Origin of the sequence: Streptomyces sp. NBC_01275 (genome assembly GCF_026340655.1) — a bacterium.
GTDB lineage: Bacteria > Actinomycetota > Actinomycetes > Streptomycetales > Streptomycetaceae > Streptomyces.
In genome coordinates this window covers 5,442,538-5,669,430 of the sequence record NZ_JAPEOZ010000001.1, presented here as the reverse complement: position 1 = coordinate 5,669,430, position 226,893 = coordinate 5,442,538, and the positions used below count along the sequence as shown (strand labels likewise).

Here is a 226,893-nt window from a genome sequence, read left to right as displayed (position 1 = left end):
GATCTAGGCTGGTCTCCCCTCCCCTCCCGGAGCCCGCCAGGATGACCGACCGCCCCCTGCGCCCCGTGGACCTGGCCCGACTCGCCGGGCTGTCGACGCAGCAGATCCGCAACTACGAGGACACCGGCGTCCTGCCCCCGGCCGGGCGTACGGCGTCCGGCTACCGCACCTTCGGGGAGACCCACCGGCAGGCGCTGCTGACGTATCGCACGCTGGTGAAGGGGTACGGCCCGGTGGCGGCGGCCCGGATCATGCAGACGGTGCACGCCGGCGACGTCCCGGCCGCGCTCGCCCTGGTCGACGCCGCGCACGCGGCACTGCACGAGGAGCGCACCGCGCTACGGGCGACCGGCGAGGCCCTGGAGACGCTGGGGAACCCACCCCGAACCGCGTCCCCGCCCCCGGCCGGCTCCGGAGGCCTGCGCATCGGCGAGGTCGCCGCGCTGCTCGGCGTACGGACGTCGGCGCTGCGGGTGTGGGAGGCGGCCGGGCTGCTCGCACCGCCCCGGGCGCGGGGCACCGGCTACCGGGTCTACGGGCCCGACGAGGTGCGCGACGCCCGGATCGTGCACTCGCTGCGGCGCAGCCACTACCTGTTCCACCAGATCGGCCCGGTGCTTCAGGAGCTGCGCCGGGAGGGCGACGGCGCGGCGCTGCGGGCGGCTCTCGCGGCACGCGGCCGGACGCTGACGGCCCGCACCCGCGCGATGCTGGCGGGAGCGGGCCGTCTGTACGACTACCTCGACGGTGCCGACGGTCTTGCGGGCGTTACGGGTGTTCCGGGCGTTACGGGTCTTACGGGTCTTACGGGGAATAGGGGCGTCACCGCAGGCGGGACGACGACAGGATCGACAGCAGGTGGGCCGGGACCATCGCCCAGGTGATCAGGGCGATGGCGGCCAGCGCCCAGCGGGTCGGCTCGACCCCGCCGGTCGCCGCGTCGGCGAACGCCACGGCCAGCAGGACCAGCGAGGCCTCGATGCCGTTGGTGACCCGGTGGATCTTGAAGGCGGCGGCGAGGCGGCGCAGGGAGGCGACGCCCTGCGAGCGGGGCGCGGTGGCCTCGTCGTCGGCGACGGCGAGCCCGCGCCGGGCCCGGGCCACGTCCACCAGGTCGGTCGACGCCTTCAGCAGGACGACGCCGAGAGCGGTCGCGAGGCCGAGGGACACCCAGCCGTTGAAGCCCGCCCAGCCGCCGAGGCCGGACTCCGCGGCCCGGAAGCCGAAGCCGATCATCAGCGCCGCGTCGGCCAGGTAGGCCCCGAGCCGGTCGACGTAGATGCCGGTCGCGCTGTTCTGCCCCTTCCAGCGGGCGACCTCGCCGTCGACGCAGTCGAAGAGCAGGAACAACTGCATGAGCAGGGCGGCGAGTACGGCCCCCGCCAGCCCCGGAATGAGCAGTGCGGCCCCGGACAGCACCCCGCACACCACCATCGTCCAGGTCAGCTGGTCCGGGGTGACCGGGGTGCGGACGAGCTGCCGGGTCGCCCGCAGCGAGATCTTCCGCATGTACAGCCGGCCCGCCCAGTGCTCGCCGTTGCGACTGGCGAGCTTGGCCTGCGGCTGGCAGACCTCCCGCAGCTCCTCCAGAACAGGAGCAGCAACCATGACTTTCCTTCCGCCCGGGGCTCAACTGCCGCTTCGCGCGGCGGTGATCGGCACAGGTTAGAGGAGAGCGGCGCACCGGCCCCGCGCAGGGTCCGCACAGAGTCGGGTCGCTGTCGGATCACCGTCGGGTCAGGCGACCGTCCGCAGGCCGTTGCCGGAAGCGGCTGGTCGGGTCCCCCGTACCACCCGGTGTGCGCAGGCCGCCGCCAGCAGTTCGCCGAGCAGGTCCGGATCCCCGATCTCCAGTCCCAGCAGGGACTCGATGCGTTCGAGGCGCTGGTAGAGGGACTGGCGGCCGATGTGCAGGAGGGCCGCCGTGCGGGTCGGCGAGCAGCCGTGGCGCAGGTGGACCTCCAGGGTGCGGACGAGGTCGCTGGGGTGGGCCGCCTCCCAGGCCAGGAGCGGGCCCAGGGTGTGCTGGACGAGGCGGGCGAGCCGGTCGCGGTTGGCGTCGACGCCGCCGCGGGTCAGCTCCCGTTCCAGGGCGAAGGCGCGGGAGGACGTGACCAGGGGGCCGTCGGGGGCGGCGGGCTCGGCGGCCGGGACGGTCAGCGCCAGCTCCAGGGTCGTACGGGCCGCGCGCAGGGTCTCGCTCCAGCGCAGCCAGCCGCCGCCGGCCGCGACGGCGTGCCCGACGGCGACCGTGAGTCCGGGCTCGGCCGCCGTGCGCAGCGCCTCCTGCACGGCGCGTACGGGGTCGCCGGCGCGGCTGCCGGGCAGGGCGAGGAGGGCGAGGACGTCGCCGGGGAAGGCGGCCCGCAGGACCCCGCCGCCGCCCAGCAGCCGTACGGCCCGGTCGACCGCGCCGACCTCGCGGGTGCCGTGCACGGAGACGCCGACGAGCCGCGCGCCCGGCCCCGGGTGGAAGCCGGCGAGGGCGGCGCGCGCCTCCACCTCGGGCTGGTTCAGGGCGGCCCGGTCGGCGAGGTCGGCCAGCAGGCCGGCGGTGTGGTCGTCGCCCCAGGGCCGGGCGACCGAGCGGCCCGACAGTCCGCGGGCCACGATCGCCCGGTTGGCGGCCTCGACGAGCCGGACGAAGGGCACGACCCGGTGCAGGGCGAGCAGGGGCAGGCCGAGCCGGTGCGCCTCGTCCGTCACCTCCGCCGGCATGCTCGGCAGGGACCGCCCGACCTCCACCGCGAGGCCTACGGCCCCCCGGGCGGCCAGCTCCCGGACGTACCGCCGCCGCACCTCCTCCGTGGCCCCGGTCAGCCCGAAGCCGTTGGTGAGCATGAGTTCCCCGCCGTCGAGGAAGTTCGCGCCCTCGTACACCTCGCTGGAGTGGACCCAGCGGACGGGGCGGTCGAGGGCGTCGGCCCCGGCGAGCAGCTCGGGCTCGGCCGCCCGCATCGGGTCTAGGGCCAGGACTTCGCGGAGGGTGAGCGCGGGCACGGGTACCTCCAGGGCGCTGACAGAACGTCCGGCTGCGGGCTGCCGGGAGAGTACTTTCCGCACGTTGCCCTCGTGTTTCGGCCACAGCAGAGTGGACGCATGGAGACGCGGTCAGGAGCTGAGGTCATGGAGCTGATGGATCAGGCGACGGCATACGGCTGGCTGGCCACCGCCGTCGAGGAGGCCCGCGCCGGCCTCGCCGAGGGCGGCATCCCGATCGGCGCGGCCCTGTACGGCGCGGACGGCACACTGCTCGGCCGCGGCCACAACCGGCGCGTCCAGGACGACGACCCCTCGATGCACGCGGAGACGGCGGCCTTCCGGGCGGCGGGCCGGCAGCGCACGTACCGCGGCACGACGATGGTGACCACCCTCTCCCCCTGCTGGTACTGCTCCGGACTGGTCCGGCAGTTCGGCATCTCGCGGGTCGTGGTCGGGGAGTCCGCCACCTTCCACGGCGGCCACGACTGGCTGGCCGAGCACGGCGTGGAGATCGTCCTCCTCGACGACTCCGAGTGCGTCGGGCTGATGCGCGACTTCATCAAGAACAATCCGGCACTCTGGAACGAGGACATCGGTGTCTGAACCCCGCATCCCGACCATCGACCTGCGCCCCTGGCTGGACGGCGACGCCGGGACCCGCGCCGCGATGGCCCGTACCGTCGACGACGCCCTCCAGACCGCCGGTTTCCTGCTGGTCACCGGGCACGGCGTGGACCCGTCCCTGCGGGCCCGCATCCGGGCGGCGGCCCGCGCCTTCTTCGCGCTGCCCGTCGACGTCAAGCAGCCGTACACCGCGAAGGTCGGCGGCCGGGGCTGGCTCGGCCCCGGCGCGGAGGCCAACGGCTACTCGGAGGGCACTCAGACCCCGCCGGACCTCAAGGAGTCCCTCACCTTCGCCACACACGAGCCCTTCGACGACCCGGTGACCAACGCGGAGTGGTACGCGCCGAACGTCTGGCCGGCGGAGACCCCGGAACTCCAGACCCTCTGCGAGGAGTACCTGACGCGGATGGGCGAACTGGAGAAGCAGCTGCTGTCGCTGCTCGGGGAGGCCCTCGGCCTCGAACCGGACTTCTTCTCCCGGCACATGGACCACCCGACCTACGGCTTCAACATCAACTGGTACCCGGGCACGGAGGTCGTCGGCGAGCCCCAGCCCGGCCAGTTCCGCATCGGCCCGCACACCGACTTCGGGACGGTGACGATCCTCGACCGGCAGGCCGGCAAGGGCGGGCTCCAGGTCTGGACGGACGAGGGCGGCTGGGAGGACGCGCCCTTCGACCCGGACGCCTTCACCATCAACATCGGCGATCTGATGGCCCGTTGGACCGGCGACCGCTGGCGCTCCGGCCGCCACCGGGTGCTCCCGCCGCCCGCCGACGCGCCCGCCGAGGAGCTGATGTCCCTCGTCTACTTCGGCGAGTGCACCCCGGGGACGCTCGTGGAGTCGGTGCCCGCGCCGGTGGGACGGGTGGCTTACGAGGCGGTCGACTCGCACGCGTATCTGCGGGAGAAGCTGGACTCGATCACGGTCGACTGAGGCATGCCGTTACGGCACCACCGACGACCGTTTCCGGCCGGAAACACCGACTCGACTCGCACCGCCTGTTCCCACCTGCGGAAACAGGCGGTGTTTCCGTTCCGCAACACCCTTGGCCCTCGGCACCCTTGAGTCACACGCCACGGAATCCAAGGAGGTTGTCTTGAACCCCACCCTGCTGACCATCCGGTCGGCCCTGATCTTCCTGCTCGCGACCCTGGTGGGTGTCGGAACGGGCATCCTGACGTTTATCTCCGGAGCGGGCGTCGCCAAAGCCGTGCTCGCGGGCGCGGGGGGCTTCGGGCTCGCCGTGCCGTTCTTCAACGCCCTCATCGGCTGACCGCGGAAGTGAGGGCGGCGACAGCGGTGGGAAGTCATGTGGGGCAAGGGCGCGGAAAGGCGGGACGGTCAGTGGGGGACGACGAACTCAGCGGCGGGGAGCCTTCCTTCGGCGACGTGGAGCACCTCAAGGGCTTCCAGGATCCGCCGGCCGACCTCTCCCAGGAGAAGCGGGAGCTGGTTCTCGCGATGCGCGGCCTCTTCGAGGGTACGGGGCTCAGCCTGCGCGGGTTCGCCGCGACCCATCACTTCAGCGCGCCCTCGATCTCCCGCTATCTCAAGGGTGACCGCATTCCTGACAAGCAGTTCCTCGACGTCCTCATGAAGTCGGCCTGCCGGCGGAACGGCCTGGAGGTCGACGCCGACCTGCAGGCGCATCTCTACCAGCGGCACCGTGACGCCCTGCTGAGCGATCAGCCCGCCCGGTACCGCGAGCAGATGGCGAGCGACCGGCTGGAGGACGCGATCCTGGAGCGGGAGCAGGCGGAGCTGCGCATTCGTGAGCTCGAAGGAGACCTGTCCGACCACAGGATCCAGTTGGACGAACTCCAGAGGCGCATCCAGGAACCCGGCGCCCAACTGGACCTGCGCCTCCGCCAGAAGGCCGATCTCGAAGTGCATTGCGCCCGACTGCGCGCATCGATCGAGGAGTTGGAGGCGTCGCTGGCCGAAGCGGTTCGGGAACGAGATGCGGCGCGGATGCGCTGTGCGCAACTGGAAGCGGAGCTCGCCACCGCCGAGGAGTCGGCCGAGCGCGAACGGCTGGAACGGCTGGTCACCGAGGAGCGGTTACGAGAGGCGAACGCAGCGGGTGCCGCCGATCAGCATCGCGCCGACCTCGACGCCGCCCGGCGGGAGGCCGAGGCGCAGGCCAGGCAGATCATCGAAGAGGCCACCAGCCGGGTGACGATCATCCGGCCCTCGATCGTCAGCAGGTCGGCGGCTCTGCGTCAGCTTCGGGACGAGGTGCTCCACTTCGCCGAGGTCGAATTTCCAGGACTGGCCGAGCTTTGGTCCAGTTGCCGACCGGAACTCGTCGCACGCAACATCGTCGACGGCGTCGCAACCATCAAACCGATCGGCATCCAAACCAAGGGCGACATCGGGGAGGTCGCCCGAGCGATCGACGCACTCAATCTCGAGGCGGCGCGCATCGTCGCCGTGCAAACGTTGCTCCGTTCGGTCATCGGCAGTGCGCTCCGTCGCCAAAGCGCGCTCATCGAGGCCCTGGACGATGGGGAGCACCACCGTCTGGCACACCTGATCCCCCGTCTGCGCCGCAGCAACGAGACGCTCCAGCTTCTCGCCGGCGAGTCGTCCATCGGTCGCCGGAGCAGGACCGTCCCGCTGGTCGACCTCCTCCGCCAGGCCGCACGGGAAGCGAAGCAGCCCGAGCGTCTCGGTCTGTCGCACATCCCGGAGGTCGACATTCACGGCCCTGGTGTGACCGGTCTCGTGCACCTGCTGGCCGAGTTGCTGGACAACGCCACCACGTTCTCCCCGCCGCCGGCCAAGGTCCGTATCGACGCGCACGCTCTGCCCGACGGCCGCGTAATGATCGAGATCCACGACCAGGGGCTCGGCCTCACCCCCGACGATTTCGCCGACATCAACCACAGGCTGGCCAGCCTGCCGGAGATCCCGGACGTCAAGACCTCCCAGCACATGGGCCTGTTCGTGGTGAGCCGCATCTGCCGACTGTTCGCAATCCGCGTTCAACTGCGCCCGGGAGTGGGCGGGGTCACCGCATTGGTCATGCTGCCCGCCGGGTTCGTCCACCTGGACGCTCAGGACGCCGACACCTCGGCCTGGTACACCGCATAGTCCGCGAAGGTGCGGCGATACCGGGTGTGCCCCGTCTTCTGGGTGTGATCCCGCTGCCACTCCTCCACGTCGGAGGGGTGGCGTTGGGCCTCGGAACCGGCCTTGCACTCGGTGCAGGACGTCTCGTACTCGGCGGCCGCGGAGGCGTCCAGGACCATCGTGTACTCCCGGAGCCCCAAGAAGGCCGTGTGGTAACGGCGTTGGTGGCGGCGCAGCAGTACGTTCGCGTCGGTCTCGGCGCTGCCGTCGTGGCGGGCGCGGGCCGCGTCGCGCAGGGAGGCAAGGTCGAGGCAGGCGGCGCAGTCGCGGACGGGCTCGGGAGGGCCCTGGAGTGAGCGGGAGTTGGCCGCGCGGACGCTCGCGCCGAGGCGTTCGCTCGGGGTGGCCGGGCGGATCGAGTCCGGGTGGGCCTCCCACTCCCGGCCGCCGCCGACGGGGCGCAGCAGGGCGTAGGGGCCCGCCTGGCCTCGGTACTCGCCGACCCTGTCCGACCTGGGGTCGTAGACGACCGTTCCCGTTTCGATCTGGTTTTCGGTGTGTTCGATCATGCCCCGTCCGTGCCCTCTCCGTACCGAGTTGGTGACTCTGGGTATGTAGAGCTTCGCGTGCGGGCACCGTCCGTATCAATGTCCGACGCGTGCCATTGGGCGCATGTCACGGAGGGGGACGGCCTATGACCACCAACGCCATGCTGTTCGGAGAGCTGCTGCGCCACTTCCGTGAGGGTGCGCTGCTGACGCAGGAGGCCTTGGCGGGGGCGATCCCCTGCGACCGGTCTTTTGTGGCGAGGGTGGAGGCGGGGACCCGGGTACCGCAGGAGGCGTTCGCGAAGAAGTGCGACGAAGTGATGGACACCGGTGGGGCGTTGGTGCGGCTGTGGGGGAAGGTCGACTGGTATCCGGAGGTGGAGCATCCGGACTGGTTCAAGCGGCGGGCCGAGATGGACGCGATGGCCACCTCCCAACGGGAGTACCAGGAACGCGTGATGCCTGGCATGTTGCAGACACCCGACTACGCCCGGGCACTGCTCTCACGGCTGTCGAGCGGCACCGAGTTGGAGGAACGGGTCCGGGCCCGACTGAGCCGACAGCAGCGATACCTCACTGACGGCGGTCCGTTGTACGTTGCCGTGCTGGACGAGAGCTGCCTGCGCAACGTCGTGGGAGGAACCGCGATCATGCGAGACCAGTGCGCCCATCTGCTGGAGGTCGGGAAACGACCGAACATCCGCATCCAGGTTGCCCCCGCCGGACGCGAACTCGTCCGCCCCAGTGGCTCCATGTCCCTGATCAAGCTGCCCGACGGGCACGACTGGGTGTACTCGGAGTCCCTGGACCATGGTCATTTCAACGACGATCCAGCCGTCTTCGGTGGCCACAGCCAGACCTATGATGTGCTTAGGGCCGACGCGCCGTCAGCCCCCGAGTCCGCCGCTCTGATCAGCGACGCGATGGAAGGGTACGAGCACTATGAACAGGCACGAGCTCACCGCAACGACCTGGATCAAGAGCAGCTACAGCGATGCCAACGCCGGCAACTGCCTCGAACTCGCCCCCGAATTCGTGTCCGCCGTCCCCGTGCGTGACAGCAAGAACCCCGACGGCCCCGTCCTCCTCCTCCCCCACTCCGCCTGGGCGGCCTTCGTCGCAGGGGTGCGGGACTCCGCTTAGCCCCCGGGGGCGCGATCCAGCCTCACCACCCCCTCCCCCTACCCCTGCGCTGGCGAGTCGGTACGGGCCCTGCTCGCCGACCGCGCCGACGGCCTCCCCGACCACCCTCCGGTCCGCGACAGTACGTGGCACAAACCATCCCGCCCTCCAGGGTGCCGTCCGGCGGGAGCTGGCGGACGTCGCGCGCGACCGCTTCAGCCTCGAACGCACCTCACTCTGCGGTAGTTGACCTGGGGGTCGACGTCCGCGGCCACAACGTCAGGGCCGTACTGGTACTGGCAGGCTTCGTCCCAGGAGAGGAAGCCGTTGGTTGTGATCGATTCCGAGCTTCCGTCCGCACGTACGCAGGTCCAGTCTTTTACGGTGCGAAGTCCCGGATCCTGCTCTGGACGTGAAGAGGCGAACCCCTTGTACACGCAGTAGGCATAGACGTTGACCGGTCGGCCGATCTCCGACGATAGCGCTACTGACGGTCCCGTCGGTTTCGGTTCCTTCACCCACGGTGGCTTGACGTCAGCCCAGACCAAAATTCCGACGAGCGCTGCTACCAGAAACACTGCTCCGACCACTACACCCCAGATGGCCTTGAACGTGCTGTACCACTGGGGGTCGGGCGGGCCCGAGGGTGACGACAACTTCCTGAGCCTTCTGTGTACAGGTGAGCGAGATCGAGATCTGCAAGCAACGGCCGGCCACCGAAATGCACGACCAGCGACACTCCGGACTCACACCCTGCAGAGTCCGGATGCACTACGTAGTTTGCAGTGCTGCAATGGACTTCGAGGACCGTAGCGACGATCCGGGCACCAAGCAAGTTCGGGATAGGCCGAATGACGAATAATAGTCAACCACATCCTGTGCTAGCGAATTGGGCGGCGATTTCGACAATCATCGCCACGCTCTTGACCGTTGCCACCGTCTTCGGAGTTCGCTCATGCGGTCCCGGCCAACGGGATGCCACCTTCGAGGTCAGCTCCAATGCCGGTTGGGTGCGAATACCTCTATCCGTACAACCTGGAAAGACTTTCAAGATCGCTGCTACCGGCAGCTGGACGGTCGACTATCGCAATTTTCCGCAGGTGGGCCCCGAGGGCTATGACGAGACCGCTGACGCTCAGATCTTTCAGGGCTGCAAGGTAGCCCCATATGCATACGCGAAGCTCCTTGGAAAGTTCGGCACAGGCCCCGTCTTCCCAGTTGGTTCCGGGGGAAGTTTCACCGATGAAGACGGAGGTTCGCTGTTCCTGCGGATCAACGACGCCGAGTCGTGCTTCAGCGACAACGACGGGACGCTCACTGTCCACGTAACCGTTTGACCCAATGGCCTGAATCTCTGCGAGCCGCGGCGCTCGGCCTCAGCACACGAGGAGCGTAACAATGCGTGATCGCCTCATTCGCCCATATAGACGAAGTGTGGTCGGAGCGCTTGCCGTGACACTCCTCGGCACAGGGATCACGGTGCCTGCCACCGCACACGCGGACGAGCCACCCGACACCCCTGCCGTTCCGCTGCTTGACGACGCGCTCGCTCGCACCCCGCCCATGGGCTTCAACAACTGGAACTCCACGAACTGCCGAGCCGAGTTCAACGAGACGATGGTCAAGTCAATCGCCGACATCTTCGTCGAACGGGGGCTCAAGGACGCCGGCTACGAGTACGTCAACCTCGACGACTGTTGGGCGCTGCCGCAGCGTGACCCGGACGGCAAACTGGTGCCCGACCCGTTCCGGTTCCCGAACGGATTCAAGGCGCTGGCCGACTATGTCCACGCCAAGGGCCTCAAGCTCGGCATCTACACCAGCGCTGGGACGAAGACATGCAACAGCGCAGGCTTCCCCGGTGCTCTCGGCCACGAGTACGACGACGCCCGGCAGTTCGCCGACTGGGGCGTCGACTACCTCAAGTACGACAACTGCAACAACCAGGGCGTAGACGCCCGGAAGCGCTACACGACGATGCGCGACGCCCTCAAAGCCACCGGCCGACCCATCGTCTACAGCATCTGCGAATGGGGGCAGAGCGCCCCGTGGGAATGGGCCTCCGGCGTCGGCCACCTGTGGCGCACGACCGGCGACATCAGCGACAGCTGGAGCGCGATGCTGTCGATCATGAAGCAGAACCTGCCGCTCGCGCCGTACGCGGGCCCCGGGCACTGGAACGACCCGGACATGCTCGAGGTCGGCAACGGCGGCATGACGGACACCGAGTACCGCACCCACTTCTCCATGTGGTCGATCATGGCCGCGCCCCTGCTCATCGGCTCCGACCTGCGTAAGGCGTCCGACGCAACGTTCGACATCCTCAGCAACACGGAAGTGATCGCCGTCGACCAGGATCCGCTGGGCAGGCAGGGCCAGGTCGTCACCTCCGAAAGCGGACGCTGGGTCGTAGCCAAGCAGATGCAGGACGGCAGCCGTGTGGTCGCCCTCTTCAACGAGTCGGAAAGCGCCCAGCGCATCGCCGCTACGGCGAAGACCCTGGGGCTGCCGGACGCCGACTCCTACACCCTGCGCGACCTGTGGCAGCACGCGAGCCACAACACCGCAGGCAGCATCGCGGCCACCGTGCCGGCCCATGGCGCCGTCCTGCTGCGAGTCGCCGCACACGACGGATGAGCCGACCGTGCCCCGGAGCTGTCCACCCGAGCTTCGAGGCCGCGCTCTCGACATGCGGGCGAAGGGTAGCCAGGTCGATACTTTGCGCTATGAGCCAATACGTCCCCATTCCCGGCAGTGAACGCTCGGCTGCGCCCCAGGCGCGTTCCGCAGGCTCCCTCGATGCCGCGGCGCCCGTCGAGGCCACGGTCGTGCTCCGGCGTCGGGCGGAGGTCCCGCATGACCTGATCATGGGACCCGAGACGATCTCGCAGACCGAGCTGGCGCAGCAGTACGGCGCCGATCCGGCCGATGCCGACCTCGTGAGGAGCGTGCTGGGCCGGCACGGCGTACAGGTGACCGAGGTCGACCTGCCGTCCCGCCGGATCCAGGTTGCGGGCACCGTGGAGCAGATGGCCGAGACGTTCCGTACCGAGCTGTCCCGGGCGGCCAGCCCCGACCCGGCCACCGGGGCGCCCGTCGAGCACCGGCACCGTGAGGGCCCGCTACAGGTGCCCGCGGCGCTGGACGGCGTGATCGTGGCGGTGCTGGGGCTGGACGACCGGCCGCAGGCCCGCCCCCATATGCGGCACGCCCGTGCGGAGGCGCGACGGATCTCCTACAAGCCGACGCAACTCGCGGACGTGTACCGCTTCCCGCCGGGCACCGACGGCAGCGGCCAGACACTGGCGCTGATCGAACTCGGCGGTGGCTTCAGGCCGGCGGAGCTGAAGACCTACTTCGAGTCCCTGGGGCTGCCGATGCCGCGGGTGACCGCAGTGCGCGTCGGGACCGCCCGCAATCACCCCGGCGAAGACGCTGATGCCGAGGTGCTTCTGGACATCGAGGTCGCGGGCGCGCTGGCGCCTGGCGCGGAGCAGAAGGTGTACTTCGCGCACAACACCGACGAGGGCTTCGTCGCCGCGGTGAGCCAGGCCGTGCACGCCACCCCGACGCCGACCGCGCTGAGCATCAGCTGGGGGGCGCCCGAGATCTTCTGGACCGAGCAGGCCCGCCTCGTGTTCGACGAGGCGCTGGCCGACGCTGCGGCGCTCGGTGTGACGGTGTGTGTCGCGGCCGGTGACGACGGCAGCGATGACGGGGTGGGGGACGGCCTGGCGCACACCGACTTCCCGGCAGCCAGCCCGCACGCTCTGGCCTGCGGCGGCACCCGTCTGGACGCCGACCCCGCCACCGGTCAGGTGCGCAGCGAACGGGTGTGGGGCGGCGACGGCGGCGGCGCCACCGGTGGTGGTGTCAGCGAGGCGTTCCGCCTTCCGGTCTGGCAGAACACGGCCGGCGTCCCGCACAACGGGGGAGCTCCGGGCCGTGGCGTACCGGACGTCTCGGGCGTCGCCGACCCGGCCACCGGCTACGAGGTGCTGGTGAACGGCCGCCACTCGGTCATCGGCGGCACCAGCGCCGTCGCCCCCCTGTGGGCGGCCCTGACCTGCCGCATCGTCGAGGCGCTGGGCCGACCGCTCGGCATGCTCCATCCACTGCTCTACACCGACGTCACGCCCGGTCACACCTCACGTGGCTTCCGCGAGATCGTCGAAGGCAGCAACGGAGCCTTCCGCGCCGGCCGCGGCTGGAACGCCTGCACAGGGCTGGGCGTCCCGGACGGTCAGGAACTACTCGCGTCCTTGCGGGAGTTGACCTCTCACTGAGGAACTGGCGAGCCGGCTCATGGTGGAACGCCGCGCGTCGTCGTGAGGCTCTGAAACCGCTCAAGTCGCTTGGCAGGCACGGGAGACGGCCGTCACGATGATGCGCATGACAGCACTCGCGGGACTGAACAAGAAGAACAACTTCGTGCTGCTCGTCCGGGACTCGGACGTGGTCGCGGCGGCCCTGCGCCAGGCGCTGGCCGAGGCCACGCCCGAGGAGCGCCCGGGCCTGGAACGCGCCGCCGCTCTCGTCGACTCCACCTCGGCCGCCCACGAGAAGCAGCTGCAGGCCCGTTGGGTCCACTCCCGGCTGACGGCCGTCGGCTTCACCGGGGACGTCGACTCGGTCTCGGCGGTGAAGGCGTTGCGCCAGGCGGAACCCCGGCTGAGCCTGCTGGCGGCGGTGCAGCTGCAGAAGGAAGCGGTGGCCCACCCGGAGTGATCCGGACGGGCCACCGCCGGCCTTGCCGGTACGCGACTCAGACGCGACTCAGACGCCCGCGTACGAGTGCTTGCCGGAGACGAAGATGTTGACGCCGTAGTAGTTGAACAGCCAGCAGCCGAAGGCGATCATGGCCAGGTAGGCGGCCTTGCGGCCCTTCCAGCCGGCCGTGGCGCGGGCGTGCAGATAGCAGGCGTAGCCGACCCAGGTGATGAACGCCCAGGTCTCCTTGGGGTCCCAGCCCCAGTAACGGCCCCATGCGTCGCCCGCCCAGATCGCGCCCGCGATGATCGTGAACGTCCACAGCGGGAAGGCGGCCGCGTTGACCCGGTAGGCGAACTTGTCGAGCGAGGCGGAGGCGGGCAGCCGGTCCAGGACCGAGTTCGCGAAGCGGCCCGGCGTGCCGCCGCTGGCGAGCTTGTTCTCGTAGGAGTCCTTGAAGAGGTACAGGATCGTGGTGACCGCGCCGACGTAGAACACCGCGCCGCAGAAGATCGCGGTGGAGACGTGGATGTACAGCCAGTACGAGTGCAGCGCCGGGACCAGCTGGTCGCTCGCCGTGTACAGGACGGTGACCGCGAGGCCCAGGTCGAGCAGGACCGTGGTGATCAGGAACAGGCCGAGCCAGCGCACGTTCTTCTTCAGGGCCAGCAGCGTGAGGTACACGCCGACCGCCACCGTGGAGAACGTGAGGTTGAACTCGTACATGTTGCCCCACGGCGCGCGCTCCACCGAGGCCGCGCGGGCGACGACGCCCGCCAGCTCGACCAGGAAGGCGAGCACGGTGAGGGAGACGGCGATCCGGCCGTACATGTCGCCCTGCACGTCACCGCCGTGCGCGCCCGGCCCGTCGGGCACGTCCCGCGCGCCGGACGCCGAGCGCACCACGACCTGCGGGCGCTCCAGGACGGCGGTGCCGCCGTTCTTCTGGACGGTGACGGCCGGGGCCTGCGCCTTCTTCTTGGCCTCGGCGGTCAGCGCGGCGGCCGTACGGCCGACCTTGCTGCGACTGCCGAGGAGCCATTCGGCGATATAGGCGAAGAAGGCCAGGGTGTAGACGGCCATCGCGGAGTAGATCAGCGTGTTGCTGATGTTCGCGAGGTTCTCGTTGGTGGCGACGGCGAGATCCGTAGTGGCGGCGAGAGTCATTTCTCAGCCCCTTCGGCAGGTACGGCTTCGGGATCGAGGGTGTCGGGGGATGCGGGGGATGCGGGCGATGCGGGGGTGTCGGGGTCGGGAGAGGCTCCGGGAGCCTGGTCGTACAGGATCCCGGCGAGGTCGCCGAGCTCCTCGGGCACCTTGGCGGACTCGCTGCGGCCGAGTCCGGCCATCTCGACGACCGTCACCCCGTCAGCGCCGCGCGTCGCGCGCACCCACACCCGGCGGCGCTGGATGAACAGGGAGCCGGCCAGACCGAAGATCGCGGTGATCGAGCCGCCCAGCGCCCAGCCACTGCCGGGCTGCTGCGTGACCTGGAAGTTCGCCCACTCCTTGGTGCCCTCGTAGGTGATCGAGCCCGCGCCGCCCGGGAGGGTCATGGTCTCGCCGGGCGTGAGGTTCCCGCGCAGCTGCTCGTCCTTGGAGTCCTTGAACTCCTTCATGTGCGACTTGTCGAGCTGGTACACGCTCTGCGGGATGCCCGAGTCGACGCCCAGGTCGCCGTGGTAGGGCGTGAGGTTCAGCACCGGGTTGAGCAGCGCCGGGAAGGAGGAGGCCGTCTCCATGCCCTTGACGTACGACGGCAGGAAGAAGGCCGAGATGCCCAGCTGCTCGGTGACGCCCTTGGCGTTCTTGTAGCCGTCGTAGACCTTCACCACTCCGGAGGAGGTGACGTTGGCGTCGAGCGGCAGCAGCGGCACGGCGTCGCTGAAGACGACGTTGCCCTTGCCGTCCCGGACGGTGACGACCGGGGCGTAGCCGTGCGCGGTGAGGTAGACCTTCGAGTCGCCGATCTCCAGCGGCTCGTTGACCTTGACGACGGTCTTCTTGCCCTTGCCGTACGCCCCGACGCTGTAGGTGAGGGCGGCCTGGAAGGTGCGGGGGGTGCCCTTGTTCGGGCCGGTCTTCTCGTACGTTCCGGTGAACTTGTCCAGGGTGAAGCTGAACGGCGTCAGGTCGTCGACGCTGAAGAGGTTCCCGGACTTGAAGTCGTCGTAGGAGATGAGGGTGTTGGAGAAACCGCCGCTGCCCTCGACGAGGAGCTTGTTGCCCTCGGACTTGAAGAGCTGGCCCCAGGCGAAGGCGATCAGCATCACGATCAGCGCGATGTGGAAGGCGAGGTTGCCGACCTCGCGCAGATAGCCCTTCTCGGCGGCGACGGCGTCACCGGCGAGATGGGCCCGGAACCGGCGCTTCTTCAGCAGTGCGAGGGCGGCCTCGCGGACCTGCTCGGGCTCGGCGCGCGTCTGCCAGGTCGTGTAGGCGGGCAGCCGGTTCAGCCGCTTGGGCGCGCCCGGCGGACGGCCGCGCAGCTGGCCCACGAACTGCCAGGTGCGGGGCACGATGCAGCCGACCAGGGAGACGAACAGCAGGATGTAGATCGCGGAGAACCACACCGAGCTGTACACGTGGAAGAGGCCGAGCTTGTCGTAGATCGGCGCGAGCGTCCCGTGCGCCGCACGGAAGTCGGCGACCTTCGTCTCGTCGTTGCCGGACTGCGGGATCAGCGAACCGGGGATCGCGCCGAGCGCCAGCAGCAGCAGGAGCAGCAGCGCCACCCGCATCGAGGTGAGCTGACGCCAGAACCAGCGGGCCCAGCCGATCACGCCCAGGCCGGGCAGGTTGGCCAGGGTGTCGGCGGGGGCCGTGGACAGCTGGGAGCCGGCGGCGCTCAGGTTCTGGTCGTCGGAGGCGACGGCCACTTCGGCGGCGGCCCGTTCGGCGGCAGCCCCTTCGGCCGCGGCGGCCTTGCCGGCTGTGGGCTCGTCGGCGGCGGTCTTGCTCATCGGTCAGATCCCCACAGTGAAGCCGTTGGACCAGGACTGCATGTCCTGTACGACGGAGTCCCACACGCCGGTCACCAGCAGCAGACCGGTCCCGATCATCATGACGCCGCCGACGCGCAGGACCCACACATAGTGCCGCTTGATCCAGCCGAAGGCTCCGAGCGCCTTGCGGAAGGCGACCGCGGCGACCACGAACGGGAGACCGAGGCCGAGGCAGTAGGCGACGGTCAGTATGGCGCCGCGGCCCGCGCTGGACTGCTGCGAGGACAGGGCGAGCACGGAGGCGAGGGTCGGACCGATGCAGGGCGTCCAGCCGACGCCGAAGAGCGCGCCGAGCAGGGGCGCGCCGACCAGTCCGGCCACCGGCCTGGTGTGGAAGCGGAACTCCCGCTGGGTCATCCAGGGCATCAGCCCCATGAAGAACACGCCCATGAGGATCATGAGCACGCCCAGCACCTTGGACAGGGTGTCCTGCTCCGCCTGGAGCGTCGCCCCGAAGTAGCCGAACAAGGCCCCGCCGGAGACGAACACGGCGGTGAAGCCCGCCACGAACAGCGAGGCCCCGGCGACCATCCGGCCGCGCCGGGCCTCGGCGAGATCGGTGCCGGTGACCCCGGTGACGTAGGAGAGGTAGCCGGGCACCAGCGGCAGGACGCACGGGGAGAAGAAGGAGACGAGTCCGCCGAGCAGCGCGACGGGCAGGGCGACCAGCAGGGCCCCGTTGAGCACGGTGCCGTTGTAGCCGTCCGCGGCGAGCAGGGTGACTGCGCTCATGTCACTTCTCCGCGAGGACCGGGGCGATCATGGAGCGCAGCTTGTCCTCGCTGAGCGCGGCCAGGGAGCGGGCGGCGATCTTCCCGTCCCGGTCCAGGACGAGCGTGGAGGGGATCGCCTGGAGGTTGAGCGTGCCCTTCTTGAAGCGGAGCATCAGCTTGCTGCTCGGGTCGTACAGACTCGGGTAGCTGACGCCGTACGACTTCTCGAAGGCCTGGGCGCTGGTGACCTTGGCGTCGGCGACGTTGATGCCGACGAACTGCACGCCCTTGGACTTGAGGTCCGTGGAGACCTTCTCGAAGTTGGGGGCCTCGGCGCGACAGGGGGCGCACCAGGATCCCCACACGTTCAGGACGACGACCTTGCCCTTGAAGGACGAGACCGACAGCTGCTGGTCGTCGATGGTCTTGCCGGACAGGTCGGGGGCCGGGTCGCGCTTGCCCTTCTCGACCGTGGAGATGCCGTCCTTGCCCAGGATGAAGTTGATGTCACCGCCCCCTCCGGAGGTGCCTCCGGAGGAACACGCGGACAACAGCAGCGCCGCGGCTACGGCGACGGCGGCTGGTAGGGGGGTGCGGCTGGCGGCACTCATGTGAAAAGTTTCGCATGCCCGTTCTGGGGATCTTGCTCACCCCCCCTTGCGGGCGGAAACCCGCATTTCAGGCGGCGTTCGCGGAGCTCGTGGAAGTCGCGGTGGAGGTGCCGGCCGAAGTGCCGGCTGAAGTGCCGGTCGAGGTACCGGCGGAGGTACCCGTGGAGGCGCCGGTCGAGGACCCTGTGGGGGCGTCCGCGAGGAAGGCCTTCCAGCCGCCGGCCGGCTGCTGCCCGACGTCGAGCGTGCGCAGCTTCTCCAGCACCTCCGGCTTCTGGACGTCGATCCAGTCCACGAACTGCCGGAAGGACACCAGCCGTACGTCCGCGCCCTTCTCCTTCTCCCGCGCGATGTGCTTGAAGGCCTCTTCCACGGCGTCCATGTAGATGCCGCCGTTCCAGTGCTCGAAGTGGTTGCCCACGAAGAACGGGGCCCGGTTCGTCTCGTATGCCCGCTTGAAGCCAGATATGTACGCCTGGGAGGCCTGCGCGCGCCAGCCCGGGTAGTTGTGGCTGGGCGCGTTGGTGGAGTTGATCGACTGGTTGGCCAGGATGTTGTAGTCCATGGAGAGGACCTCGAAACTGTGGCCGGGGAAAGGCATCTGCTGCAACGGCAGGTCCCAGAGCCCCTGCCGCTTCTGCGGCCACACCTGACGCCCGCCGGGCGAGGAGGCGTCGTAGCGCCAGCCGAGGGCGCGGGCGGTGGGCAGCAGGTTGTCCTGCCCGAGCAGACAGGGCGTACGACCGCCGATGAGCTCCTTGTCGTAGTCGAAGGGGAGCGCGGGCAGGTCGGTCCAGCCGGTGTTGGTGCGCCAGTTCTTGACGAAGCCCTTGGCCTGGTCGATCTCGCTGCGCCACTGCTGCGGGGTCCAGTTGCCGACGGTCCCGTTCCCGGAGCAGAAGTGCCCGTTGAAGTGGGTGCCGATCTCGTGGCCCTCGAGCCAGGCGCGGCGGACGTTGGAGAGCGTCATCTTGACGTGCTCGTCGGTGAGGTAGCCGATGTCGGACGCGCCGACCGGGTTGTTCGGCGGGTCGTAGAGCCGCTTCTTCGACTCGGGCAGGAGATACAGCCCGGAGAGGAAGAAGGTCATGGACGCGCCGTGCGCCTTGGCGAGGTCGAGGAAACGCGGGAAGAGCCCGTTGCCGACCTCCCCCGCCCCGTCCCAGGAGAAGATCACGAACTGCGGCGGCTCCTGGCCGGGCTCCAACGGCTCGGGCTTGGCGGGCTGGTGGGGCTGCTTGCCGGTGAAGGAGGTCGAGCCGTCACCGAGGGGGCGGGCGGTGGCGGTCGGCTTGCCGGAGTCCTTCTTCCCGGTGCCGCTGGAGCCACTGGCGCGGTCGGGTTCGTCCGAGCCGTTCAGGCTGCCGCAGCCGACGAGTCCGGCAGCGGCGGCGGCCCCGGCGCCCAGTCCGAGTGCTCCCCGTCGGGTGATGGCGCGCATGACACTCCCGTTCGTCGCATTATCTGGTGGTCACTCATTCAGAGGACGCGACGAACGGGAGGGTTCCGCCGATAGTTCCGGATTCGGTAACAGCCGATAGTTCCGGATTCGCCAACAGGGGAACAGGGAGTGCGCTCTACGGGGTTCAGGCCCCGAAAGCCTTGTCCTTGCCCTTCACCGGCTTGGCGCCGGCCAGGAGGTGGGCCGGGACGAGATCGCGGGCGGGCTCGGTGTAGCCGACGGAGACGATCCGGTCGCCCTGGTAGGTGAACGTCGTCAGCGAGGCCAGCGTGCACTGCCGCTTGCGCGGGTCGTGCCACAGCCGCCGCCGCTCGACGTAGGACCGCACGATCCAGATCGGCAGCTGGTGGCTGACGAGCACCGCCTCGTGCCCGCGGGCCGCGTCCTTCGCCGCGTCCAGCGCGCCCATCATCCGCACCACCTGGTCCACGTACGGCTCGCCCCAGGACGGCCTGAACGGGTTGACCAGGTGCTTCCAGTTCTCCGGATTCTTCAGCGCGCCGTCGCCGACGCCGAAGGTCTTGCCCTGGAAGACGTTGTCGGCCTCGATCAGCCGCCCGTCGGTGGCGAGGTCGAGCCCGTGCGCCTTGGCGATCGGGGTGGCCGTCTCCTGCGCCCGCTCCAGCGGCGAGGCGACGACGTACGTGACGTCGCGCGGGGCCAGGTGCTCGGCGACCCGGTCGGCCATCTGCCGGCCCAGCTCGGAGAGGTGGTAGCCGCTGAGCCGGCCGTAGAGGACGCCGTCGGGGTTGGCGACCTCGCCGTGCCGCATGAGGTGGACGACGGTGATGTCGGCGCTGTTCTTCTCACCTGCGCCGGTGCTGTCGCTGTTGCTGTCGCTGTTCTCGGGGATGGTCATGCTGCTGTGGCCTCCGCAGCCGCTCGGGCCGCCGCCGGGAGGGCGTCGGCGATCCGCTGGATGGCCCGGTCGTCGTGGGCCGTGGACACGAACCAGGACTCGAAGGACGACGGCGGCAGATAGACGCCGTTCGCCAGCAGCGAGTGGAAGAAGGCCGTGAACCGGAAGGACTCCTGCGTCCGGGCGTCCTCGTAGTTGCGCACCGGCCGGTCCGTGAAGAACACGGAGAACATGTTGGAGGCGCTCTGCAACGTGTGCGCGACGCCCTCCTTGGCGAGCGCCTCCGCGACGAGCGCCTGGATCCGCCCGGACACGACGTCGACCTGGGCGTAGGCGGCGTCGTCGAGAAGCCGCAGCTGGGCGAGGCCGGCGGCGGTGGCGACCGGGTTCCCGGAGAGGGTGCCGGCCTGGTAGACGGGCCCGGCGGGGGCGAGGTGCGCCATGACGTCGGCACGACCGCCGAAGGCCGCGGCGGGGAAGCCGCCGCCCATGACCTTGCCGAAGGTCATCAGGTCCGGCCGCACCCCGTCGATCCCGTACCAGCCGGCCTTGCTGGTCCGGAAGCCGGTCATGACCTCGTCGGAGATGTACAGGGCGCCGTTGGTGGCGCAGGCGTCCTTCAGCCCCTGGTTGAACCCGGGCAGCGGCGGCACGACGCCCATGTTGCCGGGCGAGGCCTCCGTGATGACACAGGCGATCTCGCCGGGGTGCCGGTGGAAGGCCTCCTGCACGGCCTCGAGGTCGTTGTACGGCAGGACGATGGTGTCGCCGGCCTGGGCGCCGGTGACGCCCGGGGTGTCGGGCAGCGCGAAGGTGGCGACCCCGCTGCCGGCCGCGGCGAGCAGCGAGTCCACATGGCCGTGGTAGCACCCGGCGAACTTGACGACCTTGGTGCGGCGCGTGAAGCCGCGGGCGAGCCGGATGGCCGACATGGTGGCCTCGGTCCCGCTGGACACCAGCCGCACCTGGTCGACCGGCTCGACCCGCGCGACGATCTCCTCGGCGAGCAGGACCTCGCCCTCACCGGGCGTGCCGAAGGAGGTGCCGCGGGACACGGCGTCCTGCACGGCGGCGATCACGTCGGGGTGGGAGTGCCCGAGGATCATGGGACCCCAGGAGCAGACCAGGTCGACGTACTCGCGCCCGTCCGCGTCCGTGAGGTACGGGCCCTTGCCGGACACCATGAACCGAGGCGTGCCGCCCACGGCACGGAAGGCGCGGACCGGGGAGTTCACGCCGCCCGGCGTGACGGCGTCCGCACGGTCGAACAGCGCCTGCGAGACAGGCGCATCGTATGAATAGGGCAGTTCGCTCATGACCTGCGACTTCTCCGACCTTCTCCGACTTGCTGGGACTCCGGTTGCCAGTGACTCCCCAGGGTAGGCCAGCGGGGGCCGGGAGCCGGGGGGAGGCGGAGGGGGAGACGAGGGAGCCGTGGGGGGGGAGACGAGGGAGCCGTGGAGGGGAGCACAGGGAGGACGCAGGCGCGACCACTCCCCACGCTTCCACCATCTGCGAAACTGAAACGGACTGAGCCTGATAGACGTAGCTCACAACGACCAGGTGTCGAGGGGCTGCGAAGATCCTGCGGACAGGTGTTTCAACGCACGTTTCGGCGGGCGGCCGTGGGGGAGGTCACTGACACGATGATCGGGTTGCGCGGCGGGGGCCACGCGTCCTAGAAAAGCACTCGGGTGGAGATATGCATCGCGGTGGCGGACTGGGCGAGGGGACTGATGACCTGGGTCCTCGACGTGCCAGGCAGGGCAGGCACCGGCGCGACGCGGAGGAGGCGGGCGAAGCCCGTCAGACACAAGGTGTACCGAGTGAGCCCGAGCGGATCGACCGGCGCGTTGACCACCGGGTCGACCGTCTCCGGGCGGGGAGCAGGAATGGTGGTCGGGTGGGGGTGACGTACAAGTACTTCGGCGCGCCGGACGGCGCGACCGCGGCCCGCGTCCCGATCTCGATGCGCCCCGAGGAACTCGGCGGCGACGAGCTCGGCATGAACGGCATGTTCACCAAGATCAAGCCGGAGACGATGGCCGCGATGGTCCTCACCGGCATCGAGGGCGTCCCCCTGCACAAGGTGCCCCCACTGGAACTGGTCGTCCTGCACCCCGACTACGCGGTCGTCAAACTCCCCATGACGGTCGTCGACCCCCTCCGCGACATCGGCGAGGAAGCGGTCGGCGCGGCAGCCTTCATCTGGTCCACGGTCCCGGACCGGGGCGGGCCTCGGGATGCGTTCAACGTGTACCAGTTGCTGCACGAGTGGCAGGACTTCAGCCATCGGTTGCATGAGGCGGGGCATCAGCCTTATTGCCTGGTGTGGCCCTGACCTGGGGTTTCACTGGTGGCGGGCGGGGTCTTCGGGCCTCGCCCTTTTGCGTGGCGGGGAGGGGCCGTCAGGCGGCCAGGGCACATTGAGGGCACATTGGTTTTGCTGGGGGCACTGATGTGCCCTGGATGCCGGGCCGGTCGCCCTCGTCTTCCGCCTCGGCTTCTTCCGTGAAGGCGTCGTCGATCGCCTTGCGCGTGCGGGTCTCGCTGGACGGCAGCAAGTGCGTGTACGTCCGCAGCGTGAAACCCGGGTCCGAGTGACCGAGGTACTCGGAGAGCGCCTTGATGCTCTCCCCCGCGTCCAGGAGCACGGAGGCGTAGGCGTGCCGGAGGGCGTGCATGCCGTCTTCCGGGGCCGCCTGGAGGTACCTCGCGCCGCGCTCGCGCGGAGGGATCACGCCGGCGGCGGCCAGGGCGAGCTTCCAGCCACCCATGTTGAAGACGCTGCGGTTGTAGGTCCGGCTCTTCTCGTCGACGAAGAGGAGGCGGAAGGTCTTCGGTTCGCCGTCCGGTTTGGCCCAGGGCAGCGTGACGGCGACGGGTGGGAACTCCTTCATGTGGGCCTTGAGGGTGGCGGCAAGTTGGGCCGGCAGGGGCACTGACCGGATCTTGTTGCCCTTGGGCAGGGCGAAGACAGGCTTCGTACCGACCAGCCGCACCTGGCGGTTGACATGGATCCAGCCGCCCTTGAAGTCGATGTCGTCGACTGCGAAGCCGAACACCTCGCCCTGGCGCAGGCCGCAGCCGAAGGCGAGATTGCCACCGGCCTGGAAGCGCTTCGGGAGTCCGGCGACGACCGCACGTACGCGCTCCAACGACCAAGGGATGATCTTCTTCTTGGTCGCCGTCGGTAGCTTGACCGACTTCGACTTGCAGGGGTTCTTCGGCAGCAGTCCGTCCTCCACGGCCATGCCGAGGATGCTGGAGAGGATGTCGAAGATGCCCTCCATCGTCGACACCTCCAGTTCGGCGTCCTGGAGCGTGCGAATCCAACCCTGAATGATCGAGGGCCGGTTGAGGGACCGCAGCTCGCGTCGGCCGAGGTGCTCGACGATGTGGTTGCGGACCGTCGCCTCGTAGCGGAGCGCGGTCGTCGGGCCGACGGAGTTCGCGTCGAGCCACTTCTGCGCGTAGGCGCCGAGCGTCTGCTTCGTCTCGGCCGGGACGACATAGGAGCCGCGCCGGATCTCGACGTCGACCTCGGCGGCGCGGTTGTCCGCCTCGGCCTTCGTGTGGAAGTTCTCCTTGCGCTGATGGCCATTCAGGTCGCGGTAACGGACCTGCCAGCGCTTGCCGATGCCGTGGTCGGCGGTGGGGACCATCCGCTTCGTACGGCTCTTGTGTTCGCCGCACTCGGCCTCGATGGGCCTGGGGTGGGACTTGTGCCAGCGGTCGTACACGTCAGCCAAGAAGGTCCCCCTGGATGTCGTCGAGGGACCCACCGAAGCGGGACACGGGACCGTGAGCTGCCCACAGCGGCAGCAAGGCCACCGGCGCGATACCGAGAGCCGCGGCGATCGTGACGAGGTCGTCGATGTCGCAGCGGCGGCGGGCACGTTCGGTGCGGCTGAGGGCGGTGTTGGTCATCGGGCGGCCCATTGCGGTGCAGCGGGCGGCGAGCTGGTGCTGGGTCAGGCCACGCGTGAGGCGTATGCACTCGATAGCGCGGGCGGAGTGGAGGCCGGCGGGGCCTATTTCGACAGGTCGGGATGCCATGACAGATAGCTGTAGCTTGCAGCCGGGCGCTATGGCAAGAGTTGGTTCTTAAACTCTCCAAAAGTCGTTCCGGGGCGAAGTGGCGTTCGTCTCATCGAATTCCGGTACATCGTGAGTCCTTTCGCTGGGAAGGCCGTGCTACTTTCCCTCCGCGCGCCAGAGATGGGCGATTTGAACAGGTATTGGGTGCGATGCCTGGTGGATTGGCCGCGTCGCTTACGACTGCCAGGAGGCACCTCTGAGCTGCGGGGGTACCGGATTCCGACCCCTCCGCCGGTCGCTTCTCCGCAGAAAAAACTCGGCTTCCGTGAGAGCGATTTCGGCAACCGGGGATCCGCGCTTACTGTTTTGGAATCGCCGGTCACACAGAGAAATGCTGGAGAGTTTTAGAACCAACTCTGGACTTTTCCGCCTCGGGTGTGGCTGTGTTGTCCAGGCCCGATGGCCAAGACCGAAAAGGAGCCCTGTGCCGAATACCTCTCCCCGTAACACCAACGCCCCTGCCACCGCCGAGGCTGCCAGGCGCGGCCCGCTCGCCAGCCCGCAGGAGGTCGCCTCCTACCTCGGCGTGCCGGTGAAGACCCTCTACCAGTGGAAGTACCGGGGCATCGGCCCCAACGTGCACAAGGTCGGCCGCCACCTGCGCTACCGCTGGTCCGAGGTGGACGCCTGGGTGAACGCCCAGTCCGCGTACGACCTCGCGGTCTGAAGCCACCTTTCCGGGACAACGAAACGGCCCTCGGCGAGCCACCGCCGAGAGCCGCAGAGTCCCTGCCCCATCGCCCTTGAATGATCGATCCGGTGGGCCGGGCTTACCCGTCCGGCCCACCAGGGAGGAACGCCTGTGGACGAACCTACGTCCCCCACCGCCCCCTCTGCACCCTCGACGCCCGCCTGGCCGTCCGTCGCCGCCCCCGGACAGGGCCCACGCCCCGACCCCGAGCCCTCGTCAACCGAGGACGCGAAAGCGCAGCAGGCCGCAGAAGGTGCGGAACTGCTGGACGAGCTGCGGGAAGCCATCGCGCGGTACGTGATCCTGCCGAGCAGCGAGGCTCTGACGGCGGTGACCTTGTGGATTGCGGCAGCGCATATCCAACCCGCACTGCAGCACGCGCCGCGCCTGGCGGTGGTCGGGCCGGCGAAGCGGTGCGGCAAGTCCCGCCTGCTGGATGTGATCACGGAGACGGTGCACGAGCCGCTGATCACCGTGAACACCAGCCCGGCGGTGGTCTTCCGCGCCATCGGCGACGACCCGCCCACGCTGCTGGTGGACGAGGCCGACACCATCTTCGGCAGCATCAAAGCGGCTGAGAAGAACGAGGAGTTGCGCGGTCTGCTGAACGCCGGTCATCAGCGCAACCGGCCCGCGCTGCGTATCTCCGGGCCGGAGCACAAGCCGCAGGCGTTCCCCACCTTCGCTATGGCTGCGCTGGCCGGGATCGGGGACCTGCCGGACACGATCATGGATCGGGCGGTGGTGATCCGCATGCAGCGCCGCAAGGGCGGCGAGCGGGTAGAGCAGTTCCGCTCCCGCCGGGACATCCCCGCCCTGCACGAAGTGCGCGACCGGCTCGCCGCGTGGCTTCGCCCGCTGCTCGACACCGCCGCCGACCTGGTGCCCCCGATGCCGGTACAAGACCGGGCGGCGGACACCTGGGAGCCGCTGGTGATCGTCGCCGAACTGGCAGGCGGCTCCTGGCCGGAGCGGGCCCGCGAAGCGTGCGTGGTCATGTGTGCGGCCGAGGTGGGCCAGGACGACGAGTCGAACCTGAAGACCCGCCTGCTGCGGGACATCCGCCGCGTCTTCGCGCGCTTCGGCGATCCCGACATCATGCGCACCCGGGACCTGCTGGAGGAACTCCTCAAGGACCAGGAGGCCCCGTGGGCGGAGTACCGCAACACGGGACTGACCTCACGCCACTTGGGGATCCTGCTCAAGGACTTCGGCATCCAGGCAGCCGTTCTCCGCTTCGAGGGCGGACGGCAGGCCAGGGGCTTCGCGCACCTGCAATTCACCGATGCCTGGGCTCGCTACTGCCCCGAGGAGCCGACACCGACCCGTGGTGACGAGAGCGCTCGCCACGGGGAGGCCATACACCCGTAAACACCCGTCACACGCGTCGCATTCCAGGTCAGCCCCGTGACGGGTCGCGCAGCTGTGACGGGTCCTCCCGTACCAAGCCGTGCTCCCGTACCTGCTCTGACCAGGCATGCGACGGGTGCGACGAGTCACCGCACCTCCCAGCGGTCACCCCACGATCGTGGCCGCCGACCGTTCCCTGCCTGGAGTACCCCGCGTGCCTTCGTCCACCGCCACCACGCCCGCCGCGCTACCTGGAACCGCCGCGATCCAGCTCGGCATCGTCCTGCTCGGCGCGATCGGCTTCGCGCTCTCCTACGACGCGCTGCGTCAGATGGCCGTCGCGATCCACGTGCGCGGACTGCTCACCTACGCCTTCCCCCTCGTGATCGACGGGTTCATCGCCATCGGCGTCGGCGCCCTTCTCATCCTGCGCACCGCCCCGCTGCACTCCCGCTTGTATGTGTGGGCGCTCGTCGGGATCGCCACCGTCACCAGCATCTGGGCCAACGCCCTACATGCCGTCCGCCTCAACCAGCAGACCCGACAAGGCAATGGACTCCACCTCGACGACCTCACCGTCGGTGCCCTGTCCGCCATCGCTCCGCTCGCCCTCGCCGGAGCCGTCCACCTCTACCTCGTAATCCGCCGCCAGCCCACAACCGAACGCCCCCGTCTCCAAGAGGACGCCGCCACCTACCGTCACGTCGACGCCGCCCGCAGTCGCAACGGCACCGAGCAACGCCGACAGCCCACTCCTGGCGAAAGCGGACCGGGCCAAGAGACGACGGCGCTCGAGTCTGCCGCCAACGACGTGGCGGCGGGAACCGCCGATGTGGCGGATGCCCTGGAACCATCCGCCAAGTCCAAGGGCCGACAGCCGAGCGCCACCATGGATGATCTCCTCGCCATCGGCCGCACCGCTCACCGAGGGCGCAACGGCCGGATCTCGCGCCGCAACGTCGAAGCGGCAATCCGGGCCAAGGGCCACACGATCGGCAAGGACCGTCTGACTGAGGCCACTCGGCGCCTGCAGGCAGAACTCGACGAGGCCCGCACTGACGTCTCCTGAACCCCTCAGCCGCACCCCTCCCCCATGACGGCTGACTCGTCCCACACGTCCCTGCCAAGGCCAGCGCGGGGACGTGTGCAAGAGCCGCAACGAGTCGACCTGATACCACCGCCCCACCATCAACTCCCCGTGGAGATACATCCAATGCACGACCGATACCACGAACTCACCATCCACCAGCAGGAGATGGCGACCACTCCAGCCACCAGCACAGCAAGCTGTAGCGATGGACCGTCCAAGGGCCGGTCCATCGCGCTTGCCTCCGCCCCGAGGGTGGCGGAGGAGGCCCCGCGCCAGGAGGCGTGGGGCCGGGAAGCCCCGGCCGAGGGCGGCCGAGTCCAGGAGGGGAAGCGGCCGGCCCGCCGCCGTTCCCGCCAGGACAAGCAGCGCGGCAAGCGCCAGACCTTCCGTGCCAGCGAGGCCGAAGCCGCCGAGATCGACGCCGCCGCCGAGATCAAGGGCATCTCCAAGGCCCGCTTCATCGCCCAGGCCGTCCACTCCGAACTCCACGCCCGCCCCCGGCTCGACCAGAACGACGCCCTCGACCGCCTTGACGCCGCCCGCGTCCAGCTCGCCCGCGTCGGCAACAACCTCAACCAGATCGCCAAGACCCTGAACTCCGGCGGCGACGCCATCCACCTCCAGCTCACCCTCGACGCCGTCCGCCAGGCCGCCACGACCGTCAAGACGACCGCCCAGAAGCTGGTGAGCTGAGCCCCTTGGTCCCCGACGTCTCCCGTGGTAGCCGCACCATCGGCCTGCTCCACTACCTCTACCGAACCAGCGACATCGAAGCCCACGTCGACCCGCACATCGTCGCCGCCTACGACCCCTTCGTCCCCGACCCTGGCCGCCACCCCGACGCCGCCTTCTCCGACCTCGCCGCCGAACTCGACCAATGGGTCAACGCCCTCGGCGACAAGGCGCCCAAGAAGCATGTGTGGCACTGCCCCGTCCGCACCGCGCCCGGCGACCGCCACCTCAGCGACGACGAGTGGGCCACCGTCGCCCGCCGCGTCCTCAACGCCACCGGCATCGCGCCCGAAGGCGACGACGAAGCCTGCCGGTGGATCGCCGTCCGCCACGCCCCCGACCACATCCACATCGTCGCCACCCTCGTCCGTGCCGACCGCACCCGTCCCCGCCATCACAAGGACGGCACCCGCGCACAGGCCGAATGCCGCAAGATCGAGAACGAGTTCGGCCTGCGCCAACTCAAGGAAGGCGACGGCACCGCCGCCAAACGGCCCACCAGCGCCGAACGCCACAAGGCCGAACGCCTCGGCCAGGAAGACGCCTCCCGCGAGCTACTTCTCGAACACGTCCACCGCGCCTTGGCCGGGGCAGCCGACGAGGACGAGTTCTTCGACCGGCTCGCCGCCGGAGGCGTCCGCATCCACAAGCGCGTCGCCCCGTCCGGCGATGCCCTGGGCTACAAGGTCGCGATGCCCCGTGACCGTAACGGCGATCAGGAGCCCATCTGGTTCGCCGGCTCCACGCTCTCCCCGGACCTGTCCCTGCCCAAGATCCGCAAACGGTTCACGCACACCACCGCCGAGGCCGAACAACCCACCCCCGCAACGCCCCTCAGCGGGTCGGCACCCGCGCGGGCCCGCCTGTTCGCCACCGGGGCCGCTGAGGACGTCCTGGTGGCGATGACTTCCGCCGACGACGGGACGGTCGCAGCCCACATGAAGGGGATAGGCGAGGTCCTCGACGCCCTCGCCCAGACCTCCCACGGGAACACCGGCACCGAGCTACGAAACGCCGCAAGGTACTTCGAGCGCGCCACTCGCTCTCACATCCAGGCCCGCGACGCGCAGATGCAGGCCCTGCGCCGCGCGGCCCGTCAGATCATTCACTCCGGCCCCGCACTCGGCCGCGGCCCGGACGGGACCGCCACCGCCATGGTTCTGGACATCCTGCTCCTGGCCGCCATCGCCGCCGCCCGCTGGCACGCCGCCCGCAGCCATGCCCAGCAGGCCGAAGCATCCCAACGCACCGCCGAACACCTCCGCGCCGCCTACAGTGCGACGGCCCAGGCACCCATGGCGGTCATGCACGCGAACGGACAGCGCCTCCCCGCTCCCCTGCAGCGCAGGCACACGCAGACCGTCCTGGCCGTGCTGCCGTCGGATATGGCCCACCGGCTCCAGGACGAACCGGGCTGGCCCGCCCTGGCTGCCAGCCTCCACGAGGCGGAACAGGTTGGCCGCAACGCCGCAGAGCTCCTGCGGCAGGCAGTGGACTCGCGCGACCTGTCCACAGCGGATTCCATCAGCGACGTCCTCGTCTGGCGGCTCCGTCGGCTCGTGGATCTTCCCACGCCGGTCACCATGCACCACCAGCCCCTTGCCCCCGCTGTGGCACCGACGATTCCGCTGCCGAGTCAGGCATCAGCGCGTCGGCGGTAGTCGCTCCCGGGCAGCGGTACAGGGGCAAGCAACTCCAGGGCCTCCTCCGGTTGGCTCGCGGCCTGGGAGACCAGCTCCTCGGGCCCGATGGAAGCCAACGCCCAGAGAGCGCTGATCCGCCGTGCCCCTCGCCATACGGAGATGCGGTTGTCCACAGGGGTGTGGAACGGAACGACCGAGATGCCATGCGCGTCGAAGGGGCCGTGCTCGACATAGCGCAGACCTCCCGTGCCGCACAGGTAGTGGGTACTGCCGGTGAGCGCGGCGAGGTCGGCGAGGCGTTCGGACCTGCCGGCGCGGGACGGCAGAGCGCTGCTGCGCAGTACTTCACCGTTCCAGCCAAGAGCGCGGAGCAGAGCCCGCGTTGATGCCTCGGTGACATCGGCCAAGCGGCCTGTGGTGTCGAACTCGTCGAGCACCGAGAGCAGGACGTCGCGTACGACGTGCCAGTGGCGGCTGCGGCCGTAGTGCTGCCGGATCAACCCGGCGAGCCGCTTTCGGCACCGTTCGGGCTCGGCGAGCACGGCGTCACGGATCAGGGTCCCGCGTCCGTGGGGCAGGTGGGTGGAGAGTGTGAGCCACTGCTGCCGATCCGGATCGTCCAGAGCGGAGAGCCGGGCGCGGTGCTGGTAGTCCCGGCGCGCGAACTGCACGTCGTCGAGAACGATCCACCGGTCGGCTGCCAGGAGTTTGGCCAGTGTGGACAACCTGGGGAACAGGTTCGGCTGGTGAATCGCGCACACAGAACCCGACCCGGCGGGCGGTCCAGTCGGAGCCTCAGGTGCTGATGAGGCGGCTGTCGAAGCCGGCGCCCAGAAGGCGCTCGTAGGCGTCATACACATCCCCCGGTACGTCCTGCTCGACAGCGAAACCGAGCTTCGGGTACTCGATCACCCGTTGCAGGTCGCCGACGAGCATGTCGACGACGAGCTTCTCGTCGCCGATGGACTTGATGTAGTCGTCCAGTTCCAGCGGCTCGGAGGCACAGACGACTTCGGCCTCGGGCCACAGATTGCGGCAGGTCGCGTACGAACGGCGCTCCATGTACGGCTTGGAGATCAGCAGCAGCGACTCGACCTCGACGCCCGCCTCGCGCAGCAGCTCACGCGAGAGCGTGATGTTCTGGCCGGTGTTCGCGGCCTTCGGCTCGACCAGGATCGCCTCGTCCGGCACGCCCAGGCCCAGGGCGTGCTCACGGTAGTGGACGGCTTCGCCTCGCGGGAAGCGGGCACGGGTCGTCGGGCTGTTGCCTCCGCTGAAGACCACCACCGGGAACAGGCCCGCGCGGTAGAGGTCAGCGGCTGCGGTGGCCACGCCCAGGTCGTGGCTGCCCAGGCCGATCGCCGCCGAGCAGGGCCGCTGCTCGTGGCCCATCTGGTGGTAGTTCCAGATCAACGTCGCGTCGTGGAACTGCTCGTCGGTGATCTGGCGCTGCTGGTGCTCCGGCACTGACACTCCCTGGCTCATCCCTGCTGCCCATTTCGGATGCCCTCGATACTGCGCACCTGGTGGCTCAGCCCGTACTGCCGGGCCACCTGCGCCGCCTGATCGAGAACGGACAGCCCATCATTCCGGGTCGCCGCATCCGACAGAAGGATGTGCCCGTATGCCGTGTCCAGCCGCACCCGCTGCATGGGGGAGTCGACCGTGCCAGTAGTACGCGCGATGTCGATGTAGTGCAGGGCCTGGGTGAGATTGCCGGCGCCGCGGTGGGCAAGTGCCAGCTTCTGATGCGCGACCGACCAGTCCTCGGGTTCGCCGATGTCCTCGAACTCGCGGGTGGCGGACACCATCACGTTGGTGGCGTAGGCGTTGTTGCCCTCCTTGCTCAGCGCCGTGCCCACCCACAGCCGGGCTCGCGCACGATCGCGGCGGCTGAGGCGTTCATCGACAGCAAGCTGCTCGTACTGGCGGGCAGAGGCGTCGAGTCGGCCGGACATCTCATGGACGACCGCGAGGGACAGCTCGATCTGCGCGACACGGCGGGGAATGTCGAGTTCGCCGAACATGCCGCGGGCGGTCAGATAGGACTGGCGGGCAGACAGCGGACCAAGGATCGCGCCCTGATCACGTTGCAGATCTCCAAGTAGGACGAGGGAACGGCCGTACAGGTAAAGGCCCTTGTAGTCGAGTCCATGCGGATCGCGAGGAGCGAGCCAACGGTTCAACAGGGCTGAGGCGAACGAGAAGTCCTGGCGGCTGACGCAGACGACGGCGCGCTCGATGTCCTCGGTCCACGACTCGTAGTCCGCCGGATGGGACCTCTCTCCCCCTCTTTGGGGGTAGAGGACGGCTTCGAAGCGAGCGTGGGCTGCCCCATCGGCACGGGCGAGCGCGGTGTCGAGGATGGCCTGCGTATCGGGCCGCGGCTGAGTCTCCGCACCGAGGCTCTCCCACTTGGCGACCGTGCGCAGTGCGACGCCCAGGTGTTCGGCGAAGGCCCGTGTGCTCATGCGCAGCGCGGCGCGCAAGGCGCTTGCCTCCCTGCCTGTCCACTGCTGCACGCTGACCACGGCTGACCTCCCTCTGTCACGTATGTAAGCACCCTCCGTGACGGCGAGGGGCGGGAAGTGCAACGGAAGTACAACAGCAGGCCATTTCGAGGCCGTTCGCGTTGGCCGACGCTATGGGCATGGACGAGGAACTCATCACGGAACGCCGCCCGGTCACCGGCCCACACGTCTTCGGCTACATACGCCACGTCACCGGTGGACAGGCCCGCCACGCGGCGTTGGTCGACTGCCTCACCGAGTACTGCCGACGGCACGAACTGACCCTGTGCGGGGTGTTCACCGACCGCGAAGCGACCGTAACCGTCCGCTCCCCCGCCTTCGTCGGCCTCCTCGACGCCCTCGAACTCCCCGACACCTACGGCACCGTGATCCCCGTCCTCAGCCACCTCGGCCCCAAGCGCACCGCCAGCGAGCGGAAGCGGCAGATGGCCGCGACCAGCACCCGTCTGATCGTGGTCCGTTCCACCAGGGCGACCACTGGTCCTGCGCCTTCGCTCGGCGCGAGTTCCGACCTCCAACGGCAAGGAGGCACGTGATGTTCCTACGCGAAGCGCTGCGGAGCGCCCTCATGGTCAACGATGTGCCCGGACTGCGCCTGCTCCAAGTCGGCGACTGCTGGGACCTCGTACGGATCCCTGCGGACATCGGCCTCCTGGCCTTGGCTCACCTCCGCGCCACCGGCGCGACGATCGGCCCTGTGCTGTACGACAAGCCCAACGAACGCCTCTACTACGCGATCAGGACCGGCACCCTCGGCAGTTGGGACGACCTGCCCGTGCGGCATCTCTCCAGCAACTCTTGGCTGGTGGCCCCTGGCCTGGAGCTGATGGACGACTGGTTCGGCGGCTGGTGCGAACTGCCCGACGACAACACCCTCACAGACGCCGACACCCTCCGCGCCGCGCTGTCCCACCCATACGTCCTCGCCGGCCAGGAGGATCCCTCCGGCGCCGGTCGCAGACAGACCAAGTTCGAAGAGGCAGGCCGGTGAATACCCGCGCAGTCATCTGCCACGTGGAGTGGACCATCCAGCCCGACCGGGAGCCGGATGCGGAGCCGACCACGTACGCGATGCAATGCGCCGTCTGCGGCGAGACCTCCCCGCCCAGCGTCGACTTCGCCGAACCGCAGGACTGGGTGTTCGGGCACGGCGGCCGCAACCCGTCGCACCACACCTACCGGGAGATCATCACCCGGCCATGGCGAGCCTGGTGGAAGCCGTGAAAGGCCGTGTCGTGAGTCGACTGGCGCGCTACACGGCCCGCTTCCGATCGCGCTGATCGCCGCCTCGTGCAGCTTCGTGATCGGCGTTGCGGTCTCCACCGCCCCAGCCGACCCCTGAATTCCCGTCCCTGCCGGACGTAACCGATCGAGAGGTTCCCCCACCCGAGAAACCCCGGCAGGGGCGGGTCGTAAGCCCCCGCCCCGGGCGGATCAACCGCCCAAGCCCTGGACAGGTCGAGCGCCGTCCGGGGCGGGTCCGCAATGCCATTTCATCCCGAACCCCAGGAGGAGCAATGCCGAACGACACCACCACCCCGGCGACCGGACCGGCCCAGACCGGGTTGGTCAAGGCACGTCGCCGCATCCAGGCCGCCCGCGAGCGGGGCGTCACCCCGTCCGACGGCGGCAGCACCGGCCGTACCGACGGCAACGACTGATCCGGGAGGAGAAGCGTTGTCGCCGCTGAATCTGGCGGCTCACCTGGGCCAGGACGAATTCCTGGCCCAGGTGCTCCACCGCCGCTACCGCCACATCCCTGCCGCCATCCCACACCCGGGTGAGCTGATCACCTGGGACGACGTGAACACCATCCTGGCGACCCACCGCCTGGAGCCGCCCCGCTTCCGCCTCTCTGCGGACGGGGAGATGCTGCCCGCCCACCGCTACACCGCTCCCGTCACCACCCGCCGACACACTGTCTGGCAGCGCCTGCACCCCACCGAACTGCACGACCGACTCGCCGAGGGTGCCTCCCTGGTCATCGACGCCGTCGACGAACTCCACCCACCCATCGGCCGCGCCGCCATGGAACTGGAGCAGTGGCTGCGCACCGGCGTGCAGACCAACCTGTATGCGTCCTTCACCGCGCGCGAGGGCTTCGGCGTGCACTGGGACGACCACGACGTCGTCGTCATCCAGGTTGACGGTGCCAAACGCTGGAAGCTGTACGGCCCCACACGCACCGCCCCCATGTACAAGGACACCGACGAACCCGAACCTCCACCGGAGGAACCGGTCGCGGAACTGGTCCTGTACCCAGGGGACATGCTCTATCTCCCGCGCGGCTGGTGGCACTCGGTGGCCGCCTCCGAAGGCGAGCACTCCCTCCACCTCACCTTCGGCATCCAGGCCACCACCGGCGCCCAACTCCTGTCCTGGCTCGCCGACGACCTACGCCGCCACGACGTCCTGCGCGAAGACCTGCCCGTACACGCCACCGCAGCGCAGCAGGCCACGTACCTGGAACGGCTGCGCAAGGAAGTCACCACCGCCCTTGAGGACCCCGGATTGCTCGGCCGCTACACGACGATGCGCGACAGCACCGACCTCACCCGCCTCCGCCCAAGCCTTCCTCACATCACCGGACTGCCCGCAGACCCGGACATCCACATCCAGTTGACCACCAGTCGCGCGCAGATAAGCCCCGCGCCCGACGGGGACGGAGTGATCTTCCGAGCCTGCGACAACGAATGGGAGTTGGCCAAGGAGGCCCTGCCGCTGCTTCAGCGCCTGACGTCCGCCGCACCCGGCACCGTCTCCGTCGGCGAACTGGTCGCGGCAACCGGAATCCCCATCGCGGACGTGACGGCCGTCGTCTCCGATCTGATGAACGGCCAAGCAGCCGCAGTGGTGCGAGGAGACCGACGATGACGATCCCATCTCTCGGTCTGGGCACCTACCGCATCCACCCGTCCGCGCTGTCCGACGCCGTCATCCGCGCAGCCACCGACCCGACCACCGCATGGATCGACACGGCGCCCAACTACCTCAACGGACAAGCCCAGTCGCTACTCGCCCAGGTTCTCTCCCAGCACCGCGTCCCGGTCTCCACCAAGGTCGGATTCCTCACCGACCGGGCCATCAAGGACGCCGTCACCGACGGAGCCCTCACCACCGATGCCGCCGAACACGGACACTGCCTGAGCACCCCGTACGTCCACTGGCAGTGCTCCCGCAACCGCACCGAACTCGGCCGCGACCACCTGGACCTCGTCTTCGCCCACAACCCCGAGCGCACCGACGGCGACCCGTACGAATCCCTGCGCGACGCCTTCATCGCCCTGGAAGCAGAAGCGACAGCAGGCACCCTGAGCGCGTACGGCGTCGCCACCTGGGACGGCTTCGACACCGGCGCCCTGAGCATCCTCTCCCTGCACCAACTGGCGGCCGAAGCCGCCGGCACGGAACACCACCACCTGCGAGCCATCCAACTGCCCGTATCCCTCGTCACCGCCACCGCGTTCGCCCAGGCTCTGGAGGGAGATGGTCCCATCGCTCAGGCAGCCGAACTCGGATGGCAGGTGTACGCCTCAGCACCCCTGTTCGGCGGGGAACTTCCCCGCCTGGCCACACCCGAACTCACCGCACTCCTCAGCCCGGATCTCACCGTCCCCCAGGCATGTCTCCTCGCCACGGCCTCCTGCCCGGGAGTGACGCGGATTCTGCTCTCCACCTCCACCCCGGCACACTGGGCCGAGGCACAAACGGCTCTGCGAAGCCCGGCCATCCCGGTCCCCACGCTGCGAAAGGTGCTGGATGTACTCGCCGCCGACTGACCCCGCCGACCAACAGCGCATGCACCGAGCATTCGTCCAGGCCGCGCAGACGCTGAACACCACGGTCGTCGGTCCGGAGGTCTGGGGCTGGTACGGCCGCACCCTCAGCAGCCGCGTCCAGCACCCGGACCGCGGAGTCTGCTGGCTGAGGCTGCTCTCGACACCCGAGGACAAGGCGGCCGGGAAGATCTGGCAGGGCAACGGCCAGGCCGCCGCCCTGTTCGACCGGCACGTCCGCAAACCACTGCTGTACGACACCTCGGACACGAGCAGCGACGGCCACGCCTACCGCGCGGAGCTGCACCAGTACGTCACCGAACCCGCCGTCTCTCCGAGCCCAGTCCTGCACACAGATCCCGATCCGCCGGTCTCGTGGTGGGACTCGCTCCGAGCGGACCTGGACTACGTGAGCAGGGTCCCGACGGACCGCGTGGCCGTGCGCCAGGAGTGGGTGGACCGCAGCGTCCCCCGCTTCCTCGGCATCCCCGGCCCCCGGATCACGGACTGGAGGACAGCCCACGGAGACCTGCACACCGCCAACCTCACCAGCACCACCCCCTACCTCCTCGACTGGGAAGGCTTCGGCCAGGCACCAGCCGGATACGACTCGGCCATGCTGCTGGCGTACTCGCTTCTCGTCCCCGGATTCGCCCGTCGCGTGCGGGAAACCTTTCCCGTGCTCAAGACGGAACCCGGACGCATCGCACAGATCATCGTCATCACGGAGCTACTGCAGTCGGCGTCGCGTGGAGACCATCCCGAACTCGTCCCCGCACTTCGCGCCCTGGTCGCAGAACTGGCCTGACGCAGCTGCGCTGTCTCGGGAGGTCCCGCCCGTCGGCGAAGCCAAGCCATCGCCGGAGTCCTCCCTCAGGATGTGCTGGATGCATTCACCGTCCGGTCGACGCATTGGCCCGCAGCCCTGCGGCATGGACACTCCCCGGCTCATCGCTGTCGGCCTCAAGGAACCTGATGCTGCCACCGATCGGCGAAGCCGTGAGGAGGGTGTCTGCGGGAGCCGTCAGTCCTACGGCGAATCGCTGTGCGCCTCCTGCCCGCTGTGAGCTCCGGGCGGCGGGGCCGTGGTGGCCCGTGGGATCAGCGCCGTGGGCAGGACGACGTGCTGTGTGGGGTCCGCCTCGGAGTCGTCGATCAGCTTCAGGGCCAGTTCGCCGGCGATACGGCCCATGTCCGAGGGTGACTGGGCCACCGTGGACAGGTCGAACCACTCGGCCGTGTCCTGATCGTCGAAACCGACGACGGACATCCGCTCGGGCACCTCGATCCCCGTCTTGCGCAGGGTCCAGATGACGGAGACGGCCTGCTCGTCCGCGTCGGCGAAGATCGCTGTGGGCGGTTCCCGCAGGCTCAGCAGGTTTCCGACCGCCTCCATGGTGCCGCGCTTGTCGCGGGGCGGGATGCTGACCACGAGGTCGTCGTCCAGGGTGATGCCCGCCTCGGCGAGCGCCTGCCGGTAGCCGAGCAGCCGCTCGCGGGAGCTGAAGCTGAAGCCGCGGGCTCCCACCGTCTGCGCGAAGGCGATCCGGCGGTGTCCGAGGTTGAGCAGGTGGCGGGTGGCCTTGCAGGCCCCCGCCACGTCGTCGACGTACACGCTCGGCCGGCCCTCGACATGCTGGCTGACGTAGATGACCGGCATCCCGAGGTCGTCCAGCCGCGCGCTCTCCTCGTCGGTGAGATCGAAGGAGAACACCAGCAGCGCGTCGGCGTTCCGCCGGGCCGGAAGACGTTCGAAGAACGCGGTGCGCTCGGCCAGGTCGGGAATCACGTAGACGTTCATCTCCAGGCCGGCCGCCCGCAGCAACGGGCCCAGACGCGTCAGCGCCGAGCCCATGAACCACGAGTCCAGCGTGGGCACCAGCACCGCCACGACCCCGGTCTTGCCGGTGACCAGGCTCGCGGCATGCCGTGAGACCGCGAAGTTCAGCTCACGGGCGGCCTGCTCGACCCGGTCACGGACATCCGGTGAGACGGACGTCAGACCGCGCAGGGTGCGCGAAACGGTGGACGGGGAGACCCCCGCCCGTTCGGCGACATCGGCCATCGTCGGAAGTCGTTGAGCTGGCGGCATGAGCGGAAGTTAGCACAGATCCTCTCTCTTGCCAGACCCTGCGAGACAGCGCTGTCACGACTATTCAGGCGGGAACTATGACCCATTATGGCGGTACATAAGCTGCACGCTTCACCTAATTCTCTCCGTGCTACCGGGAAGTTACGCATTGACTTCCCCTGAGTGTCCTCCTACGGTGCAAGCGTTGTCTCAGCGGAGTCGAAGTCGTCGCCGTGAAGTCACCCTTCGATGCTTTGACCTGCGTTTTTGATCAACAAAATGCCGTGACAGCACAGTCTCATAACAGAGCCATCCCAGAGTCATCTCGGTAGCTACTCCCTACAGGGCGCCCCGCCGAGACTTCGGTTCCGCACGTCCAGGAGAGACAGTGAACGCCAGAACCACCAGAGCCCTTCAGTGCTCGGCCGCGCTTGTCGCCGCCGGGCTCACCCTCACCGCCTGCGGTTCTTCCGGCGGCGGCAGCTCCTCAGGTCAGTCCCAGAGCCCGTCGTTCGAGGGCCGTGGCCCGATCACGTACGCGGCGGGCAAGGACAGCTCGGGCGTCGTCCAGAAGGTGATCGACAGCTGGAACAAGCTGCACCCGAAGGAGAAGGTCACCTTCATCCAGCTCCCGACGGACGCGGACTCTCAGCGGCAGCAAATGATCCAGAACGCCGAGACGAAGTCCGACGCCTACACGGTGCTCTCCCTCGACGTCGTGTGGACCTCTGAGTTCGCTGCCCACCAGTGGGTCGACAAGCTGCCCGAGAAGCAGTTCCCGCTGGACGAGATGCTGAAGCCGGTCGTGGAAACGGCGAAGTACCGCGATGGGCTGTACGCGGTCCCGGCCAGTTCGGACGGCGGAGTGCTCTACTACCGCACCGATCTGCTCAAGAAGGCCGGCGTCACCGAGGCCCCGACGACCTGGGCCGAGATGAAGACCGCCTGCGCCAAGGTGAAGAAGCTGCCCGAGGCCGAGGACATGTCCTGTTACGCCGGACAGTTGCAGAAGTACGAGGGCCTGACGGTGAACTTCTCCGAGGCCGTGAACTCCGCGGGCGGCGTCGTCACCGACGCGAACGGCAAGCCGAACGTCGACACCCCCGAGGCGAAGAAGGGCCTGGACTTCCTTGTCGACTCCGTCAAGGACGGGACCATTCCCAAGGAGGCCATCACCTACCAGGAGGAAGACGGCCGCCAGGCGTTCCAGGACGGCAAGCTGATCTTCCTGCGCAACTGGCCGTACGTGTACTCCCTGGCGCAGAAGAGCCAGGTGGCGGGCAAGTTCGCGGTCGCGCCGTTGCCCGGCCTGAACGGACCCGGCTCCTCCAGCCTGGGCGGTCACAACCTGGCCCTGTCCTCCTTCGCCAAGAACAAGGCCACGGCGTTGGACTTCATGAAGTTCTTCAGCAGCCAGGACAGCGCGAGCACGTTCCTCAAGGACGCGTCCCTCGCCCCGCCGTACCAGGCCCTGTACGACGACCAGGCACTGGTCAAGCAGTACCCGTACCTGCCGGTGTTGAAGAAGTCGATCCTGAACGCCGTGCCGCGTCCGCGGGTCGTGCAGTACGGCGATGTGTCATCGGCGATCCAGCAGGAAACGTACGCGGCGCTGACCGGTGACAAGAGCAGCGCGCAGGCACTGAAGGACCTGCAGGAGGACCTGCAGAAGTCCGCGGCAGAGTGAGGGGAAGAGCCGTGGTCGACACCAAGATCCCACCCGGCACCGCCGCGGACGGCCCCGCCGGCGCGGCAGGCGGCCGTGCCGGGCAGCCCGCCGCGCCGGTGAAGGGAAGTCGGCGGGCCTGGGCGACCGCGGCTTCGGGGCGGACGGCGGCACTGCTGGTGTCGCCGACGCTCCTGGTGCTGACGATCGTCGTGCTCTATCCGACGATCATGGCGCTCAGGGAGTCGCTGTACGGCCCTAAAGGGCTGGATCCGAAGACCGGCTTCATCAGCACCACCGAGCCGTTCGTGGGGTTGCAGAACTACGCCGACATCTTCGGCGCGGCCGGTGACCGGTTCTGGAACGCCTTCTGGAACACCACCTTCTTCACCGTCGTCACGGTGGGACTGGAGACCCTGATCGGCGTGGCCATGGCGCTGATCATGCACAGGGCGTTCAGCGGCCGGGCCCTGATCCGCGCCTCCATCCTCATCCCCTGGGCCGTGCCCACGGCCATCTCCGGCCTGCTGTGGCGGTGGATCTTCAACAGCAACGGTGTCGCCAACGCGATTCTCGGCCACCAGGTCCTGTGGACCACCGAGGGCTTCCACGCGAAGGTCGCCGTCATCATCGCCGAGGTGTGGAAGACCTCCCCCTTCATCGGGCTGCTGGTCCTGGCCGGCCTGCAGGTGATCCCGAAGGAGGTGTACGAGGCGGCCCGGATCGACGGGGCCGGCCCGCTGGGCCAGTTCCGGCGCATCACCCTGCCGCTGGTGAAGCCGGCGCTGCTGGTGGCGGTGCTGTTCCGGTGCCTGGACGCGCTGCGGATGTTCGACCTGCCTTACATCCTCGTCGGCGCGCAGAAGAACTCGGTGGAAACGCTGTCCATGCTCGCCCAGAACGAGGCGTCCAACGTTCGCTTCGGACCGGCCGCCGCCTACGCCGTGATCCTTTTCCTCTACGTCTTCCTCATCGCACTGGGTTTCGTCCGGCTGCTGGGCGCGGATGTCGTCGGCGACGGCGGATCGCCCCGTAAGAAAAAGAGCAACAGCAAGCGCCGACGGGCCCTGGGGCCGGACAGCGCGGAGGTGTCGGCATGACCACGACGGCGAAATGGCGTACCTGGCTGCTGTACGCAGGGGTCGCCGCGGTGGTGGCCTACTGCCTGGCCCCCTTCTACTGGATGCTGGTCTCCAGCCTGCGGCGCACCTCCGACATCTTCGACACCTCGCTCATCCCGTCCTCGGTGTCCTTCGCGAACTACCGGGCCCTGTTCGACCCCGCACAGGGGTTCACCCGCGCCCTGCTCAACAGCCTGATCGTCGCCGGAATCACCACCGCACTGGCACTGCTGCTGGCCACGTTCACCGCCTACGCGATGGCCCGGCTGGAGTTCCGCTTCAAGCGGCTCGTGCTCACGCTGATCATCGCAACCTCGATGTTCCCGGTGGTGTCGATCGTGGTTCCGCTGCTCAAGCTGTTCACGGACATCGGCTGGATCAACACCTACCAGGCGATGATCGTGCCGAGCATGTCGTTCGTGCTGCCGCTGGCGGTGTGGAACCTGACCACCTTCTTCCGGCAGATGCCCGAAGAGCTGGAGCAGGCCGCGATGATCGACGGCTGCACCCGGGGCCAGGCGTTCCGCAAGATCATCATCCCGATCGCCGCGCCGGGCATCTTCACCACCGCGATCATCACCTTCATCGCCGCCTGGAACGAGTTCCTCATCGCCCTGACGATGACGAACAAGCCCAGCATGCAGACCGCACCGGTCGCCATCTCGAAGTTCACCGGCGCCACGACGTACGAGACCCCGTTCGGCAGCCAGATGGCAGCGGGAGTCCTGGTCACCGTCCCCCTGGTGGTCATGGTTCTCGTCTTCCAGCGCCGCATCGTCGCCGGACTCACGGCGGGCGCGGCCAAGTAGCCGCCGGTTCCCCCACAGTCCCCCTCTCAAAGGACCCCTTCAGCACCATGTCCCCCACCACCCCTTGGTGGCGCAGCGCCGTCATCTACCAGGTCTACATCCGCAGCTTCGCCGACGGAAACGGCGACGGCGTCGGCGACATCGCAGGCATCCGCTCCCGCCTGCCGTACCTCAAGTCGCTCGGCGTCGACGCCCTCTGGATCAACCCCTGGTACAAGTCCCCTATGGCCGACCACGGTTACGACGTGGCCGACTACCGCGAGATCGACCCGCTGTTCGGCACCGTCGCCGAGGCCGAGCAGCTCATCGAGGAAGCGCACCAGCACGGGATCCGGATCATCCCGGACATCGTGCCCAACCACACCTCCGACCAGCACGTGTGGTTCCAGGCGGCACTCGCTGCCGGACCGGGCAGCCCGGAGCGGGAGCGCTACGTCTTCCGGCCCGGCCGCGGAGCCGACGGCACCGAACCGCCCAACGACTGGGTCTCCTGCTTCGGCGGCCCGGCCTGGACCCGACTGCCCGACGGTGAGTGGTACCTGCACCTCTTCGCCCCCGAACAGCCCGACCTCAACTGGGAACACCCCGAGGTGAAGGCCGAGTTCGAATCAGTCCTGCGGTTCTGGTTCAGCCGGGGCGTGGACGGATTCCGCATCGACGTCGCGCACGGGCTCATCAAGCACCCCGAGCTGCCCGACCTGCCGTCCCGCCGCGAGGCGGAGGACGGGCAGCCCCAGCAGCATGCCGACCACCCCCACTGGGACCGCGACGAGGTCCACGACATCTTCCGCGCCTGGCGCAAGGTGGCCGACGAGTTCCCCGGCGACCGCTCCTTCGTCGCCGAGGCATGGACGGACACGCCCGAGCGGCTCGCCGCCTACGTCCGCGCCGACGGCCTGCACACCGCCTTCAACTTCGACTTCCTCATGACCGACTGGGACCCGAAGGACCTGCGTGCCGTCATCGACGACACGCTCGCGATGCTCGACGGAGTCGGCGCCCCGGCCACCTGGGTCATGTCCAACCACGACGTCGTACGCCACCCCAGCCGCTACGGCCGCAAGGCCGCCAAGAAGTGGCTGGCCAACGAGCCCTACCGGCCCGCAGGCCCCGCGAACCTCGAACTGGGCACCCGACGCGCCCGCGCCGCCGCCCTGCTCATGCTCGCCCTGCCCGGCGGCGCCTACGTCTACCAGGGCGAGGAACTCGGCCTGCCCGAGGTCGAGGACCTGCCCGCATCCGCCCTCCAGGACCCCATCTGGGAGCGCTCCGGACACACCGAGCGCGGCCGCGACGGCTGCCGGGTCCCGATCCCATGGTCCGGACAGACCGCACCGTACGGCTTCAGCCCCGACAACGCCTCCGCCACACCCTGGCTGCCGCAGCCCGCGGACTGGGCCGGGCGGAGCGTGGAGGCACAGACCGGGGACGAGACGTCCATGCTGGAGCTCTACCGCAGCGCCCTGCGCCTCCGCCGCGAGCACCCCGCCCTCGGCGACGGCACCCTCACCTGGCTGGACGCCCCCGCCGGAGTCCTCGCCTTCAGCCGCGAGCCCGGCTTCATCTGCGTGGTCAACCTCTCGGCCGAGGCGTACCAGCTGCCCGACCGCACCTCGATCCTGCTGTCCAGCGAACCCGTCGAGGACGGCCGGCTGGCTCCGGACCAGGCGGCCTGGCTCGCGGTGTAGCGACCGTCAGCCCTCCCAAGTCCGCCAGGGCCTGTCCGGTCTCCCTCCCCGCCGGCCGGACAGGCCCTGGTCCCTTCCGAGGGCACATCCAGGGCACATCCAGGGCACATGAGCCTGGGAAACGGCGTTGACCAGTGAGAACTACTGAGAGCTGTTTCCGCAGGTCAGCGCACATGCACCCAAGAAATCCCAGGTCAGCAACCCACCCCTCCCAATCGCTGCACGAGTGGCAGGACTTCAGCCACCGGCTGCATGAGGCGGGGCATCAGCCTTATTGCCTTGTCTGGCCCTGAGCTGGGGTTTTGATGGTGGCTGGCGCTGTGACCGCATAAGTTCGCCGGGTTGGGTCAGGCTGCGGTTTTGAACGGGTGCCGCCCGCGCGGATGCCTTTCTCGCTGCGGATGCGGGCGCGTTCCTTGCATGCGGCGGCCAGGACATCGAGGCGACAGGGGGCCGGCACACGGTCGGGGTCCAGGCAGGTCAGGCCGATCTCGTTGAACCGATGGATCGCATCGCGCACGGCGTCCTCGTCGGCCTGCACCGGCTGGGCGATCGCCGGCATGCCGGCCCGTCGGCCGACACCGGAAGCATCATCGTGCGCCGGCGGGCGCACCGAGCCGCCCTGTCCCGACGCGCGGGCGGACGAACGGCAGCGATTGAACAGATCGTTCACCATATTTTGTTGACATCGAATCGTGCGCGCCTCACCCTCGTCTCATGCCTTCGACTCCCGATCAGCACACCGATCCCTTCACGCCTCCTCGGCCGGAGCAGGCGCGAGCGCACCGCGTCTACGCCTCCTTGTTTCGCATCGCCGAGCGACACGCGGCCACCGACGAGCAACGCCGCCGACAGGTTCATCCTTCGCTCATCGGGCCGCACGAGGCCGTCAGACTCGTGGAGTTCCTGCTCAGCGGGACCGCACAGCAGGATGACGGCGAGCCGGAGGTGGACCACGCCGACATCACCGCCGCATTGAGTCTCGTTCCGCTGGTTCGCGCGGAGATGGACGAATCGGAAGCCGGGCTCCTCAAGATGGCCCGGGGCCGCGGCATGACCTGGCAGGAGATCGCTTTCGGACTCGGGCTCGGCACTCCACAGGCCGCCAGGCAGCGATACGAACGACTGGCCGGCCGCGCCGCAGTCGACGTGGACGGCTCGGAGTAGGCACTGGCCATGGGGCGATCCTGATGCGGCGTACGAGGCCTGTGTCGTCGAGCCGATCACCCGGCTGAGCGCGCGCGGGCCCGGCATCGCGTTGCCGCCGTCGGCGTCCATCCGCCTCCTGGCCGCCGACGACCCCCGACCGGCGCCGGTCCCGGTGGTCGGCGGACCGCGTCGCGTCGAGTATCCGGCGTGGAGCCGGTTCGGCCCGAGCCAGGCCGTCCGGGCGATGCTCGACGTCCTCGTCTCGCTGTCGCCGTGGCATCGCGCGTCGGGCCGGGCCGCCCCACCGGCTCGACCGGGGTCCGGTGTCCGGCCTCGCCGCCGCCGTCCTCACCGTCACGCCGGTGTGCAGCGTGCGGTCATGCGGCGCACCTCGTGCCGAGCGACCCAAGCGGCATGCCAGGATGATGTTCTGACAGTCACTCACTGCGGTTCATCTGGTGGCGGGACGCGAGTCCAGGACGGAGCGAGGGAAATGACCTCTCCTCGTAGCAACGACGGCGGCGACAGCGACGGCGTCGACGGCGGCAAGGGCGGAATCGACGCCCCGCCCTTGACGATCGACACGAGCAAGCCCCACCCGGCCCGGATGTACGACTACTTCCTCGGCGGGAAGGACAACTACGAGGTCGACCAGGCGGCCGCCGAGAAGTTCATCAAGGCCGCCCCGGAGGTACGGGTGGGCGTCCGGGCCAACCGGACCTTCATGCACCGCGCCGTCCGGCACGTCGTCGCCGAGGGCGGCATACGGCAGATCCTGGACATCGGCACGGGCCTGCCCACCGAGCCGAACGTGCACCAGATCGCGCGCGCCATCGCCCCCGGGACCCGTATCGCCTACGTCGACAACGACCCGATCGTCAGCACCCACTCCCGCGCCCTGATCGACGACGAGACCGACACCTCCGTCGTCCTGGCCGACCTGCGGGACCCCCTGGGCGTCCTCGACCACCCCGGCGTACGCAAGATCATCGACTTCGACCGGCCGGTGGCGCTGCTGCTGGTGGCGATCCTGCACTTCGTCACCGAGGCCGAGGACCCGAAGGCGGTCGTCGCCGCCCTCCGCGACGCGCTGCCCACCGGCTCCTACCTGATCCTCTCCCACGCCACCGGCGACGTCCACGAGGACGGCCGCAAGGACGCGGTGGCCGTCTACAAGAACGCCACCGCCTCCATGAACCCCCGCACCCGCGCCCAAGTCCTGGACTTCTTCGGCGACTTCACCCTCGTGGACCCGGGCCTGGTCCTGGTCCCCGACTGGCGCCCCGAGGAGCCCGCACAGCCCGGCACCCCGCCGATCGGCATCTACGGCGGAGTGGCCCGCAAGGACGGCTGAACGGGGGAGGCGGGTCGCCGACCCCCCTCCCTCACGCCCCGGCGGTCGCCTGCCCGGCGTCCGCGAACCGCCGTACGTCCCGTTGGAACAGCGGCACCGCAGTCGTCGCCGTCAGCGCCGCGAGGCCCGTCCACAGGACCGGTCCGTTGCCGAAGGCGGTCGCGGCGAGGGGAGCCAGGGAGAAGCCCAGAGGCTGGAGGCCGTACGTGCCGATCGTGTCGATCGCGAAGACGCGGCCGAGCTTGTCGGAGGGGATCGCACGTTGCAGGGCGCTCGCCCAGGCGACGTTGAAGACGGCGTAGCCGAAGCCGGTGACGGCCATGGACAGACCCAGCAGCGTCAGCGGCGCGTTCGCCAGCAGACAGGCCAACTGACCGGCGAGCAGGCCCAGTCCGAGGACCGCGACCGTGCCGGGCCGGCGCGGGGACCAGGCCGCGATCGCCATCCCGCCCGCCACCGAGCCGACCGCCTGGAGCGCGACCATCGGGCCGTACGCGGCGAACTCGCCCCGCTCCGCGAGGATGATCGGCAGCAGGACCGCCACCGGGGCCATCACCAGCAGGAGCTGGAGGGTGCCCTGCACGATGATCGTCAGCACCCAGGTCCGTTCGCGCACCGCGGCGAGGCCTTCGCGGGCCTGGCGCAGCACCGTGCCGCCCGTCGTGCGCGCCGGACGCGGGTCGCCGACCCGGCCCAGGGTCGCCACGCTCGCGGCGAACGTCCCGGCGTCCAGCCAGAACACCAGGTCGAAGGCCGTGCCGGAGGCGGCGCCGGACGCCGTGCCCGAGGTCGCGCCGGCCGTTCCCGCCGCGAGCAGCAGCCCGCCGAGGGCGGGTCCCAGCACCTGCCCGGTGCGTACGGTGATCGAGCGCAGGGCGTTCGCCTTCGGCAGGTCCTCGTCCGGCACCAGGTCGGGGATCAGCGCCCCGAAGGCGGGGGTGAAGACCCCGGCGGCGAACCCGGTCGCCAGCGCCAGCAGCACCGGCACGAGCAGCGGGGCCCGCGCCGCGCCCAGCGCGAAGCAGACGGCCGTGACCAGTCGTACGACGTCCGCCGCCGCCATCACCCATGACCGCCGCAGCCGGTCGGCCAGCACCCCGCCCAGCAGCGCGGCCCCGACCAGGGCCAGGCTCTGCGCGCCGAGGACCAGCCCGAGGTCGGTCTTCGAGTGGTGGGCCAGGACCGCGCCGGGCAGCGCGACCAACGTGACCCCGTCCCCGACGGCGCTCGCCGCCTGCCCGCACCACACCCGCCGAAACCGCGCGTGCCGCAACACGACGGCGAACGCCAGCACCCGCACGAAACCCCCCACGAACCCTTCACGCGTCCACCTATGTGAACAGAAATCATGTACCGGTCTCTTGACGTGTTCAGGGCGGCGGTCCTAGCTTCCCATGGAAAGCGCTTTCTGGATGTCCGTCCCGCCGTAGCGGCACCCGCACCCGCCCGTTCTGGACATGGAGATCAACGATGCGTCAGACACGCCAGATACCTCAGATACCTCAGATACGTGCTTCGCGACCAGTGAGGACTCCCGCAGTAGCCCTGGCCTGCACCGGTCTGCTGGCGGGCGCGCTCGTCGCGCTCGCCGGCGCCGCTCCCGCCCAGGCCGCCACCGTCCGCTACGAGGCCGAGACCTCGCCCGCGGTCTGCACCGGCACCGTCGACTCCGACTGGACCGGCTACTCCGGCAGCGGATTCTGCAACGGCACCAACGCGACCAGCGGATACGCCCAGTTCACCGTGAACGCGGCCACCGCCGGCACCGCGACCCTGAACGTCCGCTTCGCCAACGGGACCACCACCGCCCGCCCCGCCTCGCTCGTCGTCAACGGCGCCACCGTGCAGACGCCGTCCTTCGAGGCCACCGGCGCCTGGTCGACCTGGGTCACCAAGACCCTCACCGTGTCGTTGAACGCCGGCAGCAACACCATCCGCCTCAACCCCACCACCGCGGACGGGCTGCCCAACGTCGACTACGTCGACGCGACCACCACCGACAGCACCACGCCCCCCACCAGCGGCGCGATCTACGTCTCGCCCAGCGGCGCCGACAGCGCGGCCGGCACCCAGTCCGCCCCGACCACCCTCGCCTCGGCGATCAGCCGCGTCACCGCCGGCGGCACGATCTACCTGCGCGGTGGGACGTACAGCTACTCCTCGACCGTCACGATCCCGCAGACCAGCAGCGGGACCGCGAGCGCCCTGACCACCCTCTCCGCCTACCCGGGCGAGACGCCGGTGCTCAACTTCTCGGCGCAGACCGAGAGTTCGTCCAACCGGGGGCTCCAGCTCTTCGGCTCGTACTGGCATGTGTACGGCCTCGTCGTCGAACACGCAGGTGACAACGGCATCTACGTGGGCGGCAGCGACAACGTCATCGAGCGCACCGTCACCCGCTACAACCGGGACACGGGGCTCCAGCTCGGCCGGATCGCCTCCAGCACGCCCGCCGCCCAGTGGCCGTCCGACAACCTCGTCCTGTCCGCCGAGTCGCACGACAACGCCGACTCCGACGGCGAGGACGCCGACGGGTTCGCCGCGAAGCTCACCACCGGGGCCGGGAACGTCTTCCGCTACTCCGTCTCGCACAACAACATCGACGACGGCTGGGACCTCTACACCAAGACGGACACCGGGGCGATCGGTCCGGTCACCATCGAGGACTCGCTGTCGTACAACAACGGCACCCTCTCCGACGGCACCGTGAACTCCAACGGCGACCGCAACGGCTACAAGCTCGGCGGCGACGACATCGCCGTCAACCACGTCGTACGGCGCAGCATCGCCTACCACAACGGCAAGCACGGGTTCACCTACAACAGCAACCCGGGCTCCATGGCCGTCTCCAACAACCTCAGCATCGACAACGCCACCCGCAACTACTCCTGGGACGCCGGGACTTCGGTGTTCCGCACCAACACCTCGTGCCGGTTCAGCGTGAGCGGCTCCAACGACAAGACCATCGGGGACGCCGACTCCACCAACCAGTTCTGGACGGGCGCCAACGGCTCGCGGTGCGCGTCGTATGCAGGCGCCCTGGCCTGGTCGTACGCCTCGACCGGCAAGCTCGTCGTGACCTTGGGAGGCGTCCAGGTCACGTTGTGACCGTCCAGGTCACGTTGTGACGCGCTGGACCCGGACGGCGGGGCGAGCGGGGTGAGCGGGGTGAGCGGGGTAAGCCGCCGCAGCAGCGGGGAGAACCGGGCCTGCCCCCCCGCCTCCTCACCCGGCGTCGCGCCCGCCGTCCGGCAGTACTCCGCCCACCGTGAAGCCGATCACCGAGCCGCCGCCCGCCCGCCGGAAGGCGAACGGGGAGCCCCCGTGGGCCAGCGCGACCTCGCGTACGATCGACAGGCCGAGGCCCGAGCCCGGGAGGGAGCGGGCGTCGGCCGCACGGTAGAAGCGGTCGAAGACGCGGGTCAGGTCGGTCTCGGCGACGCCGGGACCGCGGTCGAGGACCTCGACGCGGACCGTGCCGGGCCTGGCGGGGCCGGTGACGGAGATCTCGACGGGCGCCCTGCCGTTGCGGTCGAACTTGGTCGCGTTCTCCACCAGGTTGGACAGCGCCCGCTGGAGCATCCCCGGCCGCCCGTCGGTCGTGGTGTCCCCGCTCGCGCGGACCAGGACCTCCCGCCCGCTGCGGCGCCGGGCGAGGCCCGCGACCTCCTCGGCGATGTCGGCCAGGTCGACCCGCTGCGGCGGCTCGGTGTCGGACTGGCCGGCGGCGAGGTCGACCAGCTCGTTGACCAGGTCGGTCAGCTCACGGGCCTCCTGGGTCAGGTCCGCGACCAGCTCCTCCCGGGTGTCGGGGGGCAGCTCGTCGATACGGCGGAGCAGCGAGATGTTCGTGCGCAGGGACGTCAGGGGCGTACGCAGCTCGTGTCCCGCGTCCTGGACCAGCCGACGCTGGTCCTCCTCCGACTGGGCGAGCCGGCCCAGCATGCGGTCGAAGGCGCGGCCGAGGCGGCCCACCTCGTCGTAGCCGGTGACCGGCACCTGCACGCCGAGCCGACGGGTGCGGGCCACGTCCTCGGCGGCGGTGGTGAGGATGACCAGGCGGTGTGTGATGCGCCGGGCCAGCCACCAGCCGAACAGACCCGCCGCCGTCACGACCGCGATCATCAGGATCAGCGTCCGCTGCTGGAGAGCGCGCAGCAGGTCCTCGGTGTCGCTGAACTCCTGCGCCACCTGCACCGCGCCCCGGCCGCCGCCCAGGGAGACCGTGGCGACACGGTAGACGTCGCTGCCGACGTTCACGTCCTTGTGCTCGGCCATCCGCCCGGCGGCCGCGGCGGCCGCGATCGTCCGGTCGGCGGACACCACCGGCAGCCCGGGGCTGCCGCTGTCCACGACCGAGCCGTCGGACCCCAGCACCTGTACGTCCGTACGGGCCGGCCGCACGATGTCATGGCCCGGCGCGGCCGAGGAGAAGTCCTCCGGCACCATCTTCAGGTCGCGCACCTTGGCCCGCAGATCCTGCACGACCTCGTCGAACACGGACTCCTGGTCCACCCGGACCAGCCGGGCCGCCGCCGAGTACGACAGGACGCCGATCAGCACCGTGACGACGGCGGTCACGGCGGCGAAGGACACGGCGAAGGTGGTGCGCAGCGACACCAGCTTCGGCCGGGGCCGGGACAGCAACCGGGACAGCAGCCGGCGCAGCCGACCCAGCGGCCCCGACGACCCCGGCCGCCCCGGCCATCCCGGCCGCCCCACTCAGTCCTCCCGCAGGACGTAACCCACCCCGCGCACCGTGTGGATCAGCTGCGGGGCGCCGGGCTGGTCGAGCTTGCGGCGCAGATAGCCGACGTAGACGGCGAGGTTCTTGGAGCCGGGCCCGAAGTCGTAGCCCCAGATGCGGTCGTAGATCGTGGAGTGGTCGAGGACGATCCCGGCGTTGCGCACCAGCAGTTCCAGCAGCTCGAACTCGGTCCGCGTGAGCTCCAGCTCCCGCTCGCCCCGCCACGCCCGCCGCGCCTGCGGGTCCATCCGCAGGCCGGCCGCCTCCAGATAGCGGCCGAGGGCCCGATCGCCGGATCGTTCACCGGGTCGTTCACCGGCCCGCTCGGCGGCCTGCGGTTCCTTCGCCGCACCGGGCCCGTGCCCGGATCCGGATCCGGACGTCGGCGTGCCGTTCGAGCCGGTCCGGCGCAGCAGCGCCCGCAGCCGGGCGAAGACCTCCTCGACGTCGAACGGCTTGACGACGTAGTCGTCGGCGCCCGCGTCCAGGCCGGCGATCCGGTCGGCGGTCTCCACCAGCGCGGTCAGCATCAGGATGGGCGTGCGGTCGCCCTCGGCGCGCAGCACCCGGCAGACCTGGAGGCCGTCGATGCCGGGCATCATCACATCGAGGACGAGCACGTCCGGCGGACTCTTGTGGGCGTGCGCCAGCGCCTCCACCCCGTCCGCGACCGCGGTGACCTGGTAGCCCTCCAGGGCCAGGGCGCGTTCCAGGGCGTGGCGGATGGCGCGGTCGTCTTCGGCGAGCAGCAGGGTGGGAGGCACGCGGTCCAGTTTGCCAAGCTTTCGGAGTGGGACGACCTGATGATCTCCCTTCCGGTGGCCTTCTTACTGCCCTCTCACTCTGCTCCGGGCAACCCGTAGGCCGTTCTCAGCCTGCGGGCCGCAGCGCCGCCAGCTGTTCCTCGAACGGTACGACCGCGAGGTCGTCCTTCACCCGCCTGGGCGCGGACAGCCCGCCCATCAGCGCCGCCAGCTCCCCCGCGGCCCGCTCGATCCGCTCGGGCAGCCCCTCCGCTCCCCAGTCCTCCGAGGCCGCGTACACGGCGGTCGGCACGACGACGGCCCGGAGGTAGGCGAAGAGCGGCCGCAGCGCGTGCTCGAGCACCAGCGAGTGCCGGGCGGAGCCGCCGGTCGCCGCGATCAGCACCGGCTTGCCCGCCAGCGCCTCCTGGTCCAGCACGTCGAAGAACGACTTGAACAGCCCGCTGTAGGAGGCGGAGAACACCGGCGTGACGACGACGAGCCCGTCCGCCTCCGTCACCGCCTCCAGCGCGTCGGCCAGCTTCCGCCCGGGGAACCCGCTGGTGAAGTGGTGCGCGATGTCCACCGCGAGGTCGCGCAGCTCCACCACCTGGACGTCCACGGACGCACCGGAGGACGTACCGGAGGACGCCTTCTCACGCACCGCTCCGGCCAGCCGGTCGGCCAGCAGACGGGTCGACGACGGGACGCTCAGCCCCGCCGAGACGACGACGAGCTTCATGCGACGCTCACCCCTTCCTGGGCGGCCTTGAGGGATGCGTGGGTCGGGGCGTCCGGCACGTCGGCCGGGCGGCCCTTGGCGAACTCCTCGCGCAGCACGGGCACGACCTCCTCGCCGAGCAGGTCGAGCTGCTCCAGCACGGTCTTCAGCGGCAGGCCGGCGTGGTCCAGCAGGAACAGCTGGCGCTGGTAGTCGCCGGCGTACTCGCGGAAGGACAGGGTCTTCTCGATGACCTCCTGCGGGGAGCCGACGGTCAGCGGGGTCTGGTCGGTGAAGTCCTCGAGGGAGGGCCCGTGGCCGTAGACCGGCGCGTTGTCGAAGTAGGGGCGGAACTCGCGCACCGCGTCCTGCGAGTTCTTCCTCATGAACACCTGGCCGCCGAGCCCGACGATCGCCTGCTCCGGGGTGCCGTGCCCGTAGTGGGCGTAGCGCTCCCGGTACAGCTCGACCATCCGCTTGGTGTGGTCGGCGGGCCAGAAGATGTGGTTGTGGAAGAAGCCGTCGCCGTAGAAGGCGGCCTGCTCGGCGATCTCGGGCGAGCGGATGGAGCCGTGCCAGACGAAGGGGGGTACGTCGTCCAGCGGCCGGGGCGTCGACGTGAAGCCCTGGAGCGCCGTGCGGAACTTCCCCTCCCAGTCCACGACGTCCTCGCGCCACAGCCTGCGCAGCAGGGCGTAGTTCTCGACGGCGAGGTTGATGCCCTGGCGGATGTCCTGCCCGAACCAGGGGTAGACCGGGCCGGTGTTCCCGCGGCCCGTCATCAGGTCGACGCGCCCGTCGGCCAGGTGCTGGAGCATCGCGTAGTCCTCGGCGATCTTCACCGGGTCGTTGGTGGTGATGAGGGTGGTGGAGGTGGAGAGGATCAGCTTCTCCGTCTGCGCGGCTATGTACCCGAGCATGGTGGTCGGCGACGACGGCACGAACGGCGGGTTGTGGTGCTCGCCGGTCGCGAAGACGTCGAGTCCGACCTCCTCGGCCTTCAGCGCGATGGCGACCATGGCCTTGATCCGCTCACGCTCGGTCGGCGTACGGCCCGTCGTCGGGTCCGGCGTGACATCGCCGACGGTGAAGATCCCGAACTGCATGGTCGCTCAACCTCCAAAGTTGTTGACCGTTCAACTATACCTCTCCAACGGGCGCCCCCTCCGGGTTATTCCGGCGATCGCCGGTCCGGGGCATTCGGTGATCGCCGGTCCGGGGCATTCCGGCGATCGCCGGTCCGGGGCATCCGGTGATTGTCAGTGCCCCGTCCTACGCTCGATCACATGGCCGCCCCACGCCGTGACACCCGAGGCATCGTCGACCCCGCCGAGCTCCTCGCCCGCGTGCGCTTCCGCCGCCGCGAACCGGCCCCGCCCCTGCGCCCCTACCTGGAGCACTACTGGCTGATCGACTGGGACCTCTCCGAGCCGTACGCCTCCCATGTGGTCCCGCACCCGTCCGTCAACATCGTCTTCCAGCGGTACGAGGACCAGGAGCCGTTCGCCGAGATCGCCGGGGTCGACCTGAGCCTCTTCACCCAGAAGCTGGCCGGGACCGGCCGGGTCTGCGGAGTCCAGTTCCGCCCGGGCGGCTTCCGCCCCTTCGCCCCCGAGCACCCCGTGAGCCACTGGACGGGCCGTCGGATCCGCCTCTCCGACATCGACCCGGCCCCGATCCTCGCCCCGCCCGACGAGGACGCCCGCGTGGCCGCCCTGGACGCCTGTCTCCTCTCCCTCTCCCCCCGCCCCGACCCCCAGGCCGACCGGGCCATGGCCCTCGTCGCCCGCATCCGCACCGACCGCACCGTCCGCAGGGTCACCGACCTGGCCCACGAGGAGGGCGTCTCCGTACGACTCCTGCAGCGCCTGTTCGCCGGGTATGTCGGCGTGGGCCCCAAGTGGGTCATCCTGCGCTACCGCATCCACGAGGCCCTGGAGCGGGCGGAGACGCAGGAGGCGGTCGACTGGGCCGCCTTGGCCGCCGACCTCGGCTATGCCGACCAGGCCCATCTGGTCCGCGACTTCAAGGCGACGGTGGGCGTCCCCCCGACGGCGTACGCGCCGGCCTCAGCCCATAAGTAGCGCGTCCATATACGAGTTGAGCGGCTTCCGGATCTTCTGCACGCTCCGCACGTCCAACGCCACGGCCGCCGACGAGGTCCCCAGCTTCCCGCTCGCATGCCAGACCCCGGTGACCGTCACCCAGGTGTCCACCTTCGGCATGGCGACCCCGTACACCCGCACCTTCAAGGTCATGGCGTCCGCCGCACAGCAGCTGACGACGATACGTGTCACGTACCAACCGTCCGCACCACCGCCCCCGCCCCCGCCGCCTCCCACCGGCGACGCGAACCCCGTCATCTGCACCGTCCGCCCCTTGACCGCCCGGCTGCGGTCCTGCTGCACCCGCTGGGTGAAGTCGGTGAGCGTGATCGGCAACGGCGAGGTCTTCGGCAGCGGATCGAACCCGCCGTCGTCCACCGTCGCGACGACCTTCGCCGGCTCCCGCGAGGCGGTGTACGACCCGAGCGCGGGCGGCGCGTAGAACAACAGGCTCAGCACCGGAAGAAACAGCAGCCAGGCGGCACGGGGCACACGAGAGTGATCATGCCCGTGTCCCTCTCCGTGTCCCTCTCCGTGTCCCTCTCCACGTCCCGACCCGTGGCCCTCTCCGTGCCCCTCTTCTGTCCTCGCCCGCCACAGGGCCCACGCCTCCATCGCCCCCAGCACCACCAGCAACACCCCGGACAGGACCAGCCACGGTCGCATCCCCTGCTTCACATACCTGAGGTACTCCTCGGTGAGAAGCGAGGTCTGCAACAACCCCAGCCCGCTCAGCACCAGCAACGCGACCTGCACGAACCGCTTCACAGCAGCACCCCTCCCACGACCGCGCTGCACGCCACCGCGACGACCACCGTCGCCGTCGAGAAACGGACCGCGAAAGCCCGCCCGAACGTCCCCGCCTGCAGAGCGATCAGCTTCAGGTCGACCATCGGCCCGACCACCATGAACGCCAGCCGCGCGGTCGGCGAGAACCCGCTGAGCGAGGCCGCCACGAACGCGTCCGCCTCACTGCACACCGCCAGCACGATCGCCAGGGCCGCCAGGAACAGCACCGACAGCCACGGCGAACCGGCGAAGACGTCCAGCACCGTACGCGGCACCGCCACATTGAAGGTCGCCGCCGCCATCGCCCCCACCACCAGGAAACCGCCCGCATGCAGGAAGTCGTGCTGGAAGCCGCGCCGGAACTCCGTGAAACGGCTGTGCCCCGGCCGGTGCCCGGTGTGCCGCACGGCCGGCCGCAGCCACTCCTCCTTGCCCCGCCAGAGCCACAGCCAGCCCATCACGGCCGCGGTGACCAGCGAGGCGAGCAGCCGGGCCAGCACCATCTCCGGACTCCCCGGAAACGCGATGGCCGTGGCGGTCAGCACCACCGGGTTCACGGCGGGCGCGGACAGCAGGAACGCGAAGGCCGCGGCCGGCGTGACCCCCCGCCCGATCAGACTGTTCGCCACCGGCACCGAGGCGCACTCGCACCCCGGCAGCACCACCCCCGCGACCCCGGCGACCGGCACGGCCAGCGCGGGCCGCTTCGGCAGCAGCCGGCCGAAGACGCTCGCCGGCACGAACGCATTGATCGCCCCGGACAACGCCGTGCCCAGCAGCAGAAACGGCAGCGCCTGCACGGTCACCGCCAGACACACCGTCCGCCACGCCTGCACGGCCGGCTCGTCCAGCGACCGCCCGACGACCACCAGCACCGCCCCGGGCAACACGGCCGCACCCAGCAGCAACAGCGGCCAGAACCGCGGCAGCCCCCGCCCCGGAGCAGCCCCCGCCACCGCGCCCTCGGCCACCGTCGGCCGTATCTCCGTCACCTGCATCCCGCCCCGCCCCATCCCGAGATCGTACGACGCACCGACCCCAAGGGAATCAAGGGAACCAAAAGAAGAAAGAGAAGAAAGAGAAGAAAGAGGGGAGAGGGGAGAGGGGAGAGGGGAGAGGGGAGAGGGGAGAGGGGGAGAGGGGGAGAGACAGGCAGAGGGGCGGAAATCAGAAGAAGTAGGAGTCCCCGGTGTCCAGCACCAGCACCTGCTGCCGGTCATTGGCCCGGTTGCGGTCCACCGCCCCGCCCGACCACACCGTGTCCACCTCCAGCGTCACCTCCGTCGGCCGCCCCCGCAGCCACACCCCCAGCTCGATCCGCTCCCCCGTCTCGTCCGCGCCCAGCGGACCCGTACGACACACCACCGACCGCTCCCCCGTGCGCGCACACCCCTCGGGCAGCCCCTGCGCCCCCGCCGCCAGCGGCGCCGACCACCGCAGCCGTACGGTCGCGTCGGCGACGTCCGCCGGACCGTGGTTGCGCGGAGTCAGCCGTACGTCGACCCGGCCGCCGTCCATCACGGCGAACCCGTGGTACGACAGATCGGCCTCGGCCGCGTCCTGCACGTCCTGCGCCGCGAAGGCGGGCGAGGCCGCTCCCCACACCGCCACGGCGCCCCACACGGCGAGCCCCCGCATCCTGCGCATGCCACCACTCCTCGTCCCTCGGCCGGGTCGTACGCAGGGGATGTATCCCACGCCGAGCCGACGGCGAGTCGCCCTCCAACAGGTGACGCGGGAGGGCGTGCGAGGCTGACCGGCATGTCGGTCCTCCGCTCCGCCGCCCTGTTCGTCGTCGCCGCGTTCTTCGAGATCGGCGGCGCCTGGCTGGTCTGGCAGGGCGTGCGCGAACACCGCGGCTGGCTGTGGGCGGCCGGCGGCGTCCTCGCCCTCGGCGCGTACGGCTTCGTCGCCACCTTCCAGCCCGACGCCCACTTCGGCCGCATCCTCGCCGCCTACGGCGGCGTCTTCGTCGCCGGCTCGCTCCTGTGGGGCATGGTCGCCGACGGCTACCGCCCCGACCGCTGGGACGTCACCGGCGCACTGGTCTGCCTCGCCGGAATGGCCGTGATCATGTGGGCCCCGAGGAACGGCGGCTGACGTCACCTACCCTGGGCAGCAGCCGATCGTATGAACTTCCGCATCGCATGAACCGCGTACGGACTCCTGAGGAGCACGCCATGGCCACCGCCGCACCGTCCACCGCCTCCCGCATCGCCGTCGTCACCGGTGCGAGCAGCGGAATCGGCGCCGCCACCGCCCGGCAGCTCGCCGCGGCCGGCTACCGGGTGGTCCTGACCGCCCGCCGCAAGGACCGCATCGAGGCGCTGGCCGAGGAGATCGCGCAGACCGGCGGCTCGGCGACGGCGTACCAGCTGGACGTGACGGACCGCGCGGCGGTCGACGAGTTCGCCACCGCCTTCAAGACGATCGGCGTGCTGGTGAACAACGCAGGCGGCGCGCTCGGCGCGGACCCGGTCGCCACCGGCGACCCGGCCGACTGGCGCACGATGTACGAGACGAACGTCCTCGGCACCCTCAACGTCACCCAGGCCCTGCTCCCCAGGCTGATCGCGAGCGGCGACGGCACGGTCGTCGTAGTCTCCTCCACGGCCGGACACGGCACGTACGAGGGCGGCGCGGGCTATGTCGCCGCCAAGCACGGCGCCCACGTCCTCGCCGAGACGCTGCGCCTGGAGATCGTCGGCCAGCCGGTCCGCGTCATCGAGATCGCGCCCGGCATGGTCAGGACCGACGAGTTCGCCCTGACCCGCTTCGCCGGCGACGAGGACAAGGCCGCGAAGGTCTACGAGGGCGTGGCCGAGCCCCTCACCGCCTCCGACGTGGCGGAGACGATCACCTGGGCCGTGACCCGCCCCAGCCACGTCAACGTAGACCTCCTCGTCCTGCGCCCCCGCGCCCAGGCGTCGAACACGAAGGTCCACCGGGAGCTGTGATGACCGACCGGGACGAGGAGACCGAGGCGGACGGGGCGGACGAGGCGGACGAGGCGGCGAAGTCCCTCGAACAACGCCGCCTGATCCAGGAGACCAAGAACGAACGCCACATGTGGGTCTTCCTGGCCTACTTCCTCTTCGGCATCCACGTCATCGCGTTCGTGATGATCTACGCGGTGCGGCACGCGAACAGGTAGGGCCGGGGCGGCGGGTCAGGGCCGAGGCGTCACTTTCGACGTCATCTCGTTGTGCGACCCGGAGAAGTCGCTGTTGTAGTACATGCAGAAGCGGTTGGCGGGGCAGGAGGACGCCGCGTCGGGGGCCGCCGACGCGGGGGCCGCCATCAGCGGCCCGAGCGCGAAGGCAGCGCTGAGGGCAACGGCCGCAAGCCTGGTGAGACGTCGCATGTCACTCCCCGTGTGTGAACGACCGCCACTGAGCGGCCAGGCCCCCAGACTCCCCGGCAAGCACCGACAAGGCTCTAGCACAGCCTCCACAGCTCGTTCGGCAATGCGTCTACGGGAGATCCAGGCTCGCGTCAGCCCTTCACGCAGACGACCTGCTTCAGCTTCGCCACGACCTCCACCAGGTCCCGCTGCTGATCGATGACCTGCTCGATCGGCTTGTACGCGGCCGGGATCTCGTCCACGACGCCGGAGTCCTTACGGCACTCCACGCCCCGCGTCTGCTCCTCCAGGTCCTTCGTCGTGAAGCGACGCTTCGCCGCGTTGCGGCTCATCCGCCGACCCGCGCCGTGCGAGGCCGAGTTGAACGCCTTGGCGTTCCCGAGGCCCTTCACGATGTACGAACCCGTGCCCATGGAGCCCGGGATGATCCCGTACTCGCCGGAGCCTGCCCGGATCGCGCCCTTGCGGGTCACGAGCAGGTCCATCCCGTCGTAGCGCTCCTCGGCCACGTAGTTGTGGTGCGCGCTGATCTCCGGCTCGAAGGTCGGCTTCGCCTTCTTGAACTCCTTGCGGATCACGTCCTTCAGGAGCGCCATCATGATCGTGCGGTTGTACTTGGCGTACTCCTGCGCCCAGAACAGGTCGTTGCGGTAGGCCGCCATCTGCGGGGTGTCCGCGACGAAGACGGCGAGGTCACGGTCGATCAGACCCTGGTTGTGCGGGAGCTTCTGGGCCACGCCGATGTGGAACTCGGCCAGTTCCTTGCCGATGTTGCGGGAACCGGAGTGGAGCATGAGCCAGATCGCTCCGTCATCACCAATGCACACTTCTGTGAAGTGGTTGCCACTTCCAAGCGTTCCCATCTGCTTGGTTGCACGTTCCTGACGGAACTTCACCGCATCGGCGATTCCGTCGAACCGCCCCCAGAAGTCGTCCCACCCCGCCGTGGCGAACCCGTGCATCCGCCCCGGATCGACGGGGCTGTCATGCATCCCCCGCCCCACCGGAATGGCCTCCTCGATCTTCGAGCGCAGCCGGGACAGATCCCCGGGCAGGTCGTTCGCCGTCAGCGAGGTCTTCACCGCCGACATCCCGCACCCGATGTCCACGCCCACCGCCGCAGGGCAGACAGCCCCCTGCATGGCGATGACCGACCCGACGGTCGCGCCCTTCCCGTAGTGCACGTCCGGCATCACGGCGAGGCCCTTGATCCACGGCAGGGTCGCGACGTTGCGCAGCTGCTGGAGCGCTCCGTCCTCGACCGTCGCCGGGTCGGCCCACATACGGATGGGCACCTTCGCGCCCGGCATTTCCACGTACGACATATCGTCCTCATTCCCCCGAAATCACTACAGAAGTCACCAGTCGCAAAACCGGTGCCAAGGTCGACGAAAAGGACGGCGGACCGGCATCCACGGTGTTGCGTGCGATACACATTGTCTGCAGGGGCCGCCCCCGTCCGGCAAGCGATTAACCAGCGGGGACACTGGACGAGCGAAGCCTCGAAGTCATCGTCATCCCTGAAGTCACCGTAGAGATCACCCGAGATCACCGTCGAGAGGAGCCGACCGTGCAGCGGAAGGCCTACGTACCCGGCGTCGTCGCCCTGCTCGCGGCGCTGCTGGCCGGCTGCACAGGATCCTCGGACGACGGCAGTTCGACGGACGACTCCAACCCGGGCGAGGCCGGCACGGCGTCGGCCGCCGCCCAGCCCGGCAAGTACGCCACCCTCCCCGAGGCCTGTGGCGTCGTGAGCCGCTCCACTCTCGACTCCCTGCTGCCCGGCATCGCCCAACTCGCCGACGAGGAACAGCGGGAGACCGCCTACGCGGGCGAGGCGACCCTGACGTTCGACACGGACCGCAAGGTCGGCTGCCGCTGGAAGGTGGACTCGACGGACGCCACCGACCATCTCCTCGTCGACTTCGAGCGCGTCGTCTCCTACGACAACGCCGTCAGCGACGACTCCGAGGCCGAGGGCCTCTTCGCCAAGAAGGTCACCGCGGCCGACCTCCCGGAGCCCGCCGCCGACACGACGACCGAGGAGGCGACCGGGTCCCCTTCGTCCGAGTCCGCCTCGTCCAGCGCGAGCCCCTCCGCCTCCGCCTCCGCCTCCGCATCGGCTTCCGCATCGGCCTCGGCCTCCTCCACCGCCGACGCCGACCTCCAGCCCCGGCTGCTGGACGACCTCGGCGACGAGGCGTTCGTCGACGACGCGCTCAGCAGCTCCGGTTCGACGGCGAAACAGCGCACGGTGACTGTGGCGTTCCGCACGTCGAACGTCATCGTGACCATCCAGTACGAGGAGCAGGCGGCGACCGTCGGCACGGTCCCCGACAGCAAGGAAATGCAGGACAAGGCCCGGAAACTGGCCTCTCAGCTCGCCGACTCCCTGGCCGGTTGAGGCCCGTTCGGCCGCGGCGGCCCGCCGCCCGCAAAGCCCGCGAACCAGAACCGCACAGCTTCCTCACCGCGTACCGTGGCCCCTCGGACCCGATCCGACCGCACAGAAACTCGCGGAAAACCCGCAGAGACCCCGCAGAAACCCCGCAGGGAATCCGCAGGAACACCGCAAGGACCACGAGCGTCATGAGTGAAGGAACCATGCAGCGACGAGCCCAGCGAGACGACCGGCGTGAGCAGTGCGAGCAGGGAAGTGAGCAGGGAGGCGAGCGGCGAACGAGCCGTGCCGGAGGCCTGAACCGCGTTCTCGCCGCCGCGGTCGCCGTCCCCGTGATGCTGATCGCCGCGGGTTGCTCCTCGGACTCCGGCTCCGACTCGAGTTCGGGCTCGGCCGACGCGGCGCAGGGCGCCGGCTCCTCCGCCGGGGCCTCGGCGAGCACCGCGCCGGAGGTTCAGGCGGCCGTCTACCAGGCGCTGCCCGAGGCGTGCAAGGTGCTGTCGAAGAAGACGCTGACGGATCTGGTGCCGAAGGGGGCGACCTCCGGCAAGGAGGGCACGTCCAGCGACACCGAGGCGCGCGCCAGCTGCTCCTGGTCCAGCCTGGCCAACAACGGTGTGAAGGGCTCGCAGTTCCGCTGGCTGAACGTGTCCCTGCTGCGGTTCGAGTCGGATGCGACGACCGGCAGCGGCGAGGCGCAGGCGCAGACGTACTACACGAAGCAGGTCAAGGCCGCCCAGGCGGTGTCGGGCGCCAAGAACGCGAAGTCGGAGCCGGTCACGGGGACGGGCGACGAGGCGACGGCGGTGCGGTACGACCTGAAGAAGAAGGAAGGCGCTTTCAAGCAGCAGACGGTCGTGGTGCGCGTCGAGAACGTCGTCGTCACCCTGGACTACAACGGCGCCGGTCTGGCGGGCGACAAGACGCCCGGCGCGGACTCTCTGGCGACGGCGGCGAAGAAGGCGGCGAAGGAGGCGGTGGCCTCCGTGCAGTCGGCCAACGGCCAGGGCGGCAGCGGCAGTTCGGACACGGGCACGAAGAACCCGACCCCCTCCGGGTCGGCCTCGAAGTCGGCGTCGGCGACCCCGGAGTCCACCTCGAAGGCGACCCCGAAGGCGACCGCGTCCACGTCGGCCTCCGCGTCCGCCGCCAAGAAGAGCTAACGGACCGGGCACACGTTCGCCGCACACATGTGCCACCCTGTTGCGCGCAACAACACGCAAGGGGAGGGGAGTACGGGTGTCCGAGCGAATAGAGCTGACCCGGACGCACCGCGTTCTCATCGGCGTGGTCGTGACCGGCGCCGTGATCATCGCCGGTATCGGCTTCGCAGGTTCGTACGCCGCCGTCCGCGAGCTGGCCATCGAGAAGGGTTTCGGGAACTTCGCCTACGTGTTCCCGATCGGCATCGACGCGGGCATCTGCGTCCTGCTGGCCCTGGATCTGCTCCTGACCTGGATCCGCATCCCCTTCCCGCTGCTGCGGCAGACGGCCTGGCTGCTGACGGCGGCGACGATCGCCTTCAACGGCGCGGCGGCCTGGCCGGACCCGCTGGGCACGGGCATGCACGCGGTGATCCCGGTCCTGTTCGTGGTCGCCGTCGAGGCGGCCCGGCACGCGATCGGCCGGATCGCGGACATCACGGCCGACAAGCACATGGAGGGCGTCCGCCTCACCCGCTGGCTGCTCTCCCCGGTGCCCACGTTCCTGCTCTGGCGCCGGATGAAGCTGTGGGAGCTGCGCTCCTACGACCAGGTGATCAAGCTGGAGCAGGAACGTCTCGTCTACCAGGCGAGGCTCCACTCCCGCTTCGGCCGGTCCTGGCGGCGCAAGGCCCCGGTGGAGTCCCTGATGCCGCTGCGTCTGGCGCGTTACGGCGTGCCGCTGACGGAGACGGCCCCGGCGGGCCTGGCGGCGGCGGGCATAGAACCGGCCCTGCTGCCCCCGATCCAGGCACAGCAGCCCCAGCCGCAGCAGGTACAGCAGGCCCAGCCCCAGACGGCCCTGGCGCCCCAGCAGGAGCTGCAGGAGCTGACAGCGGCCCCCGCACAGCAACAGCAGGCCCAGCAACAACCCCAGCAGCAACAGCCTCAATCGCAGCCTCAGCAGCAGCCCGCGCCGCCCGTGGACGACCAGAACAACCCCTGGTTCCAGTTCCAGTCGCCGCACGAGGTCGCCTACCAGGGCGGCTACGACCCGACGTACGACCCGTCGGAGCAGTACGCCGAGTGGTACGAGCAGCAGCAGCACGCCGAGCAGTACCAGGACCAGTACCAGGAGGAGCCCCCGGCCCAGGAGCCCTCTCCGGAGGAGACCGGTTCCTTCCCCATCCCGGTGGGTCCGGGCCGCAGCCGTGAGCTGGGCGAGGGCGGCGGCACGCCGATCGCCGAGCCCGACGAGGAGTCGTACTACCAGATCTTCAAGCAGTCGTCGATGAGCGGCAGCGGCTACCCGACGCCGAGCCAGTTCAGCTACGACGTGGAGGCGACCTACGGCACCCCCATCCCGGACTCCGAGGCCAAGCGCATGGTCATGCGCTTCCAGAACCGCCACGCGGCGGAACTGGAGGAGGACCACATCGCCTGACGCGCAGGCGTAGGACGGCAGGCGTACGACGGAGGGGGCGCCCGGTGCTGACACCGGACGCCCCCTCCGTCGTAGAAGTGCGGTCTACTCCCCGAGCAGGGCCCGCACCCGCTCCTGGCCCACCGCGAGGAGCAGGGTGGGCAGGCGCGGGCCGGTGTCACGGCTCACCAGCAGGTGGTAGAGCAGTGCGAAGAACGTCCGCTGGGCGGTCTTGATCTCCGGCGGGAGATCCTTGGGCGTGGCGTCGGCGGGGAAGCCTGCCTGGACCTTGGGCACGCCGTAGACCAGGTGGGTGAGCCCGTCGAGGGACCAGTGGTCGGCGAGTCCGTCGAGCAGCAGCCGCAGGGACTGCTGGGAGGCCTCGTCGAGGGACTTCAGCAGCTCGGCGTCGGGCTCGGTGCGCACGACGGTGCGCTGGTCGGCGGGGACCTGGGTGTTGATCCAGGCCTCGGCCTTGTCGTAGCGGGGGCGGGCCTCGTCCAGCGAGCCGAGCGGGTTCTGCGGGTCGAGCTCGGACAGGATCCGCAGGGCCTGGTCCTGGTGCCCGGCGGTGATGTCGGCGGCGGCCGCGAGCGTGCGGTAGGGCAGCGGGCGGGGCGTGCGGGGCAGTTCACGGGCGGCCGTGCCCACGGCGCGCGCGTGGGCGGCGACGTCCGCCGGCAGCGCGGAGCCGTCGGCGACCTTGCCGTCGAGCTTGTCCCACTCGTCGTAGAGCCGCTGGATCTCCTGGTCGAAGGCGATCTTGAAGGACTGGTTGGGGCGGCGGCGGGCGTAGAGCCAGCGCAGGAGCTGCGGCTCCATGATCTTCAGCGCGTCGGATGGGGTGGGGACCCCGCCCTTGGACGACGACATCTTCGCCATGCCGCTGATGCCGACGAACGCGTACATCGGCCCGATCGGCTGCTTCCCGCCGAAGATCCCGACGATCTGTCCGCCGACCTGGAAGGACGACCCCGGAGAGGAGTGGTCGACGCCGGACGGCTCGAAGACGACGCCCTCGTACGCCCACCGCATCGGCCAGTCGACCTTCCAGACCAGCTTGCCGCGGTTGAACTCGTTCAGCCGCACGGTCTCGGCGAAGCCACAGGCCGTGCAGGTGTACGACAGCTCGGTGGTGTCGTCGACGTAGGAGACGACGGTGGTCAGGTCCTTCTCGCAGTTGCCGCAGTACGGCTTGTACGGGAAGTACCCGGCGGAGCCGGAGCTGCCGTCGTCCTCGCTCGCCGCGCCGGAGCCCTCGGCGGCCTCCAGCTCGGCCTCGTCGACCGCCTTCTGCTGCGGCTTCTTCCCCTGCGGGGCCTTCTTGGTGCGGTACTGGTCGAGGATCGCGTCGATGTCGGCGCGGTGCCTGACGGCGTGCAGGATCTGCTCGCGGTAGACGCCGGAGGTGTACTGCGCCGTCTGGCTGATCCCGTCGAACTCCACGCCCAGCTCGGCCAGCGCCTCGACCATGGCGGCCTTGAAGTGCTCGGCCCAGTTCGGGTACGCGGAGCCGGGGGGCGCGGGCACGGAGGTCAGCGGCTTGCCGATGTGCTGCTCGTAGGTCGGCTTGTCGACCCCCGGGATCCCCTCGGGCACCTTGCGGTACCGGTCGTAGTCGTCCCAGGAGATCAGATGGCGGACCTGGAGCCCACGGCGGCGGATCTCGTCGGCGACCAGGTGCGGGGTCATGACCTCGCGCAGGTTGCCGAGGTGGATGGGGCCGGAGGGGGAGAGACCGGACGCGACGACGACGGTTTTCCCGGGGGCCCGACGCTCCGACTCCTCGATGACCTCGTCCGCGAAACGGGAGACCCAGTCGGTGGTCTCGGTGCTCTGAGCCACGATCGGCACGTCCTCTTGGTTCTGGGAACTTTGTACGGGGTCCCATACTCCCAGACCTTCCCTCGCCCGGGAAAACCGCTTTACCCCCCATGGGATACTGGCCGTGTCTATCCATCCCCACGAGGAGAACGGCACCCACTCCTATGGCCTCGGTCACGTCTCTCGGCGACTCCGTCCAGCAGCACCTCGCGTCCGCCCTCTCGGCCACCCTGCCGGAGGCCGCCGGAGCGGACCCGCTGCTGCGACGAAGCGACCGGGCCGACTTCCAGGCCAACGGCATCCTGGCGCTGGCCAAGAAGGCGAAGGCGAACCCCCGGGAGCTGGCGACCCAGGTCGTGGCGAACGTGGTGACGGGTGGCGTGATCAAGGAGATCGAGGTCTCGGGCCCCGGCTTCCTGAACGTGACGATCACCGACAGGGCGATCACCGAGAACCTCGCGGCGCGCTACGCGGACACGGACCGGCTCGGCGTGCCCCTCGCGGAGCACCCGGGCACGACGGTCATCGACTACGCCCAGCCGAACGTGGCGAAGGAGATGCACGTAGGCCACCTGCGCTCGGCGGTGATCGGCGACGCGGTCGTCCAGATCCTCGAGTTCACGGGCGAGAGCGTCGTGCGCCGCCACCACATCGGCGACTGGGGCACCCAGTTCGGCATGCTCATCCAGTACCTGGACGAGCACCCGCACGAGCTGGACCACAAGGACGCCGAGGGCGGCGCGGTCTCCGGCGAGGAGGCGATGTCCAACCTCGACCGCCTCTACAAGTCCGCGCGCAGGCTCTTCGACTCCGACGAGGAGTTCAAGACGCGGGCCCGGCGCAGGGTGGTCGACCTCCAGGCCGGCGACCCGCCCACGCTCGCGGCCTGGCAGCGGTTCGTCGACGAGTCGAAGATCTACTTCTTCTCCGTCTTCGAGAAGCTGGACATGGAGATCCAGGACCCGGACATCGTCGGCGAGTCGGGCTACAACGACATGCTGCACGAGACCTGCCGCCTCCTGGAGGAGTCGGGCGTCGCGGTCCGCTCCGAGGGCGCGCTCTGCGTCTTCTTCGACGACGTCAAGGGCCCGGACGGCAACCCGGTCCCGCTGATCGTCCAGAAGTCCGACGGCGGCTTCGGCTACGCGGCGACGGACCTCTCCGCGATCCGCGACCGCGTCTTCAACCTGAAGGCGAACACCCTCGTCTACGTCGTGGACGCCCGTCAGTCCCTGCACTTCAAGATGGTCTTCGAGACGGCCCGCAGGGCCGGCTGGCTGGGCGACGACGTGACGGCGTACCAGCTCGCCTTCGGCACGGTCCTCGGCAAGGACGGCAAGCCGTTCAAGACCCGTGAGGGCGAGACGGTCAAGCTGGTCGACCTCCTCGACGAGGCGGTCGAGCGCGCGTCGGCCGTGGTCCGCGAGAAGGCCCAGGACCTGTCGGAGGCGGAGATCGCCGAGCGGGGCGCCCAGGTGGGCGTCGGCGCGGTGAAGTACGCGGACCTGTCGACGTCGGCGAACCGGGACTACAAGTTCGACCTGGACCAGATGGTCTCCCTCAACGGCGACACGTCCGTCTACCTCCAGTACGCCTACGCCCGCATCCAGTCCATCCTGCGCAAGGCCGGAGAGGTACGCCCGTCCGCGCACCCGGAGCTCGAACTGGCCGACGCGGAGCGGGCGTTGGGCCTGCACGTCGACTCCTTCGCGGAGACGGTGGCGGACGCGGCGGCGGAGTACGCCCCGCACAAGCTGGCGGCGTACCTCTACCAGCTGGCGTCCCTGTTCACGACGTTCTACGACAAGTGCCCGGTGATCAAGCCGGCGCCGCCGAAGGACATCGCGGAGAACCGCCTGTTCCTGTCCGACATCACGGCCCGCACCCTTCACCAGGGCATGGCCCTGCTGGGCATCAGGACCCCCGAGAAGCTCTGAGCGGAGGCCCACTGAGCCGCAAGAATGCGGCTCAGTGGGCGACACCGCTCTGAATGCTTCCAGGCCAGGGTGGACCAGGACCGGTCGTTCGGATCATGCCGCACAAGCCGCTGTCAGACCCTGCCCTTACAGTCACTTGCATGGCGACTCTTCCCAACCCGCTCCCCCAGCTCGCGTCCGACCCGAGCGGGCGTTCTCTTGGGCTCCAACTCCCGCCCGGGCGGCTGATCGACGCGACGGCGGGCGAGGTCGTGCTGTGGCACGCCGAGCAGCAGGCGGCGTCCGGCGCCTGGAAGGCGCTGGGCCGGCCCGCCGGGAGGGCGGGACTGCTCCCCGTTCTCGTCGACCTCGGCAGCAGGCAAGGCGGCCCGGAGGAATGGGAGTTGGTGCCCGAGTTGATGTCGTACCCCGGGGATCACGACGTCGAGGAGGTCCTCGCGGAGTACTGGGACGACGTCGCGACGCAGGGCGAGGAGTGGCCCGGTCTGGCCGAGCCCACCACCCTCACCGCCGATCCGGACGCCCGCGCCACCGAGATCGCCGACGCGCTGTCCGAGGGCCCGCCCGGTTTCAAGGAGCCGCACCTGGCCCTGGTGTCCGCCCGCCGCAGCGCGGACATCCCGGCGTCCGTCGGCTGGTCGGGATCCGTCGACCACGAGGAGGACGTGGCCCGGCTCAGCGCGGTGCTCCGCTCCTGGGAGGACCGCTTCGGCATACGCGTCGTCGCGCTGGGCTACGACCGCCTGACCGTGTCCGTAGCCGCCCCGCCCGCCGACCTCGCCGAGGCGGAGGCGGTCGCCGCCGAGCACTTCGCCTTCTGCCCGTACTCCGTCCTGCCGGGCCCGGACGACACCCTGACCGCCTACGCCCAGCACCTCATCGGCGAACGCGCCTGGCACTTCCAGTGGGACTGACCCCCTACTTCAGCCCCCGCCCCAGCCTCCGCAGCCCCTCCCCGATCTCCTCCGGCGTCTGCGTCACGAAGCAGAGCCGGAGGGTCGAGCGGTCGGGCTCGGCGGCGTAGAAGGGCGCGCCGGGGACGTACGCCACGTCCTGTTCCAGCACACGCGGCAGCAGAGCCGTGGTGTCGTACGACGACGGCAGCCGGGCCCAGAGGAACATCCCGCCCTCGGGCAGCTCCCAACTCGCCCCCTCCGGCAGGGCGTCCGCCAGCCCCGCGGCCATGGCATCCCGCCGCTCGCGGTACACGCCGGCCACCCGCGCCACATGCGCGTCGAGGTCGGACACGGCCAAGTACCGTGCCGCGGCCAGCTGGTTGACGGTCGGCGTGTGCAGATCCGCCGCCTGCTTGGCGACGACACAGGCCCGCCGCAGCTGCGCCGGAGCCCGCAGCCAGCCCAGCCGCACACCGGGGGCCATGACCTTGGAGAAGGAGCCGAGCAGCACCGTGCGGTCACGGGCGTCGGGGTGGGCGGCGATCCAGGGGACGCGCTCACCGTCGTAGCGCAGTTCGCCGTAGGGGTCGTCCTCGACGATCCACAGGCCGTGCCGGGCGGCGACGGAGGAGATCGCGGCGCGGCGGGCGGCGGGGAGGGTGCGGCCGGTGGGGTTCTGGAAGGTGGGGACGGTGTAGAAGAGCTTCGGCCGCTCCCGCACCACCAGTTCGGCCAGGGCGTCCGGGTCGGGGCCGTCCGCGTCCGCCGGCACGGCCACCACCCGCGCCCCCGCCAGGCCGAACACCTGGAGGGCCGCCAGATAGCAGGGAGCCTCGACGAGGACCGTGTCGCCGGGGTCGATCAGGGCGGCTCCCAGCAGCGAGAGCGCCTGCTGGGAGCCGGTGGTGACGAGCAGCTCGTCGGCCTCCGTGGCCAGCCCGCGCACGGACGTCCGCGCCGCCAGCGCCTCCCGCAGAGCCGGCTCGCCCTCGGTGGTGGAGTACTGAAGGGCCTGCCCCGGGACCTCCTCCAGCACATGCCGGAAGGCCGCCGCCACGCCGTCCCGGTCGAACAGCTCGGGCGCGGGCAGCCCACCCGCGAAGTTGATCACCTCGGGGCGGGCGGTGACGGCGAGGATGTCCCGTACGGGCGAACCCCCGGTGGACCGGGCACGGGCGGCGAGGGGCGGAAGCGGGGCGGACGCTTCGGACGCGTCGAGCCCTGCGGGGGCTTCGGGTGCGGATGCGACAGTCATGCCCGCACCCTAGGAAGGTGGATGGCGACTACACACGCCTTTTCACGATGCGGACGCGGGAGCCGACCCCCCGGCCCTCGCCGCATCCCGGATCCCGTCCCGCATCCCGTCCCGCACCCCCTCCCACAAGGACTCCGTTTCCACAGGTCAGAGGGTATGGGACCGACTCGTCGTCCCGAATTGCCAGCCGCCTGTGGCAGAGGGCGGCGCCCACGCCACAGGCTTGCCCCATGCCCACACACCACCCCCTGCCCACGCACCACCCGCTGCCCGCCCGCCGCCGCGGCCACGTCCGTGTGCTCGCCGTCGCGCTCACCGCCGTGGCCGCACTCGCCCTCACCGCATGCCAGGACGGCGAGGGCCTGCGCGACGAGGGCCCCTCCGAGAGCAGCTCCCACGGCCTCGGCTCCTCCGGCCTCGGCTCCCCCGGCACCGGCTCCTACGGCGTCGGGGACGCCCCCGCCCGCTCCCAGGCGGAGCCGCCGAGCGGGAACTCGTAGTCGGGCCGCCCGTTCTCGCCGCTCGTGCGGAACGGCTTGCCGTCGTCGTCGATCTTCAGCGTGCCGTGCCGTGAACCGCTCGACCAGGACAGCTCCAGATACCAGCTCACGTCGTACGCGGAGGCGTCGGCGGTGACGTAGTAGATCTCCGGGTCGGACTCGCTCACCTTGAACGGGAAGTCCCGGTGCCCCGCCTCGGGCACGAGCGCCGGGCGCGCCGCGTCGAGGGCGACGGAGAAGGAACGGGTCGGCACGCCTCCGCCGCAGCCGACGCCCGGATAGCCCATGGCGTAGTCGTTCCAGGCGAGCGGCGAGCGCTTCTTGACCGTACGGACCGTCAAGCTGTCCACGACCACGGTCTCCTCGCCGGTCCCCTGCACGGTCAGCGCCAGAAACTGCTCCCCCGCCGACACGGCCCCATGGCTGGCCACCCAGGCGGGCGCGTCCTCCTCGACGGGCGGCGGAGCGACCTGTCCCGGCCCCCGCTCGATCAGGTAGTGCTGGCTGCACGGGTCCACCCAGGCGTACGGGCGGGTGGCGACCGTCAGCGGAACGGAATCGGCCTGCGCCCCGGCGGCGGAGCCGGATGGGGAGACCGGGGCGGAGGGGGAGGCGGAGGCGGATGCCGAGGGCGAGACGGAGGGGCTCGCGGAGACGGACGGCGACGACGTGCCCTCCGCGCCACGCCCCTGCACGGACGCGGCCCCGGCCTCGGCGGACCGGCCGCCCCCGCTCTTCACCTCGTCCGAGCCGCCGGACGGCAGACTCAGCGAGAGCGCCAGGGCTACGGCCCCGAGCGCGGCCACGACTCCGACGCCGGCGAGGAGCAGGGTACGGCGACTGCGCGTAAGGCGAGGTCGGCCGGACTGGTCGAGCTGATCAGGCTGATCGAGCTGGCCAGGCTGATCGAGCAGTTCCTCCCCCGCGCCGCCCTCTTCACGAACCGTCTCCTCAGCCGCCGCCGTAACGGCAAGCTCCGCCACCCCCGTCTTCCTCCCCCTCCCCGCATCCGCCAGCACCCACCGCCGGTGCAGTGCGACGAGTTCCTCGGGCGACGCCTTGCAGAGGCGGGCCAGCCGCTCCACGGGCGCGTAGTCCGCGGGAACGGCGTCCCCGTTGCAGTAACGGTGCAGCGTCGACGTACTCATGTGGAGCCGTTTCGCGAGCGTCCCGTAGCTGAGCCCGGACCGCTCCTTCAACTCCCGCAGCAACTGCGCGAACTCGGCCGCAGACACCGTTTCCCTCACCCCCGTGTCCCATCCCCGCGTTCCAGGGATGGTCTGTTTTCCCAGATCAGACCCGTTGTGAGCGTTCCAGTGTCCCTGGTCGTCCGTCGACCGTGGCGGCCGGGACGGATCTCCTCACAAGCTGAGGCCATCCAAGCACGCCGCTGCACAGCGCCATCGCTCCCCAGCGTCATCACGCCATCCCTGAAGAGGACTTCACCATGCGCATCCGCCGCACCCGCAACCTGCTCGCCGTCACCGCGCTCGCCGCTCTCACCCTCACAGCGTGCAAGGACGGAACGGGCGTGAACGACGAGGGCGCGTCGCACGGCGCGACCTCGACGGCCGCCCCGACCCAGACGACCGGCACGGACAAGGAGACGGGAACGAGCACGGGCACGGGCAGCAGCACGACCCCCGGCACCGACACCGGCACGAAGCCCGCCGCCAACTCCACGCCCTCCGCAGGCTCCACGGGCTCCGGGAGCTCCGGGGGCTCCGCCGCCCGCACCCCGTGCAACGGCTCGAACACCAAGGTCACCGCGCAGCCCGTCCCCCGACCGCTCAACCACCTGCTGCTCACCGTGACCAACACCGGCAGCAGGAACTGCGACCTGACCTACTACCCCGTCCTGCGCTTCGACGAGATGCAGTGGGTGCCGCAGGCCGCCAAGGAGACGCAGCCGCAGGCGGTGACGACCCTCGCGCCCGGCGAGTCCGGCTACGCGGGCGTTCTGCTGTCCGCCGCCGACGGCAGCGGGGACGGCGGCACGACCGGCAAGAAGCTGACCGTCGCCTTCCAGGGCTACACCCCGAACAGCGAAGGCGGGGCCTCCGCGACCCCGCCCCTCCCGGCCAAGGGCGTCTACTACGACAGCTCGCTGACGGTGACGTACTGGCAGCAGACCACGGACGACGCCCTGTCCTGGTGATCAGCCCCCGCCGGTCAGCGCAGCTTCTGCGCCGCCTCCGTGGCCCAGTAGGTGAGGATGTTCCGCGCCCCGGCCCGCTTGATGCCGGTCAGCGTCTCGAAGATCGCCCGGTCGCGGTCGACCCAGCCCTTCTCGGCGGCGGCCTCGACCATCGAGTACTCGCCGGAGATCTGGTACGCGGCGACCGGCACGTCCACGGCGTCCGCGACCCGGGCCAGGACGTCCAGGTAGGGCCCGGCCGGCTTGACCATGACCATGTCCGCGCCCTCCTCCAGATCGAGCGCCAGCTCGCGCATCGACTCACGGAGGTTGGCCGGGTCCTGCTGGTAGGTCTTACGGTCGCCCTTGAGCGAGGAGCCGACGGCCTCACGGAAGGGCCCGTAGAAGGCGGAGGAGTACTTGGCGGTGTAGGCGAGGATGGCCACGTCCTCCCGGCCGATCTGGTCGAGCGCGTCGCGGATGACGCCGATCTGCCCGTCCATCATCCCGCTGGGGCCCACGACATGGGCCCCGGCGTCGGCCTGGACCTGGGCCATCTCGGCGTACCGCTCCAGGGTGGCGTCGTTGTCGACCCGCCCCTGGTCGTCCAGCACCCCGCAGTGCCCGTGATCGATCGTCTCGTCCAGACACACGTCGGACATGACGAGCAGATCGTCCCCCACCTCGGCCCGCACGTCCCGGATGGCCACCTGCAGAATCCCGTCCGGATCCGTCCCAGGCGTGCCTAGCGCGTCCTTCTTCGACTCCTCCGGCACGCCGAACAGCATGATCCCGGAGACGCCGGCCTCCACGGCCTCCAGCGCGGCCTTCTTCAGACTGTCGCGCGTGTGCTGCACGACCCCGGGCATCGCCTGGATCGGCACCGGCTCGCTGACGCCCTCGCGCACGAACGCCGGGAGAATGAAGTCGGCCGGATGCAGCCGAGTCTCGGCGACCATGCGCCGCATGACGGGGGTGGTCCGCAGCCGCCTGGGCCGGGAGCCGGGGAAGGATCCGTACTTCGTCATGCCTTCTACGCTACGCCCGCCTCAAGGGCGCCTTTGCCGACGGCAAGTCGGTGCTTGAGATCCGTGAGGGCCCTCATCACTCAGCCCGGCGGGCGGCTCCTGTGAGCGAGGGCCCGCACAATCCAGCCCGTGGGGGTCCCCCCCTCTGGGGGAGCTTGAGGACGAGGCCCCTTCAGGGCCGAAGCGGGGGTCCGGGGGCGGCAGTCCCCAGGGACGGCCGCCCCCGCCCACCTCAGGTCGCCCGACGCCTCCGCGCCCCCGGCCGCCGCTCACTCGGCCGGGTGACCGCATCGCCCGCAGCCTGAGCGGCAGCGCGCCGCTTCAGCCCGAAGTCCGCCAACGCCTCCGCCAGCTTGTGCACGGACGGCTCCGGAGCCATGACGTCGACCCGCAGCCCATGCTCCTCGGCGGTCTTGGCCGTGGCGGGACCGATGCACGCGATCACGGTCACGTTGTGCGGCTTCCCGGCGATGCCGACAAGGTTGCGCACCGTGGAGGACGACGTGAAGAGAACGGCGTCGAACCCGCCCCCCTTGATCGCCTCGCGCGTCTCCGCAGGCGGCGGCGAGGCCCGCACGGTCCGGTACGCGGTGACGTCGTCGACCTCCCAGCCCAGCTCGATCAGCCCGGCGACCAGCGTCTCCGTGGCGATGTCGGCACGCGGCAGGAACACCCGGTCGATGGGGTCGAATACGGGGTCGTAGGGCGGCCAGTCCTCCAGCAACCCGGCGGCGGACTGCTCCCCGCTGGGCACCAGGTCAGGCTTCACACCGAACGCGACCAGCGCCTTCGCCGTCTGCTCGCCCACCGCCGCGACCTTGATGCCCGCGAAGGCACGCGCATCGAGCCCGTACTCCTCGAACTTCTCCCGCACGGCCTTGACGGCGTTCACCGACGTGAAAGCGATCCACTCATAGCGGCCCGTGACAAGCCCCTTGACCGCCCGCTCCATCTGCTGAGGCGTCCGCGGCGGCTCGACGGCGATCGTCGGCACCTCGTGCGGCACGGCGCCGTAGGACCGCAGCTGGTCGGAGAGCGACGCCGCCTGCTCCTTCGTACGCGGGACGAGAACCCTCCAGCCGAACAGCGGCTTGGACTCGAACCACGCCAGCTGGTCGCGCTGGGCGGGGGCGGAACGCTCGCCGACCACGGCTATCACCGGCCGGCCGCCGTCCGGCGAGGGCAGCACCTTCGCCTGCTTCAGCGTCTGCGCGATGGTCCCGAGGGTCGCCGACCACGTCCGCTGACGCGTCGTCGTACCGGCCACCGTGACCGTCATCGGCGTATCGGGCTTGCGGCCCGCCGACACCAGCTCCCCGGCGGCCGAGGCCACGGAGTCCAGAGTCGTCGACACGACGACGGTCCCGTCCGACGCGCCGACCTCGGTCCAGCAACGGTCCGAAGCCGTACGGGCGTCCACGAACCGGACGTCCGCGCCCTGCGCGTCGCGCAGCGGCACACCGGCGTACGCGGGGACGCCGACCGCGGCGGCGACACCGGGCACGACCTCGAAGGGAACGCCGGCCGCGGCGCACGCGAGCATTTCCTCCGCCGCGTACGTATCAAGTCCCGGGTCCCCGGACACCGCTCGGACGACCCGCCTGCCGCCCCGTGCGGCCTCCATGACAAGATGTGAGGCATCCCGCACAGCGGGTACCCCAGCGGTTGTTGACGCACTGTCAACAACCGTCGGGTGAGGCGCGCCCGTGCCCGGAAGCGGGTCCACATAAGGACCTGGTTCCGCGTTCACGACGGAGACGCCTGGTCGCACGTGCGTCCGTACGACGTCGAGCACCTCGTGCTCGACGACGAGGACGTCCGCGTTCGCCAGCGCCTCCACGGCGCGCAGAGTCAGCAGTCCCGGATCCCCGGGTCCGGCACCCAGGAAGGTGACGTGCCCGTGTTCCGGACCGGCGGGAAGAGTGGTGGGGCTCACTGTGCTCGCTCCCCCATCAGACCGGCCGCGCCCTGGGCGAGCATCTCGGCGGCGAGTTCGCGACCGAGCGCCATTGCCCCGTCGTACGTCTCGGGCACGGGACCGGTGGTGGACAGCTGCACCATGCGAGAACCGTCGGTCGTGCCGACGACGCCCCGCAGGCGCATTTCCTTGACAATCTGCCCGTCGGCCAGCAAGTCGGCCAGCGCGCCCACAGGGGCGCTGCAACCGGCCTCCAGGGCGGCGAGCAGTGACCGTTCGGCGGTCACGGCGACCCGCGTGAACGGGTCGTCGAGCTCACCGAGCGCGGCGATGAGGTCTGCGTTGTCCGCAGCGCACTCGATCGCCAGTGCCCCCTGGCCGGGGGCGGGCAAAACCGTGTCGACCGACAGGAAGTCGGTCACCTCGTCACTGCGGCCGATGCGGTTCAGGCCGGCCGCGGCCAGCACCACCGCATCCAGCTCGCCGGCGCGCACGAACCCGATCCGCGTATCCACGTTCCCCCGGATCGGGACCGTCTCGATGTCCAGCCCGTGGCTGCGCGCATACGCGTTCAGCTGCGCCATCCGGCGCGGCGAACCGGTGCCGATGCGCGCCCCGCGCGGCAGGTCGGTGAACTTCAGGGCGTCCCGGGCGACGATCACGTCGCGCGGGTCCTCGCGCAGCGGGACGGCGGCCAGCGCCAGTTCCTCGGGCTGCGCCGTCGGCAGGTCCTTCAGCGAGTGAACCGCGAAGTCGACCTCACCGCCGAGCAGCGCGTCGCGCAGCGCGGTCACGAAGACGCCCGTGCCGCCGATCTGCGCGAGGTGCTCACGGGAGACATCGCCGTAGGTGGTGATCTCGACGAGCTCGACGGGCCGTCCGGTCACCTGGCTCACGGCGTCCGCCACCTGCCCGGACTGGGCCAGGGCGAGTCTGCTTCGCCTCGTCCCCAGTCTCAGTGCCTTCGTACTCATGCCGCTCATGCCGGCCCTCGGTTCTCTGCGTTCTTCTCAGTGCTGTCCGCGGCCCGGGACACGGCGGCCACCGTCTCCGGGTCGAGGTCGAACAGGGTCCGTAGCGCGTCCGCGTACCCGGCGCCGCCGGGTTCGGCCGCGAGCTGCTTGACCCGTACGGTCGGCGCGTGCAGCAGCTTGTCGACGACGCGCTTCACGGTCTGGGTGATCTCGGCGCGGTGCTTGTCGTCGAGTCCGGGCAGCCGCGCGTCGAGCCGGGCGATCTCGCCTGCCACGACGTCCGCGGCCATGGTGCGCAGGGCGACCACGGTCGGCGTGATGTGCGCGGCGCGTTGCGCGGCCCCGAACGCGGCGACCTCGTCGGCGACGATCCGCCGTACCTGGTCCACATCGGCGGCCATCGGTGCGTCGGCCGAGGCCTCGGCGAGCGACTCGATGTCCACCAGCCGCACCCCGGCCAGCCGGTGCACGGCCGCGTCGACGTCCCGGGGCATCGCCAGGTCGAGCAGGAAGAGGGCGGGCTCGGGTCGTACGAGCGCGGCGACCGGCTCGGGCTTTCGGCGCTCGGGGATGCGGCCGACGGCGGCGGCGGTGGCGGCGAGCGCGGCGATCAGCTCGGCGTCGGCCTCGGGGCTGCGGCGGGCGGCGAGACGCCGGTCCACGGTCGCGTTGTCCACCCAGGCGGCGTGCTGCTCCAGCGTCGCAGCGTCCATGCCGGCGACGGCGGCCTCCCCCATCACGGAGAACCCGGACTGCTGCACGGTGGCCTGCTGTACGGCGGCCAGGTCCAGCGGGCAGTTCTCGTCGGTCCCGACGGAGGTGGGCGGCAGCGGCCGTACGTCCGCCGCCTCGTCGAAGTCCGCGAAGGCGGCCGGGGTCTCGAAGGCGGCGGGTGCTCCGGTGCGGCCCTCGACCGCGGTCGCGACCGCCTCGGCCGTCAGGACCAGCCCCGTCGCCCCGGTACAGGAGACGGCGACGTCGGCACGTGTCAGTTCGGCCGCCACCGAATCCATCGGCACCGCGCGGGCCACCACGTCCGTGCCGTCGCTCTCGGCCAGTATCTGGGCGAGCCGCTCGGCGCGGTCGGGGGTGCGGTTGGCGACGACGATCTCCGCGACCCCGGCGCGCGCGAGGGTCGCGGCGGCCAGCGAGGACATCGATCCGGCCCCGATGACCAGGGCCTTCTTGCCCCGCGCCCAGTCGGTCACGTCCCCGCCCGCGGCCAGCTGCTCCAGGCCGAAGGTGACCAGGGACTGCCCGGCGCGGTCGATGCCGGTCTCGGAGTGGGCGCGTTTGCCGACTCTGAGGGCCTGCTGGAACAGGTCGTTCAGCAGCCGTCCGGCGGTGTGCAGCTCCTGCGCCCGGGCCAGGGAGTCCTTGATCTGCCCGAGGATCTGCCCCTCGCCGACGACCATCGAGTCCAGCCCGCAGGCCACCGAGAAGAAGTGGTGGACGGCCCGGTCCTCGTAGTGCACGTAGAGGTAGGGAGTGAGCTCCTCCAGGCCGACCCCGCTGTGCTGGGCGAGGAGCGTGGACAGCTCGTCGACACCGGCGTGGAACTTGTCCACGTCGGCGTACAGCTCGATCCGGTTGCAGGTGGCCAGGACGGCGGCCTCGGCGGCCGGCTCGGCGGCGACCGTGTCCTGCAACAGCTTGAACTGCGCGTCCGTGGACAGCGAGGCCCGCTCCAGCACGCTCACGGGAGCGCTGCGGTGGCTCAGTCCGACGACGAGAAGACTCATGCCGGCATCACGGCGGGTACGTCCCCGTCGGGCCCCTGGTCGGTGGAGTCGTCGCGGCCCACGGGGGCCGGGACGGTGTTGTCGTGCGCCGCGGCCTCCTCGCCGGCCTTGCGCTGCTCGTGGAAGGCGAGGATCTGCAGCTCGATGGAGAGGTCGACCTTGCGCACGTCGACGCCGTCCGGAACGGTCAGCACGGTCGGCGCGAAGTTCAGGATGGAGGTGACCCCGGCGGCCACGAGCCGGTCGCAGACCTGCTGGGCGGCGCCGGCCGGGGTGGCGATGACGCCGATCGACACGCCGTTGTCGCTGATGATCTTCTCAAGCTCGTCCGTGTGCTGCACGGGGATCCCGGCGACGGGCTTTCCGGCCATCGCGGGGTCGGCGTCGATGAGCGCCGCGACCCGGAAGCCGCGCGAGGCGAACCCGCCGTAATTGGCCAGCGCCGCGCCGAGGTTGCCGATGCCGACGATGACGACCGGCCAGTCCTGGGTGAGCCCGAGCTCACGGGAGATCTGGTAGACGAGATACTCGACGTCGTAGCCGACACCGCGGGTTCCGTAGGAGCCCAGGTAGGAGAAGTCCTTGCGCAGCTTCGCGGAGTTGACCCCCGCCGCGGCCGCGAGCTCCTCGGAGGAGACCGTGGGGACCGAGCGCTCCGACAGCGCGGTCAGCGCGCGGAGGTACAGCGGAAGCCGGGCGACGGTGGCCTCGGGAATCCCTCGGCTACGGGTCGCCGGTCGGTGAGTTCGGCCAGTTGCCACGGTGCTCCTGCGGGTAGAGCGGGGCTGTAGGCGGTCACACGTCCCCAGACCGCCCCGTCGGAAGCAGGCTATGTCTTTGTGAACGCGTGCACAAAGATGGTGTCCGTTTTGCCCGGCCAACGTGACCGGGGTCACGCGCCCCCGGCGCGCTCGCGTGGAACCGGCGCACACGCACGCACGTTCCTTCCTTACCGGGGGCAAAACCGCACACTCTCCTCACGATTCCCGCCCCCGAGACCAAGTCGCCGTCGATCCTAAGCGACTTTCCGGAAGAGTTGGACTACTCGGTCAGTGCTCGGTCAGTGCTCGGTCAGTGCTCGGCCAGCGCCGATCGCAGCCGCTCCGGGTTCACGCGCCAGAAGGTGTGCTGCTCGCCGTCGACGAGCACGACGGGGATCTGCTCCCAGTACTGGTCGTGGAGCCGGGGGTCCTCGGTGATGTCCTTCTTCTCCCAGGGCACCCCGAGATCGCCGCACACCTTCTCGATGACGGCCTGTGCGTCATCACACAGATGACAGCCGGGCTTCCCGATAAGGGTGACGAGCCGGTCCTGCGGATGCCGGCCGCGCGGATCGGGACCCTCGCGGCCCGCGCGACGAAAAAGCGGAGTCATGTCGCCCATTGTCGCGCTCTCACGGCCGGTTCTTTAACGGCTCGGTCGCGGAGAGTTCACACCCTTCAAACCTCTCGACTCCGGAACCACCGAACAAACTGGCTATGCTCACGCCATGGCCGCTCTCGGATGGCTCACTCCCCGTAGGCGCTCCGCCACGGCGCGGAGCGTGTTGGCAGGCGAGGCCTCGGCGGAGGCAGCCCGCAAGTCCACGCAGGAAGCACAGCTGGATGTACAGCTGGACGCACAGCACGACGTTCAGTACGACGTGCAGAAGAAAGCCGCACCGGACGAACCGCAGTTCCCGGTCCACGGCGACGCCCTGGCCGCCGCCTTCTTCGACCTGGACAACACCGTGATGCAGGGCGCGGCCCTGTTCCACTTCGGCCGCGGCCTGTACAAACGCAAGTTCTTCGAGACCCGCGACCTGGCCCGGTTCGCCTGGCAGCAGGCCTGGTTCCGGCTGGCCGGCGTCGAGGACCCCGAGCACATGCAGGACGCCCGCGACTCCGCCCTGTCCATCGTGAAGGGCCACCGCGTCTCCGAGCTGATGTCGATCGGCGAGGAGATCTACGACGAGTACATGGCCGAGCGCATCTGGCCGGGCACCCGGGCCCTCGCCCAGGCCCACCTGGACGCCGGCCAGAAGGTGTGGCTGGTCACAGCAGCGCCGGTGGAGATCGCCCAGGTGATCGCCCGCCGCCTCGGCCTGACCGGCGCCCTGGGCACGGTCGCCGAGTCGGTCGACGGCGTCTACACGGGCAAGCTCGTCGGCGAGCCCCTGCACGGCCCCGCGAAGGCGGAGGCGGTGCGCGCGCTGGCCGCGGCGGAGGACCTGGACCTCACACGCTGCGCCGCCTACAGCGACTCCCACAACGACATCCCGATGCTCTCCCTCGTCGGCCACCCCTACGCCATCAACCCCGACGCCAAGCTCCGCAAGCACGCCCACAACCTCGACTGGCGCCTGCGCGACTACCGCACGGCCCGCAGGGCGGCGAAGGTCGGCATCCCGGCGGCCGCGGGCGTGGGCGCGGTGGCAGGCGGCACGGCGGCCGCGATCGCACTGCACCGACGACGGCGGTAGTCCCACCAGACAGTCAGACCGACAGGCAGACCGACAGGCAGACAGACCGACAGACCAAGTGACATGGCTGAGGGGCCGGACGGCGACCACCGTCCGGCCCCTCAGCCATGCCGCCGTCATGTCGTGGTCATACCGCAGTCATACCGCAGTCATACCGGCAGTCATGTCGGGCGAACCCGGTCAATCCAACGGTCGTACCCCCGTAACCGCCCATCCAGTCATGTTGTCCGCGCACAGCCACAACACGCCCCGGACCGACCCGAAACTCGAACCGCTTCGATCACCAACCTTTCACGTTGCGCTACTTGATTGGGCGTCAATAGGCCACAGAAGCGACGTAATCGATGATTTGAGCAACTCGGTGTAGCAGTGCCTGCACGAAGCGTTATTCTCCTCAAACGCAATCCGGTACCCCTCCTGTCGCTACGACGGGTGAAAGGTTCCGCACTGCACGTGATGGAAGCTCTGCCTCTGGGAGTCCCGTGTACCCACACGTCGGGGTTGACACCTCGGGCCTGGCTACGCTGCGCGCAACGGTCGCTACGGTCCAGGACCTGTTGCGCGGCTTCGTCCCCACCGCGTACGCCGTCCCCGCATTCGCCACCACCGCTCCGGCGGGCCCGTGCTACGCACTGGCCGACGGCCTCGAGCAGGTGCCGGCGCGCGGCGCCGTCGTCGAAGGGCGGCGATCGGGCGACGGCCGGACGGTGGGCAGACGGGGTCGCTCGACCGGTACGACCGGTACGACCACCGCCCGTCGACCGGCCGCCGACAGCGACAGCGCCCGAATGATGGACCTCGTCGAACGCGCACAGGCCGGCGAGGCCGACGCCTTCGGGCGTCTGTACGACCAGTACAGCGACACGGTCTACCGCTACATCTACTACCGCGTGGGGGGCAAGGCCACCGCCGAGGACCTCACCAGCGAGACGTTCCTGCGCGCCCTGCGCAGGATCGGCACCTTCACCTGGCAGGGCCGCGACTTCGGCGCGTGGCTCGTCACCATCGCCCGCAACCTGGTCGCCGACCACTTCAAGTCCAGCCGCTTCCGGCTCGAAGTGACCACCGGCGAGATGCTCGACGCCAACGAGGTCGAGCGCTCGCCCGAGGACTCCGTCCTGGAGTCCCTCTCCAACGCCGCGCTGCTGGACGCCGTCCGTCGGCTCAACCCCCAGCAGCAGGAGTGCGTGACACTCCGCTTCCTCCAGGGCCTGTCCGTCGCCGAGACCGCGCGCGTGATGGGCAAGAACGAGGGCGCCATCAAGACGCTCCAGTACCGGGCCGTGCGCACGCTCGCCCGTCTCCTGCCGGAAGACGCCCGCTGACCCTGCCTACTGTCGGCAACTCCCAACTCACGTTCAGTGAAAGTCCGTTGACTTCCCGATCCGATCATCCGCAGTCCGTAACCCAAGTGCCGCGCCAGTCGTTGTGCGGGATACAGGCTCCCTGTGGTCACGTCCCGGCCGCCCCCGATCACTCGATCGTGTGGACCCGGCCGAGGGCGTGCAACCCTCAGGACCCCCAGGGAGTCGACCGTCATGACGAGAGGAGGTGCCGCCAGTGATCGCGAACGTATCGGCGCACCGGCGGGCGAACGCCTTCGCCCAAACCCTGGAGGAGCAGTCCGCCCAGGGCACGGCGGCCGAGCAGACCGAAGGATCACCGCCGGCGCAGGCCGCTGCGGACCAGACCGAGCAGGGCCGCCTCCTGGCCCTCGCGACGAGTCTCGCCGAGCTGCCCAAACCGGAGTTCGACCCCGAGGTCAAGGTCGTCCAGCGGGCCCAGTTGGTCGCCGCGATGGAGGCCATGCTGCAGGCGGGCACCGTGGGAGGCGAGGCGGCGCAGGCTTCGGTGCCGGAGCAACGCTCCCGCCGGGCGAGGGGCACCCACCGGGCCAGTCCCCTGGGCAAGTTCCGACCGCGGTCCCGCCTAGCCAAGGGGCTCACCGCGGGCGGACTCAGCGTCGGCGTCGCCGCGGGCGCGTTCGGCGGAGTCGCCGCCGCGAGCTCCGACGCCCTGCCCGGCGACGGGCTCTACGGCCTCAAGCGCGGAATCGAGGACTTCAAGCTCAACTACCTGGCCGACGGCGACGACGAACGCGGACGCACCTATCTCGACCAGGCCTCCACCCGGCTCAGCGAGGCCCGACGGCTCATGGAGCGGGGCCGCAGCGGTCACCTCGACCACGAGTCCCTCGGCGAGATCCGCCGCGCCCTGTCCGGCATGCAGCACGACGCGTCCGAGGGCCACCGCCTCCTCCACGAGGCGTACGAGCGCGACCCGGGCTCCCTGGGCCCCATCCAGGCCCTCGACGCCTTCTCCCGCTCGCACCGCGAGGCCTGGGGCGCCCTGCGCGACCGCTTGCCGGTCCAGCTCGGGGACGTCAGTCAGCAGGTGTCGTCGGTCTTCGAGGCCATAGACGAAGAGGTCGCCCCGCTCCAGTCCCTCCTCCCCCAACCCCCGCCCCGGAGCGGCCCCGGCAACCGCCGGAACGCCGCCCCCTCCTCCCCCGGCGCCTCGGACACCGACCGCTCCACCACCCCGAGCACGGGCGCCGGAGCCTCCGACACCCACCACCCCAGCGGCGACAGCGACGCCCCCGGCAAGTCGTCCACCTCCGGCACCACCGACGACGGCCTCCTCGGCGGCAACACGGGCGGCCTCCTGGACCCCCCCAACGAAACCGGCTCCACCACCCCCTCCACCACAACCCCCACCACCCAACCCGACGTCACCCTCCCCCCGCTCCTCCCCGGCCTGCTCCCAGGCCTGGGCATCGACAGCGAGGACACGGACTAGACCCGGCCACCGCTACGACGATGGGGGCGCCCCTCTCAGGAGGGGCGCCCCCATCGTCGTACCGCCACACAACCCACCCCAGCCGTCGAAAGAAAACCGACCGCCGCTGCACCAACAGCTTGTAGAGCGTGTGCTGGATCTGCTCGCGGACCTGGTCGGTCAGGTTGAACATCAGCATCGGGACCCATCCCCAACGCCGCCCTCGCACCGCTCCGCGGGCTTCGCACGGCTGCGCCGGACTCCGTCCACCGACTCCAGCCAGCGCCCCCGCCACGCCCACCAGCCAAAAGGCCGCCCCACCGAACAGCCCGTCAGAAGAAAACCGACCGCCGCTGCACCAACAGCTTGTAGAGCGTGTGCTGGATCTGCTCGCGGACCTGGTCGGTCAGGTTGAACATCAGCATCGGGTCCTCTGCCGCCTCCGGCGGGTAGCCGTCGGTCGGGATGGGTTCGCCGAACTGGATCGTCCACTTGGTGGGGAGGGGGACCGCGCCCAGGGGGCCGAGCCAGGGGAAGGTCGGGGTGAGGGGGAAGTAGGGGAAGCCCAGGACTCGGGCCAGGGTCTTCGCGTTGCCGATCATCGGGTAGATCTCCTCCGCCCCGACGATCGAGCAGGGGATGATCGGAGCGCCCTGGCGCAGCGCGGTGGAGACGAAGCCGCCGCGGCCGAAACGCTGGAGCTTGTAGCGCTCGCTGAAGGGCTTGCCGATGCCCTTGAAGCCCTCCGGCATCACTCCGACCAGCTCGCCCTGGCCCAGCAGCCGTTCGGCGTCCTCCGCGCAGGCAAGGGTGTGCCCGAGCTTGCGGGCCAGTTCGTTGACGACGGGCAGGACGAAGACGAGGTCGGCGGCCAGCAGCCGCAGATGCCGGCCCGCGGGATGCCGGTCGTGGACGGCGACCTGCATCATCAGACCGTCCAGCGGAAGCGTCCCGGAGTGGTTGGCGACGATCAGCGCACCGCCCTCGGCCGGGATGTTCTCGATGCCCTTCACCTCGACCCGGAAGTACTTCTCGTACACCGGCCGCAGCAGGGACATCAGGACCTGGTCGGTGAGCTCCTCGTCGTAGCCGAAGTCGTCGACCTCGTAGTCGCCCGTGAGGCGGCGGCGCAGGAAGGCCAGCCCGCCGGCGATCCGCCGTTCCAGGCTCTTCTCGGCCCCATCGGCCCCTTCGGCCCCCTCGTCCCGCGCGTCGAGACCGCCCGTCACTTCCGTCACAGGAACATCATCCTGCTCAACGGCCCTGGTGGGCAGGGGCTGGACCCCACCGAACTCGCCGATCTCGCCGATCCCGCGAACGACCGGCGTCGACTCGCCCTTCTTGCGCCGGCTCCCCGCGCTCCGGCGCCGCGGCGGCCGCGCTACGGCGCTCCCGCGGGACCGGTCGTCGTCGAACGGAATGACCTTGGCGTCCGCCATCGTTGATGCGCTCCTCAGTTGGCGCTCTGCGTCGGAGAAAGGACCGCGGGACGGGCGCCGCCCGCGAGGGGCAGCGCCGCGACCCGGTCGACCGCTCCCGCGACGGCCTGGGGCGGCAGCAGTCCCGGCCCGTGGGTGCGCGCGAAGTCCGCGAAGGTCTCGGCCGTCGTGTACTTCGGCGTGAAGCCCAGCGTCTCGCGCATCTGGACCGTCGACACCACCCGGCCGTGGGTGAGCAGCCGGATCTGCTCGGGCGAGAAGTCCGTCATGCCCAGCGTACGCACCAGGGAGCCCGCCCAGGTGACGGCAGGCAGCAGCAACGGCACGGTGGGCCGCCCGAGCCGCCGCGAGCACTGCGACAGCAGCAGCACCCCGTCGCCGGCGATGTTGAACGTCCCGCTGTTGAGGGTGCCGCGCTCCGGCTCGTGCGAGGCGATCCGCAGCACCTCGATGACGTCGTCCTCGTGCACGAACTGCAGCCGAGGGTCGTAGCCGAGCACGGTCGGCAGCACGGGCAGCGAGAAGTACGAGGCGAGCGGGGTCTCCGCGGTGGGCCCGAGGATGTTGGCGAACCGCAGCACGCACACCGCGACGTCGGGCCGCCGCCGGGCGAACCCGCGCACATACCCCTCGACCTCGACGGTGTCCTTGGCAAAGCCCCCGCTGGGCAGCGACTTGGGCGGGGTCGTCTCGGTGAACACGGCGGGATCTCGGGACGCGGACCCGTACACGTTCGTACTGGACTTCACGACCAGCCGCTTCACGCTCGGCGACTTCTGACAGGCCCCGAGCAGCTGCATGGTGCCGATGACGTTGGTCTCCTTGACCGTGGTCCGGCTCCCGCTGCCCAGCGCGCTGGCCGTCACGTCCAGGTGTACGACCGTGTCGGCGCCGGTCTCGGCGAGCACCCGCGCGATGGCGGACTGCCGGATGTCGGCCTGGACGAACTCGGCGCCGCCGAGATGATGCTCGGGACGCACCGCGTCGACCGCGATGACTCGCTCGACCCGCGGGTCACGCTGAATCCGTCGTACGAACCGGCCCCCCAGCTGACGGGCCACTCCGGTCACGAGCACGACCTTCCCCAAGACCAGCGCCTCCCTCTCGTCGCACTGATGCACTGCTCGTACTGCGTGTACTGCTCGTACCCTGCCGCGTTCCCCGCCCGCGAGCCAACCTATCGGGTTGATGTTGCGCTGTGATGACCGCCCGATGCACGAAGTGACGGGAACAGGCCGCCATACGAGCCTGTCATACGCCCAGATCAGCGATGGTCCGGCGACCGTCCGAGGCCGTCCAGGCATACGCACACGGTTCAGCCCGCCGCACACTCCCCGGGCATGCGTGTGGCCCCCCACCGACAGTCCCGGTGGAGGGCCACACCACGTTTCCGCGGCTCGCGTCGAGCGAAGTAACGTCCCGCTCTTACTTCTTGTTACGACGCTGGACGCGCGTGCGCTTGAGCAGCTTGCGGTGCTTCTTCTTGGCCATCCGCTTGCGCCGCTTCTTGATAACAGAGCCCACGACTACCCTCGCTCACTTCTCATCACTCGGTGCTGGGCGCCATGGGCCCATACGACCTACAAGGGGCTAGCCTACCCGTCCGAGCGCTGAGGTCGTAATCGAGGCCGGAGAGGCCCGGTCGCCGGGCCTCTCCGGGGGTGCCGTCAGGCGGTTTCCACCCCCACATAGCTCTCGCGGAGGTACTCGTGAACCGCTTGCTCGGGGACGCGGAAGGACCGCCCCACCCGGATCGCGGGCAGATGACCGCTGTGCACCAGCCGGTACACGGTCATCTTCGACACTCGCATCACCGAGGCGACTTCCGCCACGGTAAGGAACTGAACCTCGTTCAGAGGCCTCTCGCCAGCTGCAGCCATGACACACCTGAACCTTCCGCACTCGACGGCCACCGGCTTCCCCTTCCGGTGACTCTTCGTCGTTGCGTGCTCACTCCCCAATGTAGGGGCGGGTGATGCGAGTGGGGAAGAGGTGCACCCATCGCAGGCCCATCGCAGGCCTACTGTGACAGACACGCTCGATTGAGTACGTAGCGGGTCAGCGGCCTGTAGTAATCGGACCGCACAGCGTCATCAAGTGGAACGGCGACGGACACCACCCCCTCGGCCTCCCCCACGAACAGCGCGGGGTCATCCGTGTCGGCCAGCCCAATGACCTCGAACCCCAGCTGACCTGCCCCGCAGACCCACCCGTGGTCCCCGATCACGAGATCCGGCAGGGGTCCGCCGCCCTCGGCGGCCGCGGCGAGCGCCAGTCGAACCGGCAGCGGCGAATGACTGTGTGCACCGGTCGCACAACCGGCGCGTTCGTCACCGGCCTCCCGGACCAGAGCGACGCCCTGTACGTAGTCGAGGCGGTACGTGCGTAGACCGAACCGGGTCGTTATGTCGACACAGTGACCCTGCGCCGGACGCAGAACCTCACATCCCGCCGTCGACAAAGCGTCCGCAAGGCCGGCGTAGAAGCCCAGCAGCCGGTGCGGATGCCCGGTCCCGATCAGCACCGCCCCGCCACGCTCGGCGACCGCCCCGAGCCGCTCGGCGAAGACCTCCAGCGCCGCGAGCGTCCGCTCCGGGTCGATCACATCATGCCCGGAAACACATAGCGGATCGGCCGAAACCCCACACTTGTCCGCCATCAAGGCGAGCAATTCCCGCTGCCCCCATGCCCATTCGGGATCAAGCCCGATCAACACCCGGGGATCACGAGCCGCGAACAGCCGATAACTCCGCAGACTCTCCTCCCGCGAGGTCGCCACCACCCCGGCCAGCCGAGCAGCCAGCAGATGCGCCCGCAGCGCACCGGTACTCAACACGGGTGCGATGGTGACGGACGAGGGACGTCACTGGGGCGGAATCGGGGGAACACCCCACAGTTGGCGTAACCGCGACCCCCAGCCCGTGGGGTCCCCCGCTGGGGGAGCCAGGACGATGCCCCCTAGGGGCCGAAAGCGGGGGTCCGGGGCGGCAGCCCCCAGGTTCGGGACGGGAAGGGGCGGCGGGGGCGAGAACAGCAGGGCCCCACCCCTACGCCAACAGCCCCCGAAGGGGGAACACAGCCCGCCGGGTGGCCAGCACGGCCTGATCCAGCCGATCCGCGGGGTCGTACCCCGCCTCCCACGAGGCCCACCCCACCGGCCACCGCCCATCGGTCATCCGCGCCGGCGCCAACTGCCGCGTACGAGCGAAGACCTCCTGCCGCCAACTCTCCGGAATCACCGTCTCCGGCGCCACCGGCGCCCCCGCCGCGATCCCCACAAGATGCGACCACGACCGCGGCACCACATCCACCACCGCATAGCCACCCCCGCCCAACGCCACCCACTTCCCCCCGGCATACGCGTGCGCCAGCTCGTGGCAGGCCACCTGCACCGCCCGCTGGGCATCGAGCGACACCGCGAGATGAGCCAGCGGATCCTCGAAGTGCGTGTCGGCCCCGTGCTGGGTCACCAGCACATCCGGCCGGAAGTCGGCGATCAGCTCCGGCACCACCGCGTGGAACGCCCGCAGCCACCCCGCGTCCCCGGTCCCCGCAGGCAAGGCGACATTGACGGCCGACCCCTCCGCCGAGTCCGCCCCGGTCTCCTCCGGCCACCCGGTCTGCGGGAACAACGTACGAGGATGCTCGTGCAGCGAGATCGTCAGCACCCGCGGATCCTCCCAGAACGCCGCCTGCACCCCGTCCCCGTGATGCACGTCGACGTCCACATACGCGACCCGCTCCGCCCCCAGCTCCAACAGCCGGGCAATGGCCAACGAGGCGTCGTTGTAAATACAGAACCCCGAGGCGCCGCCCGGCATCGCGTGGTGCAGCCCGCCCGCGAAGTTCACCGCGTGCAGCGCCTCCCCCCGCCACACCGCCTCCGCCGCCCCCACCGACAGCCCGGCGATCAACGCGGACACCTCGTGCATCCCCGCGAACGCCGGATCGTCCGTCGTCCCCAGTCCATACGACGGGTCCGCCGCCCCGGGCTCCATGGAAGCCGCCTTCACGGCCTCGACGTAGTCCTCCCGGTGCACCAGCCGCAACGTCGACTCCCCGGCGGGCTTCGCGCCCACCACCTCCACCTCACGGTCGAGTCCCAGGGCGCCGACCAGCCTCCGGGTCAGCTCCAGCCGGACCGGGTCCATCGGATGGTCCGGGCCGAAGTCATAGCCCGTTACTGCCTCGTCCCACATCAGCTGTGCGCGGCCGCTCATGCCCGCCACCGTATCGGTCCGGTTGAGCGGCGAACGACCGGGCGTACACCAACGTCACCAGCACCAACACCATGGGCACCGCCATCGCCCCGCGATAGCTCCACGCGTCCCCCAGCGCCCCCACCAACGGCGAGCCGACCAGGAACCCGACGTAGTTGAAGACGTTGAGCCGCGCGATCGCCGCGTCCGACGCGCCCGGGAACAGCCGGCCCGCCGCCGCGAACGTCTGCGGCACCAGCACACACAGCCCCAGCCCCACCAACGTGAACCCCAGCATCCCCACCCACGCCCCCGGCGCCACGGCCACCACAGCGAACCCGCCCGCCGCCACCAGCGCCCCCAGCCGCACCACGGCCGCCGCCCCGAACCGCCGCACCCCGAAGTCCCCGATGGCCCGCCCGACCAGCGTGGTGACCATGTAGACGTTGTACGGCACGGTCGCCAGCTGCTCCGAACTCCCCAACACGTCCTGCAGATACTTCGCGCTCCAGTTGGAGACGGTCGAGTCCCCGATGTACGCGAAGCTCATCACCAGGCACAGCGGCAGCAGCAGCTTGAAGACCAGGCTCCCGCCCTCCCCCGCCTTGGCGTCCTCCACCGGCCCGCCGTCCCCGCCGTCCCCGTCGACGTACCACCGACTCCCCACCAGCGCCGCCGGCAGCAGCACCGCCACCACCGGCAGATACGACACCCACAGCGCGAGATGCCAGTGCGCCCCCACCCACGCCAGCGAGGCCCCCACGATCCCGCCCAGGCTGTACACCGCATGGAAACTGAGCATGATGCTGCGCCCGTACGCCCGCTGCAGACTCACCCCGAGCATGTTCATCGAGGCGTCCAGCGCCCCCACGGCGAGCCCGAAGGCGGCCAGGGCGACGCCCAGCTCCACCATCCCGTCCCCCGCGCCCACCCCGAGCAGCGCCAGCAGCACCACCGGCTGGGACCAGCGCAGCAGCAGGCTGGGCGGTATCCGCTTCACCAACTGCTCGGTCGTCACGCTCCCGACGCCGGCCAGGACCGGCACGGCGGCGAGAAAGGCGGGCAGCAGCGCGTCCGAGACGCCGTACCGATCCTGGATGGCCGGGATGCGCGTCACGAGCAGAGCGAAGGCCGCCCCCTGCGCAAAGAAGCTGAACGCCAAAGAGGCCCTACCGCGCCGCAGCACTTCTGTCATGGCGGCGAGCGTAGGGCCCCGGCGTACTCGTGGGTAGATCCAGCCAAAGATGAATTTCCCTCAGCTTTGCCGGGCCTACCGGGCGAGGGCGACCTCGAGCGCCTCGCCCCGGACCTCGGCGCCCGCGTCGACGTCGACCACGGCATCCGCCACGACGTCGTCCACGGCACCCGCCTCGGTCGCGACCATCGCCTGCATGGGCCCGGCCCCGAGCGCCCCACCGACCAGAATCCCGACGACCATCGCACCGATCATGATGACCGATCCGAGCCACACCATGGTGTCCACCGGCACGGTGTACGCCCCCACGATCCGCACCACGCACTCGACGAGAAGAACCACGCCCCACACCACCGAGAAGGCCCGCTCCCGCCGCCGGAAGTCCGCCGAAGCGGCCGCCGCCCCGCTCTGCAGCCGCTCCCAGGCCACCTCCTTGGCCGCGTCGCCCTTCACCAGGAACGGCTTGAGGCCTGCGGTCATCATCGGCTTCCCCAGCGCCACGGAGACCAGGATCCCGATCCCGACCGTGCTGCTGACCCCGCTGTCCTTGGCCAGCATCAGCCGCGGATCCCCGGAGACGAAGCTGAGGAGCAGCCCGACGACGTTCACCAGCAGAATCAGCCCGGCGAGCCCGTTGACCGTCCGCTCCCTGACCGCACTCCACCCGGTCCGCACGGCGGGCACCAGACTGCTCCAGGCCAGCGCCGCGAAGGTGCTCATCCCGAAGGCGCCCTTGAACAGGTAGTACGACCCGAGCGGCACCGCCACGTCCAGGACGAGCGGAGCGAAGGCGTTCTTCTTGTGCTGGTTCGTCGTCATGCCCTCAGCTTCGCCGCTGGGAGGGGTCTCCCAGTAGGAACGATCGTCCGGAGCTAGGCATGACAAATGTCAGACCAGCAGGTCGGCCAACTCCCCCATGTCGGAGAAGAGTCGAGTGGCCCCCGCGAGCTTCGCGGCCGGCGTCATCGCGGTGAACCCGTACACGTCCATCCCGGCCGCGACGGCGGCCTGCACCCCCAGCGGACTGTCCTCGACAACGACACACCGCTCCGGCGCCACCCCCATCCGCTCGGCCGCGTGCAGGAACAGATCCGGCGCCGGCTTCCCCTTGCCCACGTCCTGCGAACTGAAGATCCGCGCCTCCTCGAACCACCGGTCCAGCCCGGCCGCCCGATGCCCCACCCGAATCCGCTCATGACTCCCCGAGGACGCCACACAGTACGGCACCCCGTCCACAGCGAGCTTCTCCAGTACGTCCATGGCGCCGGCCACGGGCTCCAGCTCCCGTTCGAAGGCCGCGAAGACCCGGCCGTGGAAGACGTCGTCGAACTCCGCGGGCAGCCGCTGTCCCGTGCGCTCCTGGACCAGGTCGTGGATCCGGTGCATCGCGGACCCCATGTAGTCGCGGATGGAGTCCTCGTAGGACGTGGGGTGCCCGAGCTCGGTCAGATAGGCGGCCAACAGCCTGTTGGAAATGGGCTCGCTGTCCACGAGGACGCCGTCGTTGTCGAAGATCACCAGGTCGTAGCGCATAACCGAACCTTAAACGCAGAAAACCCCGCACCATAAGGTGCGGGGTTTCCCACAAAATTTGTTCGGCGGTGTCCTACTCTCCCACAGGGTCCCCCCTGCAGTACCATCGGCGCTGTGAGGCTTAGCTTCCGGGTTCGGAATGTAACCGGGCGTTTCCCTCACGCTATGACCACCGAAACACTATGAAACTGTTTCAGCCGCACCACGCCGTGACCGGACGTGGGGCTGTTCGTGGTTTCAGAACCAACACAGTGGACGCGAGCAACTGAGGACAAGCCCTCGGCCTATTAGTACCGGTCAGCTCCACCCATTACTGGGCTTCCACATCCGGCCTATCAACCCAGTCGTCTACTGGGAGCCTTACCCCATCTAGTGGGTGGGAACACTCATCTCGAAGCAGGCTTCCCGCTTAGATGCTTTCAGCGGTTATCCCTCCCGAACGTAGCCAACCAGCCATGCCCTTGGCAGAACAACTGGCACACCAGAGGTTCGTCCGTCCCGGTCCTCTCGTACTAGGGACAGCCCTTCTCAATGTTCCTGCGCGCGCAGCGGATAGGGACCGAACTGTCTCACGACGTTCTAAACCCAGCTCGCGTACCGCTTTAATGGGCGAACAGCCCAACCCTTGGGACCGACTCCAGCCCCAGGATGCGACGAGCCGACATCGAGGTGCCAAACCATCCCGTCGATATGGACTCTTGGGGAAGATCAGCCTGTTATCCCCGGGGTACCTTTTATCCGTTGAGCGACGGCGCTTCCACAAGCCACCGCCGGATCACTAGTCCCGACTTTCGTCCCTGCTCGACCCGTCGGTCTCACAGTCAAGCTCCCTTGTGCACTTACACTCAACACCTGATTGCCAACCAGGCTGAGGGAACCTTTGGGCGCCTCCGTTACTCTTTAGGAGGCAACCGCCCCAGTTAAACTACCCATCAGACACTGTCCCTGATCCGGATCACGGACCCAGGTTAGACATCCAGCACGACCAGAGTGGTATTTCAACGACGACTCACCGTGAACTGGCGTCCACGTTTCAAAGTCTCCCACCTATCCTACACAAGCCGAACCGAACACCAATATCAAACTGTAGTAAAGGTCCCGGGGTCTTTCCGTCCTGCTGCGCGAAACGAGCATCTTTACTCGTAGTGCAATTTCACCGGGCCTATGGTTGAGACAGTCGAGAAGTCGTTACGCCATTCGTGCAGGTCGGAACTTACCCGACAAGGAATTTCGCTACCTTAGGATGGTTATAGTTACCACCGCCGTTTACTGGCGCTTAAGTTCTCAGCTTCGCCACCCCGAAGAGTGACTAACCGGTCCCCTTAACGTTCCAGCACCGGGCAGGCGTCAGTCCGTATACATCGCCTTACGGCTTCGCACGGACCTGTGTTTTTAGTAAACAGTCGCTTCTCGCTGGTCTCTGCGGCCACACCCAGCTCGGGAAGCAAGTCCCCTCACCAGACGTGGCCCCCCTTCTCCCGAAGTTACGGGGGCATTTTGCCGAGTTCCTTAACCATAGTTCACCCGAACGCCTCGGTATTCTCTACCTGACCACCTGAGTCGGTTTAGGGTACGGGCCGCCATGAAACTCGCTAGAGGCTTTTCTCGACAGCATAGGATCATCCACTTCACCACAATCGGCTCGGCATCAGGTCTCAGCCTACATGTGCGACGGATTTGCCTATCGCACGGCCTACACCCTTACCCCGGGACAACCACCGCCCGGGATGGACTACCTTCCTGCGTCACCCCATCACTCACCTACTACAAGTCTGGTCCGTCGGCTCCACCACTTTCCATTCCCCGAAGGGTCCGGAACGGCTTCACGGACTTAGCATCGCCTGGTTCGATGTTTGACGCTTCACAGCGGGTACCGGAATATCAACCGGTTATCCATCGACTACGCCTGTCGGCCTCGCCTTAGGTCCCGACTTACCCTGGGCAGATCAGCTTGACCCAGGAACCCTTAGTCAATCGGCGCAAACGTTTCTCACGTTTGTATCGCTACTCATGCCTGCATTCTCACTCGTGAACCGTCCACCACTGCCTTCCGGCGCGGCTTCACCCGGCACACGACGCTCCCCTACCCATCCCAGCACCCGTTGGGGCTATATGCTGGAATGACACGACTTCGGCGGTACGCTTGAGCCCCGCTACATTGTCGGCGCGGAATCACTAGACCAGTGAGCTATTACGCACTCTTTCAAGGGTGGCTGCTTCTAAGCCAACCTCCTGGTTGTCTGTGCGACTCCACATCCTTTCCCACTTAGCGTACGCTTAGGGGCCTTAGTCGATGCTCTGGGCTGTTTCCCTCTCGACCATGGAGCTTATCCCCCACAGTCTCACTGCCGCGCTCTCACTTACCGGCATTCGGAGTTTGGCTAAGGTCAGTAACCCGGTAGGGCCCATCGCCTATCCAGTGCTCTACCTCCGGCAAGAAACACACGACGCTGCACCTAAATGCATTTCGGGGAGAACCAGCTATCACGGAGTTTGATTGGCCTTTCACCCCTAACCACAGGTCATCCCCCAGGTTTTCAACCCTGGTGGGTTCGGTCCTCCACGAAGTCTTACCTCCGCTTCAACCTGCCCATGGCTAGATCACTCCGCTTCGGGTCTTGAGCGTGCTACTGAAACGCCCTATTCGGACTCGCTTTCGCTACGGCTACCCCACCCGGGTTAACCTCGCAACACACCGCAAACTCGCAGGCTCATTCTTCAAAAGGCACGCAGTCACGAGAGTGCATGCAAGCATGCACTCCGACGCTCCCACGGCTTGTAGGCACACGGTTTCAGGTACTATTTCACTCCGCTCCCGCGGTACTTTTCACCATTCCCTCACGGTACTATCCGCTATCGGTCACCAGGGAATATTTAGGCTTAGCGGGTGGTCCCGCCAGATTCACACGGGATTTCTCGGGCCCCGTGCTACTTGGGTGTCTCTCAAACGAGCCGCTGATGTTTCGGCTACGGGGGTCTTACCCTCTACGCCGGACCTTTCGCATGTCCTTCGCCTACATCAACGGTTTCTGACTCGTCTCACGGCCGGCAGACCGTAAAAGAGAGATCCCACAACCCCGTATGCGCAACCCCTGCCGGGTCTCACACGCATACGGTTTGGCCTCATCCGGTTTCGCTCGCCACTACTCCCGGAATCACGGTTGTTTTCTCTTCCTGCGGGTACTGAGATGTTTCACTTCCCCGCGTTCCCTCCACATACCCTATGTGTTCAGGTATGGGTGACAGCCCATGACGACTGCCGGGTTTCCCCATTCGGAAACCCCCGGATCAAAGCCTGGTTGACGACTCCCCGGGGACTATCGTGGCCTCCCACGTCCTTCATCGGTTCCTGGTGCCAAGGCATCCACCGTGCGCCCTTAAAAACTTGGCCACAGATGCTCGCGTCCACTGTGCAGTTCTCAAACAACGACCAGCCACCCATCACCCCGAACCAACCGGTTCGAGTTCACTGGGGCCGGCATCAGAAGGCTTCCCGACCTCACGGCCGTGCCCTCAGACACCCAACAGCGTGCCCGATGCTCCCCGCCGCTTCCCTCATCCGTTCCACGCTCCGAAGAGCAGTACTAGGAAGGACAAGACGACCGAGTGCACCGAATAATCAACGTTCCACCCTTGAGCAACCATCGTCGAACATTCGCCGACGTAATGGCCCTGGACCACCGGGCAAGCCCGGCGGCCTAGATGCTCCTTAGAAAGGAGGTGATCCAGCCGCACCTTCCGGTACGGCTACCTTGTTACGACTTCGTCCCAATCGCCAGTCCCACCTTCGACAGCTCCCTCCCACAAGGGGTTGGGCCACCGGCTTCGGGTGTTACCGACTTTCGTGACGTGACGGGCGGTGTGTACAAGGCCCGGGAACGTATTCACCGCAGCAATGCTGATCTGCGATTACTAGCAACTCCGACTTCATGGGGTCGAGTTGCAGACCCCAATCCGAACTGAGACCGGCTTTTTGAGATTCGCTCCACCTCACGGTTTCGCAGCTCTTTGTACCGGCCATTGTAGCACGTGTGCAGCCCAAGACATAAGGGGCATGATGACTTGACGTCGTCCCCACCTTCCTCCGAGTTGACCCCGGCAGTCTCCTGTGAGTCCCCATCACCCCGAAGGGCATGCTGGCAACACAGAACAAGGGTTGCGCTCGTTGCGGGACTTAACCCAACATCTCACGACACGAGCTGACGACAGCCATGCACCACCTGTACACCGACCACAAGGGGGCGCCTGTCTCCAGACGTTTCCGGTGTATGTCAAGCCTTGGTAAGGTTCTTCGCGTTGCGTCGAATTAAGCCACATGCTCCGCTGCTTGTGCGGGCCCCCGTCAATTCCTTTGAGTTTTAGCCTTGCGGCCGTACTCCCCAGGCGGGGAACTTAATGCGTTAGCTGCGGCACCGACGACGTGGAATGTCGCCAACACCTAGTTCCCACCGTTTACGGCGTGGACTACCAGGGTATCTAATCCTGTTCGCTCCCCACGCTTTCGCTCCTCAGCGTCAGTAATGGCCCAGAGATCCGCCTTCGCCACCGGTGTTCCTCCTGATATCTGCGCATTTCACCGCTACACCAGGAATTCCGATCTCCCCTACCACACTCTAGTCTGCCCGTATCGAATGCAGACCCGGGGTTAAGCCCCGGGCTTTCACATCCGACGTGACAGACCGCCTACGAGCTCTTTACGCCCAATAATTCCGGACAACGCTTGCGCCCTACGTATTACCGCGGCTGCTGGCACGTAGTTAGCCGGCGCTTCTTCTGCAGGTACCGTCACTCTCGCTTCTTCCCTGCTGAAAGAGGTTTACAACCCGAAGGCCGTCATCCCTCACGCGGCGTCGCTGCATCAGGCTTTCGCCCATTGTGCAATATTCCCCACTGCTGCCTCCCGTAGGAGTCTGGGCCGTGTCTCAGTCCCAGTGTGGCCGGTCGCCCTCTCAGGCCGGCTACCCGTCGTCGCCTTGGTGAGCCGTTACCTCACCAACAAGCTGATAGGCCGCGGGCTCATCCTTCACCGCCGGAGCTTTTAACCCCCACCCATGAGAATGGAAGTGTTATCCGGTATTAGACCCCGTTTCCAGGGCTTGTCCCAGAGTGAAGGGCAGATTGCCCACGTGTTACTCACCCGTTCGCCACTAATCCACCCCGAAGGGCTTCATCGTTCGACTTGCATGTGTTAAGCACGCCGCCAGCGTTCGTCCTGAGCCAGGATCAAACTCTCCGTGAATGTTTTCCCGTAATCGGGACTACACACACGAGAGCGGAACGGTCAGGCGGAATAAGCCCGGCCGTTCACAGCGTCCTCGCTGTGTTTTTTCAAAGGAACCTCATCCTCGGCTATCACTGCCGGGGACGGGGTATCAACATATCTGGCGTTGATTTTTGGCACGCTGTTGAGTTCTCAAGGAACGGACGCTTCCTTTGTACTCACCCGAGAGACTCTCTCAGGCTTTCCTCCGGGCGCTTCCCTTCGGTCTTGCGTTTCCGACTCTATCAGATCCTTTTCCGATCCGATTTCCTCGGTGCTTTCCAGGTTCCCGCTTTTGTTTCGCGGTTTCCCTTTCCGGCGGTTCCGACTCTATCAGATCCTTTCGGCGCTGATTCCCAGTCAGAGGGGGCTTGTCTTCCGGGCTGTTGGGCCGTTCCGACGAGTGAGACTTTAGCGGATTCCCGGCTCCCGAAGCCAATCGGGGGCCTGCGTCCTTTCGAACGCGGATTCCTCATTTCGCGAATACGCACGCCAATGACACGACGGCAGACGGAACGACTGCTCACCGAGGAGTGGTTGGTACTTGCGGAATGGCTGTCCGGGGACCGACCGGAGTCGGCGCTCACGTCGGACAACTCGGAGAACAGTACGTACCCGATCGGGGCGTGTCAACTCACGTCCCAAGGGCACCCTGGAGGCGTACTCTGAGGGACATGACTACGCGTACGTGCACCCAGCAGTGGTGGGCCGCCTGACCGGCGGCCGTACGCACGTATGCACGACAACGGCCGCCGCCTCGGCGGCCGTTCGTGTTTCTCCCTCCGGGACTCCAGAGGGTCGGCCGGCCGGGGTGGCGGTCTCGACCAAGAGGTGGAGAAGAGATGACACGGGTCTTCAGCGGGATCAAGCCGACCGGACACCTGACCCTGGGGAACTACCTGGGGGCCATGCGGCCGTGGGCCGAGGTCGACCAGCATCGGGCGGACTCCCTGTTCTGCGTCGTCGATCTGCACGCGCTGACCGTGGACCACGATCCCGCGCGGGTGCGCCGGCTGAGTCGGCAGGCGGCGACGCTGCTGCTGGCGACGGGGCTGGATCCACAGCTGTGCACCGTGTTCGTGCAGAGTCATGTGGACGAGCACGCGCGGTTGTCGTATCTGCTGGAGTGCGTGGCGAGCGACGGTGAGATGCGGCGGATGATCCAGTACCGGGAGAAGGCCGCGCGGGAGCGGGAGCGCGGGGGGAGTGTGCGGCTGTCACTGCTGACCTATCCGGTGCTGATGGCGGCGGACATCCTGGCGTACGGGACCGATGAGGTGCCGGTCGGGGACGACCAGACTCAGCATGTGGAACTGACGCGGGATCTCGCGGTGCGGTTCAACCAGCGGTACGGGCACACGTTCGTGGTGCCGAAGGCGACGCATCCGCCGGTGGCCGCTCGGGTGATGAACCTGCAGGAGCCGGCGTCGAAGATGGGCAAGAGCGACGACTCGGGGCCGGGGATCGTCTATCTGCTGGACGAGCCGGACGTGGTGCGGAAGAAGGTCATGCGGGCCGTCACCGACAGCGGGCGGGAGGTCGTCTACGACCGGGAGGGGCGGCCCGGCGTCGCGAACCTGTTGGAGATCCTCGCCGCGTGCACGGGTGGGAACCCGGAGATCCTGGGCGGCGTTTACCAGTCGTACGGCGCATTGAAGAAGGACACGGCCGACGCTGTGATCGAGGTTCTCAGGCCGGTGCGGGCCAGGCACACGGAGTTGTGCGCTGACCCGGTCTATGTGGAGGGGGTGCTGCGGGATGGTGCGGAGAAGGCGCGGGAGATGGCTCGGCCGGTCGTGGACGCCGCCTATCGGGCGATCGGGTTGCTGCCGCCGGTGAGCGAGCCGACTTCGGAGCCGGTGTCGGCGGAGGCGGTGTCGGCGGAGGCGGTGTCGGTGTCGGACGTTGTGGTGAAGGCGGCTCGGTAGGCGCGTGGGCTGGTGGCGAGGCGCGAGGCGAAGTGCTGGCGCATCGTGACCTCGCTGCCGAAGCCTGCGCGGCGGGCGACCTCGGGCATGGGGAGGTCGGTGCGTTCGAGGAGTTTCTGGGCTGCGGCGATGCGCTGGTCCAGGAGCCAGCGCAGGGGGGTGGTTCCGGTCGCCGCCGTGAAGTGGCGGGCGAAGCTGCGCGGGGACATGCCCGCGTGAGCGGCCAGGTCGGCGACCGTGAGCGGTTCGTGCAGATGGCGCAGGGCGTGTTCGCGGACGGCGGCGAGGCTGTCGGCGTCGCGGTCCGTGTGTGGGGTGGGGTGCTCGATGAACTGGGCCTGGGTGCCGGTGCGGAAGGGAGCGGTGACCATCGAGCGGGCGATGGTGGCGGCCGCCTCCGCACCGTGGGAGCGGCGGACCAGGTGGAGGCAGAGGTCGATGCCGGCCGCCGTGCCGGCGGCGGTCCAGACGTTGTCGTCCTCGATGAAGAGAGCGTCCGGGACGACGGTGACGCGGGGGTGGTGGGTGCGCAGGAGGTGGACGAGGTTCCAGTGGGTGATCGCGCGGCGGCCGTCGAGGAGGCCCGCCTGGGCGAGGGTGAAAGCGCCGCCGCAGAGGGCGGCCAGGGTGGTGCCGCGGGCGTGGGCGCGGCGCAGGGCGTCGAGGACGGCGGGCGGTGCGGGGGTGAGGTGGTCGTCGAGGCCCGGGATCAGGATGAGGTCGGCGCGGGTCAGCCAGGCGAGGGTGCGGTCGGGGTGGAGGGCCAGGCCGCCGCGCATCGGGATGGGGGTGGTGGTGTCGGCGGCGACGCGGCGCAGGTCGAAGGCGGGGGCGCCGCGGTCGGTGCGGTCCGCGCCCCAGACCTCGGTGATGACGGAGACGTCGAAGGCGCGGATGCCGGGGAAGGCGACCAGGGCTACGCGGTACGGATGTTCCACGCTTGGCAGTAAAGCATCGATCGCTGGCTTTTGTAGCTCTGGGGTGGAGGTGGGCCCGGCGGCAGGATCTAGGGCATGGACATCGCAGAGAACGCAGCACTGGTGGTCGTGGACGTGCAGAAGGGCTTTGACGAGCTCGGCTACTGGGGGGCCAGGAACAACCCCGGCGCCGATGACAACATCGCCTCGCTCATCGACGTATGGCAGGCGACGGGGCGGCCTGTCGTGTTTGTGCGGCATGACTCTTCGGGGGCGCAGTCGCCGTTGCGGCCGGGGTATGTGGGGAACGAGTTCAAGGAGTACGTGGAGGAGAGGAGGGGGAAGGGCGCCGGGCGCGAGCTGTTCCTCACGAAGACGGTGAACTCCGCCTTCCTCGGGACGCCGGATCTGGGGGCCTGGCTGACGGCGGAGGGCATCGCGCAGATCGTGGTGGCCGGGATCCAGACGAACATGTGCGCGGAGACGACGGCGCGGATGGGCGGGAACCTCGGGTACGACGTGCTGTTCGCCTACGACGCGACCTACACGTTCGACCTGGAGGGGCCGTTCGGCTGGCGGCGGAGTGCGGAGGAGATCGCGCAGGCGTCCGCGGTGTCCCTGCACGGGGGCCGGTTCGCCCGGGTGGTGACCACGAAGGAGATCGTGGGGGCGGCGGCGACCGGCGAGTGACCGGATCCGCCCGGATTCGCCCGCATCCGCCCCCGCGGGTGTCAGTCCTTCGTGCCTGAGGCCAGCTCGCGGCTGCGGTCGCGGGCGGCTTCGAGGGCGGCGATGAGGGCGGCTCGTACGCCGTGGTTCTCGAGTTCGCGGATGGCGCTGATGGTGGTGCCCGCGGGGGACGTGACGTTCTCGCGGAGCTTGACCGGGTGTTCGCCGCTGTCGCGGAGCATCGTCGCGGCGCCGATCGCGGACTGGACGATGAGGTCGTGGGCCTTGTCGCGGGGGAGACCGAGCAGGATGCCGGCGTCGGTCATGGCCTCGACGAGGTAGAAGAAGTACGCCGGGCCCGAGCCGGAGAGGGCCGTGCAGGCGTCCTGCTGGGACTCGGGGACGCGGAGCGTCTTGCCGACGGCGCCGAAGATCTCCTCGGTGTGGGCGAGGTGGGCGGCGGTGGCGTGGGTGCCGGCGGAGATGACGGACATGGCCTCGTCGACCAGGGCGGGGGTGTTCGTCATGACGCGGACGACGGGGGCCCCGGCGGTGAGGCGCTCCTCGACGAAGGCGGTCGTGATGCCGGCGGCGCCGCTGATGACCAGGCGGTCGGCGGGGACGTGGGGGGCGAGTTCGTCGAGGAGGGCGCCCATGTCCTGGGGCTTGACCGTGAGGATCAGGGTGTCGGCGCTCTTGGCGGCCTCGGGGTTGCTGACCGGGGTGACGCCGTAGCGGGTACGGAGCTCTTCGGCTCGTTCCAGGCGGCGGGCGGTGACGAAGAGGTCTGCGGGGGGCCAGCCGCTTCGGATCATTCCGCTGAGGAGGGCTTCGCCGATTTTGCCGGTGCCGAGGACTGCGACTTTCTGGGACATGGGTGGTGGGTCCTCCGGGGTTTGCTGTGCTCGTCGTCCGGGGTCATCCTCGCACCGGGGGTGGCGGGTGGAGGGGCATGTCCGGTGGGCGGACTGCGGATTTCGCCCCCGCCGCCCCTTCCCGTTCCCGTCCCTGGGGGCTGCGCCCCCAGACCCCCGCTTCGGCCCCGAAAGGGCCTCGTCCTCAAACGCCGGACGGGCTGAAAGGCACCGCCCGGGGCTGGAGGATTCAGGGTGTCCTGCGCTTCAGCGTCGCCGCTCCCAGCGTCAGGACCAGCAGGGCGCAGCCCGCCACGATCGCGATGTCCCGTACGAAGGTCGCCGTCATGTCCGTGTGCTTGAGGACCTCGTTCATGCCGTCGACCGCGTAGGACATGGGGAGAACGTCGGAGAGGGCCTCCAGGGCCGGGTGCATGGTGTCCCGGGGGGTGAAGAGGCCGCAGAGGAGGAGTTGGGGGAAGATCACCGCCGGCATGAACTGGACCGCCTGGAACTCCGAGGAGGCGAAGGCGGAGACGAAGAGGCCCAGGGCGGTGCCCAGGAGGGCGTCGAGGAGGGCCACCAGGAGGAGGAGCCAGGGGCTGCCGGTGACGTCCAGGTCGAGGAACCAGACGGCGAGGCCGGTGGCCAGGGCCGACTGGACGATCGCGAGGGCGCCGAAGGCGAGGGCGTAGCCGGCGATCAGGTCGCCTTTGCCGAGGGGCATGGCGAGGAGGCGTTCGAGGGTGCCCGAGGTGCGTTCGCGCAGGGTGGCGATGGACGTGACCAGGAACATCGTGATCAGCGGGAAGATGCCCAGGAGGGACGCGCCGATGTTGTCGAAGGTGCGCGGGCTGCCGTCGAAGACGTAGCGGAGCAGGAACAGCATCACACAGGGGATGAGGAGCAGCAGCGCGATCGTGCGGGGGTCGTGGCGCAGCTGGCGCAGGACCCGGGCGGCGGTTGCGGTGGTGCGGGCGGCGTTCAGGGCGCCGGTGGGGGCGACGGGGGCCGCGGGGGTGGTCGGTGGTGCGGTCATCGGGGTCATCGGGTCGGCTCCTTCGCGTCCGTCGCGCGGGCGGTGTCGTTCGCCTGGTCCACCAGGTGCAGAAAGGCCGCCTCGACCGTGTCCGTGCCGGTGTGGGTGCGCAGGTCCTCGGGGGCGCCGTCGGCGAGGATCTCGCCCTGGCGCATCAGCAGCAGGCGGTGGCAGCGCTCGGCCTCGTCCATGACGTGGGAGGAGACGAGGAGGGTCGCGTCGCGGGAGGCCGCGATGTGGTGGAAGAGGTCCCACAGGTCGCGGCGGAGTACGGGGTCGAGGCCGACGGTCGGTTCGTCGAGGACCAGGAGTTCCGGGGTGCCCAGGAGGGCAACGGCGAGCGACACGCGGTTGCGCTGGCCTCCTGAGAGGTTGCCGGCGAGGGCGTCGGCGTGGGTGGTGAGGTCTACGTCGGCGATGGCCCGGGTGACGTTCTCGGCGCGGCGGTGCGCTGCGGCTCGGCCCGGGTCGAGGATCGCGGCGAAGTAGTCGAGGTTCTGGCGGATCGTCAGGTCGTCGTAGACGGACGGGGCCTGGGTGACGTAGCCGATGCGGGTGCGGAGGGAGGGGTGGCCTGCGGGGTGGCCGAGGACGTCGAGGGCGCCGGTGACCTTGGCCTGGGTGCCGACGACGGAGCGCATGAGGGTCGACTTGCCGCAGCCCGAGGGGCCCAGCAGGCCGGTGATCTGGCCGCGCGGGACCGTGAAGTCGAGGCCGCGCAGGACGGGGTGGGCGCCTCGGACGACGGTGAGGCCGCGGGCGCCGATGGCGGGGGTGGCCGGGGGTTCCTGGTCCGGCGGGCGGGGTGGGCCGTCCGTGGAGTCCACGGAACGCGAAGAATTCATCATGCGATGAATAATGCTCGGAGCGCGGGGGGTCGTCAAGAGGCGCAGGCGCACGGCGGTGGGATTGGAAGCGGACGCTCCGGTTCATCCGCCTCTGTGTTCACACGACGCGCACAGCGACCCGCTGCGGGGGTCGGTCGTTTCAACTGACAATGGAATTCATGCGCGGCACCCTCCCCCGGTGCGGCGCGCCCACGCATCTCCCGTTCCCTACCGGAGGTGCCGCCGTGTTGCGCCGTGGTGTTCTCAAGGCCGATCTGTTCGCTTCCCTCGTCGTCTTTCTCGTCGCGCTGCCCCTGTGCGTGGGCGTCGCCGTAGCCTCCGGCGTGCCCGCCGAGCTGGGGCTGATCACCGGAATCGTCGGCGGCCTGGTCGCCGGAGCGCTGCCCGGCAGCAGCCTGCAGGTGAGCGGGCCGGCGGCGGGGCTGACCGTTCTCGTCTACGAAGCCGTGCACCGGTACGGCTTCGAGGCGCTCGGCGTGCTCGTCCTCGCCGCCGGGCTGCTGCAGCTCGGGCTGGGGGCGCTGCGGCTCGGGCGGTGGTTCCGGGCCGTGTCCGTGGCCGTCGTCCAGGGGATGCTCGCCGGGATCGGGCTGGTGCTGGTCGCCGGGCAGGCGTACGCCCTGGGGGACGCGACCGCGCCGGCGGGCGGGCTCGGGAAGCTCGCCGGGCTGGTGTCGTTGCCGGGGCGGGCGGATCCGGCGGCGTTGTCGGTGGGGGGTGCCACCATGGTCGTGTCGCTGCTGTGGGGGCGGTGGCGGCGCGGTGCGCGGCTGGTTCCGGCGCCGTTGGTGGCGGTGGTCCTGGCGGCCGCGGCGACCTGGGCGTTCGACCTGGAGGTGCGCCGGGTCGAGGTGCGCGGACTGTGGGATGCCGTACGCGTGCCGGAGGCGGCGGACTTCGGGCGGCTGACGGAAGTGGGGGTGATCGGGACCGTCGTGGCGTTCGCGTTGATCGCGTCGGCGGAGTCGCTGTTCAGCGCGGCGGCGGTGGACCGGCTGCACGACGGACGGCGCACGGACTACGACCGGGAGTTGATGGCGCAGGGCGCGGGCAACGCCGTGTGCGGGGTGCTGGGCGCGCTGCCGATGACGGCGGTCATCGTGCGCAGCGCGGCGAACGTGCAGGCGGGGGCGCGGACCAAGGCCTCGCGGGTGCTGCACGGGGTGTGGCTGCTGTTGTTCACGGCCGTCGCGCCCGGGGTGCTCGGGGCGATTCCGGTGGCGGCGCTGGCCGGGCTGCTGGTGCACGCCGGGTGCAAGCTCGTGCCGGTGCGGGAGGTCCGGGCGCTGTGGCGCGGCCGTCGGGGGCAGCAGGGACTTCGGGGACAGCAGGGGGACCGAGGACATCAGGAACACCAGGGGCACCAGGTGCACCCGCGGCATCGGGGTGAGGTCGTCGTGCTCGGGGTGACGGCGGGGGCGATCGTCGTGGGGAATCTGTTCGAGGGGGTGCTGGTCGGGCTGGCGCTGGCCGTGGCGAAGACGGCGTGGGAGATCAGCCATGTGCATGTGGAGACCGAGGACCGCGGCGACGCCGGGATCGTCGTACGGGTGCTCGGGCATGCGACGTTTCTGCGGCTGCCGAAGCTGCTGGACGCGTTGGACGCGCTGCCGTACGACCGTGAGGTCCGGCTGGAGTTGGGCGGGCTGCGGCATGTGGACCATGCCTGCGCGGCGGCCCTTGAGGGATGGGCCGCCGCACGGGAGCGGCGGGCGGAGGCAGAACGGCTTCAGGAGGAGGGGCTTCAGGGGAAGGGGCTTCAGGGGGAGGTGGCCAGCAGTAGTTCCACGTCGTAGGTCTCCTCGATCGTGCCGTCCGGGAAGGCGGTGAGGAGGTGGCGGCGCTCCTCGGTGAGGAAGGCGGCGGTGCTCTCCTCGCCGTGGACCAGGAAGATCGAGTGGCTGCTGATGTTGGCCAGATGGAGGTCGACGGGGACGCGGCGGTTCCAGCGGACCCGGCGGTGGACGAAGTCCAGTCGGCCCGTGGGGTCGGCGAGGGCCGAGCGGCTGCCGTCGCCGTTCTTCTCCACGACCCCGTCGATGCCGAAGTGGCGCTGGATGCGGTCCGCCTGGGCCTCGATCCACGGGACGTCCAAGGCGCCGGTGTTCCACCAGAGGGCGAGCGCGCCGCCGGGACGCAGTACGCGCAGGGCCTCCGGGACCGAGCGGGCCGGGTCGGTCCAGTGCCAGGACTGGGCGTAGGTCAGGAAGTCGAGGGAGGCGGTCGCGAGGGGGAGGCGGTCGCCGTCCCCGCGGACGATCGGCACGTCGGGGAGGGCGTTGCGGAACTGCGCCGCCATGCCGTCCCCGGGCTCGACGGCGAGGACGTGGGCGCCGCGGGCGTGCAGCAGGGCCGTCGCTATGCCGGTCCCGGCGCCGACGTCCGCGACGCGCGCCCCGGCGAGGGGGCGGCCCGCCAGGTCCTCGATCGCTTCCAGGAGGGCGGTCGGGTAGGAGGGGCGGTTGGCGGCGTACTGGGCCGCGGCGGAGTTGAAGGAGTGGGCTCGGGAGGGGTGGGAGGGGTCGGAAGAGTGGGAGGGGATGGTGTGGGAGGAAGCCGTCATGAATCCATGGTGACCGCGGGGAGTTCGGCGTGGAGGCGGATCGTGGTGCCGGCGCCGTCCGTGGTGGTCAGCGTGAGGGTGTCGGCGGTGGTCTCGGCGCGGAAGGGGCCGGTGCCGGGCGGGAAGTTCCGGGTGAAGTCCGGGGCGCCGTCGGGGCCGAGGTAGCAGCCGATCGCGGTGGAGGTGATGTCGTCGGCGAAGGTGAGGGTGGCTGCGCCGGTGCCGGTGCCGATGCCGGTGCTGATCTTTGCGGTGCTCTTGAAGTGGTTGCATCCGTCGAAGCCGGTGATCGTCGTGCCCGTCTCGCCGTTCCCGCCGGTCCCGGCGCTCCCCGCGCTCCCCGCGCTCCCGGCGCTCCCGGCGTCGAGCTTCAGCCAGGCGGAGATGTTCTCGGGGACGGGGTGGCGGGTTCCGTCGGTGGTCACGCTGTCGAGCTTCCATACGACGCCGGTGAGAGCGGCCGGGTGGGACGGCCGCACGCTGGGGGCCGCGGTGGCGGTGTCGGTGGGCGTCGGGCCGCAGCCCGACAGGAGGGCGGAGAGGAGCGTCGTGAGAGCGGCGGCGGTCAGGGGGGCGGCGTACGGCGTCCTGCTGATGCGTTCCATGGCCCTGTGACGTGGGATGCCCGTGGAACGTTCGGTCAGCTCAGTCAGCTCGGGAAAGGCCTCAGCCGCGGCGGCGCTTCTTCGAGGGGTTGCCCGTGCGGCGGGACGTGCGGCGTTCGTAGGCCTGGCGGGCCGTGTCGTACTCCTCGCGGTGGAGCTTCTCGCCGGGGGCCTCGGTGAGGGAGCGGAAGAAGTAGGCGACCAGCGAGCCGACGAAGCCGATGGCGAGCAGCCCTCGCAGGGAGGCCTGGCGGTCGGGGTCGGGGCGCTTGGCGAAGGCGTCCCAGGTGTGGCGGAAGGCGAGCGCGCTGCAGATCGCGAACATCGCCACGACCAGCACCGTCACGAAGCTGCCGATGTCGGCGATCGCCAGGCCCTGGTAGGCGAAGCGCAGGACGAGGCAGGAGACGGTGACGGCGGCGAGGGAGCCGACGGACGCGGCGATGCGGCGGGCCGTGTAGCCCTGGTAGCCGGGGTCGCGGTTCACCCAGGTCGTGCCGAAGAGGCGGAGGGGCTCGGGGCGGGGGCCGCCGGGAACCGCCCCCTGACCGGGAGCCGCCCCCTGGCCGGGAAGAGCCGTCTGGTCCGCGGGTGCCGCCTCGCCCGTGTCCGGGGCGCCGTTTTCGTCGCTCACGGGACGATTATGGCTCCGGGCGGAGGCGGGCTCCCAGGTGGGGCGGCTCCCGCGTGTACCCCCGGGTCGGCCCCGGGTCGCCCCGGGGCCGCCGTAGGTCAGGCGCAGTGCGAGGCGACGTAGCCGTCGCTGCCGGTGTGCACATAGGCGTCCGAGACGAAGTCGCCGTTGCCGATGTTGTCCCAGATATTCGAGGTGCCGTACGGGCCGGCGACCGAGGTGCCCGGCGTCTGGCAGTAGATCGCGACCTTGGAGCCCTCGGGCAGGACGCGCACGATGCTGTAGCCGGTGCCGGGGCCGCTGCGGACGTTGAGCCGGACGCCCGGCGCGATCGAGTAGTACGTCACCGCCGCCGCGGCCGTGGCGACCGCCTCCGACTCGCTGCCGGCCGTCTCTTCCACCGTCTCCTGCGCGCGGTCAACAGACATGAAAACCTCCCCCGTTGGTCCCCATGACTCCCATGGGGACACGTTGATTCCCTTAGAACACGCCATAAAACATATGTACGTGATTCGTACGCGGAGGCTAGCAAGCCGCCTCGGACTCGTCAGAGTCATCGACTAGGCTCCGTGCGTCGCGCGCGCGGAGAACAGCACGGGGGTGAGTTCCATGACGCCACAGCGCAGCACCGGAGCGGGCGCGGAAGCGGAACTTCCGGAGTACGCCGGTCACTACCGCCTGGAGTCATGCCTGGGTTCCGGCGGCATGGGCGTGGTGCACCTGGCCCGGAGCACCTCCGGGATGAAGGTCGCGGTCAAGGTCGTACACGCGGAGTTCGCGCGGGACCCCGAGTTCAGGGGGCGGTTCCGGCAGGAGGTGGCGGCCGCGCGGCAGGTGAGCGGGGCCTTCACCGCGCCGGTCGTCGACGCCGACCCGGAGGCCGAACGGCCGTGGATGGCCACGCTGTTCATCCCTGGCTCGACGCTCGCCGAGCAGGTGAAGCGGAACGGGCCCATGGGCTCGGGCGAGTTGCGGCGGCTGATGGCCGGGCTCGCGGAGGCGTTGCGCGACATCCACCGGGTCGGGGTCGTGCACCGCGATCTGAAGCCCAGCAACGTGCTGCTCGCCGAGGACGGTCCGAAGGTGATCGACTTCGGCATCTCCCGGCCGAAGGACAGCGAGCTGCGGACCGAGACGGGCAAGCTGATCGGCACGCCGCCGTTCATGGCGCCGGAGCAGTTCCGGCGGCCCCGGGAGGTCGGGCCGGCCGCCGACGTCTTCGCGCTCGGGTCCGTGATGGTGCACGCGGCGACGGGACGCGGACCGTTCGACTCCGACAGCCCGTACATCGTCGCCTACCAGGTCGTCCACGACGAGCCGGACCTGACGGGCGTACCGGGGAACCTCCTTCCGCTGGTGGTGCGCTGTCTCGCCAAGGAGCCCGAGGGCCGGCCCACGCCCGACGAGCTGATGCGCGAACTGCGGTCGGTGGCGGCCTCGTACGACACGCAGGCGTTCATACCGGAGCAGCGGGCGACGGTCGCGGACACCGATGCGGACACGGACACCGATGCGGGCCCGGGAGCGGATGCGGGCCCGGGAGCGGGCCGGGGGGCGGATGCCGCGGCGGGCGCGGATGCACATGCGGGCGCAGGGGCGGATGCAGAGGCGGGCGCGGCCCGGGCTCGGCGGGCGCGGCGGTTCCCGCTGAGTGTGCGGAGTGCGCGGGGGCGGGTGGCCGTGGTGGCGGGGGCGTTGGCGCTCGTCGTCGGCGGGGTGTTCGTGTCGGTGCAGGCGCTGGGTGACACGCCCGCGCGACAGGACGGCAGCCCGCGGACCGCGCCGGCCGGGTTCGACGCGTGGGAGGCCGCGTCGGTGGCCGCCACGCCGACCGTGCCCCAGTGCTCGTACGGGGAAGGGAAGCTGCTCTGCTCCCAGCCCGGTGTGGTCTTCTCGCTCGATCCGTCCGACGGCAAGCGGTTGTGGAAGCACTCCGTCGCGAAGTCGCGGCGGACCGGCCCGCCGGTGCTCGCCGGGGAACTGGTCCAGCCGCTGACGGACCAGGGCCCGCAGTTGGAGGCGCTCGACCCGGCCTCCGGCGAGGCGCGCTGGCAGCGGGCCATGCCCGAGCACAGCGGAATGCAGTCCGCCGGCGGCATGCTCCTGCTCACCTCCGCCGACGGGACGGTCACGGGCGTGGACGGCGCGTCGGGCGAGACGAAGTGGAGCCATGCCGTCGCGGGCCAGAGCGCGCCGTACTTCTCGTCGTTCGCCGGGGACTCGCTGGCGTACGCGACGAGCGCGTCCGACGGAGGGACCACCAAGGTCACCGCCGTGGATCCGGAGACGGGCGAGGTGCGGTGGGACGCGCGGCTGCAGGGCACGTTGACGCCGGTCGGCAGCCATGACGGGGACGTGTTCTTCCGCTCGGTCGACCTGGGCTCGGGCTACACCGACGCCGTCGTCCGCTACGACCCCGGGGCCCGGTCGGCGCACCGGGTGGAGCTGCCCGTTCGGCGGTCGGACCCGACGGCCGGGGTGTCCGGGGACATCGTGTACCTGCTGGCCACCGGCGGGTCGCTGGAGGCCTTCGACACGGTGGCGGGCAAGCGGCTGTGGAGCCTGGAGACGGCCGTCTACCGCGGCTCGGCCCCGGTCTCGGACGGCAGCCATGTGTATCTGACCGCCGCGGACGGGCGGCTGCTCGCCACGGACGCCCGCACCGGCAGGCTGCTCGGACAGACGAAGCCCCGGCTCGGCACCGACTCCGACCGGATCAGCAGCGCCCTGCCCACACCCGTCCTCGTCGACGGCCGGGTCTACGCGGGCGCCCCCGACGGGACCGTGTTCGCGGTGGACGGGCGGGATCCGGCGAGCTGGTGATCAGGTCACCAGATCTCCTGACCGGGTGATCTGGTGATCTGGTGATCTGCCTGGCCACAGCGCGAGGGGCCGCCTCCCTCGGAAGCGGCCCCTCGCGACGGTCAAGCGCGTGTGGGCGTCAGCCCAGCTTCGACACGTCCCGCACCGCGCCCTTGTCGGCGCTCGTGGCCATCGCCGCGTAGGCGCGCAGGGCGGCGGAGACCTTGCGCTCGCGGTTCTTCGGGGCGTAGACCCCGCCGAGGGCGGCCTCGCGGCGGGCCAGCTCGGCGTCGTCGACGAGGAGCTCGATGGTGCGGTTCGGGATGTCGATGCGGATGCGGTCGCCGTTCTCGACCAGGGCGATCGTGCCGCCGGAGGCCGCCTCGGGGGACGCGTGGCCGATGGACAGGCCGGACGTGCCGCCGGAGAAACGGCCGTCGGTGATCAGGGCGCAGGTCTTGCCGAGGCCGCGGCCCTTGAGGAAGGAGGTGGGGTAGAGCATCTCCTGCATACCCGGGCCGCCCTTGGGACCCTCGTAGCGGATGACGACGACGTCGCCGTGCGTCACCTGCTTGTTGAGGATCTTCTCGACGGCCTCCTCCTGCGACTCGCAGACGACGGCCGGGCCCTCGAAGGTCCAGATCGACTCGTCGACGCCGGCCGTCTTGACCACGCAGCCGTCGACGGCGAGGTTGCCGCGCAGGACCGCGAGGCCGCCGTCCTTGCTGTACGCGTGCTCGGCGGAGCGGATGCAGCCGCCCTCGGCGTCCTCGTCCAGGGCCTCCCAGCGCTCGGACTGGGAGAAGGCCTCGGCCGACCTCACGCATCCCGGGGCCGCGTGCCACAGCTCGATCGCCTCCGGAGAGGGCGACCCTCCGCGGACGTCCCACGTCTTCAGCCAGTCGGCCAGGGAGGGGCTGTGGACGGAGTACACGTCCTCGTTGAGCAGACCGGCGCGGTGCAGTTCGCCGAGGAGGGCGGGGATGCCGCCGGCGCGGTGCACGTCCTCCATGTAGTACGTGCGGTCCTTGGCGACGTTCGGGGCGACCTTCGCCAGGCAGGGGACGCGGCGCGAGACCTCGTTGATCTCCTCCAGGCCGAACGGGACGCCCGCCTCCTGCGCCGCCGCCAGCAGGTGCAGGATCGTGTTCGTCGAGCCGCCCATCGCGATGTCGAGCGCCATGGCGTTCTGGAAGGCCGCGAAGTTGGCGATGGTGCGGGGCAGGACCGTCTCGTCGTCCTGCTCGTAGTAGCGGCGGGTGATGTCCATGACCGTGCGGGCCGCGTTCTCGTACAGCGCCTTGCGGGCGGTGTGCGTGGCCAGGACCGAGCCGTTGCCGGGGAGGGAGAGGCCGATGGCCTCGGTCAGGCAGTTCATCGAGTTGGCGGTGAACATGCCGGAACAGGAGCCGCAGGTCGGGCAGGCGTTCTCCTCGATACGGAGGATGTCCTCGTCCGAGATCTTGTCGTTCACGGCGTCGGAGATCGCGTCGACCAGGTCGAGCGTGCGGACCGTGCCGTCGACCAGGGTGGCGCGGCCGGACTCCATCGGGCCGCCGGAGACGAAGACCGTCGGGATGTTCAGGCGCAGGGCCGCGTTCAGCATGCCCGGGGTGATCTTGTCGCAGTTGGAGATGCAGATCAGGGCGTCGGCGCAGTGCGCCTCGACCATGTACTCCACGCTGTCCGCGATCAGGTCGCGGGAGGGGAGGCTGTAGAGCATGCCGCCGTGGCCCATCGCGATGCCGTCGTCGACGGCGATCGTGTTGAACTCGCGCGGGATGCCGCCTGCCTCGGTGATCGCCTGGCTGACGATCCGGCCGACGGGCTGGAGGTGCGTGTGGCCGGGCACGAACTCGGTGAAGCTGTTGGCCACCGCGATGATCGGCTTCCGGCCGATGTCCGCACCGGGTACACCGGAGGCGCGCATAAGGGCGCGGGCGCCCGCCATGTTGCGACCGTGGGTGACTGTGCGGGACCTCAGCTCGGGCATCGTCGCTCGCTCCTTCAGGGACTGCAGAGGGCTGCAGAGAACTGCGATCAGAGACTTCTGACTGCTAACGAGCGTACGCCGGTCATCCAGGGGGCGGACACGGTGTCCGCATTACGGGACACCCGTCTCGGAAACCGGCGGCACTTCCGAGCCCCGCCCGAGCCCTGCCCTAGCCCCGCCCTAGCCCCTCCCTAGCCCCGTCAGAGCCCGGTCCCAGCCGGTCAGGGCCCGGTCAGATGCCCCTGCACCACCGGCGCCAGCCGCTCGACGATGCGCTCCAGATCCGCCGAGGCCAGCGGCTCCACCTTGATCACGTATCGCAGCATCGCCGCGCCCACCAGCTGCGCCGCCGCCAGCTCGGCGCGCAGTTCCGCGTCCGGCAGGTCCAGCTGGACGGCGATGCGGCGCAGCAGCTGGGAGGCGACCAGGCGGCGGAAGACGGCGGCCGCGGTGTCGTTGTTCACGGCGGAGCGGACGATCGCCAGCAGGGGCGTACGCGTGGTGGGGTTCTCCCAGATGCCGAAGATGAAGCGGGTCAGCCGCTCGCCCACGCCCTCCAGGGGGCCGTCGGCGACCGCTTCGGGCGCGTTGAGCGCGGGCGCGAAGGCGACCTCGATGGCCGCCTCGAAGACCTTCTCCTTGGTGCCGAAGTAGTGGTGGACCAGCGCCGAATCGACCCCGGCGGCCTTGGCGATGCCTCGCACGGACGTCTTCTCGTAGCCCCGCTCGGAGAACTGCTCGCGGGCCGCGGTCAGGATCCGGTCGCGGGTGTCGGCGGATTCCGTACGAGGGGGGCGGCCGCGCTTGCGGGCGGTCGCACCGGTACCGGTACCGATGCTGCTGCTGGCGCCGTTACCGGAACTCGTGCCGGTGCGGGTCATCGGGTCACCGCCGGGGCACCTTGGCCGCCGAGGCCAGGTGCAGCCGGGTGAAGGCCAGGGCCTCCGCGAGGTCGGCCTCACGTTCGGCGCCGGACATGGCGCGTCGGGTGTTGACCTCGATGACGACGTGCCCGTCGAAGCCGGTCGCCGCGAGCCGTTCCAGCAGCTCGGCGCAGGGCTGGCTGCCGCGGCCAGGGACCAGGTGCTCGTCCTTGGCGGAGCCGTTCCCGTCGGCGAGGTGGACGTGACCGAGGCGGTCGGCCATGCGGTCGACCATCTGCATCGCGTCCGTGCGGGACGTCGCGGCATGGCTGAGATCGATCGTGAAGTGGCGGTAGTCGTCCTTCGTCACGTCCCAGTCCGGCGCGTACGCGAGCATCTCGCGGTCGCGGTAGCGCCAGGGGTACATGTTCTCGACGGCGAACCGTACGTCCGTCTCGTTCGCCATCCGCCAGATGCCGCTCACGAAGTCGCGCGCGTACTGGCGCTGCCAGCGGAACGGCGGGTGGACGACGACCGTGCTCGCGCCCAGTTTCTCGGCCGCCGCGCGCGCCCGCTGCAGCTTGGTCCACGGGTCGGTCGACCAGACCCGCTGGGTGATGAGCAGGCAGGGAGCGTGCACGGCGAGGATCGGGATGCGGTGGTAGTCGCTCAGTCTGCGCAGCGCGTCGACGTCCTGGCTGACCGGGTCGTTCCAGACCATGACCTCGACGCCGTCGTATCCGAGGCGCGCGGCGATCTCGAAGGCCGTCGACGTCGACTCCGGGTAGACCGAGGCCGTCGACAGGGCGACCTTCGCATCCGGGATGCGCACGACTGGCTCTGCCATGGGGGACAGGTTACGGGGTGCGGTTCGGTGCGAACGGGCGTCTGTTACCCGTTGTGGACTTCGCCACGCGCGGTACGGGTGGTTTGTGGCCGCTCGTGGCGTAGGTCGCCTGTGACGTGAGTCGCTCATGGCGCACGACATCCATGCCGTACGTCCACGGCGTGCGTCCGCGGCGTACGTCCATGCTGTACGTCGACTACACCGAGCCCATGTGGTCGAGTCGGCGCAGGATCACGCCCTCTCGCAGCGCCCACGGGCAGATCTCCAGCGTCTCCACGCCGAAGAGGTCCATCGTGCCCTCGGCGACCAGCGCGCCGGCGAGCAGCTGGTTGGCTCGACCCTCGGAGACGCCCGGGAGCGCGGTGCGCTGGGCGGTGGTCATGCCGGCCAGCCGGGGCACCCAGGCCTCCAGGGACTCGCGCTTGAGCTCGCGCTGGGCGAAGACGCCCTCGGTGGAGCGGGCGGCGCCGGCGATGCGGGCGAGCTGCTTGAAGGTCTTCGACGTGGCGACGACCCGGTCGGGGGCGCCGAACCGGCTGAACTCCCCCACCGTACGGGCGATCTGCGCGCGGGCGTGCCGGCGCAGGGCCCTTATGTCCTCGGGTTCGGGCGGGTCGCCGGGCAGCCAGCCCGCGGTGAGGCGGCCGGCGCCCAGCGGCAGGGACACGGCCTTGTCGGGCTCCTCGTCGATGCCGTAGGCGATCTCCAGGGAGCCGCCGCCGATGTCCAGGACCAGGAGTTTTCCGGCCGACCAGCCGAACCAGCGGCGGGCCGCGAGGAAGGTGAGGCGGGCCTCTTCGGCGCCGCTGAGGACCTGGAGCTCGACGCCGGTCTCGGTCTGCACGCGCGCGAGGACGTCGTCGGCGTTGCTGGCCTCGCGCACGGCGGAGGTCGCGAACGGCAGCAGGTCCTCGACGCCCTTGTCCTCGGCCGCCTGGAGCGCCTCGTGGACGACGGTGACCAGTTTGTCGACGCCCTCGGGGCCGATCGCTCCGTCCTCGTCGAGGAGTTGGGCAAGGCGCAGCTCCGCCTTGTGCGAGTGCGCGGGCAGGGGGCGCGCGCCCGGGTGCGCATCCACGACCAGCAGATGCACCGTGTTCGATCCCACGTCGAGGACACCGAGTCTCATGTAGGGAACGCTACTGCCCACGAGGCGGTCGACCGTCCCCTAAGGGGCCTTCGGCGACTTACCCTGGACGGGTGCCAAAGACGAAAAAGGCGAATCCTGACAAATCCACCGCCGGTTCTGCGCAGGCGAAGCCGGTGACGTCGGCGAAGAAGTCGAAGAAGGCCCTGGCTGCGGACGAGAAGGGCCTCGACTTCGCGCGCGCGTGGGTGGAGTTCCCTGATCCGGCGGACGACGAACAGGTCTTCCGGTGCGATCTGACCTGGCTGACCTCTCGCTGGAACTGCATCTTCGGCAGCGGCTGCCAGGGCATCCAGGCGGGCCGCGCGGACGACGGCTGCTGCTCGCTGGGCGCCCACTTCTCCGACGAGGACGACGAGCAGCGGGTCGCCGGGCATGTGGCTCGGCTCACGCCCGACATCTGGCAGCACCACGCCGAGGGCGAGCGCGGCGGCTGGGTCTCGGAGGACGACGAGGGCTCCCGCCAGACCCGCCCCTTCAACGGCTCGTGCATCTTCCAGAACCGCCCCGGCTTCGCCGGCGGCGCGGGCTGCTCGCTGCACATCCTGGCCCTGAAGGAGGGCCGCGAGCCGCTGGAGACCAAGCCGGACGTCTGCTGGCAGCTGCCGGTGCGCCGGACGTACGACTGGATCGACCGGCCCGACGACACACGCGTGCTGCAGGTCTCGATCGGCGAGTACGACCGCCGCGGCTGGGGTCCGGGCGGCCATGACCTGCACTGGTGGTGCACGTCGGCGACCTCGGCGCACGGCGCGGGCGACCCGGTGTACGTGTCCTACCGGCCGGAGCTGACCGAGCTGATGGGCAAGGCGGGCTACGACCGGCTGGTCGAGCTGTGCGAGGAGCGGCTGGCCTCGCAGCTTCCGCTGCTGGCGCCGCATCCGGCGGACCCGGTCAAGCCGGTCGGCCCGGTCGGCTGAGGCCCAGGAGGCCCCGGAGTCGCCTGAGTCGCCTGAGGGCTACGACGTCGTCGGGCTCGGGTCACCGTTGTCGCCGTTGTCGCCGTTGTCGGTAGGCGGCGGCGTCGAGCTCTGCGGGGCCGACGGGGACGGGTCGCCGGGCGTGGGCTCGGGGTCGGAGGAGGGCGGCGGGTCGCTCGGGGCGGGGTCCGGGGAGGCGGGGGCGGTGGGGGTCGGCTCCGGGTCGCCGGACGACGGGGGCTGGTCACCGGGATGTCCGGGGCGGCCGGGACCGGGGTTCCCGGGGCCGCCGGGCGCCCTGCCGTAGCCGTCGATGGAGACGACCGCGCCCGCCGGGGCGACCGCCACGCGCGCGTGCCAGTGCCCTGACGGCTCGCGCAGAGAGTCGACGTACACCTTGATCGTCACCGACTCGCCGGGCTTCAGGGAGCCCGTGGACTCGCTGAGGTAGAGCCAGGGGGCCGGGGTGGTGGCCGACCAACGGACCGGGGCGTCGGCGTCGTCGGACGCGGTGAGCGTGATCAGGGTGGTGTCGCCGCTGTTGCCGGCCGTCACGGAGAGGCCTCCGGCGCCCTTCTTGCCGAGTCCCGTGACGCTGACGACCTCCACGGAGACGTCGGGCCTGCCGCCCTTGCCGGTCTTGTCGAAGCCGGAGCCGGGCCTGGTGCTGGCGTTTCCGGCGTTCTCGTAGCCGCCGGCCGTCCCGCCGTCGAGGCTGCCGGGGTCGTGGGCCTCGCTGGCGCTGGCCGAGCGCCCGTCGCCGCCCTCGCCGGTCGGGGTGGCGCGGTAGGCCGCCCACAGGGCGAGCACGGGCGCCGCGATGACGGTGGCGACCACGGTCGTGGTGACGGCACGCGCGCGCAGCCGGTCCCGGCGGGCGGCGCGGTCCTTGGGGTCCATCGGGAAGCCGCGCCGGTCGAAGCGCGGCGCATCGGCGCCCCGCGCGCGCGGGAGGTGCGCCATCGCCAGGTGCAGGGCCGCGCGGGGCGCCTCCAGGACGGGCAGCTCGGCGGGGGTGACCCCGGCGCCGGGCCAGCGGCCGGGGACGGCGCGCTCGGCGGCCCGGCGGCAGTGCGGGCAGTCGTCGACGTGCCGGACCAGTTCGCGCCGCAGGGTCGCGCTGAGCACCAGCCGACGGTCGCCGGTGAGCCGGGCCACGCCGGGGCAGCCGCCGGTCTCCACGACGGCGAGGGCCGCGCGGGTGCGCTCGACCTCGCAGGCGGCGCAGGCCAGCAGCTCGCGGGCGGACACGTGGTCCATGCCGAGGACGGCGGCGACCTCGTGGGCGGCGAGGCGGTGGCGTACGGCGAGTTCGAGCGCCTCACGCTGCTCCGGGGTGGTGCCGGCGGCCTCCGGCCAGGCGAGCAGGGCGAGTTCGCGCCGCCGCTGCTGCTCCTGGTCGTCGGGGACGGTCGGGGTGGCGGCGGGCTGCGCGCCCGGCTCTCGGTGGGCGGCGGGACGGCCCGCCGCGTGCGTGCCCTGACGTTTCTGCTTGGCCTCGGTCAGCCTGCGCAGACAGGACCAGCGGGCCAGGGCGTACAGCCAGGCCCGGAGATCGCCGACGGCGCCCGGGACACGGTGGCCGCGCCGCTCGGCGAGCGCGAGGACGTCGCCGAGGGCGGCGATGGCCGCGTCGTGGTCGCACAGGACGGACAGGCAGTAGGTGAAGAGTCCGTCCAGGTACGGCTCGTAGCGCGCGGGCGTCCGCTGCGCCGGCGTACGCGCCGCAGTGGGGTCGTGCGCCTCCCGCTGCACCCGGTGTGCGCCGGTCGTGCGGGTCGAGGTTTCCGGGCTGCTGCTCATCACCCGTGGACCGTAGGCGGCGCGGAACTAGGTCTTCTTGTCCCTTGAGTCCTTTTAATCCGTACGGGTGAAACGATCCCTCATAAGGGGACAGGAAAGGGGGGTTCCATGGCTCATTCGTGACGGGGGTGGCTGGTTCACAGGGGGTGCCCGTCCCGTCCGGGGGCCGGCGCGGGGCGGCCGGGAACGCCGTTCGTCCACAGGCGCGTCCGGCTGTCAGTCGCGGCGGTTACGGTTTGCGCATGGCCACCCGTACGAAGACCGCCAAGGACCGTCCGTCCTACCGCTGCACGGAATGCGGCTGGCAGACGGCCAAATGGCTCGGCCGCTGCCCCGAGTGCCAGGCCTGGGGGACGGTCGAGGAGTACGGCGCGCCCGCGGTGCGCACGACGGCGCCGGGCCGCGTCACCACCTCCGCCGTGCCCATCGGCCAGGTCGACGGCCGTCAGGCCACCGCCCGCTCCACCGGCGTGCCCGAGCTGGACCGGGTGCTCGGCGGCGGACTGGTCCCCGGCGCGGTCGTCCTGCTCGCGGGCGAGCCCGGCGTCGGCAAGTCGACCCTTCTGCTGGACGTGGCGGCCAAGGCGGCGAGCGCCGAGCACCGCACGCTGTATGTGACGGGCGAGGAGTCGGCGTCCCAGGTCCGGCTGCGCGCCGACCGGATCGGCGCGATCGACGACGACCTGTATCTGGCCGCCGAGACCGATCTGGCGGCTGTCCTCGGCCACTTGGACGCGGTGAAGCCGTCGCTGCTGATCGTGGACTCCGTGCAGACGGTGGCCTCCCCGGAGATCGACGGAGCCCCGGGCGGCATGGCCCAGGTCCGCGAGGTCGCCGGCGCCCTGATCCGCGCCTCCAAGGAACGCGGCATGTCCACGCTCCTGGTGGGACATGTCACCAAGGACGGCGCGATCGCCGGCCCCCGCCTGCTGGAACACCTGGTGGACGTCGTCCTGAGCTTCGAGGGCGACCGGCACGCGCGCCTGCGTCTCGTCCGGGGCGTGAAGAACCGCTACGGCGCCACCGACGAGGTCGGCTGCTTCGAACTGCACGACGAGGGCATCACGGGCCTCACCGACCCGAGCGGCCTCTTCCTGACCCGTCGTGACGAACCGGTCCCGGGCACCTGTCTGACGGTCACCTTGGAGGGCCGCCGCCCGCTCGTCGCGGAGGTCCAGGCCCTCACCGTCGACTCGCAGATCCCCTCCCCGCGCCGGACGACCTCCGGTCTGGAGACGTCCCGGGTCTCGATGATGCTCGCCGTCCTGGAGCAGCGCGGCCGGATCAGCGCCCTGGGCAAACGGGACATCTACTCGGCGACGGTCGGCGGGGTGAAGCTCTCGGAGCCCGCCGCGGACCTGGCGATCGCCCTCGCGCTGGCCTCCGCCGCGAGCGACACCCCACTGCCGAAGAACCTCGTCGCGATCGGCGAAGTAGGCCTCGCGGGCGAGGTCAGACGGGTCACGGGCGTCCAGCGCAGGCTCTCCGAAGCCCACCGTCTGGGCTTCACGCACGCGCTCGTGCCGGGCGACCCCGGCAAGGTCCCGGCCGGCATGAAGGTCCTGGAAGTCGCGGACATAGGGGACGCTCTGCGGGTGCTGCCGCGGTCCCGTCGCCGAGAGGCCCCACGGGAAGCGGAGGACCGCCGGTAGACTTTGCCCTGGTCTCGCCCGTCCGTACGAAACCAGTGCGCGAAACGGGAGCGCCTCAGAACCTGTGACCGGAGGAGTGCAGTGGCAGCCAACGACCGGGCGGCAGCTCCCGGAAAGTCTGGTGGGAGTTCCGGCGCCGACGGCCTGATGCGCGCCGCGCTGAGCGCGGTGGCCCCCGGGACGGCCCTGCGCGACGGCCTGGAGCGGGTCCTGCGCGGCAACACCGGCGGGCTCATCGTGCTGGGCTCCGACAAGACCGTCGAGACGATGTGCACGGGCGGATTCGTCCTGGACGTCGAGTTCACGGCCACGCGCCTGCGTGAGCTGTGCAAGCTCGACGGCGGCATCGTGGTCTCCTCCGACCTGTCGAAGATCCTGCGGGCCGGCGTCCAGCTGGTGCCGGACCCCACGATCCCCACGGAGGAGACGGGCACCCGGCACCGTACGGCGGACCGGGTCAGCAAGCAGGTGGACTTCACCGTCGTGTCGGTCTCCCAGTCCATGCGCCTGATCGCCCTGTACGTCGACGGACAGCGCCGCGTCCTGGAGGACTCGGCGGCTATCCTGTCCCGCGCGAACCAGGCCCTGGCCACCCTGGAGCGCTACAAGCTCCGCCTGGACGAGGTCGCGGGCACGTTGTCGGCGCTGGAGATCGAGGACCTGGTCACGGTCCGGGACGTCTCCGCGGTGGCCCAGCGCCTGGAGATGGTGCGCCGCATCGCCACCGAAATCGCCGAATACGTGGTCGAACTGGGCACGGACGGGCGTCTGCTCGCCCTCCAGCTCGACGAGTTGATCGCCGGCGTGGAGCCGGAGCGCGAGCTGGTGGTCCGGGACTACGTTCCGGAGCCCACCGCCAAGCGCTCCCGCACGGTCGACGAGGCGCTGTACGAGCTGAACGCGCTCACCCACGCCGAACTCCTCGAAATGTCCACGGTGGCCCGCGCCATGGGCTACACCGGCTCCCCCGAGGCTCTCGACTCGGCCGTCTCACCGCGCGGCTTCCGCCTCCTGGCCAAGGTCCCGCGCCTCCCGGGTGCGATCATCGACCGGCTCGTCGAGCACTTCGGCAGCCTGCAGAAGCTCCTCGCCGCGAGCGTCGACGACCTCCAGACGGTGGACGGCGTCGGCGAGGCCCGAGCCCGCAGCGTCCGCGAGGGCCTGTCCCGTCTGGCGGAGTCGTCGATCCTGGAGCGGTACGTCTGACGCACGCGGTACGTCTGCGCACGCGATGCATCCGGACTCAAGCAGTACGGCGTGAGACCGGCGCCCTTGGCCCGGGTGGCGTGCGCCGAGGGGCGCGGGCCGTTGCTGTGCGCCGAGTCCCGCGCGGGCGCGAGTTGTGAGTCGTAGCGCCTGGTCGCGCCCCTGCGCACCCCCGGGGGCGCCGGCTCAGTCGGCCTCGAGCACGAACGACGTCTGCGCCTTCGCAAAGCCGGGGGCCTTCGCCTCCACGAGATACGTGCCCGCGCCCGCCGTACCCGCCGGAGGCGTCGCGCACTGCGGTGCGCTCGGCTTGCGGTCCCACTTCACGGTGTAGACGAAGTCGCCGCCGGCCGGCACCCGGTACAGCAGACCGCCGGACGTCTTGGGGCAGTCGGCCGACGACCAGTAGTCGTCGTCGCCGTCTGCCTGAGTGATCGTCAACACCGCGCTCTTGGGCCCGAGATCGACCTTGCAGTCGCTTCCGGAGGAGTTCTTCGCGGTCAGCCGGAACGTGGGCGTCTCGTCGGGCGAGTACGCGTTCTGGACGCTGCGCAGGGTCAACGTGACGATGCTGGCGGTGCAGTTGGGCAGCGTGGTCCCGGCCGGCAGCGTCGTGCCCGAACCGCTGCCGCTGCCGTTGGCGCTGTCATCCGCGCCGTCGGAGCCCGTCGAGCCGACGCTGCCCGTGCCGGAGTCGCCGGAGCCGTCCCCCGACCCCGATCCCGTGCCCGAGCCGGAGCCACTGGAGGCCCCCTCGCTCGACTCGTCGCGCCCGCCCGGGTGTTGGCTGATCGCGGGCCCGGAGCCGGACGGCCCCGGCGTGATGGAGGACGCGGGATTCTTGCCGTTGGCCCCGTCGGTTCCGTTGTCGCCGCCGCCCCCGCCCGAGGCCACGATCCACGTGACCAGCAACGCCAACAGGGCGATCACGGACAGCAGTACGCCCCTCCGTCGCCAGTAGATGGTGGAGGGAAGCGGACCGACCGGATTGCGCAGAGATCCCACGGCGCAAACTGTACGAGAGATCGTCGGCTTACCTGGCCCCACCCGCCGCCACGACCACAACTTTTCCGGATCATCATTCCGGTCGGCCTTCCGGTCGTCCCTCGGACCGCCCTTCCGGACTCCGCGCCTCCGCTCCTCCGCAGCCGATTTCACTCACCGACCGCCCCCCGGCGACAGCCGGTGAGCGCCACCCTCCCCGCCGCCCCTGCGCCCGCCCGGCCCGCTCCGCGTTAGCAGTCGCGCTCCTTGCACCTCTGGCCATGACTACGGCGTACGCGCGACGCGGCTTCCGGGCTCCGCCCCTGCGGGCCGCGGTACGCGCGCGTGCCCCGTCGCGCATGGCAGGATCGGAAGGGCCATGACTGCGCCCACGAAGCCCCCGTACAGCCGTCCCGCCGACGACGTCTCCGGCCCGCCGCCCGCCGAGCGGCCGACCCCCGGAACGGTCCCCAGGATCCCCGGCGAGGCGTCCGGAGCCGACCTGCACTCCCCCGTCATCGGCTGGTTCGACGAGCACGCCCGCGACCTGCCGTGGCGGCGCCCCGAGGCCGGCGCGTGGGGCGTGCTGGTCAGCGAGTTCATGCTCCAGCAGACGCCGGTCAGCCGCGTCCTGCCGGTCTACGAGCAGTGGCTCGCCCGCTGGCCGCGCCCCGCCGACCTGGCCGCGGAGGCCCCCGGCGAGGCCGTACGCGCGTGGGGACGGCTCGGCTACCCGCGCCGCGCCCTGCGGCTGCACGGGGCGTCGGTGGCCATAACGGAACGGCACGGCGGCGACGTACCGTCGGACCACGCGCAGCTCCTGGCACTGCCCGGCATCGGCGAGTACACGGCCGCGGCCGTCGCCTCCTTCGCCTACGGCCGACGGCACGCCGTCCTGGACACCAACGTCCGGCGGGTCTTCGCGCGCGCGGTGACCGGCGTGCAGTATCCGCCGAACGCCACCACGGCGGCCGAGCGCAAGCTGGCCCGCGCCCTGCTGCCCGACGACGAGGAGACCGCCGCCCGCTGGGCCGCCGCGTCCATGGAGCTCGGCGCGCTGGTCTGCACGGCGAAGAACGAGACGTGCGTGCGCTGCCCGATCGCCGGACAGTGCGCGTGGCGGCTCGCGGGCAAGCCGGAGCACGACGGACCGCCGCGCCGCGGCCAGACGTACGCCGGCACCGACCGGCAGGTCCGCGGCAAGCTGCTGGCCGTCCTGAGGGAGGCGCACGCGCCCGTGCCGCAGGCGGCCCTGGACCGCGTGTGGCACGAGCCGGTGCAACGCGCGCGTGCGCTGGACGGCCTCGTCGCGGACGGCCTGGTGGAGCCGCTGCAAGGCGGGCTGTACCGCCTGCCGCTGACCTGACGCACGGTCAGTTCACAGCCGAGCGGGCTCCGTACGGCCGTCCGCGCGCCTTTGTCACGCTCCCCGACGGGATGAAACGCCCCATACGCGAGCGATTCAGCCTGCTTCTTTACCCCGAACTCATTTCCGTTACACAACCGACGGACAGCCGAGCGCTAGCCGCAGGCTGCTTCGGACAGCGCCGTGACAACACCTCCGTAGCTTCATTTGTGTGCCCGGCAGCGGCACGACGGCTACCGACCACAGGCGGGAACCGGCGGACGACAGTCCGGCCGGAAACGGGGATTCGAAGGGGTTGACCATGGCGCAGGGCGAGGTGCTCGAGTTCGAGGAGTATGTCCGCACCCGACAGGACGCGCTGCTGCGCAGCGCCCGTCGGCTGGTCCCGGACCCCGTCGACGCACAGGACCTCCTGCAGACGGCGCTGGCGCGGACGTACGGCCGCTGGGACGGCATCGCGGACAAGCGGCTCGCGGACGCCTATCTGCGCCGGGTGATGATCAACACGCGGACCGAGTGGTGGCGGGCCCGCAAGCTCGAGGAAGTGCCCACCGAGCAGCTCCCGGACGCGTCCGTGGACGACTCCACCGAGCAGCACGCGGACCGCGCCCTGCTGATGGACGCGATGAAGGTGCTCGCTCCGAAGCAGCGCAGCGTCGTGGTGCTGCGACACTGGGAGCAGATGTCCACGGAGGAGACGGCCGCAGCCCTCGGCATGTCGGCGGGAACGGTCAAGAGCACGCTGCACCGGGCGCTCGCCCGGCTCCGCGAGGAGCTGGAAGCCCGCGATCTGGACGCACGCGCGCTGGAGCGTGAGGAGCGGGAGCGTTGCGTGGCGGCCTGACCGACGCAGGGCCCACACCGGCCCGAGGCGCCCTCCAGGCGGCGATCACGGCGGTGGCCGTGCTCGCCGCCCTCGCCCTTTTCGTCGCCTCGTGCGCCACCGGCGGCACCGGCGCCCGCGACGAGGGCCCGGCCCACGCCGACGCGATGGTCGGCGGCACCACGGCCTCTCCCTCGGTCGAGCCCACCGCCGCCCGCGGCCAGGTGGACGCGGTCCGGCTCGTGAAGGACGACCCCGAGGTCTCGGCGGAGGTCAAGCGCGAGCTGAAGCCCTGCGTCGGCGACGAGTACCCGGTCGACGTCTCCTACGGCGACCTGACCGACGACACCGTCAGCGATGTCGTCGTCAACGTGCTGACCTGCGGTGACGCGGTCGGCGTCGGATCGTATGTGTACCGGGAGGAGGGTCACCGGTACGAGAACGTGTTCAAGGACGAGGAGCCCCCGGTGTACGCCGAGATAGACCGCGGCGACCTGGTGGTGACGAAGCAGGTGTACAAGAAGGGCGACCCCGTCTCGAGCCCGTCCGGCGAGAACGTGATCACCTACCGCTGGGCGACCTCGGGCGGCTTCGACGAGGCGTTCAGCACCCACAACGACTACAGCACCGTAGTCGGCGGCGACCCGACGCCCGTACCGGCGAGCGGCTGACCTGTACGGCGGCGAGCGGTGGACCTGTCCCGGGGCGAGCAGCGGACTTGTACGGCCGTGGCGGAAGCCTGCACCGCGGTGGTCGGGCGGAAAAGCGGGCGGAAGAATCGGCCGGAAGAGTCGGGCCCGCGAATCGGGCGGAGAAAACCTCCGGGGACGTGAACCGATCGGGCCGCCCCGACCGATGAACAAATGAACGGACCACCCGCTCCGGGCGTCCCCCTCAAGGGGCGCCCCGCGCCCCGACCGCCGTACGACCGACACCACACGGTACGACCGACACCACATATGAGGACTGAGAGCACCGGGATGGCAGACCAGACCCACGTTCTGTTCGTCGAGGACGACGACGTCATCCGCGAGGCCACCCAGCTCGCCCTGGAGCGGGACGGCTTCATGGTCACCGCGATGCCCGACGGACTGTCCGGCCTGGAGGCGTTCCGGGCGGACCGCCCCGACATCGCGTTGCTGGACGTCATGGTGCCCGGCCTGGACGGCGTGAGCCTGTGCCGGCGCATCCGCGACGAGTCGACCGTGCCCGTGATCATGCTGTCCGCGCGCGCCGACTCCATCGACGTCGTCCTGGGCCTGGAGGCCGGCGCCGACGACTATGTGACCAAGCCCTTCGACGGCGCCGTCCTGGTCGCCCGGATCCGCGCCGTGCTGCGCCGCTTCGGGCACGCGGGCGGCGGCGACCGCGCCGAGGACAGCGCCGCGACCGCCGGGGGCGTGCTGACCTTCGGCGACCTGGAGATCGACACCGAGGGCATGGAGGTGCGCCGGGCGGGACAGCCCGTCGCCCTCACCCCGACGGAGATGCGCCTGCTGCTGGAGTTCTCCTCGGCGCCGGGCACCGTCCTGTCGCGGGACAAGCTGCTGGAGCGGGTGTGGGACTACGGCTGGGGCGGTGACACCCGGGTCGTCGACGTCCATGTGCAGCGGCTGCGCACGAAGATCGGCCAGGACCGCATCGAGACGGTCCGCGGTTTCGGCTACAAGTTGAAGGCCTGAGCGGGGCAGGGGCAGCAGAGGTGGAGGCAGGGGTAGAGGTGGAGGGATGCGGGGGATGATCCGGCACCTGGTTCCGGCCCACATGGAGCGCACGGGCATCCGGACGGGTCTGCGGTGGAAGCTGAGCGCGGCGATCGCCCTGGTCGGCGCGCTGGTCGCGATCGCGCTCAGCCTGGTCGTGCACAACGCGGCCCGGGTGTCCATGCTGGACAACGCGCGCGACCTGGCGGACGAGCGCGTCCAGGTCGCCCAGCGCAGTTACGAGCTCTCCGGGCGGCTGAACTTCCCCAACGTCAAGATCGACGACTCGGGGCTGCCCTCGGAGCTGCGGGAGAAGGTCCGGGAGGGCCGCCGGGCGACGTTCGTCTCCGACCGGCCCGGCGGGGTGCCGGACATCTGGGCGGCCGTGCCGCTCAAGGACGGTCATGTGCTGTCCCTGCACACCGCCTTCACCGACCGCAGCACGGACATCCTCTACGACCTCGACCAGGCGCTGGTGATCGGCTCCATCGCGGTCGTCCTGGGCGGCAGCGCGCTCGGCGTCCTCATCGGCGGGCAGCTGTCGCGCCGGCTGCGCAAGGCGGCGGCCGCGGCCAACCGGGTCGCCAGGGGCGAGCCGGACGTACGGGTGCGGGACGCCATCGGCGGAGTCGTCCGGGACGAGACCGACGACCTGGCGAGCGCGGTGGACGCCATGGCGGACGCCCTGCAGCAGCGGCTGGAGGCCGAGCGCCGGGTCACCGCCGACATCGCGCACGAGCTGCGCACCCCGGTGACCGGGCTGCTGACGGCCGCCGAGCTGCTGCCGCCCGGCCGGCCGACCGAGCTGGTCCTGGACCGGGCGAAGGCCATGCGCACGCTCGTCGAGGACGTCCTGGAGGTGGCCCGGCTGGACGGCGCCTCGGAGCGGGCCGAGCTGCAGGACATCGTGCTGGGCGAGTTCGTCGCCCGGCGGGTGGCGGCCAAGGACCCCGACGTCGAGGTGCGGATCGTGCACGAGTCGATGGTCACGACCGACCCACGGCGCCTGGAGCGCGTGCTGTTCAACCTGCTCGCCAACGCCGCCCGGCACGGCAAGCCGCCGATCCAGGTCACCGTCGAGGGCCGGGTCATCCGGGTCCGCGACCACGGCCCCGGCTTCCCCGAGAACCTGCTCGCCGAGGGCCCCAGCCGCTTCCGCACCGGCAGCGCCGACCGCGCCGGACACGGCCACGGTCTCGGGCTCACCATCGCCGCAGGTCAGGCCCGCGTGCTGGGTGCCCGGCTGACCTTCCGCAACGTCCGCCCGGTGGGGGCCCCGGCACACATACCCTCCGAGGGCGCGGTCGCCGTCCTGTGGCTGCCCGAACACGCCCCGACGAGCACGGGAAGCTTTCCGATCATGCCGTAAGGGCCCCTGCGACGCCGGGGGCCCCCGCCCACGCCGAAGGCCCCCGGGGCGGACGCCGACCGGAGGCCTTCGGCTCACTGAGAGATCAGGGGATCCGAGGGATCCGAGGGATCCGAGGGATCCGAGGGATCACGAAGATCTGGGATCCGGGGGATCTCGGGATCACGGGGGATCAGACGGCCTCGACGACCGAGGGGAGCGTGCCCGCGCCCTCCGTCGACGTCTCGTCCGCCTCGTCCGCCTTCTGCGGTCCCGCTCCCTTGAGGGGGACCTCCTTGACGAACAGGGACGCCGCCAGCGCGGCCACCGCGACGATGGCTCCCAGCAGGAACGCCGAGTGCGTGCCCGAGGACACCGCGTGCTGGTAGGCCTCCCGTGCCGCGGCCGGCAGCTTCGCCAGGCTCGCCGCGTCCAGCTGTGCGGACTGCTCGGTGACCTTGGACCCCAGGGACCCGGCGCGCTCGGCCATGACGTCCTGCACCCGGTTGTTGAACAGCGCGCCCATGATGGCGACGCCGAACGACGACCCGAGCGTACGGAACAGGGTGGTGGAGGAGGACGCGACGCCCATGTCCTTCATCTGCACGCTGTTCTGCGCGACCAGCATGGTGATCTGCATCAGGCAGCCCATGCCGAGACCGACGACGGCCATGTAGACCCCGGAGGTGAACCGGCTGGTCCCGGTGTCCATCAGCGACAGCAGGTACAGACCGACGACCATCAGCACGCTGCCGACGATCGGGAAGACCTTGTACTTGCCGGTGTTGGTGGTCACCCGGCCCGCGACCATCGAGGTGACCAGCATCGCGCCGAGCATCGGCAGGAGCAGCAGACCGGAGTTGGTCGCGGAGGCGCCCTGCACCGACTGCTGGTACAGCGGCAGGAAGAGGGTCGCGCCGAACATCACGAAGCCGGTGACGAAGCCGATGAGGGACATCAGCGTGAAGTTGCGGCTGCGGAAGATGTGCAGCGGCACGATCGGCTCGGCGGCCCTGGTCTGCCAGAAGACGAACCCGATCAGCGAGGCGACGCCGATCCCGATCAACTCCATGATCCGCGCGGACGACCAGGCGTACTCCGTGCCGCCCCAGGTGGTGACGAGGACGATGGAGGTGATGCCGACGGTCAGCAGCCCGGCGCCCAGATAGTCGATGCGCGCCTGCGACCGCTTCTTCGGCAGATGCAGTACGACGCTGATCGCAGCCAGCGCGACCACGCCGAGCGGCAGGTTGATGTAGAAGGACCAGCGCCAGCCCCAGTTGTCGGTGATGGTGCCGCCGACCAGCGGGCCGCCGATCATCGCGAGCGCCATGACGCCGGCCATCATGCCCTGGTACTTGCCGCGCTCCCGCGGCGGTATGAGGTCGCCGATGATCGCCATGACGCCGACCATCAGACCGCCCGCGCCCAGACCCTGGACGGCGCGGAAGCCGATCAGCTCGCCCATGTTCTGGGCCATACCGCTCAGCGCGGAGCCGATCAGGAAGATCACGATCGACGACATGAAGGCGCCCTTGCGCCCGTACATGTCGCCGAGTTTGCCCCAGATCGGGGTGGAGGCCGCGGTCGCGAGGGTGTACGCGGTCACGACCCACGAGAGGTGTTCCAGACCCCCGAGCTCGCCCACGATCGTCGGCATCGCCGTGCCCACGATCATGTTGTCGAGCATCGCGAGCATCATGGTGATCATGAGTGCGAGCAGGACGACCCGCACGCTCCTCGGTTTCTTCTCTTCCTCGACCCCGACTGCCTGTGCGTCCGCCATCTGCCCACTCCCCTGGGTACTCCCCCGGCCGGCTACTTACTTGCCGCCCGGCTAGTTCACTACACTGGGGAAGGTAGACCTGTCACTAGCCGGGCGTCAAGTAAGTTTCCGAGGCTAACTAGCCGGGCGGCAAGTAAGTTTCCGCGGCGGCGCGAGGAGTACGAGGATGGACGTCATCATGGACGGCACCAAGCAGCAGCGGCGCGGCAACACCCGCCAGCGCATCCAGGACGTGGCACTCGAACTCTTCGCCGAACAGGGCTACGAGAAGACCTCGCTGCGCGAGATCGCCGAGCGCCTGGACGTCACCAAGGCAGCGCTGTACTACCACTTCAAGACCAAGGAAGAGATCATCGTCAGCATCTTCACGGATCTGACGAAGCCGATCGAGGACCTGATCGAGTGGGGCAAGGGCCAGCCGCACACCCTGGACACCAAGCAGGAGATCGTACGGCGCTACAGCCAGACCCTCGCCGACGCGTCCCCGCTCTTCCGCTTCATGCAGGAGAACCAGGCGACGGTGCGCGAGCTGCGTATCGGCGAGTCCTTCAAGGACCGGATGAGCGGTCTGCGCCACATCATCATCGACCCGGACGCCCCGCTCACCGACCAGGTCCGCTGCGTGAGCGCCATCTTCACACTGCACGCCGGCATGTTCCTGCTGCAGGACCTCGAAGGCGACCCCGAGGACAAGCGGGAAGCCGTCCTCGAGGTCGCCATCGATCTGGTGACTCAGGCGCACCAGGGCTCCTGACCACCTGAGCGTCGAGCCGACGCGCCGGTTCTCTACGTCAGACCTGCGCGTCAGACCTTCACGCCCTTGGCACGAAGGAAGGCGACCGGGTCGATCGCCGAACCGTAGTTCGCGGTCTTGCGGATCTCGAAGTGCAGGTGCGGGCCGCTGGAGTTGCCGGTGTTGCCGGACAGGGCGATCTTCTGACCGGTCTTGACGACCTGGCCGACCTTCACGTCGATGCGCGAGAGATGGGCGTACTGCGAGTAGACGCCGTTGGCGTGCTTGATCACGATGGCGTTGCCGTAGGCGGGGCCGTCGCCGGCGCCGTTGCCGCCGGCCTTGACCACGGTGCCGCCGTGGGCGGCCATGACCGTGGTGCCGCTCGGCACGGCGAAGTCCTGACCGCTGTGGGTGGACTGCCACATCGCGCCGGCCTGGGCGAAGCCGGCGGACAGCGTGTACTTCTTCACCGGGTCGATCCAGGACGCGGCCGAGGCGGCCGTCTTGGCGGCGGCGGGTGCGGCGGCAGGCGCCGCAGCAGGCGCGGCGGCGGACGCCACTCCGGTTCCCAGCACGACCGAGGCGCCCAGGGCGGCGACGCCGACGGCCACACGGGCGCGGAGCGGGGACGTACGGGAAGAACGGAACGTGACGCGCTGGAACATCGAAGACCTCATGGGGACGGGGACAGAAAAGCCACCCGGCGCACGGACGGGCTCGGTCGAGCACGGACATCCGCCGAATGGGTCATCCCTTGGTAACCCCGGGGCCCCCGGACCCCCAAACGTGTGATCTACGACTGAAGCTAGTACTTCATCCCAAAACTTAATGATCCTTGACAGATCGCCCATAAACCGCACATTCGATGCCGATCCAGGTCAGAGGCCATGCCTGAAGTCGCCCCGGAGGCCGGAGCAGGCATCGAGGTTCCAGGACTTGCGTCCTTTTTGACCCGATTCGCGCTGCGACTATCCGCCCTAGTAGGGGTCGAATCGCCTGTGCGGCTTGTCACCGGCCGCCCGCTTCAAGGGACTTCGGAATGTGACGGGGGCTACTCCCCTGCCCCGGGGGCCACTTGTGACCCTGGTCACGATCGTATGCACGGGGCTGTGATCGGCCTCTCATCGCCATCTACCGTCCAGTAACCCGCTGGTTCCCCTCAGGCCACCCCCACCGAAGATCATGCCCACGACATAGGCAGCGCACGGACGCGAGAGGACCCCCACCCCATGACCAGAGGTACCTGGACCCGCCGCATAGCCATGACCGCCGTGGCGACGGCCGCCGTCACCGCGATGGCCGTCCCGGTCGGCGCCCAGGCCGCGACGGCCGCCGGCACCTCCACCGTCGCCACCGCAGCCGCCGCGGAGGACGTCGACTACGCCACCTGGCAGGCCGACTGCCAGACCGTGATGAACCAGGCCCTGCCGGAGCTGAAGCAGCGCATCGCCGCCGTCAAGCCGGGCGAGAAGCAGGCGATCGTCTTCGACATCGACAACACCACCCTGGAGACCGACTTCGGCTTCAGCTACCCGCAGCCGGCCAACAAGCCGGTCCTCGAGGTCGCCAAGTACGCCCAGGAGCACGGCGTCTCGCTGTTCTTCGTCACCGCCCGCCCGGGCATCATCTCCGGGGTGACCGACTACAACCTCAAGTACGTCGGCTACCAGGTCTCCGGCCTCTACGTCCGCGGCTTCCTCGACCTGTTCAAGGACGTCGCCGCCTACAAGACCGCCCAGCGCGTCGACATCGAGTCGAAGGGCTACACGATCATCGCGAACATCGGCAACAGCGCCACCGACCTGTCGGGCGGCCACGCCGAGAAGACGTACAAGCTGCCGGACTACGACGGACAGCTGTCGTAACTCCGGCAGAACACGACTCAGCCCGGGCAGGACCCGGCCCGGGCCAAATGGCAGCTCGGGCATGCGAAAGGGGCCGGTGCTTTTCAGCACCGGCCCCTTTCGTCGGCTCAGACCCCGGAGGCTCAGCCCCCGGAGGGTCAGGCCTCCTTGCTCAGGTTCGGTCCGGCGCCGCCGGCCGCCTGCTCGATCGGCGGGACGTCGGGCAGCGCCGACTTCTCCTCGCCGCGGAAGGTGAAGGTCTTGGTCTCACCCTCGCCCTCCGTGTCCACGACCACGATGTGACCGGGGCGCAGCTCGCCGAAGAGGATCTTCTCCGAGAGCGTGTCCTCGATCTCCCGCTGGATGGTCCGGCGCAGCGGCCGGGCGCCCAGCACGGGGTCGTAGCCCTTCGTGGACAGCAGTTCCTTGGCGGACTGGGAGAGCTCGATGCCCATGTCCCGGTCCTTCAGGCGCTCGTCCACCTTGCCGATCATCAGGTCGACGATCCGCAGGATGTCCGCCTGGGTGAGCTGCGGGAAGACGACCACGTCGTCGACACGGTTGAGGAACTCGGGGCGGAAGTGCTGCTTGAGCTCGTCCGACACCTTGTTCTTCATGCGCTCGTAGTTGGTCTTCGAGTCGCCCGAGGCCGCGAAGCCCAGGTTGAAGCCCTTGGAGATGTCCCGGGTGCCGAGGTTGGTCGTCATGATGATGACCGTGTTCTTGAAGTCCACGACCCGGCCCTGGGAGTCGGTCAGGCGACCGTCCTCCAGGATCTGCAGCAGCGAGTTGAAGATGTCCGGGTGGGCCTTCTCGACCTCGTCGAAGAGGACGACGGAGAACGGCTTGCGGCGGACCTTCTCGGTCAGCTGGCCGCCCTCTTCGTAGCCCACGTATCCGGGCGGGGAGCCGAAGAGACGCGAGACCGTGTGCTTCTCGCTGAACTCCGACATGTCGAGGGAGATCAGCGCGTCCTCGTCGCCGAAGAGGAACTCGGCGAGCGCCTTGGACAGCTCGGTCTTACCGACGCCGGACGGGCCGGCGAAGATGAACGAGCCACCGGGACGCTTCGGGTCCTTCAGACCGGCACGCGTACGACGGATCGCCTTCGACAGCGCCTTGACGGCGTCGACCTGGCCGATGACCCGCTTGTGGAGCTCGTCCTCCATGCGCAGCAGGCGGCTCGACTCCTCCTCGGTCAGCTTGAAGACCGGGATGCCGGTGGCGGTCGCGAGGACCTCGGCGATCAGCTCGCCGTCGACCTCGGCGACGACGTCCATGTCGCCGGCCTTCCACTCCTTCTCCCGCTTGGCCTTGGCGGCCAGGAGCTGCTTCTCCTTGTCGCGGAGGGAGGCGGCCTTCTCGAAGTCCTGCGAGTCGATCGCGGACTCCTTGTCGCGGCGGACGCCGGCGATCTTCTCGTCGAACTCGCGCAGGTCCGGCGGCGCGGTCATCCGGCGGATGCGCATCCGGGAGCCGGCCTCGTCGATCAGGTCGATCGCCTTGTCCGGCAGGAAGCGGTCCGAGATGTACCGGTCGGCCAGGGTGGCGGCCTGGACCAGCGCCTCGTCCGTGATGGAGACGCGGTGGTGGGCCTCGTACCGGTCGCGCAGACCCTTGAGGATCTCGATCGTGTGCGGCAGGGACGGCTCGGCGACCTGGATGGGCTGGAAGCGGCGCTCGAGGGCCGCGTCCTTCTCCAGGTGCTTGCGGTACTCGTCCAGCGTGGTGGCGCCGATGGTCTGGAGCTCACCGCGGGCCAGCATCGGCTTCAGGATCGAAGCCGCGTCGATCGCACCCTCGGCGGCGCCCGCACCGACCAGCGTGTGCAGCTCGTCGATGAACAGGATGATGTCGCCGCGGGTGCGGATCTCCTTGAGGACCTTCTTCAGACGCTCCTCGAAGTCACCGCGGTAGCGGGAGCCGGCGACCAGCGCGCCGAGGTCCAGGGTGTAGAGGTGCTTGTCCTTGAGGGTCTCGGGCACCTCGCCCTTGACGATGGCCTGGGCGAGGCCCTCGACGACGGCGGTCTTGCCGACGCCGGGCTCACCGATCAGGACCGGGTTGTTCTTCGTACGGCGGGACAGCACCTGCATGACCCGCTCGATCTCCTTCTCGCGCCCGATGACCGGGTCGAGCTTGGACTCACGAGCGGCCTGGGTGAGGTTCCGGCCGAACTGGTCGAGGACCAGGGACGTCGAGGGCGTGCCCTCGGCAGGGCCGCCGGCGGTGGCGGTCTCCTTGCCCTGGTAACCGGAGAGCAGCTGGATGACCTGCTGCCGCACCCGGTTGAGATCTGCGCCCAGCTTGACGAGGACCTGGGCGGCGACGCCCTCGCCCTCGCGGATCAGGCCGAGCAGGATGTGCTCCGTGCCGATGTAGTTGTGACCCAGCTGAAGGGCCTCCCGGAGCGACAGCTCCAGGACCTTCTTGGCACGGGGGGTGAAGGGGATGTGCCCGGACGGGGCCTGCTGCCCCTGCCCGATGATCTCCTCCACCTGCTGGCGGACCGCCTCGAGCGAAATCCCGAGGCTCTCAAGGGCCTTGGCGGCGACACCCTCACCCTCGTGGATCAGGCCCAGGAGGATGTGCTCGGTGCCGATGTAGTTGTGGTTGAGCATCCGGGCTTCTTCCTGAGCCAGGACGACAACCCGCCGCGCGCGGTCGGTGAACCTCTCGAACATCGTTAATCGCTCCTCAGAGCGGTCAGGCAGTGGGGGGAACTTCCCCTCCCTGTCCTTCCGCAGCTTAGTCCCGCAAGCGGGGACCGCTCATTCCAACTGCCGACACCGTCGATGGCCTCCTGACCCCGAACGCCGACATCTGCTCCAACCTGATGGTGCGAGACGATGTTCCCGCAGGCCAGGCACTTACCCCAGTCACCAGTACGCCGATGGCGAACGTGAGACGGCCTTTTTCTGCGTGTCGCCCCCTCCCACTAGGGATGTCTTACCCGCTCGGACTGACAGTCCATGCCGTGCGCACCGGTTCCCTCCGCTACGGGCGAACAACCTTGCGCCTCCCGAGCCCCCCGCACGCCCCCTTTGTCGACACTGTGTGCATCCGTGAGAGCACCCAGCGTAACTCGCACGCTCTTCCGGCGGTTGCACTTGGCATGGTTGGCTCAGTCCCCCCGATCGTCCCTGCGGTCGTCCCGTCGATCGCCACCGTTCCCCTCCCTCGTCGCCCGCTCACCCCGGACGGTCCGGACGACCTGATCCGCGGCTGGTACGAGAACGAACTGGGCTGGGCGACCGTGCCCGGGGAGCCGGTACGACTTTTGGTGGGCGAGCGCTTCGACGTGCTGGAGGCGCCGGCCGAGGTGGGTCACGCGGCGCTGCGGCGACTGGCACCGGGCTCTCCGGTGGCCGTGCGGGGCGACCGGATGCGGCTGCTGGTGGCCGCGGGCGGCGCGGAGGAGCTGCCGGGGATCCTGCAGTGGCTGGAGTGGGGCGCGCTGCCGCTGGATCTGACGGCGATCGGGGTGGGCGGGCTCATCGAGGCGCCCTCGCCCCCTGGCCGCGACGGCCCGAACGTCCCCGGGCCAGTGCAGGGGGCCGCCGTATGGCTGCGGCCCCCCGTGGCGGGGTGCGAGGTCGAGGCCTCGCTGCCGACGATGTCGGCGCTGGGGGGCGTTGGGGGCGCCCCCGATCTCGTACGGCTGGTGGACACGCTGGCGACGCACTGTCACCGTGTCCGGCTTCGGCGCGCGTGCGCTCAGCCGTTGGCCTTCTCGTAGGCCTCGCGAATGGACGCGGGAACACGGCCACGGTCGTTGACCTCGTAACCGTTCTCCTTCGCCCACGCGCGAATCTGGGCGGTGTCCTGGCTGCCGCCGCCGGAAGCGACGCGCGCCTTTCCACGGCCGCCCGAAGCACGGCCACCGGTACGACGGCCACCCTTCACGTAGGGCTCGAGAAGACCGCGCAGCTTGTCCGCATTGGTCGTCGTGAGATCGATCTCGTAGGTCTTGCCGTCCAGCGCGAACGTCACGGTCTCGTCCGCCTCGCCGCCGTCGAGGTCGTCGACAAGAAGGACCTGAACCTTCTGTGCCACCGGATTTCCTTTCATCGAAAACGTGAGGGTCGGGGGTCCGCGGCGTCCGCCGTTTAGCCGAGCCCTGTTATATGCAGTACTGCAGTACGTCGGAAAGCAAACCGCTTTTGCTGGGAAAACACAAACCCCCGGCAGAGACCGGCAGCCCGCCTCCCGCCCGGAAACGTGCGCGTTTCGGACATAGGGAACCCGGGCAAGGCGGGGCCGGACAGAATGAACACAGACGATCACAGATGCAGAAGCATCCGACTGTTGCCCAAGGTGTTCGGTTTCACTCGTTCGAGTCCGAGGAACTCTGCTACGCCCTCGTCATAGGAACGCAGCAGCTCCGCGTAGACATCGGTGTCGACCGGCGTCTCACCGATCTCCACGAAGCCGTGCTTGCCGAAGAAGTCCACTTCGAAGGTCAGGCAGAAAACACGGCGAACGCCGAGCCAGCGTGCAGTGTGGAGCAACTTCTCCAACAACTGGTGACCTACCCCGGCGCCCTTCAGCCCGGGCTTCACCGCGAGAGTGCGCACTTCCGCCAGGTCTTCCCACATCACGTGCAGGGCGCCGCAGCCGACCACCTCGGCGTTGTCGTCGCGTTCGGCGACCCAGAACTCCTGGATGTCCTCGTAAAGAGTCACCGTCGCTTTGTCGAGCAGGATGCCGCCGCGGACGTACGCGTCAAGGAGACGACGTACGGCGGGGACATCGCCGGTCCGGGCCCGCCGGACGGTGATGGCTTTAGCACTGACTTCGAGGTTCTCGGCGGAGGGGCTCTCTGCTGACATGTGCGGACGCTATCGCCCGCCGCCCTCCGTTGCCGAGCCGGGGTTCTCCTCGGCACCCCCCGCAGTTGCCGGTTCGGAAGTTTCCGGACCTTGGACGATACGGACGGCGTCGCGCAGCGCGTGTCGCTGTTCGTCGCTCATCATCCCGAAGAACGCGACGAGAGCGGCGGCGGGGTTGTCGCTCTGCGCCCAGGCGTCGTTCATCAGGGCGGCGGCGTAGGCGGCACGGGTGGAGACCGCCTCATATCGATAGGCCCGGCCTTCCGCCTCACGGCGCACCCAGCCCTTCTGATGGAGATTGTCCAAAACGGTCATCACCGTGGTGTAGGCGATGGACCGTTCCTGCTGAAGGTCTTCCAGGACTTCTCGAACGGTCACCGGGCGGTTCCACTTCCACACCCGCGTCATGACCGAGTCTTCGAGTTCTCCCAATGGGCGAGGCACAGCTCAGAACAATAGTGGGAGATCTCGCCAATCGCGTGCCGGACGTGCACGTTCATCGGTAAACAGCAACAAAAAGGGCGTACGGCTCCGAAGGGAGTCGTACGCCGTGGAAGAAGCCGACGCGTCAGGCGTCGCGGCTCACGGAGGCCTGGTGGGCGCCCTCCGCGCGCGCGAGGGCGGCGTCGACGGCCGCGTCCTCCTTGGCCTTGTTGGCCCCGCCCTGGGTCTTCACGATCACCCTGATCACGCCGATGAAGAACACGGCCATGACGACGGGAGGCACGAGCGCGGAGACATAGTCCATGGATCCAGGGTAGCCACGGAGAAACGGGACACCGGGGCGGGGTCGGTTAGGCGTGAGGTGTGCTTGCAGCGGCCAGTGGCGCCGCTCAGCCGGCCGCCAGTCGCTGCCGCTGCTCCGGATCGGCGGGCTGGGGGGCCGGTTTGCGGCGCGGGAAGACCTCGCCCGGGGTGGGGACGGGCCGTCGCGCGGGCTGCGGATCGGCGGGCTTCACGGGGACGGGACCGGGAGCGGGCGCGGCCGGTTTCTCGGCGGGCTTCCGCCGCGGCTCCTCGCCCGGACTCTCCCCCGCCCCCTCGACCAGGACGGAGAGCCGGTCGCAGCCCTCGCCGGAACGGCCCCCAGGAAGGGCCAGGAGGCGCGTACGGGACGTCGGGACGGCCGGAGCGACGATTGATGCGGCCGGAGCGGCCCGACGGGCCGTACGGCGGGCCAGGCGGACGCGTACGCCCTGCTCGGCGAGCGTCCGGCAGCGGTCCAGGAGGGCCGCGGCCACGGGATTGCCCCGCAGGGCGCGCAGGGCGGCGAGGTCGTCGGGGTCGGGCCGGTGGCCGGCGCCGAGCACCTCCCCCAGGAGCGTGAGGTAGCCGGCGGCGGTGCCGGGGAGGGCGGCGCGGTACCGGGCGAGGTCGGCCACCAGGAAGGCCCGCAGCCGGGCGGCCTCGCACATCGCCTCGTCGAGGGACTCGGCGAGGCGATGGCAGTCCTGGACGTCCTCTGCGGAGACGGGGCCGGGGTGGAGGGCGAGGGCGAGGGCTCGGCGGAGCACGCGCAGCTCCTCCGCGCCGAACGCCATGCCGCCGCGGGATCCGTAGGGCGTGGGCATGCCGCGACGATACGCGCTAATCAGACAAATTCGACATAGGGGGCGGGTGTGGCGCGCCTGATTCCGCCCGGCGGCCCCGCACGGTCCGAAGACCTGACCGCGCGAAGACCCGACCGCGCGGGGCCACGCCGAACCGCCGAGCCGCTGAGGTCACTCAGCGGCTGAGCCACTCACATACGCGCCACATTCCGCTCGTAGACCAGGCGCAGGCCGATCAGGGTCAGCCACGGCTCGTGTTCGTCGATCACCGAAGACTCGCCGAGGACGGTCGGCGCCAGGCCGCCCGTCGCGATCACGGTCACCTCGTCCGGGTCGTCGGCCAGCTCGCGGGCCATGCGGGTCACGACCCCGTCGACCTGGCCGGCGAACCCGTACACGATCCCGGACTGCATCGCCTCCACCGTGTTCTTGCCGATCACGCTCCGGGGCCGGGCCACCTCGATCTTGCGCAGCATCGCGGCCCTGACGCCCAGCGCCTCGACCGAGATCTCGATGCCGGGGGCGATGACCCCGCCGACGTACTCCCCGCGCGCGGAGACCGCGTCGAACGTCGTCGCGGTGCCGAAGTCGACGACGATCGCCGGGCCGCCGTAGAGCTCGTTCGCGGCGACCGCGTTGATGATGCGGTCGGCGCCGACCTCCTTGGGGTTGTCGAAGAGGATCGGCACGCCCGTCTTCACGCCGGGTTCGACGAGCACGGCGGGCACGTCGCCGTAGTAGCGCCGGGTCACCTCGCGCAGTTCGTGCAGCACCGAGGGGACGGTGGCGCAGATCGCGATGCCGTCGATGCCGTCGCCCAGCTCCACTCCGAGGAGCGGGTGCATGCCCATCAGGCCCTGCAGGAGCACCGCGAGTTCGTCCGCCGTGCGGCGGGCGTCGGTGGAGATCCGCCAGTGCTCGACGATCTCCTCACCGTCGAAGAGGCCGAGCACGGTGTGCGTGTTGCCCACGTCGATCGTCAGCAGCATGACCGGTTCCCGCTTCCTACTCCGCCGCTCGCAGATCCAGACCGACGTCCAGGATCGGCGAGGAGTGCGTCAGGGCTCCGACGGCCAGGAAGTCGACGCCGGTGTCGGCGTACGCCTTGGCGTTCTCCAGGGTCAGCCGGCCCGACGCCTCCAGCAGGGCGCGCCCGCCGACGACGCCGACCGCCTCGGCGCACTCCCCGGGCGTGAAGTTGTCCAGGAGGATCAGGTCCGCGCCGGCGTCCACGACCTCCCGCAGCTGGTGCAGGGTGTCGACCTCGACCTCGATCGGCACGTCCGGGAAGGCCTCCCGCACGGCCTGGAAAGCCTGGGCGACGCCGCCCGCGGCGACCACGTGGTTGTCCTTGACCAGGGCCGCGTCGGACAGCGACATGCGGTGGTTGACGCCGCCGCCGCAGCGGACGGCGAACTTCTCCAGGGAGCGCAGGCCCGGCGTGGTCTTGCGGGTGTCCCGCACGCGTGCCTTCGTGCCGTCCAGCACGTCCGCCCACGCGCGCGTGGCGGTCGCGATGCCGGAGAGGCGGCACAGCAGGTTGAGCGCGCTGCGCTCGGCGGTGAGGAGGTCACGCGTGCGCGTGGTGACCGACAGCAGCTTCTGGCCGGCCTCCACGCGGTCGCCGTCCTCCACGTGCCGCTCGACCTCGAACTCGTCCGTGCAGACGACCGAGACGACGGCCTCGGCGATCCTGAGGCCGGCGACCACGCCCGCCTCGCGCGCGGTGAAGTCGGCGGTGGCGACCGCCTCTTCGGAGATGGTCGCGACCGTCGTCACGTCGACGCCGTGGTCCAGGTCCTCCTGGATGGCGAGGTTGGCGATGTCCTCGACCTCGACGGGGTCGAGTCCCGCGTCGGCCAGGAGCTGGGCGAGCGCGGGGTCGAGCCCGCACTCCAGGTATTCCTCGTCGGCGTCGGCAGCGCCGCAGGCACAGCCGTCGCCGCAGCCGCCGCTCTGGGCAAGGGGAAGGTCGGGGGTGCTCACGTCTGTCACTGCTCCTGGTGGTGCTGCCGGGTCGGGGGGAAGTCTGCGGTATCGGTGGTGTGTACGGCGAGCGTGCGGTCCGGATTCAGCCGTACGACGATGTGGCGGCGCCAGTCGGCGTCGTCGCGGTCGGCGTGGTCCTCGCGCCAGTGACAGCCGCGGGTCTCCTCGCGCTGCCTCGCGGCGGCGACCAGGACGCGGGCCACGCACAGGAGGTTGGTGGCCTCCCAGGTGTCGACGCCGGGCTCGGCGGTCTTGCCGTTCTCGTCCAGGGCGTCGCGGGCCTCGGAGTGCAGCCGTTGGAGCTGGTCGGCGGCCCGCTCCAGGGACTCGGCGGAGCGCAGGACGCCCGCGCCGCCGGTCATGATCCGCTGGATGGCGAACCGGGCCTCCGGGGCGAGCAGCGGGTGCGCGGGCTTCTCGGGCCGGCCGGGCTGCTCGGGCTGCTCGATCGGTGCGGACACGCACGCGTGGAGGCCGTCGTCCGCGTGGCTCACGGCGATGTCTGCGCTATCAGAGATGTCTGCGATGTCGTCGGCGTCGGCGGCGTCGGCGATATGCGCGATGTCGGCGACGATGCGCTCCGCGTACACGAGGCCCTCCAGGAGGGAGTTGGACGCGAGCCGGTTGGCGCCGTGCACGCCGGTGCAGGCGACCTCCCCGCACGCGTACAGGCCCGGGACGGTCGTGCGGCCCCGGGAGTCGGTGCGCACGCCCCCGGAGGCGTAGTGGGCCGCGGGGGCTATCGGGATGGGCTCGTGGACCGGGTCGATGCCGTGGGCGCGGCAGGCGGCCAGGATCGTCGGGAAGCGGTGCTCCCACATGGCGGCGCCGAAGTGGCGGGCGTCGAGGAACATGTGCTCGGCGTCCTGCTCCTGCATCCGGCGCATGATGCCCTTGGCGACGATGTCCCGGGGCGCCAGCTCGGCCAGCTCGTGCTGGCCGACCATGAAGCGCACGCCGTCCGCGTCGACCAGGTGGGCGCCCTCGCCGCGCACCGCCTCGGAGACGAGGGGCTGCTGGCCCTCCGCGTCCGGGCCGAGGAACAGCACCGTCGGGTGGAACTGCACGAACTCCAGGTCGGAGACCTCCGCGCCGGCGCGCAGGGCGAGCGCCACGCCGTCGCCGGTGGACACCGACGGGTTGGTGGTGGCGGAGAAGACCTGGCCCATGCCGCCGGTCGCGAGGACGACCGCGGGGGCGTGCACGGCGCCCACGCCGTCGTGCTGGCCCTCGCCCATGACGTGCAGGGTCACGCCCGCGGTGCGGCCGTCGGCCTCCAGGAGCAGGTCCAGGACGAGCGCGTTCTCGATCGTGCGCAGCCCACGCGCGCGTACCGCCTCGACGAGCGCGCGGGAGATCTCCGCGCCGGTCGCGTCGCCGCCCGCGTGCGCGATGCGGCGGCGGTGGTGGCCGCCCTCGCGGGTGAGCTCCAGGCGTCCTTCGGCGGACTCGTCGAAGTGGGCGCCGGTCTCGATCAGCCGGCGTACGGCGTCGGGGCCCTCGGTGACGAGGATCCGTACGGCCTCCTCGTCGCACAGGCCGGCGCCCGCGACCAGGGTGTCGTCCAGGTGCTGTTCGGGGGTGTCGCCCTCGCCGAGGGCCGCGGCGATGCCGCCCTGCGCCCAGCGGGTGGAGCCGTCGTCGAGGCGTGCCTTGGTGACGACGACCGTGTTCAGGCCGGCGGCCTCGCAGCGCAGGGCCGCGGTCAGACCGGCGACGCCTGAGCCGACGACCACGACGTCCGCGGCGATGCTCCATCCGGGCGCGGGCGCGTGCAGTCGTATGCCTGTGCTGGTCACGAGGCGGCTCCGAAGGTGAGGGGGAGGTTGTCGATCAGCCGGGTCGTCCCGACCCGGGCGGCGACGGCGAGGACGGCCTCGCCGGTGAAGTCGTCCTCGTGCACGGCGATCTCCGTGAAGTCCGACGGGTCGACGAGCGCGAGGTAGTCCAGTTGCAGGGGCGGGTCCAGGCGGGCGGCCGCGTCGAGGACCAGGCGGGCGGCCGCGCGGACGGCGGCCGGGTCGGCGGGGGCGGCCTTGGCGACGGCGTGCGTGTCGGCGGCCGCGCGGGACTCCCCCAGGGCGCTGAGCGCCTCGGCACGCGCGTGCGTGGCGGGCACCTCACGTGCGCGGGCCCGCAGCGCCTCCTGGGCGGCGTGCCGGTCGCGGCCGGCGAACAGGGCCTCCGAGAGCGCGAGCGCGGTGCGCCGCTCCTTGGCGGACAGATAGCGGTTGCGGCTGGACAGGGCCAGCCCGTCGGCCTCGCGCACGGTGGGCACGGCGACGACGTCGACGCCGAAGTTCAGGTCCTTCACCATGCGGCGGATCAGGGCGAGCTGCTGGGCGTCCTTCTGCCCGAACAGGGCGGCGTCGGGCCGGGTGAGGTGCAGCAGCTTGGCGACGACGGTGAGCATGCCGTCGAAGTGGCCGGGGCGGGAGGCGCCCTCCAGCCGCGCCCCCATGGGGCCGGCGCTGACCCGGACCTGGGGTTCGCCGCCCGGGTAGACCTCGTCGACGGACGGGGCGAACACGACGTCCGCGCCGGCCTGCTCGGCGATCTTGAGGTCGGCGTCCAGGGTGCGCGGATAGCGGTCGAGGTCCTCGCCCGCGCCGAACTGCAGGGGGTTGACGAAGACCGTGACCACGACCTCGCCGTCCGGCCCGGCGAGCTCCCGGGCGGTGCGGACGAGGGTGGCGTGTCCTTCGTGCAGGGCGCCCATCGTCATCACGACGGCCCGGCGGCCGGCACGCGTGCGTGCGTGCAGTTCGCCGGCGGTGCGCAGCAGGGCGGTGGTCATCCGGCATCTCCTTCGGCGCCCTGGGCGCCAGGGGCTCCGTCGGCGAGTACCCCGAGGAGGTCCTCGGCGAGCTCCGGCTTGAGCAGCCCGTGGGCGAGGGCGCGGTCGGCGGTCGCGCGGGCCATCGCCAGATAGCCGGCGACGGTCTGCGGGGCGTGTTCGCGCAACTCCGCGACGTGCGCGGCGACCGTGCCCGCGTCTCCGCGCGCGACGGGGCCGGTGAGGGCCGCGTCGCCGGAGCGCAGCGCGTTGTCGAGGGCGGCGCCGAGCAGCGGGCCGAGCATCCGGTCGGGGGCCTCGACGCCTGCGGCGCGCAGCAGCTCCATGGACTGGGCGACCAGGGTGACCAGGTGGTTGGCGCCCAGGGCGAGGGCCGCGTGGTAGAGCGGCCGGCTCTCCTCGGCGATCCACTCCGGTTCGCCGCCCATCTCGATGACGAGGGCCTCGGCGGCCAGTCGCAGCTGGTCGGGCGCGGTGACGCCGAAGGAGCACCCGGCCAGGCGCTGGACGTCGACGGGGGTGCCGGTGAACGTCATCGCCGGGTGCAGGGCCAGCGGCAGCGCGCCCGCGCGCAGGGCGGGGTCCAGGACCTTCGCGCCGTACCGCCCGGAGGTGTGCGCGAGGAGCTGTCCCGGTCGGACGGCGCCGGTCTCGGCGAGGCCCTGCACGAGCCCGGGCAGGGCGTCGTCGGGGACGGTCAGCAGCACCAGGTCGGCGCGCCGGAGAACCTCGGCGGGCGGCAACAGGGGCACGTCGGGCAGCAGCAGCGCGGCTCGCCGCCGGGAGGCGTCGGAGACGCCGGAGACGGCCACCGGGCGGTGTCCGGCGAGTGCGAGGGACGCGGCCAGGGCGGGGCCCACCCGGCCGGCGCCGACGACGCCGACGGTGAGCCGCGCGGGGCGGTCCTTGGGGTCTGGCTGTGGGACTGTACTCACGCGACGGCGGCCTTCCGTTCCAGTCCGCTCGGGGTACCGGACGATTTCTCGTCATGTTAACGCGATTGGTTCGAGAGGCGTTCGGTTGTCCACAGGCTGTGGGTTTTCGCACCCTCGGTTTGCACATCCCTTCCGGATGTCTTCCGGATCTCTTCTGGATCCCTTCCGGGTCTCTTCCGGGTCTCTTCCGGACGCCTTCGGGACGCCTTCCGAAAAGGGGCGTGCTCGCGACGCTCGGCGCACGGCATGATCCGGGCATGACTGATACGGCGCAGCAGGACGGGGAGAAGTCGGCGCAGGAGCGGCTGCGGGAGCGGAGGGCGGTCGCCTACCGGGAGGCGAGCCGCGTCCTGTCACGCGGCGGCTTCCGGAGCACCCTGCGCGAACGGCTCGCCCTGCTGCACGACGGCGCACCCGAGGTGTACGACCTGGACGAGCCCGCGGACATCTATGGCAACGGGGTCGTGGAAACCCTGGAGGAGCGGGTCGCCGCACTGCTGGGCACGGAGGCCGCCGCGTTCTTCCCGACCGGCACGATGGCCCAGCAGGTCGCCCTGCGCTGCTGGGCGGGCCGTACCGGCAACCCCACGGTCGCGCTGCACGCGCTGGCCCACCCGGAGGTCTGGGAGCGGGGCGCGTTCGGCGCCGTCAGCGGGCTGCGCACGGTCCGGGTGACGGGCGAGCCGCGGCTGCCCACGGCCGACGAGGTGCGCGACTTCGGGGAGCCCTTCGGCGCGCTGATGCTGGAGCTGCCCCTCAGGGACGCCGGTTTCGTGCTGCCCTCCTGGGAGGAGCTGACCGAGGTCGTGGAGGCCGCGCGCGAGCGCGACGCGGTGGTGCACTTCGACGGCGCGCGCCTGTGGGAGTCCACCCTCCACTTCGGCCGCCCTCTGGCGGAGATAGCGGGCCTGGCGGACAGCGTCTACGTGTCGTTCTACAAGTCCCTCGACGGCTTCGGCGGAGCCGCGCTCGCCGGCCCGAAGACGCTGGTGGAGGAGGCGAAGACCTGGCGCCACCGGTACGGCGGCATGGTCTTCCAGCAGTTCCCCACCGCCCTGTCGGCGCTCATCGGCCTGGAGCGGGAGCTGCCCCGGCTTCCTGTATACGCGTCCCACGCGCGCGTGGTGGCCGCCGCACTGCGCGAGGGGTTCGCCGAAGCGGGCCTGCCGTGGGCGCGCGTGCACCCCGAGACGCCGCACACCCACGAGTTCCAGGTCTGGCTGCCGTACGAGGCGGACGTGCTCGGTGAAGCGGCGGCGCTGCAGGCCGAACAGACCGGGACCATGCTCTTCGCCTCCGCCTGGGACCGCGGCGGGCCGGGGCTGTCCCGCACCGAGGTCACCGTCCGCGCCGCGGGCCTGGAGTGGACGGCGGACGACGTGAAGGCGGCCGTCGCGGACTTCGCGGCCCGGGTGACCGAGGTGGCGAGCAGGTAGGAGACGGTCGGCAAGCGGCGCGGGGGCGGTCAGCCGGTGGAGCGGGGCGGTCAACCGGTGGAGCGGGGGCGCAGGTGCAGCCAGCGGCCCAGGGTCCTCCGTATCCGCCCGTGCGCCGGGCGCTGCGCGAGCACCACGCGGAACCGCCCGTGGTCGCGCAGCTCGCGGACGACCTGCCAGTCGTTGGCCCCGGGCGCGGGCGGGAGGGGTTCGCCGTGCTGCCGGGCGCGGTGGACGTCGAGGGCGTGCTGCTGGGTGATGCTCATGGCCGAGGCCCCTTCGGAACGCGGTCGGAACGCTGTCGGGATGTGTCTGGATTTATAGGTGTGCATCGGGACGTGGACGAGCCGGGGGAATGCGTGGGGAACGGAAGTCCGGAAGGCCTGCCCCGCGGCGGCCCCGGTGTCCTCAGGTTGCGCCCGGCCGGCGCCGCTCGTCGCGTCGATTGACGTCGGCCGTCAATCGGGGGCCGCGCTGTCAGTGGCGGGGTGCACCATGAGGGCATGAGCGTCTGCATCGACATCGCGGGGCTGCGGCCGGAGAGGGTCGCCGTCGTGCCCTCGCCCCTCGCCGAGCTCGGCATGGCGCTGCACGCGCTGTCCGAGCCGGGGCACCACCCCGGTCTCCAGGGCTGGGTCACCGGCGTCACCGCACGGCTCGACTCGCATCTGGCCGACCGGATGTGCGAGGCGGACTTCCTGTGGCGTTCGACGTTCTCGGACCTCTTCCTGCCGTACGCGGGCATCCCGGGCGGTCACACGGTCCCCGGGGCGACGCTCGCCGAGGAGCTCGATCTCCTGGACAAGCTGACGGACGAGCAGTTCGTGGACTCGGCGCTGGAGTTCACCTGCGCGCCGGGGTACGACCTGCCGAGCCTCGACGTCCTGTCCGACCCGGCCCTGCACCGCCGCGCTCTCGAACTGGCCGCCACGCGCGGACCGCGACAGGTGCGCTTCACCCGGCGGCTGCTGGACGACCCGCCACGCGTGCGTGCCTGGCTGCGGCAGTTCCTGGAGGACTGCGACGAGGCGTTCTTCGCCGACGTCTGGGCCCGGGTGCGCCACCCGCTCGCCGCGGACTCCCGCCACAAGACCGACCTCCTGCGCCACAAGGGCCTGGCGGAGGCGCTCGCCTCGGTGTCCACCGCCGTGACGCTGGACGAGCACACCGCGCGGATCACCGTGGACAAGCTGGTCGAGGGCCGCAGCGCCACCGGCGACGGAGGCCTGCTGCTGGTGCCGACGAGCCTCGGCTGGCCCCACCTGATGGTGCTGCACCGGCACGGCTGGCAGCCGGTGCTCCACTATCCGGTGGGCTCCCCGGAGCTGGCCTCGCCGCCCTCGGTCGAGCAGTTGACGCTGCGCATGACCGCGCTCTCCCACCCCGTGCGGATGCGCATCTGCCGTCTGCTGGCCCGCAGCACCTACACCACGACCGAGCTGGCCCAGGTCCACGGCATGACGGCCCCCGAGATATCCCGCCACCTCGGCGTCCTGAAGAAGGCGGGCCTGGTCACCACGCGCCGGCGCGGCCGGTACGTGCTCCACCAGCTCGACGTGACGATGGTGGCCCGACTGGGCAGCGACTTCCTGGAAGGGATCCTCCGCTAGAACCGGTCCGGCGGGCGGCCACCGTGATGACCGCATCCCATCGGCCCGTCAGTCGAACCGGATGTGCCGTACGCCCACCCGCGCCTGCCTGAGCCGGGTCCGCAGCGTGCCCTCGTTGTTGGGTCTGAGGGTCAGACCGGCCAGGACGGCTATGCGGTCCGCCGTCTTCGGCACGGTCGAGTGGTCCGTCCACAGATGTTCGGCGAACTCCGGCTCGCGCAGTTTGCGAAGGCAGTCGTCGAGCTGCTGCACCGCCCAGCTCTCCCGGCGCAGTCCCGCGCGCTGTCCGACGAAGAACCGAAGGAGACGTCCCAGGCCGCGTTCCCGCAGCCGCGTCAGGACCGTCTCGCGTTCGGCGAGGAGCGTGAAGTGGCGGACGTCGTGGCCGAGTTCGCGCAGCCTGCCGACGGTCTCCGCGAAGTAGACGGGATCGGTGACGGTCATGGGGGCGATCACCACGCCGTCGTGCTTGCCGAGCGCCAGGTCCAGGACCTCGACGACGCCCTGCCGCCACGACACCAGGTCCTGGAAGTCGCCCCGCAGCTCGGGCGGCAGCATGCGGCGCAGCCCGAAGCCCACGTGCTCGGGATCGCAGATCACGCTGCCGGGCAGCCGACGCCGAATCTCATGTGCGGTCTGTGTCTTGCCGCCCCCGAAGGGGCCGTTGATCCACAGGAGCATGCGCCGACCCTAGTGGCCGCCGGTTGCGCGCAGGTCACGTTCCGCTGTGACCGGCGGTCCGCTGAACGCCGTAGCGCCCCCGGGGCTCAGCCGTGGCCGCCCGCACGGACGATGCCCGTCTCGTACGCCAGGACCACCACCTGGACCCGGTCGCGCAGCCCCAGCTTGGTCAGGATGCGGCCCACGTGGGTCTTGACGGTCGCCTCGGACAGCACCAGCCGGGCCGCGATCTCGCCGTTGGACAGGCCCTGGGCGACCAGCACCATGACCTCGCGCTCCCGGTCGGTGAGCCGCTCCAGCTCCTTGTGGCGGGGCTCCTTGCCGGTGGTGGGCAGCATCGGCGCGAACCGGTCGAGGAGCCGGCGGGTGGTGGACGGGGCGACCACCGCGTCGCCGCTGTGCACCGAGCGGATGGCGGCGAGGAGCTCGCCGGGCGGCACGTCCTTCAGCATGAAGCCGGAGGCGCCTGCCTTGAGCCCGGAGAACGCGTACTCGTCGAGGTCGAAGGTGGTCAGGATCAGCACCTTCGGCGGGTGGGCCTCCGCGCAGATGCGGCGGGTGGCCTCCACACCGTCCAGCTTCGGCATGCGGACGTCCATCAGCACGACGTCGACCGCCGTGGAACGCACCACCTGGAGAGCCTCGACGCCGTCCCCCGCCTCCGCCACGACGTCCATGTCCGGCTGGGCGTCGAGCACCATCCGAAACCCGGTGCGCAGCAGCACCTGGTCGTCGACGAGCATCACGCGGATCGTCATGAGGTCCTCTTCCGGGAGTCTTCGGTCGTGAGTCGGGCGGCTTCAGTGGGCCGGTTCGGTGGGCCGGTTCGGTGGGCCGGTTCGGTGGGCCGGGGGGCGTGACAGGTGTCAACAGGGGGCGTGCGTCGGCGTCAATGCGCTGGTTTGAGCGGGAGCAGCGCGCTGATGCGGAATCCTCCGCCGGGGCGCGGGCCCGCGTCCAGCGTGCCGCCGACCATGCCGACCCGTTCGCGCATGCCGATCAGGCCGTGCCCCTGGCCGTCGGCGCCGCCCTCCTCGTACAGCTCCTGCGGGGCGCCCTTGCCGTCGTCCTCCACCAGCAGGCCGAGGCCGTCGTCGAAGTAGACCAGGCGCACGCTCGCACCCGCGTTCGGCCCGCCGTGCTTGCGCGTGTTCGTCAGCGCTTCCTGCACGATGCGGTACGCGGTGAGCTCGACGCCGCTGGGCAGCGGCCGCGGGGTGCCCTCGACCTTGAAGTCCACGGGCAGTCCGGAGCCGCGGCACTGCTGCACCAGGTCGTCGATCTGCTCGACGTCCGGCTGCGGCACGTACTCCCCGCCCTCCTGGTGCTCGCCGGTGCGCAGCACGCCCAGCAGGCGGCGCATCTCGGCGAGGGCCTGGCGGCCGGTGGAGGAGATCGTCTCCAGGGCCTTCTTCGCCTGGTCGGGGGCGGCGTCGAGGACGTAGGCGGCACCGTCGGCCTGGACCACCATCACCGACACGTTGTGCGCGACGACGTCGTGCAGTTCACGCGCGATACGGGCGCGTTCGGCGGCGACCGCGACCTTCGCCTGCGCCTCGCGCTCCTTCTCCAGCCGCGCCGCGCGCTCCTCCAGCTGCGCGAAGTAGGCGCGCCGGGTGCGGATGGAGTCGCCGAGCACCCAGGCGAGGGCGAACGGCACCGTCTGGAAGACGACGATCGCGACCTCGCCCAGCGCGCTCGTGTCCCCCTGCGGCCAGCGCAGCTCCGACAGGGTCGCCGCGCTCAGACCCATGGCCAGCGCGAGCCGGGAGGCCCATCGGGCGCCGGTCGCGGCGACGGTGTAGACGATCACCAGCAGGGCGAAGTCGGCGGCCGTGACCCCGACGTCCAGCACCAGCTGCGCCAGCCCGAGCGCGGCGGCCAGCAGCAGCATCTTCTCCGGCATACGCCGGCGCAACGCGATGACCAGGCACAACAGGAACACGACGGGCACCAGCAGCGCCATGGAGTCGGTGCCACGCTGCTCCTGACCGCTGGTTCCGGCCGCGACGGAGATCCCGAACAGGACGAGGGCCCAGAAGCCGTCGACCCCGGTCGGGTGTCTGCGGAGGAAGTCGTAGAGGCGCTGCACGTAACCCAGCGTAGGGAAGCGCAAGGCGTGCGGGGGTCAACCGGAGGGCCGATCCGGTCCCGACGCGTGTACTCCGCAAGGTGGAGGCCGTGATCACCTGTACGCCTAGTCTGACCGGATGACGGACGAGGCGACGGGCTCCGGAGAGTGGCGCGGTTGGCGCGCGGCGACACAGACGGCCCTGTACGGAACCGACGGAAGCGGCGGCTTCTACCGGCGCCCCGAGGGCCCGGCCGGACACTTCCGTACGTCGGTGCACGCCTCGCCGCTCTTCGCCGGGGCCGTGGCCGGCCTGCTGTGCCGGGTCGACGAGGCGCTGGGCCGGCCCGCGTCGCTCGACTTCGTCGACATGGCCGCCGGGCGGGGCGAGTTGGCCGCCGGCGTCCTCGCCGCGCTCCCCGCCGACGTGGCGGCACGCACGCGTGCGTACGCCGTCGAGGTCGCCGCCCGCCCGGTGGGGCTCGCCCCCGCAATCGCGTGGCTGCCCGAGCCCCCACCGCAGGTCACCGGGCTGCTGTTCGCCAACGAGTGGCTGGACAACGTGCCCGTCGAGGTCGCCCAGGTCGACCCGGCGGGGGCGGTGCGGCTGGTGCTCGTGCGGGACGACGGCGCCGAGCGACTGGGCCCGCCGGTGTCCGGCGCGGAGGCGGAATGGCTGGCGCGGTGGTGGCCGCTGCCGGACGAGGACGGGCTGCGCGCGGAGATCGGGCTGCCCCGGGACACGGCGTGGGCGTCCGTCGTCTCACGCGTCACGCGCGGACTCGCGGTGGCGGTGGACTACGCGCACACGGCGGACGCGCGCCCCCTGTTCGGAACGCTCACCGGCTTCCGCGAGGGACGCGAGACACCGCCCGTGCCGGACGGATCCTGTGACATCACGGCACACGTGGCACTGGACGCGTGCGCGGAGGCGGGAGCGGGGGCGGGAGCGGGGACCGGTATTGGGGTGGCCGACCACACAGAGGCGTACGCGCTTCCCCGCGCGCTTCTGCTGCCCCAACGCGCCGCCCTGCACGCCCTGGGTGTCACCGGCGCGCGCCCCCCGCTCACGCTGGCCTCCACGGATCCCACCGCCTACGTACGCGCCCTCGCGAGCGCCGGGGAAGCCGCCGAGCTCACCGCGCCGGGCGGACTCGGTGACTTCGGATGGCTGCTCCAGCCCGTTGGAATTCCGAACCCGCTCGCCGCGGACCCGACGGACCCCACGCGCGCGTGACCCAGCACGGCTGACCGGCGCGACCTTTCTCGCTCTACTCGCCGCTCTTGTCTACTTATCGCTCTTGTCGCTCTTGTCGCTCTACTTGTCGATGTCCCCGACCACGAAGAACATCGACCCCAGGATCGCCACCATGTCCGCGATCAGCGTGCCCGGCAGCAGTTCGGTCAGCACCTGGATGTTGTTGTACGAGGCAGACCGCAGCTTCAGCCGGTACGGGGTCTTCTCGCCCTTGCTGACGAGGTAGTAGCCGTTGATGCCGAGGGGGTTCTCGGTCCACGCGTACGTGTGCCCCTCGGGCGCCTTGAGGACCTTCGGGAGCCTCTGGTTGATCGGGCCGGGCGGCAGGTCGGCCAGCCGGTCCAGGCAGGCGTCCGCGAGGGCCAGCGCGTTGTGCGTCTGCCCCAGGAGGCACTCGAAGCGCGCGAGACAGTCGCCCTCGGTCCGGGTCACCACCTTCAGCGTGTCCTGAAGCTCCCCGTACGCGAGATAGGGCTCGTCGCGGCGCAGGTCGAAGTCGACGCCCGAGGCGCGCGCGATCGGTCCGCTGACGCCGTACGCGTGCACGGCCGGCGGCGCGAGCGTGCCCACGTCCCGGGTGCGGCCCCGGAAGATCTCGTTGCCGAGGACGAGGTCGTCGAAGACGTCCATGCGCGAGCGCACGGCGGCGACCGCGCCACGCGCGCGTGCGGCCCAGCCGGCCGGCAGGTCCTCCTTGAGGCCGCCGACCCGGTTGAACATGTAGTGCATGCGGCCGCCGGAGACCTCCTCCATGACGTTCTGGAGCACCTCGCGCTCGCGGAAGGCGTAGAAGACCGGGGTGATGCCGCCGAGCTCCAGCGGATAGGACCCCAGGAACATCAGGTGGTTCAGCACCCGGTTCAGCTCCGCGAGCAGCGTGCGCGTCCACACCGCGCGCTCGGGGACCTCCATGCCGAGCATGCGCTCCACGGCCAGGACCACGCCCAGCTCGTTGGAGAAGGCCGACAGCCAGTCGTGGCGGTTGGCCAGCATGACGATCTGGCGGTAGTCGCGCGCCTCGAACAGCTTCTCCGCGCCGCGGTGCATATAGCCGATCACCGGCTCCGCGTGCCTGATGCGCTCGCCGTCCAGCACGAGGCGCAGCCGCAGCACGCCGTGCGTGGAGGGGTGCTGGGGGCCGATGTTGAGCACCATGTCGGTGCTCTCCGCGGCGCCGCCGATCCCGACCGTGGTCTCCGTCGTAGGAGTCATGGGCCCAGTCTCCCCTACCCGCTCCCCTACGTACGCTGGGCCTATGGAAACGGGGAGCCCCGCGGGCGCAGAGGTGACGAGGTCCGGACCGGTGTGGAACGGGCTGCCTCCGGAGCTGCTGCGGATGCGGCGGCTGTTGCTGGTGGTGTGGCTGGGGCTGGCGGCCCTCGGCGTCGGCCTGCTGCTCGGCCTGCTCGTCGGCCCGGGCTGGGCCGCCTTCGCGCTGCTGCCGCTGGCCGGGATCGGGTGGGGCTGGGTGCTGCTCGGCCGCAACTGGCGCTCCTGGCGGTATGCCGAGCGCGCCGACGACCTGCTGATCAGCCGGGGCGTGCTGTGGCGCCAGGAGACCGTCGTGCCGTACGGGCGCATGCAGCTCGTGGAGGTCACCTCCGGTCCCGTCGAGCGGCACTTCGGGCTGGCCAGCGTCCAGCTGCACACGGCGGCCGCCGCGACCGACGCGACCATCCCGGGGCTGGACCCGGACGAGGCGGAACGGCTGCGCGACCGGCTCACCGAGCTCGGCGAGGCCCGATCGGCGGGGCTGTGACGACGCCGGGCGTCGAGGACGGCGTACCCGTCGAGGACGCTCTGGAAGGTACGCCCGACGCGCCCGACGCGCCCCCCGCGCGGGCCGTCGTCGAGCACCGCCTGCACCCCGTCACGCCCTTCCGGCGGGCGTGGGCGCCTGTCGCGGTGCTCGTCGGCTGGGCGGTGCACGACCCGAACCAGGCACAGGAGCAGCTGACCCGGCTGACCACGACGACCCTGCTGATCGCGCTCGCCGTACTCCTCCCGGCGGCCGCCGCCTACGGCTTCCTGAGCTGGTGGTTCACCCACTTCGCGGTGACGGACGCCGAACTGCGCATCCGGACCGGCCTGCTGTTCCGGCGCACCGCGCATATCCGTCTGGAGCGCATCCAGGCGATCGACGTCACCCAGCCGCTGCTCGCGCGGATCGCGGGCGTCGCGAAGCTCCGGCTCGACGTCGTCGGCGTCGACAAGAAGGACGAACTGGCCTTCCTGGGCGAGGCGGAGGCACGCGCGCTGCGGGCCGAGCTGCTCGCGCGGGCGGCGGGTTTCGCGCCCGAGACAGCGCACGAGATAGGCGAGGCTCCCGCGCGCGAGCTGCTGCGCGTGCCCACGCGCCGGCTCGCGATCTCGCTGGTGCTGACCGGCGCGACCTGGGGCGCGCTGGCCGCCGCGCTCGTCCTGCCGCCGGTCCTGTGGCTGGCCACCCACAGTGTGGTCACGGTGCTGGTGACCGGTGTGCCGTTGCTCGGCGCGGCGGGCGCGAGCAGCGTGGGGCGGTTCGTCGGCGAGTACGACTGGACGGTCGGCGAGTCGCCGGACGGGCTGCGTATCGACCACGGGCTGCTGGACCGCACGCACGAGACGGTGCCGCCCGGACGCGTGCAGACCGTGCGGATCGTCCAGCCGCTGCTGTGGCGGCGGCGCGGCTGGGTGCGCGTCGAGCTGGCGGTGGCCGGCTCGGCGAACTCGGTGCTCGTGCCGGTCGCCCCGCGCGAGGCCGCGGAGGCCGTCATCGCGCGCGTGCTGCCCGGGGTGACCGTCCCGGCGGCGGCCTCGCTCACGCGCCCGCCGCGGCGGGCCGGGCGGTGCGTGCCGGTGTGGTGGCGGGGCTACGGGATCGCCGTCACGGACTCGGTGTTCGCCGCACGGCAGGGGCTGTTGCGGCGGAGCCTCGCGCTCGTGCCGCACGCCAAGGTCCAGAGCGTACGGCTGACGCAGGGGCCCTGGCAGCGTCTCTGGCGCGTCGCGGACGTCCATGTGGACACGGGGGCCAACAAGACCGTCACGGCGCGGCTGAGGGACGTGCAGGAGGCCGCGGAGCTGCTGCGGGGGCAGGCGGAGCGGTCGCGGACCGGGCGAAGGGACGCCCGGCCCGACCGGTGGATGGCCTGAGCGGCTCGGCCGAGCTGCGCGCCGACGCTCGCTCGGCGGCGTTCAACTCGTCGGCGTTCAGGAGGCGGCGCTGCGCAGTCCGTGGAGGTTGATCTGCTCGGTCTCGTCGTGGGCGGTCAGGTCGATGACCTGGCTCACCCCGCGCGCGTGCTCGTCCACCGGCTTGAACTCCGACTCGGCCTCGGCCTTGTGCAGCGCGAGCGCCTCCTGCCCGACCACGTCGGCGAGATCCTCGTTCTGCACGGCCTCCAGGGCGGCGGACGCCGAGGACGCCTTCGTACCGAAGAAATCGAATCCGCCCTCGGCCGTCGGCCGCCGCAGCGGCTGCGCGGCCGGTACGACGGCCACGGCGGTCGGCACCGTGAAGTGGCCGGAGGGACGCATCACGGGCGCGGCCTGGCGCGGGACGAGGGCGCCGGAGGCGGCGGACTCCGTCGGCGCGGCGGGGAGGTCGGGGACGACGGGCTCGGCGAGGACGACGGACTCGGCGAGCGCTCGCGAGGCCAGGGCCCGCGGGTACGCCGACGGGGCGTACTCGGGTACCGGGGTCTTCGCGCCTGCGGCGGTGCGCTCTGCGGCCGATCCCGGCTTTTCCAGCTCTTCCGGCTCTTCCGGCTCTTCCGAAGTGGCCTTCTCCGCCTCCGCCGGGGTCGCGTTCTCCTCGGCGGACGTGTAGGCGGCGGCCGCGCGCGTGTGCTCGTCGACCGCCTCGGGCTTCCCCTCGGCTTCGTCCTCCTGCGCGGCCTCCGTGTCGCCGGCGGAGCCTTCGGTCTTCACGGCCTCGCTCTTCACGGCCTCGGCCTTCACCGCCTCGGCGGAGTCGGCGTCGGCGTCGAGGAGGGCCAGCGCGGCCTGCGCCCGCAGAAACAGCTTGGATCCCGCCGGGGAGAAGACCGCGGGAGCCTCAGGCTCCTCATCGGCCGCCTCGGAAGACTCGACGGCCTCGGCCGACCCGCTCTTCCCGTCCGACTCGGCCTTCCCGTCCGCCGGCTCAAGGGCCTCGGAGTCCGCCTCGGTCTCCGCCTCCGTCTCGGCGTCGGCAGGATCGGCGGCGGCCTCGAGCTCCCGTGCGGCGACCGTGCCCGTCGCCGTCGACTTCCCGGACCCCTCGGCCTTCTCCTGCTTCTGCTTCTCCTGCGCCACGCGCGCGGGAGGCAGGGCCGGCGCCGGGTCCGTGGTCTCTATCTCGAGCAGACGGCGGCCCTCCAGGGCGCTCGCCCGCTCGGTCTCCGCCGTGGCGTACCGGCGCAGCAGCGCCGCGTGCTCGTTGCGCAGGCCCGCCAGTTCGGTGCGCTTGGCCCGCAGCCGCTGCTCCAGCTTGACGCGCAGCTCGCGCGACTCGTCGAGGTCGGTCTCCAGTTCGGCGACGCGTTCCTCGAAGCGCCACTCGTCGCCCGCCCGCGCGCGCGTGAGGTCGGCGACCTGCTTGCCGGCCTGCATGTCCCAGCGGCGCATCACGAACGCGCCGCCGATCGCCGTCGCCGCGGCAGCGGCGGCCAGACCTCGCAGCACCAGTTGTTCCGTGAACACCCAGGGACCAAAAGCGCAGACTAGGGAGACGCCTGCGATCGCCGAAGGCGGCAGCAGCCTGTGCAAAGGCGGGGAATGGCGGTGACGTCCACGTGGCATGGCCAGAAACTTACCGCGCGTAGGCGAATGTTGGCGCGCCGCCCCGTAAAAACACAGCCATACAGAAGTCTTCACAGGGCATCAGGAAACAGCAGGGAAACAGCGCGGGCGACCCATTCGGGAAGAAGCAAGATCATTTCCGGCCGAGCCGCTCAGTACGCCGCCTCAGTACCCCGCCTCAGTACGCCGTAGCCGCACGCCGTCCCCGCAGACCGCCCAGGCCGCCCCGCACGCCGTCGCCCGACGTCACCGGTCGCTCAGCCGCCCGCTGATCCACTGCAGCGTGGGCGGAATCTCGCGCCGCCAGGTGTTGAAGTTGTGCCCGCCGCTTTCCAGGATGATCGACGAGATCCTGGTCCTGTTCGTGGCCTTCACCTGGTCTATGAACTTCAGCGTGGCCTTGTAGTTGGATTCGCCCACTTTGCTGCTGGTCACGAGCAGCGAGGTGTCGGGCGCGGGCCGGTGCTTCAGATACCAGTGCAGATCCGCCTCGCCCCGCAGGGTCGCGTCGCCGCGGAAGAGGTTGCCGGTGGTCGGGTCGATCGGCGCCTTGTAGTACGCCGACAGGCCCGCGCCGGCCGCATACACGTCGGGGTGGTGCATCGCCAGCTTCAGCGCGCAGTAACCGCCCGTGGAGTCCCCGATGACACCCCAGCTGCCGGGCTTCTTGCCGACTCTGTAGTGGGCCGTCACGGCGTCGGGCAGGTCCTTCGCGAAGAACGACTCGGTCTGCGGTCCGCCCGGGACGTCCACGCACTCCGTGTCCCGCGGCGGCGCCACGGTCGGCCGCAGCATCACCAGGATCATCGGCTGCATGCGCCCGTCCTTGGCGAGCTGCCGCGCGGTGCGCGGATAGTGCAGCTTGTCCACGAGCGCCTCCGCCGTACCCGGGTAGCCGGTGAGGATCACGGCCGCGGGGAACGTACGCGTGCGGTACTGCGGGTCGAAGTACTCCGGCGGCAGGTACACGTACGCGGGCGAGACGATGTGCGTCGTGCGGCCGGTGACGGCGATCTTCTGTATCTGCCCGGCGGACCGCGGCCGCCCGCTGCCCGCGCCGTCCACGCGCCGGGTGTCGATCACCTGCACCGGCCCCGCCGAGCCGCCGGCCGCCGTGTGGTCGACGACCACGCCCGGCTCGGTCTCCTTGCCCAGCAGGTCCGCCCAGCTGGCGTAGAAGCCGAAGGCCTGGTTGGCGAAGAGGCCCACTGACAGGAAGAGCGCCAACTGGGTGGCGAGCAGCAGGCCGACGCGTCCACTGACGGGCCGCCAGCCGCGCCGGGCCAGGCGTGGCCACAGCCACACCGTGCCGGCGAACAGCAGTACTGCGAACAGGATTGCCAGCAGCAGCACATTGTTGCTCGTGAGACCCATGAGGTGTTCTCCGCCTGCGCTTTTCCGTCCGGACTACGGCGCTCCCCCAAGGCCTTCGCGAGGGCTTGTCCCGGACTTTCCTTGGCCTTTTCAGTGGCTTTGAAGAGACGAGTGAACCTCTGTCCCCGAGACACCGTCCTAGAGGGCGCAATGTCGCCTGATGCCCGAATCGGCACTGGGTCCAAGGTCTCTCGCGGAACAACGGGATGCGATGTCTGTCAGGGAAGATGGGGAAATGTCGGGCGGGGTTCCGCACCGATCAAGCCGGGTGCGGCAGATAGTGCGAGGTCCGCGCCCCGAGTCCGTACCCGCCCTCGTCGGCAGAGCCTGTGCCCTCGTGGGTCTGTTGGACGTGGCCGGGGGCGTCTTCCCGCGGTTCCGTCACAGCCGTATGCACACCCTGGCCGAGGTGCTGCCCGGTGCGTTCGGCCCGTTCGCGGCCGCGCTCTCGCTCAGCTCCGGCGTCCTGTTGCTGCTGCTCGCCCATGGCCTCAAGCGCTCCAAGCGGCGCGCGTGGCGGGCCGCCGTGGTGCTGCTGCCCGCGGGCGCGGTCGCGCAGTTCGTGTACCGGCACTCGCTGGTGGGCGCGCTCATCTCGGTCGCGCTCCTGGTGCCGCTGGTGGTGCACCGCGACCAGTTCGCGGCGCTGCCCGACCCGCGCAGCCGCTGGCGCGCGCTCGCCAACTTCGTCCTCATGGGCGCTGGTTCCCTCATGCTCGGTCTGGTCATCGTCAGCGTCCACCCGCGGCGCATGATCGGCGACCCGAGCCTGGCCGATCGCATTACGCACGTCCTGTACGGCCTCCTCGGCTTCGAGGGCCCGGTCGACTACCAGGGCAACACCTCCTGGACCGTCGCCTTCTCCCTCGGCGCCCTCGGCTGGATCACCGCGGTCACCACGATCTACCTCGCGTTCCGGCCCGAGCACCCGGCCGCCCGCCTCACCGAGGAGGACGAGACCCGGCTGCGCGCCCTGCTGGAGAAGCACGGCCGACGCGACTCCCTCGGCCACTTCGCGCTGCGCCGCGACAAGGCCGTCGTCTTCTCGCCCAGCGGCAAGGCGGCGGTGACCTACCGCGTCGTCTCCGGCGTGATGCTGGCCAGCGGCGACCCGATCGGCGACGTCGAGGCCTGGCCCGGCGCCATCGAGCGCTTCATGGACGAGGCCAAGGCCCACTCCTGGACGCCCGCCGTCATGGGCTGCTCGGAGACCGGCGGCGAGGTCTGGACCCGCGAGACCGGCCTGGACGCCCTGGAACTGGGCGACGAGGCGGTGGTGGACGTCGCGGATTTCTCCCTCGCCGGCCGCGCGATGCGCAACGTGCGCCAGATGGTCAAACGCATCGAACGCGCCGGTTACGAGACCCGGGTCCGGCGTGTCCGTGACGTCGGCGAGGCCGAGCTGGCGCGCATCCGACGGGCCGCGGAGGACTGGCGCGGCACCGACACCGAGCGCGGCTTCTCCATGGCGCTGGGCCGCATCGGCGACCCCGACGACGGCGACTGCCTCATCGCCACCGCCCACAAGACCGACCCCGAACCCGGCGAGTACGGCGATCTGAAGGCGATCCTGCACTTCGTGCCCTGGGGCACCGACGGTGCCTCGCTGGACCTGATGCGCCGCGACCGCTCGGCGGACCCGGGCATGAACGAGCTGCTGATCGTCGCCGCGCTCCAGGCCGCCCCGAAGTTCGGCATCGCGCGCGTGTCGCTCAACTTCGCCATGTTCCGCTCGGCGCTGGCCCGCGGCGAGAAGATCGGCGCGGGCCCGGTGCTGCGCGCCTGGCGCGGACTGCTGGTGTTCCTCTCGCGCTGGTTCCAGATCGAGTCCCTGTACAAGTTCAACGCCAAGTTCCAGCCCCGCTGGGAGCCCCGCTTCGTCGTCTACCGCGCCTCCGGCGACCTGCCCCGCATCGGCTTCGCCGCCATGCAGGCCGAGGGCTTCGTCAACCTCGCCCTCCCCCTGCCCCGCTTCCTGCGCCGCCGTTCCACCGCGCCCCGCGCGTGCGCGCACGCGGTGGCGGAGAGAGACGTACGGGCGGCGTGATCCCGGTGACCGGGCGGCACCGCCGCGGTACGCCGTGCCCGGGCCCCCGCGGACCGGCCCGGGCGGAAGCCCCGCCCCTCTCCCGGCCCTGGGGCTTGTGCCCGGGCCGCCCGGCGGCGCGGCCCCTTCCTGGGCCTACGCTGAACGCATGAGCAAGCAGAGCGGGCGCGGGCGCGTCGTCGGCCTTCCGGAATGGGACCGCTGCGCGGTCATGGGGGTCATCAACGTGACCCCCGACTCCTTCTCCGACGGCGGCCGCTGGTTCGACACGACGGCCGCCGTCAAACACGGCCTCGAGCTCGTCGCCGAGGGCGCGGACCTGGTCGACGTCGGCGGCGAGTCCACCCGCCCCGGCGCCACCCGCGTGGACGAGGCGGAGGAACTGCGCCGGGTCGTCCCCGTCGTCCGCGGCCTCGCCTCCGAAGGCGTCGTCGTCTCCGTCGACACCATGCGCGCCTCCGTCGCCGCCCAGGCCCTCGCGGCCGGCGCCGCCCTCGTCAACGACGTCAGCGGCGGCCTCGCCGACCCGGCGATGATCCCGACCGTCGCCGACGCGGGCGCCCCCTTCGTCGTCATGCACTGGCGCGGCTTCCTCGAAGGCGGCAACGTCAAGGGCGTCTACACGGACGTCGTCGCCGAAGTCGTCGACGAACTCCACGCGCGCGTGGACGCCGTTCTGGCCGGCGGCGTCTCCCCCGACCGCATCGTCGTCGACCCGGGCCTCGGCTTCTCCAAGGAGGCCGACCACGACCTGTCCCTGCTCGCCCGCCTCGACCGGCTGCACGCCCTGGGCCACCCGCTGCTGGTCGCCGCCTCCCGTAAACGGTTCCTCGGCCGCGTCCTGGCCGGCCCGGAGGGCGCGCCGCCGCCCGCGCGGGAGCGCGACGCCGCCACGGCCGCCGTCTCCGCCCTCGCCGCGCACGCCGGCGCGTGGGCGGTACGCGTGCACGAGGTCCGTGCGACAGCGGACGCGGTACGGGTCGCACGCGCCGTGGAAGGAGCCCGGTGAGCGCCCCCCACACCGACGTCGAGCAGGTCGAGGCCGCCAACACCGCCTTCTACGAGGCCCTGGAGCGAGGCGACTTCGAGACGGTCTCCTCGCTCTGGCTCACCCCGACCGACCTGGGCGTCGACGAGGAGTACCACGACCCGGCGGACACCGGCGTGATCTCCTGCGTGCACCCGGGCTGGCCGGTGCTCACCGGCCGCGGCGAGGTGCTGCGGTCGTACGCGCTGATCATGGCGAACACCGACTACATCCAGTTCTTCCTCACCGACGTGCATGTCTCGGTCACCGGTGACACCGCCCTGGTGACCTGCACGGAGAACATCCTCAGCGGCGGGCCCGCGCCGGTGGAGGGCGAGGAGCTCGGGCCGCTCGTGGGCCAGCTCGTCGTCGCCACGAACGTGTTCCGGCGCACCCCGGACGGCTGGAAGCTGTGGTCCCACCACGCCTCCCCGGTCCTGGCCGAGAACGACGAGGACGACGAGGACGGAGACGCGGACGGGGACTCCCCCTCCCCATAGGAACCAAGAAGTGGTTGGAATCACGAACCCGCGGGTAGGGGCGGCTACCAACCCGTGAGCCACCAGGTTCCCCAAGGGAAACGCACGGTGAAACCTCCTGGCTCCGGCCCGGCCCGGCGTCGCCGTGGCCTGGCCGTGTCAGTGCTCGCGGGTAGATTCGTTCGAGGCCAGGGTGCCGTCCGCACCCGGTACGCACTGGCCGTCAACAACGACTGCAGGAGTGATTCGCGTGGATCGTGTCGCGCTGCGCGGCCTCAAGGCCCGCGGGTACCACGGGGTGTTCCCCAAGGAACGCGAGGAGGGCCAGACCTTCATCGTGGACCTCGTCCTGGGCCTGGACACCCGCCCCGCGGCGGCCGACGACGACCTGGCGAAGACCGTGCACTACGGCATCGTGGCGGAGGAGGTCGTGGCGGTCGTGCAGGGCGATCCCGTCGACCTCATCGAGACCCTCGCCGAGCGCATCTCCCAGGCCTGTCTGCAACACGAAGGGGTACAAGAGGTCGAGGTCTGCGTCCACAAACCGGACGCGCCGATCACCGTGCCCTTCGACGACGTGACCGTCACCATCACCCGGAGCCGAGCATGACCGCGTTCTTCACCGCGGGTCAGAGCGACCCGACCGTACAGCCGGTACCCGCCTCCGTCGTCGAGAAGGTCGACGCCGCCGACACGACCCTGCACAACCCGCAGCGGGCAGTGATCTCTCTCGGCGCCAACCTCGGCAACCGGCTGGAGACCCTCCAGGGCGCCATCGACGCCCTCGAGGACACACCCGGCGTGCGCATCAAGGCCGTCTCCCCGGTGTACGAGACGGTGCCCTGGGGCGTCGAGCCCGGCAGCCAGCCCTCGTACTTCAACGCGGTCGTCGTCCTGAAGACCACCCTGCCCCCGTCGTCGCTCCTGGAGCGGGCGCACGCGGTCGAGGAGGCCTTCCACCGCGTACGGGACGAACGCTGGGGCGCGCGCACCCTCGACGTCGACATCGTCGCGTACGCAGACGTCGTCGACGACGATCCGCACCTCACCCTTCCTCATCCCCGCGCCCACGAACGCGCGTTCGTGCTGGCCCCCTGGCACGACGTGGACCCCGAGGCACTGCTGCCCGGTCGCGGCCCGGTCGCCGATCTCCTCGACGCCGTCACCCGCGAGGGCGTCGCGCCCCGCAAGGACCTGGAACTCCACCTGCCCGCGTAGTCGTTAAGGTCAAGACGAGCATCGTCCGCGGGAGGGCCCGCGGGCCCCGGGGGAGCTGAAGGGACACCGTGAGAGAGCTGCGCATCAGGGTGCTGGCAGGCGTGTTCATCGTTGCCGGAATCCTGTCCTGGGCGGGCGCCCGCCTCTGGAACTCGATCGGGACCCTGCCCAGCGTCCCGCTGGCCGCACCCATCGTCCTGGCCCTGATCGCCGCGGTCCTGCTGGCCACCGCGCTCTCGCTGCGCGCCCGCCTCAAGGCGCAGCGCGAGCGCCGGCCCGAGGCCAAGGGCGTCGACCCCCTGATGGCGGCCCGTTCCGTCGTCTTCGGCCAGGCCAGCGCCCTGGTCGCCGCCCTCGTCGCCGGCATGTACGGCGGCACGGGCGCCTTCCTGCTGGAGCAGCTCGACATCCCCGCCCGCCGCGACCAGGCCATCTACGCCGGCTTCTCCGTCGTCGCGGGCATCGCGGTCATAGCGGCGGCCATCTTCCTGGAGCGGGTCTGCAAGCTCCCGGAGGACGACGACCACGACAAGGGAGCTGCGTCACCGGCGTGAGGCTCCGGCGCCTCGGCGCCCCTGCCTCGGCTGAACCCCTGTCTCAGCGGCTCAGCGCGCCATGATCAGGCTCATCGCCTCGTTGCGGGTGGCGGGGTCACGGAGCTGACCGCGCACCGCCGAGGTGATGGTCTTGGCCCCGGGCTTGCGCACCCCTCGCATCGACATGCACATGTGCTCGCACTCGACGACGACGATCACCCCACGCGGCTCCAGGATCTTCATCAGGGAGTCGGCGATCTGCGTGGTGAGTCGTTCCTGCACCTGCGGGCGACGAGCGTAGACGTCCACCAGCCGGGCCAGCTTGGACAGGCCCGTGATCTTGCCGTCCGTGGACGGGATGTACCCGACGTGGGCCACGCCGACGAACGGCACGAGGTGATGCTCACAGCTGCTGAGCACCTCGATGTCCTTCACCAGGACCATCTCGTCGTGCCCCAGGTCGAACGTCGTCGTCAGCACGTCCTCGGGCTTCTGCCACAGCCCCGCGAATATCTCCCGGTAGGCCCGCGCCACCCGCGCCGGCGTCTCCCGCAGACCCTCTCGGTCCGGATCCTCGCCGACCGCGATCAGCAGCTCCCGTACGGCGTTCTCGGCGCGCTTCTCGTCGAACTCGCCGATGGCGCCCTCGCCGTCCAGCGTCACGGGGTCGGTCATCTGGTGCCTCGTTCCTGTGCGGGTCGTGCGTGAGGGTCACGCGCCTCTTTTCGGACATGCGAAATGCCGCGCCCCCCAGGCTAAAGCCAGGGGGGCGCGGCATCCATTCCGGGCCTGGTGGGGCCACCGGGAGCCGGGTCAGCTCTCGGGGCGGTCCTCCGGGGCGGGCTCGGCCACCGGGGCGGACTCCGCCGCGGTGGACTTCGCGGTGGAGATCGCCGGCGTCGCGCCGTTGGCGCCGTTCGTCAGTGCGAGCTCCCTGGGGGAGAGCACCGGCGGACGGGTGGACGGCGTACGCCGCGAGGAGCCGGTCCAGGCGGGCCGCGCCGGGCGCTTGACGATGGAGGCGAAGACCTCGGCGATCTCCTCCTTGCCCAGCGTCTCCCGCTCCAGCAGCTGAAGCACCAGGTTGTCGAGGACGTCGCGGTTCTCGACCAGGATCTCCCAGGCCTCGTTGTGCGCGTTCTCGATGAGCTTCTTCACTTCCTCGTCCACCAGCGCGGCGACCTCTTCCGAGTAGTCGCGCTGGTGAGCCATCTCACGGCCGAGGAACGGCTCGGTGTTGTCGCCGCCGAACTTGATCGCGCCCAGACGCTCGGTCATGCCGTACTGCGTGACCATCGCGCGGGCCGTGGCGGTGGCCTTCTCGATGTCGTTCGCAGCGCCGGTCGTCGGGTCGTGGAAGACGAGCTCCTCCGCAGCGCGGCCGCCCAGCATGTAGGCCAGCTGGTCGAGCATCTCGTTGCGGGTGGTGGAGTACTTGTCCTCGTCCGGGAGCACCATCGTGTACCCGAGCGCACGGCCGCGGGACAGGATCGTGATCTTGTGGACCGGGTCGGAGTTGGGAGAAGCCGCCGCGACCAGGGCGTGGCCGCCCTCGTGGTACGCGGTGATCTTCTTCTCCTTGTCCGACATGATCCGGGTCCGCTTCTGCGGGCCCGCGACCACACGGTCGATCGCCTCGTCCAGGCTGTGGTTGTCGATCAGCTTCTTGTCCGAGCGGGCCGTCAGCAGCGCGGCCTCGTTCAGCACGTTGGCGAGATCGGCACCCGTGAAGCCGGGGGTGCGGCGGGCGACGGCGCCCAGGTCGACGTCGGGCGCGACCGGCTTGCCCTTCTGGTGGACCTTGAGGATCTCCAGACGGCCCTGCATGTCCGGACGGTCGACCGCGATCTGGCGGTCGAAGCGGCCGGGGCGCAGCAGCGCCGGGTCGAGGATGTCGGGCCGGTTCGTGGCGGCGATGAGGATCACGCCGCCCTTCACGTCGAAGCCGTCCATCTCGACGAGCAGCTGGTTCAGCGTCTGCTCGCGCTCGTCGTGACCGCCGCCGAGGCCGGCGCCGCGGTGGCGGCCGACCGCGTCGATCTCGTCGACGAAGACGATCGCCGGGGCGTTCGCCTTGGCCTGCTCGAACAGGTCGCGGACTCGGGAGGCGCCGACGCCGACGAACATCTCGACGAAGTCGGAACCGGAGATCGAGTAGAAGGGGACGCCCGCCTCGCCGGCGACGGCGCGCGCGAGCAGGGTCTTGCCCGTACCGGGAGGCCCGTACAGGAGCACACCCTTGGGGATCTTGGCGCCGACGGCCTGGAACTTCGCCGGCTCCTGCAGGAACTCCTTGATCTCGTGGAGCTCCTCGACGGCCTCGTCCGAACCGGCGACGTCCGCGAACGTCGTCTTCGGGGTGTCCTTGGTGATGAGCTTCGCCTTGGACTTGCCGAAGTTCATGACGCGGGAGCCGCCACCCTGCATCTGATTCATCAGGAACAGGAAGACGACCACGATGAGGACGAAGGGGAGCAGGGACAGCAGGATCCCGACGAAGGCGTTCTGCTTCGTCGGCGAGACCGTGTAGCCGTCCGGGATCTGCTTGTCCTGGTACTTGGTCTGCAGCGTGTTGGCAATGGTCACGCCCTGATCGCCGATGTAGCTCGCCTGGATCTTCGAGCTGCCCTCGATCTTTGTGCCGTCTTTGAGCGTGGCCTTGATGGTCTGCTCGTCACCGGTGGTGAGCTTGGCAGACTCGACCTTGTTGTCGTTGATCGCTGCAATGACCTGGCCGGTGTCCACCGTCTTGTAGCCGCCGGACGAGCCGACGACCTGCATCAACACGACCACGGCAAGGACGGCCAGCACGATCCACATGACCGGCCCACGGAAGTATCGCTTCACGTCCATCCATACGGAGCGGTGTCGCCCCGTCCCTCCTGCCATAGTGAGTTTGATAAGACAGTTCTTCTGACGGTACCCCAGCATTGTCGCCCGAAGGCGCACGGTACGGCTGGCGAACCCGTCTGCATGCTCCAACGGCGCGAGGCCCGCCGGGGTTCCCGTCAGTCCCACGAGCTTGGGCCCTTAGGGGTCAGCCGGGATTTCAGCCGGGGTTTCAGCCGCCGTAGACGTGGGGCGCGAGCGTACCCACGAACGGGAGGTTGCGGTACTTCTCGGCGTAGTCGAGGCCGTAGCCGACGACGAACTCGTTGGGGATGTCGAAGCCCACCCACTCCACGTCGAGCGCGACCTTGGCCGCCTCCGGCTTGCGCAGCAGGGTGCAGATCTTCAGGGACTCGGGCTCGCGCGAGCCGAGGTTGGAGATCAGCCAGGACAGGGTCAGTCCGGAGTCGATGATGTCCTCGACGATGAGGACGTGCTTGCCCTTGATGTCGGTGTCGAGGTCCTTGAGGATCCGCACGACACCGGAGGACTGGGTGCCCGCGCCGTACGACGACACGGCCATCCAGTCCATGGTGACGGGGGTGGACAGCGCCCGCGCGAGGTCGGCCATGACCATCACCGCGCCCTTGAGGACGCCGACGATGAGCAGGTCCTTGCCCGCGTACTCCGCGTCGATCTTCGCGGCCAGCTCGATCAGCTTCGCGTCGATCTCTTCCTTGGTGATGAGCACTTCTTTGAGGTCGGTGCCCATGTCTTTCGCGTCCACCCGCATCACTTTCGGTCGTCCCACCGGCTGACCAGCCCCTCCGTGACGTGCCGGGAGGGGGCCGGATTCAGCTTTGCCGAATCACCAGTCTGCCACCCTGCCGCTGGGCGACCACTTTGCCGGGGAGATTGATGACCCCCTGGCCGCGCCAACCGGTGATCAGCCGGTCGACCTCCTCGATGTGCCGGGCGAAGAGGGAACCGGCCGGGGCGCCCGCCTCGATGGCGGCACGGCGCAGGATTCGGCGGCGTACGGCGGGCGGCAGGGCGTAGAGCTTGGCGCACTCCAGGAGGCCGGTGGCGTCCCGTACGGAGGCCTCGGCCTGGCCGGCCCAGGCGTCGAGGGCGTCGGCGTCGTCGCGGGAGAGCTGGGCCGTGCGGGCGAGGGCCTCGACGACGCCCTTGCCGAGGGCCTTCTCCAGGGCGGGCAGGCCCTCGTGGCGCAGCCGGGAGCGGGTGTAGGCGGGGTCGGCGTTGTGCGGGTCGTCCCAGACCGGCAGGGACTGGACCATGCAGGCCTTGCGGGCGGTCTGCCGGTCGAGTTCCAGGAAGGGGCGGCGGTAACGGCCGCCGGCCCCCGAGACCGCGGCCATTCCGGACAGGGAGCGGATGCCGGAGCCGCGGGCGAGGCCGAGCAGGACGGTCTCGGCCTGGTCGTCGCGGGTGTGGCCGAGGAGGACCGCGGCGGCGCCGTGGCGTTCGGCCGCGGCGTCGAGGGCGGCGTAGCGGGCGTCGCGGGCGGCGGCTTCGGGTCCGCCTTCGCGGCCTACGGACACGGCGGCGGACTCGACGGGGTCGAGTCCGAGTTCGCGCAGGCGCAGGACGACCTCGTCGGCGCGCAGGTCGGAGCCGGGCTGCAGACCGTGGTCGACGGTGACGCCGCCGGCCCGGATGCCGAGCTTGGGTGCTTCGAAGGCGAGGGCGGAGGCGAGCGCCATGGAGTCGGCGCCGCCGGAGCACGCCACGAGCACGAGCGGCGCGGGCGGGCGCTCGTGCGCGGTCGGCGCGGAGACGGCGGCGGGCTGATGGTCGTTGAGGATGTCGTGAAGAACGCGGCGGACCGCCAGGCGTATCGCCGCGACCGCAGGATGGGGACCCACTGTCCGGTTCCCTTCATGAAGTTTCGGGGGTGAACCCGAGGTCGGTCACTCAGAGTGTGTAGATGGTGACAGAACCGGGCCGTTCCCCGAGCATTGCACGCCTGCCGAGGGCTCACGGTCCCTCGGACGGGTGATTGAAGGGGCGTTCGCCTGCCGTCGGCCGGTTTCGGCTCACCCCGCTCGTGGCGGGCTCACGAATCCGCCTTGCGGTGCACCCGCGCGACCCAGTCCGCCGGGGTGGCGATCTCGGTCTTGGTCGGAAGTGTGTTCGGGGAGGTCCATACGCGGTTGAAGCCGTCCATGCCGACCTGGTCGACCACGGCGCGCACGAACCGCTCGCCGTCCCGGTACTGCCGGAGCTTGGCGTCCAGGCCGAGCAGCTTGCGCAGGGCGCCGTCCAGTCGGGAGGCGCCCTTGGCGCGACGCTGCTGGAACTTCTCGCGGATCTCCGCGACGCTCGGCACGACGTCGGGACCGACTCCGTCCATCACGAAGTCGGCGTGTCCCTCCAGGAGGGACATCACGGCGGTGAGGCGCGCGAGGATCTCCCGCTGGGCCGGGGTCTGCACGAGCTCGACCAGGGAGCGCCCGCCGTCGTCCTCCTCGCCCTCGGGACGGCCTCCGGCGAGGGACTGGGCGGCTTCCCGGATGCGCTCCAGGAAGGTCATGGGGTCGACGTCCGTCTCCCCCAAGAACGACTGGATTTCACCCTCGAGATGGTCGCGCAGCCAGGGCACCGCGGAGAACTGGGTGCGGTGGGTCTCCTCGTGGAGGCACACCCAGAGGCGGAAGTCATGGGGCTCGACGTCGAGTTCGCGCTCCACGTGCACGATGTTCGGCGCGACGAGGAGCAGTCGGCCGCCGCCGTTGCCGCCCGCCGGGAGTTCGCGGGTGGCCGGGGCGAAGGTCTCGTACTGGCCGAGGACGCGGGAGGACAGGAACGACAGCAGCATGCCGAGCTCGACGCCGGTGACCTTGCCGCCGACGGCGCCGAGGACCGCGCCGCCGGGGGTGCTGCCGCGCCGCTCCTGCATCTTGTCGAGGAGGGGCTTGAGGATCTCCCGGAAACCCGCGACGTTCGCCCGCACCCAGCCGGGGCGGTCGACGACCAGGACCGGGGTGTCGTGGATGTCCTCGGTGCCCATACGAGTGAAGCCCCGGACGTGTCCCTCCGAGGCCTTGGCGTGCCGGCGAAGCTCCGCGACGATCGCCCGGGCCTCGTCGCGGCTCACCTCGGGGCCCGGCCGTACCAGCCGGGTCGCGGTCGCCACCGCGAGATTCCAGTCGACCATCCCGGGAGAAGCGGCACCACCGATGCTCGTCATGTGTCAACCGTACGGGAGCGCCGCCGTTGCGGGCAGGCCGCGACGGGCGAGTCAGGGGGACGTCAGGGTCGCGGGTGCGGGGCCGACGGGGAACTCCCCTACCTGCACCCGCAGCCCGCGAGCGCCGTCGCCGTCCGGTCCAGGGCCGCCTGAGCCGCCGTCGGGTCCGTGGTGTCCGCCGTCAGGAGGGCGAACGCCAGCAGCCGGCCGTCCTGGTCCACGACCGTGCCGGCGAGGGCGTTGACGCCGGTGAGGGTGCCGGTCTTGGCGCGTACGACGCCGGCCGCGCCGTCGGCGTAACGGGCGCTGAGGGTGCCGGTGAAGCCGGCGATCGGGAGGCCGGTGAGGACGGGGCGCAGATCGGGGCGGGTCGGATCGCCGGCCTTGACCAGGAGGGCGGTCAGGAGGTTCGCCGTGAGGCGGTCCTCGCGGTCGAGGCCGCTGCCGTCCTTGAAGGCGGCGCCCTTCACCGGCAGTCCGAGCTTCTTCAGCTGGGCCTGGACGGCCTTGCCGGCGCCGCCGAAGTCGGCGCGGGCGCCGGTCGCGACGGCGGTCTGGCGGGCGAGCGCCTCGGCGATGTCGTTGTCGCTGTTGGTGAGCATCCGTTCGACCAGGGCGGACAGCGGGGGCGAGGAGACCGTGGCGAGGGTCTGCGCGCGGGTGGTCGCCTTCGAGGGGCCGGGGGTCGTGGTCGTGACGCCGGCGGACTTCAGGAACCCGGCGAACTTGCGGGTCGTGTCCGCCGCCGGGTCGGCCACGCGGGTCACCGGGCCGCTCGCGGAGTCGTCGGTGCGGCCCTCGTCGGCACTCAGGGCGGTGACGGGAGCGAGGTTGGGGTTGACCCCGATGGGGTGAACTTCGGGGCCGGCGAAGAGCGTCGTGTCGTACGAGAGCGTCACGCGCGTGATGCCGCGTTTCTTCAGGGCGGTGGCCGTCGAGGCGGCGAGGGTGCGCAGGCTCGCCCAGTCTCCGGCGTCCTCGCGGGCCGTGAGGGTGGGGTCGCCGCCGCCGACGAGGACGAGTTCCTTGGTGTCGGCCTCGAACGCGGCGCGGGTGGTGAGGCGGTGCTCGGCGCCCATCGCGGAGAGCGCGGCGACGGCGGTGGCGATCTTCGTGGTGGAAGCCGGGGTCAGCGCCGTGTCGGCCCCGACGCCGTACAGGCGTTTGCCGGTGGCCACGTCGACGACCGCGGCGGTGTGCCGGGCGCCGAGGGCCGGGTCGCTCAGGAGCGGCTTCAGGACGCCCGCCAGGCCCGTGCCGGTCGGGAGGGCGTTCGGGGCGGCCTTCACGGCGCCGGCGGACCCGCCGAGGCCCGCGAGGACGGAGGCGGCGCTGGGGGCGGGCCGGGGCGCTCCGGCGGCGCTGTCGGACGTACCGGAAGAACCATCTGAACCAGACGAACCCGACGAACCGGAGGAATGAGCGGATTCTTCCGTGCGGCCGTGATCTGCGCCACCCGTCCGTTCGAGTGCGGCGGCCCGGTCCCGCTCGGCCGTACGCTGACCGGTGGAGTCCCAGGGGCCTGCGGCGGTCACCACGCCGGCGGCCAGCGCCAGCCCGGCGGTCGCCGCGCCCGCGGTGTACTGCCAGGATCTGACGTTCCGGCCGACCTTCGGCCTCGTGATGCGCGCGAGCTGCGGTTTCGCCGCCTGTGTGAGCCGTGCGACCTGCGGCTCGACGGCCGCGGCAACGCGCGCGAGACGTGGCCGTACGATCTCTGCGGCCCGTGCCAGACGCGGTCGTACGGCGTTCGCGGCCCGCACCACATGCGGTCTCGCGGCTCGCCAAGGCCTCAGCTCTGGCACGAACACCAGCCCCTTTCGCGATCACCCAGCTGCGTGAGGGACACTTAACCACCAGAACTATGTGCTGATCATGGAGGAGCCACCGGTGGAGTTCGACGTCACGATCGAGATCCCGAAGGGTTCGCGGAACAAGTACGAGGTGGACCACGAGACCGGTCGGATCCGCCTGGACCGTCGACTCTTCACCTCGACCGCCTACCCGACCGACTACGGATTCGTCGAGAACACTCTCGGCGAGGACGGCGACCCGCTCGACGCGCTGGTCATCCTGGACGAGCCGACCTTCCCGGGCTGTCTCATCAAGTGCCGTGCGATCGGCATGTTCCGGATGACGGACGAGGCCGGCGGCGACGACAAGCTGCTGTGCGTCCCGGCGACCGACCCGCGCGTGGAGCACCTGCGGGACATCCACCACGTGTCGGAGTTCGACCGCCTGGAGATCCAGCACTTCTTCGAGGTCTACAAGGACCTCGAGCCCGGCAAGTCCGTCGAGGGCGCCGACTGGGTGGGCCGCACCGACGCCGAGGCCGAGATCGAGCGGTCGTACAAGCGCTTCAAGGACCAGGGCGGTCACTGAGGCTCCAGGTCTTGCAGAGACCGGCCTTGTAGAGGTGCGTAAAGGGCCGCACGCGTACGCGTGCGGCCCTTTCGCGCGTCTGTGCGCATACTGAGGCCTACGGAAGGCGTCGTTCAGGGAGCTTGCTCAGTGACGGAGGCGGAGGACCGCAAGCCGCAGTCGGACGAGGCGAGGAACGCCTTCGAGTCCGAGGTGACCTCCGAGTTCGCGATTCCGGCGGGCATGGCCGTCGGCAAGAGCGGCGGGAAGAGCGGCGGCGAGTCGGAGACGACGTCGGAGTTCGCCGTTCCGGCGGGGCTGGACGTGTCGGCGGCCGGCGCGGAGGCCGAGGGGTCGGCGTTCAGTCGGCCGAGCACGTACAGCGCCCGGCACGCCCCGGCCGCGTTCACGCCGGCCGACGGGATACCGGTGGTCAGTCTGACCAAGGACGTGCCCTGGCAGGACCGGATGCGCACGATGCTGCGGATGCCGGTGGCCGAGCGGCCCGCGCCGGAGCCCGGCCCGAAGGCGGAGGAGGACGGTCCGGCCGTCCCGCGCGTGCTCGACCTGACCCTGCGCATCGGGGAGTTGCTGCTGGCGGGCGGGGAGGGCGCCGAGGACGTGGAGGCCGCGATGTTCGCGGTCTGCCGCTCGTACGGGCTGGACCGCTGCGAGCCGACCGTCACCTTCACGCTGCTGTCGATCTCGTACCAGCCGTCGCTGGTGGAGGACCCGGTGACGGCGTCGCGGACGGTGCGTCGGCGCGGCACCGACTACACGCGCCTGGCGGCCGTCTTCCGGCTCGTCGACGACCTGAGCGACCCGGACCCGGAGACCCACGTCACCCTGGAGGAGGCCTACCGGCGGCTGGCGGCGATGCGCCGCAACCGGCATCCCTACCCGACCTGGGTGCTCACCTCGGCGAGCGGGCTGCTCGCGGGCGCGGCCTCGGTGCTGGTCGGCGGTGACGTCGTGGTGTTCGTGGCGGCCGCGCTGGGCGCGATGCTCGGCGACCGGCTGGCGTGGCTGTGCGCGGGGCGCGGGCTGCCGGAGTTCTACCAGTTCCTGGTCGCCGCGATGCCGCCGGCCGCGCTCGGCATCGCGCTGACGCTGGCCGACGTCGACGTGAAGGCGTCCGCGGTCATCACCGGTGGACTGTTCGCCCTGCTGCCCGGGCGGGCGCTCGTGGCGGGCGTCCAGGACGGTCTGACGGGCTTCTACATCACCGCGGCCGCGCGTCTGCTGGAGGTCATGTACTTCTTCGTCGGCATCGTCATCGGCGTGCTGGTGATGCTCTACGTCGGCGTGCAGCTGGGCGCCCATCTCAACCCGGACGCGGCCCTGGGCGTCACCGAGCGGCCGCTGTGGCAGCTCGGCGCGTCGATGCTGGTGTCGCTGACCTTCGCCGCGCTGCTTCAGCAGGAACGATCCACCGTGCTCGCCGTGACGCTCAACGGGGGCGTCGCGTGGTCGGTGTACGGCGCGATGCGCTACGCCGGCGATCTCTCGCCGGTGGCCTCCACGGCCGTCGCGGCGGGGGTGGTGGGGTTGTTCGGGCAGCTGCTGTCGCGCTACCGGTTCGCTTCCGCCCTGCCGTACACCACCGCCGCGATCGGGCCCCTGTTGCCAGGGTCGGCGACCTATTTCGGGCTGCTGTCCATCGCGCAGAACGAGGTGGACGCGGGGTTGGTGTCGCTCACCAAGGCCGCGGCGCTGGCCATGGCCATCGCCATCGGGGTGAACCTGGGGTCCGAGGTGTCGCGGCTGTTCCTGAGGGTGGGCTCCGCGGAGAAGCGGCGGGCCGCCAAGCGGACGCGGGGGTTCTGAACGGCGTACACCCCTCCGCCCGGCCCCGCGTCCCTCAAGGGGCGCTGCTGCGCTGCTAGTAGCCCTGGTTCTGGTTGTACGGGTACTGCTGCTGGGGCTGGTCCCATTCCTGGGGGTACTGCGGCTGGGCGTACTGCTGTTGCTGCGGGTACTGCTGCGCGTAGTAGTCGTTCTGCTGGTTCTGGTTCTGGTTCTGACCCTGGTCCTGGTAGCCGTACTGCGTGGGCTCTTCGATGCGGCGGAGCTGGGTCGTGGCGTCGTCCATGACCGGGGGGTGCTGCTGGTACGGCTGCTGGGGCTGCTGCTCGGCCGGGGGCTGCGCCGGGTTCTTCTTGCTCTTGGAGCGTGCGCGCAGGAACTCGATGATGATCGGGACCACCGAGATGAGGACGACCAGGATGAGCATCGCCTCGATGTTCTTGTGCACGAACTCGATCTTGCCGAGCCAGGAGCCCAGCAGGGTCACGCCCGCGCCCCACAGGACACCGCCGACGACGTTGAAGACCAGGAACGAGCGGTACTTCATGCCGCTGACGCCGGCGATGATCGGCGTGAACGTGCGCACGATGGGCACGAAGCGGGCGAGGACCAGGGACTTCGGGCCGTACTTCTCGAAGAACTCGTGCGCCTTGACGATGTTCTCCTGCTTGAAGAGGCGGGAGTCCGGTCGGTTGAAGAGGGACGGGCCCACCTTCTTGCCGAACATGTAACCCGCCTGGTCCCCCAGGATCGCGGCCACGCAGATGAGGGCGATCGCCCCCCAGAGCGGGAAGTCCAGCTGGTTCGTCGCGATCAGCAGACCGGCCGTGAACAGCAGCGAGTCGCCGGGCAGGAAGAAGCCGATGAGGAGCCCCGACTCCGCGAACACGATCAGGAGCAGGCCCCAGATGCTGTAGGTGTCGAGGAGGTAGTTCGGATCCAGCCAGCTCGGTCCGAGGGCAAGCGTCGTCACGGTTCCGGGCTCCTGAGGGGGTGGAGGGAGGTGCAGCGGCCTGGTACGGCCGCACAAAGCTATCAACGCAATGTGTCCGCCCCAGGTTCCACCGGTGACTCCAGGATGCACTGTGGCCCTGCTGGGGCAAAGCTGTGAACCATGGGCATCGAGGAATACGGCGGCGGCCAGGGTCCCCAGTCGGACGTGCTGGTCGTGACGACGAACGACGTACCCGGCCACCGGGTCGAGCAGGTCATCGGCGAGGTCTTCGGACTGACCGTGCGCTCGCGGCACCTGGGCAGCCAGATCGGCGCGGGGCTGAAGTCGATGATCGGCGGTGAGCTCAAGGGGCTGACGAAGACCCTCGTGGAGACCCGCAACCAGGCAATGGAACGGCTCGTCGAGCAGGCACGCACGCGTGGGGCCAACGCCGTGCTGATGTTCCGCTTCGACGTGACGGAGGCGGCGGACGTGGGCACCGAGGTGTGCGCGTACGGGACGGCGGTGGTCCTGGCCCGGGAGTGACCCGGGCCAGGACCACCGCCAGGCCGTCAGACCGTCAGTCCGTCAGTCCGTCACGCTGTCCCACGGGCCGCGTTCGCCGTGATCGCCTCCTTGAGGTGCTCGGCCAGACCCGGCCGCATGGAGTCGTAGAACGCCTTGAAGCGCTCGTCGGAGACGTACATCCCGGCGAGGCTCAGATGCATGGGGTACGGGCACTCGTAGAACCAGGTGCCGATGTGCCGCCGGTGCTCCTCGGCCAGGTCCATGGCCGCGTCGCCGGTCGGGGACTCTCCGGCGGCCATCAGGGCCACGTAGCGCTCCTGCCAGGCGTCGACCTCGGCCTGGAGGCGTTGCCAGTCCTCCTTGGTGTAGCGGGCGGCCCTGCGCTGCGACTCGGCGTACTCCGCGGTGCCGCCCCAGCGCGCTTCCGCCTCTTCGGCGTACTGCTCGGGGTCCTTGCCGCCGAAGATCTCGAACCTTTCCTCGGGTGTGAGGTCGATGCCCATCTCGCGTGCCTCCATGGCGTGTTCCACGGCCGCGGCCATCTTCTGCAGCTTCTCGATCCGGGCGGTCAGCAGTTCGTGCTGGCGGCGCAACTGCGCGCGCGGGTCCGCCGTCGGGTCGTCGAGCAGGGCCGCGACCTCCTCGAGCGGGAAGCCGAGCTCTCTGTAGAACAGGATCCGCTGCAGCCGGTCGAGGTCCGCGTCGCCGTATCGGCGGTGGCCCGCGTGGCTGCGCTCGCTCGGGACGAGCAGGCCGATGGCGTCGTAGTGGTGCAGTGTGCGCACCGTGACTCCGGCGAAACCGGCCACCTGTCCTACGGAGTGACTCACTTCGTCCGCTCCCTTCTCGGTACGCGCTCCACGGTGCGTCCTCACGTCGCGTGAGGTGCAAGCCCCGCCCCTCCCTGCCCTGCCACGCCTCCGCCCCGCCCCCGCCGCCTGCGTCCCCGAAGAGACTCCTTCAAGGTGTTCATGCCGTTATGCCCCCTTATCGTGAGCGCGTGGCCCAGGACACCGCGCAGACGCCCGTCGCTCCGCCGGCCCCGGCACGCGCGCTGCTGCCGTTGATCCTTCCCGCCCTCGTCGTGGGCGTGGTGGCGAGTCTGCTGTTCGTCGGGGTGAGCGCGGCGGCCGAGCAGCTCCAGGACGTGCTGTGGAAGAACCTGCCGGACGCGCTGGGCGTGGGCCGGTACTCGGTGCTGTGGATGATGGTCATGCTCACCGCGACCGGGGTGCTGGTGGGGCTCGTGGTGTGGAAGGCGCCGGGGCACGCGGGGCCCGATCCGGCGACGACCGGCCTGGACGCTCCCGTGCTGCCGCCCGCGGTGCTTCCCGGGCTGCTGCTGGCGACCGCGCTGATGCTGGCGGGCGGGCCGAGCCTGGGGCCCGAGAACCCGATCATCGCCGTGAACGTGGGAGTCGCGTTCTGGCTGGGCAGCAGGCTGGTGCCCCGGATGCCGGGCGCGGTGTGGCCGATGCTCGCGGAGGCGGCGACGATCGGGGCGCTGTTCGGCACGCCGGTGGCGGCCGCACTGCTGATCTCCGAGGCGCTGGCGGAACGGCGGACCAAGGGCGCGCTGTGGGACAACGTCTTCGCCCCGCTGGTCGCCGCCGCGGCCGGAGCGCTGACGACCGACCTGGTCGACCATCCCACCTTCGACCTGGATCTGCCCCCGATCGGGCGGCCCGGCTGGGGCGATCTGCTGGCCGCGCTGGTGATCGCGTCCGCGGCCGCGCTGCTCGGCCTGTGCGCCGTGTACGCCTTCCCGTACGTCCACGGCGCGTTCGCCCGCCTGGGACACCCGATGCTGATGCTGCCGGCCGGCGGAGTCGTGCTGGGGCTGCTGGCGGCCCTGGGCGGCCGTCTGACGCTCTTCAAGGGGCTGGACGAGGTCGGGGAGCTCGCGGCCGATCCGGAGGGCTGGTCGGCCGGGCAGTTCGCGACGATGACGGTGGTGAAGCTGGCCGCGCTGCTCGTCGCCGCGTCCTGCGGGTTCCGGGGCGGGCGCATCTTCCCGGCCGTGTTCGTCGGCACCGCTCTCGGTCTCACCGCCCACGCGCTGGTGCCCGGGGTGCATCCGGCGGTCGGGGTCGCGACGGCCGTGCTCGGGGTCCTGCTGGCGATCACCCGGCACGGCTGGTTGAGCCTGTTCGTCGCCGCCGTCCTGGTCGCCTCTCCGACCATCATCGCCCTGCTGTGCTTCGCCTCGCTGCCGGCCTGGCTGCTGGTGACGGGGCGGCCCCAGATGCAGTTGCGCAAGGACGGAACTCCCGTCCGCTGACGCCCGTTCGCTCCTTGAGGAGGCACACCCATGGCGTTGCACAAAGGACCCGAGAATCCCGACGAGCGCCCCCTTTCCGTGAACCCGTTCTACGGCGAGGCGAATCCGGTCGGCGGCATGACCGAGGCCCCGCCCAAGCACCGGCTGCCGGACGCCCCGATGCCGCCGTCGACGGCGTACCAGCTGGTGCACGACGAGCTGATGCTGGACGGCAACGCGCGGCTGAACCTGGCCACTTTCGTCACCACCTGGATGGAGCCGCAGGCCGGGGTGCTGATGGCGGAGTGCCGGGACAAGAACATGATCGACAAGGACGAGTACCCGCGCACCGCCGAGCTGGAGCGGCGTTGTGTGGCGATGCTCGCCGACCTGTGGAACGCGCCGGACCCGTCGGCGGCCGTGGGCTGTTCGACGACCGGGTCGAGCGAGGCGTGCATGCTCGCCGGGATGGCGCTGAAGCGCCGCTGGGCGCTGCGCAACGGCGACCGGTATCCGTCGAGGGACGTCCGCCCGAACCTGGTCATGGGGGTCAACGTCCAGGTCTGCTGGGACAAGTTCTGCAACTTCTGGGAGGTGGAGGCCCGCCAGGTCCCCATGGAGGGCGACCGCTTCCATCTCGACCCGCAGGCCGCTGCCGAGCTGTGCGACGAGAACACCATCGGGGTCGTCGGCATCCTCGGCTCCACCTTCGACGGGTCCTACGAGCCGATCGCGGAGCTCTGCGCGGCCCTGGACGCCCTCCAGGAGCGCACCGGCACCGACGTCCCCGTGCACGTCGACGGCGCGTCCGGCGCGATGATCGCGCCCTTCCTCGACGAGGACCTGGTGTGGGACTTCCGTCTCCCGCGCGTGGCGTCCATCAACACCTCGGGGCACAAGTACGGGCTGGTGTACCCGGGCGTCGGCTGGGCGCTGTGGCGCGACAAGGAGGCCCTGCCGGAGGAGCTCGTCTTCCGGGTCAACTACCTGGGCGGCGACATGCCGACCTTCGCGCTCAACTTCTCGCGGCCCGGCGCTCAGGTCGTCGCGCAGTACTACACGCTGCTGCGGCTGGGGCGGGAGGGCTTCCGGGCGGTGCAGCAGTCCACGCGGGACGTGGCCCGGGGCATCGCCGACCGGGTGGAGGCGCTCGGCGACTTCCGGCTCCTCACCCGCGGCGACCAGCTGCCCGTCTTCGCCTTCACGACAGGGCCGGACGTGACGGCGTACGACGTCTTCGACGTCTCGCGGCGGCTGCGGGAGAACGGCTGGCTGGTGCCCGCGTACACCTTCCCGCCGAACCGGGAGGACCTGTCGGCGCTGCGGGTCGTGGCCCGCAACGGCTTCTCGGAGGACCTCGCCGACCTGTTCGTGGAGGACCTGACCCGGCTGCTGCCGGAGCTGCGCCGGCAGTCGGGACCGCTGACGCGCGACAAGGCGGCGGCGACCGGGTTCCACCACTAGACGGGCGTACGGATAGACGGGCGTAGGACGCTACCGGTCGTCCTCGGGGTGGCGCTCCCCCGTCGCGTACGGGTTCTCGCGGCCCTCCGTGAGCACGCCGACGAACGGCTCGCCCTCGCCGGCGAACGTGTAGGCGCCGCCCTCGATCCGGGCGATCAGGCCCCGGGTCCACTCGGCCTCGGCGTCGGCCGTGTGGACCCAGAGGTTCATGATCTCGCCGATGTGGCCCAGCTGTTCGGGGCCCTGCTCGGGGGCGTAGTCCTGGGTGACGACCCCGCGCCACTCCTCGATGCGGCGGATCCGCTCCTTCAGGAGGGCGACGGCCTCGGCGCGCGGCAGGTCCACGATGAAGCCGATGGCCGCCGACTTCACGTCCGTCCGCTGGTCGTAGGAGGTCAGCGCCTCGCGCAGCAGCCGGACGTACTCCTCGGAGCCCGCCTCGGTGATCTCGTACTCCGTGCGGGGCGGGCCGCCGACGGTGGACGGGGCGATCTCGTGCGCGTGCAGCAGTCCCTGCTTCGCCATCTGCTTCAGGGCGTGGTAGATCGAGCCCGGCTTGGCGTTGGACCACTCGTGGGCGCCCCAGTACTCGAGGTCGTTGCGGACCTGGTAGCCGTGGGCCCGCCCGTGCTGGCGCACCGCGCCGAGCACCAGGAGACGGATCGCTGACATGCGGTCCAGCTTATGACCTGGCCGCCCCGCGCCTCGGCGGGCGGGGGCGGCGGACAGGCGTCGGGGCGGACCGGGCCGACCGGATCGTACGGATCGTCTGAATCAGCCGGATCAGCCGGATCAGCGCGATCAGAACGGGAAGCCGCTGCGGCCGTGCTGGACCGAGATCCACTTCGTGGTGGTGAAGGCCTCCAGGGTCGTCTCGCCGTTGAGGCGGCCGACGCCGGAGCTCTTCTCGCCGCCGAAGGGGACGATCGGCTCGTCGTGGACGGTGGCGTCGTTGACGTGGAACATGCCGGTGACGATCTGCTTGGCGAAGGCGACGCCCCGCTCGATGTCGGCGGTGTGGACCGCGCCGCTCAGCCCGTACGGCGTGGCGTTGACCAGGCGTACGGCCTCCTCCTCGCCCTCGAAGGTGTTGAGGAAGACGACCGGGCCGAAGACCTCCTGCTGGAGCAGGGCGGAGTCGGTGGGGAGGCCGCCGAGGACGGAGGGCTCGACGAGGTTGTCGGTGGTCGTGCCGTGCAGCAGGGCGGTCGCGCCCTCGGCGAGGGCCTGGGCGACGACGCCCGACAGGGCCTCCGCCTGGGAGGAGTTGATCACCGGGCCGATGAGGGTCTGCGGGTCGCGCGGGTCGCCGGCCTTCAGGGTCTTCACCTTGGCGACGAACTTCTCGGTGAACTCCGCGGCGATCGAGCTGTCGACCAGGACGCGGTTGGCGGCCATGCAGACCTGGCCTTGGTGGACGAAGCGGCTGAACACCGCCGCGTCGACCGCGTAGTCGACGTCGGCGTCGTCGAGGACGACGAAGGCGCTGTTGCCGCCGAGTTCGATGACGGACCGCTTGAAGTGGGCGGCGGAGACCATGGCGACATGGCGGCCGACCTTGTCGGAGCCGGTGAAGGAGATGACCCGCGGGATCGGGTGCTCCAGGAAGGCGTCGCCGATCTCGGCGATGTCGGTCACCACGACGTTCAGCAGGCCGGGCGGCAGGCCCGCGTCCTCGAAGAGCTTGGCGATCACGGTGCCGCCGGAGATCGGGGTGTTCTGGTGCGGCTTGAGCACCACGCCGTTGCCGAGGGCCAGCGCGGGGGCGACCGACTTCAGCGACAGCAGGAAGGGAACGTTGAAGGGGCTGATCACGCCGACGACGCCGACCGGCTCGCGGTAGACGCGGTTCTCCTTGCCGTCGATCGGCGAGGGGAGGATGCGGCCCTCGGGGCGCAGCGACAGATGGATCGACTCGCGCAGGAACTCCTTGGCGAGGTGCAGCTCGAAGGCGGCCTTCCCGAACGTGCCGCCGGCCTCGTCGACGAGGACCTGGCTGATCTCCGCCTCGCGCTCCTCGACCAGCCGCAGCACCTTCTCGAACACCGAGCGGCGGGCGTAGGCGTTGGTCGCGGCCCACTCCTTCTGCGCGCGGGCGGCGGCCGCATAGGCCTCGTCGACCTCGTCGACCGTGGCTATGGTGATCGACGCGAGCTTCTCACCGTCGTAGGGATTGAAGTCGATGATGTCCCAGGACCCTGTCCCCGGACGCCACTTACCGTCGATGTACTGCTGGGCCAGGTCGGTGAAGTAGGACGACATGTGATCCCTCAATCCCCTGCTGCGATCGGCGCTGCGATCGGCATCACGATCTGATCACACGTCATCGTACGTGTGTTTCAGGGGAGTTGGGAGCGATCCCCGACCGTTCTAGGGGAAACCCTAGGGCCCGCCGAAAGACCGGTGAAAGACGGGTCAGGAAAGCTGGAGCAGGCCGCGCAGCAGGTCCCGGCTCTCGTCCGGCCCGGGGCTGTCCTGCTGGAGTTCCTTCAGCGCCTGCTCGTACTGGGCGACGTCCTCGCGCTTGTCGAGGTAGAGGGCGCTGGTGAGCTGCTCCAGATAGACGACGTCCTGCAGGTCGGACTCCGGGAAGCTGAGGATGGTGAAGGCCCCGGACTCCCCGGCGTGCCCACCGAAGCTGAACGGCATGATCTGCAGCCGTACGTTGGGGCGCTCGGAGATCTCGATCAGGTGCTGGAGCTGTCCGCGCATCACCGCGCGGTCGCCGTACGGCCGGCGCAGGGCGGCCTCGTCGAGGACGATGTGGAAGTCGGGGGCGCTCTCGGCGACGAGGTACTTCTGCCGCTCCAGGCGCAGCGCCACGCGCCGGTCGATGTCGGCCGCGCTCGCGCCCTTCATCCCGCGGCTGACGACCGCGTGGGCGTACGCCTCCGTCTGCAGCAGCCCGTGCACGAACTGCACCTCGTACACCCGGATCAGCGCGGCCGCGCCCTCCAGGCCGACGTAGGTGGGGAACCAGTTGGGCAGGACGTCCGAGTAACTGTGCCACCAGCCCGCCACGTTGGCCTCACGGGCCAGTCCGACGAGCGCCTGGCGCTCCGCGTCGTCCGTGATGCCGTACAGGGTCAGCAGGTCCTCCACGTCCCGGGTCTTGAAGCTCACCCGGCCCAGCTCCATACGGCTGATCTTCGACTCGGAAGCGCGGATCGAGTACCCCGCCGCCTCGCGCGTGATGCCGCGCGCCTCGCGCAGCCGCCGTAGTTGCGAACCCAGCAGCATGCGCCGCACCACCGATCCGGGCTCTCCCGCGCTCACGTTCGCCAGCCTCCCCAACCGTCTTCAGGGCCCGCAGTCTGCCACTAAAACACTTCGAGCAGTACTCGTCCGATTACAGAGATGGAAAGAAGCCAAAGGATACGCACAGCGCGCCGTGTGGGAAGAGGGTGAAGAAAGGAAGGGAAGTGCCGGTGGCAGGTGGGAAGTTGGCGGAAAAAATGGCCAAGAAGCGGTACGGGAAGGTCCATTTCGGTCACGTGCACGTGCATCTGCCCTTGCATCTGCTGTACGCATCCGAAACCATGGTCCCGCGCCACCGCTGCATCGCAACGACCGCGAATCCGGGGAGTGCCTCGCATGGGGACGAATGGATCGACCATGCTCGAGCCGTTACGGCAGGGCCTTCCGCCGCTTGATCCCGCGGCCGTGTCCAACGCGGCCTCCTGCGCTCTGCCCGCCGGGCTCGAAGCGGTGCGCGAGGCACGGCAGTTCGCCAGGAGAACGCTCGGCCAGTGGGATGTCGGCGACCGCTTCGACGACATCTGTCTGGTCGTCTCGGAACTGGTGACCAACGCCCTGCGGCACGGACTGTCGCCGGACGCCGCCCCCTGTATGACGGACGAGCATCCGGCCGTGCGGCTGCATCTGATGCGGTGGACCGAACGACTGGTGTGCGCGGTGCGCGACCCCAGCCGCGACAGTCCGGTGGCGCGCGAGACGGAGGACTTCTCGGCCGAGTCCGGCCGCGGCCTGTTCCTCGTCGACTCCTTCGCCGACAGCTGGGGCTGGCACCCGCTGTCCGGCTCGCTCGGCGGCAAGGTCGTCTGGGCGCTGTTCCGGCTGCACACGCCCACCGAGTGAAGAACCGCGGCGCTTTTCCAGGCCGCGGTTCTACGCGCGTCGTAACCGTTCTTGACGTGATGTCACCGGATCTCGCGTGATGTCACGCGTTGTCACACGATGTAGTCGACCTTACGGCGATATTTCCGATATCCACGATGCCGACGGGGAACGTCAGCTCGCGATCAGGTGGTCGAACTCGCCGTCCTTGATGCCCAGCAGCATCGCCTCGATCTCGGCCCGCGTGTAGACGAGCGCGGGTCCGTCGGGGAAGCGCGAGTTGCGCACGGCCACGTCACCGCCCGGCAGCCGGGCGAACTCCACGCAGGAACCCTGCGAGTTGCTGTGCCGGCTCTTCTGCCAGGCAACCCCGTACAGCTGTGTGGCCGTCATGCCGTTGTACACGTCGTGCCCCCCGTCAACGTGGTGGTCCACAGGTCGCTCCCTGGTGGTGCACTGGCTCACGTGGCCATTGGTGCCGTGGTCAACTGTCCCGGATCATAACCCCGTTCATGTGCAGTTGCATGAGCATATGCACGTGCACGCGGGGTACTTGCGCGGTTACAGCTTTGACGCCCGCTTTACCCAAGTCGTTCGGCTCGTCGGCCGGGTGAAATCGTCCGGATCGAACCACTCGTGCACTAGGGACAGACGCGCGGCACGGCCCTCGTGTTCCGTTGACGCCGCAACGAATCCGCCACCGGGCTCCCTCGGCCGCCCTCGACACCGGCCGGAAGGCCGCCGTTCCTGCGGACGCCCGGCATCCGCTCCTTACAGTAGGCGGGACCTCCGGATGTGGGGGTTCCGAGGCCCGTCCCGGGCGGCGGCGAGCGCCGCCTGCCGACCGGGAGGCCGGGACATCCCCAAAGGTTCGGACCAGATCTCCCCGTCCGGGACCGGCCATGAAAACGCCTCGCCCTCGCGTACGACGACGGGAGTCGTCCGTGAGGGCGAGGCGGAGTTGGGCTCGGGCGGGACCGGGTGTCGAACGGTCGGCGGAGGAACGGCGCAGGCGAGCGTCCACACTGACTAGACGGATGATGTGACTCTGCTCATACGAATGCGTCTCTATGGACGCAGACGCCTCCGTACGCCCGTCGGCCGCTGTCGGGTCAGCGGCCGCCGTACGGGAGCAGGGCCATCTCGCGGGCGTTCTTGATCGCTCGGGTCAGTCGGCGCTGCTGCCGGGCGGAGACGCGGGTGACGCGGCGGCTGCGGATCTTGCCCCGGTCGGAGATGAACTTCCGCAGCAGGTCGGTGTCCTTGTAGTCGATGTAGGTGATCTCGGCCTGGTCGAGCGGGTTGGGGCGGGGCTGCGCGGACTTGCGGCCGGCACCGCGGTCGGGCTTGCGGGGCATGGGGTCAGACCTCCAGGAGGGTGTCGAAGGCGGGCGGCAGTCGCTTCCAGGCGTCGCGGCCTGCGGCGTACTCGGCGTCGGTGAGCAGACAGGACTCCAGGAGCCGTTCGAGTCCGTCGCGGTCGAGTCCTGGGGACGTGAAGACCAGGTGCTGGCAGCAGTCGCCGTGCTCGGGGTGCCAGTCCAGCGCGGCGGCGGCGCGGCGCACCGGCGGGAGCAGGTCCCAGGCCGCGTCGGGGAGGGAGGCCAGCCACGGGCCGGCCGACTCCACGCAGAGGGCTCCCCCGGCCGCGTCCCAGTGGAGCAGGACGTCGGGCTTGTCGGCGAGCCAGAACCGGCCCCGGCTGCGGGCGGCGGCGCAGGTCAGGTCCTCCAGCGCGTCGTAGAGCCGCTCCGGGTGGAAGGGGCGGCAGCGGTGCCAGACCAGCGTGCTCACGCCGTGCGCGTCGGCCTCGGCGGGGAGCAGGGCGCACGCGGGGTGCTGGGCCGCGGCCGCGGCCTCCACGTCGAAGCCGGCGAGGACGGCGGCGGCCAGGGGCGAACGGGCTCCCCCGGCTCCCTCGGCCGCCCCGGCTCCCCCGGCTCCCCCGGCTCCCCCGGCTCTCTCGTCCACTGCTTCCTGTGCAGCTCCCCTTGCAGCGGGTTGTGCGCCTTCACGTGCAGACGAGGATGCGCCCGCCGGATTCCCTGGGCGGCCGCCCGGAACGGGTATCCGGCGGGCCGTCGGATGGAGCTGTTCGAGCAGCTCGCGGTCCTCGTCGTCGGCCTCCTCGGAGTCGACGACGGCCAGCACGGGGGCGTACTCCAGCTGTCGGGCGAAGGTGTCGGCGACGGTGCGCTGGTCGGTGGCGGCCGCGGCGAGGCCGCGTTCGGCGAGGTCGTCGCCGTTGCCGAGGCAGGGCAGCAGCAGCGCCGGATCGACGGCGGTGACGACGCCGGTGAGCGTGAGCCCGCCGGCCACGACCACCTCGGCCATGGCCTTGGGCTCGACGGAGTCCCACAGCTCGACGATCGCCAGCCGGGTGAGGCCGTCGTCGGCGAGGCGGAGCAGCTCGGGCACGAGGTCCTCGCGCAGGGCGCAGCAGGCGCAGTCGTTGACCAGGGGGGCCTCGCCGGCGGACAGGATGCCGGTGGCGTCGCTGATCGTGCGGACGACCGTGCCGACCGCGGCCGTCGCCAGGTCGTGGTGGAGCACGACGCTGCCGGGCACGTCGGCGAGCAGGCGCGCGACCGTCGCCCGGCGGGCGTCGACGTGCAGCCCGCCGACGATCACGACCGACAGGCTCACGCCCCGTCCCGCTTCCCGTACCGGCGCTCGAAGCGCTCCACGCGGCCGGCCGTGTCCAGGACGCGGGCGGCGCCGGTGTAGAAGGGGTGGCTGACGTCGGAGATCTCGACGTCCACGACGGGGTACGTGCGGCCGTCCTCCCACTCGATCGTCCGGTCGCCGGACATGGTCGAGCGGGTGAGGAAGGCGTAGTTCGCGGCGCGGTCGCGGAAGACGACGGGACCGTAGGCCGGGTGGATTCCGTTGCGCATGGCGGGGGTCAGCGCTCCTCTCGGAAGTCGACGTGGCGGCCGACGACCGGGTCGTACTTGCGCAGGGTCATACGGTCCGGGTCGTTGCGGCGGTTCTTGCGGGTCACATAGGTGAAGCCGGTCCCCGCGGTGGACCGGAGCTTGATGACCGGACGGAGTTCGTTGCGAGCCATGCTGCTATGTTACTGAAAATGAATTCCATTAGCGATAGTTGCCGTCGATCGGCAGAGAGAGGTACGTCACCCATGTCCGCGCACTGCATGCTGACCGGCGCACAGCCGGGCTTCGGCAACCGCATCTCCCACTCCCACCGGCGCACTTCGCGCCGCTTCGACCCGAACATCCAGTCCAAGCGGTACTGGCTGCCGAGCGAGGGCCGGCATGTGCGGCTGCGGCTCAGCGCGAAGGGGATCAAGACCGTCGACACGATCGGCGTCGAGGCGGCGGTGGCCCGGATCCGGGCGCGCGGAGTCAGGGTCTGAAGGGGCTCGAGGGGCTGAAGGGGCTGAAGGGGCTGAAGGGGCTGAGGAAGTGAAAGGACTGAGGGTCTGATGGCGAAGAAGAGCAAGATCGCGAAGAACGAGCGGCGGCAGGAGATCGTGGCGCGGTACGCGGCGCGGCGGGCCGAGCTGAAGGAGATCGTCCGACGGCCGTCGTCGACGGAGGCGGAACGGCTGGCCGCCCAGCGGGAGCTGCGCGGCCAGCCCCGGGACGCGAGCGCGACGCGCGTACGCAACCGGGACCAGGTGGACGGGCGGCCCCGCGGCTACTTCCGGGCGTTCGGCCTGTCCCGGGTGGGGCTGCGGGAGCAGGCGCACGCGGGGTATCTGCCGGGGGTGCGGAAGTCGTCCTGGTAGCGGGCGGGGTCCGTCGAGGCGGGCTCGCGGGTCGACCCGGTAGCGGGCGGGGTCGTCGGGGCGGGGCTCGCGGGTCGACCCGGTAGCGGGCTGGATCGTTGAGGCGGGGCTCGCGGGTCGCCCTGGCGACTGGCGTGGGTGCTCGGAGACTGATTCCTTGCACATAAGTCATGCCCATGGCACGCACACACCGTGCTGGTAGCTTGCTCCGGTCTTCGCGGTCCTTGCCGTCCTTGGGGTTGATCGGGCCGTCCGGCTACAGCTTGGGAGCTTGCAGTGACTTCGGCGATCTTCACGCGACCCGCCTCCTCCGCGCGGCCCGGCCGCGGCGCGTCCCGCCGGCCGATGCGGGGCGCGGCCGTGGCCGCCGTGCTGGTCGGCGCGCTCGCGTTGACCGCGTGCAGCAGCGACGGGGGCTCCGACGACGACGCTTCGGCGACGCCGTCCACCACGGCGGCCTCGGGCGTCGCAAGCACCGGGAGCGCGACCGGCGGGACGTCCTCGGCGTCCGCCGCCGCCTCCCCCGAGCTGGAGGGCAGCTGGCTCGCCACGGCGGACGGCAAGGCCGTCGCCCTGATCGTCACCGGGACGCAGGCCGCCCTCTTCGTGACCGGCGGGACCGTGTGCAGCGGGACCGCCGGGGAGGAGGCGGGCATGCAGATGATCCACCTGACCTGCACGAGCGGGAGCAAGGACCGTACGACCGGCATGGTCGGCTCCGTCGACGCGAAGTCGCTCGAGGTCACCTGGTCGGGCACGGTCGGCAAGGAGACGTACACCAAGGCGGAGGGCGGTCAGTTGCCCTCGGGGCTGCCCACGGCCGGTCTGTCGCAGTGAACCCTCGGCAGTGAACCCGGGGCAGTGAGCCTCAGCCCGTGAAACAGCCGTAGACGTGGGGGCGCGGGACCGCGTGGGCGGGGGCGCGGGAGAATGCGCCGCACGCGTGCGTGATGATCCTTCGAGCACCGTCACGAAACCCAAAGGGACCACTCATGCGCGCCGTTCCGATCACCGTCACCGCCCTCGCCGCGGCCCTGCTCCTCACCGCCTGCTCCAGCAGCAGCGACGACGACAGCGGCTCCGGCGACGGGGAGAGCAAGGCAGCCGCCGGTTCCGCGTGCGCCTTCGACGACCTGGGCCAGGAGGTCGGCCCCGTCGACGCCGCCCCCGGGGCCGGGGACACCGGCAACGTCACCGTCACGCTCACCAACAAGGGCGCGGAGTGCACCCTGGAGGGCTTCCCCACGGTCGACCTCGAAGCGGGCGACGCCTCCGCGACCGTACCGAAGGACGCGGCCGCCGAGGCGCAGAAGCTGACGCTTCCGGCGCAGGGCACCGCCTCCTTCACGATCACGTACACGCGAGGCGAGAGCGGCGGCGACCAGAGCCTCGCCGTCAAGACGGTGAAGTACGGGCTGCCGGGGGCCTCGGCGACCGAGAGCTTCACCTGGTCCTACGGCGATGTGGCGCTCAAGAGCGCGGACGCGCCGGACGCCTCGGTGAGCGCGTACCAGCAGGCGGGCGACTGACGGCCGGAGGGGACCCCGGTCAGGGGAGCCGGGTCAGGGGAGCCGGGGGCGGGAGTGGACGCGGGCTCGGTCCGCGGCCTCCGCGCCCTCGGTCCAGCCGGCCTCGTCGGTGATCCCGCGCAGCCGGGTGGTGACCGTCCGCGGGAACATCTGATCCGTGGCCGTGGTGACCGCGACCTCGCGGGTGGCGAGAACCGGCAGCAGGTCGTCGCTCACCTGGGTCTCGGCGGCGGTCGTGAGACGGGTGCCTATGCGGTGGGCGTAGGCGGCCAGGAAGGACTGCCGGAAGGTCTTGGTCCGCTTGCGGCCGCCGGCGCGCTGGGCCGCCTCCGCCTTCGCCATCGCGGACTGCGCCTGCACCAGCAGCGAGGTGTAGAGCAGTTCCACCGCCTCCAGGTCGGCCTCGAAGCCGACGACCGTGGAGAAGGCGAAGGCCTCGTTCCACACGGCCTTGCAGTGGTTGGCGTCGGCGACCGCGTCCAGCAGCACCGCCTTGGCCTGCTCGTACGGCGGTTCGACGCCGATCCGGCAGGCCCCGGGCGCGTCCGGGGCCGGGGCCTGCGCGTCGAGCAGCGCCTCGTCGACGCTGTGCCGGGCCATCAGCTCCTGCGCCTTCGCGGTGAGCGCCTCCGCCTCCTCCGGAAACCCGGTCGCCTCCGCCTTGGCCAGCAGGGCGCGGATGCGGGTGAGCATGCGGGAGTGGGCGTGCGACGCGGCCCCGGAGCGGGGTCGGCGGGCATGCTCGTACAGAGGTTCGAGGGTGGGCAGGCGCAGCAGCAGGCGGTAGAGCTCCAGGGTCGCCGTGGCCTGCGAGAAGCGGTCACTGGACGGCGGTGCGCCGGCGGCCAGGTCCGCCAGCTGGGCCGCCCACCGCGGGCCGCGCGCCTTGTCCCGCGGGGCCTGCGCGCGGATCAGCGTTTCGACGAGGGGGACGTGGACGTCGTCCAGCTCGCGCCGCACGAGCCGTACGACGTCGGCGGGCTGCCAGCCGCGCCGCCAGGCCGCCGCCACGAACTCCTCGCCGCGTCGCGCGAGTTCGGCGTCGGCCGCGGGGTCTGCGGCGAGAAGGGACGCGCCCGTGTCGAGGGCGGCGTCCGCGGTGTCGTAGAGGGCGGCCTGGAAGGCGCGGTCGACGGTGCCGGGCGGGTCGGCGCTGTCGCCGGTGCGGGTGCTGCTCACCGGTCGATCGTGCCACGCGCGCGTGGGGCGACGCACCGACCCCGAGGGCGAGTGACAACCTCGGGTTGACACCCCTCTACTGTCAACCTACGGTTGACACATGACGAATCCGCGACCCGACACCACCCCATCCGGCTCCGCGTCCGGCTCCGCAACCGTCCGGCTCGACGACCTCATCGACGCCATCAAGAAGGTCCACGACGAGCCCCTCGACCAGCTCCAGGACGCGGTCATCGCCGCCGATCACCTGGGCGACGTGGCGGACCACCTGATCGGCCACTTCGTCGACCAGGCCCGCCGTTCGGGCGCGTCCTGGACCGACATCGGCCGGAGCATGGGCGTCACCCGGCAGGCCGCGCAGAAGCGGTTCGTGCCCAAGGAGTCGGCCGACCTCGACCCGAGCCAGGGCTTCACCCGCTACACCCCGCGCGCGCGGCACGTGGTCATGGCCGCCCACAGCGCCTCCAAGGAGGCCGCCAACGCCGAGGGGCTGCCCGCGCACCTGGTCCTCGGACTGCTCGCCGAGCCGGAGGCCGTCGCGGCGAAGGCGATCGCCGCGCAGGGCGTGACCCTGGACGCGGTCCGCGAGGCCGCGACCGCCGTCCTCCCGCCGCCCGTCGACGAGGCCCCCGAGCTGGTCCCCTACGGCTCGGACGCCAAGAAGGTCCTGGAGCTCACCTTCCGCGAGGCGCTGCGCCTGGGCCACAACTACATCGGCACCGAGCACATCCTGCTGGCGCTGCTGGAGTTCGAGAACGGCGAGGGCGTCCTCAGCGGCCTCGGCGTCGACAAGGCCGGCACCGAGCGGTACGTCGCGAAGGTCCTGACCGCGCTCTCGGTGGAGCCGCGGGACGACGACCAGGACGACGGCTCGGACGACGGACGGGACGACGGACGGGACGACGACTGAGGGGCGTTGATGCTCCTATTGCTGTCAAGCGGTCTGGACCCATTCGCGGTAGGCGTGGGCGAGGTCGTCGTCCCGGCTGAGGCCTCGTTCAAGTCTGGAGATGGTGGTGGGCCAGACACCGAAGTGCTGGGCGACGGCGGTGAGGGTGATGTTCTTGGCTTGCCGTAGGGGTCGCAGGTCGGCGATGCCGGGGACGGTGACGGTGGTGGTGAGACAGCGGAACATCTCCCGGGCGATGGCTCGTTTCAGGAGCCGGATGATCTCCCTCTTCGTCCGGCCGGCGGCGGTCTGCCGTGCCGCGTATGCGCGGGTTCTGGAGTCGCTGGACATGCGGACGAGGGCGATGCGGTAGAGAGCTGCGTTGGCATCCCGGTCTCCGCCCCGGGACAGGCGGTGCCGGTTCGTTCTGCCGCTGGAGGCGGGGGCCGGGGCGACGCCGCACAGGGCGGCGAAGGATGCCTCGCTGCGCATGCGTTCGGGATTGCCTCCGGCGGTGACCAGCAGCTGGGCCGCGGTGTCGGGGCCGACGCCGTAGGCGGCTCGCAGGCCGGGTTGTGCGCGCTGGCCTCGCTGTCCAGGGCCTGGGTCAGGGCTCCGTGCTCGGCGGTCAGCTCCTTGACGCGTCGGGCGAGGCTCTTCAGCGCGGTGAGGACCGCTGTGTGCACCGCGTCTCCGGCCGGCCGCAGCCGGGCCAGGGCATCAGTGCGGTCTGTCCCTTTGAGCTGCCCGTATTGGGTGCGGATGGCTTCAGGTGCGGTGAAGAGAAGGTGGGTGGTCTGGTTCAGGGCGGCGGTGCGGGCCTTGACGGCGGAGCGGGCGGCGTTGTGCAGGGCGCGTGTGCCGGCGACGGTGTCGTCCTTGGGGGCGCTGGAGGCCCGGCCGGACAGGGCGGCGCGGGCGGCGGCGTAGGCGTCGATGGGGTCGGACTTGCCGATGCGGCGGCGTTCGGCCCGGTCGGGCCGGTTGACCTCGATGACCGGGTGCCCGTGTGAGCGGGCGGCGCGGGTGAAGCCGGCGCCGTAGGAGGAGGTGCCTTCCACGCCGATCGCTCTCACGTGACCGTGGGCGTTCAGGAAGGCCAGGGCCGCGGCGTATCCGGCGGCGGCGGTGGCGAACTCGGCGTCCGCGAGGTGGCCGCCGTTGTCGCTGATCACCGCGACGTGGATGGTGTCGGCATGGGAGTCGACCCCGCCGAACACGTCCTGGTCCGCGGTGTCCTCCACAACCTCTGATGTCATGCTGATGATGCCTTCCCAACCGGAGGTGGGCACCGGCCGGGTGGCGCAGACAGGACATTGAAGGGGCTTCTGGACCAAGCTCCTATCAGGTCATGTTCCGCCCGGCCGGAGCCATGAGAACAGGTCCCGGCGGCCGGACAGAACAACCGGAAGACAACCCAGCAGGGCGTCAGTCAGACCCCGAGCCACGGCCACCGGGACCTGAGTATCAGCATCAATGTCAGACCCGCCTGCCACACTCGCAGCATGGCCGACCGCTGGGCACTCGCTCCGGCCGAGGACGGTGGCGTGGAGCTCGCCCCCCTCGGTCCGGACGGGCTGCCCGCGGGCCCGGTGCTGCGGGAGGCGGATCCGGCACGGGCCGTGCGCGAGCGGCCCGACGTGATCCGCTGGGTCTGGCGTTCCACGGCGGAGATGTATCCGCGACTGCTCGGCACGGGGGTGCGAGTCGAGCGGTGCTACGACGTCGAGGACGCCGAGACCCTCCTCCTCGGCCACGAGGGGCGGCACGGCGAGCCCCGCTCGGCGGCCGCCGCCCTGGCCCGGCTGCGCGGCGGACCCGTGCCGCCGGATCCGCCGCAGCGCTCCGCCGAGCCCGGTGCGCAGTCCCCCCTGTTCGAGCCGCAGGCCGCCGCCCGGCTGCCGCTCGACGACCTCCTCGCCGTCTACGCCGAGCAGCAGCGGCGGCACGAGCGGGCCGCGCACCCGGAGCGGATGCGGCTGCTGACGGCGGCCGAGTCGGCGGGGATGCTGGTGGCCGCCGAGATGAACCGGGCGGGGCTGCCGTGGAGCGCGGACGTGCACCGCGCGGTGCTGCACGAGCTGCTCGGCGAGCGGTACACGGGCGGCGGCGAGCCGCGCCGGCTGGCCGAGCTGGCGGACGAGGTGTCCACGGCCTTCGGCCGCCGGGTGCGGCCCGATCTGCCCGCCGACGTGGTCAAGGCGTTCGCGCAGGCCGGGATCAGGATCAAGTCCACCCGTCGCTGGGAGATCGAGTCCCTCGACCATCCGGCCGTGAAGCCCCTGATCGAGTACAAGAAGCTGTACCGCATCTGGGTCGCGCACGGCTGGTCCTGGCTCCAGGACTGGGTCCGCGACGGCCGCTTCCGGCCGGAGTTCCTCGCGGGCGGCACCGTCACCGGCCGCTGGGTGACCAACGGCGGGGGTGCGCTGCAGATCCCCAAGGTCATCCGGCGGGCCGTGGTCGCCGACCCCGGCTGGCGGCTGGTCGTCGCCGACGCCGACCAGATGGAGCCGCGCGTCCTGGCGGCGATCTCCCGCGACCCCGGGCTGATGGAGGTCGCGGGCCGGGAGACCGACCTCTACCAGTCGGTCTCCGACCGCGCCTTCTCCGGCGACCGCGACCAGGCCAAGATCGCCGTGCTCGGCGCGGTCTACGGCCAGACCTCCGGCGACGGCCTGAAGAACCTCGCGGCACTGCGCCGCCGCTTCCCGCGCGCGGTGGCGTACGTCGACGAGGCGGCGCGGGAGGGCGAGGAGGGGCGGCTCGTGCGGACCTGGCTGGGGCGGACCTGCCCGCCGGCGGTGGGAGCGGGGGACGGGGACGACGGGACGGAGGAGGCGGGCATCCCGGACGGCTCGGGAGAGGGAGACGGGGGCGGCGGCTTCGGTGGAGGCGGCGGTTTCGGTGGGCGCGGCGGCTTCGGTGGGCGCGGGGGCGAGGAGGCCGAGGGGCAGCAGTGGGCTCCGGGGTACGCGTCCAGCAACGCACGCGCGCGTGGCCGCTTCGCCCGTAACTTCGTCGTCCAGGGCAGCGCCGCCGACTGGGCCCTGCTGCTGCTCGCCGCGCTGCGGCGCACCTGTGCGGGGATGGCGGCGGAGCTGGTGTTCTTCCAGCACGACGAGGTGATCGTGCACTGTCCGCAGGAGGAGGCCGAGACGGTCGTCGCCGCGATCCGGGACGCCTCCGACCTGGCCGGACGGCTGACGTTCGGCGAGACGCCGGTGCGGTTTCCGTTCACGACGGCGGTGGTGGAGTGCTATGCCGACGCGAAGTGATCGGCCGCCTCGGGGTGGGCGAGCCTCAGATGACCGGGGGCCGGCCGAGTCGGGTCAGTCGCCACACCGTCCGCCAGCGCATGGGCCGGCGCGGTCCTGCCGGCTTGCGCACGCCCTCCATGAACCCGCCGAACCAGGCCTTGAGCCCGCCCAGCGACCGCGTGCGCAGCAGCGTGACCGCGATCCACACGCCCAGGTGGACCGGGACGAGCAGCAGCGGCAGATTGCGCCGGACCAGCCAGACCCGGTTGCGGGCGGTGACGCGGTAGTAGATGGCGTGCCGGGCGGGCGAGGTCTTGGGGTGCTGGAGGAGCAGCTCGGGCGCGTAGAGGATCTTCCAGCCGGCGTCGGTGGCCCGCCAGGCGAGGTCGGTCTCCTCGTGCGCGAAGAAGAACTCGGCGGGCCAGTCGCCGGTCTCGGCGAGCATGGCCATGCTCAGCGCGTGGCCGCCGCCGAGGAAGCCGGTGACGTAGCCGCCCTGCATCGGGTCGGACGCGCCGACGCGCGGCACATGGCGGCGCTGGGTCTCGCCGTGCTCGTCGGCGATGCGGAAGCCGACGATGCCCAGGCGCGGGTCGGCGGCGTACAGATCCCGTACGCGGCGCAGCACGTCGGGGTCGACGAGCAGCCCGTCGTCGTCCAGTTCGACCACGACGTCCACGTCGCCGTACTCCCGCAGGCGGGCCAGGGCGACGTTGCGGCCGCCGGGGCAGCCGAGGTTCTCGTCGACGTCGATCGTGGTGACCTCGCCGGGCAGGGAGAGGCGGCGGGCGAACTCCGGGAGCTCGCAGCCGTTGCCGACGATCACGATGCGGGCGGGCGCGAGGTCCTGCTTGGCCACGGCCTCCAGCAGGGCGTCGACCTCGTCGGGCCGGTTCCCCATGGTCACCACGGCAACGGCGATCCTCGGCTCCACCACGTCCCACACTCCGTCCGGCCGACGGCGGCGGCCGCGCGCGGATCGCACGACGCCCCTCGTTCACCAAGATGTTGCCTCAGATCCGGAGGTTGCTCTGACGCAGGTTCACTTTGTGCCCTGTTTACGGCGATTTTCCCTACGGCGGACGAACTTCAGCCCCGACCAGTCCTCCCCCAGCGCCGCGACCTTGACGTCGACGACGCCGAGCGGGAGGAAGAGGTCGCGCAGGGCGTTCTCGGTGAGGTCGCTGGTGTGGCCGGCGGCCTTGCGGGGCCAGGCGATCCAGAGCATGGCGGTGTCGTCGAGGTCGCTGACGAGGAGGGCTGTCTCGGCGGCGAGGTCGGCGTGGGCGCGGTAGAAGGCGACGGTGACGTCGGCGTCGCGGGGGCCGCCGGGGGCGACGTCGCAGTCGGCGGGGAGGTCGGGTACGGCCCAGCCGGGCGGGGCGTGGCGCAGGCGCAGCCGGTGACCGGGCTTGACGCCGAGCTTCCTGGCGAGGGGGGTGCCGGAGTAGCCGCCGGGGGCGGGGGTGTCGCTCACGTTTCCACCGTAGCCTCGCAGCGGACCCACCCCACCTGGAGGAGACGCCGTGCCCGCCGTGCCTTTCCGCTGTGCCGTACTCGACGACTTCCAGAACGTCGCGACGACGTTCGCCGACTGGTCGACGTCGGCTTCCCTGCCGGGTTCCGTGCCGGGTTCCGTGGCGGGTTCCGTGCCGGGCGAGGGGGTGGGGGTGGAACTGGAGGTGGTGTCCTTCACGGAGCACTTCGCGACGGAGGACGAACTGGCCGCCGCCCTGGCCGACTTCGACTGTGCGGTCACCCTGCGCGAACGCGTCCCCTTCCCCGCGTCGCTGCTCGATCGGTTGCCGCGGCTGAAGCTCCTGATCGCCTCCGGCATGCGCAACTCGGTGATCGACTACGCGGCGGCGCGGGCGAACGGCGTGACGGTGTGCGGCACGGAGAGTTCGTCCACCCCGCCGGTGGAACTGACCTGGGCCCTGCTGCTGGGCCTCGCCCGGGGGCTGGTCGAGGAGAACACCGCGCTGCGGGAGGGCGGTCCCTGGCAGTCCACGGTCGGCGCCGACCTGCACGGACGGCGGCTCGGGCTGCTGGGCCTGGGGAAGATCGGGAGCCTGGTGGCACGGGTGGGGCTCGCCTTCGGCATGGAGGTGAGCGCGTGGAGCGAGCACCTGACGGCGGATCGGGCGGAGGCGGTGGGCGTACGACTGGCGACCTCGAAGGAGGAGTTGCTGGCGGAGAGCGACTTCGTCTCGGTCCACCTGGCGCTGGGCGACCGGACGCGGGAGCTGGTCGGCCCCGCCGAACTGGCGTTGCTGAAGCCCACGGCCTACCTGATCAACACCTCCCGCGCGGCGATCGTCGACCAGGGGGCGTTGCTGGCAGCGCTGCGGGAGGGTCGTATCGCGGGGGCGGGGGTGGACGTCTTCGACGTAGAGCCTCTGCCGGCCGACCATCCGATGCGGACGGCTCCCCGTCTGCTGGCGACGCCTCACCTCGGGTACGTGTCCCGCGCGAACTACGAGCGGTACTACGGGCAGGCGGCGGAGGGGATCCGGGCGTATCTGGCGGGGGCGCCGGTGCGGGTGCTGGGCTGATCGGCTACGCCGCCCTCAGTTCGCACCACACCAGCTTGCCCCGGTGGCCGAGTCTGGACAGCGGCTGCCAGCCCCACAGGTCGGAACAGGCTCGGACCAGAGCGAAGCCGCGTCCGCTTTCGGCGTCGGTGAGCTCGTCCAACTTGCCCGAGGGCTCGGGGGGTTCGGGGTCCGCGTCCCAGGCTCCGATCTGGAGTACGCCGTCCCGGTGGCGGACGCGTAGACAGGCCGGGCCCTTGCTGTGCCGTACGGAGTTGGTGATCAGCTCGGAGGCGAGGAGTTCGGCGGTGTCGGCGAGGTGGGCGAGGTTGTGGCGGGCGAGGATCGCCCGAAGGGTGACGCGGGAGACCGTGACGGCACGGGGGTCTTGGGGGATGTAGAGGGAGTACTCCCAGGAGTCGGGGGCGGTTTCGGGCATGGGGCAGCTCCAGGTGGGGGTCGGGTCGGGATGGAGTTCGCGTGCGGTGGCAGTGCCGCGCCGTCGTGGCAGGACGGGGCGGTGCGCTTCCGTAGCGCGCATGTCGCGTCACCGACAGTACGGGTAAAATTTGGGACGCCACAAGCCGTTGCCGTAATCTGTCCCCCGAACGAGGTGCCGCCCCAGGGAAGTTGGACGGCTAGGAGGAAGCGATGCCACGCAGGCGGCAGCCCACAGCACGGCAAGAGCGGCTGGGCGTTGAGCTGCGGAAACTGCGCGAAGCCGCAGGCCTCAAGGCGCGTGAAGCCGCCGCCCTCATCGGGACCGACTCGGCGCAGATGAGCCAGATGGAGTCCGGAGTCGCGGGCGTGGGCGAGGGGCGGTTGCGCAGCCTGGCATCCCACTACGCCTGCATGGACGAGGTGTTCATCGATGCCCTGGTGGCGATGGCCGCCGACAGGACACAAGGCTGGTGGGAGAAGTACCGGGGGCTGCTGCCCGCGCCCTTCCTGGATCTCGCCGAACTGGAGCACCACGCCACTCACCGGTACGACGTGGAGTTCCTGTACATCCCCGGCCTGCTCCAGACCGAGGACTACGCCCGCGCCATCTACTCCTACAGAGTCCCGGAACTGCCATACGGCGAGCTTGAGTTGCGCGTCCGCCATCGGATGGACCGGAAAGTCGTCATTGAGGGTCCCACCCCGATCCCCTACGCGGCGGTGATCCACGAGTCGGCGCTCCGCATCAGAGTCGGCGACCGGGCCGCTTCACGCGTTCAGCTCGCTCGCGTCCTGGAAGCCTCCGAAGCGGACCGGATCACCGTGCGCGTCATCCCCTTCGACCTGGACGGCTTCGCCGGTGCCGCAAGCGCCATGGGGTACGCGGGAGGGACCGTGCCCAAGCTGGACACCGCGTTGCGCGACACCCCGCATGGCACCGCCTACATCGACTCGGAGACTCAACTCGGCGCGCTTCGAACGCTTTTCCGTAAAGTGGAAGCAGTGTCACTGAGCCCCGAACGTTCACGTGACTTCATCCACAGGCTGGCGAAGGAACTGTGATGCGCGCCATGACGACCCTCGACAACTGGCAGAAGTCGTCCTTCTCAGGCTTCGGCGACGGCAACAACTGCCTCGAACTCGCCTCCACCCCCACCCCAGCCACCCTCCACCTCCGCGAGAGCGACACCCCTACCACGATCCTCACCACCGACCCCGCCGCCCTCGCCCACCTCCTGGCAGGCATACGCGCGGACAGTCAGGGTCAGTCCCAGTGGCTGGCCTCCGCGAACTCCTCCACCGAAGGCGTCACCTCGGCCACGAACGCCTGAGCCGACTCCTGGGCTTCGGCGACGGCCGGGGCGGCCAGAACCTCTCGTTCGGCGTCTTCCTCCCGCTGGACCAGGGGGCCGGGCGCGGGCCGGGGCTCGCCGCCGCGCACGATGACCGGCTTCTCTCCGCCCAGCTTGAAATCGACCATGGAGAGCAACGTCCGCAGGGTCTTCAGTACCGTCTCGACCCGCTCGGCGGACGGCCTGATGGACATGGCCAGCGCTTCCCCGACCAGACCGACGGCCTGGTCGGCGTAGAAGCCGGGACGGGCGGTGGGGTCATCGTCGTAGCCCCCGTGCCCCTCGTACGCCTCGCCCTCATCGTCCCCGGCATCGAGTACGTCGAGTGCGTCGAGTGCGTCGAGGAGTTCCGCGCACTCGTCCGCCACCTCCTCGCCGGCCGCCGCCGACCAGGCCAGTTCCAGTCCGGAGTCGAGCCAGCTCTGCTGCTCTGCGGAGCCGAGGACCCGGCAGAACGCGGAGCCTCGCTGCGCCGCCGCCGTGCAGAGCAGCATCAGCTCGGTGTCCGACGGGCACGTGAGCGCTACTTGGGCCATTACTCGCCGGGAAACCAGGACGGAACAAAGGAAATCAGCTCTTCGTCCGTCACGCCGCCTTCGGTCCAACTCAACAGTTCAAGCTTCTGCTTCACTGACCAGCCGTATTCTTTGCCGAGAGCGGATGCCGCGTTGATTTTCCTGCCGCCATTCTCCCCGAACGCCCGGAGGGAGTCGGCTATGTCGATAATCGACGCCCCCTCTCGCTGCATTCGGCACGCTTCTGCGACCCAGTCATCCAGAGACATCGCCACGCCCCTCAGGATCTCGTAAAGATTGGCTCGACCTTGGAAAAGTTCCCAGGCTCGCCGATAAGTTTAAGAGATTGCAGCACGCCAAAGCCGCTTCGCGTAGCTAGCTTCCCTGTCCACGTTTGGAGGATCGCCTGTTCTGGCGACATGCCTCCACCTGTGAGCGCATTAAAGGTGGCCCTGTTCTCTTCGATGAGGTTGCCATTGATGGACGTGACTCGATCACCAAAGTGGTCAAGAGCCCTGTTGAACAATTCGATGCCTCTCACAGGGCTCTCCTTTGTTACCCCAGCAAGCATCGTCATGGTTCCGTTCTCGTCAACCTCTGCCTCAAACAGGCTGTCCGATTCCTCGTGCTCCCATGAATAGGTGTTGGGGCCACGCGTCTCGGTGCCGCAGTTGTGAACAAGGACCGGCGTGGCCCCGGCAAGCACATAGTACGTATGCACCATGCTGACGGTGAGGTTGTGAACCGTGGCGTCCAGTGCCGTCCATCGCTTGACGGCCGTGATCTCGACCAGCGTGCCGGCGCTCGTCCGCAGCCACTCGCCCGCCTTGAGGTCGGTCGCGTCGATCCAGTCGCCGAGCTCCGGGACCCAGAAGGGGTGCTTGTCGGTCGCGGTGACCTCGGCGGTCTTCGTGCCCTTCTTGCCGTCGGTGTCGATGGTGACCTTGACCAGGTGCTTGACGCCCTTGCCCAGGATCTCGGCGGTGACCGTCTGCGCCCGGGTCTCGCCCGTCTCCGGGTCGGTCGCCAGGACCTTGTCGCCGGCCTTGACGTCCTTGATCGCCTTGGCGGAACCGTCGGCCATCAGGACCTTGGTGTCCGGCGTGAAGCTGTTGGGCGGGGCGTTGACCGGGCAGCTGCCGCCCTCACCGCCACCAGAGCCGCCCGACTCCTCCTTGCCCGAGCCGCTGCGCGAGCCGCCGGACTTGTTCTCCGCCTTGCCGCCGCCCGAGGTGCCCTTGGACTGGGCGCTTCGGCCGGCCTTGACCTGGACCGGGTTGCCTCGGGCGCCCTTCGAACCGGTGTGGGCCTTCTTCCTGACGGCCGCGGCCGCGGCCTTCGCCGCTTCGCGCGCCTTGCGTTTCGCCTCCGCCGCGGCCACCTCGGCGGCCTTCTTCGCCTTGAGCAGGGCCGTCTTCGCGGCGCGGGCCGCCTTCAGGCCGACCTCGGCCACCCGCTTGGCCACCCGGTAGGCCTTCACCGCGCTCAGCGTGCCCTCGAAGGCGCGCCACATCTTCTTGCCCTTGGAGAAGATGCTGGTCCACGGGATGGCGTCCATCAGGAGGCTGCCGCAGGCCCACAGGTCGCCCTGGGAGAAGCAGCCGACCACGTCGTTCCAGCCGATGAACTCCTTGAACACGGCCCAGCCGGTCGCCAGGATCACATCGCCGATGGAACGGCTCAGGCTCTTCTGGTACTCGGCGATCTTCGCGTCCAGCGCGGCGATCGACGCGTCGAAGCTGGAGGCGGAGGACGTCAGGCCCGAGGGGTCCGAGTGCGTCACCGGGTTGTTGTTGGCGTACGAGTAGCCGTTGGCCTGGAGCGGATCGCTGTCGTCCAGGACCGGGTCGGCGGAGAGGAAGCGTCCCGTTCCCGGGTCGTACTCTCGTGCGCCCAGGTGGACCAGGCCGGTCTCGGCGTCGTCGTCGCCGGTGTGGAAGCCGGTGTGCGAGCGCGGGGAGAGGTTCGCGGCGCGGTCCTCGCCCCACGGGTCCTTCTTCGCCGTGCGCACGGTCATGCCGCCGTCGAGGCGGACCTCCGCCAGCGGGGTGCCGTTGAGGTCGGTCGCCTGGGCGAACAGGTGCTCGCTGACGCCGGACGTGGTCGCGGATCCCTCGCGGTAACGGGTCACCGCCGGGCCGCCGGCCCCCGCGTAGGTGCGCTCCGCGTAGCGGACCGCGCCCGTGGTGGTCAGGGAGACCTTGGTGTCGGGCAGGTTCAGCACCGCGCCCGCGCTGGTGCGCTCCAGCAGGCGGTTGCCCATGGCGTCGTAGACGTACGTCGTCTTCGAGGCCGGCTTCCACAGCTGGGTGGCGACGGTGGAGTTGCAGGCCACGAGGGTGAGGTCGGCGCCGGCCGTGGCAGCCGGCGTCGACAGGCACAGGCCCGTCGCGACGTGCTTGATCTGGCCGGTGCTCAGGGTCTGCCAGCGCTGCGCCGCCACGGTGGTGTCGCAGGCCTGGACCAGGACCGGGGAGGCTGCCGCCGTGCCGTTCGGCTGGGCGCAGCGGCCGCCGACGACGAGTTGGCCGATCGTCGCGTCCTCGACCGTGCCGTCGTTGTTGGTGTCGGCCGGCTGGATCCGGAAGTTCTGCGGCTTGCTGCCGTTGCAGGTGTAGATCTGGACGGCGGTGCCGGCCGTGGGGTCGCCGTTGGCCAGGTCCAGGCACATCGCGCCGGCGCCCACCCAGGCCCCGGAGCCGTCCGCGCCGAAGCCCGTCACGGACTCGACCTTGCCGTCCCAGGTCCAGGTCAGGCCCTGGGCGGTGTCCCCGCTGACGCCCCGGGTCTCCAGCTCGCCCGCGGTGTCGTAGGTCTGCGTCGAGCGCGCCTTGACCGTCGCCCCGGCCGCCGTCGTGGAGGTCGTGGTGTACGAGGTGAGCGTGTGCGGCTGGTCGTTCTTCACCGTGTCGCTGGTGTTGGTGCCGTACAGGTAGTCGGTGACGACGTCGCCCTTGGTGTCGCGCACGCCGGAGGTGATCGTCGGGTCCGCCTTGTACGCCGTCTTCTTGGTGCGGTTGCCCAGGGCGTCGTAGTCGTAGGACTGCCAGTAGCCGGAGTTGTTGGAGGAGACGTTGATCGTGCCGTCGGAGTAGACCGGCTCGGCGGTGGTCTTGCCGGAGGCCGCGCAGGCGCCGCCGCCCGGCGTGGTCCACGCCTCCTTCAGCTGACCGAGGGTGTCGTAGGTGAAGCACTGCTGGTCGGTGACCGTGCCCGCCTTGTCCTTGACGGACAGGACGTTGCCCGAGGGGTCGTAGGCGTAGGCGCGGGAGCTCACGCCGTAGCTCGGCACGACGGTCGTGTCGGTGGCGTTCTCCCGGACGAGGGTGCTGGTCAGCAGCTCGCCGGTGGATTCGTTGAAGGTGTTGTCCTGCCACAGCCGGTGGCCCTGCTCGCCGACGGTGGCGCGCAGCACCTGGCCGTAGGGCGAGTAGGAGGTCTCGGCGGCGTACCAGTCCTGGCCGGAGACCGAGGTCGGCAGGCCGGCCTCGTTGTAGCGGGTGATCACGGCCTCGGCGCTCAGGCCGCCGGCCGCCGGGGTGGTGTACGTCTCCAGCTGGCCGTCGTCGTTGTAGGCGTAGGTGTAGCGGTACTGGGTGGCGAAGCCGTCGGCGGTCAGGCCCGCGGTGGAGCCCGGGGGCAGCGCCGTGGTCATCGCCGTCGGCTGGTAGTCGGCCGTGTAGCCCTCGATGGTGGTGGTGTAGGCCTTGGCGTCGGTGTAGCGGGTGGCCGAGGAGAGCTGGCCCTTGCCGCCGGTCGCGCCGTCGTAGGCGTACGTCTGGGCGAGGGTGGCGGTGGTCGAGCCCTTCGGGGTGACCTTGACCTGCTCGACGCGGTTGAGGCGCTCGTAGCCGTAGGAGACGGTCTGGCCGCGGGCGTCGGTCGCCTTGTCCACGCGGCCGTAGGCGTCGTAGTCGGTGTGGGTGGCGCCGGCGTCGGGGTCGGTGGTGTCGGTGACCCGGCCCAGGGCGTCGTACTTCCAGGTGCGGGTGTTGCCGACGTCGTCGGTGCTGGTCACCATGTCGCCGCGGAGGTCGTAGGCGTAGGTGGTGCTGATCGCGCCGGCCTCGGTCAGCGAGGTGTCGCTGAAGGTGTCCTGGCGGACCGTGCGGCCCAGCGTGTCGGTCCAGACCCGGGAGGCGGGGGTGCCCTTGGGCTGGCGGACGACCGTGTAGTCGAGGGCGTACTCGTAGCGGGTGCGGCGGTCGGTGGTGGTCACCGTCTTGCCCGCGTTGGTGAACGACTCGCCCGTCTGCGGGTAGGAGTTGAGCACCGGGGTGACCGTGAGCACCCGGCCCAGGCCGTCGTACGTGTACGAGGTGGCGTTGGGGACCAGCGACTCGGAGTCGGGGACGATCAGGTCGGCGCCCGGGTCGCCCTCCATGTAGTACGCGTTGCGGGTGTAGCGCACCTGGCCCGAGCTGTTGTGCAGGGTGTCGGTGATCAGCCGGCCGCCGCCCACCGCCGGGGTCTGGGTCTGCCGTTCGCGGCCCAGACCGTCGTAGATGGTGGTGGAGGCCTCGTACTTGCCGTCCCCGGCGGCGGCGGTCGGATTGTCCGACAGCGACTCCGTGACCACGGAGACCGGCTTCTTCAGGTCGATGTTGTAGCTGTAGCGGACGGTCGGGTCGTCGGTGGCGGCCTGCGTGGCGTCCCAGGCGGCGACCGCGCGGCCCAGCGGGTCGTACTCGTAGGACGTGACGCGGTTGTTGGCGTCGGTCGTCCTGATCGTCGCGCCGCGCCCGGGCTCCAGGGTGGTGCTGTCGGCGAAGCCGGTCTCGACGCCGTCGACGACCTTGCTGGCCGTGACCGTGTCGATCTTGTAGACCTGGCCGCTCGACGGCGTGTACGTCGTGGTGTTGTACAGGCCCGTCGGGTCGGTGACCTTGACGACGCGGCCGACGGAGTCGTACTCGGTCCGCGACTCGGGGCTGGCCGTCTCCCAGGCGGTGCCGGCGCCGGTCGGCGCCTCCGTCCGGGTCACCAGACCCTTGGTGGGCGTCGCGGTCGACGAGGCGGCGCCGTCGTAGTACATGCGCGAGGCGCTGACCAGCGTCGATCCCGTCGCGCTGGACAGGTCCGTGGAGCAGGTGCTCGCGCCGGAGGTGGTGACGGTCCGGGCGACCAGGCCGACGAGGTAGTTCGTGCCGGACGTGTTGTGCACGTACGAGGTCGCGGTGCACGACTCGTCGCCGGCGGCGGCCGCGTCGCCGTACTCGTGGACCTTGGTCGGCAGACCGTACGTGGGGTCGTACTCGGTCTCCGTGGTCACCGTGCGCAGGGTGGACGCGTCCGCGCCCTTGCCGGAGGCCTTGGTGATGGTCTTGGTGGCGCCGAGCGTGACGCGCTCGGAGACCACGTCCGGGCCGTCGGTGCGGTTGCGGGTGGCGAGGCGGACCGGGTCGTCGGGGATGTTGACGGTGCGCGATATCCAGCCGGTGGCGGTGGCGTCGCCCGTCCCGGAGTAGGTCAGCGACTCGGCGACCATGCCGGCGTACGCCCTGAGGTCGGTCTTGAGGGCCGTGCCGGTGACGTCGTACAGCGTGTAGGAGCGCTTGACGTCGTCGGACGCCTTCTCCGGGGTGTCGTCGGCGATGACGTCGTCGCTCATGCCCCGGAAGTAGCGGGTGACCGACTTGGACGCGGTGCTGCCGCCGACGGCGTCCGTGGTGCCGGTGATCGTGGTGACGATCGGGTAGCCGCGCCAGTCGTCCCAGGTGCGCTTCTTGGGGCGGGAGAACTCCGACTGGCTCTTGGCCCACAGCGCACCGTCGTACTCGTCGCCGAAGGTGTCGTACGAGTACTGCGTCACGATCTCCTGGGAGTCCGCGAGCCGCGGGAACTCGGTGATCTTGTCGACGACGTACTTATGGAACCAGGAGATCCGCTTGTCTTCGAGCTCGCCGTCCGCATGCCAGTACGCCGGATAGCAGAGCTGCTTGTTCTTGTCGACGGCCGGACGGGCGGCGCCGGTCAGGCACTTGTCCTCGGGCGCCTTGTAGTCGACGTGCGTGCGGCCGCCGTACTCGGAGACGACGTCCTGGATGCGCAGCCGGGCGAACAGCGGGTCGGTGTCGGCGGAGTTGACCCTGACCCGGTTGGGCAGCGCCTTCTCGTTGTGGCCGAAGGAGACCGGGTTGAGGCGGTCGGTGCCGCCGTCCACCGCGTACCCCGTGCGGGTGATGGCCTCCAGCCAGAGCGCGGTGTACTCGCCCGTCAGGTTCCAGGGGAAGGACTGCTTCAGGCCCCAGGAGTCGACCTTCGACAGCAGGGTCGTGGTCGCCGAGTCGCCTTCCAGGCCACAGGCGTTGCGCGAACCGCTCTCGTTGCCGTCGGCGTCCGAGGTGTACTCGGTCAGCCGCACGCCCTGCTCGCGCTGCGCGCAGGCGTCGATCGAGGCCAGCCGCTTGCGGGACCAGAACGTCGGGGCGTACGTCGAGCACTTCTTGCCGGTCGCGCAGGCGAGGTCGGCGGGGGTGTCGAACCAGGGCCGGGTGCGGTCGGACTGCTTGGAGTCGAAGTTGGCGTCCGAGCACTCCACGTTCAGCGCCGGGTCGTCGAAGCAGCGCTCGCGGGCGGTGAACAGCATCCGGCCGAGGGGCTCGGCGGAGTAGAGGGACTCGGCGCGCTGGCCGTAGTCGATGTGGGAGAGGTAGCCGGCCCGGTCGTAGGAGACCGCGGGGGTCTCCTTCATGTTGCGCGCGTAGGCGTTCTTCTCCTTCTCCCACCACAGCGACATCGCGTTGCCGGTGGTGTCCACGACGTAGTCGAGCTGGAAGCGCCAGCCCTGGTCGCAGAAGGAGTTCTCGAACTTGGCCGCGTAGCAGGGGTCGGAGCTGTGGTTGCCGGCGACCGGCACGTTCAGCACCGACTTGGTCTCGGGCTTGCCCGACGACCAGCCGGGCAGCCGGTTGAGGCCGAAGAAGTACTGGGTGCCGTCGTCGGTGGTGACACGCCAGAACTCGCCGTTGTTGTCACCGTTGTTGGAGCTGTACGTGATGTCCTTGCCGTCGGCGTCCTTGCCGATGACGGCCTTGTAGTCGTCCTCGGTCAGCAGCTCGATGCGCAGGTTGTCGCCGCGCGCGGACTTCCACTGCTTGGTGGTGTCGTCGCGCACCAGCTCGGTGGTGGTCCCGTTGAGGGAGAGCACCGCGTTGTAGCTGCCCCAGCACTGGTCGCCGGTGAAGTGGTCCTTGTTGTTGGCGTCGGCGGTGTCGGCCGCGCAGCCCACGAAGGTGCGGGTGATGGAGCCGGGGTTGTAGTCCCAGCCCTCGCCGACCCAGGAGACCTGGTTGTTGGTGGACGAGGTGCGCCCGTCCGAGGTCTGCGAGCTGTAGCTGAGGCTGACGTTGGGGGACGGACCGGCCGAGACCTGCGGGGCGGCCATCGTGTACCCGTAGGTGAAGGCGCCGGCGGAGCCGCCGGCCGTCCAGGAGCCCGCGGACACGATCGGGCTGGCGCCGAAGTCGCCGCCGGAGCCGGCGCCGTAGGAGCTGCCCACGAGCAGTCCGCCGCCGGTGGACGTGGCGATCTGCCGTATGGCGTCGGCGGCGCGACCGCCGTGCCAGACGGCCGAGCTGACCGAGGAGTCGTCGCCCTTGCTGACCGCCGTGGACGCGGTGGAGGCCGCGGCCGAGACCGACTGGAGGTCGGCGGTGTCCAGCGTGACGTTGACCAGGGTCTCCGGGACCTGCGCGGAGGTGGCGGTGTCGCCGACGACCTCGTCGGTCGCGGTGTCCTCACCGGTGTCCGCCTCGGAGCCCGAGGAGTCGCCGGCCTCGAGCGGCACGGTCACGGTGTCGCCGGTGCGCTCGACCGCGGTGGTCACCGGGATGCCCGTGGAGCACGCCTCCACCTCGGGCGTCGTCGCGTAGCAGGCCGGCATCAGGGTGAAGGAGAGCCGGTCCAGCCACTGGGCGCTGTAGGTCTCGGCGAGCTTGGTGACGTCGAGGGAGACGACGGCGTCGCCGGTGGCGGTGTCCGGTGCGTCGACGGCGAGCATGAAGCCCTGCGCGCCGCTCGCGGCGGTCTCGTCCTCGGAGGCGGTCGCGACGCTCCACTGGCCTTCGAGGGCGTCGACCTGGGCGGGCGTCGCGCCCGCCGGCGCGCCGACGCCGATGCTCATGCTGCCGTCGGCCGCCTTGGCGACCTCGGCGGTGGCGCCCGCGGCGAGGTTGTCGACGGCCTTGGTCCCGGTGGCCGCCGGGACCTCGGCGACGGCCGCCGGCGCGTACGTCTTCTGCGGTTCGGTCGCGGCGGAGCCGGAGAGCTCGTCGAGTTCGTCGGTCAGCTCCTCGTCGACCGGGACGGCGTCCGTCTCCTGCAGGTCGGCGAGGTCGACCGCGGTCCGCGGGTCGTCGGGGCCGAAGGCCACCGCACTGGGCAGAAGGGTGACATTGAGGGCAAGGACCAGACCGGCTATGACGCCGGCCCGAGTTCTGCGACGGACCAGGCGCTCACGCGGCGATCTCGCCAACGAACCCCTGCCGCACCACGACAGCACCGCACGCACGGCCAATCGACCCTTCCCCCGCCGAGAAACCATCAGAAACGCTCAGAGCAACGCCCGGAAGCGTTCAGAGCAGCGCTCGGACCCGATGGCACATGGTGATCAATGACTTACAGACTGAGCACGAAATAAAGGCACCGTGAAGATCCTCGTCAAGGTGTGCTGATTTTGTGTTAGTTATGTCACTAATCAAAATCAGACAAAGAACGGCAAAAATTCACGCCAACGCTCTTTGTGCGGCCGTTGCCAACACCCCGCCGTCCAAAGGGTGTTGATCTGGCCGGGAAGAGCTGTTCATACTCCAACCGCCCAATCCGGCGCGTCGCGCGCTCACCACGGCCTGTCACCAGGCCCGAGGGCAACCCGAAAGAGCCACGCCGTAGCGGCGCCGCCGCACCGCGGCCCAGCCTGTTGGAGAAGGGCCCTTGAGCGACCTCGACACCGCCACGGAACCAAGTCCCCCTGGCAGAAGGCGCGTCCGGCGCGCCCTGGCCGTCGCCGTCGCACTGGCGGTGCTGGCCGGCGGCGGCGCGGCGCTCGTCCTGCGGGACGACGGCACGACCGCCTCCGACGCGAAGACCAAGCGCGCCGCTCAGCCGGTCGACGAGGACGAGGCCCAGCGCCGGGCGCGCAGCACCGGCGACCAGGTCGAAGTCGCCACGCTCACCGACGAGTTCTCCACCACGTACGCCAACCCCGACGGAACGTTCACCTACGAGGCGTCCGTCGCACCCGTGCGCGCGAAGAACGCCAAGGGGCGATGGGCGCCGATCGACACCTCCCTGCGCGCGGACGACGAGGGCTGGCACACCGTCAACAGCCCCTATCCCGTGACGTTCTCGGCGGGCGGGAAGGGGGGCGGGACGGCGAAGAAGGCCGGGGCGCGTGCCTCCGGGGCGACGGACACATCCGGATCAGGCAACTCCGGATCACGTAACTCCGGTTCGGCCACGACCGTGCAGGCCGCCGTGTTCCGCGCCGGCTCCGGGAGCAGCGGCACCGAGCAGATCGACGACGACGCCACCTCCTGGACCCCGCTGCTGACGATGACCGCCGAGGGCCACGAGATCGGGTTCGAGTGGCCCGGCACGCTGCCCGAGCCGGTGGTCGAGGACAACCGCGCGCTGTACGAGGGCGTGCTGCCCGGCGTGGACCTGATGCTGTCCGCACGGGACACCGGCTTCACCCACGTCCTGGTCGTCCACACGCCCGAGGCCGCCACGCGGCTCGCCGCCGACCCGCCGCGCTACCGCGTCACCTCGCCCACCCTCTCCTTCACCCTCGACCCCGGCACCGACGTGCTCATGGCCAAGGACAAGGACGGCACGGAGACAGCCGTCTCCCCCACCCCCTTCCTGTGGGACTCCGCGGGCGCGCACGACACGGACACCGCGTCCGCCGATCCGGACGCCGCGACCGGCGCCAACGAGGACCCCGAGGTCGTAGAGAAGGCCCCCGCGCGCGAGACCGACACCCCGGCCGACGAGGTGCCGAACGAGAACCCGGACGCACCGCGGACCACCGAGCCGGGAGCGGAGGAGGCGGGGGCCGAGGACGCAGGGGCCGAAGATGCGGGGGCCCAAGATGCGGGGGCCGAGGACTCCGGAGTCGACCCGGTCGCCTACGAGGCGGCCGGCGCCGCGAGCGACACGCTCGCCCTGCCGGCCGTGAACGGGCCCGGCGAAGGCGCCCACGCGACCGAGGCCGCGGCGGCCTTCGAGGACGGCGTGCTGACCGTCACCCCGCCGGGCGCCTACCTGGCGGACACCGAGGACCTGACCTACCCGCTGTTCCTCGACCCCTCCACGACCGGCATCCGCGCCAACTGGACCACGGTCTACAAGCGCTACCCGGGCTCCAGCTTCTACGACGGCGCCAACTACAACGAGGACACCAAGGAAGCCCGCGTCGGCTTCGAGAAGCAGACCTGGGGCACGGCCCGCTCGTTCTTCCGGATGAAGCTGAAGAACTCCATCAAGGGCGCGGACGTCTCCAGCGCCACCCTGAAGGTCCTGGAGACCCACTCCTGGTCCTGCAGCAAGCGCACGGTCCAGCTGTGGCGCACCGGCGACTTCACCTCCAAGACCACCTGGAACCGCCAGCCCGACTGGAAGCGGAAGATCACCTCCAAGTCCTTCGCCTACGGCTGGAAGTCCAACTCCTCCTGCCCGGACGCCAACGTCAACTTCACGGTCACCACACTCGCCCAGGACGCCGCGGACGACGGTCTGACCAGCTTCAACGTGGGCCTGGTGGCCTCGACTTCGTCCTCCGCGCCGACGGGTTCCTCCAGCAGCCTGGAGACGGACACCTACTCCTGGAAGAAGTTCCAGGCCGAGGGCGGCGGTTCGCCGACGCTGTCGATCACCTACAACCGGAAGCCGAACACCCCGACGTCCGTCACCATGAGCCCCGGCTCCTGCGACACCAGCGCCTCGCCGTACATCAAGGTCGGCAAGGCCGACACGATCACCATCAGCGGCAAGGCCACCGACCCCGACGGCGTCCTCTCCAAGCTCGAGTTCGAGCTCTGGCAGACCGGCAAGGCCGACACGACGAAGAAGACCTTCACCAAGTCCATCGCCAACGGCGAGGTCGGCGGAGTCTCCATCAGGTCGTCCCTGACCACCGGCGTCACCTACTCCTGGCGGGTACGGGCCTGGGACGACAAGGCCAGCAGCGGCTGGGCGCCCACCGGCGGGGACGGCGTGTGCCGCTTCACCTACGACACCGACCTGCCCGACTCGCCCGCCCCCGTCGTCTCCACGGACTTCCCCGGCGACGACGACGGCAACAGCGTGCCCGACGTCTGGTCCGACAAGCCCTTCGGCAACTCCGGCAGCTTCACCTTCGCGGTGGGCTCGTCCTCCGAGACCGACATCGTGAAGTTCGTCTGGTCCATCAACTCCACCAACTACGCCGGCTATGCCTGCGCCGGCGGTTCGCAGGGCACCTCGGGCGGCCTCACCAAGTCCTGCACCACGGCCGTCAAGACGGCCACCGTCACCGGCATCAAGCCGCCCTCCGCCGGCCCCAACACCCTGTACGTCAAGTCGGTCGACACGGCGGGCAACATCTCCCCCAACGCCCGCAAGTACTTCTTCTACGTCAAGCCCCGCTCCACCGCCGACGGCCCCGGCGACCTCAACGGCGACGGCACCGCCGACTTCGCCCATGTCACCGCCGCCGGCAACCTCTGGATCGACTCGGTGTCCCAGAACGGCGACTGGATCTCCAGCGCCTTCGGGACGCACGACAAGGGCACCCTGATCAAGGACGGCGGCACCGCCCCGCACATCTGGAACGGCGCCGACACCTACGCCCTGGTCACCCACAACGGCGACTTCGCCCCCGGCGACGGCGTCACCGACTGGGTCATCCGCACCCCCGACGGCCGGCTCTTCGTCTACCCGGGCGACGGCTACGGCGCGATCGACGTCAGCAAGCGCATCGAGGTACGGCTGCCGGCCAACGCCCCCGACCCGTCTACCTTCTCGGAGATCAAGTCCGCGGGCGACATCACCGGGGACGGCCAGCCGGAGCTCTTCGTCGCAGGCGGCGCGGCCGGCGCCGAGCTGTGGATCCTCAGCGGCTACAGCGGCGGTTCGTTCAGCGAGGCCACCCAGATGACGACCACCTCCTGGGCGGACGCCGACCGGGACTTCGTGGCCATCGCCGACTACAACGGCGACGGCGCGGCCGACATGACCTACCGCACCGCCGCCGGAAACCTCGTCCTGCGCAAGGGCATCCTCGACAGCGACGGCGTGGGCACCGTCCTCAAGAGCCTGGGCCAGTCCGGCTGGAGCCTCGACGGCGACGACACCTACGCCGCCGGCACCTTCACCCGGGCCGCCTTCCCCAAGCTCTACGGCAGCCCCGACACCGCCGCCGACGGCCTGCCCGACATCTGGGCGACCAACGCGGCGGGCGCCCTGCTGCTCTACGAGGGCGGCGCGACCGCCGTCGGCTCGGCCACCACGCTGAGGTCCAGCGGCTGGGACACCATCAAGCAACTGGGCTGACGCCCGCGCCCGAAGGGCTGTGCCCCCTCACCCTCCCCGGGTGAGGGGGCACAGCCCTCTCCCCCGGCACAGCCCTCTCCCCCGAGTCACGGTGACCAGGAGCGTGCGGGCCGGGCGGCCCCACCTGGATCTACGGCAGCGAGGATCCGGCCGTCGGTGTCGATCCGGGTCCAGGGGCCGTCGTAGGAGGCGTCGTCGGTGTTGAGGATGACCTCGGCGGTTCCGTCGCGGAACGGCGTGACGCTCAGGAACCGGGTGCCCATCGGGATCCGCCACCGCCCCTCGGCGCCGATCAGACCGTAGGAGCAGGGGGCGCCGTCCTGCTTCTCGACCCAGCTCAGCTCCAGATCCGCCGCGCTGTACGGCGGTTGCGCGCCGTCGGTGCGGCCGCTGAGGGAGTAGTCGAACAGCCGGTGGGACTTCGACGAACCGACCCTGGCGGACTCCCTGAGGGACGCGCTGTCCCCTCCGCCCGCCGCCGGACCGCTGACGGTCGACGAGGTGTTCGAGCGGGTGGCCAGGGGGCACTGCCCCGAGGGACCCAGCTGCACGCGTCCCCGGTGTGGTCGGCGGGCATCTTCGTGGCCAACACCGTGCTGGTGGTCGCCCTCCAGGTGCCGGTCACCGTCCTGCTGTCCCGCTACCCCCGGCGGACCGTACTGGCCCTGGCCGGCGTGGTCCTCACCGTGTCGTACCTCGGCTTCCTCGCCGCCGCCTCACTCGGCGGCGGCTGGGCCGCCCCGGCCGTCGCCGCGGTCTCCGTGCTCTGCACCCTCGGCGAGATCGTCTACGCCGGCAGCGCCACGGCCCTGGTCACCGCCCTCGCCCCGCCCCACGTCCTGGGCCGCACCCTCGCCCGCTTCCAGCTCTCCACCGGCTTCGGCCTCGCCGTCTCCCCGGCGGCCATTACCGCCCTCGCCGCCCACAGCCCCGCCGCCCTCTGGGGCTCCCTCGCCGCCACGACCCTCCTCTCGGCCGCCGCCGTCGCACGCTGAGCCGCTCACCGGTCGTCGGCGTTGCAGGTCATACGACGATGCAGGTCATCGCCGCCCACAACAGGGGCGAGTGCTCGATCCGGCCCCCGGTGCGCCAGTGGTCGAGCTGCTCGCGCTGCCAGCGGCCGAGCCGGTCGACGGGGTCGGGGTCCTCGTGGGCGGCGTCGACGGCGATGACCGCCTCCGACAGCGGGCGTACGGACTCGGGCAGACCGGCCAGCCGGTGGAAGGCGAAGCTGGTCGGCAGCACCCAGCGGGTGGCGGTGACCAGCTCGGCGCCGTTGTGGATCATCGCCGTCGCCAGGCCGAACGACTCGGCGAACCGCAGATCGCCGCCGCTCTGGCAGCCGATCAGCGCGACCCGCGGCGGCGCGGGCCAGATCCGCGCCCCCGGCTCGCCGTCCGCGCGCAGCGGAAGCGTGCCCAGCAGAAGGTCCTTGGCCGACAGCGGCCGATGGGTGCGGACCGGTTCCGCCAGGCCGACGGTCTGCGGGCCGCAGCTCAGATGGAGCGTGCCGTCCTCGCTCTGCCCGCCCTCGACCGGCGCGCCGCTCACATGCCCGACGTACATCAGCCTGCGCGCTCCCTCGCGGAGCGCGCCGCTCAGCCAGTCCCGGTCCAGGTCGGTGCGGCGGAAGGCCTCCGCCGGGGTGGCGACGGACGGTACGACGGCGCCCGCGTCGAGACGCCGCTGGACGAACGCCAGCAACTCCGGATCCGAGCCGGGCGGCCCCAGGACCGAGCCGAGCGGGGAGTCGGCCCGGAATCCGGGCACGCGGGGGTCGAGGACGAGGACGACCGTGCCGGTACCGGCGTTCGCATCGGTGTCCGCGGCTGTGTCCGTGTCCGTGTCCGGCTCCGGCTCCGGCTCCGGGGGTGTCGCGCGACGCTGCCGTCGCAACGACGTCGGCGCGGTGGTCACCACGTCCGCCAGATCGATGAGCCGTACGTCGGTCCCGTCGTCGACGGCCAGCAGCTCCCAGGGGACCTGGGCGACCCGGGGCGACGGCTGGATCCGTACCAGCGGACGGCCCGCCCGCTCCGACACCTGGCGGATCTGCGCCGTCAGCCCTTCCGGCCACAGCGCCTCGGCCAGCTCCCGCGCCAGCCGGCGTTCGGTCCGGTGCTCGGCCATCGCGCCCGAGTCGAACGCCCGCCGCATCCCCTCCGCTCCGCTGTCCGCTCCGTCGCCCGTGCCCGGCAGCGCGTCGGCCAACGCCCGTACCGCCCGGTCGACTTCGGTGCCGGGCCCGTGACCGGTGCCGAACCCCCGGGCCCCGCCGGCCCACGTCCAGGTCATGAACAGGTCGCCGGCGTCGGCCAGCCGGACCTGGACCACCGGGCGGCTCGTCAGGTCCTCGGTGATCCAGAACGGCGTCTCCTCCTCGTTCACGATCCGCCGGTGATAGCGGAACTCGGCCGCCGCGATGTACTCCTGGAGCGCGACGCGGCCCGGGCCCGACTGCGCCGACATCCGCACCTTCGGCGGCGGCGCCACGCGCAGGCCCGCGGAGGCGGCGGCCTCCGCCGCGACCCCCCCGAGCGTCATCGCGGCGTCGCCGTCCTCGGGGTGGCCGTACGCCTTCATGGCCGCACTAGGGAAGACCGACGCCCGGTCCCCGACCGGCTCGGAGGGCGGCGTACGGTCCAGGGCCAGCGAGGCGCCCGCGCAGCGGTGTTCCGCCAGCTCGAAGAGCAGGCCCTGGTCCTGCCGGCGTATCGCGAGGCGGAAGACCAACTCCATGGCTTTGTCCGCCAGTTCCAGCCACTGACTGCGCGCGTGGGCGGTGACGAAGTCGAAGCGGGCGGCCTCCAGGGCCAGCGCTGCGGGGAGGGCGAGGGAGAGCGCGTTGTCGATGGACTCGCGCTCGCGCTCGCCGTGGTCCGTCCGGTTCAGGTTGTCCTCGAGGGTCCTCGCGAGCATGAGGTCGACCTGTGCGCACCGCTCGTACACCTCCCGCTCCTGGTACACGTCCCGGGCTTCCTGGGCCAGCCGCTTCATCTCGTCGACGTCGCCCCGGTCGTACGCGTGTTGGGCGCCCAGCAGCATGGTGTCGGCGGCGGCGATCGAGGCGCCGAGCCGTTCGAACCGGGCCAGGCTCGCCGCCAGCAGGTCCTCCGCGCCCGTCGCGTCGCCACGCCGGCCGGCGAGAAAGCTGCGGGCCTGCTCGCAGACCGCCAGATCGCCGAACCGCCCCTGCCGTTCGAAGAACGCGGACGCCTCCGCGAACAACCGCTCCGCGAGGTCGAGTTCGCCCCGGTGCATCGCGTTGTACGCCCGGTGCGCGAGCAGCGACTGCAGCTCACCGGTGTCCCCCCTCGCCCGGAAGTGGTCCTCCGCGCGGGCGAAGTAGTCCTCGGCCGCGTCGAACCGCCCGGTCGAGGCGCAGATCAGACCGAGGGCGATCAGCAGCCGCGCGATGGGCTCCACGGCGGTCGTCGGCGTGGTGGACAGCAGCGCCGTGGCCTGCTCCTCGGCCGCTCCCCACTCGCCCCGGTCGATCAGCAGATGCACCCGGTTCAGGCCGAGTTCGGCGGTGCGCAGTCCGTCGGGGTCGTCGAACTCGGGCAGCCTGACCGCCGCCTCGTCGAGACAGGCCAGCGCCTCGTCCAGCCGCCCGGTCCTGCGCAGCAGGTCGGCTCGGGCGAGCAGCGTCCTCAGCAGCATCTCCAGCCACAGTTGACGGCCGCGCGGCCCCATCGGCGCCGACGCGATGCCGTCCAGCAGGGCACGGGACCGCTTGTCGGCGTCCTCCGCCTCGACCAGGTTCGTGGCGGTGAGCTGGACGCTCGCGATGTTCGCCAGCAGATGCGCCCGCAGGAACCGCACGTCGGGCGAGTCCTCGAAGGACTCGGCCACGGTGAGCAGCTCCTCGTAGACGGCGAGCGCGGCGGCGTGATCGGCGGCCGACTGAAGTTCCTCGGCCCGGGCGAGAGCACTGTCGAAGGGCTCTCCGTACATCGGCGCCACCGCGTCGACCTCCTCGTCCGGCATCCGTCAGTAGTCCTCACCCGTGGCGGCGGCGACGATCTCGGCGAGGAACGGCCCCGAGGAGGCGTCGTGCGGCGATCCGTCGTGCAACGAACCGTCGTACGGGAGGGGTTGGGCCGCGGTGGCCAGCCGCCGCCGGGCCAGCGCGCGGATCGCGTCGCGGTCGGCACGGCCTTCGGAGCCCGGACCCGGGTCGAATCCCGGCAGCAGCACCCCCACCTCGAAACGCGGCGGTACGGCACCGGCCGAAACGTACGGATCCAGGTCCGCCCGGCCGGTCCACATGTCGTTCCGCCGGGCCAGGGGCACCCGTCTCCGGGGGCCGCCGTCCACGCGGACCTCCGCCGCGAGGGGCGCCCCGGCGGTGGGCGCGGCGATGTGCGCGACGACCTCGACCTCGATCTGCCGTCGCGCGCCGAGTGCACGAGCGGTCCAGGACACCGCGGTCTCGGAGGCGTCGACGAAGCCGGGCGGATAGCGGCGCCAGTCGTTGGTCCCCGGCCCACGGGCGATCACCCGGCCGCCCGCGACCAGCGGTTCGCCCGCTGCGAGGGCGTAGCCGTCGACGGGCCGCGCGAACAGCGCGCCGGGATCGACCGGCGTACCGGCGGGACGGCGTCCGTCCAGGTCCCGGTCCTGGTCCCGGTCCCGGTCCCGGTCCCGGTCCCGGTCAAAGTCCAGGCCGAGGTCCAGGCCGAGGTCCAGGCCGAGGTCCAGGCCGAGGTCCAGGCCGAGGTCCAGGTCCAGCCCGGCGGCGTCCGCCGCGTCGTCGAGCAACCGCAGGACGCCCTCCAAGTGACGTGCGGTGTCCGCCGGTTGCGGTGCCGTGCGCCACCACTCGACCAGCGGGTCGAGGGCGGCCCGATGGTCCTCGATCAGTTCGGCCGCGCAGTCGTCGGGCTGGTCGCCGAAGTCGTCGAACAGCTGCTGGCACCGGTGGGTGAGCGCGGCCAACTCCAGTCCGAGCACGTCCGGTTCGAGCGCCGGTATCCCGTCCGCGTACGACGTCGGCCACCAGCGGGCCGCCCAGTGCCCGAACCCGAGCCGGGCGGCGGCGCCCGCGAGAGCGGTCGGGTCGGCGGCCGCTCGTACGGCGTCCGGGGGCCCCGAGGCGCAGTCGTGGACGGCGGCGGCGACGCGCTCGCCGTAGAGCGCCCACAGCCACTGCTGCGCCCGCCCCACGTCATGCACCTCCGCCACCGGCGGACCCGGGTCGCCGAGGACCGGCCAGGTCAGCACCGCTCCCGCGACGTCGAGGACGGCACGGGTGAAGTCGGGGCCGACGGCGCCGAAATCGTCGTAGGCCTCGGTCTGTCCGAAGGCGGGACCGGCGGCTACCCGGATCGTGCCGTCCTCGCCCCGGGTGACGTGGACGTCGACGTGGGCCCCCGCCATCACGCGCTCCTCTGTTCCACGGCTTCCGCCGACAGTGTGCGCAGCGCCGACCGGACCCTGGCGCGGTGGTCCATCATCACCGAGCGGGCGACCCCGTCGAGCACCGCCCAGGCCGACGCGAGGTCCCCCAGCGGTGCGTCGCGGACGTCCCGCCCGTGCAGCCGCACCCACAGCCGCCGCATGTAGGCGGCCCAGGGGGTGCGGAGGTCCTGCGCGAGGGCGTCCAGGACGCCGCCGTCGGGGTCGGGGCGCGGAGAGACGGTCATTCTGCGGGCTCGCAGGACCGAAGCCTCCCGTCGCCAGCGGCTGTTGACGGCCCGGTGCGCCGCGGTCCGTCCCGGCGCGGGCTCCCCGGCGCCCAGCGGGTCGAGGCCGACCGCGAGCCGGCCGCCGAGGAGCAGGGCGACGCGCAGGCTCTCGTCGTACAGGCCGAGTGGGGCGCAACTGCGGCCGGCCTCCCGCCCGACGAGTTCCGGCGCCGTCGGCAGTTCCTCGCGCCGGGCCGACGACTGCAGCACGACGAAGAGCCGCTCGAAGAGGGTGCGGTCCAGCGGCGCGGGAAGGGTGGCCGTCGACGCGCCCCGGCCGACCTCCGGACGCGGCGGCACCGGTCCCTCGGTCAGCCCCAGATGGGCCGGCAGATCGTCGCGGCCCCAGACGCCGCTCGCGTGCGCCCACAGGGCCCGGCCGAGCAGGCCGCCGTGTCCGGCCTCGACCATGGCCGCGTACTGCGGCGAGTTCCGTGTTCCGCCCGGCGCGCCGCAGGCCTCCAGGACCTCGGCCGCCCGTGCGACGACCACCGTCGCGTCGGCGGCCGGGGCCGGCCGACGGCTCTCCCAGGCGGTGGCCAGCTCCGCGTCGAGCCGGGAGCGCCGGACGGGGTCGGCCAGACAGCCCTTCAGCGCCTCCACCGTGCGTCCGTCGGCCGTGTCCGCCATGTCCTCGACCACGGCCCTGGCCGTCGCCTCCGCGTCGGCCGAGGGCGCGCCGTGCTCGGCGGCCAGCTCGAAGCACCGCTGGAAGTAAAGGTCCTGGGGGTTGCCCGCCACGATGCCCAGCGCCCGACGGACCCTCTTGAGCAGCGTGAACCACTGTGCCGTCGCCTCAAGTCGCGTACCGGACTCCCGGATCAGCGCGTCGAGACGTGCGGCCTGCGCCGGTCCGAGGAAGTCCACCGCGAGTTCGGGGTGCAGCGTCGGCCTGACGATCAACGGCAGCACGATCAGCTTGACCGTCCGGGTCAGCGGTGCGCCGCCGGGGCCGCTCAGCGGCTCAAGACCCGGCCCGAGGCCACGCCAGGCGTGGTCGATGACCAGGGCTCGCGGTCGGCGCTCGCCGGTCGGCTGGCTCGGGGGCGGCGGCATGTCAGGAGCGTACGTCGTCCGGAAACGGGCGGGCGAACCTGGGATCGGTAGGCGCGGACGGTCCCCTAGCGTCCACACCGTCGAGCAGAACCCCCAGCTGGGAGGACGTCATGGGAATGTTCGGAAAGCGCAAGAGCCGCGAGGAGCGGGCCGCCGAGATCGCCGGCAAGGTGGCGAGCGGCAAGGGTTTCTACGGCCGTGCCACGCGCGCGTTCCTCGGCGCCGAGGACTTCGCCAAGGTCCAGTCGTCGGTCGGCGCGTACAACTCCGGCCTCGAAGTACAGCAGTTGCTCGCCATGGGGGCGCCGACCATACCCGCCGCCGTCGTGTCGATCAGCGACACCGGCAAGCTGGTCAACTTCGACCCGGTCGTCGACCTGGTCCTCCAGCCGACCGGGGCCGCCGACCGGATCGCCCTCCAGACCATCGTCTCCAAGCTGCGGATTCCCCGCGCCGGCGACCAGGTGCTGCTGGTCGCCGACCCCGCCCGGCCGGGCGGCTTCCTGTACGCCGGGGACGGTGTCACGCCGTGAGCCGGCCTTCACCGTCTTCGCCGGTGCTCCCCTGATGAGCGGTCACGAGCCGCTGGAACTGTGGTGGGCGGTGCCCGCCGGGCTGGCGCTGCTCGGCTACGGGCTTTCGTTCGCCGGGCTGACCCGGGCGCAGCGAGCGGTGTGGGTGACGGCGCGGATCGTAGGAGTGGAGCAGCCGACGCACGGTGACTCCAAGCGGCCCGGGATACCGGTGACGGTCGCGTTCCAGGACCCTGCCACCGGGCGGGAGTTCATCCTGCCGAACGCGGGCAAGCACGGCGACTCGGTCGAAGAGGCCTGGGTGGGGCGTGAGTTCGAGGTGCGCTACCCGCCCGGGCAGCCGCACCGGTTCCGCATCGTGCTCGACACCACGGGCGAGAAGAACGGCCGGCTCGGCCCGACCTGCGCGGTCATGCTGCTGCTCATCGGGCTGGCGATCCACGCGACCGTCGTCTGGGGCTACCCGTGGGCGCTCCTCGGCTTCGGCGCCCTGCTCACCGCCTTCGCGGCGGCCAGCCCCGACATCCGCTCGGCGCGCCTGCGCGACCATCTGCTGGCCTCGGCCGTCGCCGTCCCGGCCCGTGTCGTGGCCGTCGCCAAGGACGTCCACACCGCCGGGGAGGGCGACGAGATCGTCGACCACACCCCCGTCGTCGCCTTCACCACCCACGAGGGCGTCCACGTCACCGTCCTGTGCCGCGACAACATCCCCGACCCGGGCCGCTCCCTCGACCGCGCCCTCACCGTCCACTACGCCCCCTCCGACCTCACCGTCTACACACCCGACCCGGCAGCGGACCGCCGGGACCGCGAGGGGTCCATCGGCCTGATCGTCATCCTGCTGATCATCGGGACGGCCGCGATCGTGACCGGCGCAGTCACCCTGTGACCCCGTGCGAGGCGCTGACGGGCGGCGTCAGAGCCGCCTTCGGGATGCGGCCCCAAGGCGCCGGTCGCCCCCTGTGACGTTTCAGACCTCGGCGACAGCCCGTGCGGCGCTCTCGACCGCCGACCGGAACTGCGCGATGTCGTCGTCCGAGATGACGGCCGGGGGCGAGAACCGGATCACCGTGTCCTTGCCGACGGTCGTGGTGGCGATCACTCGGTGCTCGAGCAGCTCGACCATGAACGTCTTGACGTGACGGGGGCTGGTGAACTCGATGCCGAGCAGCAGTCCCCTGCCGCGCACCTCCCGCACGACCTCGGACGGCACGTCCTTCATCGCCTCGGTCACGATGCCCAGGAGTCTCTCGCCCAGGGTCGCTGCGCGCGCGATGTGGTCCTCTTCCTGGAGGGCCCGCAGGGTCGCGGTCGCGGCCGCCATGCCCAGCGGGTAACCGGAGAAGGTTCCGCTGTGCAGCCGGGGGTTGCGGTCGATCGGGCGGAAGGCCTCGGCCGTACAGACGGCCGCGCTGACCGGTACACAACCGCCGCCGAGCGCTTTGCCCACGAGCAGGATGTCCGGGCCCGTCGCGGCCTCGTCCCATCCCCACCAGGTGCCCAGTCGGCCGAGACCGCTCTGGATCTCGTCCGCGATCAGAATCGCTCCGTGGTCGCGGCACAATGCCGAGACGGCGCTCAGATATCCGGGCGGCGGCAGGTGGACGCCCCCTTCGCCCTGCACCGGTTCGACGATGACCGCGGCCGGCTCTCCGGCCGCCAGCGCTTCGGACAGCGCGGCCTCGTCCCCGAAGTCGATCGTCTCGACGCCGGGCAGCAGCGGGTGGAACGGCATCTGGAGAGACGGCCGGTCGGTCACACTGAGCGCGCCCAGCGACTTGCCGTGGAATCCGCCCCGCATGGCGAGGACGCGGCGGCGGCCGTTGGCCCGGGCCAGTTTGAGCGCCGTCTCCACCACCTCGGCGCCACCGGTGCCGAAGTAGACCCGCTCCAGTCCGTCGGGGGTGACGGAGACCAGCCGCTCGGCCGCCTCGGCGAGTTCGCGCGACAGGAAGGTCTTGGTGGCTATGGGGTGGCGGTCCAGCTGGCGGTGGAGCGCCTCGACCACCGCGGGATACCGGTGGCCGAGGATGAAGACCCCGTACCCGCCGAACTGGAGGTACCGGCGGCCCTCTTCGTCGTAGACATGGGCTCCCTCGCTCTCCACCTCGACCGGGAGGCCGAGGACGTCGGCCAGGCGGGCCGTGCCCTGGCCGAGGTGCGCACGGTAGAGGTCGGCCACAGCGCTTCTGATGGATGTCATGCGGAGAGAACCTCCAGTACGCCGATGGCGGGTCAGGGCATGTCGGGAACGAGTACGGAGCGCGCGAACCGGCGGGACGTGAAGGCGTCGACGGCCTCGTCGATCCGGTCCAGACCACGGTGCACGTCGAGTGCGCCCCCGAACCCGATCTGTCCGGATTCGACGAAGTCGCACAACTGCGCGAGGTCACGGCCGGGTTCGAAGCCGCCGAAGACCGCGCCCTGAAGGATCCGGCCGGAATGGAAGAGTTCGAAGGCGCTGAACTGCACACGGTCGGAGGTCGCCCCGGCGCCGACGACGGTGACCGCACCCCCGCGGCGGGCGAGCGCCCACGACTGCCGGATGGTCGGTCCCGTCCCCACGCACTCGAAGACATGGTCCGCTCCACGGCCTCCCGTGCTGTCCCGCACCGCCTTCGCGAGTGCCGACGCCGGGTCGTGGGCGGCGTGCGCGCCGAACTTCAGGGCCAGGTCACGACGTTCCGGCGAGGGGTCCACGGCGATGACACAGGCGGCCCCGAGAGCGAGGCTGGTCTGGATGACGCTCAGCCCCACTCCGCCGGCCCCCATGACGACCACCGACTCGCCGGCTGCCACACCGGCGATGCGGCGCGCCGCCCCGAATCCGGTCGCCACGCCGCATCCGAGGGTCGCGGCCTGCGTGTCGGGGAGAGCCGACGGGAAGCGGACCACGCTCCGCTCCGACACCAGGGCCTGCTCGGCGAACGCGCCGATTCCCATCGCGGACTGGACCTTGGCGCCGTCCGGGAGGCGCATCCGGTCCGTCCGCCGCGCCGACACCGCGGCGGAGCACAGGGCCGACTGCTCGTGCCGGCAGAACCAGCAGGCGCCGCAGGGGCCGACCCAATGGAACAGGACCCTGTCGCCGGGTACGACCGTCTCCACACCGGGTCCGGTTCCGAGGACCGTTCCGACGCCTTCGTGGCCGGGGACGAACGGAAAGCGCTGCGGGAGTCCCCCGCTGCCGAGCGAGAAGTCCGTCCTGCACAGGCCGGCGGCGCCGACCCGCACGAGCACCTCACCGGGACCCGGGGCCGCCAGGGACACTTCCCGCACCTGCCAGCGCCCCGACGGCTCGTCCACGACGACGGCTCGCACCTTGCCCCCTGGTGAGAGATACAATTCCCGACTTCCGTGGAACACCCTCCAGTAGCCGACTTACGCCCGGCTAAAATCTCGCATCTTCTCGACTAAAGCCCCGCAGATCAGCCTTGCGGACGCCGTGGCCACAGTGCATAGACTCTTCGACGTCATTCTTCTTCGTGGAGCCGCACGGAACGCGCAGCAGGACACAGGGGGCGAAGCACGCGTCATGGCCGGTGAAAACGGATGGCTTAATTCACTCGCCGCACTGTACGCAATGCCGGAGGACCACCGCGATTTCAGCGTGGGCCGACCGGCCGCTCTGGACGTTCTCCGCTGCGACGGGCCCGTCCTCGACCTTCTGGTCGGCGCCGGGCTGCAGTGCGCCGACATCGACGGCGCCCAGCACTTCGACCGTTACGACCTGTTCAACCTGGCGCTGGCATCGCAGTCCGGCCGGTCGCTGCCGGAGATCTCGATGCGCTACGCGCTGCGCTGGATGCAGGGCGCCCCCGCGACCTGGACCGAGCCTCTGGACTGGAACTTCGACGTAGAACTGGGGTGCCCGCTGGGTGACGGCTGCGGAGCCGATCCTCGCTGGGAGCATGCCCGGCTGCTGCCCGAGGCGACGGGCGGACAGCTGCTGAGCTGGCAGACGGAGCCGACGGACGTACGGGTCACCGACGACGTCGTACGCCACTCGGGGCCCGGCCCCGTCCGCCTCGCCGGCTCCCTCCGCACCTGCGGCGAGCTGCGGACACTGCGGTCGCAGAAATTGCGGTACATCGTCGATGAATTCCTCGCCCACGACTACACATGGGCTCGCATGCCCGAGACGTTGCAGGCTCAGGAAACCCGGATGCTCGCGGCGGGAGTGGCCCCCTGTATCGCGGCCAGCATATTTCTGGAGCGGGAGTTCCGGGCAGCCGGATACGAGGCGATCACACGTCGCGGGTGGATTATGGGCGTCCTCGATCTCGCCCATTCATGGGTCGAAGTGACGGATGACGACGGCATGACCAAATGCGTCGACGTCACCTTCAGAAAGCTCACGCAATACGCGCACCGTCCTCATCCGGAACTGGCCGAAGCCTGCGTCGGGTCCCGGCTCAACCGGCTGCTGCCCACATCGATTCCCGCCGACGGCGCCATGGCCGGTCATCGCTGCGGAGGTGTCGCCAGAACACCGCTGCGGAAGACGACCGTACGGAAGATCGGTCGCGGATGAACGCCACAGCATTGCGAGCGCCACAACAGTGCAAGCGCCACAACAGTGCAAGCGCCACAGCAGCGTGAACAGCCCCGCGTGACCGCCGGACGAACGCACATCACCTCACGAAGGAGAGCCATCATGACGGACGAAGACTTTTCCGCCGAAGCGGCCGATCCCCACTGCGTCTCGCCGGCCGAGAGCGACGCCCTGCTGGCCTCCGCTCCCTGGAAGAGACTCGCCGTGTTCGGTGACAGTGCGGCGGAAGGGCTCGGCCAGCCGGTACCCGGATACCGGACGATCCCGTGGGGAGAGCGGCTGAGGGACTCCCTCGCACGCGTCAGCCCCGGCCTCGAGTACGCGAACTTCGGGCGCCGTGGGCTCCTTTCCGGACAGATCCGTGAGCAGCAGTTGGAGCGTGTGCTGGAGTTCGCTCCCGATCTGGCCTGCCTCGTGGCGGGCGGCAACGACGCGTTCGCTCCCAGGTTCAGCCCCGACGAGGTCGAGGAGACCATCGACGGCATCGTGAGCGCGCTGCGCGCGTCCGGGTCGGACGTCCTCCTGTTCGGCCTGATGGACGCCTCGGCGGCGCTGCCGGAGCTGCGGCCCGGACGGTCGCGGATGATCAAGCTCAACGCGGCGGTGCGCGCCGTGGCCGAGCGGCACGACGGCGTGTTCGTGGACCTGTGGGAGCACCCGGCGCGCGCCGACGCCGACATGTACAGCGACGACAAGATCCACAACTCGATGCGCGGTCACGCCGCCATCGCCGCCGACACGATCCGCGCACTGAGCCGGCGCATCGGTTCGTGATCGGGTCGCTGCCGCACCCCGTACCGGCGACGACCGGCGCCAAGACGATCAAGCGCACCGACTCAGATGCGGAGACCCCATGCTGCTCGACTGGCTGAAGGACCCTCGCCCCGCGCGAGGAATCCATCTCGCCGCCGACGACGGCTCATGGAACTTCTTCTCCTACGTACAGCTCGCCGCCGACACCCGCCGCATCGCCGACCGGCTGCGGGAACGCGGCGCGGGCCGGGGCCGGGTGGTCTCGCTCGTCCTCGACGACCCGTACCAGTTCGTCAGCTCGTTCATGGGAACGCTCCTCTCCGGCGCCGTGCCCGCGCCCCTGGCCCCGGCCACCGCGCTCCGTGGCACCGACCGTTATGTCACGCACCTCGGGCGGGTGTTCGGCACGGCACGGCCGAGCATCGTGCTGACCGAGGCCGATCATGTGGATCTCGTCGCCCGGGGGCTGAAGGAGTCCGACTGCGGGACGACGGAGATACTCCAGCCCGCAGACCTGGCGGGCCCGGACGTCCGGTCCGGTGAACTGCCGGACGTCTCCCGCCCGTCCGACGAGCTGGCGCTGCTGCAGTTCACGTCGGGCTCCACCGGCAACCCCAAGGGAGTCCGTGTCACCTGGGGCAGCTTCGGCGCGAACGCCGAGGCCATCCGGCGGTGGCTGCGCTGGACGGACGAGGACTCGTTCGCGAGCTGGCTTCCGCTCCATCACGACATGGGACTGATCGGCGGCATGGTGATGCCGGTCGTGACGGGCACGGATGTGTGGCTGATGCGGCCCAACCAGTTCCTGCGCTCGCCCCTGCGCTGGCTGGAGTGCTTCGGCAAGAAGGGGGTCACGCTCACCACGTCCCCCAGCTTCGGATACGCGTACACCGCGCGACGGGTCACCGCCGAGCAGGTCGAGGGCATGGACTTCTCACGCTGGCGGGTGGCGATCCTGGGCGCCGAGCGCATCGATCCGCTCGGTGTGGCGGACTTCTCGGCCCTGTTGTCTCCGCACGGCTTCTCGCTGAACACGCTCGTCGGTGCGTACGGCCTGGCCGAGACGACGGTCGCGGCCAGCGGGGTGCCGGCCGACCGCGGCTCCCGCCTGCTGAGGATCGACTCCGCACAGCTCAAGGACGGCGAACCGGTCCTGGTCGCCGAGCGCGGCACGCTCGGCAGCGATCGGGTGGGCGGCAACGGCTGGTTGACAGGCTGTGGCGTGGCGGTGCACGGGAACACCGTCTCGATCATCGACCGGCACGGAACGGAACTGCCCGAGGGCACGTTCGGTGAGATCAGGATCGACGGCCTGTCGCTGGCGGACGGCTATCTGAAGGCCGCCGACGAGGTCGAACCCTTCGACGCGGACGGTCTGCACACCGGCGACGCAGGGTTCGTCGACGACGGCGAGCTCTATGTCGTGGGCCGGATCGGCGAGTCCCTCAAGGTCCGCGGCACGAGCCTGTACGCCGAGGACGTCGAAGCGGACCTCAAGGAGCTGACGGGCAAGGGCAGCCAGGACTGCGCCGTCGCCTTCGGCACCACCGACGAGGCCCACCACGTCGTCGTCTTCGTCGAGGGCCGGGTGAGCGAGCAGTGGCTGCGCGCCGCGCACGATCGCGTCGTCGCGCACACCTTCGGCGCGCTCAGCATCACCGTTCTGCGCGGCTCCCGTGGGTCGATCAGCCGCACGTCGAGCGGCAAACCGCGGCGCCGCGCGATGTGGGAGCAGCTGCTGAGCCCGGCCGGCGGTCCCGACTGGAGCGTGGAATCCGGAAGCCTGCCGACAGAGTCGAAGGCCTGACAGCAAGAGCTGGGGAGACATGAACACCGAGGACATCGTGGACACCGACAGCCCCCGCGCCGTGGTCAACCTGCCGAGCCCGGCAGAGCTGTACGACCGGTGGGAACAGCAGCAGTGGAGTGTCGCCGACCTCAAGGTCGAGCAGGACTCCGCGCGTTGGACGCAGTTCAAGCCGTTCGTCCGCAGGGAACTGCTCACCGCTCTGGCGGACCTGGAGATCGGTGAGGTGAGCGTCACCCAGACGCTCAGCTCGCTCGTCGATCACGCGCCCTCCGAGGAGGACCGGATCTATCTCTGCACCCAGATGGCCGACGAAGGCCGCCATGTGCAGTTCTTCAAGCAGTACCTGCTCAAGGCGGTCGGCGTCACGGAGGGGGATCTCGCCCCCGACGGCGAACTCGGCATGGCCTCGGCGTACGGGAACATCTTCGAGCCGACGCTCAGGGAAGCCACCCGCCTGGTCCGCGAGCACGACGGGGACCGCCCCGTCTGGTACGCCGGCGTGGTCTGGTACCACCTGATCACCGAGGGCGTCCTGGCCGCGGCCGGCCTCAAGTCGCTGCGGGCCTTCGTCCGCAGCGTCGGGGAGCTGCCCGCCCTGGAGGTGGGGCTGGCCAACGTCACCAGGGACGAGACCCGGCATCTGACGTACGGCCTGTCGGCGGCCCGGGAAGGTGTCACGTCCGGCTACGCCGACATCATCGCCGAGACCTACCGGGCGGGCATCGACAAGACGGTCGAGGTCCTGGTGAACCCGCGTCAGCGGGCCCTGACCCCGATGATCCCGGTGGCGCTCGCCAAGCGGGCAGAGCAGCTGACCGAGCAGTGGAACGCCGCTCGCGGCCGGGTGGTCCGGCAGCTCGGTCTGATCGGACTCGGTGAGCACCGTGCCGAGGCCGAGCAGCGGTTCGACGCGGCTCTGGAGCGCACGCTCGACCACTACCACGAGGTATGGGGTGTGCAGCACCCGGTCCGCCGCGCCGCGGCCTCCGGGCTGATCAACGCGTGACTCCGCACACCGACCCACTCGGTGTCCGCAGACCGCAGAGATCGCAGAAACACAAGCAGAAGAAGCAGCAGCAGCAGAGGAAGAGGAACACAGACATGGCAACGCCTGACGACATCGCCGCACGCGTCCGTGAGATCACCGGGAAGATGTCGCCGCTCGGTGAGCGCACGGTGACCTCCGAGGAGCGTCTGATCGAGGACCTGGGCTACGACTCGGTCACCTTCATGGAGCTGTCGCTGGCCATGGAGGGCGAGTTCGACATCAACGTCATCGAGGAGGACGAGGTCTCGGACCTCACCACCGTCGGCGATGTGGAGCGGCTGATCGGCAAGATCACCGGAACGGCGCAGCAGGCCTCCTGACATCTGAACGTGCGGTTCACCATCCGAGGGACGAGAGCAGATGACCACCGCCAACGCTCCGCTGGAGCCGCTTCGGAACATAGCCGGAGCGCTCCAGGCGAACAGCCGTTTCCAGGACGTTCTCGATCGTCTCGTGGCGATGTCGGAACGCGACTACTACGACCCGTACAAGCTCTTCCAATGGCCGGACTCCCTCGACGAGGACGCCTACTGGATGTCTCCCGAGCTGATGACGGTGTACGGCACCGAGGTTGCGTCGGCGTTCGACGAGAACCAGCTGAAGGCCATCAGCAAGTGGGAGAGCATCAACTTCTACAGCGTCAACGTCCACGGCATCCGTGAGCTGCTGACCTCGATCATCGGGCGGATCCACACCACCGGATTCGAGATCCCGTCCGAGTACTTCCACCACATCATCGGCGAGGAGAACGACCACATGTGGTTCTTCGCCAAGTTCTGCCTGAACTACGGTGGCAAGATCTACCCGGACCGCCAGATCGTCTTCGCCGGACCGCAGATCCCCGAGGCCGAGAGCTTCCTCATCTTCTCCCGGCTGCTGATCTTCGAAGAGCTGGTCGATGTCTACAACCAGTTCATGGGCGGCGACGAACGTCTGCACCCCACGATCCGCCAGGTCAACGCGGTGCACCACCAGGACGAGTCCCGGCACATCGCGTTCGGCCGCCAGATCGTGTCCATCCTCCACGAGGAGCTCCGCGCGCGGCTGAAGACCGCCCAGCTCACCGAGCTCGGCGACTACCTCAAGAGGTACATGCGTGCCTCGGTGGAGATGCTCTGCAGCCCCGCCGCCTTCCGTGACGCGGGCATCGAGGACCCGTACGGGGTCCGGCGCAAGGTGGTCGGCGATCCGGCCTTCGACGCGTACGTGGCCCGTGCGCTCAGGCGTTCCACCAAGTTCCTGGCGAACGAGCAGATCATCGACGACGAAAGGATTCCGCGGCTATGAGTGATGATCTCTCCTTCATCAGGGACTACCTGCTGTCCCGCAGGCCGGAGTTCACCACCATCGACCCGGATCTGGACCTGATCGACAACCGCATCCTCGACTCCCTCGGGTTCATCAGCTTCCTCTACGTCCTCGAGGAGCGCACCGGCCAGGAGATACCCCTGGATTCGGTGTCCCCGGAGGACTTCCGTACGCTCAACCGGATCCGCGCGCGGTTCCTCGACGGCGGTGCCGCCCATGCCGGCGCCTGAACTCGGCGACACCGGGTTCCGTGTCGACGCCGGTCTCGCCACCCTCGGCCCCGAGGCCCTCGAGCTGCGCAACGAGCTGGACGCGATCTTCACCGGCTGGGGCGCGCGGGCGGGCGCGGTCGCCATGGCGTACCCGCCCCTGATCGCGGCCGACGACCTCACCGCGCTGGACTACTGGGAGAACTTCCCGCATCTGGCGATGACCGCCACCGGTCTGCGCGAGGACCGCCGCCAGAACCTGGTGGTCGACTCGGCCAGGCCGGCGGTGGACCACGCGGCGCTGTGCGATGCCGGCCATGTGCTGCCGTCGTCGGCCTGCTACCCGGCCTACCTCGGCCTCGGCGGCATGAAGGTGCCCGACAACCACCTCATCACGACCGTCGCCACCTGCTTCCGCAACGAGTCGCACTTCGACGGGCTGCGCAGGCTTCTGGGGTTCACCATGCGCGAGGTGATCTTCCTGGGCAGCCGTGCGGAAGTGCTCTGCCGCGTGGCCGACTTCAAACGGCTGACATCGGAGTTCATCGCTGCTCTGGGGCTTCCGGTCGAGGTGCGGCCGGCTCGCGACCCGTTCTTCGACGCGGACTCCCGGCGTTCGCTGATGCTCAGTCTGTTTCCGGCCAAGGAAGAGTTCGTGTACGGGGACACCGTGGCGATCTCGTCCGTCAACTTCCACCGGAACTTCTTCGGCGAGCGGTGCGGCATCCGTACCGAGGACGGGGAGTACGCCTTCTCCGGATGCATCGGTTTCGGCCTCGAACGTTGGCTGCACGCCCTCGCCGAGCACTTCGGCTCGTTCGAGGCCGCGCTCGCCGAAGTCCGTAAAGAAGCCTCGGCATGACCGCCGGCCTCGCCCCCGCGCGGGAGGTGTTCCTCGGTGCGCCGCAGGCGGACTCCTTCATGGCCTTCGGCCGCCAGGTGGACGTCTGGGTGGCGGACATCGGGACCGAACCCGGAGCGAACCGGCTCGCCGCCGGGGATCTCACCGCCGACAGCGACGCCGAACTGGCCGCCTCGATCGCCCATCCCGCCGGGCGCAGGAGGTTCAGCGCGGGGCGGGCGCTGGCCCGCTGGGCCCTCGCCGGCCGTCTGCGGTGCCGACCCCACGAGGTACCCATCGGAATCGGCCCGAACGGCAGACCCATGCTCACGCTCCCGGAGCCCGGGGGATCCCGGGGCGGCCGGGGGGCCGTCGACTTCAACCTGTCGCATTCCGGCGACCGGGTGGCCGTCGTCGTGTCACAGGGCCTGCGGGTGGGGATCGACGTCGAGCGCACCGCCGACCGGGAGAACGCCGCGAGCCTGGCGCGCCGGATCTTCTCCGAAGCCGAGCTGGCGCTGCTCGCCGAGACCCGGCCGTCGCGGTACCTGGAGCAGTGGTACCGCATCTGGACGACGCGCGAGGCCTATGTCAAGGCGAACGGCACCGGATTGAGCGCCATCTCTTCCGACCTGCCGGTGTGCGGCCGGTCCTGGCTTCGCCATGACGTTCGGATCGCAGGGGACTACACAGCCACCGCGGTCGCCTGCCGCAGAGAGACAGGAGCAACAGCTCAGCCATGACCTATGTCATCACCGATGCATGCGTCGGGGTCAAAGAGGCGTCCTGCGTGGCGGTGTGCCCGGTGGACTGCATCGGCCCACTGCCCGGCTCACCGGAATTCGACAGCGCCGAGCAGCTGTACATCAACCCCGCGGAATGCATCGACTGCCAGTCCTGCGCTGTGGCCTGCCCGGTGGACGCCTGCTACCCGGAGGACGAGCTGCCCCCGGAGTGGAGCGGGGCCCAGCAGTCGAACGCGGACTACTTCGCGCAAGGCATCACCAGTCGCCCTTCCTGAGGAGCCAAGCATGACCGCCGACCCTTCGTGGATCACCGAAGAAGTGGACGCCGACCAGCCGAGCATCGCCCGCCTCTACGACTACCTCCTCGGTGGCACCCACAACGTGGAGTCCGACCGGAAGCTGGCG

The 226,893-nt window shown here is 70.4% G+C and carries 206 protein-coding genes, 3 rRNA genes and 7 pseudogenes (1 of these 216 only partly in view); 101 read left to right on the top strand and 115 right to left on the bottom strand.

What is annotated here, in order from left to right; genetic code table 11:
* Positions 1-41: 41 nt before the first annotated feature.
* Positions 42-884, top strand: a complete 843-nt coding sequence (locus tag OG562_RS25045; protein WP_266401426.1) for a MerR family transcriptional regulator — start codon at positions 42-44, stop codon at positions 882-884.
* On the opposite strand, the gene OG562_RS25040 is transcribed toward OG562_RS25045, so the two are convergent.
* The gene (locus tag OG562_RS25040) at positions 823-1,608 is read right to left on the bottom strand and encodes a CDP-alcohol phosphatidyltransferase family protein (RefSeq protein WP_266401424.1); all 786 of its coding nucleotides are present in this window, start codon (positions 1,606-1,608) and stop codon (positions 823-825) included. The two genes, OG562_RS25045 and OG562_RS25040, sit on opposite strands and share 62 nt — an antisense overlap.
* Positions 1,609-1,737: 129 nt before the next feature.
* Positions 1,738-3,000: a PucR family transcriptional regulator gene (locus OG562_RS25035; RefSeq protein ID WP_266401423.1), complete on the bottom strand. Its 1,263-nt coding sequence runs from the start codon at positions 2,998-3,000 to the stop codon at positions 1,738-1,740.
* Positions 3,001-3,126: 126 nt separating this feature from the next.
* Here OG562_RS25035 and OG562_RS25030 point away from each other — a divergent pair, with 126 nt between their 5' ends.
* The 4 genes from OG562_RS25030 (at position 3,127) to OG562_RS25015 (ending at position 6,706) form a co-directional block, all read left to right on the top strand.
* Complete coding sequence (locus tag OG562_RS25030; protein ID WP_266401421.1) at positions 3,127-3,585, top strand: nucleoside deaminase; 459 nt, start codon at positions 3,127-3,129, stop codon at positions 3,583-3,585.
* Positions 3,578-4,543 (top strand): isopenicillin N synthase family oxygenase, encoded by a 966-nt coding sequence (locus OG562_RS25025; protein ID WP_266401418.1) that lies wholly within the window; start codon positions 3,578-3,580, stop codon positions 4,541-4,543. The genes OG562_RS25030 and OG562_RS25025 overlap by 8 nt, the downstream gene beginning before the upstream one ends.
* Before the next feature lie 163 nt (positions 4,544-4,706).
* The gene (locus tag OG562_RS25020) at positions 4,707-4,883 is read left to right on the top strand and encodes a hypothetical protein (protein WP_266401416.1); all 177 of its coding nucleotides are present in this window, start codon (positions 4,707-4,709) and stop codon (positions 4,881-4,883) included.
* 71 nt (positions 4,884-4,954) lie between these two features.
* Positions 4,955-6,706: an ATP-binding protein gene (locus tag OG562_RS25015; protein ID WP_266401413.1), complete on the top strand. Its 1,752-nt coding sequence runs from the start codon at positions 4,955-4,957 to the stop codon at positions 6,704-6,706.
* Here the strand turns inward: OG562_RS25015 and OG562_RS46045 are convergent.
* Positions 6,670-7,254, bottom strand: coding sequence for a hypothetical protein (locus OG562_RS46045; RefSeq protein ID WP_323187553.1), 585 nt, complete (start codon positions 7,252-7,254; stop codon positions 6,670-6,672). The two genes, OG562_RS25015 and OG562_RS46045, sit on opposite strands and share 37 nt — an antisense overlap.
* 125 nt (positions 7,255-7,379) lie before the next feature.
* On the opposite strand from OG562_RS46045, the gene OG562_RS25005 reads away from it, so the two are divergent.
* The 6 genes and pseudogenes from OG562_RS25005 to OG562_RS24980 all read left to right on the top strand — a co-directional run bounded on the left by OG562_RS25005 (position 7,380) and on the right by OG562_RS24980 (position 13,083).
* Positions 7,380-8,291 (top strand): helix-turn-helix transcriptional regulator, encoded by a 912-nt coding sequence (locus tag OG562_RS25005; RefSeq protein WP_266401411.1) that lies wholly within the window; start codon positions 7,380-7,382, stop codon positions 8,289-8,291.
* Positions 8,263-8,376 (top strand): annotated as a pseudogene (locus OG562_RS25000) (DUF397 domain-containing protein); the annotation flags it as partial. The gene OG562_RS25005 and the pseudogene OG562_RS25000, both read left to right, overlap by 29 nt.
* Before the next feature lie 902 nt (positions 8,377-9,278).
* Entirely contained in the window at positions 9,279-9,692 is a 414-nt protein-coding gene (locus OG562_RS24995) for a hypothetical protein (RefSeq protein ID WP_266401409.1), read from the top strand.
* A 61-nt stretch (positions 9,693-9,753) separates the two neighbouring features.
* Positions 9,754-10,980 (top strand): annotated as a pseudogene (locus OG562_RS24990) (glycoside hydrolase family 27 protein); the annotation flags it as partial.
* 101 nt (positions 10,981-11,081) lie between these two features.
* Positions 11,082-12,641 (top strand): protease pro-enzyme activation domain-containing protein, encoded by a 1,560-nt coding sequence (locus OG562_RS24985; protein WP_266401407.1) that lies wholly within the window; start codon positions 11,082-11,084, stop codon positions 12,639-12,641.
* Between the two features lie 106 nt (positions 12,642-12,747).
* Complete coding sequence (locus OG562_RS24980) at positions 12,748-13,083, top strand: hypothetical protein (RefSeq protein ID WP_266401405.1); 336 nt, start codon at positions 12,748-12,750, stop codon at positions 13,081-13,083.
* A gap of 48 nt (positions 13,084-13,131) precedes the next feature.
* Here OG562_RS24980 and ccsB read toward each other — a convergent pair whose 3' ends face one another.
* From ccsB to hemL, 7 genes are all read right to left on the bottom strand, one after another.
* Positions 13,132-14,232: a c-type cytochrome biogenesis protein CcsB gene (gene ccsB, locus OG562_RS24975; RefSeq protein ID WP_266401402.1), complete on the bottom strand. Its 1,101-nt coding sequence runs from the start codon at positions 14,230-14,232 to the stop codon at positions 13,132-13,134.
* Positions 14,229-16,028 (bottom strand): cytochrome c biogenesis protein ResB, encoded by a 1,800-nt coding sequence (locus OG562_RS24970; RefSeq protein ID WP_266401399.1) that lies wholly within the window; start codon positions 16,026-16,028, stop codon positions 14,229-14,231. The genes ccsB and OG562_RS24970 overlap by 4 nt, the downstream gene beginning before the upstream one ends.
* Positions 16,029-16,031: 3 nt before the next feature.
* Positions 16,032-16,802, bottom strand: coding sequence for a cytochrome c biogenesis CcdA family protein (locus OG562_RS24965; protein WP_266401397.1), 771 nt, complete (start codon positions 16,800-16,802; stop codon positions 16,032-16,034).
* A 1-nt stretch (position 16,803) separates the two neighbouring features.
* Positions 16,804-17,394 (bottom strand): TlpA disulfide reductase family protein, encoded by a 591-nt coding sequence (locus tag OG562_RS24960; RefSeq protein ID WP_266401395.1) that lies wholly within the window; start codon positions 17,392-17,394, stop codon positions 16,804-16,806.
* A gap of 67 nt (positions 17,395-17,461) precedes the next feature.
* Positions 17,462-18,835 carry a hypothetical protein gene (locus OG562_RS24955; RefSeq protein ID WP_266401394.1) on the bottom strand — a complete coding sequence of 458 codons (1,374 nt, stop codon included), beginning with the start codon at positions 18,833-18,835 and terminating at the stop codon, positions 17,462-17,464.
* Between the two features lie 145 nt (positions 18,836-18,980).
* Positions 18,981-19,715 (bottom strand): histidine phosphatase family protein, encoded by a 735-nt coding sequence (locus OG562_RS24950; RefSeq protein WP_266401391.1) that lies wholly within the window; start codon positions 19,713-19,715, stop codon positions 18,981-18,983.
* Positions 19,712-21,031 carry a glutamate-1-semialdehyde 2,1-aminomutase gene (gene hemL / locus OG562_RS24945; protein ID WP_266401389.1) on the bottom strand — a complete coding sequence of 440 codons (1,320 nt, stop codon included), beginning with the start codon at positions 21,029-21,031 and terminating at the stop codon, positions 19,712-19,714. The genes OG562_RS24950 and hemL overlap by 4 nt, the downstream gene beginning before the upstream one ends.
* A gap of 587 nt (positions 21,032-21,618) precedes the next feature.
* Here hemL and OG562_RS24940 point away from each other — a divergent pair.
* A complete protein-coding gene (locus OG562_RS24940) occupies positions 21,619-22,056 on the top strand; it encodes a hypothetical protein (RefSeq protein ID WP_010353923.1) in 438 nt (145 codons plus the stop codon).
* A 67-nt stretch (positions 22,057-22,123) separates the two neighbouring features.
* On the opposite strand, the gene OG562_RS24935 is transcribed toward OG562_RS24940, so the two are convergent.
* Together OG562_RS24935 and OG562_RS24930 are read right to left on the bottom strand one after the other, a co-directional pair.
* Positions 22,124-23,458, bottom strand: a complete 1,335-nt coding sequence (locus OG562_RS24935) for a tyrosine-type recombinase/integrase (RefSeq protein ID WP_266409498.1) — start codon at positions 23,456-23,458, stop codon at positions 22,124-22,126.
* A 1-nt stretch (position 23,459) separates the two neighbouring features.
* The gene (locus OG562_RS24930; RefSeq protein ID WP_266401386.1) at positions 23,460-23,774 is read right to left on the bottom strand and encodes a helix-turn-helix domain-containing protein; all 315 of its coding nucleotides are present in this window, start codon (positions 23,772-23,774) and stop codon (positions 23,460-23,462) included.
* A 466-nt stretch (positions 23,775-24,240) separates the two neighbouring features.
* On the opposite strand from OG562_RS24930, the gene OG562_RS24925 reads away from it, so the two are divergent.
* The 5 genes from OG562_RS24925 (at position 24,241) to OG562_RS24905 (ending at position 29,340) form a co-directional block, all read left to right on the top strand.
* The gene (locus OG562_RS24925; protein WP_266401384.1) at positions 24,241-24,483 is read left to right on the top strand and encodes an AlpA family transcriptional regulator; all 243 of its coding nucleotides are present in this window, start codon (positions 24,241-24,243) and stop codon (positions 24,481-24,483) included.
* A gap of 135 nt (positions 24,484-24,618) precedes the next feature.
* Complete coding sequence (locus OG562_RS24920) at positions 24,619-25,878, top strand: DUF3631 domain-containing protein (protein ID WP_266401382.1); 1,260 nt, start codon at positions 24,619-24,621, stop codon at positions 25,876-25,878.
* Between the two features lie 193 nt (positions 25,879-26,071).
* Positions 26,072-26,926: a DUF2637 domain-containing protein gene (locus OG562_RS24915; protein ID WP_266401380.1), complete on the top strand. Its 855-nt coding sequence runs from the start codon at positions 26,072-26,074 to the stop codon at positions 26,924-26,926.
* 144 nt (positions 26,927-27,070) lie between these two features.
* On the top strand, positions 27,071-27,640 hold the full coding sequence (gene mobC / locus OG562_RS24910) for a plasmid mobilization relaxosome protein MobC (RefSeq protein WP_266401377.1): 570 nt from the start codon (positions 27,071-27,073) through the stop codon (positions 27,638-27,640).
* A gap of 5 nt (positions 27,641-27,645) precedes the next feature.
* Complete coding sequence (locus tag OG562_RS24905; RefSeq protein ID WP_266401374.1) at positions 27,646-29,340, top strand: mobilization protein; 1,695 nt, start codon at positions 27,646-27,648, stop codon at positions 29,338-29,340.
* Here the strand turns inward: OG562_RS24905 and OG562_RS24900 are convergent.
* Genes OG562_RS24900 through OG562_RS24890 form a run of 3 tightly spaced genes read right to left on the bottom strand, consistent with a single transcriptional unit; the run spans position 29,316 to position 31,853 of the window.
* Positions 29,316-30,083, bottom strand: coding sequence for a WbqC family protein (locus OG562_RS24900; RefSeq protein ID WP_266401371.1), 768 nt, complete (start codon positions 30,081-30,083; stop codon positions 29,316-29,318). The two genes, OG562_RS24905 and OG562_RS24900, sit on opposite strands and share 25 nt — an antisense overlap.
* 34 nt (positions 30,084-30,117) lie before the next feature.
* Positions 30,118-30,807 (bottom strand): YdcF family protein, encoded by a 690-nt coding sequence (locus tag OG562_RS24895; protein WP_266401368.1) that lies wholly within the window; start codon positions 30,805-30,807, stop codon positions 30,118-30,120.
* Positions 30,804-31,853: a DNA-binding transcriptional regulator gene (locus OG562_RS24890; protein WP_266401365.1), complete on the bottom strand. Its 1,050-nt coding sequence runs from the start codon at positions 31,851-31,853 to the stop codon at positions 30,804-30,806. Before OG562_RS24890 ends, OG562_RS24895 begins: the two co-directional genes overlap by 4 nt.
* A 119-nt stretch (positions 31,854-31,972) precedes the next feature.
* On the opposite strand from OG562_RS24890, the gene OG562_RS24885 reads away from it, so the two are divergent.
* From OG562_RS24885 to OG562_RS24855, 7 genes are all read left to right on the top strand, one after another.
* Positions 31,973-32,389, top strand: coding sequence for a hypothetical protein (locus OG562_RS24885; protein ID WP_266401363.1), 417 nt, complete (start codon positions 31,973-31,975; stop codon positions 32,387-32,389).
* Complete coding sequence (locus OG562_RS24880) at positions 32,389-32,844, top strand: hypothetical protein (protein WP_266401361.1); 456 nt, start codon at positions 32,389-32,391, stop codon at positions 32,842-32,844. Before OG562_RS24885 ends, OG562_RS24880 begins: the two co-directional genes overlap by 1 nt.
* Positions 32,841-33,077 carry a hypothetical protein gene (locus tag OG562_RS24875; protein WP_266401359.1) on the top strand — a complete coding sequence of 79 codons (237 nt, stop codon included), beginning with the start codon at positions 32,841-32,843 and terminating at the stop codon, positions 33,075-33,077. The genes OG562_RS24880 and OG562_RS24875 overlap by 4 nt, the downstream gene beginning before the upstream one ends.
* Before the next feature lie 293 nt (positions 33,078-33,370).
* Positions 33,371-33,514 (top strand): hypothetical protein, encoded by a 144-nt coding sequence (locus tag OG562_RS24870; RefSeq protein ID WP_266401357.1) that lies wholly within the window; start codon positions 33,371-33,373, stop codon positions 33,512-33,514.
* A 16-nt stretch (positions 33,515-33,530) separates the two neighbouring features.
* Positions 33,531-34,727, top strand: coding sequence for a cupin domain-containing protein (locus OG562_RS24865; protein ID WP_266401356.1), 1,197 nt, complete (start codon positions 33,531-33,533; stop codon positions 34,725-34,727).
* Positions 34,724-35,632: an aldo/keto reductase gene (locus OG562_RS24860; protein ID WP_266401355.1), complete on the top strand. Its 909-nt coding sequence runs from the start codon at positions 34,724-34,726 to the stop codon at positions 35,630-35,632. Before OG562_RS24865 ends, OG562_RS24860 begins: the two co-directional genes overlap by 4 nt.
* Positions 35,633-35,651: 19 nt before the next feature.
* The gene (locus OG562_RS24855) at positions 35,652-36,437 is read left to right on the top strand and encodes a phosphotransferase (protein WP_266401352.1); all 786 of its coding nucleotides are present in this window, start codon (positions 35,652-35,654) and stop codon (positions 36,435-36,437) included.
* A 222-nt stretch (positions 36,438-36,659) separates the two neighbouring features.
* Here OG562_RS24855 and OG562_RS24850 read toward each other — a convergent pair whose 3' ends face one another.
* Complete coding sequence (locus OG562_RS24850; RefSeq protein WP_266401350.1) at positions 36,660-37,694, bottom strand: LacI family DNA-binding transcriptional regulator; 1,035 nt, start codon at positions 37,692-37,694, stop codon at positions 36,660-36,662.
* A 394-nt stretch (positions 37,695-38,088) separates the two neighbouring features.
* Here OG562_RS24850 and OG562_RS24845 point away from each other — a divergent pair, with 394 nt between their 5' ends.
* Genes OG562_RS24845 through OG562_RS24830 form a run of 4 tightly spaced genes read left to right on the top strand, consistent with a single transcriptional unit; the run spans position 38,089 to position 42,984 of the window.
* Positions 38,089-39,387, top strand: coding sequence for an ABC transporter substrate-binding protein (locus tag OG562_RS24845; RefSeq protein ID WP_266401348.1), 1,299 nt, complete (start codon positions 38,089-38,091; stop codon positions 39,385-39,387).
* A gap of 11 nt (positions 39,388-39,398) precedes the next feature.
* Positions 39,399-40,466 carry a sugar ABC transporter permease gene (locus OG562_RS24840; protein ID WP_323187552.1) on the top strand — a complete coding sequence of 356 codons (1,068 nt, stop codon included), beginning with the start codon at positions 39,399-39,401 and terminating at the stop codon, positions 40,464-40,466.
* Positions 40,463-41,296 carry a carbohydrate ABC transporter permease gene (locus OG562_RS24835; RefSeq protein ID WP_266401346.1) on the top strand — a complete coding sequence of 278 codons (834 nt, stop codon included), beginning with the start codon at positions 40,463-40,465 and terminating at the stop codon, positions 41,294-41,296. The genes OG562_RS24840 and OG562_RS24835 overlap by 4 nt, the downstream gene beginning before the upstream one ends.
* Before the next feature lie 47 nt (positions 41,297-41,343).
* On the top strand, positions 41,344-42,984 hold the full coding sequence (locus OG562_RS24830; RefSeq protein ID WP_266401344.1) for a glycoside hydrolase family 13 protein: 1,641 nt from the start codon (positions 41,344-41,346) through the stop codon (positions 42,982-42,984).
* A 271-nt stretch (positions 42,985-43,255) separates the two neighbouring features.
* Here OG562_RS24830 and OG562_RS46040 read toward each other — a convergent pair whose 3' ends face one another.
* A complete protein-coding gene (locus tag OG562_RS46040; RefSeq protein WP_323187551.1) occupies positions 43,256-43,660 on the bottom strand; it encodes a hypothetical protein in 405 nt (134 codons plus the stop codon).
* 41 nt (positions 43,661-43,701) lie between these two features.
* On the opposite strand from OG562_RS46040, the gene OG562_RS24820 reads away from it, so the two are divergent.
* Together OG562_RS24820 and OG562_RS24815 are read left to right on the top strand one after the other, a co-directional pair.
* Positions 43,702-44,151, top strand: coding sequence for a DNA-binding protein (locus OG562_RS24820; RefSeq protein ID WP_266401343.1), 450 nt, complete (start codon positions 43,702-43,704; stop codon positions 44,149-44,151).
* Positions 44,152-44,626: 475 nt separating this feature from the next.
* Positions 44,627-45,487 carry an SAM-dependent methyltransferase gene (locus tag OG562_RS24815; protein WP_266401340.1) on the top strand — a complete coding sequence of 287 codons (861 nt, stop codon included), beginning with the start codon at positions 44,627-44,629 and terminating at the stop codon, positions 45,485-45,487.
* Between the two features lie 31 nt (positions 45,488-45,518).
* On the opposite strand, the gene OG562_RS24810 is transcribed toward OG562_RS24815, so the two are convergent.
* Positions 45,519-46,799: an MFS transporter gene (locus OG562_RS24810; RefSeq protein ID WP_266401339.1), complete on the bottom strand. Its 1,281-nt coding sequence runs from the start codon at positions 46,797-46,799 to the stop codon at positions 45,519-45,521.
* A 212-nt stretch (positions 46,800-47,011) separates the two neighbouring features.
* On the opposite strand from OG562_RS24810, the gene OG562_RS24805 reads away from it, so the two are divergent.
* Complete coding sequence (locus OG562_RS24805) at positions 47,012-48,595, top strand: CBM35 domain-containing protein (protein ID WP_266401336.1); 1,584 nt, start codon at positions 47,012-47,014, stop codon at positions 48,593-48,595.
* 117 nt (positions 48,596-48,712) lie between these two features.
* On the opposite strand, the gene OG562_RS24800 is transcribed toward OG562_RS24805, so the two are convergent.
* From OG562_RS24800 to OG562_RS24785, 4 genes are all read right to left on the bottom strand, one after another.
* Positions 48,713-50,164, bottom strand: a complete 1,452-nt coding sequence (locus tag OG562_RS24800) for a HAMP domain-containing sensor histidine kinase (RefSeq protein WP_266409496.1) — start codon at positions 50,162-50,164, stop codon at positions 48,713-48,715.
* A gap of 45 nt (positions 50,165-50,209) precedes the next feature.
* Positions 50,210-50,998 carry a response regulator transcription factor gene (locus tag OG562_RS24795; RefSeq protein ID WP_266401335.1) on the bottom strand — a complete coding sequence of 263 codons (789 nt, stop codon included), beginning with the start codon at positions 50,996-50,998 and terminating at the stop codon, positions 50,210-50,212.
* A gap of 106 nt (positions 50,999-51,104) precedes the next feature.
* Positions 51,105-51,719: an FMN reductase gene (locus tag OG562_RS24790; RefSeq protein WP_266401333.1), complete on the bottom strand. Its 615-nt coding sequence runs from the start codon at positions 51,717-51,719 to the stop codon at positions 51,105-51,107.
* Positions 51,716-52,804 carry an LLM class flavin-dependent oxidoreductase gene (locus tag OG562_RS24785; RefSeq protein ID WP_266401330.1) on the bottom strand — a complete coding sequence of 363 codons (1,089 nt, stop codon included), beginning with the start codon at positions 52,802-52,804 and terminating at the stop codon, positions 51,716-51,718. Before OG562_RS24785 ends, OG562_RS24790 begins: the two co-directional genes overlap by 4 nt.
* 180 nt (positions 52,805-52,984) lie before the next feature.
* Here OG562_RS24785 and OG562_RS24780 point away from each other — a divergent pair, with 180 nt between their 5' ends.
* Entirely contained in the window at positions 52,985-53,782 is a 798-nt protein-coding gene (locus OG562_RS24780) for a helix-turn-helix transcriptional regulator (protein WP_266401328.1), read from the top strand.
* On the opposite strand, the gene OG562_RS24775 is transcribed toward OG562_RS24780, so the two are convergent.
* The 3 genes from OG562_RS24775 to OG562_RS24765 all read right to left on the bottom strand — a co-directional run bounded on the left by OG562_RS24775 (position 53,768) and on the right by OG562_RS24765 (position 56,239).
* Positions 53,768-54,571 carry a TIGR03943 family protein gene (locus OG562_RS24775; protein WP_266401325.1) on the bottom strand — a complete coding sequence of 268 codons (804 nt, stop codon included), beginning with the start codon at positions 54,569-54,571 and terminating at the stop codon, positions 53,768-53,770. The genes OG562_RS24780 and OG562_RS24775 overlap by 15 nt on opposite strands.
* Positions 54,568-55,590 (bottom strand): permease, encoded by a 1,023-nt coding sequence (locus OG562_RS24770; protein ID WP_266409495.1) that lies wholly within the window; start codon positions 55,588-55,590, stop codon positions 54,568-54,570. Before OG562_RS24770 ends, OG562_RS24775 begins: the two co-directional genes overlap by 4 nt.
* 169 nt (positions 55,591-55,759) lie before the next feature.
* Positions 55,760-56,239, bottom strand: coding sequence for a hypothetical protein (locus tag OG562_RS24765; RefSeq protein WP_266401322.1), 480 nt, complete (start codon positions 56,237-56,239; stop codon positions 55,760-55,762).
* A gap of 114 nt (positions 56,240-56,353) precedes the next feature.
* Between OG562_RS24765 and OG562_RS24760 the strand changes: the two genes are divergently transcribed.
* The 3 genes from OG562_RS24760 to OG562_RS24750 all read left to right on the top strand — a co-directional run bounded on the left by OG562_RS24760 (position 56,354) and on the right by OG562_RS24750 (position 57,746).
* Positions 56,354-56,692, top strand: coding sequence for a YnfA family protein (locus tag OG562_RS24760; protein ID WP_266401320.1), 339 nt, complete (start codon positions 56,354-56,356; stop codon positions 56,690-56,692).
* A gap of 80 nt (positions 56,693-56,772) precedes the next feature.
* A complete protein-coding gene (locus OG562_RS24755; protein ID WP_266401318.1) occupies positions 56,773-57,549 on the top strand; it encodes an SDR family NAD(P)-dependent oxidoreductase in 777 nt (258 codons plus the stop codon).
* Entirely contained in the window at positions 57,549-57,746 is a 198-nt protein-coding gene (locus tag OG562_RS24750; RefSeq protein WP_266401316.1) for a hypothetical protein, read from the top strand. Before OG562_RS24755 ends, OG562_RS24750 begins: the two co-directional genes overlap by 1 nt.
* A gap of 15 nt (positions 57,747-57,761) precedes the next feature.
* Here OG562_RS24750 and OG562_RS24745 read toward each other — a convergent pair whose 3' ends face one another.
* On the bottom strand, positions 57,762-57,956 hold the full coding sequence (locus OG562_RS24745) for a peptidase inhibitor family I36 protein (protein WP_266401313.1): 195 nt from the start codon (positions 57,954-57,956) through the stop codon (positions 57,762-57,764).
* A gap of 131 nt (positions 57,957-58,087) precedes the next feature.
* Positions 58,088-59,281, bottom strand: a complete 1,194-nt coding sequence (locus OG562_RS24740) for an RtcB family protein (protein ID WP_266401310.1) — start codon at positions 59,279-59,281, stop codon at positions 58,088-58,090.
* Between the two features lie 245 nt (positions 59,282-59,526).
* Here OG562_RS24740 and OG562_RS24735 point away from each other — a divergent pair, with 245 nt between their 5' ends.
* The 3 genes from OG562_RS24735 (at position 59,527) to OG562_RS24725 (ending at position 62,943) form a co-directional block, all read left to right on the top strand.
* Complete coding sequence (locus OG562_RS24735; RefSeq protein WP_266401308.1) at positions 59,527-60,360, top strand: DUF3558 domain-containing protein; 834 nt, start codon at positions 59,527-59,529, stop codon at positions 60,358-60,360.
* Positions 60,361-60,545: 185 nt separating this feature from the next.
* Positions 60,546-61,520 carry a DUF3558 domain-containing protein gene (locus OG562_RS24730; protein WP_266401305.1) on the top strand — a complete coding sequence of 325 codons (975 nt, stop codon included), beginning with the start codon at positions 60,546-60,548 and terminating at the stop codon, positions 61,518-61,520.
* A 76-nt stretch (positions 61,521-61,596) separates the two neighbouring features.
* Positions 61,597-62,943: a DUF2637 domain-containing protein gene (locus tag OG562_RS24725; protein ID WP_266401303.1), complete on the top strand. Its 1,347-nt coding sequence runs from the start codon at positions 61,597-61,599 to the stop codon at positions 62,941-62,943.
* Positions 62,944-63,027: 84 nt separating this feature from the next.
* Here OG562_RS24725 and lysS read toward each other — a convergent pair whose 3' ends face one another.
* On the bottom strand, positions 63,028-64,776 hold the full coding sequence (lysS, locus tag OG562_RS24720) for a lysine--tRNA ligase (protein WP_266401301.1): 1,749 nt from the start codon (positions 64,774-64,776) through the stop codon (positions 63,028-63,030).
* Positions 64,777-64,910: 134 nt separating this feature from the next.
* Here lysS and argS point away from each other — a divergent pair, with 134 nt between their 5' ends.
* Positions 64,911-66,683: an arginine--tRNA ligase gene (gene argS / locus OG562_RS24715; protein ID WP_266401298.1), complete on the top strand. Its 1,773-nt coding sequence runs from the start codon at positions 64,911-64,913 to the stop codon at positions 66,681-66,683.
* 140 nt (positions 66,684-66,823) lie between these two features.
* Positions 66,824-67,597, top strand: a complete 774-nt coding sequence (locus OG562_RS24710; protein WP_266401295.1) for a DUF4253 domain-containing protein — start codon at positions 66,824-66,826, stop codon at positions 67,595-67,597.
* A gap of 4 nt (positions 67,598-67,601) precedes the next feature.
* Here OG562_RS24710 and OG562_RS24705 read toward each other — a convergent pair whose 3' ends face one another.
* Positions 67,602-68,834, bottom strand: a complete 1,233-nt coding sequence (locus OG562_RS24705) for a PLP-dependent aminotransferase family protein (RefSeq protein ID WP_266401293.1) — start codon at positions 68,832-68,834, stop codon at positions 67,602-67,604.
* Between the two features lie 230 nt (positions 68,835-69,064).
* Here OG562_RS24705 and OG562_RS24700 point away from each other — a divergent pair, with 230 nt between their 5' ends.
* On the top strand, positions 69,065-69,334 hold the full coding sequence (locus OG562_RS24700; RefSeq protein ID WP_266401291.1) for a hypothetical protein: 270 nt from the start codon (positions 69,065-69,067) through the stop codon (positions 69,332-69,334).
* On the opposite strand, the gene OG562_RS24695 is transcribed toward OG562_RS24700, so the two are convergent.
* Positions 69,274-70,569 carry a helix-turn-helix transcriptional regulator gene (locus OG562_RS24695; RefSeq protein WP_266401289.1) on the bottom strand — a complete coding sequence of 432 codons (1,296 nt, stop codon included), beginning with the start codon at positions 70,567-70,569 and terminating at the stop codon, positions 69,274-69,276. The genes OG562_RS24700 and OG562_RS24695 overlap by 61 nt on opposite strands.
* 212 nt (positions 70,570-70,781) lie before the next feature.
* On the opposite strand from OG562_RS24695, the gene OG562_RS24690 reads away from it, so the two are divergent.
* Entirely contained in the window at positions 70,782-71,492 is a 711-nt protein-coding gene (locus OG562_RS24690) for a DUF4232 domain-containing protein (protein ID WP_266401286.1), read from the top strand.
* Positions 71,493-71,506: 14 nt separating this feature from the next.
* On the opposite strand, the gene hemB is transcribed toward OG562_RS24690, so the two are convergent.
* The 6 genes from hemB to OG562_RS24660 form a co-directional block, all read right to left on the bottom strand.
* Entirely contained in the window at positions 71,507-72,499 is a 993-nt protein-coding gene (gene hemB, locus OG562_RS24685) for a porphobilinogen synthase (protein WP_266401283.1), read from the bottom strand.
* 232 nt (positions 72,500-72,731) lie between these two features.
* Positions 72,732-74,435, bottom strand: coding sequence for a bifunctional uroporphyrinogen-III C-methyltransferase/uroporphyrinogen-III synthase (locus tag OG562_RS24680; RefSeq protein WP_266401280.1), 1,704 nt, complete (start codon positions 74,433-74,435; stop codon positions 72,732-72,734).
* The gene (gene hemC, locus OG562_RS24675) at positions 74,432-75,391 is read right to left on the bottom strand and encodes a hydroxymethylbilane synthase (RefSeq protein ID WP_266401278.1); all 960 of its coding nucleotides are present in this window, start codon (positions 75,389-75,391) and stop codon (positions 74,432-74,434) included. Before hemC ends, OG562_RS24680 begins: the two co-directional genes overlap by 4 nt.
* 5 nt (positions 75,392-75,396) lie before the next feature.
* Positions 75,397-77,133 carry a glutamyl-tRNA reductase gene (locus OG562_RS24670; RefSeq protein WP_266401275.1) on the bottom strand — a complete coding sequence of 579 codons (1,737 nt, stop codon included), beginning with the start codon at positions 77,131-77,133 and terminating at the stop codon, positions 75,397-75,399.
* Complete coding sequence (locus tag OG562_RS24665) at positions 77,130-77,894, bottom strand: redox-sensing transcriptional repressor Rex (RefSeq protein WP_266401274.1); 765 nt, start codon at positions 77,892-77,894, stop codon at positions 77,130-77,132. Before OG562_RS24665 ends, OG562_RS24670 begins: the two co-directional genes overlap by 4 nt.
* A gap of 310 nt (positions 77,895-78,204) precedes the next feature.
* The gene (locus tag OG562_RS24660) at positions 78,205-78,507 is read right to left on the bottom strand and encodes a glutaredoxin family protein (RefSeq protein ID WP_266401272.1); all 303 of its coding nucleotides are present in this window, start codon (positions 78,505-78,507) and stop codon (positions 78,205-78,207) included.
* Between the two features lie 115 nt (positions 78,508-78,622).
* Here OG562_RS24660 and OG562_RS24655 point away from each other — a divergent pair, with 115 nt between their 5' ends.
* The 3 genes from OG562_RS24655 (at position 78,623) to OG562_RS24645 (ending at position 82,393) form a co-directional block, all read left to right on the top strand.
* Positions 78,623-79,594, top strand: coding sequence for an HAD family phosphatase (locus OG562_RS24655; RefSeq protein WP_266401271.1), 972 nt, complete (start codon positions 78,623-78,625; stop codon positions 79,592-79,594).
* 482 nt (positions 79,595-80,076) lie between these two features.
* Positions 80,077-80,919 carry an ECF subfamily RNA polymerase sigma factor, BldN family gene (locus OG562_RS24650; RefSeq protein WP_266401269.1) on the top strand — a complete coding sequence of 281 codons (843 nt, stop codon included), beginning with the start codon at positions 80,077-80,079 and terminating at the stop codon, positions 80,917-80,919.
* Positions 80,920-81,154: 235 nt separating this feature from the next.
* Positions 81,155-82,393, top strand: a complete 1,239-nt coding sequence (locus OG562_RS24645) for a DUF5667 domain-containing protein (protein ID WP_266401267.1) — start codon at positions 81,155-81,157, stop codon at positions 82,391-82,393.
* Between the two features lie 88 nt (positions 82,394-82,481).
* On the opposite strand, the pseudogene OG562_RS24640 reads toward OG562_RS24645, so the two are convergent.
* The 13 genes and pseudogenes from OG562_RS24640 to OG562_RS24580 form a co-directional block, all read right to left on the bottom strand.
* A pseudogene (locus OG562_RS24640) lies at positions 82,482-82,574 on the bottom strand (glycerol acyltransferase); the annotation flags it as partial.
* A 130-nt stretch (positions 82,575-82,704) separates the two neighbouring features.
* Complete coding sequence (locus OG562_RS24635; RefSeq protein WP_266401266.1) at positions 82,705-83,811, bottom strand: lysophospholipid acyltransferase family protein; 1,107 nt, start codon at positions 83,809-83,811, stop codon at positions 82,705-82,707.
* Positions 83,812-83,825: 14 nt separating this feature from the next.
* Positions 83,826-84,899, bottom strand: a complete 1,074-nt coding sequence (locus tag OG562_RS24630; protein WP_266401265.1) for an NAD-dependent epimerase/dehydratase family protein — start codon at positions 84,897-84,899, stop codon at positions 83,826-83,828.
* 337 nt (positions 84,900-85,236) lie between these two features.
* Entirely contained in the window at positions 85,237-85,335 is a 99-nt protein-coding gene (locus OG562_RS24625) for an AURKAIP1/COX24 domain-containing protein (RefSeq protein ID WP_003948845.1), read from the bottom strand.
* Positions 85,336-85,478: 143 nt separating this feature from the next.
* Complete coding sequence (locus OG562_RS24620; RefSeq protein ID WP_004984898.1) at positions 85,479-85,691, bottom strand: helix-turn-helix domain-containing protein; 213 nt, start codon at positions 85,689-85,691, stop codon at positions 85,479-85,481.
* Positions 85,692-85,831: 140 nt separating this feature from the next.
* Positions 85,832-86,647, bottom strand: a complete 816-nt coding sequence (locus OG562_RS24615; protein ID WP_266401263.1) for a phosphatase — start codon at positions 86,645-86,647, stop codon at positions 85,832-85,834.
* A 211-nt stretch (positions 86,648-86,858) separates the two neighbouring features.
* On the bottom strand, positions 86,859-88,031 hold the full coding sequence (locus OG562_RS24610) for an acetoin utilization protein AcuC (protein ID WP_266401262.1): 1,173 nt from the start codon (positions 88,029-88,031) through the stop codon (positions 86,859-86,861).
* Complete coding sequence (locus OG562_RS24605) at positions 87,982-89,205, bottom strand: MFS transporter (protein WP_266401260.1); 1,224 nt, start codon at positions 89,203-89,205, stop codon at positions 87,982-87,984. Before OG562_RS24605 ends, OG562_RS24610 begins: the two co-directional genes overlap by 50 nt.
* A gap of 75 nt (positions 89,206-89,280) precedes the next feature.
* A complete protein-coding gene (locus OG562_RS24600; protein ID WP_266401258.1) occupies positions 89,281-90,024 on the bottom strand; it encodes a VC0807 family protein in 744 nt (247 codons plus the stop codon).
* A gap of 69 nt (positions 90,025-90,093) precedes the next feature.
* The gene (locus tag OG562_RS24595; RefSeq protein WP_266401257.1) at positions 90,094-90,738 is read right to left on the bottom strand and encodes an HAD family phosphatase; all 645 of its coding nucleotides are present in this window, start codon (positions 90,736-90,738) and stop codon (positions 90,094-90,096) included.
* A gap of 60 nt (positions 90,739-90,798) precedes the next feature.
* Positions 90,799-90,915: ribosomal RNA gene (gene rrf / locus OG562_RS24590) — 5S ribosomal RNA — on the bottom strand.
* A 90-nt stretch (positions 90,916-91,005) separates the two neighbouring features.
* A 23S ribosomal RNA gene (locus OG562_RS24585) occupies positions 91,006-94,129 on the bottom strand.
* A 322-nt stretch (positions 94,130-94,451) separates the two neighbouring features.
* Positions 94,452-95,977, bottom strand: a 16S ribosomal RNA gene (locus OG562_RS24580).
* The 16S, 23S and 5S rRNA genes sit together here, the layout of an rRNA operon.
* A gap of 863 nt (positions 95,978-96,840) precedes the next feature.
* Here OG562_RS24580 and trpS point away from each other — a divergent pair.
* On the top strand, positions 96,841-97,926 hold the full coding sequence (gene trpS / locus OG562_RS24575) for a tryptophan--tRNA ligase (protein WP_266401256.1): 1,086 nt from the start codon (positions 96,841-96,843) through the stop codon (positions 97,924-97,926).
* Here trpS and OG562_RS24570 read toward each other — a convergent pair.
* A pseudogene (locus tag OG562_RS24570) lies at positions 97,911-98,864 on the bottom strand (GlxA family transcriptional regulator); the annotation flags it as partial. The gene trpS and the pseudogene OG562_RS24570 sit on opposite strands and share 16 nt — an antisense overlap.
* 75 nt (positions 98,865-98,939) lie before the next feature.
* On the opposite strand from OG562_RS24570, the gene OG562_RS24565 reads away from it, so the two are divergent.
* Complete coding sequence (locus OG562_RS24565) at positions 98,940-99,533, top strand: cysteine hydrolase family protein (RefSeq protein ID WP_266401255.1); 594 nt, start codon at positions 98,940-98,942, stop codon at positions 99,531-99,533.
* Between the two features lie 41 nt (positions 99,534-99,574).
* Here the strand turns inward: OG562_RS24565 and proC are convergent, their stop codons facing one another.
* From proC to OG562_RS24550, 3 genes are all read right to left on the bottom strand, one after another.
* A complete protein-coding gene (proC, locus tag OG562_RS24560; RefSeq protein ID WP_266401254.1) occupies positions 99,575-100,387 on the bottom strand; it encodes a pyrroline-5-carboxylate reductase in 813 nt (270 codons plus the stop codon).
* A gap of 229 nt (positions 100,388-100,616) precedes the next feature.
* Positions 100,617-101,414: an ABC transporter permease gene (locus OG562_RS24555; protein ID WP_266401253.1), complete on the bottom strand. Its 798-nt coding sequence runs from the start codon at positions 101,412-101,414 to the stop codon at positions 100,617-100,619.
* Complete coding sequence (locus OG562_RS24550) at positions 101,411-102,253, bottom strand: ABC transporter ATP-binding protein (protein ID WP_266401251.1); 843 nt, start codon at positions 102,251-102,253, stop codon at positions 101,411-101,413. The genes OG562_RS24555 and OG562_RS24550 overlap by 4 nt, the downstream gene beginning before the upstream one ends.
* Before the next feature lie 227 nt (positions 102,254-102,480).
* On the opposite strand from OG562_RS24550, the gene OG562_RS24545 reads away from it, so the two are divergent.
* Complete coding sequence (locus tag OG562_RS24545) at positions 102,481-104,049, top strand: SulP family inorganic anion transporter (protein WP_266401249.1); 1,569 nt, start codon at positions 102,481-102,483, stop codon at positions 104,047-104,049.
* Here the strand turns inward: OG562_RS24545 and OG562_RS24540 are convergent.
* From OG562_RS24540 to OG562_RS24525, 4 genes are all read right to left on the bottom strand, one after another.
* Entirely contained in the window at positions 104,013-104,816 is an 804-nt protein-coding gene (locus OG562_RS24540; protein ID WP_266401246.1) for a class I SAM-dependent methyltransferase, read from the bottom strand. The two genes, OG562_RS24545 and OG562_RS24540, sit on opposite strands and share 37 nt — an antisense overlap.
* Complete coding sequence (locus OG562_RS24535) at positions 104,813-105,421, bottom strand: META domain-containing protein (RefSeq protein ID WP_266401244.1); 609 nt, start codon at positions 105,419-105,421, stop codon at positions 104,813-104,815. The genes OG562_RS24540 and OG562_RS24535 overlap by 4 nt, the downstream gene beginning before the upstream one ends.
* Before the next feature lie 61 nt (positions 105,422-105,482).
* Entirely contained in the window at positions 105,483-106,055 is a 573-nt protein-coding gene (locus OG562_RS24530) for an EamA/RhaT family transporter (protein ID WP_266401243.1), read from the bottom strand.
* Positions 106,056-106,153: 98 nt separating this feature from the next.
* Positions 106,154-106,483 carry an SH3 domain-containing protein gene (locus tag OG562_RS24525; protein ID WP_266401242.1) on the bottom strand — a complete coding sequence of 110 codons (330 nt, stop codon included), beginning with the start codon at positions 106,481-106,483 and terminating at the stop codon, positions 106,154-106,156.
* A gap of 181 nt (positions 106,484-106,664) precedes the next feature.
* Between OG562_RS24525 and OG562_RS24520 the strand changes: the two genes are divergently transcribed.
* On the top strand, positions 106,665-108,878 hold the full coding sequence (locus tag OG562_RS24520; protein ID WP_266401240.1) for a PQQ-binding-like beta-propeller repeat protein: 2,214 nt from the start codon (positions 106,665-106,667) through the stop codon (positions 108,876-108,878).
* A 118-nt stretch (positions 108,879-108,996) separates the two neighbouring features.
* On the opposite strand, the gene ilvD is transcribed toward OG562_RS24520, so the two are convergent.
* The 4 genes from ilvD to OG562_RS24500 form a co-directional block, all read right to left on the bottom strand.
* Positions 108,997-110,850 carry a dihydroxy-acid dehydratase gene (gene ilvD / locus OG562_RS24515; protein WP_266401238.1) on the bottom strand — a complete coding sequence of 618 codons (1,854 nt, stop codon included), beginning with the start codon at positions 110,848-110,850 and terminating at the stop codon, positions 108,997-108,999.
* Positions 110,851-111,071: 221 nt separating this feature from the next.
* Complete coding sequence (locus OG562_RS24510) at positions 111,072-111,731, bottom strand: TetR/AcrR family transcriptional regulator (protein ID WP_266401236.1); 660 nt, start codon at positions 111,729-111,731, stop codon at positions 111,072-111,074.
* A gap of 4 nt (positions 111,732-111,735) precedes the next feature.
* Positions 111,736-112,560, bottom strand: coding sequence for a sugar phosphate isomerase/epimerase (locus tag OG562_RS24505; protein ID WP_266401235.1), 825 nt, complete (start codon positions 112,558-112,560; stop codon positions 111,736-111,738).
* A gap of 196 nt (positions 112,561-112,756) precedes the next feature.
* Complete coding sequence (locus tag OG562_RS24500; RefSeq protein ID WP_266401234.1) at positions 112,757-113,689, bottom strand: Ppx/GppA phosphatase family protein; 933 nt, start codon at positions 113,687-113,689, stop codon at positions 112,757-112,759.
* 134 nt (positions 113,690-113,823) lie between these two features.
* Here OG562_RS24500 and OG562_RS24495 point away from each other — a divergent pair, with 134 nt between their 5' ends.
* On the top strand, positions 113,824-114,627 hold the full coding sequence (locus tag OG562_RS24495; protein ID WP_266409494.1) for a hypothetical protein: 804 nt from the start codon (positions 113,824-113,826) through the stop codon (positions 114,625-114,627).
* A 39-nt stretch (positions 114,628-114,666) separates the two neighbouring features.
* Here the strand turns inward: OG562_RS24495 and OG562_RS24490 are convergent, their stop codons facing one another.
* Positions 114,667-116,433: a hypothetical protein gene (locus OG562_RS24490; RefSeq protein ID WP_266401233.1), complete on the bottom strand. Its 1,767-nt coding sequence runs from the start codon at positions 116,431-116,433 to the stop codon at positions 114,667-114,669.
* Between the two features lie 239 nt (positions 116,434-116,672).
* Between OG562_RS24490 and radA the strand changes: the two genes are divergently transcribed.
* Positions 116,673-118,082, top strand: coding sequence for a DNA repair protein RadA (radA, locus tag OG562_RS24485; RefSeq protein WP_266401232.1), 1,410 nt, complete (start codon positions 116,673-116,675; stop codon positions 118,080-118,082).
* 81 nt (positions 118,083-118,163) lie between these two features.
* The gene (gene disA / locus OG562_RS24480) at positions 118,164-119,288 is read left to right on the top strand and encodes a DNA integrity scanning diadenylate cyclase DisA (RefSeq protein ID WP_266401230.1); all 1,125 of its coding nucleotides are present in this window, start codon (positions 118,164-118,166) and stop codon (positions 119,286-119,288) included.
* 186 nt (positions 119,289-119,474) lie between these two features.
* Here disA and OG562_RS24475 read toward each other — a convergent pair whose 3' ends face one another.
* Positions 119,475-120,293: a hypothetical protein gene (locus tag OG562_RS24475; RefSeq protein ID WP_266401225.1), complete on the bottom strand. Its 819-nt coding sequence runs from the start codon at positions 120,291-120,293 to the stop codon at positions 119,475-119,477.
* Between the two features lie 358 nt (positions 120,294-120,651).
* On the opposite strand from OG562_RS24475, the gene OG562_RS24470 reads away from it, so the two are divergent.
* From OG562_RS24470 to cseC, 5 genes are all read left to right on the top strand, one after another.
* The gene (locus tag OG562_RS24470) at positions 120,652-121,638 is read left to right on the top strand and encodes an A/G-specific adenine glycosylase (protein ID WP_266401223.1); all 987 of its coding nucleotides are present in this window, start codon (positions 120,652-120,654) and stop codon (positions 121,636-121,638) included.
* Between the two features lie 301 nt (positions 121,639-121,939).
* A complete protein-coding gene (locus tag OG562_RS24465; protein WP_266401220.1) occupies positions 121,940-122,482 on the top strand; it encodes a SigE family RNA polymerase sigma factor in 543 nt (180 codons plus the stop codon).
* Positions 122,467-123,132, top strand: a complete 666-nt coding sequence (locus OG562_RS24460; RefSeq protein WP_266401217.1) for a hypothetical protein — start codon at positions 122,467-122,469, stop codon at positions 123,130-123,132. The genes OG562_RS24465 and OG562_RS24460 overlap by 16 nt, the downstream gene beginning before the upstream one ends.
* A 309-nt stretch (positions 123,133-123,441) precedes the next feature.
* A complete protein-coding gene (gene cseB, locus OG562_RS24455) occupies positions 123,442-124,143 on the top strand; it encodes a two-component system response regulator CseB (protein WP_266401215.1) in 702 nt (233 codons plus the stop codon).
* A 46-nt stretch (positions 124,144-124,189) separates the two neighbouring features.
* Entirely contained in the window at positions 124,190-125,533 is a 1,344-nt protein-coding gene (gene cseC / locus OG562_RS24450; RefSeq protein ID WP_266401213.1) for a two-component system sensor histidine kinase CseC, read from the top strand.
* Positions 125,534-125,705: 172 nt separating this feature from the next.
* Here the strand turns inward: cseC and OG562_RS24445 are convergent, their stop codons facing one another.
* Complete coding sequence (locus tag OG562_RS24445; RefSeq protein ID WP_266401211.1) at positions 125,706-127,298, bottom strand: MDR family MFS transporter; 1,593 nt, start codon at positions 127,296-127,298, stop codon at positions 125,706-125,708.
* A 166-nt stretch (positions 127,299-127,464) separates the two neighbouring features.
* Here OG562_RS24445 and OG562_RS24440 point away from each other — a divergent pair, with 166 nt between their 5' ends.
* A complete protein-coding gene (locus OG562_RS24440) occupies positions 127,465-128,052 on the top strand; it encodes a TetR/AcrR family transcriptional regulator (protein ID WP_266401208.1) in 588 nt (195 codons plus the stop codon).
* A 50-nt stretch (positions 128,053-128,102) separates the two neighbouring features.
* Here the strand turns inward: OG562_RS24440 and OG562_RS24435 are convergent, their stop codons facing one another.
* Positions 128,103-128,699, bottom strand: a complete 597-nt coding sequence (locus tag OG562_RS24435; RefSeq protein ID WP_266401206.1) for a M23 family metallopeptidase — start codon at positions 128,697-128,699, stop codon at positions 128,103-128,105.
* A 564-nt stretch (positions 128,700-129,263) separates the two neighbouring features.
* Here OG562_RS24435 and OG562_RS24430 point away from each other — a divergent pair.
* On the top strand, positions 129,264-129,899 hold the full coding sequence (locus OG562_RS24430) for an HAD family acid phosphatase (protein WP_266401205.1): 636 nt from the start codon (positions 129,264-129,266) through the stop codon (positions 129,897-129,899).
* A gap of 137 nt (positions 129,900-130,036) precedes the next feature.
* Here the strand turns inward: OG562_RS24430 and OG562_RS24425 are convergent, their stop codons facing one another.
* Positions 130,037-132,562: an ATP-dependent Clp protease ATP-binding subunit gene (locus tag OG562_RS24425; protein WP_266401203.1), complete on the bottom strand. Its 2,526-nt coding sequence runs from the start codon at positions 132,560-132,562 to the stop codon at positions 130,037-130,039.
* Positions 132,563-132,993: 431 nt separating this feature from the next.
* Between OG562_RS24425 and OG562_RS24420 the strand changes: the two genes are divergently transcribed.
* Complete coding sequence (locus OG562_RS24420) at positions 132,994-133,617, top strand: SCO3374 family protein (RefSeq protein WP_266401201.1); 624 nt, start codon at positions 132,994-132,996, stop codon at positions 133,615-133,617.
* Here OG562_RS24420 and OG562_RS24415 read toward each other — a convergent pair.
* From OG562_RS24415 to OG562_RS24370, 10 genes are all read right to left on the bottom strand, one after another.
* A complete protein-coding gene (locus OG562_RS24415) occupies positions 133,596-133,934 on the bottom strand; it encodes an Lsr2 family protein (protein WP_266401199.1) in 339 nt (112 codons plus the stop codon). The two genes, OG562_RS24420 and OG562_RS24415, sit on opposite strands and share 22 nt — an antisense overlap.
* 227 nt (positions 133,935-134,161) lie before the next feature.
* The gene (locus OG562_RS24410; protein WP_266401196.1) at positions 134,162-134,710 is read right to left on the bottom strand and encodes an amino-acid N-acetyltransferase; all 549 of its coding nucleotides are present in this window, start codon (positions 134,708-134,710) and stop codon (positions 134,162-134,164) included.
* A gap of 9 nt (positions 134,711-134,719) precedes the next feature.
* Positions 134,720-135,142 carry a BlaI/MecI/CopY family transcriptional regulator gene (locus OG562_RS24405; RefSeq protein WP_266401193.1) on the bottom strand — a complete coding sequence of 141 codons (423 nt, stop codon included), beginning with the start codon at positions 135,140-135,142 and terminating at the stop codon, positions 134,720-134,722.
* A 136-nt stretch (positions 135,143-135,278) separates the two neighbouring features.
* Positions 135,279-135,458 (bottom strand): hypothetical protein, encoded by a 180-nt coding sequence (locus OG562_RS24400; RefSeq protein ID WP_266401190.1) that lies wholly within the window; start codon positions 135,456-135,458, stop codon positions 135,279-135,281.
* An 85-nt stretch (positions 135,459-135,543) separates the two neighbouring features.
* Positions 135,544-136,251, bottom strand: coding sequence for a hypothetical protein (locus OG562_RS24395; RefSeq protein ID WP_266409493.1), 708 nt, complete (start codon positions 136,249-136,251; stop codon positions 135,544-135,546).
* 200 nt (positions 136,252-136,451) lie between these two features.
* Positions 136,452-137,249: a type III pantothenate kinase gene (locus OG562_RS24390; RefSeq protein WP_266401186.1), complete on the bottom strand. Its 798-nt coding sequence runs from the start codon at positions 137,247-137,249 to the stop codon at positions 136,452-136,454.
* A 16-nt stretch (positions 137,250-137,265) separates the two neighbouring features.
* On the bottom strand, positions 137,266-138,246 hold the full coding sequence (nadC, locus tag OG562_RS24385) for a carboxylating nicotinate-nucleotide diphosphorylase (RefSeq protein ID WP_266401184.1): 981 nt from the start codon (positions 138,244-138,246) through the stop codon (positions 137,266-137,268).
* Positions 138,247-138,251: 5 nt separating this feature from the next.
* A complete protein-coding gene (locus tag OG562_RS24380) occupies positions 138,252-140,048 on the bottom strand; it encodes an L-aspartate oxidase (protein ID WP_266401181.1) in 1,797 nt (598 codons plus the stop codon).
* Positions 140,045-141,046: a pantoate--beta-alanine ligase gene (gene panC, locus OG562_RS24375; RefSeq protein ID WP_266401179.1), complete on the bottom strand. Its 1,002-nt coding sequence runs from the start codon at positions 141,044-141,046 to the stop codon at positions 140,045-140,047. The genes OG562_RS24380 and panC overlap by 4 nt, the downstream gene beginning before the upstream one ends.
* Positions 141,043-141,981 carry a Rossmann-like and DUF2520 domain-containing protein gene (locus OG562_RS24370; RefSeq protein WP_266401176.1) on the bottom strand — a complete coding sequence of 313 codons (939 nt, stop codon included), beginning with the start codon at positions 141,979-141,981 and terminating at the stop codon, positions 141,043-141,045. Before OG562_RS24370 ends, panC begins: the two co-directional genes overlap by 4 nt.
* Before the next feature lie 257 nt (positions 141,982-142,238).
* On the opposite strand from OG562_RS24370, the gene OG562_RS24365 reads away from it, so the two are divergent.
* Positions 142,239-143,417, top strand: coding sequence for a low specificity L-threonine aldolase (locus OG562_RS24365; protein WP_266401175.1), 1,179 nt, complete (start codon positions 142,239-142,241; stop codon positions 143,415-143,417).
* Between the two features lie 50 nt (positions 143,418-143,467).
* Here OG562_RS24365 and OG562_RS24360 read toward each other — a convergent pair whose 3' ends face one another.
* Complete coding sequence (locus tag OG562_RS24360; protein ID WP_266401174.1) at positions 143,468-143,683, bottom strand: hypothetical protein; 216 nt, start codon at positions 143,681-143,683, stop codon at positions 143,468-143,470.
* 237 nt (positions 143,684-143,920) lie between these two features.
* Between OG562_RS24360 and OG562_RS24355 the strand changes: the two genes are divergently transcribed.
* Positions 143,921-145,027, top strand: a complete 1,107-nt coding sequence (locus OG562_RS24355; RefSeq protein ID WP_266401173.1) for a DUF5937 family protein — start codon at positions 143,921-143,923, stop codon at positions 145,025-145,027.
* Between the two features lie 48 nt (positions 145,028-145,075).
* Here the strand turns inward: OG562_RS24355 and OG562_RS24350 are convergent, their stop codons facing one another.
* From OG562_RS24350 to OG562_RS24340, 3 genes are all read right to left on the bottom strand, one after another.
* Complete coding sequence (locus tag OG562_RS24350) at positions 145,076-145,708, bottom strand: AAA family ATPase (protein ID WP_266401171.1); 633 nt, start codon at positions 145,706-145,708, stop codon at positions 145,076-145,078.
* 86 nt (positions 145,709-145,794) lie between these two features.
* Positions 145,795-146,466: a response regulator transcription factor gene (locus OG562_RS24345; RefSeq protein ID WP_266401168.1), complete on the bottom strand. Its 672-nt coding sequence runs from the start codon at positions 146,464-146,466 to the stop codon at positions 145,795-145,797.
* A 131-nt stretch (positions 146,467-146,597) separates the two neighbouring features.
* On the bottom strand, positions 146,598-147,800 hold the full coding sequence (locus OG562_RS24340) for a sensor histidine kinase (protein ID WP_266401166.1): 1,203 nt from the start codon (positions 147,798-147,800) through the stop codon (positions 146,598-146,600).
* A gap of 118 nt (positions 147,801-147,918) precedes the next feature.
* Between OG562_RS24340 and OG562_RS24335 the strand changes: the two genes are divergently transcribed.
* Complete coding sequence (locus tag OG562_RS24335) at positions 147,919-149,016, top strand: SAM-dependent methyltransferase (protein ID WP_266401164.1); 1,098 nt, start codon at positions 147,919-147,921, stop codon at positions 149,014-149,016.
* A gap of 81 nt (positions 149,017-149,097) precedes the next feature.
* On the opposite strand, the gene OG562_RS24330 is transcribed toward OG562_RS24335, so the two are convergent.
* Positions 149,098-150,249: an NADH-quinone oxidoreductase subunit D gene (locus tag OG562_RS24330; protein WP_266401162.1), complete on the bottom strand. Its 1,152-nt coding sequence runs from the start codon at positions 150,247-150,249 to the stop codon at positions 149,098-149,100.
* A 43-nt stretch (positions 150,250-150,292) separates the two neighbouring features.
* Here OG562_RS24330 and OG562_RS24325 point away from each other — a divergent pair, with 43 nt between their 5' ends.
* Entirely contained in the window at positions 150,293-150,796 is a 504-nt protein-coding gene (locus OG562_RS24325) for a PH domain-containing protein (protein WP_266401160.1), read from the top strand.
* A gap of 41 nt (positions 150,797-150,837) precedes the next feature.
* Positions 150,838-152,172, top strand: a complete 1,335-nt coding sequence (locus tag OG562_RS24320) for a PH domain-containing protein (RefSeq protein ID WP_266409492.1) — start codon at positions 150,838-150,840, stop codon at positions 152,170-152,172.
* 57 nt (positions 152,173-152,229) lie between these two features.
* Here the strand turns inward: OG562_RS24320 and OG562_RS24315 are convergent, their stop codons facing one another.
* On the bottom strand, positions 152,230-153,702 hold the full coding sequence (locus OG562_RS24315) for a hypothetical protein (RefSeq protein WP_323187550.1): 1,473 nt from the start codon (positions 153,700-153,702) through the stop codon (positions 152,230-152,232).
* A gap of 345 nt (positions 153,703-154,047) precedes the next feature.
* Complete coding sequence (locus OG562_RS24310; RefSeq protein ID WP_266401157.1) at positions 154,048-155,175, bottom strand: esterase family protein; 1,128 nt, start codon at positions 155,173-155,175, stop codon at positions 154,048-154,050.
* 235 nt (positions 155,176-155,410) lie between these two features.
* Between OG562_RS24310 and OG562_RS24305 the strand changes: the two genes are divergently transcribed.
* The 6 genes from OG562_RS24305 to OG562_RS24280 all read left to right on the top strand — a co-directional run bounded on the left by OG562_RS24305 (position 155,411) and on the right by OG562_RS24280 (position 160,500).
* Complete coding sequence (locus tag OG562_RS24305; RefSeq protein WP_266401155.1) at positions 155,411-157,222, top strand: phosphatidylglycerol lysyltransferase domain-containing protein; 1,812 nt, start codon at positions 155,411-155,413, stop codon at positions 157,220-157,222.
* A 148-nt stretch (positions 157,223-157,370) separates the two neighbouring features.
* Positions 157,371-158,231, top strand: coding sequence for a dihydropteroate synthase (gene folP, locus OG562_RS24300; protein WP_266401153.1), 861 nt, complete (start codon positions 157,371-157,373; stop codon positions 158,229-158,231).
* Complete coding sequence (locus tag OG562_RS24295) at positions 158,228-158,749, top strand: nuclear transport factor 2 family protein (RefSeq protein WP_266401151.1); 522 nt, start codon at positions 158,228-158,230, stop codon at positions 158,747-158,749. The genes folP and OG562_RS24295 overlap by 4 nt, the downstream gene beginning before the upstream one ends.
* A gap of 229 nt (positions 158,750-158,978) precedes the next feature.
* Positions 158,979-159,338: a dihydroneopterin aldolase gene (gene folB / locus OG562_RS24290; RefSeq protein ID WP_266401149.1), complete on the top strand. Its 360-nt coding sequence runs from the start codon at positions 158,979-158,981 to the stop codon at positions 159,336-159,338.
* Positions 159,335-159,946, top strand: coding sequence for a 2-amino-4-hydroxy-6-hydroxymethyldihydropteridine diphosphokinase (gene folK, locus OG562_RS24285; protein ID WP_266401148.1), 612 nt, complete (start codon positions 159,335-159,337; stop codon positions 159,944-159,946). Before folB ends, folK begins: the two co-directional genes overlap by 4 nt.
* 68 nt (positions 159,947-160,014) lie before the next feature.
* The gene (locus tag OG562_RS24280; protein ID WP_266401146.1) at positions 160,015-160,500 is read left to right on the top strand and encodes a DUF3180 domain-containing protein; all 486 of its coding nucleotides are present in this window, start codon (positions 160,015-160,017) and stop codon (positions 160,498-160,500) included.
* Between the two features lie 51 nt (positions 160,501-160,551).
* Here OG562_RS24280 and folE read toward each other — a convergent pair whose 3' ends face one another.
* The 6 genes from folE to dacB form a co-directional block, all read right to left on the bottom strand.
* Complete coding sequence (gene folE / locus OG562_RS24275) at positions 160,552-161,157, bottom strand: GTP cyclohydrolase I FolE (RefSeq protein WP_266401144.1); 606 nt, start codon at positions 161,155-161,157, stop codon at positions 160,552-160,554.
* Positions 161,158-161,295: 138 nt separating this feature from the next.
* Entirely contained in the window at positions 161,296-163,335 is a 2,040-nt protein-coding gene (ftsH, locus tag OG562_RS24270) for an ATP-dependent zinc metalloprotease FtsH (RefSeq protein WP_266401143.1), read from the bottom strand.
* Positions 163,336-163,543: 208 nt separating this feature from the next.
* Positions 163,544-164,104: a hypoxanthine phosphoribosyltransferase gene (gene hpt / locus OG562_RS24265; protein WP_266409491.1), complete on the bottom strand. Its 561-nt coding sequence runs from the start codon at positions 164,102-164,104 to the stop codon at positions 163,544-163,546.
* Between the two features lie 61 nt (positions 164,105-164,165).
* Positions 164,166-165,197, bottom strand: coding sequence for a tRNA lysidine(34) synthetase TilS (gene tilS, locus OG562_RS24260; RefSeq protein ID WP_266401142.1), 1,032 nt, complete (start codon positions 165,195-165,197; stop codon positions 164,166-164,168).
* Positions 165,198-165,388: 191 nt separating this feature from the next.
* Positions 165,389-166,522: a zinc-dependent metalloprotease gene (locus tag OG562_RS24255; protein WP_266401141.1), complete on the bottom strand. Its 1,134-nt coding sequence runs from the start codon at positions 166,520-166,522 to the stop codon at positions 165,389-165,391.
* 98 nt (positions 166,523-166,620) lie between these two features.
* Entirely contained in the window at positions 166,621-168,333 is a 1,713-nt protein-coding gene (gene dacB, locus OG562_RS24250) for a D-alanyl-D-alanine carboxypeptidase/D-alanyl-D-alanine-endopeptidase (protein WP_266401140.1), read from the bottom strand.
* A gap of 79 nt (positions 168,334-168,412) precedes the next feature.
* Here dacB and OG562_RS24245 point away from each other — a divergent pair, with 79 nt between their 5' ends.
* Both OG562_RS24245 and OG562_RS24240 read left to right on the top strand, forming a co-directional pair.
* The gene (locus OG562_RS24245; RefSeq protein WP_059193998.1) at positions 168,413-168,904 is read left to right on the top strand and encodes an inorganic diphosphatase; all 492 of its coding nucleotides are present in this window, start codon (positions 168,413-168,415) and stop codon (positions 168,902-168,904) included.
* 129 nt (positions 168,905-169,033) lie between these two features.
* A complete protein-coding gene (locus OG562_RS24240; protein WP_266401133.1) occupies positions 169,034-170,710 on the top strand; it encodes a threonine/serine exporter ThrE family protein in 1,677 nt (558 codons plus the stop codon).
* A gap of 55 nt (positions 170,711-170,765) precedes the next feature.
* On the opposite strand, the gene OG562_RS24235 is transcribed toward OG562_RS24240, so the two are convergent.
* Entirely contained in the window at positions 170,766-171,662 is an 897-nt protein-coding gene (locus tag OG562_RS24235; RefSeq protein WP_266401131.1) for a DedA family protein, read from the bottom strand.
* 141 nt (positions 171,663-171,803) lie between these two features.
* Here OG562_RS24235 and OG562_RS24230 point away from each other — a divergent pair, with 141 nt between their 5' ends.
* Positions 171,804-172,169, top strand: coding sequence for a YbjQ family protein (locus OG562_RS24230; RefSeq protein WP_266401129.1), 366 nt, complete (start codon positions 171,804-171,806; stop codon positions 172,167-172,169).
* Positions 172,170-172,219: 50 nt separating this feature from the next.
* Here the strand turns inward: OG562_RS24230 and OG562_RS24225 are convergent, their stop codons facing one another.
* Complete coding sequence (locus OG562_RS24225; RefSeq protein ID WP_266401127.1) at positions 172,220-172,981, bottom strand: MerR family transcriptional regulator; 762 nt, start codon at positions 172,979-172,981, stop codon at positions 172,220-172,222.
* 170 nt (positions 172,982-173,151) lie between these two features.
* Between OG562_RS24225 and OG562_RS24220 the strand changes: the two genes are divergently transcribed.
* Both OG562_RS24220 and OG562_RS24215 read left to right on the top strand, forming a co-directional pair.
* Positions 173,152-174,432, top strand: a complete 1,281-nt coding sequence (locus OG562_RS24220; RefSeq protein ID WP_266401126.1) for an ion channel protein — start codon at positions 173,152-173,154, stop codon at positions 174,430-174,432.
* 30 nt (positions 174,433-174,462) lie between these two features.
* The gene (locus OG562_RS24215; protein ID WP_266401123.1) at positions 174,463-175,875 is read left to right on the top strand and encodes a glutamate decarboxylase; all 1,413 of its coding nucleotides are present in this window, start codon (positions 174,463-174,465) and stop codon (positions 175,873-175,875) included.
* Between the two features lie 30 nt (positions 175,876-175,905).
* Here the strand turns inward: OG562_RS24215 and OG562_RS24210 are convergent, their stop codons facing one another.
* The 3 genes from OG562_RS24210 to OG562_RS24200 all read right to left on the bottom strand — a co-directional run bounded on the left by OG562_RS24210 (position 175,906) and on the right by OG562_RS24200 (position 179,115).
* The gene (locus OG562_RS24210; RefSeq protein ID WP_266401120.1) at positions 175,906-176,547 is read right to left on the bottom strand and encodes a PadR family transcriptional regulator; all 642 of its coding nucleotides are present in this window, start codon (positions 176,545-176,547) and stop codon (positions 175,906-175,908) included.
* Positions 176,548-176,676: 129 nt separating this feature from the next.
* Entirely contained in the window at positions 176,677-178,137 is a 1,461-nt protein-coding gene (locus OG562_RS24205) for an aldehyde dehydrogenase family protein (protein ID WP_266401118.1), read from the bottom strand.
* Positions 178,138-178,290: 153 nt separating this feature from the next.
* Positions 178,291-179,115, bottom strand: a complete 825-nt coding sequence (locus OG562_RS24200; RefSeq protein ID WP_266409490.1) for a helix-turn-helix transcriptional regulator — start codon at positions 179,113-179,115, stop codon at positions 178,291-178,293.
* A gap of 375 nt (positions 179,116-179,490) precedes the next feature.
* Here OG562_RS24200 and OG562_RS24195 point away from each other — a divergent pair, with 375 nt between their 5' ends.
* Positions 179,491-179,973, top strand: a complete 483-nt coding sequence (locus tag OG562_RS24195) for an ATP-binding protein (protein ID WP_266401116.1) — start codon at positions 179,491-179,493, stop codon at positions 179,971-179,973.
* A 153-nt stretch (positions 179,974-180,126) separates the two neighbouring features.
* On the opposite strand, the gene OG562_RS24190 is transcribed toward OG562_RS24195, so the two are convergent.
* The 5 genes from OG562_RS24190 to rpmG form a co-directional block, all read right to left on the bottom strand.
* Complete coding sequence (locus tag OG562_RS24190; RefSeq protein ID WP_052183895.1) at positions 180,127-180,345, bottom strand: DUF397 domain-containing protein; 219 nt, start codon at positions 180,343-180,345, stop codon at positions 180,127-180,129.
* A 719-nt stretch (positions 180,346-181,064) separates the two neighbouring features.
* A complete protein-coding gene (gene rpsR / locus OG562_RS24185) occupies positions 181,065-181,310 on the bottom strand; it encodes a 30S ribosomal protein S18 (RefSeq protein WP_266401114.1) in 246 nt (81 codons plus the stop codon).
* A 4-nt stretch (positions 181,311-181,314) separates the two neighbouring features.
* Positions 181,315-182,598, bottom strand: a complete 1,284-nt coding sequence (locus OG562_RS24180) for a GTP-binding protein (protein ID WP_266401111.1) — start codon at positions 182,596-182,598, stop codon at positions 181,315-181,317.
* Positions 182,595-182,849 (bottom strand): type B 50S ribosomal protein L31, encoded by a 255-nt coding sequence (locus OG562_RS24175; RefSeq protein WP_266401109.1) that lies wholly within the window; start codon positions 182,847-182,849, stop codon positions 182,595-182,597. The genes OG562_RS24180 and OG562_RS24175 overlap by 4 nt, the downstream gene beginning before the upstream one ends.
* Before the next feature lie 8 nt (positions 182,850-182,857).
* Complete coding sequence (gene rpmG / locus OG562_RS24170; RefSeq protein WP_019753828.1) at positions 182,858-183,022, bottom strand: 50S ribosomal protein L33; 165 nt, start codon at positions 183,020-183,022, stop codon at positions 182,858-182,860.
* 72 nt (positions 183,023-183,094) lie between these two features.
* Here rpmG and rpmB point away from each other — a divergent pair, with 72 nt between their 5' ends.
* From rpmB to OG562_RS24150, 4 genes are all read left to right on the top strand, one after another.
* Entirely contained in the window at positions 183,095-183,331 is a 237-nt protein-coding gene (rpmB, locus tag OG562_RS24165) for a 50S ribosomal protein L28 (RefSeq protein WP_266401105.1), read from the top strand.
* 69 nt (positions 183,332-183,400) lie between these two features.
* Positions 183,401-183,706 carry a 30S ribosomal protein S14 gene (gene rpsN, locus OG562_RS24160; protein WP_266401103.1) on the top strand — a complete coding sequence of 102 codons (306 nt, stop codon included), beginning with the start codon at positions 183,401-183,403 and terminating at the stop codon, positions 183,704-183,706.
* Positions 183,707-184,051: 345 nt separating this feature from the next.
* The gene (locus tag OG562_RS24155; protein WP_266409489.1) at positions 184,052-184,543 is read left to right on the top strand and encodes a hypothetical protein; all 492 of its coding nucleotides are present in this window, start codon (positions 184,052-184,054) and stop codon (positions 184,541-184,543) included.
* 155 nt (positions 184,544-184,698) lie between these two features.
* Positions 184,699-185,235, top strand: a complete 537-nt coding sequence (locus OG562_RS24150) for a DUF4232 domain-containing protein (protein ID WP_266401102.1) — start codon at positions 184,699-184,701, stop codon at positions 185,233-185,235.
* Between the two features lie 33 nt (positions 185,236-185,268).
* On the opposite strand, the gene OG562_RS24145 is transcribed toward OG562_RS24150, so the two are convergent.
* Positions 185,269-186,414 carry a DUF2786 domain-containing protein gene (locus OG562_RS24145; protein WP_266401101.1) on the bottom strand — a complete coding sequence of 382 codons (1,146 nt, stop codon included), beginning with the start codon at positions 186,412-186,414 and terminating at the stop codon, positions 185,269-185,271.
* Positions 186,415-186,514: 100 nt separating this feature from the next.
* On the opposite strand from OG562_RS24145, the gene OG562_RS24140 reads away from it, so the two are divergent.
* Positions 186,515-187,324: a Clp protease N-terminal domain-containing protein gene (locus OG562_RS24140; protein WP_266401100.1), complete on the top strand. Its 810-nt coding sequence runs from the start codon at positions 186,515-186,517 to the stop codon at positions 187,322-187,324.
* Between the two features lie 24 nt (positions 187,325-187,348).
* Here the strand turns inward: OG562_RS24140 and OG562_RS24135 are convergent, their stop codons facing one another.
* From OG562_RS24135 to OG562_RS24125, 3 genes and pseudogenes are all read right to left on the bottom strand, one after another.
* A complete protein-coding gene (locus tag OG562_RS24135) occupies positions 187,349-187,549 on the bottom strand; it encodes a helix-turn-helix domain-containing protein (RefSeq protein ID WP_266396426.1) in 201 nt (66 codons plus the stop codon).
* 135 nt (positions 187,550-187,684) lie between these two features.
* A pseudogene (locus tag OG562_RS24130) lies at positions 187,685-187,825 on the bottom strand (transposase); the annotation flags it as partial.
* Between the two features lie 320 nt (positions 187,826-188,145).
* Positions 188,146-188,562, bottom strand: a pseudogene (locus OG562_RS24125) (transposase); the annotation flags it as partial.
* A 246-nt stretch (positions 188,563-188,808) separates the two neighbouring features.
* Between OG562_RS24125 and OG562_RS24120 the strand changes: the two are divergent.
* On the top strand, positions 188,809-190,581 hold the full coding sequence (locus tag OG562_RS24120) for a bifunctional 3'-5' exonuclease/DNA polymerase (protein WP_266401099.1): 1,773 nt from the start codon (positions 188,809-188,811) through the stop codon (positions 190,579-190,581).
* Between the two features lie 25 nt (positions 190,582-190,606).
* Here the strand turns inward: OG562_RS24120 and OG562_RS24115 are convergent, their stop codons facing one another.
* The gene (locus OG562_RS24115; protein WP_266409488.1) at positions 190,607-191,500 is read right to left on the bottom strand and encodes a glycosyltransferase family 2 protein; all 894 of its coding nucleotides are present in this window, start codon (positions 191,498-191,500) and stop codon (positions 190,607-190,609) included.
* Between the two features lie 105 nt (positions 191,501-191,605).
* Positions 191,606-192,040 carry a DUF3052 domain-containing protein gene (locus OG562_RS24110; protein ID WP_266401098.1) on the bottom strand — a complete coding sequence of 145 codons (435 nt, stop codon included), beginning with the start codon at positions 192,038-192,040 and terminating at the stop codon, positions 191,606-191,608.
* A 58-nt stretch (positions 192,041-192,098) separates the two neighbouring features.
* On the opposite strand from OG562_RS24110, the gene OG562_RS24105 reads away from it, so the two are divergent.
* Positions 192,099-193,118 (top strand): D-2-hydroxyacid dehydrogenase family protein, encoded by a 1,020-nt coding sequence (locus tag OG562_RS24105; RefSeq protein WP_266409487.1) that lies wholly within the window; start codon positions 192,099-192,101, stop codon positions 193,116-193,118.
* A 4-nt stretch (positions 193,119-193,122) separates the two neighbouring features.
* Here OG562_RS24105 and OG562_RS24100 read toward each other — a convergent pair whose 3' ends face one another.
* A complete protein-coding gene (locus OG562_RS24100) occupies positions 193,123-193,536 on the bottom strand; it encodes an ATP-binding protein (protein ID WP_266401096.1) in 414 nt (137 codons plus the stop codon).
* Between the two features lie 212 nt (positions 193,537-193,748).
* Between OG562_RS24100 and OG562_RS24095 the strand changes: the two genes are divergently transcribed.
* A complete protein-coding gene (locus tag OG562_RS24095; RefSeq protein ID WP_266401094.1) occupies positions 193,749-194,600 on the top strand; it encodes a helix-turn-helix transcriptional regulator in 852 nt (283 codons plus the stop codon).
* Entirely contained in the window at positions 194,600-194,869 is a 270-nt protein-coding gene (locus tag OG562_RS24090; RefSeq protein WP_323187548.1) for a DUF397 domain-containing protein, read from the top strand. Before OG562_RS24095 ends, OG562_RS24090 begins: the two co-directional genes overlap by 1 nt.
* Here OG562_RS24090 and OG562_RS24085 read toward each other — a convergent pair.
* From OG562_RS24085 to OG562_RS24075, 3 genes are read right to left on the bottom strand one after another with little or no spacing between them, the layout of a single operon-like run.
* The gene (locus OG562_RS24085; RefSeq protein ID WP_266401093.1) at positions 194,803-195,384 is read right to left on the bottom strand and encodes a hypothetical protein; all 582 of its coding nucleotides are present in this window, start codon (positions 195,382-195,384) and stop codon (positions 194,803-194,805) included. The genes OG562_RS24090 and OG562_RS24085 overlap by 67 nt on opposite strands.
* 41 nt (positions 195,385-195,425) lie before the next feature.
* Positions 195,426-195,680 (bottom strand): hypothetical protein, encoded by a 255-nt coding sequence (locus OG562_RS24080; protein ID WP_266401092.1) that lies wholly within the window; start codon positions 195,678-195,680, stop codon positions 195,426-195,428.
* A 5-nt stretch (positions 195,681-195,685) separates the two neighbouring features.
* The gene (locus OG562_RS24075) at positions 195,686-203,881 is read right to left on the bottom strand and encodes a polymorphic toxin-type HINT domain-containing protein (protein ID WP_266401089.1); all 8,196 of its coding nucleotides are present in this window, start codon (positions 203,879-203,881) and stop codon (positions 195,686-195,688) included.
* A 458-nt stretch (positions 203,882-204,339) separates the two neighbouring features.
* On the opposite strand from OG562_RS24075, the gene OG562_RS24070 reads away from it, so the two are divergent.
* The gene (locus tag OG562_RS24070; protein ID WP_266401086.1) at positions 204,340-207,939 is read left to right on the top strand and encodes a DNRLRE domain-containing protein; all 3,600 of its coding nucleotides are present in this window, start codon (positions 204,340-204,342) and stop codon (positions 207,937-207,939) included.
* Positions 207,940-208,025: 86 nt separating this feature from the next.
* Here the strand turns inward: OG562_RS24070 and OG562_RS24065 are convergent, their stop codons facing one another.
* Entirely contained in the window at positions 208,026-208,490 is a 465-nt protein-coding gene (locus tag OG562_RS24065; protein WP_266409880.1) for a hypothetical protein, read from the bottom strand.
* Between OG562_RS24065 and OG562_RS24060 the strand changes: the two are divergent.
* Positions 208,479-208,934: pseudogene (locus OG562_RS24060) on the top strand (MFS transporter); the annotation flags it as partial. The gene OG562_RS24065 and the pseudogene OG562_RS24060 overlap by 12 nt on opposite strands.
* Before the next feature lie 28 nt (positions 208,935-208,962).
* Here the strand turns inward: OG562_RS24060 and OG562_RS24055 are convergent.
* From OG562_RS24055 to OG562_RS24045, 3 genes are read right to left on the bottom strand one after another with little or no spacing between them, the layout of a single operon-like run.
* Entirely contained in the window at positions 208,963-211,929 is a 2,967-nt protein-coding gene (locus OG562_RS24055) for a tetratricopeptide repeat protein (protein WP_266401084.1), read from the bottom strand.
* A gap of 3 nt (positions 211,930-211,932) precedes the next feature.
* On the bottom strand, positions 211,933-213,321 hold the full coding sequence (locus OG562_RS24050; protein ID WP_266401083.1) for a hypothetical protein: 1,389 nt from the start codon (positions 213,319-213,321) through the stop codon (positions 211,933-211,935).
* Positions 213,321-214,685, bottom strand: a complete 1,365-nt coding sequence (locus OG562_RS24045; RefSeq protein ID WP_266401081.1) for a hypothetical protein — start codon at positions 214,683-214,685, stop codon at positions 213,321-213,323. The genes OG562_RS24050 and OG562_RS24045 overlap by 1 nt, the downstream gene beginning before the upstream one ends.
* 110 nt (positions 214,686-214,795) lie before the next feature.
* On the opposite strand from OG562_RS24045, the gene OG562_RS24040 reads away from it, so the two are divergent.
* Positions 214,796-215,218 (top strand): hypothetical protein, encoded by a 423-nt coding sequence (locus OG562_RS24040; RefSeq protein WP_266401078.1) that lies wholly within the window; start codon positions 214,796-214,798, stop codon positions 215,216-215,218.
* Positions 215,205-216,107: a DUF3592 domain-containing protein gene (locus OG562_RS24035; RefSeq protein WP_266401076.1), complete on the top strand. Its 903-nt coding sequence runs from the start codon at positions 215,205-215,207 to the stop codon at positions 216,105-216,107. Before OG562_RS24040 ends, OG562_RS24035 begins: the two co-directional genes overlap by 14 nt.
* An 81-nt stretch (positions 216,108-216,188) precedes the next feature.
* On the opposite strand, the gene OG562_RS24030 is transcribed toward OG562_RS24035, so the two are convergent.
* The gene (locus OG562_RS24030; RefSeq protein ID WP_266401073.1) at positions 216,189-217,421 is read right to left on the bottom strand and encodes an aspartate aminotransferase family protein; all 1,233 of its coding nucleotides are present in this window, start codon (positions 217,419-217,421) and stop codon (positions 216,189-216,191) included.
* A 32-nt stretch (positions 217,422-217,453) separates the two neighbouring features.
* Positions 217,454-218,539: a zinc-binding dehydrogenase gene (locus OG562_RS24025; RefSeq protein WP_266401072.1), complete on the bottom strand. Its 1,086-nt coding sequence runs from the start codon at positions 218,537-218,539 to the stop codon at positions 217,454-217,456.
* Between the two features lie 214 nt (positions 218,540-218,753).
* Here OG562_RS24025 and OG562_RS24020 point away from each other — a divergent pair, with 214 nt between their 5' ends.
* The 11 genes from OG562_RS24020 to OG562_RS23970 form a co-directional block, all read left to right on the top strand.
* Complete coding sequence (locus OG562_RS24020) at positions 218,754-219,752, top strand: hypothetical protein (protein ID WP_266401071.1); 999 nt, start codon at positions 218,754-218,756, stop codon at positions 219,750-219,752.
* A 123-nt stretch (positions 219,753-219,875) separates the two neighbouring features.
* A complete protein-coding gene (locus OG562_RS24015) occupies positions 219,876-220,547 on the top strand; it encodes an SGNH/GDSL hydrolase family protein (protein ID WP_266401068.1) in 672 nt (223 codons plus the stop codon).
* A 79-nt stretch (positions 220,548-220,626) separates the two neighbouring features.
* A complete protein-coding gene (locus OG562_RS24010) occupies positions 220,627-222,333 on the top strand; it encodes an AMP-binding protein (protein ID WP_266401067.1) in 1,707 nt (568 codons plus the stop codon).
* A 19-nt stretch (positions 222,334-222,352) separates the two neighbouring features.
* Complete coding sequence (locus OG562_RS24005; protein ID WP_266401066.1) at positions 222,353-223,342, top strand: hypothetical protein; 990 nt, start codon at positions 222,353-222,355, stop codon at positions 223,340-223,342.
* Positions 223,343-223,437: 95 nt separating this feature from the next.
* The gene (locus tag OG562_RS24000) at positions 223,438-223,704 is read left to right on the top strand and encodes an acyl carrier protein (protein ID WP_266401065.1); all 267 of its coding nucleotides are present in this window, start codon (positions 223,438-223,440) and stop codon (positions 223,702-223,704) included.
* 40 nt (positions 223,705-223,744) lie between these two features.
* On the top strand, positions 223,745-224,671 hold the full coding sequence (locus OG562_RS23995; RefSeq protein WP_266401064.1) for a diiron oxygenase: 927 nt from the start codon (positions 223,745-223,747) through the stop codon (positions 224,669-224,671).
* Positions 224,668-224,922: an acyl carrier protein gene (locus OG562_RS23990; RefSeq protein WP_266401063.1), complete on the top strand. Its 255-nt coding sequence runs from the start codon at positions 224,668-224,670 to the stop codon at positions 224,920-224,922. Before OG562_RS23995 ends, OG562_RS23990 begins: the two co-directional genes overlap by 4 nt.
* The gene (locus OG562_RS23985) at positions 224,909-225,763 is read left to right on the top strand and encodes a hypothetical protein (protein WP_266401061.1); all 855 of its coding nucleotides are present in this window, start codon (positions 224,909-224,911) and stop codon (positions 225,761-225,763) included. The genes OG562_RS23990 and OG562_RS23985 overlap by 14 nt, the downstream gene beginning before the upstream one ends.
* Positions 225,760-226,485 carry a 4'-phosphopantetheinyl transferase superfamily protein gene (locus OG562_RS23980; RefSeq protein ID WP_266401058.1) on the top strand — a complete coding sequence of 242 codons (726 nt, stop codon included), beginning with the start codon at positions 225,760-225,762 and terminating at the stop codon, positions 226,483-226,485. Before OG562_RS23985 ends, OG562_RS23980 begins: the two co-directional genes overlap by 4 nt.
* The gene (locus OG562_RS23975) at positions 226,482-226,763 is read left to right on the top strand and encodes a ferredoxin family protein (RefSeq protein WP_266401057.1); all 282 of its coding nucleotides are present in this window, start codon (positions 226,482-226,484) and stop codon (positions 226,761-226,763) included. Before OG562_RS23980 ends, OG562_RS23975 begins: the two co-directional genes overlap by 4 nt.
* A gap of 10 nt (positions 226,764-226,773) precedes the next feature.
* On the top strand, positions 226,774-226,893 hold the 5' portion of the coding sequence (locus tag OG562_RS23970) for an SAM-dependent methyltransferase (protein ID WP_266401055.1). Its footprint extends 690 nt past the window's final position; 120 of the gene's 810 nt are visible here — the first part of the coding sequence; the start codon lies at positions 226,774-226,776; the stop codon falls past the right edge of the window.

Bases quoted from the DNA above. Each gene is read 5' to 3' on its own strand.
- OG562_RS24330 (WP_266401162.1), bottom strand. From the start codon at position 150,249: ATGACTCCTACGACGGAGACCACGGTCGGGATCGGCGGCGCCGCGGAG.
- OG562_RS24425 (WP_266401203.1), bottom strand. From the start codon at position 132,562: ATGTTCGAGAGGTTCACCGACCGCGCGCGGCGGGTTGTCGTCCTGGCT.
- OG562_RS24535 (WP_266401244.1), bottom strand. From the start codon at position 105,421: ATGGAACGCATCAGCAGGACGCCGTACGCCGCCCCCCTGACCGCCGCC.
- cseC (WP_266401213.1), top strand. From the start codon at position 124,190: ATGCGGGGGATGATCCGGCACCTGGTTCCGGCCCACATGGAGCGCACG.
- OG562_RS24430 (WP_266401205.1), top strand. From the start codon at position 129,264: ATGACCAGAGGTACCTGGACCCGCCGCATAGCCATGACCGCCGTGGCG.
- OG562_RS46040 (WP_323187551.1), bottom strand. From the start codon at position 43,660: ATGGTGAACGATCTGTTCAATCGCTGCCGTTCGTCCGCCCGCGCGTCG.
- OG562_RS24345 (WP_266401168.1), bottom strand. From the start codon at position 146,466: ATGACGATCCGCGTGATGCTCGTCGACGACCAGGTGCTGCTGCGCACC.
- OG562_RS24305 (WP_266401155.1), top strand. From the start codon at position 155,411: ATGTCGGGCGGGGTTCCGCACCGATCAAGCCGGGTGCGGCAGATAGTG.
- OG562_RS24835 (WP_266401346.1), top strand. From the start codon at position 40,463: ATGACCACGACGGCGAAATGGCGTACCTGGCTGCTGTACGCAGGGGTC.
- OG562_RS24050 (WP_266401083.1), bottom strand. From the start codon at position 213,321: ATGGCGGGGGCCCACGTCGACGTCCACGTCACCCGGGGCGAGGACGGC.
- OG562_RS24015 (WP_266401068.1), top strand. From the start codon at position 219,876: ATGACGGACGAAGACTTTTCCGCCGAAGCGGCCGATCCCCACTGCGTC.
- folP (WP_266401153.1), top strand. From the start codon at position 157,371: ATGAGCAAGCAGAGCGGGCGCGGGCGCGTCGTCGGCCTTCCGGAATGG.
- OG562_RS24420 (WP_266401201.1), top strand. From the start codon at position 132,994: ATGGTTGGCTCAGTCCCCCCGATCGTCCCTGCGGTCGTCCCGTCGATC.
- OG562_RS24175 (WP_266401109.1), bottom strand. From the start codon at position 182,849: ATGCGCAACGGAATCCACCCGGCCTACGGTCCCGTCGTCTTCCGCGAC.
- OG562_RS24020 (WP_266401071.1), top strand. From the start codon at position 218,754: ATGGCCGGTGAAAACGGATGGCTTAATTCACTCGCCGCACTGTACGCA.
- OG562_RS24815 (WP_266401340.1), top strand. From the start codon at position 44,627: ATGACCTCTCCTCGTAGCAACGACGGCGGCGACAGCGACGGCGTCGAC.
- OG562_RS46045 (WP_323187553.1), bottom strand. From the start codon at position 7,254: ATGATCGAACACACCGAAAACCAGATCGAAACGGGAACGGTCGTCTAC.
- OG562_RS24565 (WP_266401255.1), top strand. From the start codon at position 98,940: ATGGACATCGCAGAGAACGCAGCACTGGTGGTCGTGGACGTGCAGAAG.
- OG562_RS24100 (WP_266401096.1), bottom strand. From the start codon at position 193,536: ATGCCCGAAACCGCCCCCGACTCCTGGGAGTACTCCCTCTACATCCCC.
- OG562_RS24120 (WP_266401099.1), top strand. From the start codon at position 188,809: ATGGCCGACCGCTGGGCACTCGCTCCGGCCGAGGACGGTGGCGTGGAG.
- OG562_RS24470 (WP_266401223.1), top strand. From the start codon at position 120,652: ATGACTGCGCCCACGAAGCCCCCGTACAGCCGTCCCGCCGACGACGTC.
- OG562_RS24730 (WP_266401305.1), top strand. From the start codon at position 60,546: ATGAGTGAAGGAACCATGCAGCGACGAGCCCAGCGAGACGACCGGCGT.
- OG562_RS23995 (WP_266401064.1), top strand. From the start codon at position 223,745: ATGACCACCGCCAACGCTCCGCTGGAGCCGCTTCGGAACATAGCCGGA.
- OG562_RS24620 (WP_004984898.1), bottom strand. From the start codon at position 85,691: ATGGCTGCAGCTGGCGAGAGGCCTCTGAACGAGGTTCAGTTCCTTACC.
- OG562_RS24690 (WP_266401286.1), top strand. From the start codon at position 70,782: ATGCGCATCCGCCGCACCCGCAACCTGCTCGCCGTCACCGCGCTCGCC.
- OG562_RS24520 (WP_266401240.1), top strand. From the start codon at position 106,665: ATGACGCCACAGCGCAGCACCGGAGCGGGCGCGGAAGCGGAACTTCCG.
- OG562_RS24820 (WP_266401343.1), top strand. From the start codon at position 43,702: ATGCCTTCGACTCCCGATCAGCACACCGATCCCTTCACGCCTCCTCGG.
- OG562_RS24870 (WP_266401357.1), top strand. From the start codon at position 33,371: ATGCCGAACGACACCACCACCCCGGCGACCGGACCGGCCCAGACCGGG.
- OG562_RS25030 (WP_266401421.1), top strand. From the start codon at position 3,127: ATGGAGCTGATGGATCAGGCGACGGCATACGGCTGGCTGGCCACCGCC.
- OG562_RS24040 (WP_266401078.1), top strand. From the start codon at position 214,796: ATGGGAATGTTCGGAAAGCGCAAGAGCCGCGAGGAGCGGGCCGCCGAG.
- OG562_RS24595 (WP_266401257.1), bottom strand. From the start codon at position 90,738: ATGCGCTACGACCTGGTGATCTTCGACAACGACGGCGTCCTCGTGGAC.
- OG562_RS24850 (WP_266401350.1), bottom strand. From the start codon at position 37,694: ATGGCCGATGTCGCCGAACGGGCGGGGGTCTCCCCGTCCACCGTTTCG.
- OG562_RS24215 (WP_266401123.1), top strand. From the start codon at position 174,463: ATGGCGTTGCACAAAGGACCCGAGAATCCCGACGAGCGCCCCCTTTCC.
- rpsR (WP_266401114.1), bottom strand. From the start codon at position 181,310: ATGCCCCGCAAGCCCGACCGCGGTGCCGGCCGCAAGTCCGCGCAGCCC.
- OG562_RS24390 (WP_266401186.1), bottom strand. From the start codon at position 137,249: ATGCTGCTGACGATCGACGTGGGCAACACGCACACCGTGCTCGGCCTC.
- OG562_RS23990 (WP_266401063.1), top strand. From the start codon at position 224,668: ATGAGTGATGATCTCTCCTTCATCAGGGACTACCTGCTGTCCCGCAGG.
- OG562_RS24670 (WP_266401275.1), bottom strand. From the start codon at position 77,133: ATGAGTCTTCTCGTCGTCGGACTGAGCCACCGCAGCGCTCCCGTGAGC.
- OG562_RS24410 (WP_266401196.1), bottom strand. From the start codon at position 134,710: ATGTCAGCAGAGAGCCCCTCCGCCGAGAACCTCGAAGTCAGTGCTAAA.
- OG562_RS24950 (WP_266401391.1), bottom strand. From the start codon at position 19,715: ATGACCATCCCCGAGAACAGCGACAGCAACAGCGACAGCACCGGCGCA.
- OG562_RS24895 (WP_266401368.1), bottom strand. From the start codon at position 30,807: ATGAGCCAGGGAGTGTCAGTGCCGGAGCACCAGCAGCGCCAGATCACC.
- OG562_RS24755 (WP_266401318.1), top strand. From the start codon at position 56,773: ATGGCCACCGCCGCACCGTCCACCGCCTCCCGCATCGCCGTCGTCACC.
- OG562_RS24785 (WP_266401330.1), bottom strand. From the start codon at position 52,804: ATGCAGTTCGGGATCTTCACCGTCGGCGATGTCACGCCGGACCCGACG.
- OG562_RS24700 (WP_266401291.1), top strand. From the start codon at position 69,065: ATGCCCACACACCACCCCCTGCCCACGCACCACCCGCTGCCCGCCCGC.
- OG562_RS24880 (WP_266401361.1), top strand. From the start codon at position 32,389: ATGTTCCTACGCGAAGCGCTGCGGAGCGCCCTCATGGTCAACGATGTG.
- OG562_RS24985 (WP_266401407.1), top strand. From the start codon at position 11,082: ATGAGCCAATACGTCCCCATTCCCGGCAGTGAACGCTCGGCTGCGCCC.
- OG562_RS24445 (WP_266401211.1), bottom strand. From the start codon at position 127,298: ATGGCGGACGCACAGGCAGTCGGGGTCGAGGAAGAGAAGAAACCGAGG.
- OG562_RS24200 (WP_266409490.1), bottom strand. From the start codon at position 179,115: ATGCTGCTGGGTTCGCAACTACGGCGGCTGCGCGAGGCGCGCGGCATC.
- ccsB (WP_266401402.1), bottom strand. From the start codon at position 14,232: ATGACTCTCGCCGCCACTACGGATCTCGCCGTCGCCACCAACGAGAAC.
- OG562_RS24555 (WP_266401253.1), bottom strand. From the start codon at position 101,414: ATGACCCCGATGACCGCACCACCGACCACCCCCGCGGCCCCCGTCGCC.
- rpsN (WP_266401103.1), top strand. From the start codon at position 183,401: ATGGCGAAGAAGAGCAAGATCGCGAAGAACGAGCGGCGGCAGGAGATC.
- OG562_RS24190 (WP_052183895.1), bottom strand. From the start codon at position 180,345: ATGACGGCCACACAGCTGTACGGGGTTGCCTGGCAGAAGAGCCGGCAC.
- OG562_RS24960 (WP_266401395.1), bottom strand. From the start codon at position 17,394: ATGAGTGCCGCCAGCCGCACCCCCCTACCAGCCGCCGTCGCCGTAGCC.
- OG562_RS24440 (WP_266401208.1), top strand. From the start codon at position 127,465: ATGGACGTCATCATGGACGGCACCAAGCAGCAGCGGCGCGGCAACACC.
- OG562_RS24605 (WP_266401260.1), bottom strand. From the start codon at position 89,205: ATGACAGAAGTGCTGCGGCGCGGTAGGGCCTCTTTGGCGTTCAGCTTC.
- OG562_RS24965 (WP_266401397.1), bottom strand. From the start codon at position 16,802: ATGAGCGCAGTCACCCTGCTCGCCGCGGACGGCTACAACGGCACCGTG.
- OG562_RS24465 (WP_266401220.1), top strand. From the start codon at position 121,940: ATGGCGCAGGGCGAGGTGCTCGAGTTCGAGGAGTATGTCCGCACCCGA.
- OG562_RS24010 (WP_266401067.1), top strand. From the start codon at position 220,627: ATGCTGCTCGACTGGCTGAAGGACCCTCGCCCCGCGCGAGGAATCCAT.
- OG562_RS24540 (WP_266401246.1), bottom strand. From the start codon at position 104,816: ATGACGGCTTCCTCCCACACCATCCCCTCCCACTCTTCCGACCCCTCC.
- OG562_RS24830 (WP_266401344.1), top strand. From the start codon at position 41,344: ATGTCCCCCACCACCCCTTGGTGGCGCAGCGCCGTCATCTACCAGGTC.
- OG562_RS24750 (WP_266401316.1), top strand. From the start codon at position 57,549: ATGACCGACCGGGACGAGGAGACCGAGGCGGACGGGGCGGACGAGGCG.
- OG562_RS24525 (WP_266401242.1), bottom strand. From the start codon at position 106,483: ATGTCTGTTGACCGCGCGCAGGAGACGGTGGAAGAGACGGCCGGCAGC.
- OG562_RS24205 (WP_266401118.1), bottom strand. From the start codon at position 178,137: ATGTCGTCCTACTTCACCGACCTGGCCCAGCAGTACATCGACGGTAAG.
- hemB (WP_266401283.1), bottom strand. From the start codon at position 72,499: ATGACGAAGTACGGATCCTTCCCCGGCTCCCGGCCCAGGCGGCTGCGG.
- OG562_RS24335 (WP_266401164.1), top strand. From the start codon at position 147,919: ATGACGGACGAGGCGACGGGCTCCGGAGAGTGGCGCGGTTGGCGCGCG.
- OG562_RS24790 (WP_266401333.1), bottom strand. From the start codon at position 51,719: ATGAAGCTCGTCGTCGTCTCGGCGGGGCTGAGCGTCCCGTCGTCGACC.
- OG562_RS24150 (WP_266401102.1), top strand. From the start codon at position 184,699: ATGCGCGCCGTTCCGATCACCGTCACCGCCCTCGCCGCGGCCCTGCTC.
- OG562_RS24780 (WP_266401328.1), top strand. From the start codon at position 52,985: ATGGCCGCCCCACGCCGTGACACCCGAGGCATCGTCGACCCCGCCGAG.
- OG562_RS24600 (WP_266401258.1), bottom strand. From the start codon at position 90,024: ATGACGACGAACCAGCACAAGAAGAACGCCTTCGCTCCGCTCGTCCTG.
- OG562_RS24210 (WP_266401120.1), bottom strand. From the start codon at position 176,547: ATGTCAGCGATCCGTCTCCTGGTGCTCGGCGCGGTGCGCCAGCACGGG.
- folE (WP_266401144.1), bottom strand. From the start codon at position 161,157: ATGACCGACCCCGTGACGCTGGACGGCGAGGGCGCCATCGGCGAGTTC.
- hpt (WP_266409491.1), bottom strand. From the start codon at position 164,104: ATGCGGGTGGACGCGAAAGACATGGGCACCGACCTCAAAGAAGTGCTC.
- OG562_RS24195 (WP_266401116.1), top strand. From the start codon at position 179,491: ATGCTCGAGCCGTTACGGCAGGGCCTTCCGCCGCTTGATCCCGCGGCC.
- OG562_RS24360 (WP_266401174.1), bottom strand. From the start codon at position 143,683: ATGAGCATCACCCAGCAGCACGCCCTCGACGTCCACCGCGCCCGGCAG.
- ftsH (WP_266401143.1), bottom strand. From the start codon at position 163,335: ATGGACGTGAAGCGATACTTCCGTGGGCCGGTCATGTGGATCGTGCTG.
- mobC (WP_266401377.1), top strand. From the start codon at position 27,071: ATGCACGACCGATACCACGAACTCACCATCCACCAGCAGGAGATGGCG.
- OG562_RS24155 (WP_266409489.1), top strand. From the start codon at position 184,052: ATGCGGGGCGCGGCCGTGGCCGCCGTGCTGGTCGGCGCGCTCGCGTTG.
- argS (WP_266401298.1), top strand. From the start codon at position 64,911: ATGGCCTCGGTCACGTCTCTCGGCGACTCCGTCCAGCAGCACCTCGCG.
- OG562_RS24550 (WP_266401251.1), bottom strand. From the start codon at position 102,253: ATGATGAATTCTTCGCGTTCCGTGGACTCCACGGACGGCCCACCCCGC.
- folK (WP_266401148.1), top strand. From the start codon at position 159,335: ATGACCGCGTTCTTCACCGCGGGTCAGAGCGACCCGACCGTACAGCCG.
- OG562_RS24400 (WP_266401190.1), bottom strand. From the start codon at position 135,458: ATGGACTATGTCTCCGCGCTCGTGCCTCCCGTCGTCATGGCCGTGTTC.
- panC (WP_266401179.1), bottom strand. From the start codon at position 141,046: ATGACCACCGCCCTGCTGCGCACCGCCGGCGAACTGCACGCACGCACG.
- OG562_RS24955 (WP_266401394.1), bottom strand. From the start codon at position 18,835: ATGCGCGCCATCACCCGACGGGGAGCACTCGGACTGGGCGCCGGGGCC.
- OG562_RS23975 (WP_266401057.1), top strand. From the start codon at position 226,482: ATGACCTATGTCATCACCGATGCATGCGTCGGGGTCAAAGAGGCGTCC.
- rpmG (WP_019753828.1), bottom strand. From the start codon at position 183,022: ATGGCTCGCAACGAACTCCGTCCGGTCATCAAGCTCCGGTCCACCGCG.
- OG562_RS24705 (WP_266401293.1), bottom strand. From the start codon at position 68,834: ATGACTGTCGCATCCGCACCCGAAGCCCCCGCAGGGCTCGACGCGTCC.
- OG562_RS24005 (WP_266401066.1), top strand. From the start codon at position 222,353: ATGAACACCGAGGACATCGTGGACACCGACAGCCCCCGCGCCGTGGTC.
- OG562_RS24970 (WP_266401399.1), bottom strand. From the start codon at position 16,028: ATGAGCAAGACCGCCGCCGACGAGCCCACAGCCGGCAAGGCCGCCGCG.
- OG562_RS24610 (WP_266401262.1), bottom strand. From the start codon at position 88,031: ATGAGCGGCCGCGCACAGCTGATGTGGGACGAGGCAGTAACGGGCTAT.
- OG562_RS24095 (WP_266401094.1), top strand. From the start codon at position 193,749: ATGCCACGCAGGCGGCAGCCCACAGCACGGCAAGAGCGGCTGGGCGTT.
- OG562_RS24000 (WP_266401065.1), top strand. From the start codon at position 223,438: ATGGCAACGCCTGACGACATCGCCGCACGCGTCCGTGAGATCACCGGG.
- OG562_RS24030 (WP_266401073.1), bottom strand. From the start codon at position 217,421: ATGACATCCATCAGAAGCGCTGTGGCCGACCTCTACCGTGCGCACCTC.
- OG562_RS25005 (WP_266401411.1), top strand. From the start codon at position 7,380: ATGACCACCAACGCCATGCTGTTCGGAGAGCTGCTGCGCCACTTCCGT.
- OG562_RS24655 (WP_266401271.1), top strand. From the start codon at position 78,623: ATGGCCGCTCTCGGATGGCTCACTCCCCGTAGGCGCTCCGCCACGGCG.
- OG562_RS23980 (WP_266401058.1), top strand. From the start codon at position 225,760: ATGACCGCCGGCCTCGCCCCCGCGCGGGAGGTGTTCCTCGGTGCGCCG.
- OG562_RS24435 (WP_266401206.1), bottom strand. From the start codon at position 128,699: ATGTTCCAGCGCGTCACGTTCCGTTCTTCCCGTACGTCCCCGCTCCGC.
- OG562_RS25045 (WP_266401426.1), top strand. From the start codon at position 42: ATGACCGACCGCCCCCTGCGCCCCGTGGACCTGGCCCGACTCGCCGGG.
- OG562_RS25040 (WP_266401424.1), bottom strand. From the start codon at position 1,608: ATGGTTGCTGCTCCTGTTCTGGAGGAGCTGCGGGAGGTCTGCCAGCCG.
- OG562_RS24500 (WP_266401234.1), bottom strand. From the start codon at position 113,689: ATGAGACTCGGTGTCCTCGACGTGGGATCGAACACGGTGCATCTGCTG.
- cseB (WP_266401215.1), top strand. From the start codon at position 123,442: ATGGCAGACCAGACCCACGTTCTGTTCGTCGAGGACGACGACGTCATC.
- OG562_RS24770 (WP_266409495.1), bottom strand. From the start codon at position 55,590: ATGCAGGTGACGGAGATACGGCCGACGGTGGCCGAGGGCGCGGTGGCG.
- OG562_RS24660 (WP_266401272.1), bottom strand. From the start codon at position 78,507: ATGACTCCGCTTTTTCGTCGCGCGGGCCGCGAGGGTCCCGATCCGCGC.
- trpS (WP_266401256.1), top strand. From the start codon at position 96,841: ATGACACGGGTCTTCAGCGGGATCAAGCCGACCGGACACCTGACCCTG.
- OG562_RS24045 (WP_266401081.1), bottom strand. From the start codon at position 214,685: ATGCCGCCGCCCCCGAGCCAGCCGACCGGCGAGCGCCGACCGCGAGCC.
- OG562_RS24395 (WP_266409493.1), bottom strand. From the start codon at position 136,251: ATGGCGTTCGGCGCGGAGGAGCTGCGCGTGCTCCGCCGAGCCCTCGCC.
- OG562_RS24635 (WP_266401266.1), bottom strand. From the start codon at position 83,811: ATGGCGGACGCCAAGGTCATTCCGTTCGACGACGACCGGTCCCGCGGG.
- OG562_RS24135 (WP_266396426.1), bottom strand. From the start codon at position 187,549: ATGTTCCGCTGTCTCACCACCACCGTCACCGTCCCCGGCATCGCCGAC.
- hemL (WP_266401389.1), bottom strand. From the start codon at position 21,031: ATGAGCGAACTGCCCTATTCATACGATGCGCCTGTCTCGCAGGCGCTG.
- radA (WP_266401232.1), top strand. From the start codon at position 116,673: ATGGCCACCCGTACGAAGACCGCCAAGGACCGTCCGTCCTACCGCTGC.
- OG562_RS24350 (WP_266401171.1), bottom strand. From the start codon at position 145,708: ATGCTCCTGTGGATCAACGGCCCCTTCGGGGGCGGCAAGACACAGACC.
- OG562_RS24090 (WP_323187548.1), top strand. From the start codon at position 194,600: ATGCGCGCCATGACGACCCTCGACAACTGGCAGAAGTCGTCCTTCTCA.
- OG562_RS24510 (WP_266401236.1), bottom strand. From the start codon at position 111,731: ATGACCCGCACCGGCACGAGTTCCGGTAACGGCGCCAGCAGCAGCATC.
- hemC (WP_266401278.1), bottom strand. From the start codon at position 75,391: ATGAGTACGAAGGCACTGAGACTGGGGACGAGGCGAAGCAGACTCGCC.
- OG562_RS24855 (WP_266401352.1), top strand. From the start codon at position 35,652: ATGCACCGAGCATTCGTCCAGGCCGCGCAGACGCTGAACACCACGGTC.
- proC (WP_266401254.1), bottom strand. From the start codon at position 100,387: ATGTCCCAGAAAGTCGCAGTCCTCGGCACCGGCAAAATCGGCGAAGCC.
- OG562_RS24085 (WP_266401093.1), bottom strand. From the start codon at position 195,384: ATGCTGCTCTGCACGGCGGCGGCGCAGCGAGGCTCCGCGTTCTGCCGG.
- OG562_RS24745 (WP_266401313.1), bottom strand. From the start codon at position 57,956: ATGCGACGTCTCACCAGGCTTGCGGCCGTTGCCCTCAGCGCTGCCTTC.
- OG562_RS24980 (WP_266401405.1), top strand. From the start codon at position 12,748: ATGACAGCACTCGCGGGACTGAACAAGAAGAACAACTTCGTGCTGCTC.
- OG562_RS24710 (WP_266401295.1), top strand. From the start codon at position 66,824: ATGGCGACTCTTCCCAACCCGCTCCCCCAGCTCGCGTCCGACCCGAGC.
- OG562_RS24740 (WP_266401310.1), bottom strand. From the start codon at position 59,281: ATGTCGTACGTGGAAATGCCGGGCGCGAAGGTGCCCATCCGTATGTGG.
- OG562_RS24760 (WP_266401320.1), top strand. From the start codon at position 56,354: ATGTCGGTCCTCCGCTCCGCCGCCCTGTTCGTCGTCGCCGCGTTCTTC.
- OG562_RS24310 (WP_266401157.1), bottom strand. From the start codon at position 155,175: ATGGGTCTCACGAGCAACAATGTGCTGCTGCTGGCAATCCTGTTCGCA.
- OG562_RS23985 (WP_266401061.1), top strand. From the start codon at position 224,909: ATGCCGGCGCCTGAACTCGGCGACACCGGGTTCCGTGTCGACGCCGGT.
- OG562_RS24230 (WP_266401129.1), top strand. From the start codon at position 171,804: ATGGGCATCGAGGAATACGGCGGCGGCCAGGGTCCCCAGTCGGACGTG.
- OG562_RS24885 (WP_266401363.1), top strand. From the start codon at position 31,973: ATGGACGAGGAACTCATCACGGAACGCCGCCCGGTCACCGGCCCACAC.
- OG562_RS24930 (WP_266401386.1), bottom strand. From the start codon at position 23,774: ATGGCATCCCGACCTGTCGAAATAGGCCCCGCCGGCCTCCACTCCGCC.
- OG562_RS24325 (WP_266401160.1), top strand. From the start codon at position 150,293: ATGGAAACGGGGAGCCCCGCGGGCGCAGAGGTGACGAGGTCCGGACCG.
- OG562_RS24365 (WP_266401175.1), top strand. From the start codon at position 142,239: ATGACTGATACGGCGCAGCAGGACGGGGAGAAGTCGGCGCAGGAGCGG.
- rpmB (WP_266401105.1), top strand. From the start codon at position 183,095: ATGTCCGCGCACTGCATGCTGACCGGCGCACAGCCGGGCTTCGGCAAC.
- OG562_RS24505 (WP_266401235.1), bottom strand. From the start codon at position 112,560: ATGGCAGAGCCAGTCGTGCGCATCCCGGATGCGAAGGTCGCCCTGTCG.
- OG562_RS24355 (WP_266401173.1), top strand. From the start codon at position 143,921: ATGAGCGTCTGCATCGACATCGCGGGGCTGCGGCCGGAGAGGGTCGCC.
- OG562_RS24055 (WP_266401084.1), bottom strand. From the start codon at position 211,929: ATGCCGGACGAGGAGGTCGACGCGGTGGCGCCGATGTACGGAGAGCCC.
- OG562_RS24140 (WP_266401100.1), top strand. From the start codon at position 186,515: ATGACGAATCCGCGACCCGACACCACCCCATCCGGCTCCGCGTCCGGC.
- OG562_RS24860 (WP_266401355.1), top strand. From the start codon at position 34,724: ATGACGATCCCATCTCTCGGTCTGGGCACCTACCGCATCCACCCGTCC.
- ilvD (WP_266401238.1), bottom strand. From the start codon at position 110,850: ATGCCCGAGCTGAGGTCCCGCACAGTCACCCACGGTCGCAACATGGCG.
- OG562_RS24765 (WP_266401322.1), bottom strand. From the start codon at position 56,239: ATGCGCAGGATGCGGGGGCTCGCCGTGTGGGGCGCCGTGGCGGTGTGG.
- OG562_RS24255 (WP_266401141.1), bottom strand. From the start codon at position 166,522: ATGACGAGCATCGGTGGTGCCGCTTCTCCCGGGATGGTCGACTGGAAT.